This window comes from Amycolatopsis sp. w19, assembly GCF_051373225.1.
GTDB classification, from domain to species: domain Bacteria; phylum Actinomycetota; class Actinomycetes; order Mycobacteriales; family Pseudonocardiaceae; genus Amycolatopsis; species Amycolatopsis japonica.
Map to the genome: position 1 here is coordinate 113,558 of NZ_JBPQFM010000007.1, position 195,941 is coordinate 309,498.

Consider the following 195,941-nt stretch of genomic DNA (forward strand, 5'->3'; position numbering starts at 1 on the left):
GAGGATTCCTTGACGCTGTTCGGTTTCGCCGACGCGGACGCCCGCGAACTGTTCGGTCTGCTGCAGACGGTCTCCGGGATCGGGCCGCGGCTCGCGCTGGCGACCCTCGCCGTCCTCGATCCCGACAAACTGCGCTCCGCGCTGGTCGAAGGCAACATCACCGTGCTCACCCAGGTGCCCGGCATCGGCCGCAAGGGCGCCGAGCGGCTCACGCTCGAACTGCGCGACAAGGTCACCGCGCTCGCGGGCCCGACCGACGGGTCCCCGGCGGTCGTCGCGCCCGGTGCGCTGCGGGGAGAGGTCGTCGAGGCGCTCGCGGGCCTCGGCTTCCCGGCCAAGCAGGCCGAACAGGCCGTCGACAAGGTGCTCGGCGAGGGCGACGGCCACACGACGTCGTCCGTGCTGCGCGCCGCGTTGGCCACCCTCGGGCGTAAGCGGTAACCGGCCACATGGACTATGAGGCCGTGACTGAGTTCGAAACCGACGAGACGCTCTCGGCGCTGCCGCAGACGGGAGAACGCGAGGTCGAGACCACGCTGCGCCCGCGCAAGCTCGACGAGTTCGTCGGCCAGCCGCGGGTGCGTGAACAGCTCGAACTCGTCCTGGAAAGCGCGCGGCGCCGCGGTGTCCCACCGGACCACGTCCTGCTCTCGGGCCCGCCGGGACTGGGCAAGACGAGTATGGCGATGATCGTCGCCGCCGAACTCGACGCCGCCATCCGCATCACCTCCGGTCCCGCGCTGGAACGCGCGGGCGACCTGGCCGCGATGCTGTCCAACCTGGCGCCCGGCGACGTCCTGTTCATCGACGAGATCCACCGGATCGCCCGCCCCGCCGAGGAGATGCTGTACCTCGCGATGGAGGACTTCCGCGTCGACGTCGTCGTCGGCAAGGGCCCCGGTGCCACCAGCATCCCGCTGGAGATCGCGCCGTTCACGCTGGTCGGGGCCACGACGCGGTCAGGTTCGCTGACCGGTCCGCTGCGCGACCGGTTCGGCTTCACCGGCCAGATGGAGTTCTACAGCGACGCCGAACTGGAACTCGTCGCCCGCCGCGCCGCCACGATCCTCGACATCGACATCGACCGGGACGGCTGCGCGGAGATCGCCCGCCGGTCCCGCGGCACACCCCGGATCGCGAACCGGCTCCTGCGCCGGGTGCGCGACTACGCCGAGGTCCGGGCGGACGGCAAGGTCACGCGCAAGATCGCGCGTGCCGCGCTGGAGGTCTACGACGTCGACGAACTCGGCCTCGACCGGCTCGACCGCGCGGTGCTGACCGCGCTGGTCCGCTCCTTCGGCGGCGGCCCGGTCGGCGTGTCGACGCTGGCCGTCGCGGTGGGGGAAGAACCGACCACCGTCGAAGAGGTGTGTGAGCCTTACCTGGTCCGCGCCGGTATGCTCGCCCGCACTCCTCGCGGCCGGGTCGCCACAGCGGCCGCGTGGGAGCACCTCGGCCTGCCGGCCCCGGCCGGTGCCACGCGCGGCGATCAGGGCGGCCCGAACCTGTTCGACCAGGACTGAACGGACCGTTCACGCGGTTCGAGGCCCGTGGTGACGACGGGTGGTGGTGGAGTTTCCGCTGGCACCTGGCACACTCGGGGAGAGCACACCCCGCCAAACCGGACAAAACAGCGCACCGCGCGGCGTCCGCTCGAAATGGAGAATCATGAACCAGTTATTGCTGCCGCTGCTCCTGATGCTCGTTGTGGCGATTCCGCTCGTCATGGGCACCCGTAAGCAGAAGAAGGCGGCGGCAGCGCAGCAGGAGCTGCTCTCGAGCCTGGCTCCCGGTGACCGGGTGATGACCACCTCCGGTCTCTACGCGACTGTCGCCGACGCTTCCGCCGACACCACGATCGACCTTGAGATCGCCGAGGGCGTCGTGACCACCTGGCTGCGCCAGGCCGTCCGCGAGAAGGTCGAGCCGGCCGTCGAGACGGACGAAGACGCCACCGACTCCACCGACACCGACCAGGTCGTCGAGGCGCCGGTCGTCGAGTCGAAGGACGACGAGCGCGTCGAGGAGAAGTCGGGCGCGCAGATCGCTCCTCCGCTGGAGCACGGCAAGAAGTAGCGGTTGTAAGGCCATCCCCGACACCAGACTTTCGTAGGTGCGGGGCCAACGCCGGGCTCACGCAGCACCGAGTAGTGTCTCGGTGCTGCGTGCGTGTCCGTCGTCATAGTCGTGCTCGTTCGCGGTACCGCCGGACTCGGAGTCCGGATGAGTGAACAGCCAAGTCCATTGGGGAAAACCCAGTCCGTCCGAGGAGACCGAAGCACAGTGGCCGCACCGGCCGGGCATCTCCGCCCGGGACGCTATCTCGCCTTCTTCGCCCTGATCGTGGTCGCGCTGTACGCCCTGGTGTTCTTCACCGGTAGCGGCAAGCCGACGCCGAAGCTCGGCATCGATCTGCAAGGCGGCACGAGGGTCACCCTGTCCGCCCGAAACCCCGACGGCGGCGACCCTCCGCGAGAGTCCCTCGAACAGGCCCGCTCGATCATCGAGCGCCGGGTCAACGGTATCGGCGTCAGCGGTACCGAGGTCGTCCTCGACGGCAGCAACGTCGTCATCACCGTCCCCGGTGAGCAGGGAGACCAGGCCAAGACCCTGGGCAAGACCGCGAAGCTGGGCTTCCGGAAGGTCGTGACGTCGCAGCCGGTGACCCCGGTCCAGCAGCCGACGGCCCCGCCCGCTTCCGGCACGCCTTCTTCGGCACCGCCGTCCTCGCCGGGTGTGAGCGCCCCGCCGACCAGCCCGGCCAACGGTGGCGGTGGCGCCGCCGGCGCGCCGCAGCAGCAGCCGGGCGCGGACTCCGACGAGCAGACGAAGAAGGAGATCGAGAACGCCCGGAACCTCCGGCAGAACCCTGATCTGCTTTCGACGGACCAGGCGAAGCAGGCCGCGGCCGCCGAGAAGGCCTTCGCGGCCCTCAACTGCGACCCCAAGGTGTCGGACCCGCTGGTCGGCAACGACCTCACCGACAAGCCGCTGGTCGCCTGCGGTGACAAGAACACCATGAAGTACCTGCTGGAGCCGGAGTTCCTCCCCGGAACGGAGATCTCCGACGCCTCCTCGGGCTACGACACGCAGAACTCGCAATGGGTCGTCAACCTGAACTTCAAGGGCGAGGGTTCCCGGATCTGGGGCGACTTCACCTCGAAGAACGTCCAGAAGCAGGCGGCGTTCGTCCTCGACACGCAGGTCGTCTCCGCGCCGACCATCCAGTCCGCGATCCTGGGCGGTCAGACCCAGATCACCGGCCGGTTCAGCCAGACCGAGGCGAAGGACCTGGCGGACGTGCTGAAGTACGGCTCGCTGCCGCTGTCGTTCGAGTCCTCGGACGCGACGACGGTGTCCGCGACGCTGGGTCTCGCGTCGCTGCAGGCGGGCCTGATCGCCGGTGGCCTCGGCCTCCTGATCGTGTTCATCTACTGCTTGTTCTATTACCGGCTGCTCGGCGTGCTGACGATCCTGTCGCTCGCCTTGTCGTTCTCGCTGGTCTACGCGGTGCTGGTGCTGCTGGGGCGGTGGATCGGGTACACCCTCGACCTCGCCGGCGTGGCGGGCCTGATCATCGCGATCGGTATCACCGCCGACTCGTTCGTCATCTACTTCGAACGCTTGAAGGACGAGATCCGGGAAGGCAGGACGTTCCGCTCCGCGGTGCCGCGAGGCTGGTCTCGTGCCCAGCGCACGATTCTGGCGTCGGACGCGGTCAGCTTCCTCGCCGCGGCCATCCTGTACTGGCTGGCCGTCGGTGAGGTCAAGGGCTTCGCGTTCACGCTCGGCATGTCGACGGTCCTCGACCTCGTCGTGGTCTACCTCGTGACCCACCCGCTGGTCTCGATGGTGTCGCGGTCGAAGTCGAAGTTCCTGTCCAACCCCAAGAACCTCGGCCTCGGTGCCGTTCAGCAGGTGGGCTCGGAGCGTAAGGCGGCCCGTCCGGCCGCCGGCCGCCCGAACGTCAAGGAGGCGTGACCGTGGTCGACGAAAACACCACCACCGCGGGCAAGCGCGACAGCATCTTCCGCCGCCTCTACGTGGGCACGGGCGCGTTCGACGTGGTCGGCAAGCGCAAGCGCTGGTACCTCTTCTTCGGCGCGCTGGTGCTGGTCTGCATCGCGTCGATGGGGATCAAGGGCTTCAACTTCGGGATCGACTTCGAAGGCGGCACCCAGATCCAGCTGCCCGCCAACGGCAAGAACGGGCAGATCAGCGAGCAGCAGGCCAAGGACGTCTTCTCCGAGGCGCTCGGCCGCCCGGCCGACGAGGCGCAGAAGGTCGGCAGCGGCGCTTCGTCGACCATCCAGCTCCGTTCGGACACCCTGGACGCCGCCGAGGTCGCCAAGATCAAGGAAGCGCTGTTCCGGGACCTCGGCCCGATCGGGTCCAACGGGCAGCCGAGTGTCCAGGCCATCAGTGACAGCGCGGTCAGCGCGTCCTGGGGCGGGGAGATCTCGCGGCAGGCGTTGATCGCGCTCGGGGTGTTCCTCCTGGCGGTCACGCTGTTCCTGGCGTTGTACTTCGACACCAGGATGGCCGCCGCGGCGCTGATCTCGCTCCTGCACGACATCGTGGTGACGGCGGGTGTGTACTCGCTGATCGGCTTCGAGGTCACGCCGGCGACGGTGATCGGTCTGTTGACGATCCTCGGGTTCTCGCTGTACGACACGGTGGTGGTGTTCGACAAGGTCCGCGAGAACACGCGTGGCCTGCTCGGGCTCACCCGCCGTACCTTCGGCGAGGCCGCTAACCTGGCGCTGAACCAGACGCTGATGCGGTCGTTCAACACGGCGCTGATCGCGATGCTGCCGATCCTCGGCCTGCTCGTCGTCGGGTACATCCTGCTCGGCTCGGGCACGCTGCAGGACCTCGCGCTGGTGCAGCTCACCGGCACCCTGGTCGGCGTGCTGTCCTCGGTCGCGCTGGCCACCCCGCTGCTGGTGGACCTGAAGATGCGTGACCCGAAGTTCCGTCAGCAGGCCGACCGGGTCGCCGCGCGGCGCGCGAACCAGGCCCGCAAGGCCGCCGAGCGCGACGACGACTTCGACCCGAACGACGAGGACGCACTGGCCGCCGAGCTCCGCAAGGAGAAGGCGTACGCCGCGGCGGCGAGCGTGCCCGCGCGGAACCAGAAGGCCCACAAGGGCCGTCCGTCGGGTAAGCGCAAGAGGTAGTCCCGGCCGTCGAACGCTAGGAAAGGTCCTTTCATTGCAAAATTTGCAATGAAAGGACCTTTCCTGGCGTTCAGGGACCCGGAAGCACGACTGGAGAGCAGGAAGTACATGGAGCTGGCCAAGGCACTCGACCTCATCGCCGACGTACCGGACTTCCCGGAACCCGGCGTGCTGTTCCGGGACCTGAGTCCGCTGTTCGCCGACGCGGCGGGCTTCAAGGCAGTCACCGACGGGCTGGCCGCCACCGTCGACCCAGAGGTCGATCTGCTGGCCGGGGTGGAGGCGCGTGGATTCCTGCTGGCCGCCGCCGTCGGCTACGCCCGTGGCCTCGGTGTCGCGTTGATCCGCAAGCCGGGCAAGCTGCCCCGCGTCGCGGGCAGGGTCGGTTACACGCTGGAGTACGGCACCGCGACCGTCGAACTGCCCGAAGGTGTCGTCGAGCCCGGTCAGCGTGTCGCGATCATCGACGACGTGCTCGCCACCGGTGGCACGGTCGCGGCGACCTGCAAACTGTTGGAAGACGCGAAGGCGCAGGTCACCGGGGTTTCGGTGGTCATGGAACTCGCCGCGCTCGGCGGTCGTTCCGTGCTTGAGGGGCGTCGTGTGGAGGCCCTCCGGGTGTGTTGACCGGGCGCACCAAGTGAGCCGCGAGGGGGAGCGGTTACCCTTGATGTCCGAAGGCCGCACGAAGCGCAGGAGGTGCGGGTGAGCCAAGAGCTCGATGCCGCGGTGTCCTCGAAGGACGGCACCGAGCAGAACGGTGCGGCGCGACAGGGGGCGGCGCCGACACCGTCCGCGACGCGCCGCGTGCGCGCCCGCCTCGCCCGCCGGATCACCGCGCAGCGCGCCGCGCCGGTCAAGCAGGTTCTCGAACCGCTGGCCGTCATCCACCGCGAACTGCATCCCAACGCGGACCTCGCGCAGCTCCAGCGTGCCTACGACGTCGCCGAAGAGCTGCACCGCGAGCAGCGGCGCAAGTCCGGCGACCCGTACATCACGCATCCGCTCGCCGTCGCGACCATCCTGGCCGAACTCGGCATGGACACCACGACGCTGGTCGCGGCGCTGCTGCACGACACCGTCGAAGACACCGGCTACTCGCTGGAGAGCCTGAAGGCCGACTTCGGTGAGAAGGTCGGCGAGCTCGTCGACGGCGTCACCAAACTGGACAAGGTCAAACTCGGCACGGCCGCCGAGGCCGAGACCATCCGCAAGATGGTCATCGCGATGGCGCGCGACCCGCGCGTGCTGGTCATCAAGCTGGCCGACCGCCTGCACAACATGCGCACGATGCGCTTCCTGCCGCCGGAGAAGCAGGCCCGCAAGGCGCGCGAGACCCTGGAGGTCCTCGCCCCGCTGGCGCACCGGCTCGGCATGGCGACGGTCAAATGGGAGCTGGAGGATCTGGCCTTCGCCATCCTGCAGCCGAAGAAGTACGACGAGATCGTCCGCCTGGTCGCCGATCGCGCGCCTTCGCGCGACACGTACCTGCGGTCGGTGATCACCGAGCTGACCGGCAATCTCGAAGGCTCGCGGATCACCGCCAAGGTCGAGGGCCGCCCGAAGCACTACTACTCTATCCACCAGAAGATGATCGTCCGTGGCCGCGACCTCGACGACATCCACGACCTGGTGGGCGTGCGGATCCTGGTCGAGGACGTCCGTGACTGCTACGCCGCGATGGGTGTCGTCCACGCGCTGTGGCAGCCGGTCCCGGGCCGGTTCAAGGACTACATCGCACAGCCTCGTTTCGGTGTGTACCAGTCGCTGCACACCACGGTGATCGGACCGGACGGCAAACCGCTGGAAGTCCAGATCCGTACCTACGAGATGCACCGCACCGCCGAGTACGGCATCGCCGCGCACTGGCGGTACAAGGAGACCAAGGGCACCCACAACGGGAACGCCATGGACGTCGACGAGATGGCGTGGATGCGCCAGCTCCTCGACTGGCAGCGGGAAGCGGCGGACCCGGGTGACTTCCTGGAGTCGCTGCGCTACGAGCTCGCCTCGCGCGAGATCTTCGTGTTCACGCCCAAGGGCGACGTGATCACGCTGCCGGTCGATTCGACGCCGGTGGACTTCGCCTACGCCGTGCACACCGAGGTCGGCCACCGGTGCATCGGGGCCCGCGTCAACGGCAGGCTCGTCGCGCTCGAGCGCAAGCTGGAGAACGGCGAGGTCATCGAGATCTTCACCTCGAAGGCCGAGACGGCGGGGCCGAGCCGCGACTGGCTGCAGTTCGCCGGTTCGCCCAAGGCGCGCGCGAAGATCCGGCAGTGGTTCGCCAAGGAACGCCGTGACGAGGCGATCGAGGGCGGCAAGGAGGCCATCACCAAGGAGGTCCGCAAGGTCGGCCTCCCGATCCAGCGGCTGGTCTCCGCCGAATCGATGGGCGCGGTCGCCACCGAGCTGCGGCACCCGGACATCAGCTCGCTGTACGCCGCCGTCGGCGAGGGGCACACCAGCGCGAAGCACGTCGTGCAGCGGCTGGTCGCGCTCATCGGCGGCGTCGACGAGGCGGAGGAGGAGCTCGCCGAGCGCGCGACCCCGTCCACCGTCACCCGCCGCCGCGGCTCGAACGACGTCGGCGTCGTGGTGAAGGGTGCCAGCGACATCTGGGCCAAACTCGCCCGCTGCTGCACGCCGGTGCCGGGCGACGAGATCCTCGGTTTCGTCACGCGCGGCGGGGGCGTCAGCGTGCACCGGACCGACTGCACCAACGCCGACGACCTGCGGGCCCAGCCCGAGAGACTGGTCGAGGTCGAATGGGCGCCGTCGGCGTCTTCGGTGTTCCTCGTCGCGATCCAGGTCGAGGCGCTGGACCGGCACCGCCTGCTCTCCGACGTCACCAAGGTGCTCGCGGACGAGAAGGTCAACATCCTGTCCGCGTCGGTGACGACGTCGCGCGACCGGGTCGCGGTCAGCCGGTTCTCGTTCGAGATGGGCGACCCGAAGCATCTCGGACACGTGCTGAAGGTGGTCCGGGGCGTCGAAGGCGTTTACGACGTGTATCGGGTCACTTCGGCTTCGTGACCGCCGGTGGGTCCCGGCTACAGTCCGAGGATGACTGACGGGTTCGAATTCACTCGCGACGGCGAGGTCGCACGGCTGACGTTCACCAGGCCGGAGAAGATGAACGCGATCACCTACGGGATGTGGTCGGCGATCCCGGACGTGGTGGCGCGGGTGGAGGCGGACCCGGCGATCAAGGTTCTCGTGCTGACCGGCGCGGGCGCGCATTTCTCGGCGGGCGCGGACATCAGCGAGTTCCGGGACCTGCGGTCGACCGCCGACGCTGCCGAGACCTACGACAAGGCCGTCGACGGGGCCGTGGCGGCGCTGACGGCGTCGCGGAAGCCGACGGTCGCGATGATCCAGGGCAATTGCATCGGCGGTGGATGCCAGATCTCGGTCGCCTGCGACTTCCGGTTCGCGGCGGAGGGTTCGCGCTTCGGTATCACGCCGGCGAAGCTCGGGATCGTCTACCACTTCGACTCGACACGGCAGCTCGTCTCACTGGTCGGCGCCGCGAACGCGAAGTACTTCCTGCTCTCGGGCGAGCTCGTCGACGCGCGGCGGGCGCGGGAGATCGGGCTGCTCAACGACGTCTTCCCGGCCGACGAGCTGGAGGCCTCGACGGCGAAGTTCGTCGAGACGCTCGCTTCGCGTTCGCAGGCCTCGGTGCGCGGGATGAACCGGATCATCGAGAAGATCGTGGCGGGGCAACAGGAATCCGACGCCGAAGTGGACGAGATCCGGCTCGGTGCGCTGCATGGCGAGGACTATGCCGAAGGGGTGGCGGCGTTCCTGGCGCGGCGGCCGCCGAAGTTCACTTATCGCTGAGGCTCGCGCTTCATCGCGGCGTTCCGTGAAGGCCTCCTTGGTGAACCCGTATTTGCTGACCCGCTGGTGTGGCCGGGCCAAGTGTGGAGGATTCGGGACGTTGTGCGTCCTGAATCCTCCACGGTCGACCCCGTTGGTGAGGGAGGCGTAATGCTGGCTGTGGTCTTGGGCGAGTGGGGAAGATTCCGGCCGTCCAACGTCCAGGATCTTCCCCGCTCGGTCGTCGCTCCCACGCAGGTCGGACGTAAGTACACAAATGCTGGTTCGCCTTGAGGGACCCAGGGTCCCTCAAGGAGGCCTTCACGGATTTCGCGCCGCCAGATGGCGGTCCGCACGTGGCCCCGCCGACGACCATGTCGCGAAAGCCACTTTCGCGACGTCTGATGTCCCGAAAGTGGCTTTCGCGGCACCTTCGGACGGCGTTCCGTGTGGACAGTCGCGGTGGCGCCACTTCTGCCTCGAATATCGCCCCGAGAACCCTTGTGGCATCCCGCTTTCTGTGCCTCCGCAGGTCGATTTCCCGCCGCCCTCGTTGTTGCGCGAAAAAGTTTTTTATGGCTTGAGCCAGAGGTGTTTATGGTCGTTTCATGGAGTGGAAATTTCAATCGGCCGAAGAGCTCACGACCGCTTTGCGCGCTGGTGAGGTGACGTCGGCGGAGCTGACCGACGACGCGATCGCCCGGATCGAACAGGACGACAAGGCGATCAACGCGATCTGCGTGCCGGACTTCGACCGGGCGCGGGCCGCCGCGCGTGATGCCGACGAGGCGCGCGCCCGCGGCGAGGACCGGCCGCTGCTCGGAATCCCGGTGACGGTCAAAGAGTCCTTCAACATGACCGGCCTGCCCACGACCTGGGGAATGCCGCAGCACCAGGACTTCATGCCCGCCGAAGACGCGGTGCAGGTGTCGAGGCTCAAGGCCGCCGGGGCGGTGGTGCTCGGGAAGACCAACGTGCCGTTGGGGCTGCAGGACATCCAGACGTTCAACGAGTTCTACGGCACCACGAACAACCCGTGGGATCACGATCGTACCTCGGGCGGGTCGTCCGGCGGATCGGCGGCGGCACTGGCGTCCGGCTTCGGCGCGCTGTCCATCGGATCCGACCTCGCCGGCTCGTTGCGCACCCCCGCGCATTTCTGTGGTATCTACGCGCACAAGCCGACGGTCGGGCTCGCGGCGACCCGCGGCATGGTCCCGCCGCCGGCGCCCGCCTTGCCGGTCGACCTCGACCTGGCCGTCGCCGGACCGATGGCGCGCACCGCCCGCGACCTCACGCTCCTGCTCGACGTCATGGCCGGGCCGGACCCGTTGACACACGGGATGGCGTACGAGGTGAAGCTGCCGCCCGCGCGCCATGAGCGGCTCGGCGACTTCCGGGTCTTGGTGATCGAGGACCATCCGCTCATCCCGACCGGGGCCGCGGTGCGGGCCGGAGTGAACCGGGTGGCGGACGCGCTGGTCGACGGTGGAGCCCGCGTCGAACGGTACAGCCCGTTGTTCCCCGACCTGACCGAGTCCGCGACGCTCTACACGCAGCTGCTGTTCTCGAGCACGGTCGCGCGTTTCCCCGTCGACGCGTACGAGCAACTGCAGGCCAACGCGGCCGGGCTGAGCGCGGACGACCGGAGTCTCGACGCGGCGCGGCTACGCGCCATGGTGTTCACCCACCGCGACTGGCTGGCGGTGTACGACCACCGCGAACGTCACCGTCACGGCTGGCGGCAGCTGTTCGCCGAGTTCGACGCGGTGGTCTGCCCGATCACGCCGACCCCCGCGTTCCCGCACGACCACGACCCCGATCTGCTGGGACGCAAGCTCGACATCGACGGTGTGGGGTATCCGTACTTCGACCAGCTCGTCTGGGCGGGCGTGGCGACCATGCCCGGTCTGCCCGCCACCGCGGTGCCGACCGGCCTGTCCGCCGAGGGCCTTCCGGTGGGAGTGCAGCTCATCGGTCCGGCGTTCGAGGACCGCACCCCGCTGCGGCTGGCCGAGCTGCTCGAGCAGGCGATCGGCGGCTTCCAGGCGCCGAGCTAGATCTCGTCCCAGGGATTGCTGTCGTACGCTTCGGCGAGGAGCCGGCCCGTTTCCGGAGCGTGCGACAGCTCGACGTCGTCCACCGACGCCACCGGCCAGCCGACCGACTCCGAATTGGTCAGGAACATGGCGTCGAACCCCGGAAGGTCGGCGGGACGGACGTCGCGGATCTCCTGCGGGATCCCGTTCCGCTCCAGGCCGCGTCGCACGAGCTGCTGGGTGATGCCGTCGAGGACCGGGGCCTGCGGCCAGACCACCGTGCCGCCGTCGAGGAACCCGACGTTCCAGATCGACGCTTCGCTGACGCGGCCGTCGTAGTCGATGAACAACGCGTCGTCGTATCCCGCCAGCTTCGCCTCGCGCGTGTGGTGAAGGAGTCCGAACGTGCCGACGTGCTTGACCTCCGGAAGCACCCGTTCGTAGCGCACGGACCGCAGGCGCAGCGGCGTCATCTCGTGCTCTTGGGGCGGCCCGGTCCGCACGAGGACATCCGGCGCCGCGGGCGCGCCGGGATCGGACCAGTCCATCGCGCGGGAGAAGATCAGCACCCGCGCCGACAGCGCGTTCTCACCCCGCACGGCTTGCCGTACGTACCCGCGCACCGCGTCGGTGTCGAGGTCGCTGCCGAACATGCGCCGCGTGCTCGTCACGAGGCGGCGAAGGTGGACGTCCAGGCCGCGGACCTTGCCGTCGCGGACCTGCATCGCGGTGAAATGGCCGTAACCGAACGCGCCCGCCAGGTCTTCCGACCTGGCGGGCGCGCCGTTGATCTCCAGCTTCACGTCAGGCGTTGACCGTGACGCCGGTGAACTTGACCTCGGTGTTGGGCGGGCCGGTGCCGTCGCCGTTGCCTGCCTGCGCGTTCGCGCCCGCCTTGGCGACCTTGTCGAGCACCTTCAGGCCCTCGTCGGAGATGCTGCCGAAGACCGAGTAGTCCGCGGGCAGTTCGGCCTCGCCGTAGACCATGAAGAACTGGCTTCCGCCGGAGTTCGGCTGCTGCGTCTTCGCCATCGCGAGGATGCCGCGGCCGTACTTGATCTCCTTGAACGCCTCGTCCGGCATGGTGTAGCCCGGGCCGCCCATGCCGCTGGCCTCGGGGTCACCGCACTGCAGCATCTGCAGGCCGGTGGTGCCGAGCCGGTGGCATTTGGTGTCGTTGAAGTAGCCCTGCTGGGAAAGGCTGATGAAGCTCTGCACCGCGCACGGGGCGAGTGCCCGGTCCAGCGTCAGCGGGATGTCGCCCGCGGTGCTCTTCAGCACGACGTTCACCGTGCCGTTCGAAGAGACGTCCTTGCCTTCCGGCTTGTTCACCTTCTTCGAAGCCTGCTTGCTGGCGTCGTCCTTGTAGTCGCAAGTCACCGGGTTCGCCAGCGGCGTCGGCCGCTTCGGCATCGGAGTGCGCTCCGTGGGGATGGTGACCTCGGGGGTCGGAGGAGCCGAGCTCGGGGAAGCGTCGGAGGCGGCATCGTCACCACTGTTACTGCTGACGATCCACCACACCGCGCCCGCCACGATGGCGACGACGCCGACGACCGCCACCGAGCCGACGATCCTGCGCCGCTTGGCCTTCTCGGCCCGTCGCACGATCTGTCGCTCGAGCTTGCGCTTCGCGGCTTCGCGGCGCTGCTGGTTGGTCGGCACCCGCCCTCCCGGTTTCCACTCGATGTCACACGTCTGAGGTAGCGGGAGTCTATTGGCACAGCCTGTGAGGCCCCCGTACAGGGGCCGCTAGGCTTACTTGATCGTGATCAGGGCCATCCTGTCACCTGTTCGGCGGAAGATCTGAGGAGGCGTTTCGTGCTGGTTGTCGGTTTTCCGGCAGGCCCCCTCGAAGCCAACTGCTACCTGCTCGCCCCGGAGGGCGGGGGCGAGTGCGTGATCGTCGATCCCGGCGAGGAAGCCGCCGAACCGCTGGAGGCCGCGCTCACCGAGCACGGTCTGACGCCGGTCGCGATGCTCGCCACCCACGGCCACCCCGATCACGTCGCTTCGGCGGGCGAGGTCGGCGCGCGCCACGGGATACCCCTCTATCTGCACGAGGCGGACCGGCCACTGCTCGGCCAGGACGCCGGTCAACGGAAGGACGGCATCGTGCCACTCGTCGATGGCCCGCTGAGGCTGGCCGGGCTGGAGATCACGGTGTCCGGCACACCTGGTCACACCGCCGGTTCGGTGGTCTTCGGGCTGACCGCGGCCGAAGGCGGGCGGATCGTGCTCACCGGGGACAGCCTGTTCGCCGGTTCGATCGGCCGGTCTTCCGGTGACGGCGGTGAGCTCGTGCGTTCCCTCGGCGCCAACGTGATGACGCTGCCCGACGACACCGTCGTCCTTCCGGGCCACGGTCCGGCCACCACGATCGGCCGCGAGCGGGCCGGGAACCCGTTCCTGGCCGGGACGGGCGCATGATGACCGAGCCCACCGGGATCCCGGAGACCCCCGAACGTCTCCCGCTGTTCCACGACGACCCCAAGCTCCGCCGCAAGCGCGGCTGCTCCAGCGTCGCCGGCGTCGTGATCTTCGCGGCCGCGTTCGGCGGGATCGCCGGGCTGATCGGCGGTGAGGTCGCCGGGCTCGTGGTCGCCGGGGTGATCGCGCTGCCGCTGCTGTACGTCATGTTCTACAACCTGCGCCGCCGGGTGTGGCTCGAAGGCGACACGCTCATCGTGCGGACGTGGGGTGTGCGGCGGATCGAGCTGACCGCGGCCGAGCGCATCGACCTGGTGATCAGCGACGTGCGCGGGACACGGACGGTCAGCCTGCTGGTGAACGCGGGCAAGCGCCGCAAGGTCGCGAAGGTCGATCTGGCCGTCTACTCGGGCGCGGGTGGCAGGGAACTGGGCATCCTGCAGCTGCGCAAGCTGGCGAACGCCCTGCTGAACAACACCGACGCGAACGGGCTCGTGTTCTCGGAACTGCTGGTGGCGCAACTGAAATCGGAAGCGCGTGGCGACGCGGCGGCGGAGCGGCCGCTCTACCGGCTGGCCTCGGCGGCACCCGCCGGGAAGTACATTCAGCGGTTCACGATGGAGGCGGTCAGCCGCTTCGTGGCGACCCTGGACTGACGGTGCGGGTCTCCAGCTTCTCCAGCCGGGCCTTGATCTCCTCCAGCTGGTAGACGATCTCCGGCAACTCGCCCGCGGCGAAGGTCGCCAGCCGCTCCGAGTGCTTGAGCGTCGCCCGGACGTCGTCGAGCGCGGCGGCGATCTTGGGGACCGCCTCGACGGCTTCGAACGTCGAGACGAGCACGCGCCGCGCGACGGCGGTCAGCTGTTTCGGGACGGCGAACACGGCGTCGAACATGGCCCCTCCGATCACGCGGCGAACCTCGGGTGCGGCCTCTTCGTACCCGACTCCGGCCCGTGCTCGCGCGGCGGGCTCGCGCTTTGGGGCGCTTGTGGCTACAGGGACTCTTGGGGCTCCCGCGAGGCGATCAGCGCGGCCAGCACGGTGGTGACCGGGACCGCCGCGACGATGCCGACGCTTCCGGCGAGCGTCCGCACGATCTCCTGGGCGATGTTCTCCGCGCCGAGGATCGAGCCGAGCCCGACGCCCGAGAGCGACGTGTACAGCAGCACCGGCAGTGCCGCGCCCGCGTACGCCATCACGAGCGTGTTGACCGCCGAGCCGACGTGATCGCGCCCGATCCGCAGGCCGGCGCCGTACAGCTCACGCCAGCCGAGCGCCGGGTTCGCCCGCCGGAGTTCCCACACCGCGCTCGTCTGCGTCACCGTGACGTCGTCGAGCACACCGAGCGCGCCGATCACGACACCCGCCAGCAGCAGTCCCCGCGCGTCGATCCCGTGCCCGAGCGAGCCGATCAGCTGGGACGTGCTGTCGTCGAGGCCGGTCAGTGACGCCGCGGCCGAGAAGATCGCCGACAGGACGCCGATCAGGACCAGGCTCACCAGGGTGCCGAGCACCGCCACCGAGGTTCTCGCGGACAGCCCGTGCGTCAGGTACAGCGCGACGAACATGATCGCGCCCGCGCCCGCGATCGCCACCAGCAGCGGACTTTCGCCGGCGAGGATCGAAGGCAGTACGAAGAGCGCCAGCACCAGGAAGCTCAACCCGAGCGCGATCAGCGCGGCGACCCCCTGCCACCGGCCGAGGACGATCACCGCGAGCGCGAACAACCCGGCGAGCAGCAGCAGCGGCGTACCACGCTGGAAGTCGACGATCTGGAACGACGCGGGGTTCGCGACGTCCCCGCCGTTGTAGGACAGCACCACCTGGTCTCCCGCGGCGAACCGCGGCGTGCTCGGCTCGATGGGCAGCGTGAGCTTCAACGGCTTCCCGGGCGCGGGACCGTCGGTCATCGTGAGTTCGCTGGTGAGACACGGCTTCGCGTCCGGTGGCGGCTCGCCGACCTGCACCTGTCCTTCGGCGAGGCACGGTCCGGTGATCGTGCCGGTGACCGTCGCGTTCACCGGGGTTCCCTGCGGGAAGACGCTTTTCGCCGGATCCTTGCCCCACGGGTAGAGGACGACCATCCCGGCGACGGTCGCGACGGCGAGCGGGATCAGCAACCACATCAGCAACTGCCGGACCCGGCGCGACGCGGGTGCCGCCGGTCCGTGACCGTGCGAGTGCCCGTGGCCGACCGGCTCTGGTTCGGGCTTCGGTTCGGCGGCGCGACGTCTGCCCGGTTCCGCCGGTCGCGGCCGCTGGGCCGGTGGGCGCGGGCGCCGCGTGCCCTCGGGCGGCGGCGTCCGGCGCGGCGAACGGGACGTTCCGGGCGAACGATCGGACGGGGTGTCCGTTACCCGGCGAATCGGGCCGGTGTCGTCGTCGGAGATGTCGCGGCGGTTCACCCGCACATCCTCCACAGTCGGCGGCGCGTGCCGCACACGGCCTATCCGAATGCCTGCCGAAGGTGGACACGGCGATAGGCCGAAGGCGGGGTGTCGAAGTGGTCGAGGAAGGCTTGGCGAAGCGTCTCGGTCGAGCCGAAACCGCATCGCCTCGCGATCGAGGACAGCGGAAGTTCGGTACCGCACAACAGTTTCGCCGCGTTCTCGGTTCTCGCGGCCCGCACGTACCTGCTGGGTGTGGTGCTCAGGTGCGCGTCGAACAACCTGGTCAGCTGCCGGGGGCTGATCCCGGCCCGTTCGGCGAGGGCGGCGGTGCCGAGATCGCCGGCGAGGTGTTCGGCGACGTACGCGGTGATGTCGCGGACCAGCCGGTTCTCCGGCGGCGGACCGGACAGGAACATGCTCACCTGCGCCTGGTTGCCCGGCCGCTGCAGGTAGGTGACGAGCATGCGGGCGACCTCCCTGGCGACACTCGGGCCGTGGTCCTCTTCGACGAACGCGAGGGTGAGGTCGATCCCGCTGGTGACCCCCGCCGCCGTGTAGACGTTGCCGTCGCGCACGTACAGCGGCACCGGGTCGACGTTCACCTGCGGATAGTTCGTCGCGAGCCGGTTCGCGAACCGCCAGTGGGTGGTGGCGCGGCGGCCGTTGAGCAGTCCGCACGCGGCGAGCACGGTGGCGCCGGTGCACACCGAGGCGACACGACGGCTCTGCTGCGCGAGCCTGCGGACGTGGGTGACGAACCGCGCGTCCGCGGCGGCGGCTTCGTGACCGGTACCGCCCGCGACGATCAGCGTGTCCAGCCCGCCGGTGATCTGGTCGAGCCGATGCTGTGCCTGCAGGGTCAGCCCGGACTCGCAGCGGATGCCCCGTCCGTCGACGCTGGCGAGCATGATCTCGTATCCCGGCTTGCCGCCGAGTTTGGTCGCGGCGTCCAGGACATCCGACGGACCGGCGATGTCGAGCAACTCGGCGTTGCTGTAGCCGACGATCAACACTCGTCTGGGTGAACCCGGCATGATCGAACGCTACCAGCAGTGCCCGGCCGTCGGACGTTGTTCGCAGGAATCCGGACATCCGGGCCACCGCGGGCCCGCCGCTCCGACACCGTTGTCCCCATGACAGACGACAAGAAGACGATCGCGTTCGTGGTGTATCCGGGGATGACCCCGCTCGACATGGTCGGGCCGCTGACCGTGCTGGAGGGGATGGCGAGCACGGCGCAGGAATACCGGACGGTCGTGGTCGGCGAGACGAAGGACCCGGTCATCACCGACAACCCCCTGAAGCTCGTGGCGACCCACACCTACGACGAGGTTCCGTCGCCGTACGCGCTGCTCGTGCCCGGTGGCGCCGCACCGACGCTGAAGGCGCTCGCCGACGAGAAGCTGGTCGGTTACCTGCGCGGCGCGGCGGCGAACGCCGAGCTCGTGACGTCGGTGTGCACGGGATCGCTGCTGCTGGGGCAGGCCGGACTGTTGAAGGGCCGCAAAGCCGCGACGCACTGGATGTTCCGTGAACTGCTGGGCGCGTTCGGCGCGGAACCGGTCGCGGAGCGCTGGGTCGAGGACGGGAACGTGATCACCGCCGCCGGGGTGTCGGCGGGGATCGACCTCGCGCTGCACTTGGTCGAGCGGCTCGTCGGCGCCGAGATCGCCAGGACGATCCAGTTCGTCATCGAGTACGACCCGGAGCCGCCGCAGGGCCCGCTGGACTGGTCGAAGCGTCCGTACGGGGACCTCAAGCCCTTGCTGGAGCACACGTTGAACGAGGCGCTCGCGGACGAACCCGCGTTGCGGGACAGGCTCCTCGCGCACACCGGGAAGTAAGGGGGACGGCCATCCGGGTGAGAAATCGACGTCTCGGGGACAGCACCGGGTTACATTCGGGTCATCCGTCCAGGTGATAGGTGGTTCGTGGAGTTCAAGGTGCTCGGCCCGCTCGCGGCCTCGGTCCCGCTGCCGTCGGCGGCTCAGCCCCGTCGGGTGCTCGCGGTGCTCCTGACCCGGCCGAACGAGTTCGTCCACCGGGACACCCTCGTGGACGAACTCTGGCCGCAGGGACCGCCGTCGAGTGCGGCGGCGGTCGTGCAGATGGCGGTTTCCAAGCTGCGCAAGGCGTTGTCACCCGGCCTACCGGTGGACGACGAGCGGCAGCGGCTGCGGTCCGGCCGGAGCGGCTACCGGCTGACGGTGGCGGACGGCGAGCTGGACGTCGCCGGTTTCTCGGAGCTGACGGCCGCCGCCGCGAGCGCGACCGGTGACGAACGCAAGGCGTTGCTCGAACGGGCGCTGGGGTTGTGGCGTGGCCGGGCCTTCGCCGACGTGCCGGTCGGTCCGCTGGTGGAGGCGCACCGGTTGTGGCTCGAAGACCGGCGTTGTTCGGTGTTGGGCAGGCTCGTGGAACTGGAACTGGCCGCCGGTGACCACAAGTCGGTCGCGGACCGGCTCGGACCGGAGCTGGCCGCCCGGCCCGGCGACGAGCGTCTCGCCGGGTGGCTGGCCGAGGCGTTGCACGGTCTCGGGCGGCGCGACGCGGCGCTCGCCGTCCTCGACCGCTGCCGCCAGGCACTGTGGGAACACGCCGGAGTCTCACCGGGGGACGACCTGCTCGCGGTCCGCCGCCGGATTTCCGGAACCGGCTGGTCGGCGGGCGGCGCACCATGCCGTCTGCCCGCCGCGACGCCGGATTTCACCGGCAGGGCGGCAGAGCTGGCGGAAGTCGCACGCGCGGTGCGGTCTCCCGCGCCGATCGTGCTGCACGGGGCGGCGGGAGCGGGGAAGAGCGCGCTGGCCGTCCAAGCCGCGTGGCGCGTGCGCAAGCGGTTCCCGGACGGCCAGCTCGTCGCCGACCTGCGTGAACCCGGTGATGTCCTCGCCGGGTTCCTTCGCGCGCTCGGGCTTGCGGAGGCGGAACTCCCCGCGGACCGGGCCGGGCTGCTCTCGTTGTGGCAGAGCCATTCCGCCGACCGGCGGCTGCTGGTGATCCTCGAGAACGCCCGGTCCGAAGCCGAAGTGCGGCCGTTGCTGCCGAGTGGTCCCGGCTGCGCGACGATCATCACGACACGGCGGCGGCTGGCCGGTCTCGTCGGCGCCAGGCCGGTCGAGGTCGGGGCGATGTCCTACGAGGACGCGCGGATGCTGCTCGGCGAGATCGCCGGAGAAGCCCGGTGGTCCACCGAACCCGACGCCGTCCGCCGGGTGCTGGCCTGCTGCGACGGTCTTCCGCTGGCGGTGCGGGCAGCGGGGACGAAGCTGCTGCAGCGGCCTCGGCTGAGTGTCGCCGAGTTCGCGACCCGCCTGGAGAACGAGCGGCTGCGCCTCGACGAACTCGCCGCCGGTGACCTGGCCGTCCGCCCGGTGCTCGCCGAATCCCTCGCCGAGCTGCCGGCGCGACAACGGAATTCCCTGCGGCTGCTCGGTTTTCCCGGTGCGACCGAGATCGCCGACTGGTTCGCGACGGCCATGCTGGGCCGTCCGTCGCGCGAGGCGGCGGAACTGCTCGACGAACTCGTGGACGACCACCTGCTCCACGCCGAACCGGATCAGGCGGGTTTCCTCCGGTACCGGCTGCCGGGGCTGACCCGGCTCGCACTCCGCGAACCGCCGGATCCCGGAGCTCTCAAACGCGGGCTGACGGTGATGGCGGCGTTGGCCGAACACGCTTCCGCCGCGCTCGGCGCGGAGTACCCGCCCTCAAGGCGCGATGACGTCCCGGTCGCTGTTTCGGACCGCGTCGCGGCCGACCCGAACGGCTGGCGGGTCGCGGAAACCGCGAACCTCGCGCTCGCCGTCCGTACCGCGAAGAACCATGGCTGGACCGGGCTGGCCATGCGGCTGGCCGACGCCTACAGCGATCTCGTCGGCCCCCGGAAAGGCGGTTCCTCCGCCTGGCTCGGATTCGGCATCGTGCGTGATCGTCTCGATGTCCCCGCGGAGGCCGAGAAGCTGCTGAAGCTCGGGCACGCCCACGCCGACGCGGGGGATCTGGCCCGGGCGAGGACCTGTTTCTCGTTGGCGGAGAACAGATTCCGCTCCGTGGGTGATCAGCCGGGCACCGGGTCCGCGCTCGTCGCGCTCGCCGACGTCGACGCGGACTCCGGCCGGGCCGGTGCGGCGGTCCACGCGCTGCGGGAGGCGCTGGACCTGTTGCGGGACTGCGGTGACCTCGCCGGCCAGGCGATGGCGTCGGCGCAGTTCGGCTCGCTGTGGGACGACCTCGGCGACTTCCGCCGGGCGAAGGAATGCTTCGACGCGAGCCTGCTGCTTTCGCTCCATTGCGAAGACGGGCAGCAGCACGACAGGTCCGCCAAGCGGTATGCCGACGTCCTGCGACGGAACGGCCGCGTGGACGAGGCCGGCGCGCTGCTGACGAGCGCCCTGATCGGCACGCGGAGCTCGCGTGAACGCCACTGGGAGGCGCACGTCCTCCGGAGCCTCGGTGACCTTCACGCCAAAACCGGCGACGCGGGGGAGAGCGAACGATGCCTTTCGCGGTCACTGGAACTGTTCGAGGACGTCGGGCATCGGCACGCCGCCGCCTACACGCATCGCAGCTTCGGCGAGTCCTTGCGCCTGGCGGGTGAACACGGCCGTGCCGCCGAGCACCTGAGCCTGGCGATGAGTACCTTCCGTGAGCTCGGAGACCGCCGAGGCGGCGGATACGCCCTGCTCAGCTTCGGACGTCTACGGGCCGACGAAGGCATCGCGACCGAAGCCGCCGAAGGGCTCCGGACCGCGGCGGGGCTGTTCCGGGAACTGGGATTCCCGGTGTGGGAACTGCGTGCGCTCCAGGGTCTTTCCGTCGTGGACGAGAGCGGACGCCAGCGGGATCGGGCTCGTGAAGCCTTGACGAAGATCCGCTTCGGGGTGACGCCGGCATAGCCCGGCGGAGGGTCTACGGCCGCGTTGTTTGGCGAAGTTATGGCGACGGTGTGTTGACTGCTGCTCATGTGAGCGGACTTCGCGCCGCCCCGAATTCGCGGAACTGGGGGTGGCGGCGCGTGCTCGTGGCCGGGTGACGCCTTCAGAGGGCAGGAGGCGTCACCCGGTTCGCAGAGCTGGGGTGTGTCTCAATCCGGAGTCGGCTGATCAAGTGAGGACACGCGCGCGCGTTTCTTTTCGGCCGGAGGCCTCGGAGTCGCGAAGGCGGGCCGCTGACACGGCTGAGTGAGTGGCCGGCTGATGCCGCGGCCCGGCTGCGGGACTCCGAAAGCGCGCCTCGAGAGACACTGCCTAGCCGCGGACGTGCAGGATCGCGTCCGCGTCGCTCAGCATCTCTTGGTCGAGCGGGAAGTAACCCTGTCGCGGGGTGGGATCCGTCCGGACACTCGCGGACGGGACATCGGACGCGGGGAGCAGCCCCCACGCCGTGGTGACGTGCTTCTGCAGGAACCCCTCGTAGGTGTCAGGCTCCGGCTCCGCGAGCGCGATGTCCTCGCTTCCGCCGAGGCTGGTCGCGACGAACGTGTAGCGATCGCCGAGCAGCGGCGCCACCAGCGCGCCGGCGGGGAACCAGCTGGTCTGGGTGTCGGCGACCCGCATCGTGCTCGCCTGTCGCCGCAGATGGAGGTTGTGGGCGAAGACCAGCGTCCGGCCGCGACCCGCTTCGGCGGCGCGGATGTCCAGCAGGTTTCGCGCCATGAAAGAGTCCCTGGCCGCGACGAGGGGCGCGTAGCGCTCCTGCGGTTCGAGAGGCTCGGCGCATTGCCGGTGGTAACGCAGCAGATCGATCCCCGCCATGAGATGGATCTCCGCCCGTGACCACGCGTCCGATTCCGGCTTTCGGGAGCGAAGCGCGGCGAGCAGATCGGCCGCGATCGCGCGGAGGCGGTAGGCATCGGCCGTGGCGCCGGGCGAGGAAGCCGCGTCCAAGACGGCTTCCTCGCGGCTCCACCGTTCGTCGTCGCCCGCCGGACCGGCGATGTCCACGTCGAGCCCGAGGAAGTCGCGGGCGTACTCGAGGTAGCGCCGTGGGCTGGGCGCGGACGTGTTCTCGGTCTGGGTGTCGAAGCCGTGGAACGAAAGGCGCTCCTCGGAGGGCCGGTTTTCGTTGTACTCGCGCATCCACGCGATCAGTCGCCTGTTCGCTTCAAAGCCACCGAAGGCGTGTGAGAAGCCTTCGCTCATCGCGAGGTCGAGGGTTCCGGTGCCGTCTTGGACGTAGTCGTTCGCGACGAGGGCGGCCACGCGATCGGTTTCGAGGGCGATCGAGCGGAAGCCGCGCTCGACCAGCTGGGCGAACAGTTCGTTGCGGATCTCCGCGAAGACCGGGGTCGCGTGCGTCGGTTCGCCCAGGGCCAGCAGGTCGCAGGAGGGGGTGACGAAGTCTCGGATGTCTTGACTCATGAGATTCAAGCATATCGTTGATGTTCCGGTTGAAACTTGGCTCGGGTTGGCCTGCGGATTTCGCGCGAAAGCTTCAAACCGAACGTCAGGTGGTGATCTTGACTCGTCCCTCCCGAGTACGTGAAGGCCTCCTTCGCTACTTTCAGGGTAGGCAAGGAGGCCTTCACGGACCCGCACCAAAGGCTGCGACACCGCAAGAAATTCACGGACGAATAGCTGGATCCCATTTCCTTCTTCCGCTATAAAGCTTTAAAGGACCCTTCGCGTGCGAAGGCACTTCGCGCGCGAAGCAGCGTTTAAGATACGTGCGGGAGTGCAACTGATCAGCACTTGAGGTGAATTGCCGCGTGGCAATCACCGCGCGGCCGGAGTTCGGCCCTACTTTGTCCCGCATGGTTGAGAAGGATTCGACGGCGCGGACCCGGGAACTGGGTCACCGCATGAAGGCGTTCCGGCAGCGCAGGCACTTCAGCGGAGCCGACGTCAGCCGCCGTAACGGCTGGTTGCAGAGCAAGGTCACGAGGTGGGAACAAGGGCTGCGCGAGCTGTCCGTGGTGGACGCGGCGCTGTATCTCGCGACCTGCGGCGAGGCGGAGCCCGAACGCGATCTGCTGCTGGAACTGACCCAGCCCGGCGGCGACCTGTACTGGGTCCGGCCGTACTTCGACGAGCTCGTCGACCCGATGAAATCCCTGGAGATACAAGAGAACCTCGCGCATACGCTGGTGCGCTACGAGTCGTTGACGCTCCCCGGGCTGCTGCAGACCGAACCGTACGCCCGCACCGCCTTCGAACTGATCGGCAACCGCGACCAGGCCCAGCTGGACCAGGTCGTCAACGCCCGGCTGGAGCGGCAGCGGTTGCTGCGGCGGGATCGTCCGCCGCGCTGCCGGTTCTTCGTGCACGAGCGCGCCTTGCGGTCGGTCGTCGGCGGTCCCCGGATCATGCACGAACAACTGCTCCACCTCGTCCTGTCGGCGAATCTGCCCTATTGCTCCATTCGCATCGTCCCCGAAAGCGACGAAGTGGGCAGGGTGCTCGAGAATTCCTTCACCATCATGGAATTCACCGAACATCCGGCGGTGGTGTACACGGATTCCTATGCGGCCGGGGTGTTCATCGACGACAGGGTGGCGGTCGAGGCCTATTATTCGCTCGTCGCGAGGTTGGAAAGCGATACCCTGACCGAGGAGAGATCACGGCAAATGCTCGCCGAATGGGCGGACCGGTACGACCGGATGGAGGAATGACCCGTCCGGGGTTTCCCGCCGCCTCCGCAGGGGGTAATCCTTCCGGGTAGCCGAGGAGAAGGAGTTCGTGGTGACGAAGACGCAGGGTGGTGCCCCGGTCGCCGAGGCGGAGATCGAGCGGAAGTACGACCTGGCGGCCGACAGGCCCATCCCGCCGCTGGTCCCGGCCGGTCCGGTGACGAACCAGGCCGATCCGAGGGTCGACGTCCTCGACGCCACGTACTTCGACACCGCCGACTTCCGGCTCGCGCAGGCGGGCATCACGCTGCGGCGGAGGCTCGGCGGAAGCGACGAGGGCTGGCATCTCAAACTCCCGGTCGGCGAGGACAGGCGAGAGGAACTCCGCCTCCCGCTGGCGGGGAAGCCGGACAAGGTGCCCGGCGCGCTGGCGAAACTGGTCCGGGCGCATACGCTCGGCGCCAAACTCGTCCAGGCCGCGCACCTGCGCACCGAGCGCACTTCGTACGCCTTGCTCGACGCCGACGGGCGCGAACTCGCGACGCTGACCGACGACGTCGTCACCGGCGAGGCGGGCGGAGACAGGGCGCACCTCGACCGCTGGCGGGAGATCGAGATCGAACTCTCGCCCGGCGCCGACCCCGAACTGCTCCAAAGCCTGGAGCAAGCGGTTGTGGAGGGAGGCGCCGAGCGGTCGAGGTGGCCGTCGAAGCTCCGGCGGCTGACCGACGAGCTCGTGCCTCCGGCCAGGGGAGCTTCGGGCTCGGTACTGGCGGACTACCTCGCCGAGCAGCTGGACGCGCTGCGACGCAACGACATCGGGGTCCGCCGGGACGTCGAGGACGCGGTACACCAGATGCGCGTCGCGGCCAGGCGGCTGCGGAGCGCCTTGAAGACCTTCCGTCGCTCGCTGGACGCCGACGTCGCGGCCGACCTCGCCGAGGAACTCCGCTGGCTCGGCGGCGAACTCGGGCCGGCGAGAGACAGCGAGGTCATGGCCGAGCGCCTGCACGGCGAGGTCAAGGCGCTCCCGGCCGAGCTGGTGCTGGGGAACGTCGAGCAGCTGATGACGCGCCACTTCGCGCGCGAGGCCGAAGAGGCCAAGGCGCGCGCCATCCGGGCCCTCGACAGCAAGCGGTACACGAAGCTGTTGCGAGCGCTGGAAAAGATCGTCGGCAAACCGCGAAAGATCAAGGATGGCAAGAAAGAACTACGCAAGGCTGTCGCACGGTCGGGCCGGAAGCTGACCAAGGCCGTGGCCGCGGCGAGCGAGCTCAAGCCCGGCGCGGAGCAGGACGCCGCCTTGCACGAGGCGCGCAAGAAGGCCAAGCGAGCCCGCTACGCGGCGGACGCGGTCCGGCCGGTGACCGGCAAGAAGCTTCGAAAATGGCGAAAGAACGTCAAGGCGGTGCAGGGCACGCTCGGCGAGCATCACGACATCGTGGTCAGCCGGGAGGTACTGCGCCTCCTCGGCCTCCGCGCCTACGCCGAGAACGAAAACGCTTTCACCTACGGGCTCCTGCACGGTCGTTCGGTCGTCGAAGCCGACGCCGCGCAACGGCGCTTCGCCGGGGAATGGCAAAAGGCGGGTAAAGGTTCTCGTCCGAAATGGCTCAAATGAGGTAGCCCGGGTTGACCTGCCGCCGTCGCCGAGTACCGTTCGAGGGAACTTGGTGGTCTGGAGAGAGGCGCCCCCAATGTTGCCTGGCCAGCGCGTACCCGGCGAACAGCCGCCCCTGGCCGTGACCACTTGCCGCCGCAAGGACGGCGTCCTCATCCTCACCGCGGTGGGGGAGATCGACGCGGCGACGGTCGGACGCTTTCGCACGGAGCTCAGCGGCGCCTGCGTCAAGGGGAGGCACGTGATCCTCGATCTCTCCGGAGTCGGTTTCCTCAGCTGTGCCGGGTTGCAGGCACTCGAAGAGGCCAACGCGGCGTCGCCCCGGTTCTCGGTGATCGTGAAGACCGCTTTGGTGTCACGGATTCTCGACGTCAGCGGGGTCGGAGCGGACCTCGACGTCCGATGGGACGTCGAGGACGTGCGAATCTAGTCGAGCTCGACCTCGTCGGCGGCGACGTCCGGCAGCAGGCCACGCCACCGCGGATTGCGCAGGCAGCCCGCGTCGGTCCAGCCGCCGAAGACGACCTCGCCGACGATGGTCGGCCGCGACCAGCGCGCGTCCCGAGCCTGTTTGTCCGGAACGGAGTGAAACGGGGATGTCTTGCGCTCCAAGCGGAACAGCTGCTTGGAGAGTGCCTCCAGCTCGTCACCCGCGAAGCCGACACCGCAGTTTCCGATGTACCGCAAGCCGTCTTCGTGTGGCACGCCGAGCAACAGCGAGCTGAACGTGCCCGCCCGGCTGCCGCCACCCGGCCGCCAGCCGCCGAGTACCACTTGTTGCACCAGGGTTCCCGTGATGGAAAGCCATTCCCCGGTGCGCTTTCCCGGGTGGTACGCGGAGTCGGCACGTTTGGCGACGACGCCGGCGAGTCCGTGCTCGCGGGCTGCCCTCGCGACCGCGCCACCGTCACCGAGGTAGTACCGGGGGACCTGCCAGTGCGGTCCGGCGAGCCCTAGTTCGTCGAGCAGTTCCCGCCGTTCGACATAGGGCGTCCCGACGCACGAGCGGCCGTCCAGATGCAGGAGATCGTTCACCAGGTAGAACGCCGGATATCGAGAGGTGAGCCGTTTGGCGGAGCTCTTGGTCGCCCGCGCGCGGTGCCCGAGCCCTTCCGCGCTCGGCTTCCCGCCGTCGAAGACGACGATTTCCCCGTCGAGAAAGACTTCCGTGGCCCCGAGTTGTTCGCCGAGGCCACGGAACTCGGGATACAGCCCGGTGACGTCGTCGCCCGAATCGTCGTAGGCCGTGATCCGGCCCCCGGACACGCGGATCAGGGTCCGGCGCCCGGACCAGTCGAATTCGTAAGCCCATTCCGGGTCTTCGCCGGTCGACGGGAGACGGCCCGGTTTGGTGAGCATCGGGGCGAGGAAGGAAGGGAGTTCCTTCCGGCCGGGGTCGGCGGGGTCGAGCCGTTTGAGCAGCCAGCCGTTGTCGCGCCCGTCCTTCTTCACGTTGAGGAACAGGTATTTCCCGCGTGCCCGTGCGCCGTGGAAGACGACTTCGACCTTGTGGTCGTTGAAGTGCAGCGTTTCGTACCGGCCGGTGTCCCAGATGGTCATGGTGCCGCCGCCGTATTCGCCCGCGGGGATCTCGCCTTCGAAGGTGAGGTATTCCATCGGGTGGTCTTCGGTGTGCACGGCCAGGCGCTCTTGGTCCGGCGCCATCGGCAGGCCCTTCGGCACCGCCCAGGAGACGAGGACTCCGTCCCGTTCGAGGCGGACGTCCCAGTGCAGGCTGCTCGCGTGATGTTCCTGGATGACGAAGAGATCGTCGGCCCCGGACTTCCCGTCGCGATCCGGCAGGGGTTCGGGAGTTCGCCCAGGTCTGCGCTTACGGCGGTATTCGCCGAGTTTCTCCGCCATGGTCGGCCGGCGCACCCCTTTCCGGATCGGGTCACGCAAGCCTAGCGCCGTTCACCGTCCTTCCGTGCGCCGAAGGTCCCTTTTCCCACGGTAAAAGGAGGAAAAGGGACCTTCGGCGCCGATGCGGTTCAGTCGGTCTCGGCCAGTGCCTCCGCGAACTGGGCGGCGTAGAGCCGGGAGTACGCACCGCCGGTGAGCAGCAGCGTTTCGTGGTCGCCCTGTTCGACGATCGACCCGTTCTCCATCACCAGGATGACGTCCGCGTCGCGGATGGTGGAGAGCCGGTGCGCGATGACGAAACTCGTCCGTCCCTCGCGCAGCGAATTCATCGCCCGCTGGATCAGCACCTCGGTCCGCGTGTCGACCGAACTGGTGGCCTCGTCGAGGATGAGGATCGCGGGCTTCGCCAGGAACGCCCGTGCGACGGTGATCAGCTGTTTCTCGCCGGCGCTGACCGTGCCGCCCTCGTCGTCGATCACCGTGTCGTAGCCGTCCGGAAGGGTGCGGACGAACCGGTCGACGTGGGTCGCCTTGGCCGCCGCCACGATCTCGTCCTGTGTGGCGCCCGCGGAACCGTAGGCGATGTTCTCCGCGATCGTGCCGCCGAACAGCCACGCGTCCTGCAGCACCATGCCCGTCTTGGCGCGCAGGTCTTCGCGGTCCATCCCGGCGATGTCGACGCCGTCGAGGGTGATCCTGCCGCCGTCGAGTTCGTAGAACCGCATGAGCAGGTTGACCAGCGTGGTCTTCCCCGCGCCGGTCGGGCCGACGATGGCGACGGTGTGCCCCGGTTCGACGGTGAGCGACAGGTCCTCGATGAGCGGCGTGTCCTCGGCGTACCGGAACGACACATGCTCGAACTCGACCTGACCCCGAACCTGCTCGACCCGCGCGGGTTCGGCGGGTTCCGGCTCCTGCTCGTCCGCGTCGAGCAGTGCGAAGACCCGCTCCGCGGACGCGATACCGGACTGCAGCAGGTTCGCCATGCTGGCGATCTGGGTGACCGGCTGGCTGAACTGCCGTGAATACTGGATGAACGCCTGGACATCACCGAGCGACAGCGTCCCGGACGCCACCCGCAGCGCGCCGATCACGGCCACCAGCACGTAGCTCAGGTTGCCGATGAACATCATCGCGGGCTGGATGGTGCCCGAGATGAACTGCGCCTTGAAGCTCGCGCCGTAGAGCGTGTCGTTGTGCTCGCGGAAGACCTCCTCGGCCTCCTGGCGGCGGCCGAACACCTTGACCAGCGAGTGCCCGGTGTACATCTCCTCGATATGCGCGTTGAGCCGTCCGGTGGTGGACCACTGCTTGATGAACTGCGGCTGCGCCTTCTTGCCGATCTTGGCGGCGACGAACACCGACGCCGGCACCGAAAGCAGCGCGACCAGCGCCAGCACCGGTGAGATGACGAACATCATCGCGAGCACGCCGACGACCATCAGCAGCGACGACACGATCTGCCCGAGGGTCTGTTGCAGTGACATCGCGAGGTTGTCGATGTCGTTGGTCGCCCGGCTCAGTACCTCGCCACGCGGCTGGCGGTCGAAGTAGCTCAGCGGGAGCCTGGCGAACTTCTCCTCGATCCGTTCCCGCAGATCGAACACCGCCCGCTGGACCAGATTCGTGGTCAACCTCGCTTGCAGCAGCGAGAAGAACGACGCCACGATGTAGAGCAGCAGCACCCACAGCAGGACCTGGCCGACGGCGTCGAGGTCGATGCGCTGGCCCGGGACGAAGTCGATCCCCGAGAAGAGATCGGCGAGGGTGTTGTCGCCTTTCGCCCGCAGACCGGCGATCACCTGCTCTTTGCTCAGTCCCGCGGGCATGTCCTTCGCGACGACGCCCGCGAAGATGAGGTCCGTCGCCATACCGAGGATCTTCGGCCCGATGACGCTCAGCGCGACACTGGCGATCCCGAACACCAGGATGCCGTACAACATGGCGCGCTGCGGTTGGAGCAGCCGCAGCAGCCGTTTCAAGGATCCCTTGAAGTCCAAGGCCTTCTCGGCGGACTGCCCGCCCATGAAGGCGGCGGGGCCGCGGCCGAGACCGCCTCCGCCGGGGCCGGGTCCCCGTGCCGCGCTCGCGCGCTCGCCCAGGGGTTTGGCCTTCGTCGTGGATTCGGGCGCGCTCATCAGGCGGCCTCCTGCTCGGTCAGCTGGGACAGCACGATCTCCCGGTAGGTTTCGTTGCCGTCCATGAGTTCGGTGTGCGTGCCGGTGCCGACGACGCGGCCTTCGTCGAGCACGACGATGCGGTCCGCGTGGCGGATCGTGCTGACCCGCTGCGCGACGATGACCACGGTCGCCTCGGCGGTCTCGGCCACGAGCGCCCGCCGTAGCGCGGCGTCGGTCGCGTAGTCGAGCGCGGAGAACGAGTCGTCGAAGAGATAGATCTCGGGGCGCCGCACCAGCATCCTGGCGATCGCGAGCCGCTGCCGCTGCCCACCCGAGACGTTGGTCCCGCCCTGTGCGATGGGGGAGTCGAGCCCCTCGGGCATCCGTTCGACGAAGTCCTTGCCCTGCGCCACTTCCAACGCGTGCCAGAGTTCCTCGTCGGTGGCGTCCGCCTTGCCGTAGCGCAGGTTGCTCGCGACCGTCCCGGCGAACAGGTACGGCTTCTGCGGCACCAGCCCGACGGCGTCGGAAAGCACGGTCGCGTCCAGTTCACGGACGTCGACGCCGTCGACGCGCACCGAGCCGTCGGTGGCGTCCATCAGCCGGGGGATCAGATTGAGCAGCGTGGTCTTCCCGCTGCCCGTGCTGCCGATGATCGCGGTGGTCTCACCGGGCAGGGCCAGCAGTGAGATCTCCTGCAGCACCGCCTTCTCCGCGCCGGGGTAACGGAATTCCACATCGGACAGTTCGAGCCTTCCGTGCACCTCGCCGGGGCTCACCGGGTTCTCCGGGAGGACGACGCTGGTGTGCGTGTCCAGCACCTCGGTGATGCGCTCGGCGCTGACCTCGGCACGGGGCACCATCATGAACATGAAGGTGGCCATCATGACCGCCATCAGGATCTGCATCAGGTACGACAGGAACGCGGTGAGCGCGCCGATCTGCATGCTGCCGTCGTCGATGCGCAGCCCGCCGAACCACAGCACGGCGACACTGGACGCGTTCATCACGAGCATCACGATGGGGAACATCAGCGCCATCAGCCTGCCGACGACCAGCGAGACATCCAGCAGTTCGGTGTTGGCCTTCGTGAACCGCCGCCGCTCGTGGGTGTCCTTGACGAACGCGCGGATCACGCGGATACCCATGATCTGCTCGCGCAGGATCTGGTTGATCTTGTCGATGCGCTCCTGCATCAGCCGGAACGCCGGCCGCATCTTGGCGATGATGATCCCGACCGAGACACCGAGGATCGGCACCGCGAGCACCAGCAGCCACGAGAGCGTGACGTCCTGGTTCAGCGCCATGATGATGCCGCCGAAGCACATGATGGGCGCCGACACCATCAGGGTGAACGCCATCAACGTCAGCATCTGCACCTGCTGGACGTCGTTGGTCGTGCGGGTGATCAGGGACGGCGTCCCGAACTGGCCGACCTCGCGGGCGGAGAAGTCCTGGACCCGGTGGAAGATCGCGCCGCGGACGTCCCGGCCGACCGCCATCGCGGTGCGGGCGCCGTAGTACACGGCGCCGATCGAACAAGCGATCTGCACCAGCGACACCAGCAGCATGACGCCGCCGACACCGAGGATGTAGTCGATGTCGCCCTTGACGACGCCGGAGTCGATGATGTCGGCGTTCAAGGTGGGGAGGTAGAGCCCGGCGAGGGTCTGGACGAACTGCAGCAGCACGATCAGCCACAGGTCTCGCCGGTACGGGCGCAGGTGAATGCGCAACAACTTCGTCAGCACAACGGTTTCTCCCCAGTGGTGGGTAGGGTGTTACTGCTTGTTCGGTTTCTTCGCCGGTTCGGGTCCGGTGAGGGACGGGACGCCCGCGGCGGCCTCGTGCAGGAGGACCTCGAGCGTCTCCAGGAACCGCCCGGTGCCCTCGTTGATCAACCAGCTGAAGAACGCGGTCTTCACCGCGGACTCCACGATCGCCGCCATGAGCCGCGCGTTCAACGCGTTTTCCGCTCCCGCGCCCGCCCGTTCCAGGATGGCGTCGGCCAGCACCTGTTCGACCTTGGCGTGCGCCTTGAGGAATTCGCCCTGCATCGACGGGTGCAGGAGCAGCGACCTGGCCAGCTCGACCGCGTCGCGATTCGGTTCGCCCAAGCTGCCATAGGCTTCCAGCGTCGCGGTTCCGACCGCCTCCCACAGCGTCTCTTCGGAAGGCCGCTCGCGCAGCGCCTCGCGCAGGAGTTCCTGCCGCTCGACGATGAACGAGCAGATCGCCTCCTCCTTGCTGGAGAAGTAGTTGTTGAACGTGCGAGGCGAGACGCCCACGGCGTTGGCGATGTCTTCGACGCGGACCTGCTCGACACCCTTCTCCATCGCGAGCCTGAGCGCTGCCTCGCCCATGGCGCGACGGGCCGCGCGCTTCTTGCGTTCTCGCAGCCCCAAAGGGGCGGTCGGGTGAGAGGTCACGGCGTCAAGAGTAGGCAAAAGTTGCGGGGCGCGCAAATTTATGCGCAGTCCGCACTTTCCGGACATCACCCGTGGCGTGCAACACGCAAGATGCAGCCGAATGGCCTAGCGCGCCGCGCTCACCAGCCGTAACGCGTTCGTGACCAGGTCACTGCCAGCGGTTGAACGGAAACCGACTGTGGACACGGATAGTGACTTCTGCTTGCATGGCCGTCGTTGTGCTGGGGAGTGCGACACGGTCCGGGTATGCGAAGAGAAAGAAGTGGAAGCACATGGTGACGCGGGCTCGAGGCTTGCTTGACCGCTCACGGGTTCTTCTGGACCGTTCCAGGGTCGCCGCGGCGCAGTTCCTCGCCGCACCGCCCCGGCACGCTCCGTCGGCTCCACCGGTCGAACCGGAAGTGGAGCAGCGGCCGGCCGTGGAAGCGCCGGACGCCGGCGCGCTCGCCGGTGTCTGCTCCAATGTCGCGCTGCGCGACCTCAATCTGCTCGACCAGCTGCTCGCGCAGCTGGAGACGATGGAGGCGGGGGAGGAGAACTCCGACCGCCTCGCCGAGCTCTACCGGCTCGACCACCTGGCCACCCGGTTGCGGCGCAACGCGGAGAACCTGCGCGTGCTCGCCGGCCGGGACGCCGACGACACGACCGCCGGGATCTCTTCCGTGCTCGACGTGATGCGGGCGGCGATGTCGTCGATCGACCACTACTCGCGGATCACGATCGGCCGCGTCGTTTCGCTCGGTGTCGTCGGCTTCGCCGCCGAGGACGTCAGCCGGATCCTCGCGGAACTGTTCGACAACGCGGCGAACCAGTCGTCGCCGAGTTCTCCGGTCAGCGTCAGCGCGCATCTCACCGAACAGGGGAGCGTGCTGATCCGGATCGAGGACGAGGGCATCGGCATGCCGCCGGACCGGCTCGCGGTGCTGAACGAGCGGCTCGCGGCCGGCCCGGTGCTCGACGACGATTCCGTTCGGCACATGGGACTCGCGGTCGTCGGCAGGCTCGCCGACCGCCACGAGATCACCGTCAAACTCGACCGCCGCACCCCGCACGGCACGGTCGCCACCGTGCTGCTGCCGGTCCCGGTGGTCTCGGAACTGGCCGAGAAGCAGTGGTCCGGTTCGCAGACCGTCGTGCTGCCGCAGGCCAGGATCACCAACGGCGCGCCCGTGGGCGGGCCGGTCGCGACGCCGTCCGGGCTGCCGAGGCGCCGCCCGGCTCCCTCGGTGGAGCCGGAACCCGAACGGAAGCCCAGCCCGCGTCCGCGCTCGGCCTTCCAGCCGCCCGCCGACGGCGGCACCACGGCCAGCGGTCTTCCGCGCCGGGTTTCCCGCAGTATCAGGACTTTGCCCGACGAACCGGCCCCGCCGACCACCCCGCCCGCCGACGCGGCGGACGGGCACGAGGCGCTGCTGGCCGACCTCGATGCCTTCACCGACGGCGAGCGTGCCGCTCTCGACGACCGGCACGAGCGTGAGACCGGAGGAAACACCCAGTGACCGCCCAGGACGCGACCACGGATTTCACGTGGCTGCTCGACGACTTCGTGCGCAAGGTGCACGGCGCCAGTCACGCGCTGATCATGTCCGTCGACGGTTTCCCTTTGACCGCGTCGGAATCGGTGTCCAGTGACGACGCCGAGCAGCTCGCCGCGATCGCGAGCGGCCTGCTCAGCCTCGCGGGCAACAGCGCCGCGCTGTTCGGCAAGGGCAACTGCGAGCAGATCATCATCCGGCTGACCCGCGGGTACTTCCTGTTCATGGGGATCGGTGCCGAAGCGGGGCTCGCGGTGCTCACCGAACCGGACTGCGACATGAAGGTCGTCGCCTACGAGATGACCCAGTTCATCACCAACGCCGGTCACGCCCTCACCCCCGAGGTGCGAGCGGGGCTCCGGCAGGTCCTGACCGCCCGACGGCCGCAGGCCTGAGAATCCGGAGAAGGAAGGGATGACCGTGTCCAGCGACCAATCTCCGGACCGGCCCGTCAAGATGCGCAGCCGCAGAATCCGGCCGTACGCGCTGACCGGCGGCCGGACCAAGAGCAGCCAGCTGCTGCTGGTGGAGACCCTGATCTCGGTCCCGCGTTACGACCCGTCGCTGGCCGAGGCGCTGATGCCCGAATCGCGCTCGCTGTACGAGCGCGCCCGCGAACGTTCGTCGATCGCCGAGCTTTCGGTGGGACTGGATCTGCCACTGGGCGTGGTCCGGGTGCTCGTCGGCGACCTCGCCACCCAGGGCGCCGTCTTCGTGCACCCGACGGCCCACGCCTACAACCACGATACGAACGTGCTCGAGAGGATCCTCGATGGACTCAAGCGCCTCCCGGTCTGACGCCGATCTGCTGGCGATCTCCGCCAAGATCGTGGTCGCCGGTGGATTCGGCGTGGGCAAGACGACGTTCGTCGGCTCCGTCTCCGAGGTCCCGCCGCTGAGCAACGAAGCCTGGATGACCGAGGCCGGGGCCGGGGTCGACGAGCTGGTGCCGCCCGGAACCAAATCCACCACCACGGTCGCGATGGACTTCGGCCGGATCACCCTGCGTGAAGACCTGCTCCTGTACCTGTTCGGCACACCCGGCCAGGCCCGGTTCTGGTTCCTCTGGGACGACCTGTCGCGCGGCGCGCTCGGTGCCGTCGTCCTGGTCGACACCAGCCGGATCGACCAGTCGTTCGCCGCGATCAACTACTTCGAGAACGACTCGGAGCTGCCGTTCATCGTCGCGGTCAACCAGTTCGAGGGGATGCCGGTGCACGACCTCGAAGAGGTCCGCGACGCGCTGGCGCTCTCCCCGGACATCCCGCTGGTCACCTGCGACGCCCGCGACCCGAAGTCGGCGGTCGCGACGCTGCAGGAACTGGTGTCGCACACGTTGTCCCTCGCCGTGGTCTCCGGGCCAGGGCGGGAATTCGCCTCACTTGGCTGAACGGTTCTGGGAGGAACGCAGAGGATGCGCAAGGTTCTGATCGTCGGTGCCGGGCAGTCGGGGTTGCAGCTGGCCTTGAGCCTGCTGTCCCACGACTATGACGTCACGGTGATGTCGGCGCGGACGCCGGACGAGATCCGCTCCGGCAAGGTGATGTCGACCCAGTGCATGTTCCATTCGGCTTTGCAGCACGAGCGGGACCACAAGCTGAACCTGTGGGAGGACGAGACCGTCAAGGTCGAGGGACTCGGCGTTTCCATCGCCGGCCCCGATTCCAGCCGGGTGCTGGACTGGTTCGGGCCGCTGGAGCACTACGCGCAGTCTGTCGACCAGCGGGTGAAGATGGCGGCCTGGCTGGAACTGGTGGAGGACCGCGGCGGCAAGGTCGTCATCCATGGTGTCACCACCTCGGATCTGGCTCCGCTGGCGAAGCTGTACGACCTGGTGGTCATCGCGGCCGGCAAGGGCGAACTGGTCCAGCTGTTCGACCGGATCCCGGAGCGTTCGCCCTACACCGAACCCCAGCGCGCGCTTTCGCTGGCGTATGTGCACGGCCTGGAGCGCCGGCCGGAGCACCCGGACAAGGCGGCGGTGCGGTTCAACATCATCCCCGGCGTGGGTGAACTGTTCATGATCCCCGCCTACACGCTGAGCGGGAACTGCGACATCCTGTTCTTCGAAGGGATTCCCGGCGGCCCGCTCGACTGCTGGGACGACAGGCCGACGCCCCAGCAGCATCTCGACCGGATCCTGTCGCTGATGAAGCAGTTCCTCCCATGGGAGTACGAGCGCTCGCGGAACGCCGTGCTGACCGACGACAAGGCGACGCTGGCCGGCGGGTACACCCCGGTCGTGCGGAACGCGGTCGGCAAGCTGGGCTCGGGGACCGCGGTGCTCGGCATGGCCGACGTCGTCGTGGCCAACGACCCGATCACCGGCCAGGGCTCCAACAACGCGAGCCACTGCGCGGCGTCCTATCTGGACTCGATCCTCGAACGCGGGGACAAGCCGTTCGACGAGGAGTGGATGACCGCGTCGTTCGAGAAGTACTGGGAGTACGCCCAGCACGTCACGACCTGGACCAACGCGATGCTGCAGCCGCCGCCCCCGCACGTGCTCCAGATCATCGGCACGGCGGGGGAGAACCCCGCCGTGGCGAAGCGGTTCGCGAACGGGTTCTCCGATCCGACCGACTTCCAGCACTGGTTCCTCGATCCCGCGAAGGCGGAGAAGTACCTGGCCGAGGCCTGATTCCGGTAGTGCGACAGTCCCGCGTCCGAGTGTGCGGGACTGTCGCGGTGCGCCGTTTCGGGCTACCGTTGTCACCGTGCGTGAGTACGGTCGGTGACGGCAGCGGAGGTGCGGCTCGATGCGTTCGATGTGGAAGGGCTCGGTGTCCTTCGGGCTGGTGAGCATCCCGATCCAGCTCTACGCGGCCACCGAGAACAAGAACGTCTCGTTGCGCCAGGTGCACGAGGCCGACGGCGGCCGTATCCAGTACAAGCGGTTCTGCACGATCGACGGCGAGGAAGTGCCCTACGCGGAGATCGCCAAGGGGTACGAACTGCCCGACGGCGAGATGGTCGTGCTCACCGACGAGGACATGTCCGAACTGCCGCTGGCGTCGTCGCGGGCGATCGACGTGCTCGAGTTCGTGCCGCTGGAGTCCATCGACCCGATCCAGTTCGACAAGACCTATTACCTCGAACCGCAGAAGAACGCCGTCAAACCGTACGTGGTCCTGCGTGACGCGCTGCAGAAGGCGAGCCACGTGGCGGTCGCGAAGGTCGCCATCCGGCAGCGGGAGACGCTCGCGATCCTGCGGGTGCACAGCGACGTCCTGACGATGACGACGATGTTGTGGCCCGACGAGGTCCGCGTCCCGGATTTCGGTTTCCTGCACGACGATCCGCCGCAGGTGCGCCCGCAGGAACTGACGATGGCGGGCTCGTTGATCGACTCGCTGTCGGAGCCGGTGTTCGAGCAGGACAAGTACACGGACTCCTACCGTGAGGCGCTGGAGACCATGATCGAGGCCAAGGCCGCGGGGAACGAGACGACCAAGCCGAAGGCCGTCGGCGCGAAGGCCGACGTCGTCGACCTCATGGAGGCCTTGCAGGCCAGCGTGAGCGAGGCGAAGAAGAGCCGGAAGCCGTCGACGGCCAAGAAGGCCACCGCGGCGAAGAAGCCCGCGTCCGGCAAGCGAACCCCGAAGAGCGCCTGACCATCCTTTGTGGACTGTTGTGCCCGGTGTCACCCCGCCGGGTGCCGCGACACGCCGCGCGTATGCCAGGATCTGTCGTCCCTCGGTGGTAGTAAGGCAATCGAGGAGAACTTTCCTGAGCGCGGGAGGCGGTATGAGCATGGAGTGCGCGTTCTGCGCCGTCGGACTCGACCACTGCCACGGCACCCTGGTGGTCCACCTCGACGGTGGCTTCACCGAATGCAGCGAAGACGGCTGCGTCGACTTCGACTTCGCGCGGCACACGCTGACGATCGACTGCTTCGACGTCGACGGTGGCTGCTCGTGCGCGGAGGTTTCGGCCCAGGTGCTGCTGCGGGCTTCTTGACCGGCGGCCAATACACCAATCCGGCCCGATTCGGGTGATCGAGACCGATTGCCACTCGAAGGTGTAGGCGTTCGTGTACATCGCGGCCGGGAATGTGTTAACTATGACGGGGTCCTCCGGCTCTCCCTCCCCCTCGGAGCCGGGGGACCCCTTCATGTCACGAGTTCATGTCACGGTGCTTCCTTCGCGGTGTCGTGGATCGAAGCGCCGTCGCAGGCGCACGCCGCGTCCCAGACCCCGTCTCCGTCCGCGTAGTCACGCGCGGGAAGGGCACCCAGCGGGCCGAGCACTTCGTCGCCCGCGCCGGCCGCGGCGGCGGCCCGCAGGAGTTCGTCGCGTCCGCACGGATAACGCGCCTCCGTCAAGTACGGGCGCGGGTCTGTTCCTGCCATCGGCTCTCCCTCCTTCTCCTTGTCCGGTGCGGATACCCGGCGGACGGAGGACGGAAACAGCCCGGGCACCCGGCGTGAGGGGAACGCCGGGTGCCCGGGCTGTTTCAGTGCCGGCACCGGGGGCTCGGTACCGGTTTCGGTCCGGTGCTCAGTACCAGTGGGCGCGACCGCCGATGGCCTTCCCGGTGTTCCCGAGAACGGCCAGGATGATGCCGATGACCGCCAGCGCGATCCCGATCGAGTACAGGACGGGAATGCTGGCGATGACACCGACGACAATCAGGATGACGCCGAGAATGATCACGGGAACACCTTCTCCTTCGTAGTCGCCCGGCCCGAGTGCTGCCGGGGTGTGGCTACGCAAGGGATTCCCGCCCCGAAATCGCGAGAAACAGGTCCATCCGGCCGAAGTTTTCACGCATTCGGCCTAACGGCTTCAAGCGTCCCCATGCGCCTGCGCGCCTTCCCGAGTACGTGAAGGCCCCCTTCATTGCGCTAGACGCAAGGAAGGGGGCCTTCATGTACTTCAACGAGCAAGGGCGGCGGAGGCGTGAAGCGCTCAGTACCGGTAGTGGTCCAGCTTGTACGGACCCTCGACGTCCACGCCGATGTACTCGGCCTGGCGCTTGGTCAGCTTGGTCAGCCGGACACCCAGCGCGTCCAGGTGCAGGCGGGCCACCTTCTCGTCGAGGTGCTTCGGCAGCACGTGGACGTCGGTGGCGTACTCGCCGGGCTTCGTGAACAGCTCGATCTGCGCGATCGTCTGGTTGGTGAAGGAGTTCGACATCACGAAGCTCGGGTGGCCGGTCGCGTTCCCGAGGTTCATCAGCCTGCCCTCGGAGAGCACGATGATCGAGTGCGCCTCGCGGTCCGCCGTCGCGGGGAAGACCCACTCGTGCACCTGTGGCTTGACCTCGATCTTCTGGATGCCCGGGATCTTCGCGAGGCCCGCCATGTCGATCTCGTTGTCGAAGTGGCCGACGTTCGCGACGATCGCGTTGTGCTTCATCTTGGCCATCTGGTCGGCCATGATGATGTCGAAGTTGCCGGTGGTGGTGATGAAGATGTCGCCGCGCTCGACGACGTCGTCGAGTTCCACGACGTCGAGGCCCTCCATCGCCGCTTGCAGCGCGCAGATCGGGTCGATTTCGGTCACGACCACGCGCGCGCCCTGGCCGCGCAGTGACTCCACCGCGCCCTTGCCGACGTCGCCGTAGCCGCAGACGACCGCGACCTTGCCCGCGATCATCACGTCGGTGCCGCGGTTGAGACCGTCGATGAGTGAGTGGCGGATGCCGTACTTGTTGTCGAACTTCGACTTCGTCACCGAGTCGTTCACGTTCATCGCCGGGAAGAGGAGTTCGCCTTCCTTGGCGAGCTTGTAGAGCCGCTTGACGCCGTTGGTGGTCTCCTCGGTGACCCCGCGGACCTCCTTGGCGATACGGGTGAACCGGCCGGTGTCGCGGCCGAGGCTCTCGCGCAGGGTCTCCAGGACGAGGCCATACTCTTCGCCGTCCTCCTCGGTCGCCTGCGGGACGGCGCCCGCCGCCTCGAACTCGACGCCCTTGTGGATCAGCAGGGTCGCGTCGCCGCCGTCGTCCAGGACCATGTTCGGGACGCGGCCGTCACCGAAGTCGAAGAGCTGGTCGGTGCACCACCAGTATTCGGCGAGCGTCTCGCCCTTCCACGCGAACACCGAGGAGCCCGAGGGGTTCTCGACGGTACCTTCCGGGCCGACGACGACGGCCGCGGCGGCCTCGTCCTGCGTGGAGAAGATGTTGCAGGACACCCAGCGCACCTCGGCGCCCAGTGCGACGAGCGTCTCGATCAGCACGGCGGTCTGGACGGTCATGTGCAGCGAACCGGCGACCCGGGCGCCCTTCAGCGGCTGCGAGTCGGCGTATTCGCGGCGCAGCGCCATCAAACCGGGCATCTCGACCTCGGCGAGGCGCAGCTGCTTGCGGCCGGCCTCGGCGAGGGAAAGGTCGGCGACGGCGAATTCGATCCCGTTGACCTTGGACAGGGTGGGGCTCACTGGTTCTCCATTCATCGAGGAAGGCAGGGCGGAGCGGTTCTTCTCGCCGGTGGCGGGAAGAACGGTGTCAGTACGGGGGTTCAGCGCACGGCCTCGAAGGCCGGAAAGGGGTTCTGACGCAAGAAAGGCACCTCCACAGTGGGAGGCGCCCTTACGTCTGTCGCGGCGGGCCGAGCGTGGCGGAAGAATTCCGTCGCAGCGCCTCTCGACCCGGAACCAGAATGGCAAAGCGCCGCGAGCGCTGTCAAGGCGACGCGGATCGCTCCGCAGCCGAGAGGAATTCGGCGCGCACGCCCAGCAGCCGGACCGGCCTGCCGAGGTCGAACATGCGGAGGACGGCCAGCGCCGCCTTCTCGATCTCGGCGGGATCCGAGGTCCGCGCGGGCAGGGTCATGCTGTGCGTATGGGTCTGAAACGGCGCGAACCGGACCTTGACCGCGACCCTGGCGGCGGGCCTGCCTTCCTCGGCGACGTCTTCTGAGACCCGTTTCGCCAGCGCGGCGATCTCCGCGGACATCACTTCGGGATCGGTGATGTTCTGCTGAAAAGTCGTCTCGCGGCTACGGGACCGTGCGACATAGGGCGTCGCGGTGACCTCGGCGTCGCCGAGCCCGCCGGCGAGGATCCGGTACCACGGGCCGAGCTTCGGGCCGAACCGGGCCGCGAGGTCCGCCGGATCGGCGCCCGCCAGTTCCAGCACGGTGTGATAGCCGGCCTCGGCGAGCTTCTTCGTGGTCTTGCTGCCGATGCCCCAGAGCGCGTCCGTCGGCTCTTCGGCCATGACCTCCCACCAGTTGTCCTGGACGAGACGGAAGATCCCCGCCGGTTTGGCGAAGCCGGTGGCGAGTTTGGCGCGCAGCTTGTTGTCCCCGATGCCGACCGAGCAGGAGAGCCCGGTCTCGTGGGCCACTTCCCGGCGGATGTCGGCGGCGAGCGCTTCGGGATCGGCGGTGGTGACGCCGAGGAACGCTTCGTCCCAGCCGAGCACTTCGACGACCACCGGGAATTCCCGCAGTGTCGCCATCACCCGATCGGAGACCTCCTGGTACGCGGGCGCGTCTGTGGCGAGAAAGATCGCGTCGGGGCAGCGTTTCGCGGCGGTTCGCAACGGCATCCCGGACCGGATGCCGAACTCTCGCGCCTCGTATGACGCCGTCGCCACCACGGCCCGTTCGGACGGATCGCCCGTGCCGCCGACGACCACGGGCTTGCCGCGCAGCTCAGGCCGCCGGGAGACCTCGACCGCGGCGATGAACTGGTCGAGGTCGACGTGAAGCACCCACTCCCGGCCGGCCATGAGCCGACCTTAGGCCCGTTCCGCGATCTCGTCGCGCATCCGCTGCTCGTTCTCCTGCAGTTCGGGTGTGAAGTTCTCACCGAAATCCTCGGCTTCGAGGATCTTGCGGACCTCGAGCACGGTGTCGCCGGTCGGGGGAGTGGGGCAGCGCTTCGCCCACTCGATCGCTTCGGCGCGCGACGGGACATCGACGATCCAGAAGCCGCCGACGAGTTCCTTGGCCTCGGTGAACGGACCGTCGGTGACGGTGGCCCCGGCCGCGCTGAGCGTGACCCGTGCGCCCTTCGAACTCTCCTGCAGACCCTCGCCGCCCACCAGCACCCCGGCGTCGAGCATCTCCTGGTTGAACTTCGCCATGGCGGTCAAGGCCTCCATCGGCGGCATCTTCCCGGCTTCGGAATCTTCGTCCGCCTTGATGATGATCATGAACCGCATGCGTCTTCCTCCCAGTGAACCGGACGTTTCGCCCGGACTCTACCGGCGGCGAGGAAGATGATCAGTCGAGCCCGAACCGGGACAGATGGATGATCACCGCCGTGGTCACGGTGATCATCCCGGTCAGCAGCAGGGCCGGGCTGTTCAGCATCAAGCCGAGCAGCATCAACAGGCCCGCGGTGATGTCGAGGCTCAGGAGGACGGCGAGCCGGAGGAGTGGGGGCCGGGCGGGCCTGCCTGCGCGGAGCCGGGCGGCCAGCGCCGGTTCGGCGAGCTCGAACCAGCGCTCGATCTTCTCCAGCTCTTGCCGATCATGATGGCTCAGCATCGGTTTCTCCTTCGGCGCGCCCCGGCCGTCGACAACGACGGAATACCCAGGAGCGAGGCTGGATAAGCATCGGATTTCACTCTCGTTCGTATAACGACCTATACGCACGGGCGAAAGAAGATCGATTTCGATCGAATGGTTGCGCCATTAGGGGTTTCGGCACGGGAAAAGATCGTCAGGGAAGAGAGATCTCGGTAGCTTCTGCGCCTGTGGCCAGGGTGGCCGCGCTTGCGCCATCTGGGAGGACCTGAGCGATGACCATTCCCACCGAACCGATCGGCAGCATTCCCCGGCCCGGCTATCTCATCGAGGCGCTCGGTGAGCACGCGGCAGGGCGGCTCGACGCCGACGGACTCGGCGAGTTGCACGAAAAAGCTCTCGTGGACACCATCAAGCGCCTGGAGGAGACCGGCTCCCCGGTCATCACCGACGGCGAACAGGGTAAGCCGAGCTTCGCCACGTATCCCTTGGCAGGCCTGACTTCGCTGGCACCGGACGGCGTCGTGATCCCGTTCGCTGACGGGCACACCCGGCAGCTCCCGAGGCTCACCGCCGGGCCGTTCCGCTATCAGGCCTACGCCGACTCCTATCTGCGTGAGGCGAAGAAGTATGCGACCAAACCGGTGAAGCAGGCGGTGATCGCGGCTTCGGCGATCAGTCTCGTCTATCCCGGTGAGGAATTGGCGGGATATGACAAAGAACAGTTCATCGCCGACCTGGTGAACGAAGCGGAGGCCGATATCCGCCGCAGTCTCGACGCGGGCGCGGACAGCGTGCAGATCGACTTCACCGAGGCCAGGTTGTCGCTGAAGCTCGATCCGTCGGGCGGCCTGCTCCAGTCCTTTGTGGACTTGAACAACGCGGTTCTGGACCGCTTCTCCGACGAGGAGCGGAAGAAGATCGGCGTGCACACCTGTCCCGGTGGGGACCAGGACTCCGTGCACAGCCTCGATGTCGATTACGCAGGACTGCTGCCGACGCTTTTCCAGCTGAAGGTCGGCAACGTCTACGTCCAGCTCGCCAGCGAGGCGGATCCCGAACGGGCGTTGCGCGTGATCGCCGAGCACGCGGGGCCGGAACAGCGGGTCTTCGTCGGCGTGACCGACCCGATCGACCCGCGGGTCGAAACCGCCGAGGAGGTCCGGGACAGGGTTCTTCAGGCGGCGCGATACCTCCCGCCGGAGCGGCTGGGCACCTGTGACGACTGTGGGTTCTCACCGTTCGCCGACGACACCTCGACGTCGCGGGACATCGCGTTCGCCAAGATCGCCGCCCGCGTCGAAGGGACGCGTCTCGCCGCCGAAGCGCTCTGACGCCGCGTGATGGGCGCCTTCGTCAGTTCTGGACCGCGACCCGGATGCCGAGTCCGACCAGGAAGGTGCCCATCACCGCGTCCATCATGCGCCGGACGCGGCCGGAGCTGAAGAACCGCCGCAGCGAACCGACCAGCGTCGCGAGGACGAACGTCCAGACGACGGCCACCGTGGTGGCCAGCACGGCGAGCTGCAGGGTCTGCGCGGTCGAGGCCGAATGCGGGAGGAACTGGGGGATGAGCGCGAGGAAGAACATCGCGACCTTCGGGTTGAGCAGGTTGGTGAGCAGTCCCTGCCGGAACGCCTCCTTGGGCGCGATGACCGGTGCGACCTTGTCCTTGAGTTCGCTGTAGTCGCCGCGGCGCACCGCCAGCCACGCCTTGACGCCGAGGAAGATCAGATACGCGGCGCCGATCAGCTTCACCACGGTGAACGCGATCGCCGAAGCGGTGAGGATCGCCGCGACCCCGAGCGCGATCGCGACCACCCAGACGAAGACGCCGAGCGCGATGCCGAGTCCGGCGGAGATGCCGGCCTTGCGCCCGCCGAGGATCGCGCTGCGGGTCACCACCAGGAAATCCGGGCCCGGTGCCATCGCCCCGAGCAGGCAGATCAAGACGAACGAGAGTGCGGTGGCCCCGGAAATCATGCTTCGATGCTATCCGGCTCGTCGATGTCCCTGGCCATCACGGCACCCGGCACGTCCACCCCGTCGGGCGTCGTCACCGTCACCCGTTCGACCTCGGTGAAGCCGAACGCGAGGTACAGCGGGACGCCGGGCAGCGTCGCCGTCAGGGTGAGCGAGCTGAAGCCCTCTGCCTTCGCCGCGAGACGGCAGGACTCGAGGATCGCGCGCCCGAGCCCGCGCCGGGTCCAGTCGGCGCGGACGAACATGGCGCGCACCCGCGCCGGTTCGATGGCCGGATCGAGAGGGCGGTCGTCGTCCGCCGCGTCGCCCGCGCCGGCGTGCGTTCTGTTGCGCCTGCTCCAACCCCCGCAGGCGACGATCTCGCCGTCGGCCTCGTGGACGAAGTAGGTGCCGTCTTCGATCAACCGCAGATCGAGGCTCGCGATATGTTCGGCCGCGCTGAGGGTCTGCCGCTCGTCGTAGTACCGGGGGAACAACTCCAGCACCGAGGCCCGCATCAGCGCCGAGATGGCGGGCGCGTCGGCGAGGGTGGCCGCCCGCTGCGGCGGCGTGTAGGTCGTCATGCCGCGGAAGATAGCCAATCAAGGCGCCGTCGCCCATCGGATAATCCCGTGGTGATCACCGACGACGGATGTGAACTGTGGACCTCGGCGACCGGCCGGGGCGAGCCGATCCTGTGCTGCCACGGCGGTCCCGGCCTGTGGGACATGTTCGGCACCCTCGACCTCGGTCCGCGATTGCGGTTGATCCGATGGGATCAGCGCGGTGCCGGGCGTTCGGAAGCACGCGGCCCGTACACACTCGAACGGATGGTCGCCGACGTCGACGCCGTCCGGGAGTGGCATGTCCTGGATCGCGTCCCGGTCCTCGGGCATTCGTGGGGTGCGCACCTCGCCCTTCTGTACGCGCTCGCACACCCGGAACGAGTGAGCGCGCTCGTTTACGTGTCGGGGGTCGGCCTCGGGCACGAATGGCACGCGGAGTTCAAGCGGAACTTCGAGCGGGTGCTGGGGGAGGAGCTCCGCGGGGAAGGCCGCGAACGCGCGGTACGGCAATGGACCGCCGATTTCGTGACCGACGGCGAGCGCCACGCCGAAGCGATGGCGACGCCTTGGTTTCCGGTCAACTACGAGGCGAACGCGGCGCTGAGCGAGGAGATGCGGACGGTGCCGGAGGCGGAACTCGTCGCGGCCTGCCGGTCGCTGCGGGTGCCGACGCTGATCGTGGACGGGATGGCGGACACCCGGCCACGGTGGGCCGTCGACTCGCTGGAGCAGGCGTTGCCTTCGGTGACCCGGGTGCGGTTCGACGGGGTCGGGCACGTGCCTTGGCTTGAGGCGCCTGGGGAGTTCAGGGCCGCCGTGACCGATTTCCTCGCGGCCTCGTGAGTGGCAAGGACGGTCCTAACCGAGGGTGTCTTGGCTGCCTATCGGCTTCCGGCTGTCGTCAGTCCCACGCTTCGGTTCGTGAGGTGTCGCGAAAGCCACTTTCGCAAGCTTCAACGTTGCGAAAGTGGCTTTCGCAACCCCAGTCAAGGCCGGCACCCAGCGGTCGTGCGTGGACGACACGGGTGATCAGATGGACGACTCCTGGCCCAACCGTCCTTGCCACTCACGAGGCGCGGGCACTCCACGACCTGGTCAGGCCTTGGTGATCGGCTGCTGCAGCTCGGTGACCCACTGGTCCCCGTCGTCCGGGCATTCGAGGTAGAACTCCCGCGCCGGGCCGTTCGCGCGGTAGCCGTGCGCGTCGACCCATTTCGCCAGCGCCTGGTAGCTGGAAAGCACGGTCTCCATCGAACCGCGGTGCAGGATCGTCGCCGCGGTCTCGACTTCGGCGAGGCGGACGGTCGAGAAGCCTTCGGTGCCGTCGGTTTCGGCCGAGATCGGGACGGCGGCGTGGATCAGCACCCGTTCGCCGTCGGGGTCGTCTTCGTAGTAGGCGATGAGCGGCCCGGACGGCGTGATCGGGCCGAGCGCGCCGAACAGTTGCTTGTAGAGCCCTTGCACGACGGGCCCGATCTCCTCGTTCACGTATCCGTCCGCCGTCCCGGTGAGCTCGGCGACGCGCACCGCGGGCAGACTTTTGACGACGACGTCTTCGGAAGGCATGGTTCCCTCGTTTTCGATCGACCGGAGCCTCGCTTCGACGGCCTTGAGCCGCGCCTCGTCGGCCGCGATGGCCGCTTCGAGTTCGGCACGCCGCAGCCGCAGCATTCCGCGCAACTCGTCGACGCCGATCTCCGCGTCGAGGATCTCCTGCACCTGGGTGAGCGTGAAGCCGAGGTCCTTGAGCGCGATCACCCGGTTGAGCCTGGCCAGCTGCTCGCCGGTGTAGGACCGGTAGCCGCTGAACGGGTCGACGTGGGCGGGCCGCAGCAGCCCGATGGCGTCGTAGTGACGCAGCATCCGGACCGACACCCGGCCGTGCTTGGCGAAGTCTCCGATACCGAACATGGTCCTCCCACCAGACAGCCTGACACGGTGTCACAGTCAACGGTCACCGCACGAGCCGGAAGAACGAACGCACCTCCTCCGTGAAGACGCCCGGATGCTCGAACGCCCCGAAGTGGCCGCCCCGCTCCGGTTCGTTCCAGTACCGGATGTCGGTGAACCGGCGCTCGGTCCACCGGCGGGACGGACGCGGGATCTCGCGCGGGAAGACCGAACACCCCGTCGGCACGGTGATCGTGTCCACAGTGGATTCGGAGAACCAGGCCGACACCTCGGCGAAACTCTCCCAGTACAGGCGGGCGGACGAGGCGCCGGTGCCGGTCAGCCAGTACAGCGTGATGTCGTCGAGCATCGCGTCCCGGCTCAGCGCGTTCTCCGGCTGGCCGTCGCAATCGGTCCACGCCTGGAACTTCTCGACGATCCACGCGCACAACGCGACCGGCGAGTCGGCCAGGGCGTAGCCGATCGTCTGTGGCCTCGTCGCCTGCTGGATCGCGTAACCCGAACCGTCCGCCTTGGCGACTTCGAGGTCGTCGAGCGATTTCCGTTCCGACTCGGTCAGTTCGCCGAACGTCGCCGGATCCGGCGCGGCCAGCGGCGGGGAGAGGTGGATTCCCGCCAGCCGCTCGGGCGCCTTCCGCCCCATGAGTGTGGTGATGCTGGTGCCCCAATCGCCGCCCTGGGCGCCGAAGCGCTCGTAGCCCAGGCCGTCCATGAGGTGGATCCACGCGTCGGCGATGCGCTGGATCGACCAGCCGGCGCGGGCGGGTTTGTCGCTGAAGCCGTACCCGGGCAGCGACGGGACGACGACGTGGAAGGCGTCCGCCGCGTCCCCGCCGTGGGCGACCGGATCGGTGAGCGGGCCGAGCACGTCGAGGAACTCGAAGACCGAACCCGGCCAGCCATGGGTGAGGATCAGCGGCAGCGCGCCGGGATGCGGGGAGCGGACGTGCAGGTAGTGGATGCCGAGCCCGTCGATCTCGGCTCGGAACTGGGGGAACGCGTTGAGCCTGGACTCCGCGGCTCGCCAGTCGTACGTATCGGCCCAGTACGAGCACAATTCGCGCAGGTAAGCGGCGGGAACGCCTTGTGACCAGTCGTCGACGGTCTCCTCCTCGGGCCAGCGGGCGCGACGGAGCCGGTCGCGGAGGTCTTCGAGATCGGCCTCCGGGATCCGGGCTCGGAAGGGCGTGGTGTCCATGACGGCCGACGCTAACGAGGGGGTCCGACAATTCGTGGACTTCCGGCGGGACGAGTGCTATAACCAAACTACATACTGTATACAATCTGCCGTGAGTGGGGTGGGACCCATGCCCGATCCTCGAATTCTGCGAGACCACTACGGCCGCCGGTATCGCGTCGGCGAAAGCGACGTGGACCTGCTCGGCAAGCCGCGGTCGTGGATGTCGTGGCTGAGCTGGACCGCGATGTTCGCCGCCGGGATCCAGCAGTACGGCTTCGGTGTCGTAGCACCGGTCCTGATGGCCACCTACGGATGGACGTTCCCGGAAGTGGTCGTCTCCTTCGCGCTCTGGACGGTGTGCCAGGCGTGCGTGGTGTATCCGGTCGCCAGGCTGCGCGAGCGCGGGATGTTCCCGCCCGCGGTGGCGGTGATCATCGGCGGGGTGCTCTGTTCCACCGGCATGTTCAGCTTGGGGCACGCGAGCACTCTGCTCACGATGTTCATCGGCTACTCGGTGCTCGGCGGAATCGGGACGGGTGTCGTCTACGCGACCTGCGTCGGCACGGTGATGAACTGGTTCCCCGATCGCGTCCCGGCCCGGGTCGGCGCCGTCAGCGGGGCTTTCGCCTATGGGAGCGTGGTTTTCGTGCTGGCCGGGGGTTTCTGGCTGACGGAGGGCACTCGGCGGCCGCTCCTGGACGTCGTCGCGGTGGCCGTGCTGATGATGATCGCGAGCACCGCGGTGCTTCTGCGTGATCCGCCGCCCCGGTGGTGGCCGGAACACCCGGATCCGCGCGTGTGGGCGGCCGACAAGGTGCGCAATCGCGGCGTCGCGGTCAACCGGCCCGCCCTGCGCGAGTACCGGCCGTCGGAGGTGCTCCGGTGCCCGACCGCGGTGGCGATGTACCTCATCGTCGTGCTGGCCGCCGCCGTCCTGCTCTTCGACGTCGCCTATCTCGCGACGTTCGTCGCCGCGCAAGGAGGCGGGCCGGTGCTCGCCGCCGTCGCCCTCGCGGTGCTCGCCGGGGTGACCGGCGCCGGACGGGTCCTGCTCGGCGGGCTGTCCGACCGGCTCGGCCGCCGCCGGATCCTGCGCCTGGCCTTGGCCACGGGCGGGATCGCCCAGTTCGTCCTGCTCTACGCGGGCCACAACGCGGTGGGGCTCGTCGCCGGTGCCGCGTTGGCGGGGCTCGGCAACGGGAGTTGCTACTCGCTGCTGGTGTCCCTGGTCCGCGACTACTTCGGCGAGGAGTCCGCGCTGCAGAACTTCGGGGTGCTGTACTCCGCCAAAGCCGTCGGGGCACTGCTCGGAGTCGGCCTCGCCGCGTTCGTCGTGTCCACCCACGGCTATCTCGGCGCGTTCGCCGTCGCGGGCGCGCTCAGCGTTCTCGGTGCGCTGCTCGGCGGACGGCTTTCCCAGCCGGGACGGCCGAAATCACTGCTGCCGGCGATCCGCTGATGGGCCGGGTGACGAGCAGGCGGCGGGTGGTCCGCGTCGTGGAGGGCGTGCCCGGTGCCCGACCGGACACGCTGACCGTCGAAGAACCGCTGGAGATCCGCGTCGGCGGCAAACCCTTGACGATCACGATGCGCACTCCCGGTCACGACTTCGATCTCGCGGCCGGTTTCCTGGTGGGCGAAGGGGTTTCACGGTCGAGCGACGACATCCGGTCGATCCGCTACTGCGCGGGCGCGACGGCCGACGGGGCCAACACCTACAACGTGCTGGACGTCGTCCTCGCCGACGGCGTCGCCCCTCCCGACGCCTCCTTGGAGCGCAACTTCTACACCACGTCGTCGTGCGGACTCTGTGGCAAGGCGAGCCTCGACGCCGTGCGGACGACCGCGACCTGGCCGGTGGACGGCGATGGTTTGGTGATCTCACCGTCCACAGTGGCCGAACTGCCGGATCGGCTCCGGACCGCGCAACTGGTCTTCGACCGCACCGGCGGGCTCCACGCGGCGGGTCTGTTCAGCGCGGCAGGGGAGCTGCTGTGCCTGCGGGAAGACGTCGGCAGACACAACGCCGTCGACAAGGTGGTCGGCTGGGCGGCACGCCAGGGGAGGCTGCCGCTGTCCGGAACGGTGCTGATGGTCAGCGGACGGGCGTCGTTCGAGCTGGTGCAGAAGGCGGTCATGGCCGGGATTCCGGTGCTGGCGGCGGTTTCCGCGCCGTCGTCGCTGGCCGTGGACCTCGCCGCGGAGATGGGCCTGACGTTGGTGGGGTTCCTGCGGGGCACGTCGATGAACGTCTACAGCCGCGCGGACCGCCTCGGCTTGTCCTGACCTTGTTGTTCAGCTGACGTTGCGAAAGCCACTTTCGCAACCTTCAACGTTGCGAAAGTGGCTTTCGTAACACGTCACATGAGCGAGGCGTAAGTGGCAATGGTCGTTCTAACCCGCTTCATCACTCACGACCCCAGCGCGAGCGCGTGCGAATCAGGTACCGAGAACTACCTTTCCCCCGGGTAACTCTCTCTCAGCAGGAAACTTCGGCGAGCTTCCCCGTCCGCTCGTCGTACACGAACCCGCGTACCGAGGCGGTGTGGAGCAGGAACGGCGACGTCCGCAGCCGCGCGATGCACTGCCGGACGTCCTGGGCGGAGTCGGTGAACGTCTCCGCCGCCCACGGCGGCCGGATCCCCGTGCTCGCCTCGATCTGGCGGGCGAAATCGGTGTCGGTGAACATCCGCATCCCGCAGTCGTGATGGTGGATGAGCACGATCTCGCGGGTGCCGAGCAGACGCTGGCTCACGGTCAAGGACCGGATCGCGTCCTCGGTCACCGCGCCGCCCGCGTTCCGGATGACGTGTGCCTCGCCCTCGCGGAGCCCGAGGAGCCGGTACACGCTGATCCGCGCGTCCATGCAGGCCACGACGGCGATCCGCCGCCGTGGCCGCCTCGTCGCGTCGCCCACGGTTTCCTTGTAGGCTCGCGCGTTCACCAGCAGCGCGTCGATCTCGCTCACCGGAGGAGGGTTTCCCGGACGATCGCCGCGGTCTCGCTCGGCGTGCGGCCGACCTGGATCCCGGCCGCCTCCAGAGCCTTCTTCTTCGCTTCGGCGGTTCCGCCGGTCCCGGACACGATCGCGCCGGCGTGCCCCATCGTCTTGCCCGCCGGCGCGGTGAATCCGGCGATGTAGCCGACGACGGGTTTGCTCACCCTCGCCCGGATGTAGTCGGCGGCCCGCTCCTCGGCGTCTCCACCGATCTCCCCGATGAGCACGATCACGTCGGTCTCGGGGTCCTTTTCGAACGCTTCGACGACGTCGATGTGGGTAGTGCCGATGATCGGGTCACCGCCGATGCCGACGCAGGTCGAAAACCCGTGTTCGCGCAGTTCGTGCATCAGCTGATACGTCAGCGTGCCGGATTTCGAGACCAGCCCGATCCGGCCGGGTTTCGTGATCCCGTCCGGGATGATGCCGGCGTTGGACCGGCCGGGGCTGATCACACCCGGGCAGTTCGGCCCGATCACCCGTGTCGGGCTTCCCTGCGCGTGAGACCAGAAAGCGGCCGCGTCGTGCACCGGAACCCCTTCGGTGATGACGACCGCCATCCCGACTCCGGCGTCGACAGCCTCGATGACGGCGTCCTTCACCGCGGGCGGCGGGACGAAGAGCACCGAGACGTCCGCGCCGGTCGCCGCGACGGCTTCGGCGGTATTGCCGAATACCGGCAAAGCGCGCCCGGAGAGCAGGAAGTCCTGTCCGGCTTTGCGCGGGTTGATCCCGCCGACGACGTTCGTACCCGCGGCCAGCATGCGCGCGGTGTGCTTGCGCCCCTCGGCGCCGGTCATGCCCGCGACCATGACCTTGCTGTGTTCGTCGAGGAAGATCGCCATCTCACGCCTCCGGTTCCGCGGCCGCCGGTTTCGCCGCCGCGGTGGCGGCGTCGTCCATCGTGTCCACCAGGGTCACCAAGGGATGCGCGGCCTCGACGAGGATCCGCCTGCCTTCGGCGACGTTGTTGCCGTCGAGCCGCACCACGAGCGGTTTGGCTGCGCGGTCGCCGAGCAGGGCGAGCGCGCGGACGATCCCGGCGGCGACGGCGTCGCAAGCGGTGATCCCGCCGAAGACGTTGACGAAGACGCTGCGCACCTGTTCGTCGTCCAGGATGACGCCGAGCCCGGCCGCCATGATCTCGGCCGACGCGCCACCGCCGATGTCGAGGAAGTTCGCGGGCCCTCGGGCACCCGCTTCCGCCGCGGCGGCGGCCACGACGTCCAAAGTGGACATCACCAGGCCGGCGCCGTTGCCGATCACGCCGATGTCGCCGTCCAGCTTGACGTAGTTGAGACCGGCCTCGCGCGCCCTGCGTTCGAGCGGGTTCTCGTCCGGCGAATCGACGAACCCGGCGTGGGACGGCTGCCGGAACGCGGCGTTGGCGTCGAGGGTGACCTTCCCGTCGACCGCGACGACCGTCCCGTCCGTGGTCAGCACGAGCGGGTTGACCTCGACGAGCGTGGCGTCTTCCTCGGTGAAGACCGTCCACAGTGCACACACCGCGTCCACGGCCGCCGTGGGCAGCCCGGCGGCTTCGACGATCCGGTTCGCCAGCGCGGTGTCCACACCGGTCAGCGGATCGACGGGGATCCGGGCCAGCGCCCCGGGTTTCGTGGCCGCGACCGTCTCGATGTCCATCCCGCCTTCCGCCGACGCCATCGCGAGGAAGGTCCGGGCCGCGCGGTCGAGCAAGAAGGAGAAGTAGTACTCCTCGGCGATCGCGCCGGCTTCGGTGACGAGCACCTTGTGCACGCGGTGTCCCTTGATGTCCATGCCGAGGATGTCCTCGGCGGCTTGTTCGGCGTCGTCGGGGGAGTGGACGACCTTCACTCCGCCGGCTTTACCGCGCCCGCCGGTCTTCACCTGTGCCTTGACCACGACGGATCCACCCAGTTCGGCGGCGACCGCCCTCGCGGATTCCGGTGTGGTGACGACCTTTCCCCGGGGGACCGGGACGCCGTGCCGCTCGAAGAGATCCCGTGCCTCGTGCTCGAAAAGGTCCACGTGAAGTCCTTTCTCCGCGGAAGAGGACGAGCCCCGGGGGCGGCCGGGAAAACCTGCTTGCGGCCCTGGACACCGGAGCGTTCGAAGAGTAACTATATGCCTACCTCATACGGTATGCAATCTACAGTCGGCCGCGACCAGGGGCTTCGAGCAGGGGCGGGCGGACGGAGCAGATCCGGAAACGAGCGCACGGATCAGAGAGGTCCGGCGTGCGAGAAAGAGGAGTTGAACGATGGCGCCAACGACCGGCACCGCTGCGGGGGACACCGCGACGAAGGCCACCACCAACGGTTCCGAACCCGCCCCGGACCTGATCTCCGGCGGCCACCTGGTGGCCAAGGCGCTCAAGGCGGAGGGCGTCGACACGATCTTCACGTTGTGCGGCGGGCACATCATCGACATCTACGACGGCTGCGTCGACGAGGGCATCGAAGTCATCGACGTCCGGCACGAGCAGGTCGCGGCGCACGCGGCCGACGGTTACGCGCGGATCACCGGCCGCCCCGGCTGCGCGGTCGTCACCGCGGGGCCGGGGACCACGGACGCCGTCACCGGGGTCGCGAACGCTCTGCGCGCGGAGAGCCCCATGCTGCTCATCGGCGGGCAAGGAGCGCTGACGCAGCACAAGATGGGCTCACTGCAGGATCTTCCGCACGTCGACATGATGGCGCCGATCACCAAGTTCTCCGCGACCGTCCCGCATACCGCGCGGGTCGCGGACCTGGTCTCGATGGCGTTCCGTGAGTGCTACCACGGCGCGCCCGGTCCGTCCTTTTTGGAGATTCCCCGGGACGTCCTCGACGCGAAGGTCCCGGTGGACAAGGCACGGATCCCCACCGAGGGCCGGTACCGGGCGTCCACCCGGAACGCCGGCGATCCGGCCGACATCGAGAAACTCGCTGATCTGCTGGTCCACGCGAAGAAGCCGGCCATTCTGCTCGGCAGCCAGGTGTGGACGACCCGAGCCACCGGGCCGGCGACCGAGCTGGTGCGCGGGCTGAACATCCCGGCGTACATGAACGGCGCCGGCCGCGGCACGCTGCCGCCCGGCGATCCGCACCACTTCCAGCTCTCGCGCCGGTACGCCTTCGACAACGCCGACGTGATCGTCATCGTCGGCACGCCGTTCGACTTCCGGATGGGCTACGGCAAACGGCTCTCGCCGGACGCGACCGTCGTGCAGATCGACCTCGACTACCGCACCGTCGGGAAGAACCGGGACGTCGACCTCGGCATCGTCGGCGACGCGGGGCAGGTACTGGCCGCGGTCGCGGAGGCGGCCACAGGGCGGGTCGACAACGGTGCCGTCGCGCGCAAGGTCTGGTTGGAAGAACTCCAGGACGTGGAGGCGAAGGCGAAACAGAAGCGCCTGCCGCTGCGGCATTCCGACGCGAGCCCGATCCACCCGTACCGGCTGGTGCACGAGATCAACGAATTCCTCACCGAGGATTCGCTCTACATCGGCGACGGCGGCGACATCGTGACGTTCTCCGGACAGGTCGTCCAGCCGAAGTCGCCGGGACATTGGATGGACCCCGGGCCACTCGGCACACTCGGCGTCGGGATCCCGTTCGTCCTCGCCGCGAAGCACGCGCGGCCGGAAAAGGAGGTCGTCGCCCTCTTCGGCGACGGCGCGTTCAGCCTGACCGGCTGGGACTTCGAGACCTTGGTGCGCTTCAATCTGCCGTTCGTCGGCATCGTCGGCAACAACTCCTCGATGAACCAGATCCGGTACGGCCAGGCGGCGAAGTACGGCCTCGGCCGGGAACGGGTCGGCAACACACTCGGCGACGTCCCCTACGACGAATTCGCCCGGATGCTCGGCGGGTACGGCGAGGCCGTGCGCGACCCCGCGGACATCGGCCCGGCGCTGCTGCGGGCCCGCGAGTCCGGAAAGCCTTCGCTGATCAACGTTTGGATCGACCCGGACGTGTACGCGCCCGGAACCATGAACCAGACCATGTACAAGTAGCCGGGAGGGATCATCGATGGGAAAGGCGCTCGACGGCGTCCGCGTCCTCGACATGACGCATGTCCAATCAGGACCTTCGTCCACGCAGATCCTGGCCTGGCTCGGCGCGGACGTGATCAAACTGGAGACCCCCGGCCGCGGCGACATCACCCGCGGCCAGCTCCGGGACCTGCCCGGGGTGGACAGCCTCTACTTCACGATGCTCAACGCCAACAAACGCAGCATCACCCTGAACATGAAGAGCGAGCAGGGAAAGCAGGTATTCGACCAGCTCGTGTCCAGTGTGGACGTCCTGGTGGAGAACTTCGGGCCCGGCGTGGTCGACCGGTTCGGCTACCCGTGGGAACGGCTGGCGGAGCTGAACCCGCGGCTGATCTACGCCTCGATCAAGGGCTTCGGGCCCGGCCGGTACGCGGACTTCAAGGCTTACGAGGTCATCGCGCAGGCGATGGGCGGCGCGATGAGCACCACCGGCTTCGAGGACGGCCCGCCTACCGCGACAGGCGCGCAGATCGGGGACTCGGGGACGGGCATCCACCTGGTCGCCGCGATCCTGGCCGCGCTCTACCAGCGGACGAATACCGGCCGCGGGCAGCGGGTCCAGGTCGCGATGCAGGACGCCGTGCTGAACCTCTGCCGGGTCAAGCTCCGCGATCAGCAACGGCTCGCGCACGGCCCGCTCGACGAGTATCCGAACGACGTCTTCGGCGACGAGGTCCCGCGTTCGGGCAACGCGTCCGGTGGTGGTCAGCCTGGCTGGGCGGTGAAATGCGCGCCGGGCGGACCGAACGACTACATCTACGTGATCATCCAGCCGGTCGGCTGGCAGCCGATCACCCGGCTGATCGGCAAACCCGAACTGGCCGAGGATCCGGACTGGGCCACCCCGGAGGCGCGGCTGTCCAAATTGGACAAAGCCTTCGGGATGATCGAGGAGTGGACCGAGAAGCACACCAAATGGGAGGTGATGGAGGCGCTCAACGCCCACAACATCCCCTGCGGTCCGATCCTGTCCACCAGGGAGCTCGCCGAGGACGCCACCTTGGCCGAGCTCGGCTCGGTCGTCGAAGTCGACCACCCCGAACGCGGTGCCTTCAAGACCGTGGGCTGCCCGCTGAAGCTGTCGGATTCGCCGGTCGAGGTCGAACGCTCGCCGCTGCTCGGCGAGCACAACGCCGAGGTCTTCGGCGAACTCGGCTACGGCGCGGACGACCTGGACCGGCTGCGCGCGGCCGGCGTGATCTGAGGAGAACGCATGGCAGACAAAGAGATCGTCGAGAAGATCCTCGAGAAGGTCGCCGCCGAGGGGCGGACCTCGCTCACCGCGCCGGAAGGCCGCCAGGTGTGCGAGGCCTACGGGATCCCGACCCCGGCGGAACGGCTGGCCACCACCGCGGAGGAGGCCGTCGCACAGGCGGAGGAGATCGGCCTCCCCGTGGTGCTGAAGATCGTCTCACCGGACATCCTGCACAAGACGGAGGCGGGCGGGGTGCTGGTCGGCCTCGCGACCGCCGACGCGGTGGCGGACGGCTTCCGGACCATCGTCGCCAACGCCGAGGCGTACGACGCCGACGCCGAGATCACGGGCGTGCAGGTGCAGCGGATGCTCAGCAGTGGCCAGGAGGTGATCGTCGGCGCCACCACCGACACCACCTTCGGCAAGATCGTCGCCTTCGGCCTCGGCGGGGTGCTGGTCGAGGTGCTCAAGGACGTCACGTTCCGGCTCGCCCCGCTCGACCGCGACGAGGCGTTCTCGATGATCGACGGCATCGCGGCCGCGGAGATCCTGCGCGGCGTCCGTGGTGCGGAGCCGGTGAGCCGGGACGCGCTGGCCGACGTGCTCACGCGCGTCGGCACCTTGGTCACCGATTTCCCGCAACTGGCCGAGGTCGACCTCAACCCGGTGCTGGCCACGCCCGACGGCGCCACCGCGGTGGACGTCCGGATCCTGGTGGATCCCGAAGCGGCACGCGAGCCCATGAGGTTCAGCCAGGAGGAGATCCTGGCATCGATGACCCGGATCATGAAACCGGCGTCGATCGCCGTCATCGGCGCGTCGGCCGAGGCGGGCAAGATCGGCAACTCGGTGATGAAGAACCTCGTCAACGGCGGGTTCGCGGGCGAGATCCATCCCATCAACCCCAAGGCCGCCGAGATCCTCGACCGCAAGGCCTATCCGAGCATTTCCGACGTCCCCGGTGAGGTCGACGTCGCGGTGTTCGCCATCCCGGCCAAGTTCGTCCCCGCCGCGCTGGCGGAGGCCGGCCGGAAAGGGGTGGCCGGGGCGATCCTGATCCCGTCCGGATTCGGCGAGACCGGCAACATCGAACTCCAGGACCAGGTCGTCGCGATCGCGCGCGAGCACGGCGTCCGGATCCTCGGCCCCAACATCTACGGCTACTACTACACGCCGGAGAACCTTTCGGCGACGTTCTGCACGCCGTACGACGTCAAGGGCGGTGTCGCGCTCTCCTCGCAGAGCGGCGGCATCGGGATGGCCATCCTCGGCTTCAGCCGGTCGGCGAAAATGGGGGTCTCGTCGATCGTCGGAGTCGGCAACAAGGCCGATATCGACGAGGACGATCTGCTCACCTTCTTCGAACACGATGAAAACACCGAGCTGATCGCCATGCATCTCGAAGATCTGAAAGACGGGCGATCGTTCGCGGAAACGGCGAAACGGGTTTCGGTGCGGAAACCGGTCGTCGTCCTCAAAGCGGGCCGCACGTCCCAAGGCGCGAAAGCGGCGAGCTCGCACACCGGCGCGCTGGCGGGGGACGACAAGGTCTACGACGACATCCTGCGCCAAAGCGGGGTCATCCGGGCGCCCGGCCTCAACGATCTTCTCGAATACGCGCGCGGCATCCCGTTGTTGCCGACGCCGAAGGGCGAGAACGTCGTGATCATCACCGGTGCGGGCGGCTCCGGTGTCCTGCTATCGGATGCCTGTGTGGACAACGGGCTGAATCTCATGGAGATCCCGCCCGATCTCGACGCGTCCTTCCGGGAATTCATCCCGCCGTTCGGCGCGGCGGGCAACCCGGTGGATATAACCGGCGGCGAACCACCTACCACCTACCGGAACACGATCGCGCTCGGTTTGGCGGACGAGCGAATCCATGCCTTGATCCTCGGCTATTGGCATACTATCGTCACCCCGCCGATGATCTTCGCGGAACTGGTTTCGGAAGTCGTTTCCGAATATCGGGCGAAGGGGATCCACAAGCCCGTCGTCGCCTCGCTGGCAGGCGATGTCGAGGTCGAACAGGCCAGCAGTTTCCTGTACGAGCACGGTGTCGTCGCCTATCCCTACACGACGGAGAAACCGGTGGCCGTGCTCGGTGCGAAGTATCGCTGGGCACGTTCCGCGGGACTGCTCGGCTGATTTCCGGCCCCAAACCGACCAAGGAGAATGACAATGACGTCATCGACCGCGGCTCAACCACCCGGAGCGTACAAGGAAGTAATCGATTCGAACGGCCGGATCTATCGCGTCGGCGAAACCGATCGCGACATCATGGGCCGTCCACGATGGACGATGGTGATCCTGCCGTGGGTCGCCATGATGGCCATCAGTTCGTCGGAATACGCGTTCACGTCGGCGGAGGAGACGCTGTCGGCCGCACACGGCTGGCACGGCGCCACCATCTTCTGGCTGCTCGGGGTCTGGGTGTTCTTCCAGGCGATCGTCGCCTTCCCGGCGGGGAAGATGCGGGAGAACGGGACTTTGCCCGCCAAGGCGGCGATGCTGCTCGGTGCGGTGGGCACCCTGCTCGCGTACCTTTCGCTCGCCTACGCGCCCAGCGAGATCTGGGCGTACCTGGGCTTCGGGTTCTTCGGCGGTGGTGGGGCCGGGCTGGTGTACGCGACCTGCGTCAACATGGTGGGGAAGTGGTATCCGGAGCGCAGGGGCGGCAAGACGGGCTTCGTCAACGGCGGTTTCGCCTACGGTTCTGTGCCCTTCATCTTCCTCTTCACCTCCTATATGGACCTTTCCAATTTCTCGGGCGTCCTGCTCGTGGTCGGCCTCTTCCTGGCGGCGGTGGTCGCGGTCAGCGGCTTCTACTTCCAGGACCCGCCGAAGAACTGGTGGCCCGCGCACGTCGATCCGCTGAAGGTGTCCGACGATCCCCGTGTCCGCCGTTCCCTGCAGAAGAACCCGCCGGCGGTGAAGCAGTACACGCCGAAGGAGGCGCTCAGGACCGGAATGCTGCCGCTGATGTGGTTCTGCCTGCTGTGCACGGCCGGGGTGAACATCTTCGGCATCGCGATGCAGGTCCCGTTCGGGAACGAGATGGGTTTCGCGGGTGGCATCGTCGCGCTCGCGATGAGCCTGAAGGCGATCATCAACGGCACCGGCCGCGGTGTGATCGGCTGGATTTCCGACCGCTACGGGCGGCGCCAGACCCTGTTCATGGTCTGCGTGGTGCTCGGCCTCGCGCAGGTCGCGGTGTACCTGTCCGGCTCGATCGGCAGCATGCCGCTGTTCCTGCTGGCCTCGATGGTCTCCGGCTTCGGCGGCGGCGCGATCTTCCCGCTGTTCGCGGCGATGACGGCGGACTTCTACGGCGAGAACAACAACGCCAGCAACTACGGCCTGGTCTACAGCTCGAAGCTGATCTCGGGCCTGGTCGGCTCCGGTGTCGGCGCGATGGTCGTGGTGGCCTGGGGTTACGGCGGCGCTTTCTTCCTCGCGGGCGGGACGAGCCTGCTCGCGGCCGCGCTCAGTCTGCTGCTCCGGCAGCCGGGGCGTTCGCGGACGCGCACGCCCCGGCGTGAGCAGGAACTGAATCCCGCTTAGTCCTCTTTCGGACGTTCGTGGAACGCCTGCCGGGTGCGCTCGGTGTGCTGGTTCATGATCCGTTCGGCGGCGACGGCGTCACCGGCGGCGATGGCCTTGATCAGGTCCTCGTGTTCCTGCCAGGCGTCGTGGCTGCGAGGGCGGGCGATCGGGGTGTAGTACCAGCGGACGCGGCGGTCGACCATGCCGATCATCTCGGCGAGGACGGCGTTGCCGGACAGTTCGGTGATGAACGCGTGGAGCGCGGCGTTGGCCGCGACGAGGCCTTCGGTGTCGTCGGCGGCCAACGCCTCCAGCCCGGTCTTCTGCAGTTCCCACAAGCGTTCCACGTCTTCGCCGCCGGCCCTGTCGGCGGCGAGCCGGGCGGAGTGCGCCTCCAGCACGGTGCGCACGCTGAGCAGTTGATCGGCCTCCTCGTCGGTGGGCATGTGCACGAAGGCGCCCTGCGCGGGACGGAGGTCGACCCAGCCCTCGCTCTGCAGACGCTGCAACGCCTCGCGGACCGGCTGCCTGCTGACGCCCAGGTACTCGGCGAGGTCCGCCTCGACCAGGTGCTGGCCGGGTTCGAGGGTCCGGTTGATGATCAGCTCCGCGAGCGCTTCGTACACGACCTGGCGCAGGGGAGCGGGCCGCTCGACGTGTTTGGCCGTCGCCGGGTTGAGCGTGCCCTTGGTGCGGCGACCGGTGGGGCCGCGGTCGGGCAGGGGTGAAACGGGCTGGCTCACAGGACCTCCGGATGACTCGTCCGATTCAGGATACAGGTTTTGGTATGCAAAATCCCGACATTCCCGCTCCACTCCGCATTTCGTCCTCTAAATGCGGGGTCCTCCGCCCGGAACTCGCGTGCTTGAAGGCCGAACTCGCGTGATTGGAGGCGAAACACGCGCGAGACCGAGTCTTCCGCCTCCAATCACGCGTGATGCGCCTGGGAGCACGCGAGTTCCGGCTTGGGGCAGCCCGCATTCAGAGGACGAAATGCGAGAAGGGCGTGACATGCCGACCATCTACGGGATACTGTATGCAATCTGGTCTTCGGCTGAGCGGGAGGCACGTCATGAAGGTCGCAGTTCTGGGCGCGGGGGCGATCGGCGCGTACGCCGGCGCCGCGCTCCACCGAGGCGGGGCGGAGGTCCACCTCATCGCGAGACGGGCGCATGGTGAAGCGATGCGCGCGCACGGCGTGCGGGTGCTCAGCCCGCGCGGGAACTTCACCGTCCACCCGCACGTCACCGACGATCCGGCGAAAGTCGGCCCCGTCGACTTCGTCTTCCTCGGCCTGAAGGCGAATTCGTACGCCTCCTGCGGCCCGCTGATCGCGCCGTTGCTGGGTAAGGACACCGCGATCGTGGCCGCGCAGAACGGGATCCCGTGGTGGTACTTCCACGGTCTGGCCGGACATCCGCTGGAGAACCGCCGCATCGAGACGGTCGACCCAGGGGGCGCGGTGAGCGAGGTCCTCGAACTGCGCCGCGCGATCGGCTGCGTCGTCTACTGCTCGACGGTGATCGAGGAACCGGGCGTGATCCGGCATCTCGAAGGGACCCGCTTCGCTTTGGGAGAGCCGAAAGGCGGCGTCACATCCCGATGTGCGGCTCTCGCCGACGCGATGATCGCCGGCGGGCTGAAGGCGCCCGTCGAACTCGACCTGCGCGACGAGATCTGGGTCAAGCTCATGGGCAACGTCGCCTTCAACCCGCTCAGCGCGCTGACCAGGGCGACCATGGTCCAAATGTGCGAGCATCCGGACACCCGCGAGCTCGTCGCCGCGATGATGAACGAGACCCTCGCGATCGCCCGTGCCGCGGGCAGCGATCCCCAGGTTTCGGTCGAGAAACGTATCAACGGCGCCTGGCGCGTCGGGCACCACAAGACGTCGATGCTGCAGGACCTCGAAGCGGGCAAGCCGCTGGAGACCGACGCGATCATCGGCGCCGTCGTCGAGCTCGCCGAGCTGACCGGCGTGCCCGCCCCCGCACTGCGCCACGTCCACGCCGCGATCGGTCTGCTCGGCCAGACCGCGAACGCCGTTCCCGTCGGAGCGCACTGAATCGGAGGAACCCGATGAAGCGCAAGAACACCGAGCCGTACGTCCGGCTCACCCGGCCGTTGGTCCGCGATTCGGGCGAGCTGCGCCCGGCGAGCTGGGAAGAGGCGCTGGAGCGCGCCGCCGCCGGGTTCCGGCGCACGCTCGATACCAAGGGACCCGAAGCCTTCGGCATGTTCTCCTGTGCCAGGGCGACCAACGAGATGAACTACGTCGCGCAGAAGTTCACGCGTGCGGTGATCGGCACGAACAACGTCGACTCGTGCAACCGCACCTGCCACGCGCCGAGTGTCGCCGGGCTGGCGCGCGTGTTCGACAGCGGCGGCGGAACGTCGTCGTATCAGGAGATCGAGGACGCCGACGTCATCGTCGTCTGGGGCGGCAACCCCCGCGAAGCCCACCCGATCTTCTTCCAGCACGTGCTCAAGGCCGTCCACCGCGGCGCGAAACTGTTCGTGATCGACCCGCGCCGGACCAGCACCGCGAGCTGGGCGCACCGGCGGCTCCAGTTGCACGTCGGCACGGACATCCCGCTGGCGCACGCGATCGCCCGCGAGATCATCCACTCCGGACTGGCCAATACCGCCTTCATCGAACGGGCCACCGAAGGTTTCGCCGAGTTCGCGGCCTCTGTCGAGCCGTGGACGCTCGAAGCCGCCGAGGAGACGACCGGCGTCCCGGCCGAGCTGATCCGCGAACTCGCGCACACCTACGCCCGCGCCGACCGCGGCCAGCTGTCGTGGACGCTCGGGATCACCGAGCACCACAACGGCACCGACAACGTCCTGTCCCTGATCAATCTCGCGCTGCTGGCCGGCCACGTCGGCCGGTACGGCGCGGGGCTCAACCCGCTGCGCGGGCAGAACAACGTCCAAGGCGGCGGGGACATGGGCGCGATCCCGGACCGGATGCCGGGGTTCCAGAACATCCTCGACGCGGACGTCCGGGCGAAATTCGACGCCGCTTGGGGTTCGAACATCCCGCCGCGCAAGGGACTCAACCTCACGCAGATGCTCGACGCGATGGAACGCGGCGACCTGACCTGCGTCTACATCATCGGGGAGAACCCGGTCCAGTCCGAAGCGGACTGCGAGCACACGATCAAACGCCTGTCCAATGTGGAGTATCTGGTGGTGCAGGACATCTTCCTCACCAAGACGGCGCAGCTGGCGGATGTCGTGCTGCCCGCTTCGGCCGCGTGGTGCGAATCGGACGGCACCTTCACCAACAGCGAACGCCGGGTCCAGCGGGTCCGCAAGGCGCTCGAACCGCCGGAGGGCGCGCGCGACGACATCCAGTTGCTGTGCGAACTCGCCCGTCGTCTCGGCCACGACTGGAACTACCAGGGCGGCGAGGACGTCTGGAACGAACTCCGGACGTTGTCGCCGATGCACGCCGGGATGAGCTACGCGCGTCTGGAGGAACTCGGCGGCATCCAGTGGCCCTGTTACCGGGAGGACGAGCTCGAACCGACGTTCCTGCACGGCAGGCTCTGGGAAGAGGACCCGGCGAAACGCGGCCGACCGGCACCGTTCACCGTGATCGCCCACAGCCCGCCGGTGGATCTGCTCACCGAGGACTTCCCGATCCGGCTGACCACCGGACGGCGACTGGACTCCTACAACACCGGCGTCCAATCCGGCGGGTTCCCCTCGCCGCTGCGCCGAGGGGAGACCCTCGACCTGTGTCCGGCGGACGCGGTGCGGCTCGGGGTCGTCGAGGACGAGGTCGTGCGGATCTCGTCCCGCCGCGGCGAGATCGAGGCACCGGTCCGGATCGACGAGGGGCTGCGTCCGGGCCTGGCGTTCATGACCTTCCACTTCCCGGACGAGATCGACGTCAACGTCATCACCATCGAGGCGACCTGTCCGGTCGCGGGCACGGCCGAGTACAAGGCCGCCGCGATCCGGGTCGAGAAGCTGCCCGTCACCGTGTGAGGAGCCGGAATGGACCTGCGTTTCCTGAACGCCGAACCGACGGACGCCGAACGGCACGCGGTCGACGCGCTCGGAGCCGGAAGCCGCGATCAGCTGCTGCCCGCGTTGCACGCCGTGAACGACCGGGTCGGTTGGATCAGTCAGGGAGCGTTGAACCACATCTGCCGCCGGTTGAACGTCCCGCCTGCGGAGGCCTACGGCGTGGCGAGCTTCTACGCGCTGTTCTCACTCAAGGAACGACCGCCGCGCGTGATCCACGTCTGCACGGACCTGGCCTGCCAAGTCAACGGCGCGGAGGCGGTGACCGAAGCCTTCGACGCGGCGGGAATCGCTTGGCATCGCAGCCCGTGCCTGGGTGTCTGCGAACGCGCTCCGGCGGCGCTGGCCTTCGAGGCGGGTGATCCCGCGGAGGGGCGGCTGCTCGCACCGGCCACGCCAAGCGAAATCACCCGTGAACCGTCCACTTGGGAGGAAGCCCCGGTTTCCGTTCCACAGCAAGGAGGACCAGGCCTGCGCCTGCTGCGCCGGGTCGGCGTCGTCGAGCCCGAAAGCCTGGACGCCTATCGTGCGGCGGGTGGCTACGCGGCGTTGAGGAACGCGTTGGTGCTCGGGCCGGCCGGGGTCATCCGCGAGGTGACTGATTCGGGGCTGATGGGCCGGGGCGGAGCGGCGTTCCCGACCGGCCGGAAATGGGACGCCGCCGCCCGGCAGCCCGAACGGACCCGGTACCTGGTGTGCAACGCGGACGAGAGCGAACCGGGCACGTTCAAGGACCGCGTGCTGATCGAGGGGGACCCGTTCGCGCTCGTTGAAGCGATGACGATCGCCGCGTTCGCGATCGGGGCGCAGAAGGGGTACGTCTACCTGCGCGGCGAGTATCCGCGTGCGCTGAAGACGCTGCGCAACGCCATCGACTTGGCTCGTGAACGTGGGTTTCTGGGCGAGAACATCCTGGGGCGGCAAGGGTTCTCGTTCGACATCGAGATCAGGCGCGGTGCGGGCGCCTACATCTGCGGCGAGGAAACGGCGATCTTCAACTCGATCGAAGGCTACCGCGGCGAGCCGAGGTCGAAGCCGCCTTTCCCGGTGGAGAAGGGATTGTTCGGCAAGCCGACGGTGGTGAACAACGTCGAGACCCTGGTCAACATCCCGCTGATCCTCACCGAAGGCTGCGAGGCCTACCGTCGCATCGGGACCGAACGCTCGACCGGCCCGAAGCTGTTCTGCCTGTCCGGCAACGTCCGGCGCCCCGGCGTGTACGAGGTGCCGTTCGGGACGACGCTGGGGGAACTGCTCGAACTCGCCGGGGGAGTGCCGGAGGGTCGTGAGTTGCGGGCCGTCCTGCTCGGCGGCGCGGCGGGTGGTTTCGTGCGCCCGGACGAAACCACCCTGCCGCTCACCATGGAGGACGCGCGTGCCGCGGGCGCCACACTCGGTTCGGGGGTCGTGCTCGCGCTCGACGACCAAGCCGACCTCGGTGGGTTCCTGGTGCGGATCGCGGCGTTCTTCCGGGACGAGTCGTGCGGACAATGCGTGCCGTGCCGGATCGGCACCGTGCGGCAGGAGGAGGCGCTGCACCGGATCATCGGCGGCCGCAAGCTCGGGACTGGCGGCGACGACCTCGCGCTGCTGCGCGAAGTCGGACAGGTGATGCGGGATTCGTCCATCTGCGGACTGGGCCAGACCGCCTGGAACGCCATCGAGTCGGCGATCGACCGGCTCGGCGCACTGGAGGAGCGATCGTGAGCATTGTCGGATTGGGACTCCCACGACGGCTCGTCGAGTTCACTGTGGACCGTGAGGCGGTCAGGGTTCCTGAAGGATCCACGATCCTCGATGCCTGTGCCGCGTCGGGCAAGGACATTCCGACGCTCTGCTTCGGCGACACCCTCGAACCGGCGAACGCCTGCCGTGTCTGCATGGTGGAGGTCGAGGGATCGCGTACGCTCGTGCCGTCCTGCTCCCGCAAGGCGGAACCGGGCATGGTGGTGCGGACCGACACCGACCGGACCAGGCTCAGCCGCAAGGTGGTGCTCGAACTCCTCGGATCGGCGACGGATCTGTCCACCACGCCCGATGTCGCGGGCTGGATGGCCGAGTGCGGTGCGGAACCCGAGCGTTTCGGCCCGCCCGCGCCCGCTTCGGACGACCGCGACGATCGCCGCCCCGGCGAGCATGAGATCCCGGACGGGCTGACGGCGGCAACCGTGCGCCAGCCGGTCAAGGTGGACAACGAACTCTACGTCCGCGACTACGGGAAATGCATCCAGTGCTACAAATGCGTCGACGCGTGCGGCGAGCAGTGGCAGAACACCTTCGCCATCACGATGGCGGGACGCGGTTTCGACGCGCGGATCTCGACGGAGTTCGCGAACCCGCTTCCGGACAGTGCGTGTGTCTACTGTGGAAACTGCGTCGAGGTCTGCCCGACCGGCGCGCTGAGTTTCAAACGCGAGCACGACAAACGTGAGGACGGGACCTGGGACGAGTCGCGGCAGACCGCGACGACCACCATCTGCACCTTCTGCGGGGTCGGCTGCTCCTTGACGCTGCACGTCCAGGACAACGAGATCGTCAAGGTGACCTCGCCCCACGAGAGTTCGGTGACCCACGGGAACCTCTGCATCAAGGGCCGCTTCGGGTGGCAGCACGTCCAGAACCGCTGACCCTCACGAGGACGTGGCACCGCACTCACGTGAGCAGCGGCGTGACTCGCGTGACTGAAGGCGGAACTCGCGTGATCAGCGGCGGAACACCCTGAGTGCGGCCTCCAATCACGCGAGTCACGTCCCTGATCACGCGAGTTACGCCTTCGCTCAGTAGGCGGTATACCGCCCGTTGACCTGGACAGGTCAGCGGGCTATTCTCGATATACGAAAGAAAGTTTCCGCAGAGCGAAATTGCAGAGGTTTCGATGGCTGATCTTGCCGGTTCGCGTCATGCGCTGCCGTACGTGCTGAACCTGTCGCTGGTCTTCACCGAGTTGCCGCTGCTCGACCGTGCGGAGGCGGCGCGCGCGGCGGGCTTCACCGCGGTCGAGTACTGGTGGCCGTTCGAGACGCCGGAGCCGGACGCCGCCGAGGTCGACGCGTTCGTGGCGTCGGTCGAGCGGGCGGGTGTCGCGGTGACCGGGCTGAACTTCTTCCCCGGCGACATGGCGGGTGGTGATCGTGGCCTGGTCACCTGGCCCGGTCGCGAGGACGAGTTCGCCCGCGGCATCGCCTCCGCGATCGACCTCGGCGAGCGGCTCGGCTGCCGCCGGTTCAACGCGCTCTACGGCAACCGGATCGACGGCGCGGATCCGGCCGGGCAGGACAAGCTCGGTTTGTCGAATCTGGCGCTCGCGTCGGACGCGGCCGCGCGGATCGGCGCGGAGATCGTCCTCGAGCCGTTGTCGGGGGCGGAGAAGTACCCGCTCAAGACCGCGGACGACGTACTGAAGGTGCTCGACGAACTCGGGCGGGACAACGTGAAGCTGCTGGCCGACCTGTACCACCTGGCGGTCAACGGTGACGACCTCGACACGGTCACGACCGTCCACACCGGACGGATCGGTCATGTGCAGATCGCCGATTCCCCAGGGCGCCACCAGCCGGGGACCGGAGCGCTGGACATCGAGGGATACCTGGAAAAGCTACAGACGGCGGGCTACCGCGGGCAGGTCGGCGTGGAGTACAAACCCGACGGGCCGAGCGCGGATTCGCTGTCGTGGCTGCCTTTCGAACGAAGGGGACTGGCATGACCAAGCTGGGATTCATCGGCCTGGGGATCATGGGCGGGCCGATGGCGGGACATCTCGTCGCCGCCGGCCACGAGGTGAGCGGATTCGACACGAACGCGGACGCGCTCGCGAGGCTGGAGGCCGCGGGCGGCCGGGCCGCGAACGGGGTGACCGACGCCGTGGCGGACGCGGAAGTCGTCATCACCATGCTGCCGAACCACCCACAGGTCGAGGCTGTCGTGCTGGCGGCGGGCGGGGTGCTGGAATCGGCGAAACCGGGAACGCTGCTGATCGACATGAGCACCATCCGGCCGGAGACCTCCATCGAGGTGGCCGAGCGGGCCGGGGAACGCGAGATCCGGGTGCTCGACGCACCCGTTTCCGGCGGTCAGGCCGGGGCCGAGCAGGCGTCACTGTCCATTATGGTCGGTGGTGAGGACGACGACTTCGCCGCCGGGCTCCCGATCCTGGAGGCGGTCGGCAAGACGATCGTGCACGTCGGGCCGCACGGCGCCGGCCAGGTCGTCAAAGCCGCGAACCAGCTGGTCGTCGGCGGGACGTACGCGCTGATCGCCGAAGCCATCGTGCTGCTCGAAGCCTCGGGTGTGGACGCAGGTGTCGGCCTGGACGTCCTCGCGGGCGGCCTGGCGGGCAGCCGGATCCTCGAACTCAAGCGGAAGTCCATGGTGGCGCGGGAATTCGCGCCGGGCTTCCGGATCGACCTGCACCACAAGGACATGGGCATCGCGCTCGCCGCCGCCAGGCAGGCCGAGGTCGCGCTGCCGCTCACCGGGCTGGTCGCCCAGCTCGTCGCCGCCGGACGGGCGATGGGCCACGGCTCGCTCGATCACTCGGCGCTGCTGAAGGTCGTCGAAACGCTGTCCGGCGCGGAAAACAAGGAGTGACGCATGCCCAGAATCCCCGCCATGCAGGCCGTCGTCGACGTCCTGGTCAGTGAGGGCGTCGACACCGCGTTCGGCTGCCCCGGCGCCGCGATCCTCCCGCTGTACCACGCGATGCAGGACAGCGGCATCGAGCATCTGATCGTGCGCCACGAAGAGGGCGCGACCCATATGGCCGACGGCTGGGCGAGGACCACCGGCAACGTCGGCGTCGCGATCGGCACCTCCGGGCCCGCCGGGACGAACATGATCACCGGCCTCTACACCGCGCAGGCCGACTCGATCCCGATCCTGTGCATCACCGGGCAGGCCGACTCGCGGAAGCTGCACACCGAGGCGTTCCAGGCCGTCGACATCGTCGAGATCGCCAAGCCGGTGACCAAATGGGCGGTGCAGGTCAAGGAGGCCGCCCAGCTGCCGTGGGTGTTCCGGGAGGCGTTCCGCATCGCGCGGTCCGGCCGTCCCGGCCCGGTGCTGATCGACCTGCCGATCGACGTCCAGCGGCAGGAGATCGAGTGGGACTCCAGCATCGACTCGCCGCTCCCGGTCATCAGGGCGACGCCGTCCCCGGCCAGGGTCGAGCGGGCGCTGGACCTGCTCCTGGCCGCCGAGCGGCCGCTGATCCTCGCGGGCGGTGGAGTGGTGCTCGGCGACGCGAGCGACCGGCTGCGCACCGCGGCCGAGCTGCTCGGCGTCCCGGTCGGCGTGACGTTGATGGGCAAGGGGAGTTTCCCCGAGGACCACGAACTGTTCGCCGGCATGGCGGGTATCCAGACCTCGCAGCGCTGGGCGAACGCGGCGTTCCTCGAGGCGGATCTGGTGCTGGCGCTGGGCGCGCGGTTCGGCGACCGGCACACCGGTGACCTCGACGTCTACCGGGGGAACCGGAAGTTCATCCACGTCGACATCGAGCCGACCCAGCTGGGCAAGGTGTTCGGGCCGGACCTCGGCATCGTGTCGGACACGGGCGCCTTCCTGGACGCGCTGATCGAGGCGGCGTCGAAGCGTTCCCCGGCACGGGATCGCGCGTGGCCGCGGCGCATCGGCGAGCTCAAGGAGAGCCTGCCGCGGCGTGAGGACTTCGAGGACACGCCGATCAAGGCGCCCCGGGTCTTCAAGGAGATCAACGAGTTCTACGGCGAGGACGCCTACTTCGTCACCGCGATCGGGCTCTACCAGATCTGGTCCGGGCAGTTCCAGCGCGCGCACAAGCCGCGGCACTACCAGGTGTGCGGCCAGGCCGGCCCGCTCGGTTGGGAGATCCCGGCGGCGATCGGCGTCAAGAAGGCGAAACCGGAGGCCGAGGTCGTCGGCGTCGTCGGGGACTACTCGTTCCAGTTCCTGGTCGAGGAGCTGGCGGTGGCCGCGCAGTACGACGTCGGGTTCGTGCTGATCATGCTGAACAACGAGTACCTCGGGCTCATCCGGCAGGCCGAAACCGGCTACGAGATGAACTTCGAGGTCGACATCCACTACGACAAGATCGGCACGGACAACGTGAAGGTCATGGAGGCCTACGGCTGCTCCGGCACCCGCGTCACCGAGCCGGGCGAGATCCGGGCTTCGCTGGAGTGGGCACGCAAGGAGGCCGAGCGGACGTCGCGGCCGGTGCTGGTGGAGATCATGATCGAACGCGAAGGGAACGCCGCGATGGGCAAGGCGCTCGACAGCGTCGTCGAGTTCGAGCCGATCGCGGGCTGAACGACGGTGTCCCGGTGCTCGCCCGCCGGGACACCGTCGTGCGGTCAGGCCTTGCCCTGGTCGTTGCTCAGCCACTTCTCCGGCCGGACACGGACCAGCACGGAGTTGTCGCTGAGCGCACCGTCGACGTATTTCGTGCCCTCGTCCTCCGACAGGTAACGCTGCGCGATCTTCAGCGCCTGCTCCCTGGTCGGCGGCGCGTCGTTCGCGATGACCGGACCCTCGGCCGTCACGTACTTGTACGGCAGCGTCTCCGACTGAGCGACCAGGCTCAGCCTGCCCGCCCTCTTGATCGCCTTGTCCTTGACCGAACCGCCGTCCATCCAGATCAGCAGTTCGCCGCCGGGCTCGTAGTCGTACCAGACCGGCACGGCAAGCGGGGCCCGCCCTTCCCGCTCCACGGCAAGGACCCCGATGTGGACCTCGCTCAGGAAGGCTTCGCGTTCCTCGGCGGTCATGACGAAAGACGACATCCGTGTCTCGCTTCTCTCGTAGGTGATCTACGAGAGGCGACAACGCGGCCGGACTTCAGGGCATTCCGGGCGTTGGCTTTCGCGTCATGATCGCCAGGGCGGCACCCGGGGCCCGGCCGCGGTCGAGGTTGCGAAAGCCACTTTCGCAACGTTGAAGGTTGCGAAAGTGGCTTTCGCAACCCCTCGGCGGTAGCCGGGCCCTGCCGAGCGTCGTCCCCCGGACACGGATGACGTCCCCCCGGACACGGATGACGTCCCACCGGTCACGCGACACCACCCGACAGTAGGGCGGCACTGCGACCGAACCTCCGCTCCCGCAGCCGACCGGGGCGAAGGCTCCTTTCGCCGCATCAGACTCGGTGAAGGGAGCCTTCAGCCCACACGAAAACCCACGTGAGCGCCACCCTGGCGAGCGTCACGGGGTCGGGGAAGTGCTGCTGGTCGGGGACGTCTCGCCGGTGTTCCCCGCCGGAGTCGAGGACGGCGCCGCGGAAGACGTGCTGGACGGCGGAGGCGTCGTCGAGGACGAAGGGGTGCTCGAAGGAGGTGTCGAGGAAGGCGGGGTCGACGAGGGAGGCGTCGACGAAGGCGGCGTGCTGGTCGGCTTCGAGGGCGAAGAGCTGCTCGGCGGCGTGCTGCTGCTCGGCGGGACGGACGTGCCGGGCAGCGGCGTCGGACCCGGCGTGGTCGTGCCGGGCGGGGGAGTGCCGGGCAGGGTCGGCACCGGGACCTGGCCGTCGGGCGTACCGGCGGCGACGTCCTGGGAGTCGGGCGCGCCGACGGGGACCTGGCTGTCCGGCATCGTCGCGACGCCGCCGCGGTAGGCGACCGCCCAGCGGATCACGGTGTCCACATAGGACAGCGAGTGGTTGTAGCGGTACACGGCCACGCGCTGGGTCTGCTCGGACGTCAGGTCGACCCCGCCGGAGCAGAGGTAGCGGCCGGAGCCCAGCGTCGCGTCGTAGATGTTGTTCGGGTTCGACTCGCCGTCGCCGTTGCCGTCGGAGGCGTAGCCCTTCCACGTGGAGGGGATGAACTGCGTCGGGCCGACGGCGCGGTCCCAGACCGTGTCGCCGTCGTACTTGCCGCCGTCGGTGTCGGAGATGGCGGCGAACGGACCGGCGCCGTTGAGCTGCGGGCCGAGGATCGGCTCCAGCGTGTTGCCCTTCGCGTCGACGTAACCGCCGCGCGCGTGATTCGATTCGATCCGGCCGATGCTGGCGATCAGCGCCCAGTCGATGTGGCAGCCGGGCAGTTCCTTCGCGAGGATGTCGGCGGCGTTCTTGTACGCCTTCATCATGCTGGCGGGGATGCCGAGCGCGCCCGACGGCGCGAACGCGCCGCCGATGTTGCCGGAATGCCCGGGGACGGTCAGCGGATCCGGGGTGGGCGGCTCGGGGAGGCTGCCGTCGACGGCGATCTCCGGGACCGTGCCCGCCGGCGGTTGCCAGGCCGCGGCCTGGTTCTGCGGCGCGGACGGCTTCGGCGCGGCGATCGGGGCGTCGGGGCCCGCGGACGCGGTGACCGCGGGCAGCACGGCGAGCGCGCCGCCGGCGAGCGCGAAGGCCGTCCGGTGCCGGGCGGACAACTTGTCCGTCTGTCGAGGGCGGTGCTTCGGCATGTTCTCTCCCGCAAGGTCGACTCCGCGCAAAACTATCCGATAGAGCCGGTTTTCGGGGACGACGCAACGAAAAACCCGCGATCCTGTCGAGTTTTCGTCCTCGCGGCACAAGACCTTCGTAGTGAAGTTGTCAATTTCACGCTGAGTTCACCGAATCGTCAGCAGAATCCCCGGCCGCCCCGCGGAGTGGTCTGAACCGCGTGCAAAGAGGTCTTTGCACAATCTCCTTTGCACGGCTACCTTGGTGTCATGACCGGTCCGCCGCCACCCGAAGAGATCGCCGACGCCGCCGTGCTGAAGGCGGTGATGCACCCGCTGCGCCGCCGGATCATGGAGGCGTTGGGCCGCGGCCCCGCGACGGCGACGAAGCTGGCCAAGGAACTGGGGGAGAGTTCGGGCGCGACCAGCTATCACCTGCGGGAACTGGCGAAATACGACTTCGTCGACGAGGCGCCGGAGCTCGCGCACGGCAAGGAGCGCTGGTGGCGGGCCCGCCAGCGCGACATCCGCTGGCCGCGGCACAGCGAGCAGAACGACGAGATGCGCGCCGTGTTCGACGAGGCGCAGCGTGCGGCGTTCACCGAAGACCTCGAACAGCTGGCGACCTTTCTCGAGCGTCGCGGTGAGCTGGGCGAATGGGGTGACGCGCTGGTGTTTTCGCGCGGCTCGGTCTACGTGAACCTCGAAGAGCTCAAGGAGTTCTTCGACGAATACCTGGAGCTGTTACGCCGCTATTGGCGGCCGGAGCCAGGCCCGGACGCGCGGAAGGTGCTCGTGCGCTGGACGGCGTTCCCGGACGCGGACGGGGAGGTGCAGGAAGGGAACTGAAAACCGGTGGGAGAGCGGCCACTCGACCACCGGAATCGCGTCACCACGCCGGACGGCGTGTCTTCACGAACCACTCCACAGACAAAGGGGGAGCAGCATGCTGCTCTGGAAGAGAATCGCGGCCGTCTGCGCCGCGGCGAGCCTGCTCGCGGCGGGGACCGCGGCGGCCGCGCAACCGCCGGACGGGCGATCCCGGTCGGACGCCACCATCCGCTACACCGAATACGGCATCCCGCACATCGTCGCGAACGACTGGGCGAGCCTGGGCTTCGGACAGGGATTCGCCGCGGCCAAGGACAACATCTGCGCGATCGCGGACGTCGCGGTCACGACGAGGGCCGAGCGTTCCCGCTGGCTCGGGCCGGACGCACCGCCGACGAGCGGGGTGAGCCAGGCGAGTACGAACCTCGCGAGCGACCTGTATTTCCAAGGTCTCAACGAAAGCGGCGCCGTCGAGCGGCTCCTGTCGGCGCCCGCGCCGCGCGGGCCGTACCGCGAGGTCCGCGAACTGATCCGCGGTTACGTCGAGGGGGTCAACAAGTACCTGCGCACCGGCGAGATCACCGACCCGGCCTGCCGGGGCGCGGGCTGGCTGAAGCCGATCATCGAACTGGACGTGTACCGGCACAGTCACGCAGTCGGCATGATCTTCGGCCAGGGCGGCGTCGCCGACTCGATCACCGCGTCGCTGCCGGGCGCCCCGTCCGCGGGCGGCGGTACCGAACAGATGTTCGGGGAGACCGGGATCGGCAGTAACGCGATCTCGATCGGCTCCTCCGCGTCGGCGAACGGACGCGGTGTCTCGCTCGCCAACCCGCACCTGCCGTGGCAGCTGAGCGGGACCAGGCTTTGGCAGTCGCAGGTGACCTTGCCGGGCAAGCTCAACGTCAGTGGCGCCGGCATCCCCGGCATCCCGCTGATGTGGCTGGGGCACAACGAAACCGCGGCCTGGAGCGGTACCGCCACCGACACCACGCGCACGTACACGCTGTTCGAGCTGAAGCTCGTGCCCGGCTCGCCGACGACGTACCTGGTCGACGGGAAGCCCGAGCGGATGCGGCGTGCCGACGTGAGTGTGCTGTCGCGCAAGGCGGACGGCACCCTGGAACGTGTCGTACGTCCACAGTGGACGACGAGGTACGGCCCGGTGACGACCCGGCTCGGGCAGCGCGAGCTGCCGTGGACGGCGTCGAGCGCGTTCGCCATCGCGGACGCCAACGCCACGAACCTCGGTATGACGAACTCGATGTTCTCGATCGCCCGCGCCAGGACGGCGGGGGAGATGATCGGCGCGGTCCGCGAGACCCAAGGGCTGCCGTGGATGAACATCCTCGCCACCGACGACCGGGGCCGGGTGGAGTTCAGCCAGATCCATGGGGTCCCGCACGTCACCGACGAGAAGGCCGCGCGCTGCAACACGCCGCTGGGCAAGGAATTGTTCGACGCCAACGGGGTCGCGGTGCTCGACGGTTCCAAGACGGCGTGCGCCTGGGGCCGCGACCGGGACGCGCTGCGGCCTGGTGTCTTCGGCCCGTCCAGCCTGCCCAGCCTGAGCCGGTCGGACTACGCGGCGAACTCGAACGACAGCTCTTGGCTGGTCAACCCCGCCGAACCGAAGGCCGGTTACCCCAGAATCGTGGGCCCGGTCCGTTACGAGCAGAACATGCGGACGCGTGCCGGCCTCGTCGAGATCGCCGACCAGCTGAAGAAGGGCGGCTTCACGGGGCAAGCGATGCGGGACCTGATGTTCTCGAACCGGGACCACGCCGCCGAACTCGTGCGGGCCGACGTCGTCGCGATGTGCCGCACGATGCCGGGGCTGGACGACGCTTGCGCGGCGCTGGCGGGCTGGGACGGTCGTTCGGACGCCGGCAGCCGGGGCGCGTTGCTCTTCGACCGGTTCTGGGCCGCGGCGGACCGGATGGGGCCCGAGATCTGGAAGAACCCGTTCGACGTCAAGGATCCGGTCCACACGCCGAATACCCTCGACACGGGGAACGCGGCGATCCGCAAGGCGCTCTCCGACGCCGTTTCGGAGCTGCGGGCGGCCAAGATCCCGCTCGACGCGCCGTACGGGGACAACCATTACGTCGTCCGCGACGGCCGGAAGATCGCGCTAGGCGGCGGAACCGCGGGCCGCGGGGTCTACAACACCGTCGGCGGGCCTTGGGATCCGGCCCGTGGGTACACCGAGTTCACGCACGGCGGGACGTATCTGCACGTCGTGGCGTTCGACGGGACCGGATGCCCGGACACGACGACGCTGATGACCTACTCGCAGTCCGCGAACGCGAAGTCGGCGCACCACAGCGACCAGACGGAGCTGTACTCGCGCAAGCAGTGGGTCGCCGAACGGTACTGCGAGAAGGACATCCTCGCGTCGCCGTCGCTCGAGGTGCTCCGGGTGAGCAGGCGATGATCGCGGCCATGATCGCGGCCGTCGTGGCGGTCTCGTCACCGCTGCCCGCCGCGGCTCCGGACGGCGAAGTCTCGTTCGCCAGCCACGGGGTCACCCTGCGGGGAACGGTGGTCGCGCCGGAGGGCGGCGGACCGGCGCCGGGCATCGTCATGGTGCACGGGTCCGGCGAACACGACCGGGACGATTACCGTGCCGAGGCGGAAGCCTTCGCCAAGGCGGGGATCGCGACCCTGATCTACGACAAGCGGACCGAGGGCTATTCGCTGTTCGAGCGGGACTACTCGGTCTTGGCCGACGACGCGCTCGCCGCCGTGCAGGCGCTGCGCTCGCGTCCCGGCGTGGATCCGTCCCGCGTCGGGGTGTGGGGCTTGAGCGAAGGGGGCTGGGTCGCGCCCTTGGCCGCGTCGAAGTCGAAGGACGTCGCGTTCGCGGTCACCGTCGGCGCCAACGGGGTCTCGCCCGATCGTCAGCAGGCGTGGGCGCTCGAGACCTATCTACGGCGAGCCGGCGTCACCGGCTCGATGGTGGACATGGTGGCCTCGACGAACATGCGGACCCTCGCGGGTGCGGGCGCCTTCCCCGAGGCCGGATACGACCCGGTGCCGGTGCTGGAGAAGGTGCGGCAGCCGGTGCTCGGTCTGTGGGGTGAACTGGACCGGCTCACTCCGCCCGGCGAGGCCGTCCGGATCTTCCGGGAAACGCTGGACCGGGCGGGGAACCGGCAGTACACCCTGAAGGTGTTCCCCCAGGCCCAGCACGGGCTCCGGCAGACCACCGACGGTTTCGACAAGCTCGACGGCTTCGCCCCCGGTTACCTCGAACTCGTGGCGAACTGGGTGAACGGAACGAAGGACGGGCCGTCGGCCGACCCGCCTCCGGTCCAGGCGAGCCAGAGTGTCGCCCTCGCACCGCTCGCCTGGTACGAGGCGCCGTGGGTGCAGATCGGGGTCTGGGCGCTGGCGTTGCTCGCGTTCGCGGCCTATCCGGTGACGGCGTTGTTCCGTCGCAGGGAAAGCGTTCCGCTCGCCGGGCCCGCACGCTGGCTCGCGTCGACCGGGACGCTCGCCACGGCGGGGTTCCTCGCCTACTACATCGCCCTGTCGATGGGGGCGGCGATGGCGCCGGGTCCGGTCCTTTTCGGACGGACGTTGCCCTGGCTCGCATTGCAGCTGATCGCGGTCGGTGTCGTCGCCGCCGGTGCGGTGACCGCGGTTTCGTGGTGGCGTGGGAAGGAACGCGGGGGAGTCCGGATCGGCCTGCTGCTGGCGGGCGCCGCTTTGTTCGTCCCGTGGGCCGTCCACTGGGGACTGTTGGTGCCGTGAAATGAGCCTGGGTGCCGGGCGGCCACCCGGCACCCAGGCGTACGGAAGCCGCGTCACCACGCCCGACGGCGTGTCTTCACGAACGGACCTCCGGGTCAGAAGATACTCAGGACTTCGGGGTGACGGCGAACCGGCGCAGTTCCAGTGCCGGGTTCTTGGCGCGTACCTCGGAGATCCGCTCGGCGGAGACCTCGCCGGTCGCCGTCCCCGTGCGCTCGCCGAGCGAGGCGACGACCACGCCCATCGGGTCGACGATCATGCTGTGCCCCGAACCGGCGGGCGCGGCCTGCCCCGACGCGACGAGGTAGATCGTGTTCTCGATCGCCCTTGCCCGGACCAGGGTGGTCCAGTGGTCCTCCTTCAGCGGCCCGGGCATCCACTCGGCGGGCAGCAGCACCGCGTCCGCGCCGGCGTCGACCAGGCGGCGGGTGACCTCCGGGAACCTGAGGTCGTAGCAGGTCTGGAGACCGAAGGTGATCCCATCGACCTCGAACGTCTCCGGCGCTGCGATGTCGCCGGGCCGGACCAGCTCCGATTCGCGGAAACCGAAGGCGTCGTACAGGTGCAGCTTGCGGTAGAGCGCGGCGATGGCGCCGTCGGGACCGGCCGCGACGAGGGTGTTCGAGATCCGCTCGCCGCCGGGGAGCGCTTCGTTGATGCCCGCGACGACGGTGATCTGCCGGTCCTTCGCCAGCCCGCGCAGCTCGGTGACGAACGGGCCGTCGAGTTCTTCGGCCGAGGTCACGAATTCCCGGCTCATCGTCGGTACGGTGAACAACGAGTACTCGGGCAGCACGACCACTCGCGCCCCGCGATCGGCCGCTTCGCCGACGAGGGCGGCGACGCGGGCGAGGTTGGCCTCTTTGTCGTTGCCGGGCGCGAACTGCGCCACCGCGACGTGCACCATGGGACCCCTTCCGATAAGTGGAACTCTTGTATACATGATGGATACTTGACTGGTCCAGGTGTAGGCTCAGTCGCGGAAAGTGACGGAATAGAGGGGGAACGAGATGACTGTGACCGCCGAAGGGGGCGGCCCGGCGCGTGAGCGGGTCTACACGTGGCTACGCGACGGAATCATCTCGGGTGAGCTGGAAGGCGGCCGCTTCCTCGACGAGATGTGGGTTTCCGGTGTCGTCGGCGTGTCGAGGACACCGGTGCGCGAGGCGTTCCACCGGCTGGCCGCGGAGCGGTTCATCAGCCTGCTGCCGCGCAAGGGCGCGCAGGTGCGCACCGTCACCGCCAGGGAGCTGGAAGAGGTCTACCAGAGCAGGCGCCTGATCGAAGGGCACGCCATCGCGACGCTCTGCGCGAACCGGGCGGGTGCGCCGGCCGAACTGCCGGAACTCATCGAGGCGATGGCGAGCTCCGGCGCCGAACGCGACTGGTTCGCCGTCTCGGGCTTCGACCGCCGCTTCCATCGCGCCGTCGTGAACGCCGCGGGCAACACCGTCCTGACCGAGCTTTACGACACCCTTCGTTCGCGGCAGCAGCGCGTCACGGTCCGCGCGCTGGAGGCGCGGCCGGAACGGCTGACCGTGATCAACGAGGAACACCGGGCGCTGGTCGCCGCCCTGAACGACCACGATGCCAAGGAAGCGTCGCGGTTGCTGGAAGAGCATCTGCGCCCGGTGTCCGAAGTGATGTCGGTGCTGCCTCAGGAAGGCTGACCCGGCTGGTCGTGCGTCGAGCAGTGGATCCCGCCGCCGCCCGAGGCGATGGTCGGGATCTTCACCGGCACGATCTCGCGGCCGGGGAAGTGCTCGCGCAAGACCTGCTGGGCACGCTCGTCCGCCTCGGCGTCGCCGAACTTCGGGACGAAGACCGACTTGTTCGCGACGTAGAAGTTGGCGTACGAGATCACGCTGTCTTCGCCGTAGCCCTCGACCTTGTCCGGATCCGGCTGGACGAGATCGGTCACCTTGAAGGGTTCGCCGTCGGCGTCGGTGGCGCTCGCGAGTACTGACCTAGCCTGATCGGCCGCGCGGGACCACGAATCGGGCGGGGTGCCGGGCGCCGCCTTGTCCAGGAGGACGACGCCGGGCGCGGTGAACCGGGCCAGGCAATCGACGTGCGCGTCGGTGATGTCCTCGCCGCGTACGCCGGCGAACCAGATGACCTTCCGGACGCCGAGCAGTTTCTTGAGTTCGTCTTCGATCTCCTGGCGGGTCCTTCCCTTGTTGCGGTTGTCGTTGACGAGTGAGCTTTCGGTGACCATCAACGTGCCGGCCCCGTCGGTCTCGAACGAGCCGCCCTCGGCGGTGATCCAGGTTTCCGTACGGGCCAGGCCGTATTCGCCCAGCACGGACCTCGCGACGGCGTTGTCCTTGTCGTGCGGCTTCTGTTTGCCGCCCCAGCCGGTGAAGTTGAAATCGACCCCGGCGACCTCGCCGCCCTCCTCGACGAACACCGGGACGGTGTCGCGTGCCCACAGGTCGTCGACCGGGATCGGGACGACCTCGACGGTGTCCCCGCAAGCCTGCTGAGCGGCGTCGGCGTGCTCGGGGCGGGCGAGGAGCACCACCGGTTCGTAGCCGGCGATCGCCTTGGCCAGACCGGCGATCTCCTCGCGGACCGCGGGCAGATCCTCCGCCCAGATGGACTTCGACGCGGGCCACGACAGGTAGGTGCGCGCGTGACTTTCCCATTCGGCGCCCAGCCTGCGAGCCGCCGCGGCTGCGGGCTCGGGCGAGCCGGCCGCCGGAGCGGGCGCGGCCGGATTCTCCGAACATCCCGCGCTCCCGACGGCGACCGCGCCGACCGCTGTCAGCGCGCGCAGGACCGTGCGGCGGGGAAGGGATGAAGCGAACACTGTGCACTCCTTGATCGGACCGGTGTGGATACGATAGCATCCTGACTGAAAATTCAGTCAGGATGCTATCGCTAGGGTGATCACCCGTGGTCGAACGTCAGCAGAAGATCTTGGAAGCGGCCGTGCGGGTGATCGCGCGCAGCGGTGTGCGGGGCCTGCGGGTCGAGAAGATCGCGGCCGAGGCCGGGATCTCGACGTCGCTGATCTACTACCACTTCACCAACCGCGCCGGGCTGCTGCGCAAGACGCTGGAATTCGTCAGCGACCGCGCCGCGGCGTACACCGAAGAGGCCGCGGCCGAGGCGGCGGATCCCCGGGCCGAGCTCGAACTCCTGCTGTTCGGGGAGCTTCAGGACACGCAGGCGGTGCGGGAGAACAGCACCGCCTGGGGCGAGCTGCGGGCCAGTGCCGTGTTCACCCCGGAGCTGCGCGAACCGCTTGCCGAGTCGACCCGGATCTGGATGGACGAGGTCGCTGAAGTGATCCGGAGTGTCGACAGCGCCGGTGTCCGGGCCGAAGACGCCGCCGAACGGCTCACCGGCCTGGTCGAAGGGCTCAGCGAGCGGTGGCTTTCTGGTTCGATGGAGCTGGACCGGGCGCGGGAGCTCCTGCGGGGCGCGATCGCGCTGGAACTGGACAGGGCGGGGACCTGATGGGACTCGAGAAGATCGTCGGTGTCATGCGTGACAACCTCACCGTCCGGCGTGTCTACGGCGAACCGGTGGAGAAGGACGGCGTCGTGATCATCCCGGCCGCGAGCGTCATCGGCGGTGGTGGTGGCGGGCACGGCAGCGAGCAGGGCAAGGAAGGTGAGGGCGGCGGCTTCATCCTCGCCGCGCGTCCCGTCGGGGCTTACGTGGTCAAGGGCGGCGACGTGCGCTGGGTTCCTTCGGTGGACGTGACCTTCCTCGGCGCGGTGTTCGCGGTCATGGTCGCCGCGATCCACCGGTCATCCCGGCGAGGATCAGCTCGATCCCGGTGAGGAACTGCTCCCGGTCGTCGTGCTCGCGGACCTCGTCGGCGATGGACCGGAGGAAGGGGAACTCGGCGGGGTCGAGGTCTTCCCACGCGTTCGCCGCGGCGCGGAGGAATTCGGCGCGGTCCACCCCGGGCCCGAGCACCCGGGAGTTCGCCGCGTTCTGGCCCGCGGCGCCGAAGACGTAGTGCACCAGCGCCGAGGTCGCGGTGAACCAGGTGGTTTCCGGGATGCCCAGCGCGCTGACCCGCTGTCCGATGGCTTCGAAGATCCGCGGTGTCACCGAACCCCGAGGGCTGCGGGAAAGCTGGAGGGCGAGCTGCGGGGAAAGCCACGGGTGGCACTCGATCGCTTCGAACAGACTCAGGCCGATGGCCCGGATCTCGTCCTGGGGCGAACGTCCGGCGTCGACGGTCAGGGCGGCGGCGATGACGGACGCGGTCGCGGCATCGAGCAGGGCGCCCTTGTTCGGCACGTGCCAGTAGATCGCCCCGGGACCGGTGGCGAGGCGCTCGGTCAACGTCCGGAAGGTGAGCCCGCGTTCGCCGTCCGCGTCGAGCAGTTCGACGGCCGCTTCGACGATGCGCTCGCGGGACAAAGCCTCCGCGCGGGTCCGTGGTGCCATGCCGTTCATCCTGGCAGAGCGCGGATCGATGACTTTCGGGCTAGTTTCCCCGTATGGCGAAAAGCTCGGCGGTGGAGATCGAGGTCGGCGACCGGACGGTGCGCGTCTCGAACCCGGATCGTGTCTATTTCCCGGCGCGGGGCGAGACGAAGCTCGACCTCGTCGAGTACTACCTCGCGGTCGGCGACGGGATCGTGCGGGCGCTGCGGGAACGGCCGTGCATGCTGCACCGGTTCCCGTCCGGGGTCTCGGGCGACAAGGTCCACCAGAAACGCGTCCCGAACGGTGCCCCCGACTGGCTGCAGACGGTCCGCGTCGACTTCCCGTCCGGCAGGCACGCCTACGAACTGTGCGTCACCCATCCCGCCGACGTGATCTGGGCGGTGCAGATGTCGACCGTCGAGTTCCATCCGTGGAACTCCCGCCGCGCCGACACCGAACGCCCCGACGAATGGCGGATCGACCTCGACCCGATGCCCGACTGCCCGTTCTCCACCGTGCGGAAGGTCGCCGGCACCGTCCGCGAGATCCTGGACGAACTCGGCATCACCGGCTTCCCGAAGACCTCCGGCGGGCACGGCATGCACGTCTACGTCCGGATCGAACCGCGATGGGGTTTCCAGGAGGTGCGCCGGGCGGCGCTCGCCTTCGCGCACGAGGTCGAGCGGCGGATGCCCGACGAGGTCACCACGACCTGGTGGCGCAAGGACCGCGATCCCTCGAAGCTGTTCGTGGACTACAACCAGAACGCCCGTGACCACACCATCGCGAGCGCGTACTCGGTCCGCGGCGTGCCCGAAGCCGTCGTCTCGACCCCGATCCGCTGGGACGAGGTGGACGACGTCGAACCCCGCGACTTCACGATCGCCACCGTGCCCGCGCGTTTCGCCGAACTCGGCGACCTGCACGCGGGCATCGACGACACGGCGTACTCGCTCGACACCCTGCTCGAATGGGCCGATCGCGACGGCCTCGATACCGACGGCGAGTGACCCCCTTCCCGCATTTAGAGGACTAAATGCGGGAAGGCGTGGGCCTTGCCCGGTGGCGTTGCGAAAGCCACTTTCGCAACGTTGAAGGTTGCGAAAGTGGCTTTCGCAACGCCAGCTGCTGCCGTCTCCCGCGAAACCCGCGACCATCACCTCGGCGCCGACGCGTGCGATCCCGTGCCTTACCGCATTTAGAGGACTAAATGCGGTAAGAGGGCGTCACTTGCCGACGTAGGCCGCCAAGTGTTCACCGGTGAGCGTCGAAGCGCTCGCGACGAGGTCGGACGGCGTGCCCTCGAAGACGATCTTGCCGCCGTCGTGCCCGGCGCCGGGGCCGAGGTCGATGATCCAGTCGGCGTGCGCCATGACCGCCTGGTGGTGCTCGATCACGATCACCGACTTGCCCGCGTCGACGAGCCGGTCCAGCAGGCCGAGCAGGTTCTCGACGTCGGCGAGGTGCAGACCGGTGGTCGGCTCGTCGAGGATGTAGACGCCGCCCTTGTCGCCCATGTGCGTCGCGAGCTTCAGCCGCTGCCGCTCGCCGCCGGAAAGCGTGGTGAGCGGCTGGCCGAGGCTGAGATAGCCGAGCCCGACGTCGTCGAGCCTGCTGAGGATCGCGTGAGCGGCGGGGATGCGTCCGTCGCCCTCGCCGAAGAACTTCACGGCCTCGGACACCGGCATCTCCAGTGCCTCGCTGATGTTCTTGCCGCCGAAGGTGTACTCCAGCACCGAAGCCTGGAACCGCTTGCCTTCGCATTCCTCGCAGGTGGTCGCGGTGCCCGCCATGATGCCGAGGTCGGTGTAGATGACCCCCGCGCCGTTGCAGGTCGGGCAGGCGCCCTCGGAGTTGGCGCTGAACAGCGCCGGCTTCACGCCGTTGGCCTTGGCGAACGCCTTGCGGATCGGTTCGAGCAGCCCGGTGTAGGTGGCGGGGTTGCTCCGCCGCGAGCCACGGATGGGGGTCTGGTCGACCGAGACCACGCCCTCGTCGGCCGGGATCGATCCGTGGAGCAGGGAGCTCTTGCCGGAGCCCGCGACGCCGGTGACGACGCACAGGACGCCGAGCGGGACGTCGACGTCCACGTTCCGGAGGTTGTGCCGGTCCGCGCCGCGGATCTCCAGTTTGCCGGTGGGCTTGCGGACGCTGTCCTTGAGCGACGCCCGGTCGTCGAGGTGCCTGCCGGTGATGGTGTCGCTGGCACGCAGGCCGTCGACGGTGCCCTCGAAGCAGATCGTCCCGCCCGCGGTGCCCGCGCCGGGGCCGAGGTCGACGACGTGGTCGGCGATGGCGATGGTCTCCGGCTTGTGCTCGACGACCAGCACGGTGTTGCCCTTGTCCCGCAATTGCTGGAGCAGGTTGTTCATCCGCTGGATGTCGTGCGGGTGCAGCCCGATGGTGGGCTCGTCGAACACGTAGGTGACGTCGGTGAGCGAAGACCCGAGGTGCCGGATCATCTTCGTGCGCTGCGCCTCGCCACCCGAAAGCGTGCCGGACGGCCGGTCGAGGGAGAGGTAGCCGAGTCCGATGTCGACGAAGGAGTCGAGCGTGTGCTGGAGCTTCTCCAGCAGCGGCGCCACCGACGGCTCCTTGAGCCCGCGGACCCAGTCGGCCAGGTCACTGATCTGCATCCGGCAGGCGTCGGCGATGTTGATCCGCTTGATCTTCGACGACCGCGCGAGGTCGCTGAGCCTGCTCCCGTCGCATTCCGGGCAGACCGCGAAGGTGACCGCCCGGTCCACGAACGTGCGGATATGCGGCTGCATCGCCTCGCGGTCCTTGGACAGGAACGACTTCTGGATCGTGGGGATCAGCCCCGAATAGGTCAGGTTGATGCCGTCGATCTTGAGTTTGACCGGCTCCTTGTAGAGCAGATCGTCCAGCTGCCGCTTGGTGTACTTCTTGATCGGCTTGTCCGGGTCGAAGAAACCGCAGCCGCGCAGGATGCGGCCGTACCAGCCCTCCATGGAGAAACCGGGGATCGTCAGCGCGCCCTCGTTGAGGGATTTGGTGTCGTCGTACAGCGCGGTGAGGTCGATGTCGTTGACCTTGCCCCGGCCTTCGCACCGGGCGCACATCCCGCCGGTGATGCTGAACTCGCGGCGTTCCTTGGTGGTCCGGCCGCTCTTCTCGATGGTCACGGCGCCCGCGCCGGAGATCGAGGCGACGTTGAACGAGAACGCCTGAGGCGAACCGATGTGCGGTTTCCCGATCCGGCTGAAGAGGATGCGGAGCATCGCGTACGCGTCGGTGGCGGTGCCGACCGTGGAGCGGGGGTCGGAGCCCATCCGCTGCTGGTCGACGATGATCGCGGTGGTCAGGCCGTCGAGCACGTCGACCTCGGGCCGGGCCAGCGTCGGCATGAAGCCCTGTACGAAGGTGCTGTACGTCTCGTTGATCAGCCGCTGCGACTCGGCCGCGATCGTGTCGAAGACCAGGGAGCTCTTGCCCGATCCCGAGACGCCGGTGAACACCGTCAGCCGTCGCTTCGGCAGCTCGACGGCGACGTTCTTGAGGTTGTTCTCGTTCGCCCCCACGACGCGGATCAGGTCGTGGCTGTCGGCGGGGTGTTCCTCGGGCGCCTGCGGCCGGGAGGTCTTGCGCATCGTTTCTCCATCCTCATGGGGGCCGCGTGACGTTCCGTCAGCCTCACCGGGCTCGATCTAACCAGCTTCGAGCCGTTCGTCCTCGACGACGATCACGCTAGGTGAGTTCGGGGGACTTCCGCTTCTCGATTCCTGATCCGTCTTCCGGAGCAGGGGAGCGACGAGCTTCTCGCCCTCGGGCCACGGTCCGTGCGCTCCGGTGAGGTGCCCGACGAGACCGATGTCCGCGAATCCGGCTCCCCAGACCTCGGCGAAGTATCGGGCGCGGGCCGGGGTCATCCAGCGGTCGTTCGCGCTCGCGGCGACGACGGCGGGGAAGGGGAGCCGGAGGCGGGGGATCGGGGCGAACCCGGCCAGCGCGGGCTCGGGGTTCTCCTCGACGTCGGGCGGCGTGACGAACAGGGCGCCGCGCACGGGCCGGTCGCCCCCGGCCGCGAGCCAGTGCAGCACGGTCAGGCAGCCGAGACTGTGCGCCACCAGCACCGGAGGATCGGCCGCTTCCGCGAGCGCCTCGTCCAGCCGGGCGACCCAGTCCTCGCGGACGGGTGCGTCCCAGTCGTCCTGGACGAACCTTTTCGAACCCGGGTAACGGTCGAGCCAGACGGACTGCCAGTCTCCGGGCTCGGGACCGAACCAGCCGTCGGCGAAGAGCAAGGTCATGGGGCCCAGTATTCAGACGCTCCAGCCCTCGCTCTTGGTCGCCTTCAGGTAGTCCTCGACCGGCGGTCCGACCGGCCTGCCCTCGTACTGCGTCGACAGCACCACCGACGACCTGATCTCGCCGTGTTTGCCCAGCCGTTCGAAGAGACCTTCGAGGTGTTCGAGCGATACGGCCCGCACCTTCAGCATGGTGCAGCGGTCGCCGCTGAGCCGGTGCAGTTCGACCACCTCGGGGTAGTCCTCCGATTTGCTGGTGCGCAGCAGACAGCTGCCCAGCGAGCAGCGCATTTCGACGAACGCCTGCAGGCCGTACCCGGCGCGGTGCGCGTCCACTTGGGCGCGATACCCGGTGATGACGCCCGCCTCCTCCAGCCGCCGGACCCGTTCGGCGACGGCGGGCGCCGAGAGGTTCACGCGGCGGCCCAGCTCCTTGAACGAGAGCCGCCCGTCGGCCTGGAGCGTTTCGAGGAGCCGCCAGTCGAGGTCGTCCAGCGCCCTTTCCGATCGTAAGGTCATCGCGCCCGGATTCCTTCCATGATGCGCCTCGCACCCCCGCGAGGCCTTCGTCAGCCTATTCGCCGCGGCGCCGGGAATCCCTAGGTTTGAATCATGAAACCGATGTTCGCGCTCTTCATGGGCGTCGCCTGTCTCAGCACCGCGGTCGTCGGCCTGTCCACCACGGCCGCGTTGATCATGGTCGAGCACGCCGGCGCGGCATGGAGCGGATTGCCGAGCGCCGTGCTGGTACTCGGTTCCGCCGTGGGTTCGCTGTCGTCGGGAGCGCTGGCCGCACGGTTCGGCAGGCGCCTCGTCCTGGTGCTGTTGTACGGGGCCGCGGTGACGGGCGCGCTGGTCTCGTTCGCCGGTGTGCTCGGCGGATCCGTGCTCGCGCTGGTGGCGGGGATGCCCTTGATCGGCTTCGGCAACAGCGGGGCGCAGCTCTCCCGGTACACCGCGGCCGACCTGTCGCCCGAGCACCGCAAGGGTTTCGCACTGTCCACAATGGTCTGGGCGGGGACGGTCGGCGCGGTCGCGGGGCCCGCCCTGATCGCGCCCGCCGCGGCGAGGGCGGAAGCCGTCGATCTTCCCGCTTTGTCCGGTCCGATCGCGGCGGGTGCGATCGTCGTGGCCATCGCCGTGGTCGCCGTCGCCACCCTGCCGCGAGGCCTCGCCGTCCCGGCGGAGGGCGCACCCGAGCGGGAGCGGATGTCCGTGCGGAACCCCGCCGTCCTCGGGCCGCTCGTGGCGATGGTCGGCGCGCAGCTGGCGATGGTGGCGGTGATGACGATGACCCCGGTCCAGTTGCACGAGCACGGCCAAGGTCTCGACGTCGTCGGCTGGGTGCTGAGCGCCCATCTGGTCGGGATGTTCGCGCTGGCGCCGTTGTCCGGCTGGATCGCCGACCGCTGGGGCGGCCGCGCGGCCATCCTCGGCGGGATCGGGACGCTCACCGTCGCGGCGGTCACCGTGATCGGCGCCCCCGATTCGCATCACGTGGGAATCCCGGTCGCACTGTTCCTGCTGGGCTACGGCTGGAACCTGGTCTTCGTCGGCGGCAGCAGCATGCTCAGCCGCGATCTCCCGGCCGCTCAGCGGTCGAGGGCGCAGGGCACGGTCGACGCCTTCGTCTGGGGGACTTCGGCCGGGGCGAGCCTGCTCGCCGGGCAGCTGTTCGGCCTGGGTGGCTACGTCCTGGTCGGCGTCGCGGGGGGTCTGTGCGCCCTCGCCCCGCTCGCGGTGCTAGCCCGGCGGCCGGTCGTGCGGGAGCCCGGTGAAAAAGCCGGGCTCCGCTGATCTGCGAAAGCCCGGCGCAGCCGTCATACTGCTTCACTCCGACGCGAACGAACCCGTGATGACGCAGATCACGTGGGTGACCGATTCGGAGGGTCCTAGGGTGAAAGCACACAAGGTGCGGGAGATCGGGGGTGCACGATGAGCGAGTTCGCGGTGAATCTGCGGGACCGGGTACGGCAGGCGAGGGAGGACGTTCAGATCGCCAAGCAGGCCTCTGACGAGGACCGGGCCTCGGCCGTCGGCGCCGATCTGGCCAACCTGGAGCGACTGGCCGCCGAACACGGGGTCGACCTGCCGGAGCAGGCCTCGGGGGACAACCGGGCGTGACCCGGGTTCCAGGCCGGTGATCGGCCTTTGACACCCTGGGGCGTGTGACCGAAAGCCTGAACCGGATCCGCGCCTTCCTGGCGGATCGCGAGCCGCCGACGCCGTGCCTGGTCGTCGACACCGACCTGGTCGCGGAGCGTGCGGCCGCGGTCTCGGCGGCTTTCCCGGGTGCGCTGATCCGTTACGCGGTCAAGGCGAACCCGGCTCCCGAGGTACTCGACGCGGTGGCGTCGACCGGCGCAGGATTCGACGTGGCGGGTACGGCGGAGATCGAGCTGTGCCTGTCCCGGGGCGCGCGGCCGGCGGAACTGGCGTACGGCAACACGATCAAGAAACCGGCGGACATCGCCTTCGCCTATGCGCGCGGAGTCCGTGAATTCACCACGGACTCCGCCGGCGATCTGGCGAATCTGGCCGAGCACGCGCCCGGTTCGCTGGTCTCGGTCCGCCTGCTCACCGGCGGCCCGGACTCGGTCACGCCGTTCGGCCACAAGTTCGGCTGCGAACCGGCGGTGGCCGCGGCACTGCTCCGCCAGGCCGTGGAAGCCGGGCTGCGCCCGGGAATCGCGTTCCATGTCGGCTCGCAGCAGCCGGATCCGGCCGCCTGGGAGATCGGGATCGCGACCGCGGCCAAGGTCGCCGCCGAGGCCGGCGTCGTACTGGAGCGGTTGAACATCGGGGGCGGTTTCGCCACCGAGCACCGGGAGCCCGTGCCGTCGCTGACGGACTACGCGGCGGCGATCCACGCCGCCCTCCGCGAGCATCTCCCGGAGCCGGAACTGCTGCTGGAGCCGGGCCGGGTGATCGTCGCCGACGCCGGGCTGATCAGGACCGAAGTCGTCCTCGTGACCACTCGCGCGGCCGCCGACGAACGCCGCTGGGTCTATCTCGACGTCGGCAGGTACAACGGAATGGCGGAGTGCGAGAACGAAGCCGTCGCGTATCGGCTGGAGCCCGTCGGCGTCAAGGGACCGCAAGGACCGGTGGTCCTCGCGGGGCCGACCTGCGATGGTGACGACGTGTTGTACCAGCGGACGCCGTGCGCGCTGCCGAGGTCGTTGAAGGCGGGCGACCGGCTGGACATCCCGGGCACCGGGGCGTACACCGCCAGCTATTCTTCCGTCGCTTTCAACGGAATCGAGCCGTTGCGCACCTATTGTGTGGGGAGGTTCGCCGATGCCGGCTGAAGAACCACTCGTCGGCCGGTTCGCCGGCCGCCACGTACTCGCGGAGTTCGAGGGGATCGAGCCGTCGTTGCTCGACGACGCCGTACTCCTCAAGAAAACCCTCGCCGAAGCGGTGACCGAGGCGGGGGCGACGGTCTGCGAGGTCGTGTCGCATTCCTTCGCCCCGCAAGGGGTCACGGTGCTCGCGCTGCTGGCCGAATCACACGCGTCGGTGCACACCTATCCGGAGATCGGCTCGGTGTTCGTCGACGTGTTCACCTGCGGGGACCGGGCGGATCCGGAGCGCGCGGTCGCGCTGCTGGCGAAGATGCTGGGCGCCGGCACCGTCCGGATGTCCACTGTGGAACGAGGAGAGAACTGATGGCGCAGCGAGTGATCGTCGAGCCGATGGGCGCGGGGCTCACCCGGAACTGGGACGTCGAGGAGGTCCTGTTCGAGGGCCGCACCGCGTTCCAGAACGTCCTCATCGGACGGACCGCGCAGGGGGTCTCGCTCTTCTGCGACGACGAACGGCAAAGCACCGAGCTGAGCCAGCTCGTCTACCACGAGGCGCTGATGGTGCCGACGCTGCTGCTCGCCGAACGTGTCGAGCGGGTGCTGATCATCGGGTCCAGCGAAGGAGTCGCGTCCCAGCTCGCCGTCGCGGCCGGGGCGGAGGTGGTCGACCACGTCGACATCGACGCCGAAGCGGTGCGTGTCTGCGCCGAGCATCTTCCGTACGGCTACACCCTCGACGATCTCGCCCGTGCCGAACGCGGGGAGGGGAAGGTCCGTGTCCACTACCGCGACGGCTGGGAGTTCCTCGCCGAAGCCCGGGAGCGCGGCGACTCCTACGACGTGGTCGTGATCGACCTGCCGGACGAGAACGACGATCCGGCGGCGCAGCACAACCGCCTGTACGGAACCGACTTCCTGGCGAGGTGCACGGCGCTGCTCACCGACGGTGGCGTGGTCGGCTGTCAGGCCGGCTGCCCGACGCTGTGGCGCAACCAGACGCTGAGCACGGCGTGGCGCCGGTTCACCGAGTCGTTCGGGACCGTGCTCTACTACGGTTCGGACGAGCATGAGTGGGCCTTCCTGACCGGCAGGGCCGACGCGCTCGCCGATCCCGGCGCCCTCGTCGCGGAAAGGATCGGCAAGGCGGGGATCGGGGAGTCTACTTTGGACGAAGACGCGCTGAAGGCGAACACGGTGCCGCCGTTTTCCTTGCGGAGCCACTGAGAACCCGGCGAGCGTTTCCCCGCCGGGATCGCCGGTCGTCGCTGTGCGTGGCGCTCGGTCACAGGATCCTCCATCTGGTCGTTGCCGGGTGTCGCGGTGCGGGCCAGAATTCCTCTAGTGGGTAGCTGGGACACGGAAATCGCCGCCAGAGCGGACAGAGAGCCCGCGGTCTGTGCCGCGTTCGCGAGTTTGACCGCGAGCGTCACGGAAGATCTCGGGCCGGACCGGGTCGTGGACACCCTGTCCAGCGAATGCTCACGACTGCTGCCGATCGATTCCACCGAGGTCTTCCTGCCAGGTCTGAAACTGCAACGCCCTCCCGCGGTGGCGGAGGAAGGGCCCGCGCTCGAATCCTTCGAAACCGGGAAGGACATCGCCGTACACGACCTCTCCGCCGAGGTCTCGCGCTGGCCGGGTTACGTCGCCAGGATGGCAGGGCAAGGCTTCGCCGCGGTTTCCGCGCTTCCGTTGCGGGCGATGGATGAAACCGTCGGTTCGATCGCCTTCCTCAGCGCCGAAACCGTCGTGCTGAGCGTCGAGGACCACCGGCTGGGCCGTGCGCTCGCCGACGTCGCCACGCTGTGCCTTCTGCAGCAGCGGGAATTGCGGCATTACCGGACGCTGTCGGAACAGTTGCAGAAGGCGCTCGACAGCAGGGTCGTCATCGAGCAGGCGAAGGGTATGCTCGCCGAACGCGCCGGTATCGACCTCGGCACCGCATTCCACCGCATGCGTTCCTTCGCCCGCGGTTCGAACAAGAAGCTGGCGGACGTCGCACGCGGCGTCGTCGAAGGAACACTGGACACCCGGAAACTTCTCCGGCCGCGAAACCGGTGACCACTGTCGAAAGGGCCGTTGGTCACCGGAACCGATGACTTGTCCCCGGCAACGCGCGACCGTGCGGCCCTAGGGCGCGAGGACGAAATGGGAAAGGCTTCACCCAGAATGAAAGGTGCGGTGAAGTCATGGCGTTGTTGGGAACCCTGCTCGGGCGGAGCCGGTCGGTACGGCCGAGCCTGCTTCCGTTGCTGGATCTGAGTGCGGCGGTATTGGCACTGCGCTCCGGTCACGGGCTCGCGCCCACCGGATCGGGGACGGTCTGCTTCGTCGCGGAGGGACGTCCCGGCACGGAGACGGAGGCGGAGATCATCGCCGGCCTCGCCGGGGATTCCGCCCGCCGCAACCTGGTCACCAATGACGCGCACGGGCGGACGATCGTCCGGTGCTGGCGCGAGAACGGGGACCTCGGCTGGTTGCTCGACGATCTCGTCGACGTCAACGAGAGGCTGGCTCAGGCCGGGTTCGCGTCGTGGCTGCTGCACACGGCGGTCGACTTCGCCGAGGTGCGGGACATGCGTCACCCGAGGCTGACGATGGTCTACCGGCGCGAACGCGGCACCTTCTACCCGTACGCGCCGCGCGGGACCCGCGGCCGGGACAGGGCGATGGAGCTGAAGATCCGCTCGTCGCTGACCCGGATCGTGCCGATGGAGTCCGACATCGGCCGGTGGCGCCCGGTATGACCGACGGAACTCGCGTGCTTGGAGCCGTCACACGCGTGATGGGAGCCGGAACTCTCGAGTTCCGGCTCCAATCACGCGAGTTCCGCCCTCAATCACGCGAGTGACGGGTCAGCCGGGTACGCCGCTGAGCCAGCCGCGCAGCCGCTGGACGCGCCGGTCCCGCGGGCTCCATCGCGGGAAGCGGCGTCGCGACCGGGTGGCGAGGGCCGCGCCGTCGAGATGCCGGATGGCGGTCAGGACGTCGTCGAGCAGTGAGCCGTGCGTCTCCGGTTTCGCCACGACCCTCGGCAGCCGCTCGAGTTCGGGGGCGAGCGGCACCCGGCGGGCCGAGGCGTGCGTGCCGGGACGGCGGCGGGTCTCGCAGATTCTCGTGGTCACGTCCCGGTCACCCTCTCCCCGCGGTCACGCCCGTCGAATTCGTCCCCTACGACGATGAGGTACCGAGTGCCGTTCCGGTCAGCGCCGAAGGTTGTGCCATCGAGGGCACAAAGACCCCACTCGGTCGCCGGACGGGTACGGCGGGTCACGGGTTGGCGTCGAAAGGACGGCCGTGACGGCGGCGGTGGGACAATGCGCCGGCGCGCCGATCGCGAATCCGCACGCGGGTGAATACGGCCGTGGGCAGGATTGATTTCCGGGAATCTGCCGGACAATGGTCCGGCGAGACCACGATCGACGGAGAAGGTGCATGCCGAACCCGAACTCCCCGCAGCCCATGCCCCCGGCCGCGGCCCCGATCCGGGTGCTGCTCGTCGAGGACCACAAAATGGTGGCCGAAGCCCTCGGCGCGGCCTTCGAGGAATTCCCGGAGATCGACCTGGTGGCGTCGGTGGAGTCCCTGGCGCACGGGATGGTCGCGGCGGAGGAACATCGGCCCGACATCGTGCTCCTCGACCGGCGGCTCCCGGACGGCGACGGGATCGAGGCGATCGCCGGGTTCCGCGCGGTCTCGCCGTCGAGCCGGGTGCTGGTGCTGACCGGCGACGCGAACAGTGCGATCGTCGCCAGGATCCTGGAGGTCGGCGGGGCCGGGCTGCTGCTGAAATCCGGTCTCCTCGACGAGCTGATCACCGCGATCAGGACCATCGCGGCGGGCGACATGGTCATCGACCCGGAGTTGCTCAGTGGCGCGCTGGCCATGCTGGGCGGCGGTTCGGGCCGGATCGGCCCGGTGCTGACCCTGCGGGAACGGCAGGTGCTGGGGTTGATCGCCGAAGGCGCCGGGACCGACCGGATCGCCGAAGAACTGCGACTGGCGCGGAATACCGTGCGGAATCACGTGCAGCGGATCCTGGTGAAGACCGGGACCCATTCGAAACTCGAAGCAGTGGTGCACGCACGTAAGAATGGCCTCCTCGAACGGCCGTAGCGGGGAGACGTATCCGAGTGCCAAGCTGCACTATGGCCATGCTGCCATCGGAACAGACGCCTGATCACCGCAGCGCTGTGCTCTTCGAGTTGTTCATGCACAGCGTGGCCGACTACGCCATTTACCTGCTGGACGCCGACGGACGGGTGATCAGCTGGAACCCGGGGGCGGAACGGATCAAGGGGTACTCCCAGGACGAGATCCTCGGCCGTCATTTCTCCGTTTTCTACACCGAGGCCGACGTCGCCGACGGCAAACCCGCGGCGGAACTGCTGGTCGCCGCGGAGATGGGGAGCCACGAGGACGAGGGCTGGCGGGTCCGCCGTGACGGGTCGCGGTTCTGGGCCAACACCGTGATCACCGCGTTGCGGGACGAACAGGGCGGCCTCGTCGGTTTCGGAAAGGTCACCCGTGATCTCACCGAACGCCGGAAAACACTGGAGGAAAGGACCGAACGGCGACAGGCCTTCGCGCATTTGGTCCGCGCACAGGAAACAGAACGTCGCCGTATCGCGTGGGATGTTCACGACGATTCCATTCAGTCGATGATCGCGGTGAGCATGCGGTTGCAGATGCTCGCCGCACAACGGCGTGATCCGGCTTTGATGCAACTCGACGAAGCGATTCAAGGGGCGATCCGACGATTGCGGATCCTCGTCGCGCAATTGCGCCCGCCCGCGCTGAACGACGAGGATCTGGTCGCTTCCGTCCGCGACTATCTCGACGAGGTCGTCGCCGGCTGGGGGCTCGACTGCACCCTGCGGCACGATCTCGCCGTCACACCGCCGCCCGACCTCGTCGTCACCGCCTTCCGGATTCTTCAGGAGGCGTTGGTGAACGTGCGTAAACACGCGAACGCCCGCACCGTCGTGGTCTCGCTGACGGGACGGGACGGCGGTCTGCTGGTGAAGATCGCCGACGACGGCGACGGGCTGAAACCGGACGGCGAGAACGCGCACGAGACCTTGTCGGGCGAGCACATCGGTATGGCGTCGATGCGTGAACGTGCGGAAGCGGCGCAAGGCTGGTTCCGGATCTCCAGCAGGCCGGGCGAAGGTACTTCGGTGACCTTCTGGATTCCGCTGGGCCCTCCCGGACCCGCGCGGACATGAACGAAGGAGGCACCTCGATGCCGGAACCGGGAAGCAAGCGCGGAACGAGAGAAGTGGTCCGGGTGGGCGGGGCGATCGACGACCAAGGCCTGCAGCGGCTGCTGGAGGGGCTGAAAGCCGTTCGCGACGGCGATTTCAGCACCCGGCTGCCCCAGGTGGACGACGTCCTGATGGACGAGATGGCGGTCGTCTTCAACGGGATGGTCGATCAACTGGCGCTGTTCACCTCCGAGGTCACCCGGGTCGCGCGCGAGGTGGGGACCGACGGGAAGCTCGGTGGCCAGGCGGCGGTGCCCTCGGTTTCGGGGACCTGGAAGGACCTCACCGATTCGGTGAACGCGATGGCGGGCAACCTCACGGGCCAGGTTCGTGACATCGCCGAGGTCGCGACCGCGGTGGCGAAGGGCGATCTCTCGCAGAAGATCACCGTCGACGTCAAAGGCGAGATGCTCGAGCTGAAGAACACGATCAACACGATGGTGGATCAGTTGTCGTCGTTCGCCGACGAGGTCACCCGTGTCGCGCGCGAGGTCGGCAGCGAGGGACGGCTGGGCGGTCAGGCGGAAGTCCCCGGGGTCGCCGGCACGTGGCGGGATCTGACGACGTCGGTGAACTTCATGGCGGGGAACCTGACCGATCAGGTGCGGTCCATCGCCGAGGTCACCACCGCGGTCGCGAAGGGTGACTTGTCGCAGAAGATCACGGTCGACGCGCGGGGCGAGATCCTGGAGTTGAAGAACACGATCAACACGATGGTGGATCAGTTGTCGTCGTTCGCCGACGAAGTGACCCGTGTGGCCCGTGAGGTCGGCACCGAGGGCGCGCTCGGCGGGCAGGCCCAGGTGCCCGGCGTGGCCGGGACGTGGCGGGATCTGACGACGTCGGTGAACTTCATGGCGGGCAACCTCACCGCGCAGGTGCGCTCCATCGCCCAGGTGGCCACGGCGGTGGCGAAGGGTGACCTCTCGCAGAAGATCACCGTGGACGCGCGGGGCGAGATCCTGGAGTTGAAGAACACGATCAACACGATGGTGGATCAGTTGTCGTCGTTCGCCGACGAGGTCACGCGCGTGGCCCGTGAGGTGGGTACGGAGGGGCGGCTGGGTGGCCAGGCGGATGTCAAGGGTGTCTCGGGCACTTGGAAGGGCCTGACCGAGTCCGTGAACGTCATGGCCGACAACCTCACGGATCAGGTGCGGTCCATCGCCGAGGTCACCACCGCGGTCGCGAAGGGCGACCTCTCGCAGAAGATCCGCGTCGACGCGAGGGGCGAGATCCTGGAGCTCAAGGACACGATCAACACGATGGTCGGCCAGTTGTCGTCGTTCGCCGACGAGGTCACGCGCGTGGCCCGTGAGGTGGGTACGGAGGGGCGGCTGGGTGGCCAGGCGGATGTCAAGGGTGTGTCGGGTACCTGGAAGGGCCTGACCGAGTCGGTCAACGTCATGGCCGACAACCTCACGGATCAGGTGCGGTCCATCGCCCAGGTGGCGACCGCGGTGGCGAGGGGCGACCTGTCCCAGAAGATCACCGTCGAGGCCAAGGGCGAGGTCGCCGCGCTCGCGCAGACGATCAACACGATGGTCGACACGCTGTCGGCCTTCGCGGACGAGGTCACCCGCGTGGCGCGGGAGGTCGGCACCGAGGGCATCCTCGGCGGGCAGGCCAGGGTGCCGAACGTCGCCGGGACCTGGAAGGACCTCACCGACAACGTCAACTCGATGGCGAACAACCTCACCGGCCAGGTGCGGAACATCGCCCAGGTGACCACCGCGGTCGCGCAGGGAGACCTCTCCCGCAAGATCGACGTCGACGCGCGGGGCGAGATCCTGGAGCTCAAGACCACCATCAACACGATGGTCGACCAGCTTTCCGCGTTCGCCGCGGAGGTCACGCGCGTCGCCCGTGAGGTCGGCAGCGAGGGACGGCTCGGCGGCCAGGCCGAGGTCGAAGGCGTTTCGGGTACCTGGAAGCGGCTGACGGAGAACGTCAACGAGCTCGCCGGGAACCTGACCAGGCAGGTCCGGGCGATCGCCGAGGTGACCAGCGCGGTGGCGACCGGCGACCTCACGCGCTCGATCTCCGTCGAGGCGCAGGGCGAGGTCGCGGAGCTGAAGGACAACATCAACGCGATGGTCCAGTCGCTGCGCGAGACCACGCGGGCGAACGAGGAACAGGACTGGCTCAACACCAACCTGGCCCGGATCTCCGGCCTGATGCAGGGGCACCGGGACCTGCGGGTGGTGGCCACGCTCATCATGAACGAGCTGACCCCGCTGGTCGGCGCCCAGCACGGCACGTTGTTCCTCACCGAACCGGGGGAGAGCGGCACCCGGCTGCGGCTGATCACCAGCTACGGGCACAGCGAGGCCCCGGACGCGCCCTCGGATTTCGCGATGGGGCAGTCGCTGATCGGGCAGGCCGCGCAGACCAAGAAACCGATCGTGGTCGACCGGACGCCACCGGGCTTCGTGAAGATCTCGTCGAGTCTCGGCTCGGCCCCGCCGGTCACCCTGATCGTGCTGCCGATCGTCTTCGAGGACCAGGTGCTCGGCGTCATCGAACTGGCGTCGTTCGGCGAGTTCACCGCCGTCCGCAAGGACTTCCTCGAACAGCTGATGGAGACCATCGGGGTCAACGTCAACACGATCATCGCCAACGCGCGGACCGACTCGCTGCTGGAGGAGTCCCAGCGGCTCGCCGAAGAACTGCAGGCCCGCTCCGAGGAGCTTCAAGCGCAGCAGGCGAAACTGCAGGTGTCCAACGCGGAACTGGAGGAGAAGGCCGAACTGCTCGCCCGGCAGAACCGCGACATCGAGGTGAAGAACTTCGAAATCGAGCAGGCGCGCCAGGAGATCGAGGAACGCGCGCAGCAGCTCGCGCTGGCGTCGAAGTACAAGTCGGAGTTCCTGGCCAACATGTCGCACGAACTCCGGACCCCGTTGACCAGCCTGCTGATCCTCGCCGGGGTGCTCTCGCAGAACTCGACCCAGAACCTGACGCCCAAACAGGTCGAGTTCGCGAAGGTGATCCAGTCCGCGGGCACCGACCTGCTGCAGCTGATCAACGACATCCTCGACCTGTCGAAGGTCGAGGCGGGCAAGATGGACATCCACCACGAGCCGTTCCCGCTGCGCCAGCTGCTCGACTACGTCGGCACGACCTTCCGGCCGCTGACCGCCGAGAAGGGACTCGACTTCCAGGTCACCGTCGAACCCAACGTGCCGGAGCTGCTGTTCACCGACGAGCAGCGGTTGCGGCAGGTGCTGCGGAACCTGCTGTCGAACGCGGTCAAGTTCACCGAGGACGGCAGCGTCGAGCTCCGGGTCAAGCTGGTCGACACCATCGTTTCGCCGTCAGGCGGCCCCTCGCACGAGTCCCTGGTGGCCTTCAGCGTCACCGACACCGGGATCGGGATCGCCGAGGAGAACCTCGATTCGATCTTCGGCGCCTTCCAACAGGCCGACGGCACCACCAGCCGCAAGTACGGCGGCACCGGGCTCGGCCTGTCGATCAGCCGCGAGGTCGCCTACCTGCTCGGCGGCGAGATCCGGGCGGACAGTGTCCTGGGGACCGGCAGCACGTTCACCCTCTACCTGCCGGTCGCCAGGTTCACCGCGCCCGTGAGCCTCGACGAGTCCACTGTGGACAACGCCGCCGCGGAACGACGGGTGCTGGTGGTGGAGAGCGAGCAGAACAGCCTGCTGACCCTGCTCGCCCGTGGGGTCGCGGCCGACATCGCGGACAGCCACGGCTCGGTCCAGGTCCGGGCCGTGTCGGATCCGGCGGAGGCGTTCGAGGAACTGAAACGCGACAGTTACCGCTGCGTCGTACTCGACACCAGCATCCCCGGGACGAGCGCCTTGACGTTCCTCAAACGGCTCGTCGACGGTCCGGATCCGGTCGAAGTCCCGGTGCTGGCCTACGCGACCCGCAAGCTCAGCGCCGCGCAGGACCGCTTGCTGCACGGGCACGCGCGGGTGCATCCCGTCGAACTCCTGCCCTCGCTGGACATGCTGCGGGAGCGGATCATGCTGCACATCTCGGCCAGTGAACTCGAAGGCATCCTGCCGCTGATGCGCCAGCCCGAGGTGAGCCTGGTGGAGACCGTGCCCGCCCTGGACCAGCCGTCCGATCCGCCCGCCGGGCCGGCGAGGCTCCAGGGACGCAAGGTCCTGCTCGTCGACGACGACGCCCGCAACGTGTACGCGATCTCGGGAATGCTCGAACTGCACGGACTTTCGGTCGTACACGCGCCCAACGGCCGCAAGGGCATCGAGGAACTGCTGTCCGACGACGGGATCGACCTGATCCTGATGGACGTGATGATGCCGGAGATGGACGGCCACGCGACGACGGCGGCGATCCGCGAGATGCCGAAGTTCGCCGGCCTGCCGATCATCACCGTCACCGCGAAGGCGATGGAAGGGGACCGCGAGAAGAGCCTCGCCGCCGGGGCGAGCGACTACGTGACCAAACCCGTGAACGCGGAGGAACTCCTGGCTTGTATGGAACGCTGGCTCACGGACTGAAGGCCTCGCTACTCGGTCCCGTTGGCGCTGTTCGCGCAGACGCGGCGGATGGCCGCGACGATCTCGGTGTTGGGGCTGCCCTTCACGAGGTACTCGGTGACGCCCGCGGACGCCATCTGGGCGATGGAGCGGGTGTCGCTGTGCGCGGAGAACGCCATCAACCGCGTATGGGGCACCCGGCGCCGGATCTCCCGCGCCATCCACGCGCCGCCACCGCCGGGGATCCGGACGTCGAGCACGGCGACCTCGGGGGACAGCAGCTCGGCGAGCGCGACCGCTTCGCCGGCGTCCAGCGCGACGGCGACCACCTCGATGTCCGGCTCGGAGTCCAGGAGGGCGCGCAGGGCGTCGCCGATGACCGGGTTGTCGTCCGCGACGAGCACCCGAAGTCTGGGGGGCGGCGTTCGGTTCATCACCCAGTCCGTGCCCGCGCGGTCTGCGGCGCCGGTGGTGGTCGCGGGCCCCCCTCCGAACATGACGTGACTCAGCAAGAGATCCGGCGGTCGCCTTCGCTCGGCTGCTCGATGAGCGTCCTGGCGACGTCGTGGATCTTCATGTTGTTGTTGCGGCAGAACGAACGCAGCAGTTCGAACGCGGCGTCGATGTCGATCTGGTAGCGCTCGGCCAGTATCCCTTTCGCCTGCTCGATGGGAAGCCGGTGATCCAGCGCGTACTGGAGTTGCTCGGCGCGGGCCCGGTAGAAGCGGATGCGGTTGCGCATCGCCACGAGGTCGTCGGCCGGGTCGGGAGAGCCGGGCGCCGGGGTAGGCGAAAGCGTGGTCTCGGACATGAAGCGATCGTCGCAGCGGCGGGACTGCTCCGGGAAGAACAGAACGTCCTGACTCGAATGATGCAAATGAACCTGGTCCGGACGGCGGCAGCCACTCGAACGGGCGCCGAACAGGGCCCTTTGGCCTGTCGCAGTGACCGGCCGTGCACCGTACGCTCAGCCGAGGAGGGGGAACCGTGGAGGTCGGAATGCTCCGGGTGTTTCTGGTCGACGACCACGAGGTGGTCCGTCGAGGGGTCGCGGACATGCTCGAGGAGGAGGCCGACCTGTGCGTCGTCGGGCAGGCGGCGACCTTTTCCCAAGCGCTGGCGAGGATCCCGGCGCTGCGGCCGGACGTCGCGGTGCTCGACGTGCGGCTGCCGGACGGCAACGGCGTCGAACTCGCGCGGGAACTGAGATCCAAGATGCCGGAACTCAAATGCCTGATGCTCACGTCGTACACCGACGAGCAGGCGATGCTGGACGCGATCATGGCGGGCGCGAGCGGTTACGTCATCAAGGACATCCGCGGGATGGACCTGGTGGCGGCGGTCAAGGAGGTCGGTCTCGGCCGGTCACTGCTGGACGCGAGGGCCGCCGCGACGCTGATGGCGAAGTTCCGCGACGACGCCGCCAAGAAGGGCCCCCTGGCCGGCCTCTCCGACCAGGAACGCACGCTGCTGGAGTTGATCGGCGAGGGGCTGACCAACCGGCAGATCGCCGAACGGATGTTCCTCGCCGAGAAGACCGTGAAGAACTACGTTTCGCGGTTGCTGACGAAACTCGGGATGCAGCGGCGTACTCAGGCGGCGGTGCTGGCGACGGAACTGCGGCGGCAGTGATGCCTTCGAGGCGCGATCCTCGCTCGGTCCCGAATGTCAGGAAAGGGTCGTTCAGGACGAAAAATGTCATGAACGACCCTTTCCTGACATTCGCGAGGTGCGGGATGTCCTGAAAGGGTCGTTCATGACACAGGGCGGGGCCGCGCGGCTCAAGCGGAAATGAGCGTATCGAGCAGCACGTCGTCCAGCGGCCGGCGCGGCGTCCACGGCAGCGGCGAGCCGTAGCCGACCCGCAGCAGCACCTGCGGCCACACCCCGCAGCCGAGGATCCGCCGCAGTTCGGCACGGGCCTCGCGGACCATGATCGGCGGCGAGATGAACGACGCGTCGAGTCCCGAGGCGGTCGCGGTGAGCAGCACCCGTTGCAGGGCCTGGCCGGCCTGCAGCCGGTCGAGCCGGTCGTCGGTCAGCGATCCGATCGCCACCACGAGCGGGGCGGGCCGCGGATCACCGGCCGCTTCGCCGAATTCGTCGAGGAGCCAGCTTTCGTCGGCGGGGCTGCCGTCCATCGCATAGGACGGCACACCGTCGCGGGTGCTCGCGCCCAGTCCGGTCCAGCGGCCGAGTTCGGCGAGGAAGGCGGGGTCGGCGAGTTGCGCCCGGCGGGCGCGGGCGGTGAGGTCGTGCAGGAGACGGCACTGCTCGGCGTCGAGGTTCGGCATCCACGCGTGTTCGAGTTCGGTGGCGTGGCGGAGCGCGGCGAGCGTCGGTTTGGGCACGACGCTGGAGAGGAACGGCCGCCGGTTGGTCCGGCGGCGGGGGATCGCCCGGGCCAGCCGCACGACCTTCTGATCGGGCATGCGTTCGGCGAGCGGACGGACGACGGCCAGCAGATCGGGATCGGCGCGGCTGGGCATCAGGGTCGTCGCCGGATGGAAGCCCAGTGCGTGAATCGCCGTCCGGAGGGTGAACAGGGCGGCGCCACACGAGAGCACGAGTTCGCGTCCGTCCGGATCCGTGACGGGTAAAATACGGCGCGGATCGGCGTGCACCTCGATTCCGGTGCCGGTGCACCGGAAAAGCCACGGCTGGGTGTTGTGCGTCGACGGGGCCAGCATGGCCGACCGGAGCACGGAATTCACCTGTTCGGAGTTCAAACGTCCGACCCTGGTGACTTGTATGGTCATGGTTTCCCCCGCCGCTGCGCCACGGGCAATACGGTTGTCTGATGAGACGGTCCCGCCCGCGGTGCGGGGCCGAAAGAGGAGAAAGTCACCACGGCCGGGAGTCGTCCCGATCTTCGGAGGCGGAGCAGGATGTCGGCTCATGACCGGCTGGGCGGAAGCGACGACCGGATCACCGGCGCGCTGTCCCAGCTGAAGGTTCGTGAGGTGCTGCGGGATCTCCAGGACCGCATCGAACGGCTCATCGGCACCCGCGACAAGATGGACGGCCTGCTCGAAGCGGTGCTCGCGGTCGCGTCGGGGCTGGAGCTGGACACGACGCTGCACCGGATCGTGCAGGCGGCGATCGATCTCGGCGAGGCCACTTATGGCGCGCTCGGGGTGATCGCGGACGACGGTTCGCTCGCCGAATTCGTCTATCACGGCATCGACGGCGAAACGAAGGAACAGATCGGGCATCTCCCGAAAGGTCACGGCCTGCTGGGTTTCGTCATCGACGAGGCGAAACCGGTGCGCCTGGCCGACATCTCCCGGCATCCCGCGTCGGTCGGGTTCCCGCCGTGCCATCCGCCGATGCGCTCGTTCCTCGGCGTGCCCATCCGGGTCCGCGACGAGGTGTTCGGGAATCTCTACCTGACCGAGAAACGCGGGGAAAGTTTCACCGACGACGACGAGGTGGTCGTCCAGGCGCTCGCCGCCGCGGCCGGGATAGCGATCGAGAACGCCCACCTGTACGAGCAGACGCGGATCCGCCAGCGGTGGCAGGCGGCCACCAGCGAAGTCACCACGGAACTGTTGGGCGGCACCGACCCCGTCGACGCGCTCAACCTGATCGCCGGCCGGGCGCTCGAACTCACCGGCTCCGATCTCACCTTGCTGGCATTGCCCGGTCCCGGCAGGCTCGACGTCAGCCCGGACGGCGAGGACGAGGCCGGCGAGCTCATCATCGCCGTCTGCGCGGGCGCGCGGGCGGCGGAGCTGACCGGGGTGCGGATCAGCGTCGCCACGTCGTTGCCGGGGGCGGTCTACCGCGACCGGACCCCGCGCAGCGTGCCGGAACTGGTACTCGGCCCCGAAGGGAAGATCGGGCTCGGCCCGACGCTCGTCGTGCCGCTCCGCGCGCGGGAACGGACGTCCGGGGTGCTGATGGCGGTGCGGAATCCGGGCGCGGTCCCGTTCGAGCTCGCCCAGCTGCCGGTGGTGGCCTCGTTCGCCGACCAGGCCGCGCTCGCGCTCCAGCTGGCCGCGCGACAGCGCACCGCCAGGGAACTCGACGTGCTCGCCGATCGGGACCGGATCGCCAGGGATCTGCACGACCACGTCATCCAGCGGCTGTTCGCGGTCGGTCTCGCCATGCAGAGCACCCACCGCCGCGCGGATTCGCCGGAACTGCGGCGGCGGATCGGCGAGAGCATCGACCAGATGCACGAGATCGTGCACGAGATCCGCACGGCGATCTTCGACCTCCACGGCGGCGAGGCGGGCCAGCAGGGGGTGCGGCTGCGGCATCGCCTCTACGACTCGATCACCGAACTGACCGACGACACGCCACTGAATCCGACGGTCAGCCTGTCCGGGCCACTCGACTCGATCCCGCTCCCGTTCGCCGAACACGCCGAAGCCGTGGTGCGGGAGACGGTCGGCAACGTGGTCCGGCACGCGCGGGCGAGCGGCGTTTCGGTGAGCGTCGCGGTGAAGGACGACGTCCTGCGGATCGTGGTCACCGACGACGGCACCGGGATCGGCGAATCCGGTGGTTTCGGCGGGCTGCGGAATCTGCGTGATCGCGCGGAGAAGGCGGGCGGGACGTTCCGGGCGGAGACGCGCGAAGGGGGCGGAACCAGGATCGACTGGTCCGCCCCCTTGCGCTGACCGGGATTCAGTTCGTCGACTGCGTGGCGAGGAGCCCGTCGACTTCGATCGAGCGGGCGACGTCGGAGGCGACGGTCTCCAGCAGTTCCGCGGTGAGGTCCGAAAGCGCCCGCGTCACGGCGAGATAGGAACCGATCTGGGACGTCGGACCGTTTCTCAGCCCGGCCTCCGCGATTCCGACGCCGACGAACTCGCCGCCGTCCTCGAGACGGAGCAATGCTTCCGCGCGTACCCGGTACGGCTCGTGCTGCAGGGACACGTCGATCGTCCATTTGTCCGTCATCGTGGGCTCCGTTCCGGTCATCGAGGCTCTCATCGCGGCCGTCCGTGGCACAGGGTCCTAAGTCCTCGCTCCCGGGTGAATCGGGGGCGAAAGTCCTCGGAATTCGTGACCGGCGGCCGTTGCGGTCGCCGGGTACCCCGGCCGATGGTGGATCAATCCCCTTCCCTCGGAGCCCACGATGATCCCGTTACCGACCCATGTCGACCAGGCGGTGGCGGCCGCCGTCCGTGCGCCGTCCCCGCTCAACACCCAGCCGTGGCGGTTCGTCGTCGACCAGGGGCGGATCGAGGTGTGGCTCGATCGAGCCAGGGTGCTGCGGATCGCCGACCCGGACGCGCGCGAGGCGCGGCTTTCGTGCGGCGCGGCGTTGTTCAACCTGATCGTTTCGTTGCGGTCCAACGGCAAGACCGTCTCGCTGCGGCTGGTCCCGAAGCCGGAGGGGCCGGACCTGCTCGCCGAACTCGTGATCGGCGGCGACCGGTTCTCGTCGCCGGAGGAACGGAAGCTGGCCGAAGTCGTCTTCCGCCGTCACACGAACCGCCGTCCGTTCGCGGACTGGCCGGTGCCGGTCTGGGCGCGGACGACGTTGCGCGCGGCCGCGCTGGTGGAAGGCGGGCTGCTGGAACTGTTCGGCCGCGGCGACCGGGCGAACGCGGTCGCGCGCGTACTGCACCGGGCCGAGGCCGCGCAGGCGCGCAACGGCGCGTTCCAGGCCGAGGTCGCGCTGTGGACGCGGCGGACGGCCCACGCGCCGGACGGTGTCCAGGCGCCGACCAGACCGCCGTCGCCGCACGGCATTCCCGCGCAGGAGTCCTTCATCGCCGCCGAACCCGAAGGCGGTGAGCCGGTGCTCGGCGCGGTCCTCACCGCAGCCGGCGGGCCCGCCGCGGATCTGCGGGCGGGAATGGTGCTGCAGCGGGTACTGCTGACCGCGACGGCCGCCGGTCTCGCGACCTCGTTCGTCGGCAGGCCGTTCGAAACCCCGGAGACCCGGGCGGCGATGGACCGGGTCTTCGCCGACCTCGGCCGCCCGCACGCCGTGCTGCGCTTCGGGTACGGCCGCCCAGCTCCGATGACGGCACGCCGTCCGCTCGGCGAAGTGCTGTTCCGGCAGTCCGAAGCCAGCCTCTGAGCAGGTCACCTCGTCGACATCCACGTTTCCGATCGCCGCCACCCACCCGTCATCCCGGACGGGTTCGGTTCTGGGTATGAAGATCATGCGGAAATCCTTGGTGGCGCTGGCCATCGCCGGCCTTTCGGTCGCGGCGTCCGCGCCGGCGGTGGCGGACGCGGACGCCACCGGGCGCGATCGCGGCTCGATCGTCATCACCGAACAGGCGTCCAAGCGCATCCTGGTCCTGCCCGCCGACCGGGCCTCCTGGCGAGAGCGGAAGGTGAGCTGGGCGTGGGCGCCGAACGCCGCCAACGGGCTGGCGGATCTGGCCGGCTCTTGGAGCAATCCGAGCGACGCGAAGCTCGCCGAACGAGGCGGCGAGAAGTACCTCCTGACGTCGGCGTCGGGTGGTTTCGCGGCCGTTGTGCCGTATCCGGCGGGCGATCGGGCGTACTGGGCCGCGAACGTGGGCGGCCCTGCCAATCCGCACAGCATCGAACTGCTGCCGGACGGGAACGTCGCGGTGGCGGCCAGCACCGGCGGCTGGGTGCGGGTCTACACCGCCTCGCAGGGGCAGCGCTCGACGACCTACGCCGAATACCGGCTGGTGGGGGCGCACGGCGTGGTGTGGGACGCCGGACGGAACGTGTTGTGGGCCCTGGGCACCGACGCGCTCGTCGCGTTGAGCGTCGGCGGGACGCCCGCCGCTCCGGTGCTCACCGAGCAGCGGTCCGTCCCGGTGCCGACCAAGGGCGGGCACGACCTCCAGCCGGTCCCGAACCGGCCGGACCTGCTGTGGGTGACGACGGAGGCGGGGGTGTACCGGTTCTCGAAGACGAGTGGCGGGTTCACCCAGCGCTACGCGGGTGCGCGGGAGATCGACCGGCCGCATGTGAAGAGCGTGTCGACGAATCCGCGGACCGGCCAGATCCTGACGGCCTCCGTGCAGGAGGGCCACTTGTGCACTTGGTGCACGGACACCGTCCGGCTGGCCTTTCCACGCGCCGAGCTGGCGCTGCACGGCGCGTGGATCTACAAGGCCCGCTGGTGGATCGGTTGAGCTGAACTTCCATGTCGGTACCGGCCGTTCGGGGGGCTGCCCGGCCGGTACCGACACACCAGAGAAGAGGGGCCCTCGCCGCGAGAATGACGCCTCGCCGCGTCTTTCACCTGACCGAGTGAATCGGGTCGTTCGGCGCGCGGCGTTGACCCATTCGGGGTATACGCCTCACCCGAGGAAGGTCCGCAATTCGTCGATGACCGTCCGCGGCTGCTCCTCGGCGACGAAGTGGCCGGAACCGGAGACCTTCCGCACCCGGACGTCGGCCGCCTTCGACGGCAGGACCGCGGCGAGGTAGTCGTAGTTGAACTCCGAGCCCAGCCCCAGCATCGGCGCGGTGATCTTCGCGTACGCCTTCTGATCCTCGATGTCCTGGCCGAACGCCTGGTACCAGCCGTTCCCGGCGCGGATGGCGTCCGGGCGGTCGTACGCGGCGGCGTAGATCGCCCGGTCCCGGCTCCCGATCGAGGCCGGGTCGGCCGCCAGGTGGTCGAACATCCAGTCCACGAGGAAACGCGACCGGCCGGTCAGCAGCTGCTCGGGCAGCGTCGCGACCTGGTTGAAGGCGAACCACCAGACGTTCACCGGCTGCCCGGGTGGGGCCAGCATCGGGAGCTGGTACAGGCTTTCGTCGGGGTGCGAGACGTCCATGAGCGTGACGGTCTTCGTGGCGTCGGCGTGGTTGGCGGCGAAGGCGAACGCGACCATGGCGCCGATGTCGTGCCCGGCGATGTGCGCCTGCCGGTGGCCCAGCGCGCGGACGAGCTCGAAGATGTCGCGGGCCATCGTCTTCTTGTCGTACCCGCCCTGTGGCTTGTCCGAGCCGCCCATACCCCGCAGATCGACGGCGATCACGCGATACCGCTTCGCCAGCTCCGGCATGACCTTGCGGTACTGCCACCAGGTCTCCGGCCAGCCCGGCAGCAGGATCAGCGGCTCACCCCGGCCGCCGGCGACGTAATGCAGCCGGACCCCGTTGACCTGGGCGTACTCGCTGCGGAAGCCACCGGGCAGCGACCGCGCGAGTTCGGCGTCGGTGGCGGCGGGCCTGCTCGCCTCGGCCACGCCACCCGAGGCCACCAGCGCGGCCGCGGCCCCCGCGCCGAGGGTGAGCATGGACCGGCGGTTGAGGAAGGAACGGCTGTTTTCGGTCATGTCCTGATCGTGGCCGGAGCGCGGCGCCTGCCGTGAGTGGTGTTTTCGCCAACCCGGGACAGTTTTGAGACAGTCCGGTCAGGACAGCATGGGTTCCGGCACGCCCAGCCTGGTCCCGAACGTCTCCCGATACGACACCGGCGTGACCCCGACCTGGCGGCGGAAATGCGGCCGGAGCGCGGCCGACGAGGAGAACCCGCAGTACCTGGCGATCTCGTCGACCGGGAGATCAGTGGATTCGAGCAACTGCTGCGCCCGGATGACCCGCTGATGCGTGAGCCAAGTGCCGGGCGCGGCGCCGGTGATCTCGCGGAACCGGCGGTCGTAGTTGCGCCTGCTCATATGCGCCCGCCTGGCGAGTTCGTCGACCGGGAGCGCCGTGTCCAGCCTGGTCAGCGCCCAGGCCACCGTCTCCGACACCGGGTCGCCCTCGTCGAGTTCCGGCATCGGCGATTCGATGTACTGCGCCTGCCCGCCCGGCCGATGCGGCGGGACGACCATGCCCTTCGCCAGCCGGTTCGCCACCTCCGCGCCGCACCAGGAGCGGATCAGGTGCAAGCCGAGGTCCATCCCCGCCGCGCCACCGCCCGCGGTCAGGATGTCGCCGTCGTCGATGTAGAGCACCGACTCGTCGAGCCGGACGGCGGGGAACCGGGCCGCGAGCAGCGGCGCCATCGCCCAGTGCGTGGTCGCGGGGCGCCCGTCGAGCAGCCCGGCGGCGGCCAGCACGAAGGCTCCGCTGCACAGTCCGGCCACCCGGGCACCACGGTCGTGCGCCGAGCGGAGCGCCGCCAGCGCCGCTTCCGGCGGATCCTCCATCGGCGACCGCCAGTTGGGGACCAGCACCAGGTCCGCGTCCCGGACCGCGTCGAGGTCTTCGGGGACCGGTACGGTCAGGCCGCCGCCTCGCAACGCGGTGTCCGGTTCACCGCCGACGACCTTGAGGTCGAGGTCGGGTAGCTCCCCGAAGGCCGAAGCCATCTCGAACACCCCGAACGCGAAGGACATCGCGCCGAGCGACGCCCCGTTGAAGACCACCACGGTCAGCCGTCTCATGGGTCGATTCTAGGGAGACCGGACCTGCGGTGGAGCCGGTTTTCGACTGTCCGAAGGGGACGGTAGATTCCTCGCGCACCAGGTTGGCCGGGGGAAGGAACCGTCGATGTCGTATCCGCAGGGACCGCAAGGGCCGCAGTGGCATCCGCAGCAGCAGTACCCCCAGCAGCAATATCCGCAACAGCAGTACCCGCAGCAGGGATACCCGCCGCCGAAGAAGGGCAACGGGCTGCTGATCGGCTTGATCGCCGGCGGTGGCGCGCTCGTCGTGGTCGTTTTCGTGATCCTTGCGTTCGTCGCGCCCGGCTTCCTGCTGAGCGACCGCAAGTCTTCGAGCTCGGCCGACGCGACGCAGACCCCGTTGCAGCTCAACTGGGGCCCGGTGCTGGCAGGCAAGTTCATCCTCGCGGTGTTCGGCGACGAGCCCGACAAGGCCGCCGAGTCGGCCTGTGCGGAGGCCAAGGACAAGGTCCGTCAGGCCGCGAAGGAGTACGGCGACCGCAACGCGTCGCTCAGCGCGAAGGACCCTCGCGCGGCGAGCCCGGATCTGATCGTGGTGACGATGACCGGCACCCTGGACCGGACTGAGCCCCACAACGGGACGATGGAGGTCCGGCGAGAGGCGGGCGACAAGTACTGCATCTCCTCGGTTTCGCCGGTTCCCGTGGGTTGAGTCAGGGGAGCAGGCCGGCCCGCCGCGCATGCGTGACGGCTTGCAGCCGCGAGGTCGCGTCGAGTTTGCGCATCGCATCCCGCAGGTAGCTCTTGACCGTCTCCGCGGTCAGGCCCAGCCGGTGCGCGATCTCGGCGTTCGTCAGCCCGAGCGCGACGAGCGAGACCGTGTCGAGCTCCCGCGGCGCCAGGCGCAGCGCGGAGGAAACGGCGCCGGTGAGGTTCTCGCACACCGCGTCGAGGCGGTCGCGGAGAATGCTGTCGTCGATCTGGCCGGAGAGCGCCCGTAACTCCGCGTAGACCTCGCGAAGACGTTCGCGCGGAGCGGCCTCCTCGCGGTGTTCGGCCAGCGGTCGTGCCTCGGCCAGCCGCTGCTCGATCTCGTCCTCGACGGCCAACGTCTGTTCGAGATCGCGCGCGGCGTGCAGGGCGGCGGTGATCGTCCGGTCGGAAAGGGTCGCCTCGTCGCGCAGGCCGCCGTAGAGCACGGCGCGGACGCGACGGCGCACGACCACCGGGATGGCGACCACCGAGTGGATCCCCTCGTCGCGGACCGGCTCGTCGTAGTCGTGACTGATCGTGGTGGCGCGGTGGTAGTCGTTGGCGACCACCGGCCGGGTCAGCGCGAGCGCCTTGCCGCCGAGGCCGCAGCCCGCGCGGACGGACAGGCCGTTCAGCGCGGTGCCCCGGTTACCGAGGAACGCGGTCAGCCGCATCCGCGGTGAGGTGCCGGCGATCCCGGCGAAACCGACCGGCAGGCCGGTGTCCTGGCGCAGGTCCGAGACCGCGCCGAGCAGCTGGGCGTCGTCGACCGGCATCGGCTCACCCTCCTCGGTGATCCCCCTCGATCGGGGGTGGTGGGCGGGCCGGGCCCGCCCGCACCATTTCCGGAACTGTACGCCTTCGCCACGTCCCGGGAGAAACGATGACCGAAGCACACGTCCGGCGGTTGCTCGAGGTCTACGACGACGAGCGGGCCAGTGCGGCGACGCTGTTGTGCGACCGGCATCCGGCGGAGGCGGTCGCGTTCACCGTGGTCGAGGCGGATCTGACCAGTGTGGACCTCACCTACGGCGAGCTGCGTGAGCGGTCCGAACGCTTCGCCGGGGCGCTGCTCGGTCTCGGGGTCGGACCGGGGGACCGGGTGGCGACACTGATGGGCAAGTCGGCGGAGCTCGTGGTGGCGCTGCTCGCGATCTGGCGCTTGGGCGCGGTGCACGTCCCGCTGTTCACCGCGTTCGCGCCGCCCGCCATCGCGCTGCGTATCACCGGCAACGGTACGAAGGCCGTCATCGCCGACGCCGATCAGCGCGCGAAGCTGACGCCGTCCGCCGATCTGCCCGCCGACCCGTCGCGGCGGACCGTGGTGGTCGGAGAAGGCGAGGACGGCGACCTGTCGTTCCGCGAGATGCTGGCCGACGCCGCGCCGCTGCCGGGATCCGCGGAGACCGGTGGTGCCGGCGTCTTGGTCGAGCTGTTCACTTCCGGGACCACGGGCACGCCCAAAGCCGTCCCGATTCCCCTCCGCGCGCTCGCGGGTTTCCAGGCGTACCAAGATTTCGCGCTCGACGTCCGCGCCGACGACGTCTTCTGGAACGCCGCAGACCCTGGCTGGGCCTACGGGCTGTACTACGCGATCATGACGCCGATGGCGACCGGCAGGCGGAGTCTGTTGCTGCACGCGGGTTTCTCCGCCGAACTGACCTGGGCTGTACTGGAGAAGTTCGGCGTCACCAACTTCGCCGCCGCGCCGACGGTGTACCGCGCGCTCCGGAACTCGGCCGCCCCGGTGCCGGACGGCCTCCGGCTGCGGCACTGTTCATCGGCGGGGGAACCGCTGACGCCGGACGTCCTGGAGTGGGCGTCAGCCAAGCTCGGCGTCGGCGTTTACGACCACTATGGACAGACGGAGCTCGGCATGGTGGTCGGCAACGCGTGGCATCCGGACCTCCGCTCGGAGGTCAAACCCGGTTCGATGGGGCGCGTCCTGCCGGGCTTCGCCGTCGAGGTCCTCCGAGAAGACGCCGACGTGATCGCCGAGCCGGGAGAACGCGGACGCGTCGCCCTGGACCTCTCGGCGAGTCCGCTGGTGTGGTTCCGGGGCTACCGCGACGCGCCCGAGCGCACCGCCGCGCGGTTCAGCCCCGACGGACGCTGGTACTACACCGGCGACGTGGCCGCCAAGGACGCCTCCGGCTACCTGACCTTCGCGTCACGAGATGACGACGTCATCCTGATGGCGGGCTACCGCATCGGCCCGTTCGACGTGGAAAGCGTTCTGCAGCAACATCCCGCGGTGGCCGAATGCGCCGTGATCGGGGTCCCGGACGAACTGCGCGGCGAAGTGGTCGTGGCCTACGTGGTGGCGCGCGACGGCGTTTCCGCCGATTCCGCCCTGGTTTCCGAACTGCAGCAGTTGGTGAAGACCCGGTTCGCCGCGCACGCCTACCCGCGTGAGGTGCGCTTCGTGCCGGAGCTGCCCAAGACGCCCAGCGGGAAGATCCAGCGCTTCCTCCTGCGGCAGCGGCACTCGAGCGCGGAACTCGCGTGATCCGAGACGGAACTCGCGTGATTGGGGGCGGAACATCGTCTTCCGCCCTCAATCACGCGTGATACGCCTCCAAGCACGCGAGTTCCGGGAAAGCTCACTGCTCGATCGGCCAGGTTTCGTCCCGTAGTAACCGCTTGAGTACCTTCCCGGTCGCGTTCCGGGGCAACTCCTCGACGAAGTACACGTCGCGCGGGACAGCGAAGCGGGCCAGCCGGTGGTGGATGTAGGCGCGGACGTCGTCCGCGCTCATCCGCGCGCCGCGTTTCGGGACGATGTACGCCGCGAACCGTTGCCCGAACTCGCGATCCGGCACGCCGATCACGGCGGCCTCGTGGACGCCGGGCAGGGCGACGATGGCCTCCTCGACCGGGCGCGGGGACACGTTCTCCCCACCGGACACGATCATCTCGTCCGCCCGGCCGGTGACGAAGAGGCGGCCGGCGGCGTCCTGATAACCGACGTCGCCGGTCGCCATCAGGTTCTCCGCGCGGGGCACGCTGGCTCCGTCGGTGTAGCCCTCGAACAGCATGTCGTTGCCGACGAAGATCTGTCCCTCCCAGCCCGGTGGGACCCGCTTGTGGTCGTCGTCGAGGATGGCGACACGGGTACCGGGCGGGCAGCGGCCGGCGGTGGTCGGCGCCGCGCGCAAGTCCTCCGGCGTGGCGATGCTGGCCCACGAAACCTCTGTGGAGCCGTAGAAGTTGTAGAGCACATCGCCGAAGGTGTCCATGAACTCGGTGACGATCGTGCCCGGCAGCGCGGATCCGCTGCTGGCGACGATCCGCAGCGACGAGAGGTCGTAGCGGCTGCGGATCCGTTCGGGCAGGTCGAGGATGCGCTGCAACATGATGGGGACGGCGAACAGCACACCGCACCGATGTTCGGCGATGGTCCGCAGGATCTCTTCGGCGTCGAACCGGCGGATCAGCGACAGCGAAGCCCGCACGGCCATCCCGATCTGCATCCCGGCGAGCCCCCAGCTGTGGAACAGCGGTGCGGCCACGACGAAGCGGTCCCCGGAGTGCAGCGGAATGCGGTCGAGCATGGCGGCCGACGTCGACAGTCCCTTCGGCGTCGGCCGTCGTGCGCCTTTCGGGGTTCCCGTGGTGCCCGAGGTGAGGACGACGAGCCTGCCGATCCGGTCCACGGGTTTGAGTTTGGTGGCGGGCACCCCGGCGATGAACTGGTCGATCGTCGGGTAGCCGTTCTCGGTCTCCGGCCAGGTGGACAGCCGGAGGAAATCGCCGGGGATGTCGGCGATGATCCGCGAGAACTCGTCGTCGGCGAGCACCGCGACCGGTTTGTGCAGCCCGATCACGTCCGCGACCGCGCCGGCGGACAGGCCGGTGTTGAGCAGGATCGCGTCCACGCCGAGTTTGCTGCACGCGATCAGCGACTCGACCATCGTCGCGTGATTGCGGCACAGCAAGGCGATCCGGTCACGGGCGCGGACGCCGCGGGCCGCCAGCGCGTTCGCGAGCTGATTGCTGCGATCGGCCGTCTGCTTGAACGTCCGGACGTTGCGTTCGTCGTGCAGCGCGACTTCTTCGGGGACCCGCGCGGCGTTGGCCGAGTAGCCGCCGGCGACGGTGGCGCCCCATTGCGAAAGCGACGTGAGCTGCCGCGCGATCTTGTCCGGGCGCGCGGCCGCGAGCACTCCTGCCTTGATCAGCGTGCTCGCCGTGTGCAGCGTGGTGGCCTTGGTGTGCGCCGGTTCGTCCTGAGGTGACGCCGCCCGGCCCGAAAGGTGCAGATCGATCCGCCGGGCCGCCGCGCGGACGGTGCGTTTGAAGGACGCGGCGGACACGAGAGGGGAGTGCGGCGCCGGAAGCATCAGCTGCGCGAGGAGTTCCGTGCCACCGTCGGGGGGCTGCCGCAGCTCGACCGAGACCCAGATGCCGTCGTTCTCGACGCCGCACCACACGACGTGCTCGCCCGGCCGCCAGACCCGCGCCTCGATCTCGCCGACGACGAGCGTTCCTGGCCGCGGTTCCAGCCGGACAAGGCATTTCGGGCCGCGTCCGCGTTCGGCGGGACGCTGGATCTCGCACCAGCTGATCTCCGCGACGAACCTCGAGTAGGACTCGGGATCGCCGATCACTTCCCAAACCTGGCCGGGGGAATGCCCGAGAATCGAGCTCGCCTGGACCACATCGTCTCGCATGCGATTCGCCTCACCACGCGCGTTCGGGTGTTGACCGGGCCGCTGCCGGCGCCTCCTTCGTCGTTCAAGTTCGGCGAACCTACCAGCAATCGGCCGAACGCAATACTCCGAACGACCGCGGGTTCGCGTCCGCCCAAGGGAACCGTCTCGGACGAGGGTAAGTGTTCGGACCGCGCGACGCCCTCCGCCGACGGTGTTGATCGCGACGTCCGATTCTCGCCAGCCTCCCGCACGCGAGGCGGCGAAGCTGACGAACGTGACAGTTTCCACGACGGCGGCCGAGGCCGCGCACACCCGTATCGAGCCCGGAATCCTCTACTTCGGCACCCCGGTGGTGCTCCTCTCGACGGTCGACCAGGCCGGCACCGTGAACCTGGCCCCGATGTCGTCGGCGTTCTGGCTCGGCTGGCGGGGCATGCTCGGGCTGGGCGCGAAATCCAAGACCGCGCAGAATCTCATGCGCAACCGCGAATGTGTTCTGAATCTCCCTTCCGACGCGCTGGCGGCCGCCGTCGACCGGCTGGCGCTGACCACCGGATCGGATCCGGTCCCGTCCCGCAAGTACGAACGCGGCTACCGGCACGAACCGGACAAGTTCGCCCGCGCCGGGCTCACCCCGGTCGCTTCGGAGACGGTCCGGCCGCCCCGTGTCGCGGAATGCCCGGTGACGATGGAGGCCGTCGTCGAGGCCGTCCATCCCCTCGCCGAAGACGATCCGAAACAACGCGGCGGCGTGCTCGTGTTCGAGGTGCGCGTCCAGCGCGTCCACGTCCACGACGACGTGCGGATGCCGGGTACCGAAGACCGGATCGACCCCGACCGGTGGCGGCCGCTGATCATGAGCTTCCAGAAGCTCTACGGCCTCGGCCCGCAGGTCCATCCGTCGACGCTGGCGAAGATCCCGGAGCGGCTCTACCGCGGGCCCGACATCGAGCGGTCGCGGGCGAACGAGAACCGGTTCACCAACGGCAGCCAGCGCTGATAGGACCCGGCCAGCAGTGGCCACGCTTCGCCGGACAGGCCGCGTTCGAGCTTCGGCCGCAGTTCGTGGTCGTTCATCGACGACACGATCTCGACGGCCTTGTCGTCGGGGTCGGTTCCCTCGATGGAGGCGAACCACCGGACGGCGTCCGGATGTCCGACGTGGACCGCGAGCAGCACCAGCACCGCGCGGAACGGCGCCTCACGGTCACCGTCGGAGAGGAACTCCGCGAGGTCTTCTCCGGCGAACCGTGCCCGCAGCAGGCGGTACAGGTTCAGGAGCCGTTTCGCGGCCCGAGGGGACCGGACGAGCGGGGCCAGCGTCGGCAGGAAGTCCAGCTCCTGCGCCGAGATCACCAAGCGAGGAGGGCGGACGTCTATTGTGGACTGTTCGGACGACGGTCGCGGTGCTTCCGCGCGAGGACGAGAACCGATCGCGGCCGGAGAGCGGCCACCGGTGGCCTGATCCGTTCCGGCGGGTGCGGGCGCCGGGGTGGAGTCCTGGACCTCGGTGTCGGCGAGCCCGCGCACGAGCCCCGCGAACCCTGGATCGTCCATGGGGGACAACGTGAACGGCACCTGGAAGATCTTTTCGAGGTAACTCTCGGCGAAGGTTTCCGGGTCGTCGCCGAGCATCTCCTCGTAGTGCTGCTCGACGGCCTTCTTGAGCCATCGGGAGTCGACGCCCACCACGACGACGAACACGGGCAGGGCCAGCAGGAGATGGATGGCTTCGAGGACCTGGACGACGACCTTGGGCGGGCAGCGGTCGAGGTCGTCGATGTAGAGAACGGTCCGTTCGATCTTGCCGGAACCGTGCGGGACCTCGGCGAGCATCGTCGCGAACGTTTCGAGATCCTTGCGCAGCAAGGAGACCACGCCCAGATGCTCGACGTAGTCCGAGACCCGGGACTCGGCGAACGCCACGAGGTCCAGCCCCGGCGCGAGTTCGGCGACCGCCTTTTCGAGCCGGTCGGATTCCGCGTCCAGTTCGGCCAGGCGCCGCTCGGTTTCTTCGTCCTCTTCGGACGGACCGCCGAGTTTGTCGAGCGCCTGGTGGATCCGGTCCGCGCTGGCGCGCATCCGCAGGACGACCGTCAGCGCGGAACTCACCAGCGTGAGCCCGCCGAGCACTCCGGAGACCTGTGACCGGCCGACGAGCAAGGTGACCACCAGGACCGTCACCAGCCCGCCGATCAGGATCAGCAGCGGAACCGGATCCTGCCGCAGGCGTCGCCAGAATTCGGCGACGTCCGAACGCAGCCCACCGGTCTCCTGCGCGAGGCGTTCGAGATCCTCGGCGGTCGGCTGGTCGACACCGATCCTGGACGCGATCCACGCCTTGTCCGCCTCAGTGAGGCTGTCGAACACCGCGAGGACGTATTCGCGCGGCTTCCGTCGCCTTCGCTTCGCTTGTTTCTGCTGGGCCGTCAGGGTTCTGCGTTCGAGGCGGACCGCGCTGAGCCTGCCGAGCAGGGTCTTCTCTGTCTTGCGGCGTTCGGCGAGCAGGTCGGCCTGGCGCTGAAGGTCGTTCTCGGCGCCGCTCGCGGCGAGGTTGTCGAAGATATGCGTGGCGAGGCTGGCGAGGAGGTTCGCTTCGCTGTAGTGCCAGGCGTTGAAGCTGATCTGGCGGACACTCGAACAGTAGGAGGACACGGACTTCCCGTGCGCGCCCGCCTCGGTTTCGGCCGTCCGCGCGGAATCGGCGAGCTCGCGGACGCGCAGCTGCATCTGCCGCATGAAGAAGCTCTTGCCCGAACCCCAGCTGCCGAACAGGCCGATGGACAGGGGAGGGGTGATCATGCGTGAGACCACCAGGTCGGCGAGCATGCGCACGTCGGTGCCGATGCCGAGGCGGTCGACGCCGTCGTCGGTGTCGGGCCGGTAATCGGCGACGTGGGCGGCGAACGGATCCGGATCGGCGTGCTCGGACGCGGCGGGTTTCGACGCGGCGGCGATCTCGTCGATCGTGCGGAGGGGGCCCGCCCCGGGGAACATCTTCTCGGCCCTCACGCGTTCCTGGGCGGAGAGTTCCGGGCCGATGTGGAAGACCGTCGGCGCGAGCTGATCGATCGCCGCGCGGAGTTCCGGGTGTTCGTACTGGCTCGCGTCGACGAGACCCAGCAGCCGGCGCCGGTGATCGATCTCCAGCCACTTGGCCACCGCGGTGGGGGCGCGTCCGAGGGTCTGGGGGAGTTTCTGGTCGAGCCAGAGCGCCGCCGGTCCGTGGTACCGATCAGACAGGAGATCGTCGATCTCCGGCTCGATGACCAATTCCATTCCGGGATGCGTCACGGTCAGGGCTTGCAATGCCGATCGCCTCGCACCCGAGTAGACCTCGTGGACGACGAGGGTGAACCGGCTGTCGGACCTGAGCGCCGTGATGAGCTGCTGGTCGATGTCCCGCGGCAGGTAGGGGCCCGGCTTCATGCCAGGCGCCTTGTTCATCAGCAGGATCGACGGATTGACATCGCGTACCAGCACCATTCGTGGTCCCCTCCCAAGGCCGAACGGAAGGGCAGTCTAGAGGGCGCGTACTCAGCTGTGGGTGAAACTCCGCATCCGTTCGGTCACCGCTCGCTACGTTGGATCTCATGACGGGGGAGCGGCTCGACGGCAGGTACGCGAAGCTCTGGGCGGCCAGTACGACGTCCGCGCTGGGCAGTGGTCTCGCGACGGTGGCGGCGCCGCTGCTGATCGCGTCCCGCACCGACGAACCGCTCGTGGTCTCGGGCGGATTCGCGGTGGCGTGGTTGCCTTGGCTGCTCTTCTCGCTGCCGGGCGGGGTGCTGGTCGACAGGGTGGACCGGCGGAAGCTGATGATCACCCTGGACTGGATCCGCGTACCCGCCGTCGCGCTGCTGGCCGTCGCGATCACGGCGGGAAACGTCGGCATCGCCCTGCTCTACGCCGTCCTTTTCGTGATCAACGCCAGTGAGGTCGTGTTCCGGACGGCGAGCGGGGCGATGCTGCCCGCGATCGTCCCGAAGTCGTTGCTGGAGCGGGCGAACGGGCGGCTGTACGCGGGGACGACGCTGGCCCACGGCATGCTTTCCGGTCCGCTGAGCGGATTCCTGTTCGGCGTCGCGGCGAGTGTCCCGTTCTACGTCAACGCCGGCACGTACGCGGTCAGCGCCCTGCTGCTCGGGCTCATCGCCGGTGCCTATCGCTCGCGGCCCGGCGACGAACCCGGCGAGCCCGTCGTGCGTCGCTCGATGCGGGCGGAGGTGGCCGAGGGATTCCGGTGGCTGGCCGGGCAGCGTTTGCTGCGGACCATGGTCGGGCTGATCGGCATGCTGAACCTGACGCTGGTCGCGGCGACTTCGGTGTTGGTGTTGCTGGCGAAGGAGCGGCTCCAGCTGGGTTCCGTCGGCTACGGCCTGCTGTTCACCTGCATGGCGGTGGGCGGGCTGCTCGGCTCGGTCACCGGAGACCGGCTGATCGCGTGGTGCACGCCGACCTGGACGTTGCGGATCGGTTTGCTGATCGAAGCCGCGACCCATCTTGTGCTGGCGACGAGCACGAACGCGCCGGTCGTCGGGGTGACCTTGTTCCTGTTCGGGGTGCACGGCGCGCTGTGGGGCATCGTCGCCAGCTCCCTGCGTCAGCGGCTCACCCCGCCGGACATGCTCGGCCGGGTCGGCAGCACCAGCCTGTTCATCATCGCGGGCGGCAACTGCGTCGGCGCGTTGCTCGGCGGTGCGGTGGCGACGAAATTCGGGCTGACGACGCCGTACTGGGCCGGTTTCGTGGTGGCGGTGCTCGTTTCCGCGCTCACCTGGCGGGTGTTCGACCGTGCGGTCGTCTCCGCGGCCTACGCGGAAGAACCCGCGGTCAGCCGTTGATGCCGGTGAGGGCGAAGAATTCCTGCCGCGAACGGGCGTCTTCGCGGAGTGTGCCGAGCAGGGTGGAGGTGACGGTGCTGGACCCGACGGCCTGGACACCGCGCAAGGTCATGCACGAGTGCTCTGCTTCGATCACCACGCCGACGCCACGGGGTTCGAGCTGCTCTTCGAGCCAGTCGGCGACCTGCTTCGTCAGGCGCTCCTGAACCTGCGGACGGCAGGCGAAATGCTCGACGATCCTCGCCAGCTTGGACAGGCCGAGGATCCGGTCGCCGGGCAGGTAACCCACGTGCGCGACGCCGACGAACGGCAGCAGGTGGTGCTCACAGACGGACCGGACCGGGATTCCCCTGGCGAGGACGAGTTCGTCGTAGCCCTCGTCGTTGGGGAAGGTCGTGAGGTCGAACGGGCGAGGGGTGAAAAGCTCGGCGTACGCGCGTGCCATCCGGCCCGGCGTGCCGCGGAGGCTCTCGGAGTCCAGTGAGATGCCCAGTGCGGTGAGGAGATCGGCGGCCGCGGCCTCGGCGGCCGCCAGGTCCGGCCCCGGCCCGGTTTCGTGCACGACGCGCAAGGCGGGAGTGGACATTGGGCCTCCTAGGCTGAACGCGATCCCCAGTGGTTATTTAACCAAGACTTTTGGGTGTTTTGTCACCCGCGGGCTCATCTTACATGGTAGATCCCTGATCCAGAGTGTTCCGTCGGTTGAGATAGGCGATATCGTGGTGTACGTGACAGTGCCCGATCCGGACGGCCTCGACGTCCCCGCCATCGCCGCGGTGGCGGCTCTCGACGACGACCTTCGCCGGGGTATGTACGCCTACGCGCGGCGCGAGCGGCGCCCGGTCACCCGGGACGAGGCGGCGGCCGCGGTAGGGATCTCCCGCAAGCTCGCAGCCTTCCATCTCGACAAACTCGTGGACGCCGGGCTGCTCAGATTCGGTTTCGCGGCGGGCCCGGTGGTGAAGGTGGGGCGCAGGCCGAAGGTCTACGAACCCGTCGACGACACCATCCAGGTGCAGCTTCCCGCCCGGCGGCATGAGGTGCTCGCGGACATCCTCGCCGAGGCCGTGCTCGCCGAGGAGACCGGTGAGACGGCGAGGGAGGCCGTCCGCCGCGTCGCGGGGGAGCGGGGCTTCGCGGCGGGTGAGGAGGAACGCGCGCGGACACGGCCCGGCAGGCTCGGTGCCGAACGTGCGCTCACCGTGGCCGAAGGGATGCTTCGCCGCTATGGCTTCGAACCGAGCCGGGACAGCAGGACCTGCGTCCGGTTGCGGAACTGTCCGTTCCATCCGCTGGCCGAGAAGGCCCCGGACCTGGTCTGCGGGATCAACCAGGCCTTCTTGGCCGGTTTCCTGAACGGCGTGCGCGCCGGGAACGTGGAAGCGGCCCTCGTTCCCGGCGCGGCCGAGTGCTGTGTGGAGCTACGGCAGGCCGAATAGCCCGTCAGGCGGCGCCGGCGATCTGCCGGGTGGCGACGTTGAGCCGGTTCCAGGTGTTGATGGCGGCGATCGAGAGGACCAGGCTGGAGAGCTGCTTTTCGTCGTAATGACGAGCCGCCTCGTTCCAGACCGCGTCGTCGACCGGGTCGGCCCGGTCCGCGATCCGGGTGAGTGCCTCGGCCAGCGCGAGCGCCGCGCGTTCGGCGTCGGTGTAGTAGGCGGTGTCGCGCCACGCCGCCACGGTGAAGATGCGCTCGTCGGACTCGCCTGCCTTGCGCATTTCCTTGGTGTGCATCTCCAGGCAGCCGCTGCAGCCGTTGATCTGGCTCGCGCGGACGTGCATGAGGTAGTGCGTGGTGTTCGGGACACCGGTGTCGCCGGCCGATTCCGACAACGCGATCAAGGCTTTCAGGGTGGCGGGGTTCGACAGGGCGGGGTTCGGGATGCGGGTTTCCATACCGGTCTGACGGATCCCGAAGCGGAGATGTGACCTACCAGGGCACGATTTCGCCGTAGAGATCCAAGAACTGCAGACCGGGTGCGCCCGCCTGCGCTTCGAGGACGTCGACGACGGCAGGCATGCTCTCCGCGGCGGTGAGAGGAGCGCCGGAGCCGCCGAGCGGCGTCTGGTTGTGGCCGGGGTGGATGAGGAGCTTGGTGTGCCCGTCCTCGGCGTACCGGGTCGAGTAGCTGCGCATCAACTGGTTGAGCGCGGCCTTGCTGGCCTTGTAGGCCTCGAATCCCGGCCTCGTGTTCAGCGAGATGCTGCCCTGCCTCGACGACATGACCGCGACGGTGCCACCAGGTACGACCAGGTCGCGAAGTGCTTCCAGGGTGCGCAGCGGGCGCAACGCGTTGGTGATCATGACTTCGGCGAAGGTCTCGGTGGAGACCTCGGTGATCGGCAGATTCCCGCGGTCGATCGCGGCGTTGACGAAGAGCAGGTCGAGCTTGGTGCCGTCGAGCCGTTCACGCAGGGCGGCGAGCTGCTCGTCGCTGGTCATCTCCAGTGATTCGACCCGCAGCCGCCCGTTCGAGGCGTCGGCCTTCTCCTGAAGATCGCCTCCGCTCTGGCGCGTGGTGGCGACGACCTGCCAGTCGCGCCGGGTGAGCTCCTCGGCCAGGGCCAGTCCCAGGCCGCGCGAAGCGCCGATGACGAGAGCCTGGCGCTCGGTTGTTCGAGACACGAAAACTCCTTGAGGAAGGGATTTGTCTAGACGAGACGTTGCGTCTCGACAATAGCGCGGTAAGGTGGCCGCATGCCAGCGGTGAATTCGCAGCCCCGCAGGGCGCGCTCCGGCAACCAGCGCGACGAGGCCGCCCGCCTGGCCGTGCTCCATGCCGCGGACGACCTGCTCGTCGAGCACGGTTTCGCGCGGTTGACCATCGAGGCGATCGCGCGGCGGGCGGGGGTCGCCAAGCAGACGATCTACCGCTGGTGGCCGTCGAAGGTCGAGATCCTGCTCGACACGCTCATCGAGGACAGTGAAAAGCGCTTCGCGGTCCCGGTGGACAAGCCGTCCGAGCTTCGCGGCTACTTCCGCGGCTACGCGCGGTTCGTCACCCGAGACCCGGCAGGCAAGGTCCTGCTCGCGCTCATCGCCGAGGCGCAACACAGCCCTGAGACCGCAAAGAGCCTGCACGACCGTTATCTCGGCCCGCGTCGTGAGCTGGAACGCGACCTCCTCGCGTGCGGGATCGAGGCGGGCGAGGTCTCGACCGCGCTGGACCTCGACGCCGCGCTCGACGCCGTCATCGGCCCGATCGTCTATCGAGCGCTGACGGGAGCGAGTGTTCCCCGCGCCCTGGTGGACGCCCTGGTCGACGGACTGCTCAAGGCTTAGGCAGGCACCGAAGCGCGGTCGCGGAGCGAGACCTCCAGCTTGAAGCCCTCCGGCTTGAGGGTCAGCAATTCCTGCACCTTCAGCCGGTAGGACGGGTCGCTCCGCAGGTCGTACCGGCTCAGCAGCATGCCGAGCACCAGCGTCGCCTCGTGCAGGGCGAACTGCCGCCCGATGCAGGCGCGCTCGCCGGTGCCGAAGGGTTTGTAGACGTGCGCCGGCCGGGCACGGTTGCGTTCCGGAGAGAAGCGGTCCGGGTCGAACGACTCGGGATCGTCTCCCCAGACGGGATCGCGGTGCAGCGCAGGGATGAGGACCAGCGCCCACTGCCCCTTCCGCATCGGGTACTCGCCGCCGACGACGGTGTCCACCTGGGCTTGGCGTGCGAACGCGGGCGCCGTCGGCCAGAGCCGGAGCGCTTCGTCGAGCACTCGCCGCACGTAGCGGAGCTTGGCGACCTCCTCGTAGGAGGGATCCGGGTTCTCACCCCAGACCTTGTCCACTTCGGACCGCGCGCGGGCCAGGACGTCCGGGTTGCGGGCGAGGTAGTACAGGGCGAACGACAGCGCGCCCGACGTGGTTTCGTGGCCTGCCACGAGGAAGGTGATGATCTGGTGCCGGATGTTGTCCTCGTCCAGTGCCGCGCCGGTGCTCGGCTGCGTGGTGTTCAGCATGAGCCCGAGCAGGTCTTCGGTGCTCGGATCGTTCCGGCGTGCCTCGATCACGTCGGCGACGACGGAGTGCAGGAACGCGAGGTCGGCTTCGTTGCGCTGATTGGCTTTCCGGCTCAAAAGCGGGCCGATGACCGGCGGCTGGATCGCCTTCCTCTGCGCGTGCCGCAGCGTGCGGACCATCGCGGCGACGAACGGATGCGGTTCGGCGCGTTCGAACGACGAGAAGCTGTAGCCGAAACCCGTCCGGCCGATGGTCTCCAGCGTCAGCTTGGTCATGTCGTCCGCGACGTCGACTTCGCCGCCCCTGTCCCAGGTGTCCAGCAGTTCGCGGGTGATCGCGAGCATCGTGGGGTGGTAGCGCTGCATGGCGTTGCGGCTGAACGCGGGCGCGAGGATCTCGTGCGCACGCCGCCAGTTCGGCTCTTCGTTGTGCGCGGTGAACAGCCCGTCGCCGCCGAGCGGGCGGAGGTTGGAGATCGCGGGAGTGACGTGCTTCGCGAACCGCTTCTCGTCGGAAAGGTCGGCGACCATCTCAGCGCCGTGCACGAACACGATGCTCCGGCCGAACACCTTGCGCTCGAAGACCGGGCCCAGCTCGGCCGCGTGCCGCATCGAGTCCTGGACCGGCGTCTTCGGCGAAACGCCGAGCACGTCCCCGATCAGCGGAATCCGTCGCGGGGGATGGGGGAGAGCGGTGGCCATCGAGCCCCTCCAGGGTGAGCGCTGTTGAACCGGCATCCAATAGCGAGCGTGGCCTGTTACTGAACCCGTGTCAAGTAAGTACGATGCCCGGATGGCGCCGAGTACTTCCGGGAAGCCCCGCAGCAGGCTGTCCACCGCCGAGCGGCGGGAACAACTGCTGCGGATCGGTGCCCGCCTGTTCGCGGAGCGGCCGTATGACGACGTGTGGATCGAGCAAGTCGCGGACATCGCCGAGGTGTCCCGAGGGCTGCTGTACCACTACTTCCCGACGAAACGGGACTTCGTCACCGAGGTCATCAGGGCACAGGGCGAGCGGCTGCTCGAGATGACCAAGTCCGATCCCACGCTGCCGGTCGAGGAGCAGCTGACGGCCGGCCTCGACGCGTACCTCCGCTATGTCGAAGCCAACGAGGACGGGTACCGGGCGCTGCATTCGGGCACGTCCATCGCCGTCGACGGCGTCCGCGAGGTCCTGGACAACAACTTCGCCGAACAGGGCCGCCGCATCCTCGAAGTGCTGTGCCCGGACAGCGAGCCGCCGGAGGCTTTGCGGGTGCTCGTCCGCGGTTGGCTGGCGTTCGTCGTGGCGGTCTGCCTCGACTGGCTCAAGTACCGGAGGTTGACCCGGGAGGAGATCCGGGATCTGTGCGCGAAGGCGTTGCTCGACATCGTCGACCTGCCAACATGACTTCGGCGCGTTCCTCGATCAGCCTCATCCGCGCGAGCCGCTCGCCGTCGTCGTTGTGCGCCGCGGACTTGGTGACCTGTCCGGGCCACTTCCGGTAGAACATGCCGCACGTGGCGATGAAGTAGCCGTCCGAGCAGGCGTTGGCGGCGAGGATCAGCCCGGTGTCCTCCGACGCGGGCAGCGCCATCCAGCCGCCCAGCTCCAGCAGCAGTTCGCGGCGGATGCACAAGGTCCCGGCCACCACCGACGACACGTAACCGTTGCGCTGCCAGCGCCGCAGGATCGCGCCGCGCTCGATCGGCCCCTCGTCGGGGTCGCTGTCGAAGCCGGCCGTGGTCCCGTCCGGGAGGAGGTCGAGGACCCGGCAAGTGGTCCAGCCGATGGCGGGATCCGCGAGCGCGGCGATGTCCCGCGAGAGCGCGCTGGGTGTGAGGAGGTCGTCCGCGTCGAGGGCTTTGATCAGCTCCCCGGAGGCGCGGGACAGGGCCATCATCCGCGCGACCCCGGGACCGCCCCGGCGGCCCGAGCCGGGCAGCACTCGTGCGTCTGAGGGGAAGGCGTCGTCGAGCAGGCCGGTTTCGCCGTCTTCCTGCACCAGCCATTCCCAGCTCCAGCCGGGCGGAAGTTCCTGCGCGGCGAGGGAATCGTAGGCCTCGGTCAAGTACGGCAGGCTCGGGGCGTGGACCGGTGTGATCACGCTGATGGTCGGCATGATCAGCCCGGGCGCCGAGCGGTGATCAGGAGATGCTCTTCCGGCGGGGTCCCCGGCTCGTCCGCGGTGAAGACCTCCGAGTGTGTGCCGGTGACCTCCAGCCCGGCCGCTTCGACCCGCCGGACGAGGTCGTCCGGCGCGAAACTGGTCACGAGGAAGGAGCGGCTGAAGAACTCCGCCGGCGCGTCCTCGGCGTCCCGCGGAACGGTGACCAGCGCGAAAAGGCCACCTGGTACCAGCCAGCGCGCGATGTCGGCGAGCACGGCTTCGGTGTCCTTGCGCGGCATCTGGAGGAACGGGAAGAAGGCGCAGACGGCCTCCCAGGTCTCGGGTGGCGAGGCCCATTCGCGCACGTCGGCGTGGACGAACGTGGCGGCCGGAACCTGCTTATGCGCGATGTCGATCATCACCGACGACACGTCGAGCCCGGTCACCCGGTGGCCCGCGGCGGACAGTACCTCGGCGACCGGCTTGCCGGTACCGCTGCCGATGTCGAGCACCCTCGACGACGGCGGCAGGGTGTCCAGCAGATGCCGCACCGCCTTGTCGACCGCCGGAGCCCGCCCGAAGACGTCTTCGTAGTCGGACCCGATGGCGTCGAACAGCTCCGCCGCGGTGACGGGTCGGTCCATTGCGCAGCTCCCCGGATCGAGTGGATCTCCCTCGGCGAATCTACCGTTCCCCCGGATCGCCGTCTCCCGTCCTCAAAGGAAGTGGCCGTTTAGACTGGGGTGGACGGAGTTCCTGGGGTTTGGGGTACAGATGAGCGTGTCGAGTGACGAGTTCCACCGGATGCTGAAGACGCTCGCCGACGTCGAGCGCTCCGACGCGAAGGAGTGGGAGTCGTTCAGCGTGCGCGGGAAGCGGTTCGGCTACTACTGGCCGCGGACCCAGACCGTCGGACTGAAGCAGACCCTCTCGGAGCAGGAAGCCCTCGTGGCCGAACGACCCGACGTCTTCGAAGTGCAGTTCACCGCCGGGGGATTCGGCTGGGTGGTGGTCTACCTCGACGGCATCGAATCCGACGAGCTCACCGAATTGGTCTACGAGGCGTGGCGGCTTTCCGCTCCCGAAGAACTCGTCGCGCAGGTTCCGCCGCCGTGCTGAGCGTTAGCGCATTCGTGTGTTGACGCGCGTCACTCTTTTCGTGGGGAACGTTTTCGGGGGCGTGGCGTTGTAGAGGGTGTCGGTACGGATGGTGCCCCCGGGCCTCACCCTTCGCCTTCATGGAATGCCGGTTCGGCCGGAGCCATGTCGTGCCTTTCGCCGAGAGGCGGCCCACCGTATCGGCCTTTGCTCCCGCTTCCGCTCGCAGGTAACCCCCAGGCCTTCGCTGAGCGGGAGCGGGTCTTTTTATTCCGTCCGTTGACGTGGGTCACTCTTTTGTTCGTGTAGACGCGGGTCACATCGATTCGGGCTCGTCGGCGGGGAACATTTCCGGCGGTGGTGCGTTGTAGAGAGTGTCGGTACGGATGGTGCCCCCGGGCCTCACCCTTCGCCTTCACGGAATACCGGTTCGGCCGGAGCCGCGTTGAGCCACTCGCCGAGAGGCGGCCCCCGTACCGGCCACAAACTCCCGCTTCCTGCTCGCAGGAACCCCCAGCCTTCGCTGAGCGGAAGCGGGACCTTTTCTTTTCTGCGGTGGATTGATTTCGCGGGCTCGGTACTTTCGTCGCCGAGGTACTGCGGGGCTCCGCTCGGTCTTTGGGTTCGTGACCGGTCCGTTGGCGAGGGACTGTGTGGATTTTGGGGCGTTGGATGACCCGAAATCCACACAGTCGTGCGTGATCGGTCAGCTCAGGAGCGGCCGGATACCGATGGAGCCCGGCGGGCATGCCGAAGGGCCCGTCGCCGGCGGGCTCCTCGGGGTTCAGACGTGATGCAGGGTGTTGCGCCTAGGTTTTCGGAGCGGGTCACGGTATTGGGGTGGGATGAACTCCGGTAGGCCGTCGGCCGCCGTGCGTACTTCCCAGTCACCGTGGTGAATCAACCGGTGATGGAAACCGCACAGGAGGACCAGATTCCGAAGATCGGTCGGACCGCCGTCTGCCCAGTGCTCAATATGATGAGCGTGGCAATTCTTCGGTTTCCGATGACACCCCGGGAAGGCACAGCCACCGTCGCGGATGTTCAACGCACGTCTCTGGCCGGGAGTGACGAACCGTCTCAGGCGACCCATGTCCAGTGGTTCACCCGAGGCACCCATCACGACCGGCACCATCAGGCAATCACAGGCCGCTAGCCGGGCTTCCCGCGCCGTCATCGTCCCCACGAAATCGAGACACGCGGTCCCGAGACCGGACTTCAGTTCCTCGAGTCCGACGGTGACGTGCACGAGCGTGCGATAGCCGCTGGTCCCCGGTTGGTCCGGGCAGGCGATCGCCAGATCGAGCAGTTCGGCCCAGGCATCTCCCATGCGCTCGCACGTCATCCGCAGATCCGCCTGCCCGAACTCATCCACCGGCCGCGGCTGGGCATGCGCCTCCAACGCCGCCGCGGTCCGGGCCCCGGTCTCGTCATCGAGAAGACCGGTGAGCTTCCAGAACCCATCCTTGCGGCGCTCCAGGGTGATCTCCCGGCGTGGTTCCTTCGGCTCAGGATCTTTGGGTTCCTTGCCGTCGGGATTCAGCAAGCCTTGCAGGTTCGCCTCGGCCTTGGCGAGCTGGCGGGGACCGGCGTTCGGGGCGAGATTGGCGAGGATCTGCTCCGCACCCGCCCGCTCCTCCGCCGAAATGTCGGCCGGGAGGTTCTTCAAGATCTCCAGGATCTGATCGATCCGCTCATCCCCGACCAACCCCTGAGCCGCGACCGCAGCAGTCGCGGGCGCGACCGGCGGAACCTCCGTCCCATCCAACGCACGCGTCGGATTCAACGCGATCGCCCGCTTCACGATCGGACCCGCCTCACCCCGAGCCAACCCCGCGATCTCCGCGAACCAGCTCGCCGTACTCCCATGCCCATACAAGTCTTTGACACCCCGAGACTCGATCTCCGCCAGAAACCGACCCAGACAAGCGGTCGCGATCCGAATCAGCTGCAACGTCTGCTGCACGCCGTGGGCAAGCTCCAGCTTGCCGGCACGCCACAGCTCCTGCGGCAACTCGGGGAGGAAGGTCTCGGACACCCCTCCATAATACCGAAGAAATCGAACACATGTTCGTAATTTTAAGCAACAATCAAGAACGCGTGAACAACACTGAAGAGTGACGCCACCCGCGCGAAGGTCACGCAAGGAAAACGAGCCGCAGTTAGTCGACTAAATGCGAAACAGGCACCCCGAAGCGCGGATCAGGACTCGACAAGAGCCCCATCGGTCAACCGTACCCGCCGATCCACCTTGATCTCCTTCAGGAACCGCTCATCATGACTCACCACCACGAAAGCTCCCTGATAAGCACCCAGCGCGCTCTCCAGCTGTCCGACGCTGACCAGGTCCAGATTGTTCGTCGGCTCGTCCAACAGGAGCAATTGCGGCGCGGGCTCGGCGAACAGGACGCAGGCCAGGGTGGCTCGAAGACGCTCGCCGCCGGAGAGCACTCCGACGGGAAGCTGGCTTCGCGCGCCTCGGAACAGGAAGCGGGCGAGCAGGGTCATCCGCTGTGACTCGGGGAGGCTCGGGGCGAAGGTGGCGAAGTTCTCGGCGATGGTCCGGTCGAGGTCCAGGAGATCGAGCCGTTGCGAGAGGTACGCGATCCGGCCCTCCGCCCTCTTCAACACGCCGCTGTCCGGCGTGAGGTCGCCGTTGAGCACCCGCAGGAGCGTCGACTTCCCCGTGCCGTTCCCGCCGGTCAGCGCGATCCGTTCGGGGCCGCGGATCGTCAGGTCGACGCCGTCGCCCGCGAAGACGTTCCGGTCGCCGTAGCGGACCTGGATGTGCTCGCCGTGGAACATCGTGCGCCCGGCGGGGACGTTGGTGCCCGGCAGGATCAGCGCGATCTTCTGGTCGTCGCGGAGGGACCGTTCGGCCTCGTCGAGGCGGTTCTTCGCGTCGTTGACCCGGGCCGCGTGCGTCTCGTTCGCCTTGCCGGCGGACTCCTGGGCGTTGCGTTTCATGGTGCCGGCGAAGATCTTCGGCAGCCCGGCGTTGCCGAGGTTGCGGGCCGCGTTGCCCGCGCGCCGCGCCGCCCGTTCGCGTGCCTGCTGCATCTCCCGCTTCTCGCGTTTGACCTCTTGCTCGGCGCTGCGGACGTTGCGTTCGGCGACCTCCTGTTCGGCCTTGACCGCCGCTTCGTATTGGGTGAAATTGCCGCCGTGGTACCGGAGATCGCCGCGGTCGAGTTCGGCGATCCGGTCCATCCGGTCGAGCAGTTCGCGGTCGTGACTCACCAGCAGCAGGCAGCCGGACCAGTCCTCGAGTACGCCGTAGAGCTTGCGCCGGGCGTCGAGGTCGAGGTTGTTGGTCGGTTCGTCCAGCAGCAGGATGTCCGGCCGTTTCAGCAACTGTGCCGCCAGGCCGAGGGAGATGATCTGCCCACCGCTCAACGTCCGCAGGCTCCGGTCCAGCGAGATGCCGTCGAGACCGAGCCGGTCGAGCTGCGCGCGGGTGCGCTCCTCGATGTCCCAGTCGTTCCCGATGGTGGTGAAGTGCTCTTCGCTCGCGTCGCCGGACTCGATGGCGCTCAGTGCCGTGAGCTGCGGCGCGATGCCCAGTACCTCGGCCACGTTCAGGTCGGCGGTGAGCGGCAGCGACTGCGGCAGGTAGCCGAGGACTCCCTGAGCGGCAACGGACCCGGACACCGGCCGCAGCTCGCCGGCGATCAGCTTGAGCAGCGTGCTCTTGCCCGCCCCGTTCGGCGCGACCAGGCCGGTGCGGCCGCCGGGCACGGTGAAGGACAGGTCGTCGAAGACCGGGGTGTCGTCCGGCCAGGCGAAGGACAGGGCGGACACGACGACGAAGGCGTCTGACATGGAAATGACCTCGTGGAAGACAGCGGGCGCCGCAAGGCCGCACCGCGGTGGACGTGGCTGTGAAGGGACGACAAAGTGGCCACGTCGGCGTCAACGCCGGTGGCCTGCCAACTCCGGCTCACCCGGAGATGTCGTCTTCACCTGCCACGTCTGGTCTCCCTGTTCGTCGATCAGGTCCGTCCCCACGATAACAAGACCTGCCGGGACTCGGCCACCGCAATACCGCCGGGGTGACGGTGAACCGATACGACTTCCGCTTTCCATCTGGCTTTTCACCACGATTCCCGATAATCGGTAATCGTGTGATGTGGATCACATCCATTGAAGAGCCGGATTGGCACTTCTAATTTTTTCGGTGCGACGTTTCGCGACTGGGGAATTCCGCGAAAACGTCCTAACCCGATTCCTTGACTTGAGAGGTTCTTCGATGACGCCGAGTGCCGGATCCCGAAGACGAATCGCGACCACGGCCACCATGCTGGGGGCGTTCGCCCTGGTCGCTCCACCGGCGCAAGCCGCCGAAACCGCCGTTCCCTGCGATCCGGCCGCACTGGTCCAGGCCGTCGCCGACGCCAACGCCACCGCCGAGCCGGACACGCTGACCCTGGCGGCGAACTGCGCCTACACGCTCACGGCGGTCGCCGACACCACCTGGAATTCCGGGCTGCCCTCCATCGAGGGAAAGCTCACCGTCCAAGGCAATCACGCGACGATCGAACGCGCCAAGGACGCGCCCCGATTCCGGATCATCTCCAATTGGGGGGACCTGACGCTGAACGAGGTCACGATCGCCGGTGGTCACGCTTCCGACGGAGTCGGGACCAACTCCTATGGCGACGCGAACCCGGGTGGATCCGGCGGCGGTATCCAAAGCCGGGGCCCGCTGACCATCACCGACAGCGTCATCAGCGGCAACACCGCGGGCTCGGGGGCTCCTGGCGCCGACGCGACCGCTACCGCCTACGCCGGCCGCGGGGGCGGCGGAGGTTTCGGCGGCGGCATCTCCTCGTACTCGTCGTCGCAGATTCCGTTGACGATCACTCGTACCAAGATCACCGGGAACGCCGGCGGCTCCGGCGGGCCGGGCGGAAACGGCGTGGCCGCCAAACCGGGCGGCCGAGGCGGGGCCGCCGGATTCGGCGGGGGCATCGACGCTCTCAGCGGTACCGTCCTGCGGATCACCGGCGGCATCATCACCGGTAACAGCGCCGGGGCCGGTGGCAAGGGCGGCGCGGGAGGAGCCGAGGGCGGCGGAGCCGGAGATGGCGGCAGCGGCGGCGTCGCGGGCGGCGTGTTCGTGTCGTCCAGCGGGGGAGTGCTGCTCAATCCCGCCATCGTCGGCGCCACCGTCGCGAGCAATCAGTCGGGCCGAGGCGGTGACGCCGGTGTCGCAGGGCCGGGCGGATACTCCGGATACGCCGGCTACGGAGGCCGAGGCGGCGGAATCGGCGTATTCGACGACACTCTCACGCTCGACGACGTGAAGGTCAGCGACAATGTCGCGGGCGAGCCTGGAGCCGGCTCGTACCCGCTTCCGGCGTCCGGTGGTGGCATCCACACGCTCGACGCGCACGTCACGCTGGTGAACGGGGCCGCGGTGAGCGGCGACCTGCCGGACAACTGTGTCTACCCGGCGGACGTGCCCGGTTGCGTCAACGACTTCCGGACCGCCGAGGCCCACAGCCCTGACCAGTGGGCCGTCGCCGAACGGGCCGCGGTCATCCGCCGGTAGCCGTCAGGCAAGGGTTGTTCGGGACGAAGAACCGCCCGAACAACCCTTGCCGTCAGCTCAGCCCGTTGAGGCTGATCGTCCGGGCGTACCAGAGCGCGCTCCGCTTCGGCGTCCGCCGCTGGGTCGCGTAGTCGACGTGCACCAGGCCGAACCGCTTGGCGTACCCCTCCGCCCACTCGAAGTTGTCGAGCAGCGACCAGTAGAAGTAGCCGCGCAGGTCCACGCCAGCCTCGATCGCCTCGTACGCGGCGCGCAGATGCGAGTCGAGGAAGGCGATCCGGTCGGTGTCCGCGATGTCCCCGCCGATCAGCGCGTCGGGATACGAAGCACCGTTTTCGGTGATGTACAACGGGATCGGCCGATAGGCGCGGTGAACCTGAAGCAGGCATTCGGTGAGCCGCGACGGCTGGACTTCCCAGCCCGAGTCGGTGCGTGGTGCCGCCTCGTCGGGGACGAAATGGACGTCGGGGGAGCCGAGCCAGTCGGCGCCCGCCGGTTCGCTGCCGGGCAGGGGAGTGCCCGCGACCTGGTAGCCGCGGTAGTAGTTGATGCCCAGCCAATCGATCGGGGTGGCGATGGTCGCGAGATCGCCGTCCCGCACGAGCTCCTCGATGCCGAGCGGCGCCAGGTCGGCTCGCAGGTCCGCCGGGTAGGAGCCACGAAGCACCGGGTCCAGGAACAGCCGGTTCTGCAGACCGTCGATCCGGCGCGCGGCCTCCACATCCACAGTGGACGAAGGGTCGACCGCCGACACCGGATAAAGGTTCAGTGTCACCCCCGACGACGCGGCGGGCGCGTGCCGCCGCAGGACGTCCATCGCGAGCCCGTGTCCCAGCAGCAGATGGTGTGCGGCCGCGACGGCGGCGCGGGGCTCCTGCCTGCCGGGCGCGTGGATCCCGCGCGCGTAGCCCAGCATCGCGGCGCACCACGGCTCGTTCAGGGTGGACCAGCGCGGCACGCGGTCGCCCAGGTGCGCGACGACCGTTTCGGCGTATTCGGCGAACCGGAAGGCGGTCTCGCGTGCCGCCCAGCCGCCCTGGTCTTCCAGGGACTGGGGGAGATCCCAGTGATAGAGCGTCGCCCAAGGCTCCACTCCGGCTTCGAGCAGCTTGTCCACGAGCCGGTCGTAGAACGCGAGCCCCCGGGGATTCGGGGCGCCGCCGTCGGGCCGGATTCGCGGCCACGACAGGGAAAACCGGTACGCGCCGAGCCCGAGCCGCCGCATCAGGTCGACGTCTTCGGCGTAGCGCCGGTAGTGATCGGCGCCCGGTTCCCCGGTGTCGCCGCCGACGACGGCGCCGGGACGGCGGGCGAAGACGTCCCAGATCGAGTCCGTCCGGCCGTCGGCGGTCGTCGCCCCTTCGACCTGGAAGGCCGCGGTGGCGGCGCCCCACACGAATCCGGGCGGGAACAGCAGCGCGGTCGTCGCCCGGACACTGTCGGGATGAGCGGACATGGTCACCCTTTCACGGCACCTTGCATGATCCCGGCCACGATCTGGCGGCCGAGGAGGAGGAAGACGATGAGGATCGGGATGGTGGCCAGGGTGGTTCCGGCCAGCACCAGCGAATAGTCGACGTAGTAGCCGCTCTGCAGCTTCTCCAGCGCCAGCTGGACGGTGGGGTTGCCGGCGTCCAGCACCACGAGCGGCCAGAGGAAGTCGTTCCACGACGTCATGAACGTGAACATCGCCAGGATCGCCGCCGCCGGGCGGACCGCGGGCAGGCAGACGTTCCAGAAGATCCGGATCATGCTGCAGCCGTCGACCCTCGCCGCCTCGATCAGTTCGTACGGCACCGCGTCCAGCGTGTACTGCCGCATCCAGAAGACCCCGAACGCGGTCACCAGGTTCGGCACGATCACCGACTGCAACCCGCCCGCCCAGCCGAATTCCGACATGGCCATGAACAGCGGGATGATGCCGAGCTGGGTCGGCACGGCGAGGGTGATGACGATGAACACGAACAGCCCGTTCCGGCCGCGGAACCGCAGTTTGGCGAACGCGAACCCGGCGAGCGCCGAGAACAGCACCGTGGTGAGGGTGACCGTGCCGGACACGATCAGGCTGTTCCCGAGCGCCTTCCAGAACGGCACGGTGTCGAACACCCTCGCCGCGTTGGCGAAGAAGTTCCCGCCCGGCAGGAAGGGCGGCACCCGTTCGGTGAGCATTCCGCTGTCCCGGCTGGCCACCAGGAACGACCAGTAGAACGGGAAGAGCGAGCCCAGCACGAAGATCGTGAGCACGACGTAGGTCGCCCGGCGCGGTTTGCCGAGCGCCGAGACGCCCCGCTTGAGTCCCTTGTGGATCGTCGTCATTTCTTCTTCACCGCCGTGATCCTGCCGGTGAGGAAGAAGTTCACCAGCGCGATCAGCACGATGATCACGAACAGCACCCACGCGATCGCCGAGGCATAACCGAGTTCGTAGTTCTCGAAGGCCGTTTGGTAGAGGTACAACGTCACGGTCTGGAACTGGTTGGACGAGCCGCCGTTGTTCGAACCGGGCATGGCGTCGAACAGCTTGGGCTCGGTGAAGATCTGCAGGCCACCGATCGTCGAAGTGATCGTGACGAAGATCAGCGTCGGCTTCAGCAAGGGCAGCGTGATGCTGAAGAACCGGCGCGTTGTCCCCGCTCCGTCGATGAGGGCGGCCTCGTGCAGTTCCTTCGGGATGGCCTGCATCGCCGCCAGCACGATCAGCGCGTTGTACCCGGTCCAGCGCCAGTTCACCATGATCGCGATCGCGACATGGCTGCTGAACCGGCCGGCCTGCCAGTCGACCGGGTCCAGCCCGATCGTCTGCAGCAGACCGTTCACCAGCCCGTACTTCGGCCCGAACAGGTTCGCGAAGATGATGCCGAGTGCCACCAGGCTGGCGGCGTACGGGAGCAGGACGCCGACGCGCCAGCCGGTCGCCCCCCGGATCCTGGTGCTGAGCAGCGCCGCCAGGAGTACCGCGATGATCAGCTGCGGAACGCTGGAGAGCAGGAAGATGCTGACGGTGTTCTCGAGCGCGTTCCAGAACTGCGTGTCGGCGAACAGTTCCTTGAAGTTGTCCAGCCCGATGAAAGTGGGATCGTCATCACCCGCCTCCCAGCTGAACAGGGACACGTACGCCGTGTAGAGCAGCGGGAACAGCCCGACGATCCCGAACACCACGAAGAACGGGGCGATGTAGAGGTACGGCGAGACCTTGACGTCCCACCGGCTCAGCCGATGGCGGAGGGTGGGCCGGGGCGGTGTGCGCACCCCGGCCTTCGCCTCGTCCGGCGCGATCTTGTCGACGACGGTCATCGGTCAGCGCGTGATCTTCTTCGCGGCGTCGAGCAGTTGCGTCCAGCCCTCGGTCGCGGACTTGCCCTGTTCGACGGCCTGCAGCGCCGGGCTCGACGCGTTCTCCTGGATCTGGCCGTCACCGGGGCCCTTGTACTGCGGCTTCGCGACCTTCTTGGCCTGCTCGGCGAACAGCTGCCCGATCTTGGCGCCACCGAAGTAGGCGTCGGTCTCGCTCAGCAGCGCCGGGTCCTCCAGTGCCTTGGCCTGGCTGGGGAAGGTGCCCTTCGCCTTGAACGCCTTGATCTGCTGCTCGGGCGCGGTCAGCCAGGCGGCGAGCTCGGCCGCCTCCTCCGGGTGCTTCGACTGGGTGGGCACGGTGAGGTACGAACCGCCCCAGTTCCCGCCGCCACCGGGGAAGGCCGCGGTGACCGCCCACTTGCCGGCGTTCTCCGGGCCGGAGTGCTCTTCGATCACGCCGAGCATCCAGGCGGGGCACACCTTCGTGGCGAAGGCGCCCTGCTTGAACCCGGAGTTCCACTCGTTGCTGAACGCGGTCAGCTTCGCCGACTGTCCTTTCGCGACGGCGCCGGTGACCTTGGTCCAGGCGTCCTTGATGCCCTGGTTGGATTCCACCGCGAGCTTGTCGTCACTGCCGATGTAGCCGGTCGGGAGCTGGTTGACCATGGCGTTGAAGTTCTGCGCGGCCGAGTCGAACCAGGCCTTCCCGCCGGACTTGGCGACGTACTGCTCGCCCGCCGCGAAGTAGCTGTCCCAGGTCGCGAACAGCGGTTTGACCGCTTCGGGGTCGGACGGCATTCCCGCCGCTTCGAGCATGTCCTTGCGGTAGCACATGGCCAGCGGGCCGATGTCCGTCCCGTAGCCGATGACCTTGCCGTCCTTGGTCTTCGCCGCGTCGTACTTCCAGCCGAGCCAGCGGTCGGGGGACACGTCCGCCGGACCGATCTTGGTGAGGTCGTTGAACTTCGAGCCCTTGTCGAGGACGTTCGACAAGTGCCCTTCCTCGACGGCGGTGACGTCGGCGAGTCCGGAACCGGCGGCCAGTTTCGTGATCAGGTCCTGGTGGTACGGGCCGCCCTGACCGGTCTTGCGGTGGGTGATCTTGATGTTCGGGTGCAGCCGCTCGTACTCGGGGATCAGCTCCTCGTAGCCGAACTCGGTGAACGTCGCCAGTGACAACTCGACCTTGGCGTTCGGGTCGGACGCGGCGGGCGCCCCGCCGTCGTCACCGCCGCACGCCGCGAGTCCGAACGCCGTCATCGTGATACCCAGTGCCAGCACCAGGCCGTTCCGGATGCTTCTCACGTCATGTCCCTTGCAGGTGGGTGTGGGGAGAAAATGGGAGCGCTCCCAGGATGCGCAGAGTCTGTCGCCAAGGTATGGCCGTGTCAAGGGCTTGTAATGAGAGCGTTTCCATCAGGGGAGCGCTCTCAGTGCGGCGGCCCGCCGGACACTAAGCTGTCGGTGTCCGGATGAAGCTGAAGAGTGAAGGTGGCGCTGGTGGGGCCTCGACCAGAGGAAGACGGCAGGCCGACGCTGGAAGACGTCGCCGCGTCCGCCGGGGTCAGCCGGTCGACGGCGTCCCGTGCGCTGAACGACGACGGCTACGTCAGCGCGCGCTCCCGCGAGAAGGTCCAGGCCGCGGCCCGCGAACTCGGGTACTCCCCGAACCAGGCGGCCAGATCCCTGGTCACCAAGCGGACCGGCGCGGTCGCGGTCGTGCTGTCGGAGCCGGAGGCGCGGCTGCTCGACGACCCGTACCGCACCGCGGTCATGCGCGCGGGCTATCGCGAGCTCGCCGACATCGGCTGTCAGATGGTCTTGATCTTCAGTGACACCCGCGAAGACCTCGACCGCACGGTCCGGTTCCTGGACGGCGGGCACGTCGACGGCGTGCTGGTGTTCGCGCCGCATCGCACGGATCCGTTGCCCAAGGCGTTGCGGCAGTTGAGGATCCCGGTCGTGTACGGCGGGCAGGCCGCCGGGCTCAAACGCGGTGTCCACGTCGTCGACTTCGACAACGAGGGCGGCGCGAAGCTCGCCGTCGCGCATCTGGTCGAGGCCGGCCACCGGCGGATCGCCACGATCGCGGGCCCACAGGACCAGAGCGCGGCGATCGACCGGCTCTCCGGCTGGCGCAAGACCCTTCTCGACGCCGGGCTCGACCCCGCGGACCTGATGGAAGAGGGTGACTTCACCCTGACCGGCGGGGCGAAGGCGATGTCGAATCTGCTCGCCCGGCGGCCCGATCTCGACGCCGTCTTCGTGGCAAGCGACATGATGGCGCTCGGCGCGCTCCGCACGCTGCATTCGGCCGGGCGGCGGATTCCTTCGGACGTCGCCGTCGTCAGCTTCGACGACAACGCGACCCTCGCGCCGGAGATGGACCCGCCGCTGACGTCGGTCCACCAGGACCCTCGGGAACAGGTCCACGCGATGGTGGAGACCCTGCTCGCGGTGATGGACGACCGGGATCTCAAGCCCCGCCAGCGGATCTTGCCGGTCTCGCTCACGCATCGCGCCTCCAGCTGAGCCGGGGTGGTCGTGAGTGGCGTTTCGGGTTCTGGCGAGGAGTGGGTCAGAGGTGGTGCCTGCTTTGTGCCGGTACGTCCGGTTTCGCGGGGAGTCGTGAGTGGTAAAGAGGGTTAGAACGACCATCGCCACTCACGACCCCCCCGGGGTAATACTGCGCAAAGTGCCCAAATCGGACGCGTTGACCTCGAAAAGTGTCCGTTTTGGACAGTGCGCGGGGCGTGCCAGGCCTTGGTGGCGAGCCCGCTCGCACTGCCGACTCCATCTTGTGCAGAGCCGGCCGGTTCGCGTGACTGGACGGACGACACGTGTGACCCGACGGACGACACGCGTGACTGGTTGGACGGCATGGCGAGTCGTCCCTCTGGACACATGTGTCGTCCGCCCAGTCACGCGTGTCGTCCATCCACGCACGGCGGTAGGTGCCGAAGGCGCCCTTGGCACGTCGAACCTGGCTCATGGAACCGGTCCGTGACCCGACTGTGACTCGGGGAGCGCTTGACCCGGCTCGTGTTATCGCTAACACTTGCGGCACTCGTCACACGGTACCGGGATTGGGAGACAGGCGATGGCGCGCGAAACCACCGAGAGCAAGCAGGCCAGTCTCACCGACGTGGCCGCGCTCGCGGGTGTTTCGCATATGACGGTCTCGCGGGTCATCAACGGCACCGGCCCGGTCCGCGCCGAGACGCGGGTCCGCGTCAACGCGGCGATCGAGCAGCTGGACTACCGGCCGAACTCGGTCGCCCGCGCGCTGGTCACCGGCCGTTCGGGCACGCTCGGCGTGGTCGCGCTGGAGGCCAACCTCTACGGTCCGGCCAGCACGTTGAGCGGCATCGAGCACGCCGCCCGCGAGGCCGGCTACGCGACGACCATAACCAGCATCAGCCGTCCGGGCCGGTCGTCCATCACCGACGCCGTGGAGCGCCTCCGCCGCCAGGCCGTCGAGGGCATCGTCGTGATCGCGCCGCATGTCACCGCCGCCCGCGCGCTGGAGGCGGCGCCCAGCGACGTACCGCTCGTCGCGGTCGGCGGCGGCGAGAAGGCGCCGGTCCCGGTGATCTCGGTCGACCAGTTCGACGGCGCGCGCCGCGCCACCGAACATCTTCTCGGCCTCGGGCACGAGACGGTCTGGCACGTGGCCGGACCCGAGGATTGGCTGGAGGCGCTCGACCGCGAACGCGGCTGGCGCGAGACCCTGGAACGGCACGGCGCGCCGATCCCGCCCGTCATCCGCGGTGACTGGAGTGCGCGGTCCGGGTACGCGGCGGGGCGATCCCTCGTCGGCGAAAAGGGCCTGGACGCGGTGTTCGTGGCCAACGACCAGATGGCCCTCGGCTTCCTTCGCGCCTGCACCGAGGCGGGCGTGAACGTGCCGGGGGAGATGCGGATCGTCGGCTTCGACGACGTTCCCGAGGCGGCGTACTACACGCCGCCGCTGACGACGGTGCGCCAGGACTTCGTCGAAGTCGGCAGGCGCACGTTCGACCTGCTCCGCCGCCGGATGAACGGCGGTGAGGACCGAGATCGCGACCTGGTGGTCCCCGAACTGATCGTCCGGGAGAGCACCGGTCTTTCGTAGCTCCGAGAGCCGTTTCCCTCGGCTCAAGGCGTGAATGTTAACGCTAACTCAACTGATCAGTGCGGATCTAGGAGTCGATGTGGCAAGAAAACCGTGGACGGCGATCGTGGCCGGAGTGGCCGGGCTGCTCCTGCTCTCCGCGTGCGGCGGTGGCGGCGGGACGGGTGGCGGCGGCGGCCTCACCCTCGGGTTCGCCCAGGTGGGCGCGGAAAGCGGCTGGCGCACGGCGAACACGAAGTCGATCCAGGAGTCCGCGAAGGCGGCCGGGATCGAGCTGAAGTTCTCCGACGCGCAGCAGAAGCAGGAGAACCAGATCGCCGCGATCCGGTCCTACATCCAGCAGAAGGTCAAGGTGATCGCCTTCTCGCCGGTCGTGGAATCCGGCTGGGACACCGTGCTCAAGGAGGCGAAGACGGCGAACATCCCGGTGATCCTCACCGACCGGGCCGTCGACTCGGCGGACAAGTCGCTGTACAAGACCTTCCTCGGCTCGGATTTCGTCGCCGAGGGCAAGAAGGCGGGCGAGTGGCTGGCCAAGGAGTTCGGCTCGGCGGCGGGCGACGTCAGCATCGTGGAACTGCAGGGCACCACCGGTTCCGCACCGGCGAACGACCGCAAGAAGGGCTTCGCCGACGTCATCGCGTCGAACCCGAAGTTCAAGGTCGTCGCGTCGCAGACCGGTGAGTTCACCCGGGCGAAGGGCAAGGAGGTCATGGAGGCCTTCCTGAAGTCCCAGCCCAAGATCGACGTGCTGTACGCGCACAACGACGACATGGCCCTCGGTGCCATCGAAGCGATCGAGGCGGCGGGCAAGGTGCCGGGCAAGGACATCAAGATCGTCTCGGTCGACGGCGTCCGCGACGCCCTGCAGGCGCTGGCCGACGGCAAGATCAACCACGTCGTCGAGTGCAACCCGTTGCTCGGCCCGCAGTTGATGGATCTGGTGAAGAAGGTCGCCGCCGGGGAGCAGGTGCCGCCGCGCATCGAGACCACCGAGACCGAATTCGACCAGGCCGCGGCCAAGGCCGCGCTGCCGCAACGCCAGTACTGAGCCGATGACGGAAACCCCTGCGATGCTGCGGATGAGCCATATCCGGAAGGAATTCCCCGGCGTGGTCGCCCTCGACGACGTCTCCTTCCGGATGTTCCCCGGCGAAGTGCACGCCCTGATGGGCGAGAACGGTGCCGGCAAGTCCACTTTGATCAAGGTGCTCACCGGCGTCTACGGGGTGGACGCGGGCACCATCGAGCTCGACGGTGCCCGGGTCTCGTTCAGCGGGCCGGGGGAGGCACAGCGCTCCGGAGTGAGCACCGTGTACCAGGAAGTGAACCTCTGCCCGAACCTGTCGGTGGCGGAGAACATCTGCCTCGGCAAGGAGCCGCGACGGCGTGGCCGCATCGACTGGCGCGAGACGCGCCGCCGGGCGGCCGCGCTGCTGGCCAGGCTGGACGTCGAAGTGGACGTCTCGGCCGAGCTGGGCGGCTGCTCGATCGCGGTGCAGCAACTGGTCGCGATCGCCAGGGCGCTCGACGTCGAGGCGCGGGTGCTCGTGCTCGACGAACCGACGTCCAGTTTGGACGCGGGCGAGGTCGAGCAGCTGCTGAACGTGGTGCGTTCGTTGCGGGACCAGGGGATGGCGATCCTGTTCGTCTCGCATTTCATCGAGCAGGTCTTCGCCGTCGCGGACCGGATGACGGTGCTGCGCAACGGGAAGCTGATCGGCGAGTACCGCACCGAGGAGATCACCCCGGTCGACCTGGTGACCAGGATGATCGGCAAGGAACTCGCGGCGCTCGAAGACATCGAGGACGCGGGGCACAGCCGGTCGGACGTCGCCGGAGCGCCCGTCTTCCTCGAAGCGGGCGACGTCGGCCGCAAGGGCGGTGTCGCGCCGTTCTCGCTCGACATCCGGTCCGGCGAGGTCGTCGGGCTCGCCGGGCTGCTCGGTTCGGGCCGCACCGAACTGGCGCGGCTGCTGTTCGGCGCCGATCACGCGGACAGCGGTTCGGTGCGGATCGACGGCGAGCCGGTGTCGCTGAAAACCCCGCGGACCGGCCTCGACCACCGCATCGCGTTCTGCTCGGAGAACCGCAAGACCGAAGGCCTCGTCGAGGAACTCACCGTGCGCGAGAACATCGTGCTCGCGCTGCAGGCCTCGCGTGGCTGGGCCCGGCCGATCCCGCGGCGGCGGCAGGACGAGATCGCCGAGCGCTACATCAAGGCGCTCGACATCCGGCCCGCCAACGCGGAGGCGAAGGTCGGCGACCTGAGCGGCGGCAACCAGCAGAAGGTGCTGCTCGCGCGGTGGCTCATCACCGAACCGCGGCTGCTGATCCTCGACGAGCCGACGCGCGGTATCGACATCGGTGCCAAAACGGAGATCCAGCGGCTGGTCGCGCGGCTCTCGGGGGAGGGGATGGCCGTGGTGTTCATCTCCGCCGAACTCGAGGAAGTACTGCGCTTGAGCCATCGGGTCGTCGTGCTGCGCGACCGCGCGGTGGTCGCCGTTCTGGACAACGAAACGCTGACCGCGGACCAGGTGATGGCGACGATGGCCGAAGGAGTCGCACGATGACCAAACATCGGTTGTTCTGGCCGGTCGTCGCGCTGCTGGCGCTGCTGCTCGGCGATCTCATCGCCCAACCGGCGTTCTTCGCGATCGAATTCCGCGACGGGCATCTGTACGGGAACCTGATCGACATCCTCAAGAACGGCGCCCCGCTGATCCTCATCGCGATCGGCATGACGCTGGTGGTGGCGACGCGGGGGATCGACCTCTCCGTCGGCGCGGTCGTCGCGATCAGCGGCGCGCTCGCGTGCCTGCACCTCAGCGGACTCGGCGATCAGGACAGTGTCGGCGGGACGCTCGCGGCGGTCGGGATGGCGCTGGGGCTCGCCCTCGTGCTCGGTCTGTGGAACGGCTGGCTCGTGGCGGTGCTCGGCATCCAGCCGATCATCGCGACGCTGATCCTGATGGTCGCCGGCCGCGGCATCGCCCAGCTGATCACCGGCGGCCAGATCATCACCGTCAACTCGCATCCGTACGAATGGATCGGCAGCGGGTTCACCTTCGGCCTGCCCAGCGCGATCCTCATCGCGCTGGCGGTGTTCGCCATCGCCGCCGTGCTGGTGCGCCGGTCCGCGCTGGGGCTGCTGGTCGAATCGGTCGGCGGCAACCCGGAGGCGGGCAGGCTCGCCGGGCTCCGGTCGGCGCGGCTGATCTGGCTCACCTACGTCTTCTGCTCGCTCTGCGCCGGTATCGCCGGTCTGATGATCAGCGCGAACGTGCACAGCGCCGACGGCAACAACGCCGGGCAGTTCATCGAACTGGACGCGATCCTCGCCGTCGTCATCGGCGGGACGCAGCTGACCGGTGGCCGGTTCTCGCTCACCGGCTCGGTGATCGGCGCGCTGCTCATCCAGACGTTGACGACGACCGTGTACGCGCTCGGCATCGCGCCGCAGGCGATCATGCTGTTCAAGGCCGTGGTCGTGCTGGCGGTCTGCCTGCTGCAGTCGCCGGTGTTCCGCAGGAAGCTCGCCCGGCGGCGGAAACCGGCCCCGCCGTCGCCCGCCGTCCTGCCGGAGAAGGTGGAGGCCGGGGTATGACGACACTCGACCGCATCAAGGGTTATCGACCGCGCCAACGGCATCTGCCGATCCTGGCGACGATGGCGATGCTCATCGGCGCCTACGTCTACGGCGCTTCGAGCTACACGGCGTTCGGCTCCGGGCAGGTCGTGCTCGACCTGTTCATCAACAACGCCTTCCTGCTGGTCGTCGCCGTCGGGATGACGTTCGTGATCCTCACCGGCGGGATCGACCTGTCGGTGGGCTCGGTGGTGGCACTGTCCACTGTGGTCTCGGCGGACCTGCTGCAGAACCAGGGCTGGCCGGTGCTCGCGGTGATCCCGGCGGTGCTCGCGATCGGCGCGGCGCTCGGCTTCGGCATGGGCGTGCTGGTCCAGGTGTTCGAGATCCAGCCGTTCATCGCCACGCTGATCGGGATGTTCTTCGCCAGGGGGCTCTGCTACACGATCAGCACCCAGGCGTACTCGATCGACGATCCGACGGTCGCGAACCTCGCGCAGACGCAGATCCCGCTCGGCGGGGAACTGCACATCTCGATCGGCGTGGTCGTCGCGCTCGTGGTGGTCGCCGCGGCGGCGTACGTCCTGTACGGGACCAGGTTCGGGCGGACGGTGTACGCGATCGGCGGGAATCCGAAGTCCGCGCTGCTGATGGGCCTGAACGTCGGCCGCACGCGGATCACGGTCTACACGCTCAGCGGGTTCTGCTCGGCCCTCGGTGGGCTGCTCTTGGTGCTGTACAAGTCTTCCGGCGATCCGCTCAACGGTGTCGGGCTGGAGCTCACCGCGATCGCGGCCGTCGTCATCGGCGGCACGCTGCTCACCGGCGGCTCCGGCTACGTCCTCGGGACGGTGCTCGGGATCATGGTGCTGGGCATCATCCAGACCCTGATCACCTTCGACGGCACCTTGAACTCCTGGTGGACCTCGATCATCACCGGTGCGCTGCTGTTCGCCTTCATCGTGCTGCAACGCCTCGTCGGGAGGCGGGCCACGTAAGACGGAACACGCGTGATCAAGGCCGTAACCCGCGTGATTGGAGCCGGACGGGCTTCAAACACGCGAGTTCCGGCTCCAAACACGGGTGATCGTGGTTTTCGACCAGAAATGTGAACGCTAACAGTCGGGAGAAGAAGTGAGTGCAAGGGAGCCGCTGGTCGTCGGCGTCGACTTCGGGACGCTGTCCGGCCGGGCCGTCGTGGTCCGCGTCCGCGACGGCGCGGAGCTGGGCAGCGCGGTTTCGGAGTACCGGCACGGCGTGATCGACCGGGTCCTGCCGCGGACCGGCCACGGTCTGCCGCCGGACTGGGCGCTCCAGGTGCCGTCGGACTACGTCGACGTCCTCCGCACCGCCGTGCCGGAGGCCGTCCGTGCCGCCGGGGCGGATCCCGCCGACGTGATCGGCATCGGTACCGATTTCACCGCGTGCACCATGGTGCCGACGACGGCCGACGGCACGCCGCTGTGCGAACTGCCCGAGTTCGCCGGGGATCCGCACGCCTACGTGAAGCTGTGGCGTCACCATTCCGCTCAGCCGCAGGCCGACCGGATCAACGCACTGGCACGAAAGCGCGGCGAGTCTTGGCTGGCGCGTTACGGCGGACTGATCTCTTCCGAGTGGGAGTTCGCCAAGGCGCTGGAGGTCTACGAAGAGGCGCCCGAGGTCTACGCCCGGATGCGTCACTGGGTCGAACTCGCCGACTGGATCGTCTGGCAGCTCACCGGAACCTACGTCCGCAACGCCTGCACCGCCGGGTACAAGGGCATCCTGCAGGATGGCCGCTACCCGAGCTCGGAGTTCCTGGAGGAGCTGGCCCCCGGCTTCGGATCCTTTGTGGATGACAAGCTCGTGCATCCGTTGGGCGCCCTCGGTGCCAAGGCGGGGAGCCTGAGCGCTCAAGCGGCGGAATGGACCGGGCTTCCCGAGGGGATCGCGGTCGCCGTCGGCAACGTCGACGCGCACGTCACCGCGCCCGCCGTCCAGGCGGTCGAGCCGGGGCAGATGGTCGCGATCATGGGCACCTCCACCTGCCACGTGATGAACGGCGCCGAACTGCGCGAGGTACCGGGCATGTGCGGCGTCGTCGAAGGCGGCATCGTGTCCGGGAAGTGGGGCTACGAGGCCGGCCAGAGCGGTGTCGGCGACATCTTCGCGTGGTTCGTCGAGCACGGCACTCCCGCGTCCTATGTGGACGACGCCAGGGAAGCGGGGATCTCCGTCCACGAACTGCTCACGCGGCTCGCTTCGGTGCAGGAGATCGGCGAGCACGGACTGGTCGCGCTCGATTGGCACAGCGGGAACCGGTCGGTACTGGTCGACCACGAACTGTCCGGCGTCGTCGTCGGCCAGACCCTCGCGACCCGCCCCGAGGACACCTACCGCGCGCTCCTGGAGGCGACGGCGTTCGGTACCCGGACGATCATCGAGACCTTCGAACGCGCCGGGGTACCGGTCACCGAACTGATCGTCGCCGGTGGCCTGGTCAAGAACCAGCTCCTGATGCAGATCTACGCCGACGTCACGAACCTGCCGCTGTCCGTGGCCGGTTCGGCCCAGAGTCCCGCGCTGGGCTCGGCGATCCACGCCGCCGTCGCAGCCGGGGCGCACGCCGACGTCCCGGCCGCCGCGCTCGCGATGGGTTCGGTCCGCCGGGCCGTCCACCGGCCGATCGCCGAGAACGTCAAGGCCTACAACGACCTCTACGCCGAGTACGCCGCGTTGCACGACTACTTCGGCCGTGGGGCCAACGACGTCATGCACCGGCTCGCCGCCCGGCGCCGTTCCGTCCGGAAAGGACTGCACCGATGAGCCTCGCCGTGGAGATCACGGACACCTTCGAAGAGCTGCGCGACACCGTCGCCCGCTTGCACAGCGAGCTGACCCGCTACGAACTGGTCATCTGGACCGCGGGCAACGTGTCGGCTCGCGTTCCCGGGCACGACCTGATGGTGATCAAGCCGTCCGGGGTGTCCTACGACGAGCTGAATGCCGACACGATGGTCGTCACCGACCTGTACGGCGAGGTCGTCCACGGCGACCTCGCGCCGTCCTCGGACACGGCCGCGCACGCCTACGTCTACCGGCACATGCCGGAGGTCGGCGGTGTCGTGCACACGCATTCGACGTATGCGACCGCGTGGGCCGCGGTCGGGGAACCGATCCCGTGCGTGCTCACCATGATCGCGGACGAGTTCGGCGGCGAGATCCCGGTCGGGCCGTTCGCGATGATCGGTGACGACTCGATCGGCCGGGGCATCGTCGAGACGCTGCGGTCCAGCCGGTCGCCCGCCGTCCTGATGCGCAACCACGGCCCGTTCACCGTCGGCCGCACCGCACGCGACGCGGTCAAGGCCGCCGTGATGGTCGAGGACGTCGCCAAAACCGTCCACATCGCTTCCGCGCTGGGCAGGCCGGAGCCACTGTCCGAACAGGACGTGAACCGGCTCTACGCGCGCTACCAGAACGTCTACGGCCAGCAGGGAGAGAAGTGAGCACACAACGCAAGACCGAGGTCTGGTTCCTCACCGGGAGCCAGGCGCTGTACGGCGAGGAGACCCTCGAACAGGTCGCGGGCCAGTCGTTGCAGATCCAGCGGATGCTGGCCGACACCGGCCGGATCTCGGCGGAGATCGTCGCGAAACCGGTGCTGACGGAGCCGTCGGCGATCCGGCGCGTGATGCTCGAAGCGAACGCGGACGACGCCTGTGTCGGCGTGATCGCGTGGATGCACACCTTCTCGCCGGCGAAGATGTGGATCACCGGCCTGGACGCGCTGCGGAAACCCTTGCTGCATCTGCACACCCAGCTCAACGAGGCGTTGCCGTGGCAGTCCATCGACATGGACTTCATGAACCTGAACCAGGCCGCGCACGGCGACCGCGAGTTCGGCTACATCCAGACCCGGCTCGGGGTTCCGCGCAAGACCATCGCCGGGCACGCGGCCGATCCGTCGGTCGCCGACCGGATCGACGCGTGGGTCCGCGCCGCGGTCGGCCGTCAGACGATCGGCTCGCTCAAGCTCGCGCGGTTCGGTGACAACATGCGCGACGTCGCGGTCACCGACGGGGACAAGGTCGAGGCGGAACTGAAGTTCGGCGTCTCGGTGAACACCTACGGCGTCAACGAACTCGTCGCGCTGGTCGACGCGGTGCCCGACACCGAGGTCGACGCTCTCGTCGACGAGTACGCCGAGACGTACGCGCTCGCGCCGGAACTCGCCAAGGCGGGGGAGCGACACGAATCGCTGCGTTACGCGGCCCGGATCGAGCAGGGGCTTCGCACGTTCCTGACGAGCGGCGGTTTCGGCGCGTTCACCACGAATTTCGAGGATCTCGGCGGCCTGCGGCAGCTTCCCGGTCTCGCCGTGCAGCGTCTGATGGCCGACGGCTACGGTTTCGGCGGCGAGGGCGACTGGAAGACGTCCGCGCTGCTGACCGCGGTCAAGGCGATGGGCCGCGACTCCGAGCGCGGGACGTCCTTCATGGAGGACTACACCTACCACTTCGGCCCCGGTGAACCGAAGATCCTCGGCGCGCACATGCTCGAGGTCTGCCCGAGTATCGCCGCCGCGAAGCCTTCGTGCGAGATCCACCCCCTCGGCATCGGTGGCCGTGAGGATCCCGTCCGGCTGGTGTTCGACGCCGCCGCCGGCGACGCGGTCGTGATCGGCCTCGCCGACCTCGGCGACCGGTTCCGCCTGGTGGCGAACGAGGTCGAGGTCGTCGCGCCGGACGAGCCGCTGCCGAACCTGCCGGTGGCGCGCGCGGTGTGGAAGCCGGCGCCGTCGCTGGCGACGTCCGCCGAAGCGTGGATCACAGCGGGCGGGCCGCACCACACGGTGCTCACCCAGGCCGTCGGCGCCGAAACGATCCGGGATTTCGCCACCATGCTCGACGTCGAACTGCTCGTGATCGACCAGGCCACGACGCCCGCCTCGATCGCCGACCGGATGCGCTGGAACCAGGCCTACTACCGGCTCGCACAAGGATTCTGATCGGTCCCCACCGGAGAGAAGGAACAATGAAGTTCACGAAACTGGCCACACTGGCCGTGGCGGTCGGCCTCGGTGCCGCGCTGACGGCCTGCGGTTCGAGTCAGAAGTCCGTCGATCAGCAGGCGGCCGCGGGAGGCGCGGCGGGCGGACTGGTCGGCGTCACCATGCCGACGAAATCGTCCGAGCGCTGGATCCACGACGGCGACAACATCAAGGCGGCGCTGGAGAAGCTGGGCTACCAGGTCGACCTGCAGTACGCCGAGGACGACATCCCCACCCAGGTGAACCAGATCGAGAACCAGATCACCAAGGGCGCGAAGCTGCTCGTGATCGCCTCGATCGACGGCACCGCGATCACCACCCAGCTGCAGGAGGCCGCGGACAAGAAGATCCCGGTCATCGCCTACGACCGGCTGATCCGCAACACCCCGAACGTCGACTACTACGCGACCTTCGACAATTTCAAGGTCGGTGTTCAGCAGGCGACGTCGCTGCTCACCGGCCTCAAGGTGCTCAAGGAGGACGGTTCGCCCGGCGAGGGCAAGGGACCGTTCAACATCGAGCTCTTCGCGGGTTCTCCGGACGACAACAACGCGACGTTCTTCTTCAACGGCGCCATGTCCGTGCTGAAGCCGTACCTCGACAACGGGACGCTGGTCGTCAAGAGCGGCCAGACCGCGTTCAACGTCGCGGCGATCCTGCGCTGGCAGGCGGCGACCGCGCAGCGGCGGATGGAAGACCTGCTGACCAAGACCTACAGCTCCGGCGACAAGGTGCAGGGCGTGCTCTCGCCGTACGACGGGCTCTCCATCGGCATCCTGTCGGCGCTCAAGAGCAACGGCTACGGAACGCCCGGCCAGCCGTACCCGGTGGTCACCGGCCAGGACGCCGAGGTCGCGTCGGTGAAGTCGATCATCGCGAACGAGCAGTACTCGACGATCTTCAAGGACACCCGCAAGCTCGCCGAGACCACGGTCAAGATGGCCGACGCGGTCCTCAAGGGCGGCAAGGCCGAGACCAACAACACAACGGACTACAACAACGGGCAGAAGGTCGTTCCGGCGTTCCTGCTGGAGTCGGTGATCCTCAACAAGGGGAACTACCAGAAGGAACTCATCGACTCGGGCTACTACAAAGCGGAACAGCTGAGGTAGCGACGTGACCGACGAAATCCTTCGGATGCGGGGGATCACCAAGACCTTCCCCGGGGTCAAGGCGCTGCAGGACGTCAACCTGTCGGTGCGCCGGGGAGAGATCCACGCGATCTGCGGCGAGAACGGCGCGGGCAAATCCACGCTGATGAAGGTGCTCTCGGGCGTCTACGCGCACGGCTCGTACGACGGCGAGATCGTCTTCGACGGCGAGCCGTGCGCGTTCTCCGCGATCCGCGACAGCGAACGCCGCGGCATCGTGATCATCCACCAGGAACTCGCGCTGTGCCAGCAACTGTCCATCGCGGAGAACATCTTCCTCGGCAACGAGAAGGCGCGCGGTGGCCTGATCGACTGGAACCGGACCAACGCCGAGGCGGGCGAGCTGCTTCGGCGCGTCGGCCTGCGGGAGAACCCGGTGACGCCAGTGCTGGACATCGGCGTCGGCAAGCAACAGCTGGTGGAGATCGCCAAGGCACTGTCCAAAGAGGTCAAACTGCTGATCCTGGACGAGCCGACGGCGGCGCTGAACGACGACGATTCGGCGCATCTGCTCGACCTGCTGCGCGGCCTGCGCGAGGACGGCGTCACGTGCGTCCTGATCTCGCACAAGCTCAACGAGATCGCCGCGATCGCCGACTCGATCACCATCCTGCGCGACGGCAGGACGATCGAGACGCTGGACGCGAGGACGGTGACCGAGGACCGCATCATCGCCGGGATGGTCGGCCGGAAACTGGAGAACCGGTTCCCGCCGAGGGAACCGCGGATCGGCGACGAGGTCCTCCGGATCGAGGACTGGACCGTGCACAGCCCGACGCAACACGGCCGGGTCGTCGTCGACGGCGCGAGCCTGACCCTGCGCCGCGGCGAGATCGTCGGGCTCGCGGGACTGATGGGCGCCGGGCGCACCGAGCTCGCGATGAGCGTGTTCGGCCGCTCGTACGGCAAGGACATCTCCGGACGCCTGATCAAGGACGGCAAGGAGATCGACGTGCGCACGGTCGGCGACGCCGTCGCGAACGGGATCGCCTACGCCACCGAGGACCGCAAACGCTACGGGCTGAACCTCATCGAGGACATCCAGCGCAACGTCTCCGGTGCCGCACTGGGCAAACTCGCGCGCCGCGGCTGGGTGGACGAGAACGAAGAACACCGTGTCGCCGAAGAATTCCGCAAGAGCATGAACATCAAGGCACCGGACGTGCGCAGCGTGACCGGCACGCTCTCCGGCGGCAACCAGCAGAAGGTCGTGCTGTCCAAATGGATCCTCACCGATCCGGACGTGCTGATCCTCGACGAGCCGACCCGCGGCATCGACGTCGGCGCGAAGTACGAGATCTACACGATCGTCAACCGGCTCGCGGAGGAGGGGAAGGCCGTGTTGGTCATCTCGTCCGAGCTGCCGGAACTGCTCGGGCTGTGCGACCGGATCTACACGCTGTCGGCGGGCCGGATCACCGGTGAGGTCGACCGGGCCGAGGCCACCCAAGAGGTCCTCATGCGGGCGATGACCAGGGAACAGGAGTAAGACATGAGCACCGCCTCCGCCGACACCGTCACCGGTGTCGGTGACCAGCAGGAAGCCGCGCCGGCCAGGGCGCCGCGCCGGATCTCGTTCAACCCGCGCGAGAGCGGCATCTACGTCGCGTTCGCGCTGATCGTCGTGTTGTTCTCGATCCTCACCGGCGGCGCGCTGCTGGAACCGCAGAACATCTCGAACCTGATCGTGCAGAACTCGTACGTGCTGATCCTCGCGATCGGCATGATCCTGATCATCATCGCCGGGCACATCGACCTGTCGGTCGGTTCCGTGGTGGCGCTGACCGGCGCGATCTCGGCCGTGCTGATGGTGAACATGGGCATGGCGTGGCCGATCGCGCTGCTGATCACGCTGGCCGTCGGCGCGGTGATCGGGGCGTGGCAAGGGTATTGGGTCGCCTACTTCGGGATTCCAGCGTTCATCGTGACGCTGGCCGGGATGCTGATCTTCCGCGCGCTGACGCTCACCGTGCTCGGGAACCAGGGGATCGGCCCGTTCCCGGACGAGGTGCGCACGCTGGCGAACGGGTTCACCGGCGGCTATCTCGGCAACATCGGGCTCGGCCCGCTCGGCGGCGCCGACGTGGTCAGCCTGCTGATGGGCGCGCTGGCCATCGCGGGCGCGATCGTTTCGCGGTGGCGCAAGCGGACGGCCCGGCTGAACTACCTGCAAGAGGTCGACCCGCTGCCGATGTTCCTGTTGAAGATCGCCGCGGCGGCCGCCGTCGTGCTGTTCGTGGTGGTGCAACTGGCGCGGTACAAGAACCTGCCGTGGGTGCTGATCCTGCTTTCGGTGCTGGTGATCGGCTACTCGCTGGTGACGACGCGGGCGGTGTTCGGCCGCCACATCTACGCCATCGGCGGGAACCTGCAGGCGGCGACGCTGTCCGGCGTGAAGGTCAAGAGCGTGACGTTCTGGATCTTCGTCAACATGGGCGTGCTCTCCGCGCTCGCCGGGATCATCGTCGCCGGACGGCTCAACCAGGCCGGGCCGACCGCGGGCAACATGTTCGAACTCGACGCGATCGCCGCGGCGTTCATCGGCGGCGCCGCGGTGCAAGGCGGGGTCGGCAAGGTGGTCGGCGCGATCACCGGCGGGCTCATCATGGGCGTGATCAACAACGGCATGTCCCTGATCGGTGCGCCGACCGAGAGCGTGAACCTCGTGAAGGGGTTCGTGCTGCTCGCCGCCGTCGCCTACGACATCTGGACCAAACGGCGGGCCCGTACCGCCGCCTGATGGTCGTGAGCTGAAGGGGACTTTCCCCGCATGCCAAGCGGTGAAGGGCGCTTTCCCTGCATCGTATGCAGGGAAAGCGTCCTTCAGCCCCCGGCGCCACTGCGGTCCGATATCCCGTACTCGGGTGGATCCCTGGGCCGTGTCGCGAAAGCCACTTTCGAGACATCAGACGTCCCCAAAGTGGCTTTCGCGACACCGAAACACACTGCGGAACGCCGGATCGTCATACCCGGCAGAACACGAAAAACCTTCCTAACTCCGGTTCCTCGCACTGTCGCGAAAGGAAGTGCTGTGCGCAGCAGATCAGTCCGGCTCGGTGTGCTGTCCTTGACCATCGCCGCCGGTGTCCTCGTGCCCGTTCAGACCGCTTCGGGCCAGACACCGACGACCGACTACACCCTCGCCGTGGACGCGGCGGGACGCGGTGCCACGATCGACCGTTCGATGTACGGCGTCTTCTTCGAGGACATCAACCGCGCCGCGGACGGCGGTCTGTACGCCGAACTCGTGCAGAACCGCTCCTTCGAGTACGACAAGGCCGACAACACGTCGTACACCCCGCTGACCTCGTGGGCACCCACGTTGCTCAACGGGGGAACCGGCACGGCGACGGTGGCCGACGACGACCGGCGGCTCAACGAACGGAACCGGCGCTATCTCAAGCTCGACCTCACTCGTGGCGAGTACGGCGTCGCGAACTCCGGTTACAACTCGGGGATCCGGGTCGAGAAGGGCAAGCAGTACGACTTCTCGGTGTTCGCCCGGACGGATCGCGCGGCGGGCACCCCGCTCACGGTGGCCGTCACCGATCCGGCGGGGAAGGCGCTCGCCGATCCGCTGCGGGTCCAGGTCCGCGGCGACGGCTGGGTGCGCTACACCGGCACCGTCCGGGCGCGGGAGTCGAGCGCGCTGGGCAGGCTCGCGCTGACCGCGTCCGGCGGTGGCACGCTGCGGCTGGACATGGTGTCGCTCTTCCCGCGCGAAACCTACAAGAACCGCCCCAACGGCATGCGGACCGATCTCGCGGAGAAGATCGCCGCGCTCAAGCCCGGTTTCGTCCGCTTCCCCGGCGGCTGCCTGGTCAACACCGGCAGCCATCAGGGCTACGAGGCGCCGAACTGGGAGCGGAAGCGCTCGTACCAGTGGATGGACACGATCGGCCCGGTCGAGCAACGGGCCACGAACGCGAACTTCTGGGGCTACAACCAGTCGTACGGTATCGGCTACTACGAGTACTTCCAGTTCTCCGAGGACATCGGCGCGATGCCGCTGCCGGTGGTGCCGGCGCTGGTCACCGGCTGCGGGCAGAACAAGGCGACCGACGATCCGGCGCTGCTGCGGCGGCATATCCAGGACACCCTCGACCTGATCGAGTTCGCCAACGGCCCGGTCACCTCGACGTGGGGCAAGAAGCGGGCCGAGATGGGGCATCCGGCGCCGTTCAACCTGACGCATCTCGGCGTCGGCAACGAGGAGAACCTGCCCGACGAGTTCTTCGCCCGGTTCACCGAGTTCCGCAAGGCGATCGCGGCGAAGTACCCGGGGATCACCGTGATCAGCAATTCGGGACCGGACGACACCGGCACGACGTTCGACCGGCTGTGGGACCTGAACCGGAACGCGAAGGTCTCGATGGTCGACGAGCATTACTACAACAGTCCTCAGTGGTTCCTGCAGAACAACCAGCGGTACGACTCCTACGACCGCAACGGCCCGAAAGTGTTCCTCGGCGAGTACGCGTCGCTGGACAACAAGTTCGGCAACGCGCTGGCCGAGGCCGCGTACATGACCGGGCTGGAACGGAACGCCGACGTCGTCAAGCTCGCGTCGTACGCGCCGCTACTGGCGAACACCGACTACGTGCAGTGGAAGCCGGACATGATCTGGTTCGACAACCAGCGCTCGTGGGCTTCGGCCAGCTACGAGACGCAGAAGCTGTTCATGACCAACGTCGGTGATCACGTGGTTCCGAGCAAAGCGTCGGCCACGCCTGCCACGGTCGCGCCCATCTCAGGCGCGATCGGACTCTCCACCTGGGCGACGAGCGCGGCCTACGACGACGTCAAGGTCACCTCCGCCGACGGCGCGCAGCTGTTCGCGGACGACTTCTCCGGGGACGATTCGCGCTGGTCGAAGGTGGCCGGTCGGGGATCGTGGGCGGTGTCGAACGGGGCCTACGTCCAGTCGGATCAGGCGGCCGAGAACACCCTCGTGACCGCCGGCGATCCCTCGTGGAGCAACTACGACTTCTCCGTGAAGGCGACCAAGACGGGCGGCAAAGAAGGCTTCCTGGTCGCGTTCGGCGTGAAGGACACCGGCAACAACTACTGGTGGAACCTCGGCGGCTGGAACAACACCGTCTCGGCCGTGGAGAAGACCGAAGGCGGCGGCAAGCAGACCCTGCTCCAGAACGACACGAAGATCGAGACCGGTAGGCAGTACGACCTGCGGGTCGAGGTCCGGGGCCGCCAGGTGACGCTCTTCCTCGACGGACAGAAATGGGGCTCGTTCACCGACGACAAGGTCGCCGAGCCGTTCCGCCAGGTCGTCACCCGCGACGTCAAATCCGGGGAACTGGTGGTCAAGGTGGTCAACGCGCAGGCTTCCGCGGCCCGGACCCGCGTCGACCTCGGCACTCGCGTCCAGCCTGGCGCGACCGCCCGCGTGACGACGTTGCAGGGCTCGCCGGACGACGTCAACACCGCCTTCACCACGCCGATCGCACCGCGCGAATCGCGCTTCTCCGGCGTCTCGAACACCTTCACGTACACCTTCCCGCCGAACTCCGTGACGTTCCTGCGGTTCCCGGCCCGAGTGAGGGGATGACCATGACCATCGACCGTCGTGACCTGTTCAGAGCGGGAGGCGGACTGCTGGCCGCCACCGCCGTCGGAAGCCTGGCACCGGGTACGGCCCAGGCGGCCGAAACCGCTCCCGTGCCGTTGACCACGCGGAACCCGTTGGTAGAGCAGCGGGCCGATCCGTTCATCACCCGGCCGGTGAACGGGATGTACTACCTGACCGGTTCCGTGCCCGAGTACGACCGCATCGTCGTTCGCGGTGCCGCCACGCTCGACGGCCTGGCCACCGCCAGGGAGACGACGATCTGGCGACGTCCGTCGTCCGGGAAGATGGGCGGCCATATCTGGGCGCCGGAACTGCACCGGATCGACGGGCGCTGGTACGTGTACTTCGCCGCGGGCGATTCGGACGACGTGTTCCGCATCCGGACGTACGTGCTGGAGTCCACTTCGGACGATCCACGGGCGGGCACGTGGGTGCTGCGCGGGCAGATGGTGACGAAGTGGGACACCTTCACCCTGGACTCGACGACGTTCGAGCACCGCGGCAAGCGGTACTTCGCCTGGGCGCAGAGCGAGCCGGGAATCGCGACCAACAGCAATCTGTACCTCGCCGAGATGGCGTCACCGCTCGCGCTCAAGGGCGACCCCGTCCGGCTCGCGGTGCCGACGCTGCCCTGGGAGATCCAGGGGTTCAAGGTCAACGAAGGGCCGGCGGTGCTCGTCCGCAACGGGCGGGTGTTCATGACCTACTCGGCCAGTGCCACCGACGCCCGCTACTGCATGGGGCTGCTCACCGCCGACGAACGTTCGGATCTGCTGGACCCGCGCTCGTGGACGAAGTCGCCACAGCCGGTGTTCACCACGAACGAGGCGACCCGGCAGTACGGGCCCGGGCACAACTCGTTCACCGTCGCCGAGGACGGCTCGGACGTCCTCGTGTACCACGCCCGCGACTACCGCGACATCACCGGCGACCCGCTGTACGACCCGAATCGGCACACCCGGGTGCAACGGCTGTACTGGAACGACGACGGGACGCCGAGTTTCGGTGTACCGGTCGGCAAAGGCGGCCCGTGCGTACGACTGTCCCCGTTGGACGATCCCGCGTTGCACGTGCGGCATCACGAGTACCGGCTGACCGCCGACGGCAATGTCCGCGAGCTGGCCGATTCCCAGTTCCGCATCGTCGCCGGGTTCCGTGGCGCGGGCACCGTCGCATTGCAGTCGGTCAACTTCCCGGACCGGTACGTCCGCGTGGTGGACGCGGCGACCGTGCGGATCGATCCGTACGACGAAAGCGACGCCTACGGCCGGGCGGCGAGTTTCACCCAGGTGCCGGGCCTTTCCGACCGGCTGGCGGTGTCGTTCCGGCTCCCGGGTGAACCTGCCACCTATTTGGCCCACGACAAGGGAAGGATCTTGGTCTTCCGTCCCGGTGCCACGGTGCGGGATCGTCAACGGGTCAGCTTCCGGCTCAGCTGAACTCCCTGGGAGGTTGAACGCAGTGCTGCGAACACGCCCCATCGTCCTGGTCCTGGCGATGCTCGCCGGGACCCTCGTCGCGACCGGATCTCCGGCGGCCGCCGACGTCCAGTCCTATCTCGACGATCCACGAAAAGTCTCCGAAGGACAGGAGCCACCGCACGCCTACCTTCGGCCGTACGCGGATGTTTCCGCCGCGGCTCGCCGCGACGAACGCGGTCCGTACACCCAGTCGCTCGACGGCAAGTGGCGGATCGCCATGGCGGACAACCCCTCGCAGGTACCGAAGGGGTTCCACGACGACGGCTACGACGCGTCGAGCTGGCGCGAGGTGTCCGTGCCGCACACCTGGCAGACGGACGGTCTGGACCACCCGATCTTCCGCAACATCGCCACCGAGATCCAGCCCGACGACCCGCCGCGCGTGCCACGGGACGTGAACCCGACCGGTGCCTACGTCCGCGACTTCTCCCTGCCCGCGGAGTGGGCGAAACGCGAGACCTTCCTGCGCTTCGAGGGGGTCACGTCGGCGTACTTCGTCTGGGTGAACGGGACGTACATCGGCTACGACCAGGGCGGCTACACGCCGGCGGAGTTCGACATCTCGTCCGCGCTGCGGCCGGGTCCGAACCGGATCGCCGTGCAGGTGCACCGCTGGAGTGCGGGTGCCTACCTGGAGGACGTCGACCAGTGGCGGTACTCGGGCATCTTCCGCTCGGTGACCCTGCACTCGACGCCGGGCACGTTCATCCAGGACGTCGGGCTGACGACCGACCTCGACGCGACCTACACCGACGCCACCTTCAAGGCCGCGGTCGAGGTCGCCACCAAACCCGGCGGAACCGCGGGCAAGCACCGCGTCGGGCTCAGCCTGCGCGACGCGGCGGGTAAGGAGGTCGGGACCACGAGCGGGGAGGTCGACACGGGCGGCAAGACCGCGTTGAGCCTGCCCGTCCGCAACCCGGCGAAGTGGACCGACGAGACGCCGAACCTGTACACGGCCGTCCTCACGCTGACCGCGCCCGACGGCCGCGTCACGCACATCACCAGTGAGACGACCGGGTTCCGCGAGATCGAGATCCGCGACAAGCAACTGCTGGTCAACGGGAAACGGGTGCTGTTCAAGGGCGTCAACCGCGCCGAGACCGACCCCGATCACGGCAGGCACGTGCCCCGGCGCGCGCAGGAACGGGACGTCGCGCTGATGAAACAGCTCAACGTCAACGCGGTCCGCACCTCGCACTACCCGTCGGATCCCTATTTCCACGAACTGGCCGACCGGCACGGGCTCTGGATCGACGACGAGATCGACATCGAGACCCACAACCACGAGAACTGTGCCCGCTATTGCCAGGCGAACGACCCGGCCTGGCGGGACGCGTTCTTCGACCGCATGATCGGCATGGTCGAACGGGACAAGAACCATCCGAGCGTCTTCCTGTGGGACACCGGCAACGAGGCGGGCCTCGGCGCGCATCACTTCGCGCTGGCGGAATGGCTGGACGCGAACGAGCCGACCCGGCCGATCTACCACCAGTCGAACAGCCCGGACGGCGACGCGCCGTTCGCCGACGTCTGGGGGCCGCGGTATCCGTCGCCGGAGAAGTTCGCCGAGCAGGCGAAGAACACCACCAAACCGCTGATCTTCGGCGAATACGCCCACGCGATGGGCAACAGCCTCGGCAACTTCCGGGAGTTCTGGGACACGATCCGGGCGAATCCGCAGACCCAGGGCGGGTTCATCTGGGACTGGGCGGAGCAGAACATCCGGCAGCCGGTCCGGCTCACGCCCGATTCGTCGGGCAACGCCATCTCCGCGCATATCAGCGGAAAGCCGGATCTGGTCGAAGGTCATCGCGGCAAGGCGCTGGAACTGTCCGGCCTCGACGATTTCGTCGAGGTCTACCGCGACCGGAAACTCGACATCACCGGGAAGGCGCTCACGCTGGACGCCTGGGTGAAGCCGGGGAAGTGGACCGGTGACTTCCGCATCCTCGGCAAGGGCGACCACCAGTACGCGCTGAAGATGAAGACGCAGGACACGCTGGAGTTCTTCATCCACAGTGGAACGTGGCAGGCGGTCCAGGCGAAGGTGCCCGACGATTTCTACGGGAACTGGCACCGGGTGAGCGGCACCTACGACGGCACGGCCCTGCGGCTGTACCTCGACGGCAAGGAGATCGGGAGCAAACCGTTCACCGGCGCGATCGACTCGTCCTCGGCGGAGGTCAACATCGGCCGCGACTTCGAGACGTCGTGGAACGACCCGTCGACGATCGGCTGGATGGGCCGCGGAGCCGTCGACGACGTGCGCATCTACGACAAGCCGTTGTCCGCCGCGGAGTTGTCCGGCGCGGCTCCCGCGGACGGGGCCGTGCTGGCGCTGGACTTCGACAGTGTCACGGAGCGGGGGAGTCACCTGTCGTACGGCTCCAGTCTGTCCGGTGTGGACGGTCTGATCGGCTCGGACCGTTCGGTGCAGCCGGAAACCGCGCAGATGGCGTGGGCGCATCAGCCGCTGCGCTTCGCCTACTCGGGCGGCACGGTCTCGGTGACCAACGAGCGGCAGTTCAAGGGCACCGACGAGCTGAATCTGCGGTGGCGGATCCAGGAAGGCTCACGGGTCGTCGCGCGCGGCGAGCAGCCGTTGCGGGTCGGTGCCGGGGCGATCGGAACCATCGCCGTCCCGGCGCCGCCGAATCCCGCGGACCGTGAACGGTTCCTCACCGTCGAGGCGGTGACGACCCAGGGCGAGCCGATGCTCGCGCGAGGACATGTCCTGGCGCACGATCAGTTCTCCCTGGGAGGCAAGCGGGTTCCAGGCTTGGACAGGACGCCGCTCGACGGGAAGTCCGTCGGAGTCGTCGAGGACGCCGCATCGGTGACGGCGTCGGCGGCCGGCGTCACGTACCGGGTCGACAAGGCCGGCGGAACGCTGACGTCCATCCGGCATCAAGGCAAGGAACTGCTGAGCGGCGGGCCGAAGCTCGACGCCTGGCGGGCACCCATCAGCAACGAGACCTTCGCCTGGGGCAGGGCCGAGGGTGAGGATTGGCGCAAGGCCGGGCTGGACCGGTTGAAGACCACGGTCACGGGCGTGCGGGTCGAGAAGGACGGCTCGCGCGGCGTCCGGGTGATCGTCGACAGCCGGGTCGCGGCGCCGGACGTCGCCGGGGCGTGGTTCGACCAGACGATGACCTACGCCGTCGACCGGACCGGGACGCTGAGCCTCGGCAATCGGGTGATTCCGCAGGGGAGTGTGCGCACTCTGCCGTATCTGCCGCGGATCGGTGTCTCGCTGGCGGTACCGGATCGATATGACCGGTTCGCCTGGTACGGACGGAAAGCCGAGAGCTACGTCGACCGCAAGGACGGGACGCCGATCGGCGTGCAGTCGAGCACCGTGGACGAACAGTACGTCGAGTACCACCGGCCGCAGGACCACGGCAACCACACCGACAGCCGGTGGGCGCTGCTCACCGACGGCCGGACCGGTGGCCTGCTGGTCGGGGGCGCGAACGACGTCAGCGTGACGCCGTTCGACGATCTCGACCGGGCGGCGTACCCGTTCCAGTTGCAGCGCAACAAGGGCTGGTTCACGCTGCACGCCGGTCATGCGGTGACCGGGGTCGGGGACACGCCCAACCCGGTGCGGGAACGCAGTCAAGTCCAGCCGGACAGCACGTACGAGTACACGCTGTCGTTGCGTCCCTTGACCGTGCAGGAAGCGCGTGCGGGGCTGCCGACCGGCGGCTGACCTTCGGCCTCGTGGGTGGTGAAGGCCTCCTTGCCTACCCGGAAAGTAGGGAAGGAGGCCTTCACCGCTGTCCGGTTAGAGGCCCGAGCGATTGGAGGCCGAATTGCTTCCGTCGAAGTGGAGGTCCATTTCGCCATTGAGGCCTGTCGTGGATGTCTTCCGCTCGCACTCGCGAGACCCCGGGTGATCCGGTCGTAGGACCAAGCGGTGTCGAAACACATACGGGCGGCCGCTGTCCGGGTGATGTCAGGCCTGGGTCGGGCTCTTCGTCCTCGCAGTCGCTAGTCTCGATCTTCGACTGCGAGGGAGACTGAATTCATGGCGGAATGGGCCGATCTGGTCGCGTTCGTACGGCACGAATATCGGGTGGTGAAGGACGAACCGGACGAAATTCGCATCCGGTTGTCCTACGGTGACGACGACTACGAAGAGCGGGCCCAAACCGTGGTCATCGCGCGGGAGATCTTCGACCGCCGCGAGGACTGGGTGCAGATCGCGACGCCGTTCGCCCGGGTCGACGAGGTCGACCTGGCGACCGTGCTGACCGAGATCGGCAACACCATCGTCGTCGGCGGATTGGTGGTCATGGGAGAGCATCTGGTGCTGCGCCATTCCCTGCCGCTGGTGAATCTCGACATCAACGAGTTCACCGATCCGCTCGAACTCGTCGCGGGTTCGGCGGAGCTGCTGGAACAGCAGTTCACCGGGCGCGACGACTACTGATCCCCGGGATCTCCTCGAAGGAGGTCACGCGTTCGCATTCCTCTTCGGTGAGCTTGTCGATGGCTGCCCGGTACGCCTGCGCTTGAGCCGTGCCGGGCAGCTGTCCGCCGAGGAGAAGCGGAAGCCCCAGTTCGAAACCGCAGCGGGCCCGTGCCCCGTGGCGGTGCCGGGCGCGGGCGACCGCGGTGGCGACGCGGAGCCCGTGCTCGGTGCCCGGCGGCGTCGCGGGACGGTCGGTTTCGATGGCCGCGAACCGGAATCCATCGGCCTGGTCGCATTTGTCGCAGCCGACGGGCCCCGAGCCGAGGCGGCTGCCGCAGTCGGCGCAGGTCAACCTGTCGTAAGCGGCGTCGACGACTTGCCACTCGAACATCGAAGTGTCGTCGACGACCGATTCGGCGAGGTCGGTTTCCTCTGTCGTCCCAGGGGAGACACCGTATTCCGCGAGGAACAGCCGCCAGCGGTCTTCGATGCTCGCCTCGACGGCCGCCAAGGCCTCGGCGGGGCGCCCGCCGCGTGGAAGAGCGGTCATGGGCGGATTCTATTTCGCGCGGATGAGAGTGTCCGCGTCGATGCAGAGGCGGCCGTCGTGGGGGACGACCGTCAGCTCGTGCGTTTCCGTGGGGGAAGGGCGGCCGTCGCGGTAATGCAGGGTGATCCGGACCCGGACGGTGGTCGCGGAGGTGGCGGACGCGCTGTGCACGTCCACCGCGCTGATCCTGCCCCAATGTGCTTCGTAATCGCTCTGGCCGCGGCGTTGGAGGTTCGGGCCGATCAGCGGCCAGCCTGCCCGGGTGTCCGGCATCAGGCGGTAGTAGGCGGTGACGAACTGGGCGATGTCCTCGTTCGTGGCGGGCTGGGGCACCGTGGACGTCGTGCTGGTCGTGGTGCTGGTCGTCGGGCTCGGCTCGATCACGGCGGGAATCGGTGTCCCGGCCGTCTGGAACGACCCCGCGAAATGGACGCCCACGAAAATGGCCGCCAGCAACGAACCCGAGATCCCGAGGATCAGGAACACCAGCCAGGCGTTGACCTGTGAGTGCCGCACGTTGTAGACGTTCGTCGTTCCGGTGGTGCTCGGGCCGGCGCCGTCGCGGCGGACGAGTACCTGCGAGATACCGCTGATCAGCCCGGTCGCGAGGGTGAACGCGACCACCAGGCCCCAGGCCAGGAAGTTGGTCTTGAGGTCGGTCGCGAAATTGATCGCCGTGCCGAGGGCGGCCGCGATGCAGGCGCCGAGCAAGGACCAGAACCATGTCGAACCCGCCCGGTTCAAGATCTTCTCCTTTGCCGAAGCCGTCGGCTTACAACTCGTGAGGCGGCGAGGCCTTGTTACGACGGGCGCCATCCGTGGCCCTATCGTGATCGGCCTACGCGGTTTGGGGGGCGGATGACATCTTCGCGATGGGGTGGCCTCGCGGCTCTGCTGGCGGGATTCTTCGTGCTCCTGCTCGATACGACGATCGTCGCCGTGGCGAGCCCGAGCATCCAAGCCGACCTCGGAGGGGACGTCTCCGCGCTGTTCTGGGTGACGGCGGGCTATCTGCTCGCGTTCTCGGTCCCGTTGCTGGTCGCCGGCAGGCTCGGCGATCTCTTCGACCCCAAGCGTGTCTACCTTTTCGGCATGGGAGGTTTCGCCGTCGCCTCCGCGCTGTGCGGGCTCGCGCCGTCGATCGGCTGGCTCATCGCCTTCCGGATCCTGCAAGGCCTCGCGGCGGCCGCGATGTCGCCTCAACCGCTCACGTTGATCCGTCGTCTCTTCGCCGACGATGAGCGAGGCCGCGCTTTCGGTATCTGGGGCTCGGTGGCGGCGGCCGCCACCCTGCTCGGTCCGGTGCTGGGTGGACTGCTGACCGCGAGCCTGGACTGGCGCTGGATCTTCTGGGTGAACGTGCCCCTTTGCGCCGCGGCCGTCGTCATGGGTGTTCGCCTGATCCCGGGAAGCCGGGGAGGCACCGCCCGTTTCGACCTGCTCGGCGCCGCGTTGAGCACGGCCGGCCTGAGCCTTCTCGTCTGGGCGCTGCTGTCGTGGAGCCCGCTCTCGCCGCCTGCCGCCGCCCTCGCCGTCGTGCTGCTGGTCGGTTTTTGGTTCCAAGAACGCAGACAAGGCGCGGACGCGCTCGCGCCTTTGCGCCTCTATCGCTCGTCCGGGTACTTGTCCGCGAGCCTCGCGATGGCGTCGCTCGGCGCGACCGTGCTCGCGATGGCGCTTCCCACGATGCTGTACATCCAGGAAATGCGAGGCTTCGGCCCGATCGAGGCCGCGCTGGTCCTCGCACCGGACGCCATCGTCGCGATCCTGCTGTCACCACCGGCTGGCCGCTGGGTCGACCGGGTGGGCGGGCGCCGACCGGCGATCCTCGGCATGAGCCTGCTCGCGACGAGCCTGCTGCTCATCGGGCTGGTGGTGGTGCTGAACCTGAATCCCTGGTGGATCTCCATGGGTGCCGCGCTGCTCGGTGCCGCCAACGCGATGGCGTGGTCGCCGTTGTCCGCCATCGCGATGGCGTCCGTCGATCCGGAGGCCGCGGGTGGCGCTTCGGGTCTGTTCAACACGGTGAGGCAAGCGGGTGCGGTGGGCGGCGTCGCGGTGACCGGCGCGATTCTGGCGGGGTTGGAATCTCGGCCGGGGTTGGGTTTTGGTGTTGTCTTCGGGTTTGTGGGGGTGGTCGCTGTGGGTGGGGTTGTGGCGGCGTCTCGGCTTCCTGGGGTTGTGCGCGTTGAGGTTGGCTGATTCGGTTTTCGCCGAGGGGTGAGCGGGCTTTCTTGCCGCAGGAGCTGGGGCGGGTGTGGCAGCAGTTGTGCGAGCTGCTTCTGGCGGGGAGTCGCATGCCAGGGCAGAAAGGGGGTTCAAAACGCCGTACCACCGTCCTGCTGGCGTGGCTCGAACGCCGGAATCAACGGCTCCGCCAAAACACTCAGAGCTCATCCGGCACCAGCCGCAGCGACAACCGATCCGCCACGGCCAAGTTCGTCGCTCACGAGCAACCAATCACCACGTAAGACACGCTCTAAATCACTCTCCAGTGTTGTTCGTGCGTTTCGTTTGTTGCTTAAAATTACGAACATGTGTTCGATTTATCGGTGTATTATGGAGGGGTGTCCGAGACCTTCTTCCCCGAGTTGCCGCAGGAGCTGTGGCGTGCCGGCAAGCTGGAGCTTGCCCATGGTGTGCAGCAGACGTTGCAGCTGATTCGGATCGCGACCGCTTGTCTGGGTCGGTTTCTGGCGGAGATCGAGTCTCGGGGTGTCAAAGACTTGTATGGGCATGGGAGTACGGCGAGCTGGTTCGCGGAGATCGCGGGGTTGGCTCGGGGTGAGGCGGGTCCGATCGTGAAGCGGGCGATCGCGTTGAATCCGACGCGGGCGTTGGATGGGACGGAGGTTCCGCCGGTCGCTCCCGCGACCGCTGCGGTCGCGGCTCAGGGGTTGGTCGGGGATGAGCGGATTGATCAGATCCTGGAGATCTTGAAGAACCTCCCGGCCGACATTTCGGCGGAGGAGCGGGCGGGTGCGGAGCAGATCCTCGCCAATCTCGCCCCGAACGCCGGTCCCCGGCAGCTCGCCAAGGCTGAGGCGAATCTGCAAGGCTTGCTGAATCCCGACGGCAAGGAACCCAAAGATCCTGAGCCGAAGGAACCACGCCGGGAGATCACCCTGGAGCGGCGCAAAGACGGCTTCTGGAAACTCACTGGCCTCCTCGATGACGAGACAGGGGCCCGCACCGCGGCCGCGCTGGAAGCGCATGCCCAGCCACGCCCGGTGGACGAGTTCGGTCAGGCGGATCTGCGGATGAAGTGCGAACGCATGGGAGACGCCTGGGCCGAACTTCTCGATCTGGCCATCGCCTGCCCCGACCAGCCCGGTACCAGTGGCTATCGCACCTTGGTGCATGTCACCATCGGGCTGGAGGAACTCAAATCCGGCCTCGGCACCGCCTGCCTGGACTTCGTAGGGACGATGACCGCTCGGGAAGCCCGGCTCGCCGCCTGCGATTGCCTGATGGTGCCGGTTGTGATGGGCGCGTCGGGTGAGCCGCTGGATATGGGACGCCTCCGAAGATTCGTCACTCCCGGCCAACGACGCGCGCTCAACATCCGAGACGGGGGCTGTGCCTTCCCGGGGTGTCATCGGAAACCGAAGAATTGCCACGCTCATCATATTGAGCACTGGGCAGACGGAGGTCCGACCGATCTCCGGAACCTGGTCCTCCTGTGCGGTTTCCACCATCGGTTGATTCACCACGGTGACTGGGAAGTACGCACGGCCGCCGACGGGTTACCGGAGTTCATCCCACCCCAATACCGAGATCCGCTCCGAAAACCCCGGCGCAACACCCTGCATCACGTCTGAACCCCGAAGAGCCCGTGGGCCACGCCGGCGACGGGCCCTTCGGCATGCCCGCCGGACAGAACATGAGTGGTTATCGTCTTCCGAACATGAGCCCCTGCGTGGTGATCATCTACTCCGTGAGGGTCCCTGCCTGAAGGAAGCATTGAGTCTCAGGGGCTCTGACACAGATGAAGTGCTACCGCCTTCGAGCACCTTTACGTTGGGGCGCGGGTCACTCTGTGTGGACCCGAAGCGGCGCTTATCGAGTCCCTGTGTTCGGCCCGCAACCCAACCTAAACCGCCGAATCCCAGCCACTTCGAAGGCCCACCCGCCGCGACATCGACCTCGAACCACACCTGCCCGGCTGCCGCGCGGCACGGATGCACGACTGCCTCGGCAGCCGGGAGTTCCGGTGAATCCGGCCAGGAAAGAACGCGCCGCGCGCCGAACGGTCACGTTCCACCTGCCGGCGCAGGGCAGAGTCGAGCAGCCACGAGAACATGCCCAAAGACCTTAGGCCTGATGCCGCCGCGCGAGCGCCTCCGAACCTTGGGCGAGCAGCGTGACGTCGGCGCCGACCAGGACGAACGAGGCGCCGGCGTCGAGGTAGCGCTGAGCCTGCGCCGGGTCGAACGCGTTGACTCCCACTGGTTTTCCCAAAGCGAGGACGGCCTCGAACGTGCTCAGGACGGCCGCGGTGACATCGGGGTGCGTCTGCTTCCCGAGCAGGCCCATCGAAGCGGCCAGATCGGACGGTCCGACGAACACCCCGTCGACACCGTCGACCGCGGCGATCTCGGCGGCGGCCGAGACTCCCGCCGTCGACTCGATCTGGACGAACAGCGACGTGAATTCCTCGGCCTTCGCAAGGTAGTCCTCGACCCTGTTCCAGCGCGCGGACCGGGAGAGGGCGCTGCCGACACCGCGCACGCCTCGCGGCGGATAGCGGGCGGCCCGCACGACGGCTTCCGCCTCTTCGGCGCTGTCGACCATGGGCACCAACAGATTCTGGGCGCCCAGGTCGAGCAGCTGCTTCAACGCGACCGCGTCGCCGGACGGAGCGCGCACCATCGGCGTGATCGGGTAGGCGGCGATCGTCTGCAGCAACGACTGCACGGTCTCCAGGCCGGCGGGGGAGTGCTCGGTGTCGACGAGCAGCCAGTCGAGCCCGGAGCCCGCGCAGATCTCGGCGACGACCGGACTGCCCGACGTGACCCACATGCCGATCCGCGGCCGCTCACCGAGCTGATCCCGGAACGGCGGATCTAGACGAAGCGGCATGTGATCGCCCCTAGATCCCGGTAGTCGGCGGTCACGGTGTCCCCGGGGTGCACCCACATCGGCCGTGTGAAGGACCCGGCCAGCACGATGTCGCCCGGGTCGAGCTTGTCGCCGTGTTGAGCGAGTTTGTTCGCCAGCCAGGCGACACCGTTCGCGGGGTGGTTCAGCACCGCGGCGGCGACACCGGACTCCTCGATGGTCTCGTTCCGGTACAGCAGCGCCGAAACCCACCGCAGGTCGACGGCGTCCACGGCGACCGGGTTGCCGCCGTAGACCATGCCGCCCATGGCCGCGTTGTCGCTGATCGTGTCCACGATGGTCCGGCCGGCCATCTCGATGCGCGACGACAGGATCTCCAGCGCGGGCACCACGTACTCGGTCGCCCGCAGCACGTCGAACACCGTGGTGTCCGGTCCGGCGAGGGAATCACGGAGTACGAAGGCAAGCTCGACCTCGATGCGCACGTTCGAGAACCGGCTGTGTTCGATCACGGAACCGTTCTCGAACACCATGTCCGCGAAGATGGCGCCGTAGTCGGGTTCGGTGATCCCGGTCGCGGCCTGCATGACCTTCGACGTCAGCCCGATCTTGCGGCCGACCGGACGGCGACCCGCCGCGATGCCTCGCCGCCGCCATTCGTTCTGCACGGCGTACGAATCCTCGACGGTCATGTCCGGATAGCGCGCCGTCAGCAGCGGGATCGTCTCCCGTGCCTCCTCCGCGGCCGCCAGTTCGTCGGCGATCGCGGTGATCGTTTCCTGTTCGAGCATCTCTCCCGCCCTATTGTCTGCTGGTGAACCGCCGCTGCGATCGAGTGGGTTCACGCGTTCGGTCGCCTTTCAGATCCATCTGCAGCTCCGCCGACCGGCGCTCAGAGCTGGTTGCCGAGTTTGTACTCGCCCTGCTTCCACGCCGGCAGTTCGCCTTCGTCGTCACCCTTTCGCGTGTACGAGAAGCCGTCGGCGCCGATGGTGACCTCCAGCTCGCTGTCATCGGTCCGCGCGACGACGGGCTGCGGCTTGCCGTCGAGATCGAGCACCAGCGAGGCGTCGGTGTACCAGGACGGGACCACCGGCGTGCCCCACCAGTCGCGGCGCTGGTTGTCGTGCACGTCCCAGGTGACGACGGGGTTGTCCGGGTCGCCGGTGTAGTAGTCCTGCGTGTAGATCTCGACGCGGTGCCCGTCGGGGTCGCGCAGGTACAGATAGAACGCGTTCGACACGCCGTGCCTGCCCGGTCCGCGTTCGATGTGGTCCGACATCCGCAGCGAACCGAGTTTGTCGCAAATGGACAGGATGTTGTGCTTCTCGTGCGTGGCGAAGGCGACGTGGTGCATCCGCGGCCCGTCGCCGCCGGTCATCGCGGTGTCGTGCACGGTGGGCTTACGGCGCATCCAAGCCGCGTAGGTCGTGCCCTGGTCGTCCTGGATGTCTTCGGTGACCCGGAAGTTGAGATCTTCCATATGCTTCACCGCGAGCGGGACGTCCGGCGTGACCTGGTTGAAGTGGTCGAGCCGCACCAACGCGCCCGGAACGTGCAGGTCGTAGCGCCAGCCGAGGCGCTCCACGTGCTGGACGTCGTGGAAGAACTCGATGGGGAAACCGAGCGGGTCCTGGACGCGCACCGAGTCCCCGATGCCCTTGGTGTAGCCGTCCGCGCGGCGTTCGACCCGGCAGCCCAGTTCCGTGTAGAACGCGACGGCCTTGTCCAGGTCCTCGGGCGACCGCACCCGGTACGAGAAGGCCGCGACCGCCGCGACCGGTCCCTGGCGCAGCACGAGATTGTGGTGGATGAATTCGTCGATCGTGCGGAGACTGACCGTCGTCTCGTCCTCCTCGGTCACCGTCAGGCCGAGCACGTCGGCGTAGAAGGCTCGCGAGCGCGCCAGATCGGTGACGACGAGTTCCATGTACGCGCAGCGCAGGACGTCCGGCGGCGGCGATTTCGGGGTGGGGATCGGCTTCATTGCGTCATCCTTTGTGGACAGTTGAGTGGGCTCAGCCCTTGCCGAAGGCGGGGTTGTGCACCTCGCCGAGATTGATGTGCACCGCCTGCTGGTCGGTGTAGAAGTCGATCGAGCGGTAGCCGCCCTCGTGCCCCAGCCCGGACGCCTTCACCCCGCCGAAGGGCGTGCGCAGATCGCGGACGTTGTTCGAGTTGAGCCACACCATGCCCGCCTCGACGGACTGCGCGAAGTTGTGCGCCCGCTTGAGGTCGTTGGTCCAGACGTAGGCCGCGAGCCCGTACCTCGTGTTGTTCGCGAGTTCGAGCGCCTCTTCCTCGCTGTCGAACGGGGTGATCGCGACGACCGGGCCGAAGATCTCCTCCTGGAAGATCCTGGCGTCCGGCTTGACGTCGGCGAACACCGTCGGCGCCACGTAGTTCCCGGTCGGGAAGCCGTCCGGACGGCCGCCGCCGGCGACCAGCCTGCCCTCGGTCTTGCCGATTTCGATGTACTTCATGACCTTGTCGTAGTGCTCGGGGTGCACCAAGGCGCCGACTTCGGTCTTGGGGTCGCTCGGGTCGCCGACCACGACGCGCTTGGCCTGCGCGGCGTAGCGCTCGACGAACTCGTCGTAGATCGCGCGCTCGACCAGGATGCGGCTGCCCGCGGTGCAGCGTTCGCCGTTGAGCGAGAAAACGCCGAAGATCGTCGCGTCGATCGCGGTCTCCAGATCGGCGTCGGCGAAGACGATGGCGGGCGACTTGCCGCCCAGTTCCATCGACAGTCCTTTGAGGAACGGAGCCGCGTTGCCGAAGATCAGGCTGCCGGTGCCGCTCTCGCCGGTGAACGAGATCAGAGGGACGTCCGGGTGCTTCACCAGCGCGTCACCGGCGTCCTCACCGAAGCCGTTGACGAGGTTGAAGACACCCGCCGGCAGCCCGGCCTCCTCGAAGATCTCCGCCCACAGCGACGCGGAAAGCGGGGTGAACTCCGCGGGTTTGAGCACGACGGTGTTGCCGGTCGCCAGCGCGGGCGCGAGTTTCCACGACTCCAGCATGAACGGCGTGTTCCAGGGCGTGATCAGCCCGGCGACACCGATCGGCTTGCGGTTGACGTAGTTCACCTGGCGGCCGGGCACCTTGTAGGTGTCGTCGGCCTGCGCGACGATCAGGTCGGCGAAGAACCGGAAGTTCTCCGCGGCCCGCCGTGCCTGGCCCAGCGCCTGCGAAATCGGCAGGCCCGAGTCGAAACTCTCCAAGGCGGCCAGCCGCTTGTCCCGCGACTCGACGAGATCCGCGATGCGGTTGAGCACCCGCGAGCGCTCGCGCGGCAGCAGCTTCGGCCAGGGGCCCTCGGTGAACGCCTTCCGCGCGGCGGCGACGGCGCGGTCGATGTCGGCCTTCTTGCCCGCGGCGGCCTGGACGTAGACGTCGTTGGTCACGGGGTCGATCACGTCGAAGACGGCGCCGTCGGCCGAATCGACGAGTTCGCCGCCGATGTAGTGCCGGATCCGCTCCGGGACACCGTCCGGGATCGGCCGGGGAGACGTGCTGGTCAAGATTCCTCCTCAGTCAGCGCTTGGCGCGCTCTCGAGCGTCCAGGAAGGCCTGCATGGTGGCCCAGCGGTGGTTGCGCGCGGCGAATTCGATGTCGAGCGGGTCGGCTTTCTCGGAGATCAGCCGCAGGATCTCTTCGTGTTCCTCGACCGACCGGTGCGCGCGGTCGGGCACGAACGCGAACGTGGAGTCGCGCAGGCCGGACAGCCGGGTCCAGCCCTGGTGCACGAGGTCGAGGATCTGCGGGTTGGGGCAGCATTCGAAGAGCAGCGAGTGGAACTGCTGGTTCAGCGCGGTGAACTCGTGCGCATCGAAGTGGTCCAGCAGGGCGATCATGCGCTCGTTCACCCGCCGCGCCCGCGCGATGTTCTCTTCGGACAGCTGCGGCGCGGACAACGCGGTCGCGACGCCTTCGACGACGCCGAGCGTCTGCATCGCGTGGACGTACTCGTTCTGGTCCACCATCGCCACGCGCGCGCCGACGTTGCGTTCGAAGGTCACCAGCCGTTCGGCTTCCAGCCGCCGGATCGCCTCGCGCACCGGGACGACGCTCATGTCGAGCGCGCCGGCGATCTCGGCGAGCACCAGCCGGTAGCCGGGTCCGTACTCGTGCCGGGCGATCCGCTCACGTAGCCATTCGTAGGCGAGTTCGGATTTGCTGGTCGTCTTCACTGCTTCTTCTGCCATGCCTCATACCTTTCCCGCCACAACGGGTTCAGCGGGAAGAGCCCCTCGATCGGGCGGCCCTGTCCGACCTGCTCGGCGATCCAGGAGTCTTCGTCCTCCTGAACGAGCGCCGCGTCGGCGATCTCTTCGGCCAGCGACGGCGGGATGACCACCACGCCGTCGTCGTCGCCGACGATGATGTCCCCTGGCAGGACGGTGGCCCCGCCGCAGGCGACCGCGACGTCGGTGTCCCACGGCACGTGCTTGCGCCCGAGGACCGCCGGATGCGCGCCCTGGGAGAACACCGGGAGCCCGGTCGCGGCGACGGCGTCGAAGTCGCGGACACCGCCGTCGGTGATCACCCCGGCGGCGCCGAGGTAGCGCGCCCGCAACGCCAGGATGTCGCCGAGCGTGCCGGAACCCTTGTCACCGCGGGCTTCGATGACGATGACCTCGCCGGCGCCGACCGAGTCGAAGAGCCGCTTCTGGGCGTTGTAGCCGCCACCGTGGGATTTGAAGAGGTCCTCGCGGTTCGGGACGAAACGCAGGGTCCGCGCGGTGCCGACGACCTTCGAACCGGGCAGGTTGGGGCGCACGCCGTCGATCGCGACGTTGTTCAGACCGCGTTTGCGCAGCTGGGCGGACAGACCCGCGACAGGCGCACGAAGAAGCTTGGCGCGTAATTCCTCGCTGAGGGCGGGAGCGTCCTCCTCGACAGGTTCCTCAGCGGGAGTTCCCCACGCTTCGGCGCGCTGTTTCTCGTCTACCTCGGGCAGGCTGCCGATGTCCGAAAAGGACCGGATCCCCTGGGAAACCGTGGTGTGGAGCCGTCCGCTGCTGGCGGAGGTGCCGGGAACGTCCACTTCGACCACGACGACGTCGCCGGGGGAGACCACGGTCGAGCCGGCGGGGGTTCCGGTGAGGATGACGTCGCCCGGTTCGAGCGTGAAGTGCTGGGAGAGATCGGAAACGAACTGCCGCAAGGGGAACAGCAGCCCGGCGGTGGTGTCCTCCTGCACCAGGTCGCCGTTCACCCAGGTGCGGATGCGCAGCGACGACGGGTCGACGTCGCGAGCGTCGATGAGGCCGGGGCCGAGCGGGGTGTAGCCGTCGCCGCCCTTGGACCGGACGTTGGAGCCCTTGTCCGCGGCGCGCAGATCGTAGAGGCCGAAGTCGTTCGCGGCGGTCACCGCGGCGACGTGGTCCCACGCCTGGTCCGGTTTGACCCAACGGGCCGTGGTGCCGATGACCAGCGCGATCTCGCCTTCGAAGGCCAGCAGTTCGGTACCCGCCGGACGTTCGACCGTGCCGCCGGACGTGCCGATCGAGCTCGACGGCTTGAAGAAGTACGACGGGTTCGCCGGACGGCGTCCACGCTGCTCCGCGCGTGACGCGTAGCTGAGATGGACGGCGATGATCTTGCCAGGCCGGGTGCCCAGCGGGCCGGAGCCGCGGCCCGACGGCGACGTTGCCTCGTAAGTGCCCATGTTCCCCTGAATCCTCGACCCTTGCTTCGTATCTAATAACGTATATGATTCCGTGCCACAGTGGCAAGGTGGCCGACGACAAAGGAGTCCACGTGTCGAACCCAGCCCAGGATGAACGCATATCCGGCCGGACCGCCCCACCGTCCTCCGACCGGCGGCGGGTCGCCTTCGCGACCGTCGTCGGTACCACCGTCGAGTGGTACGACTTCTTCGTTTACGCGTCCGCGGCCGGTCTCGTCTTCGGCAAGCTGTTCTTCTCCGGTCTCGGGGCGAACAGCACGCTCGTTTCCTTCGCCACGGTGGGCGTGAGCTTCCTGTTCCGTCCGCTCGGCGCGTTCCTCGCCGGGCATTTCGGCGACAAGTACGGCCGCCGCGTGGTCCTGGTGCTCACCCTGATCCTGATGGGCGCCGCGACCACGCTGATCGGTGTGCTCCCGACGTTCGACCAGATCGGCGTCCTCGCGCCGGTGCTGCTCATCCTGCTGCGGATCCTGCAGGGGATCTCGGCGGGCGGGGAATGGGGCGGCGCCGTCCTGATGGCCGTCGAACACGCGCCGTCGAAGCGACGGGGGCTCTTCGGCGCCTCACCGCAGATCGGTGTCCCGCTCGGGCTGCTGCTGGCTTCCGGTGTGCTCGCGCTGACCAGCCTGCTCGTCCCCGGTCAGGCGTTCCTCGACTGGGGCTGGCGGATCCCGTTCCTGCTCAGCGTCGGGCTGATCCTGGTCGGTCACTACGTGCGGCGCCGGGTCGAGGAGAGCCCGGTCTTCCGTGAGATCGCCGAACGCCGCGAGCGGACCCGGACCCCGATCATCCAGCTGTTCCGCAAACACGCCGTACTCGTCGTGGTGGCCGCGCTGGTGTTCGCGGGCAACAACGCGGTCGGCTACATGACCACCGGCGGCTACATCCAGAACTACGCGACCAATCCGAAGGGCCCGATCGGGCTCGACCGCGGCCCGGTGCTCTGGGCGGTGACCGCGTCCGCGGCGACCTGGCTGATCTCGACGTGGGCGGCGGGCGCGGTCTCCGACCGCATCGGCAGGCGCCGCACCTACGTCGTCGGCTGGATCGCCCAACTGGCCGGTATCGCGGTGCTCTTCCCCTTGGTGGACACCGGGAACATCTTGTTGCTGGCGCTGGGGTTGATCATCCTCAGCGTCGGGCTCGGGTTCACCTACGGCCAGCAGGCGGCGTTCTACGCGGAGCTGTTCCCCGCGTCGATCCGGTTCTCCGGTGTTTCGATCTCGTACGCGCTGGGCGCGATCCTCGGCGGCGCGTTCGCGCCGACGATCGCGACGGCATTGGTCGACGCGACCGGCACTTCGGTGTCCGTGGCCGTCTACCTGGCCGGGATGACCGTCGTCGGTCTCATCGCCACGTTGTTGCTGCGTGACCGGTCGGGGATCCCGCTCGGGCCCGACCACGAAGCCGAGCAGGCGGTCAGCCCGCTCCGCTTCTCCAAGTGAGGTCAAGCCGAACGTGGCCTGGTCGGTGCGGGTGGTCACGAGGGTTCAGCATCGGCGGTGTCGCGTGATTGACCGGACGACACGGGTGATCCGGCGGACGACACGCGTGACTGGGTGGACGACACGAGCGTGACCAGGGATGAAGGCTCCCTTCACCGCATTAGACGGGGCGAAGGGAGCCTTCACCCCACCGTCGGCACGCTCCGCTTCTCCAAGTGATCCCGCCGTCTGTGACGCTCACCCGCCGAGAGCGTCACGGACGGCCTTCGCCGCCGCCTTGAGCCGCTCCGCGAGCTCGGCGGGGGTTCGTGTGCTGGACAGATAGACGACCGCGAGCGCGGCCGGTGCGTGCCCGCGCAGGGGGAGCGGCACGGCCACCGAGCTGAGGTTCTCGATCACCTCGCCGTGGCTGTCCGCGTAGCCGCGGTCGGCGACTTCCCGGACATCCGCCGGCCGGTCCTCTTCCGGAAGCTGCGAGAGAATCGCGCGGCCGGGGGCGCCCGCGGTGAACGGATGCCTGGACCCCGGGCGCTGCGCGACGGACGCGACGGCGTGCCGGGGTTCCACGCTGACCAGGGTCACGCATTCCTCGCGGTCCATCACCGCCACGAAACACGTCATGCCGAGTTCGTTCGCGACCGCGGTCAGCTCGGGCAGCGCAGCGGCCTGCAGATCGTGTTTGATCCCCGCCGCCAGCGCGGCCAACCGCGCGCCAAGTTCGTATTTCCCGGCGGGTTCCCGCGTGAGAAGCCCGTGCTCTTCGAGGGTGCGGATGAGCCGGTACGCGATCGACCGGTGCACCTCCAACCGTTCGGCGATCCGGTCGACGCTGAGCGGTTCTTGGGCGTCGGCAAGGACTTCGAGGACGCGGATGCCGCGGCTGAGCGTCTGGGACGTGCTCGCGGTCTTGCGGGAGTCCGAAACCATCGTATACGATCCATTTCGATAGTTGAACTGGCTGTTCGATTATAGAACAGGAATCGACGATGATGTCACGCGAAACCAGTTTTCCGCCGGGTTCGAGCCTCTATCGCCCGCCCGCGCAGTTCTTCCGAGGCTGCCTTGGCCGGTTCGCGACGGGTGTCGCGGTGGTGACCTTCGACGCCGCGACGAAACGGCACGGTCTGACGGTGAACTCCTTCACCGCGGTCTCGATGGATCCGCCGCTCGTCCTCGTCTCGATCCAGCGCACCGTGAAGAGCCACGATCTGCTCAAGGACCGCCCGTTCGCGGTCAACGTCCTCGGCGCCGAGCAGGAGGCGCTCGCGATGAACTTCGCCGGCCGTCCGACTCCGGAAGGCGCGCCGACGTGGGTCGAGGGCGGGCACGCGCCGAGGCTCGGCGGCGTCCTGAGCTGGTTCGACTGCACGCCGTGGGCCACCTACGACGGCGGTGACCACACCTTGTTCCTCGGTGAGGTGCGGGAGTTCGACTACCGCTCCGGTGACGCGCTCGGCTTCGTCGACGGGCGGTTCTCGACGATCCACGAATCCGCGCAAGGTCACGAATCCCTGTTCTGACAACGACGTCCACCCGAGAAGGAGCACGACATGGGAGCCCGTACCGGACAGCAGTACCTCGACAAGCTCAACGCGATGACACCGGAGCTGTACGTCGACGGCGAGAAGGTGACCGCCAAGGTCGCCGAGCATCCGGCGTTCCGCAACAACGCGCTGACCTACGCGAAGCTGTTCGACCTCCAGCACGATCCGGCGCACCGTGACGTCCTGACCTACGAATCGCCGACCACGGGGGAGCGGGTCGGCATGTCGTTCCTGGTGCCGCGCGGCGAGGAAGACCTCAAGCGCCGCCGCGCCGCCTTCTCCGTATGGGCCGAATACTCCAACGGCTTCCTGGGCCGCACCGGCGACTACATGAACTCGTCGCTCACCGCCCTCTCGACCGCGAAGAAGTTCTTCTCCCAGGCCGATCCCGTCTACGGCGAGCGCATCGAGAAGTACTACGAGATGGCGCGCGAGAACGACTTGCTCGCGACGCACACGTTGATCCCGCCGCAGGTCAACCGTTCGGTTTCGGGCAGCCAGCAGGGCGGTGGCAACCTGTCGGCGAAGGTGGTCGAGGAACGGGAAGACGGCATCGTCGTCCGCGGCGCCCGGATGCTCGCCACGATCGCGCCGATCGCCGACGAACTCCTGGTCTTCCCCTCGACCGTCCTGCGCGGAACGCCTGAGGACGCACCGTATTCCTACGCTTTCGCCGTCCCGAACGACGCGCCGGGGCTGAAGTACTTCTGCCGCGCCGGGCTCGACCACGGCCGCTCGCTTTTCGACGAACCGCTCGCCTCCCGGTTCGAGGAGATGGACGCGGTCGTGGTGTTCGACGACGTCTTCGTCCCGAACGAGCGGGTCTTCCTGCTGGGGCATCCGGAACTGTGCAACGCCTGGTACTCCGAGACCGGCGCCGGCGCGCTCATGACACACCAGGTCGTCACGCGCACACTGGCCAAGACGGAGTTCTACCTCGGGCTCGCCAGTGAGATCGCCGCCGCGATCGGCATCGGCGGCTTCCAGCACATCCAGCAGGACCTTTCGGAGCTGATCTCCTACGTCGAGATCGAGAAGGCCGTGCTGCGCGCGGCGGAGGCCGACGGGAAACTCAGCGAGGACGGCGTCTTCCTGCCCAAATGGGAAGTCCTGAACGCCGCCCGGAACTGGTACCCCACGAAGGTCTCGCCGCGGCTGACCGAGATCATCCGCAAATTCTCCGCCTCCGGCCTCATGGCGCTGCCGGGAGAGGCGGACTTCGAAGCGGAGGGCCGTCCCGACATCGACACCTACCTCCAGTCGGCCACCCTGCCGGCCAAGGACCGCGCGCGGCTGTTCAAGCTGGCGTTCGACGCGTCGGTCTCGAGCTTCGCCGGGCGGGAATCGCTGTACGAGTACTTCTTCTTCGGCGACCCGGTGCGGATGGCCGGAGCGCAGGTGAACGCGTACCCGAGGGAGGCGCTGCAGGAGCGGGTCCGGGAACTCTTGGCACGCGAAGGCCGGTGAGTGCGGATTTCGCCGAAATCGCCGTGAATTCGAACGGATAGCGACAGTCGGAAAGCGTCCGTCATCCATCGGGTGACGGACGCTTTTTCACGTCGTGCGGCAGACGAGTATGTATCGACCATGATGTGTCCTGCTTTTGTCCAAATTCCCGTCATCACGAATCCGTGAGCCGGTTACGACGTTCGAGTTAATCTCCGCATTGGCCGTTCAAGTCCGCCATGACCGTGCGCAAAAATCCAGGTGCTCTGCTCGGCGAAGGCCAGGACGAAGCGAGGCGGCGGGGGAGACATGATCGAAACCATGCAGTGCGCGGGCGCGGACTTCTGCGAAGAGCTTTCGGGTTCGGACGACACTTCCTTCGCCCGTTTCTACGAGGGCGACCCACCGTCCCGGCTAATACATTCAACAGAAAACCTGACGCTGCTGGCCGACATGTCGCCGCTCGTGCTCGGACATCTCCTGCTCCTGCCGTCGAACCATCACTTGTCGTTCGCGCAGGTGCTTTCCCGTCACCAGGACGAGGTGTGCGGCCTCGTCGACGACTTCATGCCGCTGTACCGCGAGACCTTCGGCGAGCCGCTGATCCTCGAACACGGTTCGAGCGCCGGACAGGAGAGCCACGCGTGCATCACGCACGCGCATCTGCACTTTCTCCCCGTCGACGGTGACGCCGTGGACGATCTCCTGATCGGAGACGGCCTGTTCTACCGGGATCTGGATTCACTCGGGGAGCTCGCGCTCGCACCGTGGCCGTCTTCCGCCTATTTTCTTCGCGTGTACCGGGAGAAAGTGCGGGTATACCTGCCGACCGGCGCGCAGAAAAGGCAGTATCTCCGCTCGATCGTCGGCGCGGTGCTGGCGATCGAGGATCCGGAATGGGACTACGCGGTGGTGATGCGGAAAAGGGATCTTCGCGAGACCGTGCGAATGGTGGATTACTGGCCCGGGAAACTCAGTGGCGACGAGGTGGAGCTGTCCTGTGGTGAGTGAGAAATTCTCGGACGAACCGACGAGACTGGCCACGACGATCGCGCCGTTGTTCGCCGGGCAGGCGCGCGAGTTCGTCCCGGTTTCGTCCCCGGACGGCGGCCGGGTGGAACTGACCGCGGGTGCCGACGCCCAAGACGACTGCGCGGTCTTCCGGCTGGCCGGGGAGCACGACCTCGTGGTGGGGACCGATTACGTGCGCGGCCCCAAGTTCAGGCTCTACGAGATGGGACATCTGGACGAATACGACCTGGGGTACTACCTGGTCGCCGCGAATCTGAGTGACATCGCGGCGATGGGCGCGAAGCCGATCGGGCTGCTTTCCGTCGTGCGGTATCCGGCCGAAATGGACGACGCGCTGTTCGGTCTCGTCATGCGCGGCATCCGGGACGCGTGCGCCGCGTTCGGCTGCCTCAATGTGGGTGGCGACATCGGCGGCGCGGAACGCCTGATCCTCTCGGCGTCGGCGCTCGGGGTGTGTCCGGCGGGCCGGGCGCTGCTGCGGTCCGGCGCGAAACCCGGCGACGTCGTCTGCCTCACGGCGCCGACCGGGCCCGCGGGAGCGGCGATGGCGTACCTGCGTTCCGGTGTCCCGGACCTGGTCATCGACAGCCTGGTGCCGTCGCTTCTTTCCGCTTGGAAGCGACCGGTGGCCAGAGTGGACGAGGGACTCGCGCTCGGCGCCAGCGGGATGGTCACGAGCTGTCTGGACACCTCGGACGGGCTGAAGGCCGCTTTGCTGAGTATCGCCGAGTCGAGCGGGGTCGGGATCGACGTCGACGAGCGGTCCATCCCCGTTCCCAAGGCGGTGGCCGCGGTGGCCGCTCACGTGGGCGTGGAGCCGTTGAGCCTGGTCATGGGCGACTCGGTCGACTTCGAACTCGTCTTCACCGTGCCATCCGCCCGGGTGGACGACCTCGCCGAAGCGGTGAGTTTCCACCGGATCGGCGTGGTCACCGAACGGACCGAGGTGGTCATGACCGGATACGACGGTGAAAGGGCGGACCTGCCGGGCGAGGCTTGGCGGCACCAGCGTGACGGAAAGGCATGAGCCGGAAGGCGGCCAAGTTCGCGGACAAGGCGATTCTGCTGTCGGCGACGCTCTTCCTGGCGGGTAAGGCGTACAACGTACCGGCGAAGGCCTTCTGGGACGACCTCCTGAACGACCGCTCGTACCTGCTGCTGGGCGCACTCGTGACGGCCGGGGTGTTCGGCGCCTTCGCACCGTTCGAAAGCTGGCAACGACGGGCCTTCGTGGACCGGAACGTCATGATGCGCCGACGTGTGCTGTCCACGTTCGGCAGATTGCTCGAGATCAGCGCGAAGATCGACCCTCCACTCGACACCGGCGACCTGGCACTCCACGTGTGGCGGAAGACGCGCACGCTGAGGCATCCGATCCGCGGTGTGCTGAAACGACTTTCCTCCTATCGGATGTCATCCTTTCCGGCGACGCGGAGTTTCGCCCCGGTGCGGGGCATCGGCGCGGTGGGACTCTGCTGGCAGCACGATCGTGAAGTGACATTCGACGTCGCACCGTTGGCGGCCTGCCTCACCGACGAGGCGAAGTTCGACGATCACGTGGCGCACTTCGGTAAGGAATCGGTGATGAACCTGAAATGGGAGGAATTCCAGGCCCTCAAACATCGCACCGCGCTCTTCGTCACGCCGATCAGAAGCGGGCGCAACAAGTTCGTCGGCTGTGTGAGCGTCGACGCCGGCCGCGGCTACGAGGTGCTCGTCCGGCGGGAACTGCTGGAGGAGATGACCAATCTGGGGATGGCCATCGGTCGCGAGGACTTCGAATGCACCTGAACGACACGAACCTGCGCGGCTTGGTGTCGAATACTCGACGAGCCTACGACGAGTGTGCCGAGGTGTACATCCGGTCCACCCGCACGCTCGACCTGTTTCCCGGCCTCGACCACGAACTGGACCGATTCTTCGACACCCTGCCCGGAAGCTCGGTGCTGGACCTCGGCTGTGGTGGGGGCCGCGACGCCGAATACCTGATCGGGCGCGGCGCGACCGTGGTGGCGGCCGACCTCAGCGAGGAGTTGCTCCGGTACACCCGATGTCGTTGTGCGGTGGCCGGCGCGGTGCTCTGCGATCTCATGGCCTTACCGCTGGCCGCTGGAGTGTTCGACGGCGTCTGGGCCTGTGCCAGCGTCGTGCACTTGCCGAGTGAGACGCATCCGCACGTCTTCTCCGAAATCCATCGAGTGCTCGCGCCCGGCGGTGTCACGGCGATCAGCCTCAAGGAAGGGAACGGCGAAGGATGGGCGCGAAGCGTCCGAATGCCGTCCCCGAGGTGGTTTTCGTTGCGCAGCCCCGAAGCCGTGATGGAGGAATTGGCCGCCGTCGGGTTCGTCTCGGCCCAGGTGTGGCCGAGCGGACGCGGCAGCTGGTTCGTGGTCGAGGCGAGGAAAAGGCTATCGGCCGAGCCATTCGTCGGGGTTGGTCCCCGGTAGTACGTGACGGATACCGCCCCGCGGATCCGCCACATCGCCCTCGTACCGTGGGATCAGGTGGATGTGCAGGTGGTCGATCGTCCGGCCCGCCGCTTGCCCTTCGTTCACACCGATGGTGTAGCCGTCCGGCTGGAACTGGTCCTGTATCCGGCGCCATGCCCGCTTGATCAGCGCATAGACTTCGGCGTGCTCGCTCGCCGTCAGCGAGAAGTAGGACTCCACGTGTCTTTTCGGGACGACCTCGACATGCCCCTTGGCGGCCGGGAAGTTGTCCCACCGCACATAGATCTCGTTTCCTTTGAACAGTACGTCATTCACCGAGGTGTCATCGAAATGACAAAAGAGGCAATCGGCGTTCACCGGTTCGGCTTCGTTTTCCTTCGCCATCGCCGGTCTCATAACCGATACTCCTCGTCATTGATCGATCACTTGAAGTCATACCCATGGTCAACTTAGCTTCGTCGCAGACAAAGCAGAAGCGTACTCGCACTAACGGTTGATCTCTAAGCCTCTGTCGCGACACGCCGAGGTCATCAGCCGTAGTACCTGCTCGACGGTGAGCTCGGTGGTGTCGATTCTGATGGCGTCCTCGGCGGGGACCAACGGCGACGTCGTCCGGGACATATCGGCCTCGTCGCGGCGGATCACGTCGTCGAGAACGTGTTCGTAGGACGCCGCCCGCTCTTGCCGTACTCGCCGCATCGCCCGCACTTCGGGCTTGGCGGTCAAGTAGAACTTCACGGTCGCGGCGGGAAAGATGGTGGTGCCGATGTCCCGGCCTTCGATGACGCATCGTGGCTGTGCGCCGGCCCAAAGCCTGATGAGGCTGGTCACCCGCTGGCGGACCTCGGCGATCTTGGCGACGGCCGAAACGGCGACGTTGACCCGGGCCGCGCGCAGTTTGTCCTGGGCGTAGCGGTCGGAAGTCAGCAGGCTCACGGAGCGGCTCGCCGTGATCAATTCGTCGCAGAGTCCGGTGACTTTCGTGGCGTTTTCGACGGGAATATCACGTTGCAGGGCCTCGAAAGCGATAATGCGATAAGTCCTGCCGCTTTCGAGGTAGCGTAGATCGAACGATTTCGACAGTGCCAGACAGGTGGTGGTCTTGCCCGCCGCCGCCGGGCCGTCCACCGCCACGACGGTGCCGAGACCTTGTTCGGGCATGGTTTTCCCTTGCTGGTGAACGATGAGTGAAGCCGGACTGTGGGGAACAGGGCGCAGACGCTACCACGGGGGAAGCGTGCCGTGGACGGCCGTGCGAGTGGCCCTGTAGCTGCGAAGACTTCGAGAATCATGCGCTGGCAAGGGATTGCGTCACTCGGAGGGACGTGAGCGCGGCCGCTTCGGCAACGCTCCGGCGCGGCCTCTCACTCGTCCAGGGTATCGCTGGGGCACCGGTTTGTGTTTGGAGTACGCGGAAAACCTGCTGTGACGGTGGAGATTCCCTTTCGTGTGTGCAAGTTTCATCCGAATTTCGCACCTTCGGGTGGGCAGGTGGTTATCGCGCGGCACTTCACAGCGCGTTTTCATCCGATTGTTGACGAAGGGCGAAATTCTTGACGAGAATCCGTAACGAAAGCCACGGAGCCGACGTCGTCAACGGTGACCGCCCTTCCCGGGCTCGCGTCGGAGTGAGATCCGTCCCGGATCACGCGAGGTCCGGCTCCAAGCACGCGAGTCCCGGCCCCAGCCACGCGTGTGCGGTGCGCGGGCACGCGAGGGGGTGACACGCCCGGGATCCTGCGAACTTGATTCATTCCAGAAAATGGGCCAGACTGCGGCCGTGCCCACGACCCCGGAGTTCGAGCGGATGCTGCGCGGGGCCTCCCTGCGCGTGACGCGTCCGAGGGTGGCCGTGCTGACAGCGGTACGCGACCATCCTCATGCCGACACCGACTCGATCATCGGTGCCGTGCGTACGGAGCTCGGCGAGGTCTCTCACCAGGCCATTTACGACGTGTTGCGGGCACTGACCGCCGCGGGTCTCGTACGGCGGATCCAGCCGTCGGGGTCCGTGGCACGCTACGAGTCCCGGGTCGGGGACAACCACCATCACGTCGTGTGCCGATCCTGCGGCGCCATCGCCGACGTCGACTGCGCCGTCGGCCCCGCACCCTGTTTGACCGCGTCGAACGACCAAGGCTTCCTGATCGAAGAGGCCGAGGTCATCTACTGGGGCCTGTGTCCCGACTGTGCGATCGAACCCCGTTCCTGAGCCCTGCAGTTCTGATTCCCGGAAGGATTCCCGTGTCTGACAGCCCGGACGCCGTCATCGGCGAAATGAACGAAGAGAGCGCGGGCGGCTGCCCCGTCTCGTCGGGCCGCCGCAACCACCCCACCGAAGGCGCGGGCAACCGTGACTGGTGGCCGAACCAGCTCAACCTGAAGATCCTCCGGAAGCACTCCGCCGCTTCGGACCCCATGGACGCCGGGTTCGACTATGCCGCCGAGTTCAAGACCCTCGACCTCGGTGAACTCGCCAAGGACGTCGACGCCGTCCTCACGACTTCGCAGGACTGGTGGCCCGCGGACTTCGGCCACTACGGCGGCTTCATGATCCGCATGGCGTGGCACAGCGCCGGCACCTACCGGATCGAGGACGGCCGCGGTGGCGCGGGCGCGGGCATGCAGCGCTTCGCCCCGCTCAACAGCTGGCCGGACAACGGCAACCTCGACAAGGCCCGCCGCCTGCTCTGGCCGGTCAAGAAGAAGTACGGCCGCAAGATCTCGTGGGCCGACCTGATGATCTTCACCGGCAACCGCGCGCTGGAGACCATGGGCTTCAAGACCTTCGGTTTCGCCGGTGGCCGCGCCGACGTCTGGGAGCCGGACGAGGACGTGTACTGGGGTCCCGAGCGCACCTGGCTCGGCGACGAGCGCTATAGCGGTGACCGCCAGCTCGAGGGTCCGCTGGCCGCCGTGCAGATGGGTCTCATCTACGTGAACCCGGAAGGCCCGAACGGCAACCCGGACCCGCTGGCCGCGGCCCGCGACATCCGCGAGACCTTCGGCCGGATGGCGATGAACGACGAGGAGACCGTCGCGCTGATCGCCGGCGGCCACAGCTTCGGCAAGACCCACGGCGCGGCCGACCCGGACAAGTACGTCGGGGCCGAGCCCGAGGGCGCTTCGATCGAGGAGCAGGGCCTCGGCTGGAAGAACAGCTTCGGCAGCGGCAAGGGACGCGACGCGATCACCAGTGGCCTGGAGGTCACCTGGACGCCGACCCCGACCCAGTGGAGCAACTGGTTCTTCCACAACCTCTTCGAGTACGAGTGGGAGCTGACCAAGAGCCCGGCGGGCGCCCACCAGTGGACGCCGAAGGACGGCAAGGCGAAGAACACCGTGCCGGACCCCGAGGACGGCAAGCTCAACCGCGCGCCCGGCATGCTCACCACCGACCTGGCGCTGCGTTTCGACCCGGTCTACGAGCAGATCTCGCGCCGGTTCTACGAGAACCCGGACCAGTTCGCGGACGCCTTCGCCCGCGCCTGGTTCAAGCTGACCCACCGCGACATGGGCCCGATCCAGCGCTACCTCGGCCCGCTGGTGCCGCAGGAGACGCTGATCTGGCAGGACCCGGTGCCCGCCGTCGACCACGAGCTGATCGACGACGCGGACATCGCCTCCCTCAAGGAGAAGCTGCTCGCTTCGGGCCTGTCGGTCTCGCAGCTGGTGTCCACCGCGTGGGCGTCGGCCTCGACCTTCCGCGGCAGCGACAAGCGTGGTGGCGCGAACGGTGCCCGCATCCGCCTTGAGCCGCAGCGTGACTGGGAGGTCAACGACCCGCAGACGCTGTCGCAGGTGCTGCGGACCCTCGAAGGGGTCCAGGAGGCGTTCAACGGCGCCCAGACCGGCGGCAAGAAGGTCTCGCTCGCCGACCTGATCGTGCTGGGTGGCGTCGCCGCCGTCGAGCAGGCCGCCAAGGACGCCGGGCACGAGGTCACCGTGCCGTTCACGCCGGGCCGCACCGACGCGACGGCGGAGCAGACCGACGTCGAGTCGTTCGCGCCGCTGGAGCCGACCGTGGACGGGTTCCGCAACTACCGGGGCAAGGGCCACCGTCTCCCGACGGAGTACCTGCTCATCGACCGCGCGAACCTGCTGAACCTGAGTGCGCCCGAGATGACCGTCCTCGTCGGCGGTCTGCGTGTCCTCGGCGCCAACGCCCAGCAGTCCCAGCACGGCGTGTTCACCGAGAAGCCGGGGGCGCTGACCAACGACTTCTTCGCGAACCTGCTCGACATGGGCGTGCAGTGGACGGCCACGTCCGCCGACGCGGAGGTCTTCGAAGGCCGCGACCCGGCGACCGGCGAGGTCAAGTGGACCGGTACCCGGGCGGACCTCGTGTTCGGGTCGAACTCCGAGCTTCGCGCGGTGGCTGAGGTCTACGCCAGCGACGACGCCAGGGAGAAGTTCGTCCGCGACTTCGTGGCGGCGTGGGACAAGGTCATGAACCTCGACCGCTACGACGTGGCGTGATCAAGGTCTGAAAGAGTCCGGGCCCGTCGCTTCCGCGGCGGGCCCGGACTTTTCCTACACGTCGCCGGACGCCAGCAGGGTCAGCAGTTCGGCGTGCCCGGCCTGGGTGATCAGGCTGGCGGCGTCGAAGTAGATGCGCTCGTTGGTGATCCGGTCCTCGTCGAAGAAGAACACCGCGATGATCGGCACCCGGAACGCCTTGCCGGTCGGCGGACGGCCGTAGAACTCGCCGAGGTTGGTGCCGAGCAGGTCGAACTCGACGATGACCGACTCGTCGGCGAAGTGGTACCGGACGTTGTCATGCCGCTGATCCGGAAAGGCCGTCCGCGTCATGCGGTAATACGCCATGACCTCTTCGTCGCCGTCGAAGATCTGCCCGGTCGCCATGATCTCGTAGTGCGGATGACCGTTGAAGGTGCCCAGCGTGCGGTCGAACTCGTGGGCCACCTCGGTGTCCATGTGCTCTTCGATGATCTTGTGGCGGCGCTCGCGCAGGTCTTCGCTGATCACTGGTCCTCCGGGTCGTTCCTGGTCGCGATCCGGAGCCTACCGCCCGCCGCCTCGTCGTCGGTGCCGTAAAGCAGGCTGCCGCACGAGCGCGAAAGGCAGGTCATGGCCTCGATCTTGTGGCCGGGGAAGTCGCCGATCCGCACCGGAGCGGGGGAGAGCGCGATCGAACCGTCGGCGCGGAGCACGCCCGCCGCGTAGACGGCCGAATCGAACGGTCCCTCGTCACCCGGATCGGAGGCGGCCGAGACCAGGACGCGGTCGTCCGCGGTGATCTCGACGTCCGACGTGTGCCGGACGTCAGTGGCCGGGTACGGGACCCGGAACGGAATCGACTTCGGCATCTTGAAGGACAGCTTCGAGACCGAGAACTCCGCGGAGTGGAGCGTGGCGGGCCGGGTGTCCTGACCGCGATCCGCCCAGACCGCGAACAAGCGGTCGTTCACCTTCTTCAGCGCGAAACCCTCGTAATTGTCTTCCGGATCGCCTTTCGGTACCTGGAAAGTGCCGAGCACTTTCAGGTTCCGGTCCTTCAGTTTGAAGTGGAAGCCCTTGCCGTCGCTGGCCAAAGCGATGAACTCACCGGTCTTTCCCGGCACCGCTTCGGCCGCTTCCAGGTCGACCGGGAGCTCGCCCGGCCAGTCGATCGAGTCCACCTTGGACACTTTGCCGCGATCGAGCCGGACCCGGACCGCCCGGTTCTGGCCGGGTTTCTTGTTGTCCCGCAGAACAAGGGCGTCGATCCGGTCGTCGTCCCGGTCGAGGACGGCGATCCCGCTGGCGCCGGAGGTCATACCGGTGCCGATGGATTCCCAGCCGTCGCCGGCGAGCGCGGCGGACGGCAGGAGCAGGGGGAAAACCAGGGCCGGCAGAACCGCGAGGGAGGCGAGTTTCATATCGCGCCCCGTTCAGCCGCAGGAAAGGGTGCCGGCGCGGAGCGCGTGGCCGCTTTCGTTCCCGTCGTCGGCCCAGACCACCTGCTTGGTCCCGGAGGTGCACGTGGCCGAAATCGCGAAACCTTCGTTGTTGTAGTCCGGCATTCCGCTCGGACGGTCGTACGTGGCCGTGACGGCGAACGCGCCCTGCGCGTCGACGGCGAGTGTCGCCGAGTCACCGCCGCAATTGTCGTCGCAGACCGCCCACAGCTTGCCGGTGGAAGCCTCGTACTCGAGTTCCATGATCGAGTCGAGCCCGCTCGCGAAGCTCGCGACCCGGGTGTACTTGCCGCCTGCTTGATCGAGCGCGTAGGCGTAGATCATGCCGTTGCTCTCAAGACCGACCAGGTAGAGGCCGGTCCCGTGGCCGGGGTAGCCGCCCGGGTTGTACGGCGCCTTCGTGCGCTGGTCGACGAAGCCCTTGGCGGTGAGGGCGCTGTCCGGGATCCACGAGACGGCTTCGAGACCGTCGTTGGCCGACACCTTCGGCAGGTCCGCCGTCAGATCCCATTCGGCCTTGGCGCTGAGGGTCTTGGCCGTGCCGGAGACGTCGTACCGGAGCACCTTGAGCGCGCTCGTCTTGCTGTTGTCGCCGTCGCGTTCGGTGGCCGCGACCACGCCGTCCGGGGTGGCCACGACGGCTTCGGCGTCGGGGTCGCCCTTGCCGCCGCGGTAGCGCAACTGCTTGCCCGACGACCAGCCGTTGGCGGTGTCCGGCTGCCATTTCGAGCCGTTGCGCACGAGACGGTACAGCGTGCCGGGGCCGTTCTTGACCGCCCAGAGGACGTCCGGGCCGCCGAACGACAGGCCGCTCATGTTGCCGCCGAGGACGTTCGACCCGTCGGCGTTCGTGACGGCCGATCCGCCCGGCCACGGGCTGTTCGCCGTCGTGGACGCGGTCGCGGTGGCGGCGGGCAGGACCAGCAGTGCCGCGGCGACGGTGGCCACGGCGGCGGGTCGGATCCGGCGTGATGATCGGGGCATTCGCGCTCCTTCGGGGCGGACGAAGTGGGTCGCGGCGTGTCGTCACAAGTTAAGTAAGTTTCCTTACGAATACAAGATATCGCCAGATTCTCACGAAATGAAGCAACGCCGGGTTTACAAAAGGTGGCCTCTTGTCAAACGGGCTGTACATCACCTATGGTTTTGTAAACCCAGCCAATGGAGGAGGGTGCGATGAGCGAGATGACGGGCACGATCCCGGCGGGCTCGACCGAACGCTGGACCGACGGCAAGCGATATCTGTGGCTGATCGGCCTGGTGGTGCCTTCGCTCGCGTTCCTGGCCATCGGCCTGCACGCGGCCACCGGCTGGGGGGTGTGGTTCTGGATCGGGCCGATCGTGATCCTGGTGATCGTGCCGCTGATCGACTTGGTGGCCGGGCTGGACCGGAGCAATCCGCCCGACGACGTGATCGAACGGCTGGAGCGGGATCGCTACTACCGGTGGATCACTTTCGCGTTCCTGCCCATCCAGTACGCGGGCTTCATCGTCGCGTTCTGGCTGATCGCCCGCGGTGACCTGTCCGTCGCGGACAAGATCGGCCTGGCGATCTCGATCGGCTGCATCGGCGGGATCGGCATCAACACCGCGCACGAACTCGGGCACAAGAAGGAGAGCCACGAGCGCTGGCTTTCGAAGATCGCGCTGGCGCAGAGCTTCTACGGCCACTTCTACATCGAGCACAACCGCGGCCACCACGTCCGGGTGGCCACTCCCGAGGACCCGGCCAGCAGCCGGGTGGGGGAGAGCTTCTACCGGTTCTGGCCGCGGACCGTGTTCGGCTCGCTGAAGTCCGCGTGGGGGCTGGAGCGCAAGCGCTACGCCCGGCGCGACCGGCATCCGTTCCGGATCGGCAACGACGTGCTCAACGCCTGGTTGATGTCGGCGGTGCTGTGGGCGGCGATGGCCGTGTGGCTGGGGCCGGGGATCCTGCCGTACCTGGTGATCCAGGCGGTGGTCGGGTTCTCGCTGCTGGAGGTCGTGAACTACATGGAGCACTACGGCATGCGTCGGCAGATGGTCGGCCCGCCGAACCGCCGGCGGTACGAACGCGTGGACCCCAGCCACAGCTGGAACTCCAACAACATCGCCACCAACGTGCTGCTCTACCACCTGCAGCGGCACAGTGATCACCACGCCAACCCGACCCGCCGCTACCAGACACTGCGCGATTTCGCGGAATCGCCTGTGCTCCCGACGGGCTACGCCGGGATGATCGTGCTGGCGCTGGTCCCGCCGGTCTGGCGGCGCGTGATGGACCCGCGGGTGCTCGCGCATTTCGACGGCGACATCTCCCGCGCCAACATCCAGCCGTCGAAGCGGGCCAAGGTGCTGGCGCGGTACGGAACGCGTGTCACCGCGCCGTCGCGGCACGCCGCCGACACGCACGGCGACGCGACCGAAGGCGGGATGTGCCCCGGCTGCGGCTATGTGTACGACGAGAAACTCGGCGACCCGCGGGAGGGTTTCCCCGCCGGGACCCCGTGGTCGGCGATCCCGGATTCATGGTGCTGTCCGGACTGCGGCGTGCGGGAGAAGGTCGATTTCGTGGCACCGGGAAGGGTCGGAGCATGATGAAGATCGAGGCGGACCGCGCGAAATGCGACGGGCTGGGCATGTGCGAGGCGATGGCGCCCGACTTCTTCGAAGTGGGCGACGACGGCACGGTCGTGGTGCTCGACGAACAGCCCGGTGAGGAACACCGCCAGGACCTGTCGGCCGCCGTCGACGCCTGCCCGGTCCTCGCCCTGAAGCTGCGGGACTGATCATGGCACTGGTCGTCGTGGGCGCGTCGCTGGCGGGGTTGCGCGCGGTGGAGGCGGCGCGCCGGGACGGATACCGAGGGCGGATCGTGCTGATCGGCGCGGAAGAGCACCCGCCGTACGACCGGCTCCCGCTGTCGAAGGCGTTCCTCGACGCGGAAGGACCCGGCGAGGTCGAGCCGTTCCACGGCGAGGACGCGTTGCGCGACGAGTTCGGTGTCGAACTGATGCTCGGCGCGCCCGCGGACGGGCTCGACACCGCCGCCCGCGAGGTTTCGGTGGCGGGGACGACGGTTCCCTACGAGGCACTGGTGATCGCGACCGGCGCCACCGCGCGGCGGCTGCCCGGGAGCGAGGGGATTGCCAGAGTCCACACGTTGAGGACCGCGGAGGACGCGCTGGCGGTCCGTGCGGCGCTCGACGCCGGGGCACGGACGGTCGTGATCGGCGCGGGCTTCATCGGCTCGGAGGTCGCGGCCGCGGCTCGGAAGCGCGGGCTGCCGTCGACGATCGTCGAGACGCTCGACGTCCCGCTCGTCCGGTCCGTCGGCGCCGAGGCCGGCGCGGTGTGCGCCTCGCTGCACCGGGAGGCGGGTACGGAACTGCGGTTGTCCACCACGGTCACCGGCCTGGAGTCCGACGGCGGCGCGGTGACCGGCGTGCGGCTCTCGACCGGCGAGGTGCTGCCCGCCGATCTGGTGGTCGCCGGCATCGGCGTCGTCCCGGCCACCGGCTGGCTGGCCGGAAGCGGGGTACCGCTGCACGAGCGCGACGGCGGCGTGGTGTGCGACGCCACGCTCGCGACCGGGGTGCCCGGTGTGTACGCCGCCGGAGATGTCGCACATGCGGCGAATCCGTTGTTCGACGGCGAGTCGATGCGGCTGGAGCACTGGACGAACGCCGCGGAGCAGGGCGCCGCGGCCGCTCGTCACGCGCTCGCCCCGGAAACGGCGAAGGCGTTGTCGCCGGTGCCGTACTTCTGGTCGGACTGGTACGACCACCGGATCCAGTTCGTCGGCACCCCGCGTGCGGACGAGGTGGTGGCCGCCGTCCCGGGGTCCGGTGGTTTCACCGCGCTGTACCGGCGCGGGGACCGGATCGTGGGGGCGCTGACCGTCGACCGGCCGCGGGAGATCATGAAGTACCGTCGGCACATCGCGGGGCGGGCGCCGTGGCCTGAGGCGCTGGCGTTCGCTGCGAAGATGGCGGCCTAGAATGACGATCATGAGTGAGGCACCGGTTACGGGAGGTCCGTACCGTCAACCGATCGTCGCGTCGGCGATCGAGCTGACCGTGCGTTCCGGCTGGTCCTCGGTGACGATGAGCAAACTCGCGGAGATCGTCGGCGTCAGCCGCCAGACCGTCTACAACGAACTCGGCTCGAAGACCCAGCTCGCCGAAGCGATGATCTCGCACGAACTCGCCCGGTTCCTTTCGGTGGTCCGGGATGCCTTCGAGCGGCACCCCGAAGACCTCGTCGAGGCGATCCACGACGCCGTCCGCGGCGTCCTCGAACTCGCCGACGACAATCTCCTGCTGCGTGCCATCGTCTCGGCCACGCACGGTGCCGACACCGAGTTGCTGCCGTTGCTGACGGTGCGGGCCGGGAGCCTGCTGAGCGAAGCGACCGTCATGCTGCGCGGCCGTGTCCGCGCCTACGGGCCGCCGCTGGACGCCGCGCAGCTGGACGTGGCGATCGACGTCGTGGTCCGGACCGTGCTGAGTCACATCATGCAGCCGTCGGACACCCCGGCACGCACGGCCGACGCCCTGGCGTGGATGGCTTCGCGTGTACTCGGCGCGACGACGACCCGCTCATTGCGGCATCTCTCGGAGAATTAGGGCCGCGGTAGCGGACCTGCGGCTCGCGGAATTGTCGGTGCCGTGTGCGACGCTCCACCGATGATCGTCGTGTTCGATGCCGAGCTCTGGGTCTGGGACGCCCGCCGTGGGGAGACCTGGACCTTCGTCAGCCTGCCCCAGGACATCTCCGAGGAGATCCGTGAGATCGCCGACGGGCCGCGCCGCGGGTTCGGAGCGGTCCGGGTCCAGGTCGGTATCGGCGGCAGCAAATGGAAGACGTCGATCTTCCCGGACTCCAAACAGGGTGCCTACGTGTTGCCGGTGAAGAAAGCGGTTCGCAAGGCCGAAGGGATCGAGGAAGGTGATAGGGCGAAAGTGACCGTCGAACTGATCGATCTCTGACCAGGGCTCCGGCAAATTCGCACAAGCGCTGGTCAAGGCCACTCCTGACGATTCGGACTGGATCTCCGAACGGGGCAGATGTCGGGAGGCTTGACCGGCTATTGTCCACAAAGGACACTATTCGACGGGTGAATGTCCGTTTGATGTATATCTGCCCGGTTTTGGATCGGAGTCGTGAGTGTTTTTGGTCGTTAGAACGACACAAAACACTCACGACCCACTCGCAAAACGCCCACATCGGGCGCGATCGCCTCGGAATTGTCTCCTATGGACAGTCGAGAGGGCGCGAGGCCGCTGGGACGAGCCCCTCCGTCACCGCTTGACCAGCGGATGGCGACTTTGCCGGGACCCTGGACCTCTGACCGTCAGAGAAGGCGTTCACCGAGCGGCGTCGTCAGGTAGAGGACGCCGCGGCCGGAGCGTTCACGCGTGACGAGTCCGCTGTCGCGCAGGACCTTGAGGTGCTGGGAGACGGCGCTCGGCGTCACGCCCAAGGCGCGCGCCAAGTCGGTCGTGGTCGCGGGGGAGGACAACGCGTTCAGGAGAGTGGCTCGCGTCCGGCCAAGGAGCCGCACCGTGCCAGGCCCGGGGGATCGAGTCCCGGTCGCCCAGAGCGCGCTGGTTCCCCGCGCCGGATAGCGGATCGTGGTCTGGGTGGACGTGTTCTTCTTGATCAGGACATACGGCGAGCCGAGGACGACGGGGATCAGCACGAGACCGCCGGGGCCTCGTGTGACGACACCGTGCCGATTCCGCCAGCGCTCGCCGGCGAGCGTCACCCGGTCGGCGCACCAGCGGAGATCCGGATGCAGATCCGCGAACAAGCGCTCGGCACCGCCCGCGGTCAGTTGCCGCGCGCGGAACCCGACGTCGGCGTCCAGCACCGCTCGCATCCGCGGCCAATGCGGTGCGACGAGGCGGTCGTGGGCTTCGCGCAGTTCGTCGGCGATTTCTCGGAGGCCGGATCGAGGGTTGTCGGCCAGTGCTGCCGCGGCGCGGGGAAGCTTCGCGCCGAAGACCCGGTCGAGGCTCGCCCTCACCCGGACTTCGGGGGTTCGCCGCACTGCCTCCAGGTCGTTTTCGAGCGACGCTCCCGAACTTCGCGGAGCAGGGACGAGGAATTCCGGCCAGCTGAGCCTGCCGTTGACGAGCAGTGGCCAGGTCCGGGGAAGATCGAGCGGCGCGCGATCGAGCTCCTCCCGCGCCCACCGCAGCCAGGGCAGATTGACCGGATTCCGGTCGAGGCCGGCGATCTGCAGCAGACAGGCCACGGTCTCGGACAGCGGCGAGATCGCGAACCGGGTCGCGGCCAGTTCGGAGATGCCCAGCTCGATGGTCATCGGCATCGCCCGAGTATGTAGGCATGAGCTAAATGGTGTCTCCGGAACACCGGACGCCGCCACGATCCGACCATGCCCGACCTATCCCGCGCCTACCGGCGGCTTTGGTGGGCCACCGGGATCGACAGCCTCGGCAACGGCGTCTTCGCGGCGGCGCTGCCCCTGCTGGCGGTGACGGTGAGCCACGACGCCAGAGACGTCGCCCTGGTCTCCGCCGCGACGTACCTGCCGTGGCTTCTGCTGTCGCTCATCGCCGGCTCCGTCGTCGACAAAGTCGACCGAACGACCCTCATGTGGCGAACGCAGACGCTCCAAGCCCTGATCGTCGGTGTGCTCACCGCGCTCGTCGCGGCAGGAGCCGTCACCGTGCCCGTGCTCGTCCTGCTCGCGTTCGCGCTCGGGGCGTGCGATGTCTTCTATGACAACGCGGCGCAAACGGCGGTTCCGGATCTCGTCCCGAAAGGCCTACTGCACCAAGCGAACGGCAGACAGCAGGTGGCGATGATCGTGGGCAGGCAGTTCCTGGGCCCGCCTCTCGGGAGTCTCTTCTTCGCCCTCGCCTGGACGTTGCCGTTCGCCGTCGACGCCGCGTCGTTCGTCCTCGCCGCGGTACTGCTGGCGAAGCTGCCCAGACGAGGTGGCCAGGCGGAAAGCGCGAAGGTCCTCGATGGCGTCCGGTGGCTGATGAGGCACCGCTTGCTTCGCACTCTTGCGGTGCTGTTGGGCATCAACACCTTCTGCGGTCAGCTCGGGAACGCGACGCTCGTCCTGTTCGTGACCGACGTGCTGCATCTCGGCGCGGGGGTGTTCGGTCTCCTGCTCGCCGGTGCGGCGATCGGAGGTGTCGTGGGTGGGCTGGTGATCACTCGGCTGGTCGCCTGGCTCGGCGACCTCCGCGCGCTGCTCGTCTCGCTCGCCGTGAACGCCGTCGTCTTCCTCGGGATGGGGTTCAGCCAGAACGTCGCCGTACTCGGCGGGTTCTGGGCGGTGAGCAGTTTCGTGACGACCATTTGGAACGTCGTCACCGTCGGCGTCCGGCACCAGGAGGTGCCGTCGGCTCTGCTCGGCCGGGTCAACAGCGTGTACCGGCTGCTCGGCTGGGGACTGATGCCGCTCGGCGCGCTGACCGGCGGGCTGCTCGCGCACAGGTTCGGGCTTCGCGTTCCCTATCCCGTCGCGGGCGTCGTGCGCGGCCTCGCGCTCTTGGCCGCGCTTCCGGTGATCATCCCGGCGATGCGGGGCGCTACTCCTCGGTGAGCTCCGCCAGCTGATCCGCGGCGTCCTGGTTCCCCGCCGCGGCCAGCCGCCGCAGCTCGTCCAGGGCGCCCAGTTCGGTCGCCGTTTCGATCAGCTGGTCCGCCGCGTCGCTGCTGCCGCCGTCGGCCAGCCGCCGGAGTTCGGCCAGGTCGCCGCTTTCGGCGGCGGCCTGGATCCGTTCGTCGATGGCGTCCCGGTCAGCGCTCATGGTCACCAGGTTACGGGCAAGGCGTACACCCCATAGACGGAACCGTCGTGCTTGAAGTCGATCTCCGACAGGTCGGTCGCGAGCCGCAGTGTGGGGATACGCCGGGATCGCGGTTGCCGCTGTCATTGGCCAGGATGATGCCCTCACCCGGCCGGATGACCTCGCCGGCGATCGCCGCCTTCATTCCCGGCCGGTCTTCGCCAGTTTCGACGGCCACCAGATCTTCCGTCCGACGTCCACCGCCAGCGCCGGTACCAGCAGCGAACGCACCAGGAGCGTATCGAGCAGGACGCCGAACGCGACGATGAAAGCCAGCTGTGCCAGGAAGAGGATGGGCAGGACGGCGAGGGCGGCGAAGGTCGCGGCGAGTACGACACCCGCGGACGTGATCACGCCGCCGGTGACGCGCAGACCGCGCAGCGTCCCTTCCCTCGTGCCGATCTTGCCCGCCTCTTCGCGGACCCTGGTCATCAGGAAGATGTTGTAGTCGATCCCCAGTGCGACAAGGAAGACGAAGCCGAACAGCGGGACCACGGGGTCCGCTCCGGGGAAGTCGAAGACGTGGTTGAACACCAGCGCCGAGACTCCCATCGTCGCGGCGAACGACAGCACCACCGTGCCGATCAGCAGCAGCGGTGCCAGCAGTGACCGCAGCAGCAGCGCGAGCACGAGGAAGATCACGACCAGGACGATCGGGATGATCACCATCCGGTCGTGCTCGGAGGTCTCCCGCGTGTCGAGCAGCGTGGCCGTGGGCCCGCCGACCTTGGTGCCGTCGACGGTGTGCACGGCGTCGCGGATCCGTTGCACCGTCGCGACGGCGGCGTCGGAGTCCGGGGGATCGGCGAGGACGGCGTCGATCTTCGCGAGCCCGCCCGCTTCGGTGCTTTGGCGGACGTCCGAGACGCCGGGGACACGCGCCAGCGCGGTGACGGCCTGGGCTTGCCCGGCGGGAGTGATGATGACCGTGGGCGAGCCGGAGCCGCCGGGGAAGTAGCGCGAGAGGACTTCCTGCCCCGCGACGGAATCGACCGGCGTGAGGAAGACGTCGGACTGCGCGGCGCCGGAAGCCTTGAGCTGGGGGAGGAACGCGCCGCCCGCGAGCAGGACGACGGTCGTGACGATCCAGATCGTCCGCGGTGCGCGGGAAACCAGGCCGGAGACGCGCGCCCAAAACCCGCCGGTCTCGTCGCGGGGCGGGACCACCGCCGGGCGGAAGGGCCAGAAGGCGTTGCGCCCGCACAAGGCCAGGACGGCGGGCAGGAAGGTGATGGTGGTGAGGAAGGCGGCGCCGATGCCGATGGCGGCGACCGGGCCGAGTCCCTTGTTGGAGTTCAGATCGCTGAACAGCAGGCACAGCACGCCGAGGATCACGGTCCCGGCGGAGGCCGCGATCGGCTCGATGGTCGAGCGCCAAGCCGTCCGGAGCGCGGTGCGGGCGTCGTCGGTCGTCCGGAGTTCTTCGCGGTAGCGCGAGATCATCAGGAGCGCGTAGTCGGTGGCGGCGCCGAAGACGAGGATGAACAGGATCCCTTGGCTCTGCCCGTTCAGCGCCAGCACGTCGTGATCCGCGAGCAGGTACACCGCGAGACTCGCCGTGCCCAGCGCGAACACCGCCGACAGCAGCACGAGCAGGGGGAGGAGCGGGCTCCGGTAGACGATGATCAGGATGAGCGCGACCACCGCGCCCGCGACCAGGAGCAGCAGCCCGTCGATCCCGCCGAACGCCTCCTTGAGGTCGGCGACCTGCGCGGCGGGGCCGGTCACGAGCACTTTCAACCCGTCCGGGGTGTCACGGGCGAGCGATTCCCGCAGCGCCTCGACGCCGTCGCCGGGGTCGGTCGTGGCGTCCAGGAGCACGACCACCTGCGCGCCCGCGTTGCTCTGCGGGGCCGGGACGAGCCGGGCGTTCGACGTCCGGTCGGTGAGGAACCGCTTGTCGGCCTCGGTGAGGCCCGACGGCCGCTCGGCGACGACGATCGCCGGGATGACGGCGGCGCTGGAGAACTGCTTCTGGAGTTCGCCCACTTCGGTCGCTTCGGCCGACGCGGGCAAGAAACTGCTGCTGTCGTTCTCCGTGACCTGGCTGAGCTTGCCCGCGTACGGCCCGCTGAAGCCGCCGAAGATCAGCCAGGCGACCGCCACCAGGGCCGGGAGCAGCCACCGCAGACGTGACCGCGTGCGGGCGGGGCGTTCGACTTCCGAGATCATGGACGGATGGCTCCAGCGCTACTTCGACAAGTGAATAGTTCGACCATCGAAATACTAGAGTGGTCACCCGGGCGGGGCAACGTGAGGGGAGCAACCCGACATGGCTGAGGACGCCGAACAGGTCACGGACGACCTGCTCGTACTCCTGCTGCGGCAGCTGACCGTCGAGTCGGACCGGTTCGCGGAGCTGTTCGGAGAGAAGCACGGCCTGCACCGGACCGACCTCAACGCGCTCGCGGTGATCATGGACGCCGCCAGGATGGGTGCCCCGATGAGTCCGAGCACGCTCGCGAGCGCGTTGCACCTGAGCGCGTCGGCGACGACGGCGGTGCTGGACCGGCTGGAGCGGGCCGGGCACCTCCATCGGGACCGGAGCGCGACCGACCGGCGCAAAGTCGAGTTGCGGATGCACGAGAAGGCGCGGGAGATCGGTGCCGAGTTCTTCCTGCCCCTCGGCCGGCGCTACGCCGAAGCCTGGCGGGAGATGGGGGAGGACGAGCGGCGGACGGTCGCCCGCTTCCTCCGGAGCAGTATCGCCGCGACCGTCGAGGTGCGGGGCCGGCTGGCACCGTGAACACTCGGGAGCATGCGATGTGTGGTGCTCGGGGCGACGGGATATGTCGGCGGGCGGCTGGTGCCGCAACTGCTCGAAGCGGGTCACGAGGTCCGCGTGGTGGCCCGTTCGCCGGAGAAGGTCGCCGAGGAACCGTGGCGTGACCGGGTCGAGGTCGAACGCGGCGACGTCACGGATCCGGCCTCGATCGAGACGGCGCTGACCGGCTGCGAGGTCGTCTACTACCTCGTGCATTCGTTGGCACGCAAGGACTTCGTCGACGTCGACCGCGAGGGGGCGAAGACGGTCGCCGAGGCGGCCAAGGCGGCGGGCGCGCGGCGCCTGGTGTACCTGGGCGGCATCGTGCCGGACGACGAGGAGTTGTCGCCGCATCTCGCGTCGCGCGCCGAAGTCGGCCGGGTCCTGCTGGACTCCGGGGTGCCTGCGATCGTCCTGCAGGCCGCGGTGATCATCGGCTCCGGCTCGGCGAGTTTCGAAATGCTGCGCTACCTGACGGAGCGGCTTCCGGCGATGGTCACGCCGCGCTGGGTGCGCAACCGCATCCAGCCGATCGCGATCCGGGACGTGCTGCACTACCTCGTGCACGCGGCCGAACTGCCGTCCGAGGTGAACGGCGCCTTCGACATCGGCGGACCCGACGTGCTGACCTATTTGGACATGATGCGCCGCTACGCCGTCGTGGCGGGCTTGCCGAGACGTGCCGTCGTCCCCGTGCCGGTGCTGACCCCATGGCTGTCCGCGCAATGGGTCAACCTGGTCACGCCCGTGCCCAAGGCGATCGCGGTGCCGCTGATCGAGTCGCTGGTGCACGAGGTCGTCTGTCACGACCACGCGATCGCCGAGCACATTCCCGACCCGGAGACGGGGCTGGCCCACTACGAGCGCGCCGTCGAACTGGCGCTGTCCCGGATCCGCAACGCCGACGTGCCGACCCGCTGGTCGGACGCGTCGGGCGACGCGGCGCCCTCGGATCCGCTGCCGAGCGATCCGGACTGGGCGGGCGGGACCGTGTACGAGGACAAGCGTGAGCAGCGGACGGACGCCTCGCCGGAGGCGCTGTGGGACGTCATCGAGTCCATCGGCGGGGAACACGGGTGGTACTCGTTCCCGCTGGCCTGGTCGGTGCGCGGCTGGGCCGATCGGCTCGTCGGCGGTGTCGGGTTGCGGCGCGGCAGGCGGGATCCGCGGCGGCTGCATCTCGGCGAGGCGCTGGACTGGTGGCGCGTCGAATACCTGGACCGGCCGCGGTTGCTGCGGTTGCGGGCGGAGATGAAACTACCGGGCCGCGCCTGGCTCGAACTCGGCGTCGAGTCCGATGAGGACGGTCGGACGATCTACCGGCAGCGTGCGGTGTTCGAGCCGCACGGGCTGGCCGGGCACGCGTACTGGAAGGGGATCGCGCCGTTCCACGGTGTCGTCTTCGGCGGCATGGTCCGCAACATCACCGGTGCGGCGCAGAAGGCGGCCGGTGTATCCGGGAGCTGACGGGGACTTCGAACCGGTGCGGCGTCGTGGCCGATGGGTGTTGTTGTGGCGAGTGGGGCATCGAGCTTACCTATTGAGAGGTAAGGCGAACGTGTCGTCGTGAGCCGATCACGATGTCGATGGTCCACAAGGACACGTTGGCTACCTACCGGCTTCCGGCTTACGGTCCGTGGAGGTGCTGGAGGTGTGTCGCCTGGGTGGTACCGGGCCCGGCCACGGCCGACGTTGCGAAAGCCACTTTCGCAACCTTCAACGTTGCGAAAGATGCTCCTATTGATGTCAAGGGGTGTGGGTGAGGTTGGCGAGGTCTGCGATGAGGGCTTGGTGGATTTCGCGGGCTATGTAGCGTTTGAGGCAGCGGATGATGTGG

The 195,941-nt window shown here is 68.2% G+C and carries 174 protein-coding genes (1 of these 174 cut by a window edge); 103 read left to right on the forward strand and 71 right to left on the reverse strand.

What is annotated here, in order from left to right:
• From ruvA to ACSMFO_RS16785, 9 genes are all read left to right on the forward strand, one after another.
• A protein-coding gene (gene ruvA, locus ACSMFO_RS16745) for a Holliday junction branch migration protein RuvA (RefSeq protein WP_038512509.1) crosses the window boundary here: on the forward strand, positions 1 to 441 show its 3' portion. The gene continues 159 nt to the left of window position 1, outside the view; only the last 441 of its 600 coding nucleotides appear in the window; its start codon lies off the left edge, out of view; the stop codon is at positions 439 to 441.
• Between the two features lie 8 nt (positions 442 to 449).
• Positions 450 to 1,523, forward strand: a complete 1,074-nt coding sequence (gene ruvB / locus ACSMFO_RS16750; protein ID WP_350586044.1) for a Holliday junction branch migration DNA helicase RuvB — start codon at positions 450 to 452, stop codon at positions 1,521 to 1,523.
• Positions 1,524 to 1,668: 145 nt separating this feature from the next.
• Positions 1,669 to 2,076 (forward strand): preprotein translocase subunit YajC, encoded by a 408-nt coding sequence (yajC, locus tag ACSMFO_RS16755; RefSeq protein ID WP_436459423.1) that lies wholly within the window; start codon positions 1,669 to 1,671, stop codon positions 2,074 to 2,076.
• 207 nt (positions 2,077 to 2,283) lie between these two features.
• Positions 2,284 to 3,981 (forward strand): protein translocase subunit SecD, encoded by a 1,698-nt coding sequence (gene secD, locus ACSMFO_RS16760; RefSeq protein ID WP_436459425.1) that lies wholly within the window; start codon positions 2,284 to 2,286, stop codon positions 3,979 to 3,981.
• Positions 3,978 to 5,180, forward strand: a complete 1,203-nt coding sequence (gene secF / locus ACSMFO_RS16765; RefSeq protein ID WP_038512520.1) for a protein translocase subunit SecF — start codon at positions 3,978 to 3,980, stop codon at positions 5,178 to 5,180. Before secD ends, secF begins: the two co-directional genes overlap by 4 nt.
• A 108-nt stretch (positions 5,181 to 5,288) precedes the next feature.
• Positions 5,289 to 5,807 (forward strand): adenine phosphoribosyltransferase, encoded by a 519-nt coding sequence (locus tag ACSMFO_RS16770; protein ID WP_436459598.1) that lies wholly within the window; start codon positions 5,289 to 5,291, stop codon positions 5,805 to 5,807.
• A gap of 78 nt (positions 5,808 to 5,885) precedes the next feature.
• Complete coding sequence (locus ACSMFO_RS16775) at positions 5,886 to 8,216, forward strand: RelA/SpoT family protein (RefSeq protein WP_038512526.1); 2,331 nt, start codon at positions 5,886 to 5,888, stop codon at positions 8,214 to 8,216.
• Positions 8,217 to 8,246: 30 nt separating this feature from the next.
• Positions 8,247 to 9,026, forward strand: coding sequence for an enoyl-CoA hydratase/isomerase family protein (locus ACSMFO_RS16780; protein ID WP_037338920.1), 780 nt, complete (start codon positions 8,247 to 8,249; stop codon positions 9,024 to 9,026).
• A 587-nt stretch (positions 9,027 to 9,613) separates the two neighbouring features.
• A complete protein-coding gene (locus tag ACSMFO_RS16785) occupies positions 9,614 to 11,065 on the forward strand; it encodes an amidase (RefSeq protein WP_436459426.1) in 1,452 nt (483 codons plus the stop codon).
• On the opposite strand, the gene ACSMFO_RS16790 is transcribed toward ACSMFO_RS16785, so the two are convergent.
• A complete protein-coding gene (locus tag ACSMFO_RS16790; RefSeq protein WP_436459427.1) occupies positions 11,062 to 11,847 on the reverse strand; it encodes an aminotransferase class IV family protein in 786 nt (261 codons plus the stop codon). The two genes, ACSMFO_RS16785 and ACSMFO_RS16790, sit on opposite strands and share 4 nt — an antisense overlap.
• A 1-nt stretch (position 11,848) precedes the next feature.
• On the reverse strand, positions 11,849 to 12,706 hold the full coding sequence (locus ACSMFO_RS16795) for a peptidylprolyl isomerase (protein ID WP_038512535.1): 858 nt from the start codon (positions 12,704 to 12,706) through the stop codon (positions 11,849 to 11,851).
• Positions 12,707 to 12,862: 156 nt separating this feature from the next.
• On the opposite strand from ACSMFO_RS16795, the gene ACSMFO_RS16800 reads away from it, so the two are divergent.
• Both ACSMFO_RS16800 and ACSMFO_RS16805 read left to right on the forward strand, forming a co-directional pair.
• Positions 12,863 to 13,471 carry an MBL fold metallo-hydrolase gene (locus ACSMFO_RS16800; RefSeq protein ID WP_436459429.1) on the forward strand — a complete coding sequence of 203 codons (609 nt, stop codon included), beginning with the start codon at positions 12,863 to 12,865 and terminating at the stop codon, positions 13,469 to 13,471.
• Positions 13,468 to 14,127 (forward strand): hypothetical protein, encoded by a 660-nt coding sequence (locus tag ACSMFO_RS16805; RefSeq protein ID WP_436459431.1) that lies wholly within the window; start codon positions 13,468 to 13,470, stop codon positions 14,125 to 14,127. The genes ACSMFO_RS16800 and ACSMFO_RS16805 overlap by 4 nt, the downstream gene beginning before the upstream one ends.
• On the opposite strand, the gene ACSMFO_RS16810 is transcribed toward ACSMFO_RS16805, so the two are convergent.
• From ACSMFO_RS16810 to ACSMFO_RS16820, 3 genes are all read right to left on the reverse strand, one after another.
• Positions 14,099 to 14,380 carry a hypothetical protein gene (locus ACSMFO_RS16810; protein ID WP_436459433.1) on the reverse strand — a complete coding sequence of 94 codons (282 nt, stop codon included), beginning with the start codon at positions 14,378 to 14,380 and terminating at the stop codon, positions 14,099 to 14,101. The genes ACSMFO_RS16805 and ACSMFO_RS16810 overlap by 29 nt on opposite strands.
• An 83-nt stretch (positions 14,381 to 14,463) precedes the next feature.
• Entirely contained in the window at positions 14,464 to 15,876 is a 1,413-nt protein-coding gene (locus ACSMFO_RS16815) for a YibE/F family protein (protein WP_436459435.1), read from the reverse strand.
• Between the two features lie 41 nt (positions 15,877 to 15,917).
• The gene (locus ACSMFO_RS16820; RefSeq protein ID WP_360090409.1) at positions 15,918 to 16,895 is read right to left on the reverse strand and encodes a GlxA family transcriptional regulator; all 978 of its coding nucleotides are present in this window, start codon (positions 16,893 to 16,895) and stop codon (positions 15,918 to 15,920) included.
• Positions 16,896 to 16,994: 99 nt separating this feature from the next.
• On the opposite strand from ACSMFO_RS16820, the gene ACSMFO_RS16825 reads away from it, so the two are divergent.
• Both ACSMFO_RS16825 and ACSMFO_RS16830 read left to right on the forward strand, forming a co-directional pair.
• A complete protein-coding gene (locus ACSMFO_RS16825) occupies positions 16,995 to 17,705 on the forward strand; it encodes a DJ-1/PfpI family protein (protein ID WP_038512552.1) in 711 nt (236 codons plus the stop codon).
• A gap of 87 nt (positions 17,706 to 17,792) precedes the next feature.
• Positions 17,793 to 20,759, forward strand: a complete 2,967-nt coding sequence (locus ACSMFO_RS16830) for a BTAD domain-containing putative transcriptional regulator (protein WP_436459436.1) — start codon at positions 17,793 to 17,795, stop codon at positions 20,757 to 20,759.
• A 351-nt stretch (positions 20,760 to 21,110) separates the two neighbouring features.
• Here the strand turns inward: ACSMFO_RS16830 and ACSMFO_RS16835 are convergent, their stop codons facing one another.
• Entirely contained in the window at positions 21,111 to 22,223 is a 1,113-nt protein-coding gene (locus ACSMFO_RS16835; protein ID WP_436459438.1) for an erythromycin esterase family protein, read from the reverse strand.
• A 392-nt stretch (positions 22,224 to 22,615) separates the two neighbouring features.
• On the opposite strand from ACSMFO_RS16835, the gene ACSMFO_RS16840 reads away from it, so the two are divergent.
• From ACSMFO_RS16840 to ACSMFO_RS16850, 3 genes are all read left to right on the forward strand, one after another.
• On the forward strand, positions 22,616 to 23,473 hold the full coding sequence (locus tag ACSMFO_RS16840) for a helix-turn-helix domain-containing protein (RefSeq protein WP_073843704.1): 858 nt from the start codon (positions 22,616 to 22,618) through the stop codon (positions 23,471 to 23,473).
• 70 nt (positions 23,474 to 23,543) lie between these two features.
• Entirely contained in the window at positions 23,544 to 25,052 is a 1,509-nt protein-coding gene (locus tag ACSMFO_RS16845; protein ID WP_436459440.1) for a CHAD domain-containing protein, read from the forward strand.
• 76 nt (positions 25,053 to 25,128) lie between these two features.
• Positions 25,129 to 25,482, forward strand: a complete 354-nt coding sequence (locus ACSMFO_RS16850; RefSeq protein ID WP_350584647.1) for an STAS domain-containing protein — start codon at positions 25,129 to 25,131, stop codon at positions 25,480 to 25,482.
• On the opposite strand, the gene ACSMFO_RS16855 is transcribed toward ACSMFO_RS16850, so the two are convergent.
• The 4 genes from ACSMFO_RS16855 to ACSMFO_RS16870 form a co-directional block, all read right to left on the reverse strand.
• Positions 25,479 to 26,915 (reverse strand): DNA polymerase ligase N-terminal domain-containing protein, encoded by a 1,437-nt coding sequence (locus ACSMFO_RS16855; RefSeq protein WP_436459443.1) that lies wholly within the window; start codon positions 26,913 to 26,915, stop codon positions 25,479 to 25,481. The two genes, ACSMFO_RS16850 and ACSMFO_RS16855, sit on opposite strands and share 4 nt — an antisense overlap.
• Before the next feature lie 128 nt (positions 26,916 to 27,043).
• A complete protein-coding gene (locus ACSMFO_RS16860; protein ID WP_436459444.1) occupies positions 27,044 to 29,053 on the reverse strand; it encodes an ABC transporter ATP-binding protein in 2,010 nt (669 codons plus the stop codon).
• Positions 29,053 to 30,786, reverse strand: coding sequence for an ABC transporter ATP-binding protein (locus ACSMFO_RS16865; protein WP_436459445.1), 1,734 nt, complete (start codon positions 30,784 to 30,786; stop codon positions 29,053 to 29,055). Before ACSMFO_RS16865 ends, ACSMFO_RS16860 begins: the two co-directional genes overlap by 1 nt.
• 30 nt (positions 30,787 to 30,816) lie before the next feature.
• Complete coding sequence (locus ACSMFO_RS16870; RefSeq protein WP_436459600.1) at positions 30,817 to 31,398, reverse strand: TetR/AcrR family transcriptional regulator; 582 nt, start codon at positions 31,396 to 31,398, stop codon at positions 30,817 to 30,819.
• A 338-nt stretch (positions 31,399 to 31,736) separates the two neighbouring features.
• Between ACSMFO_RS16870 and ACSMFO_RS16875 the strand changes: the two genes are divergently transcribed.
• The 7 genes from ACSMFO_RS16875 (at position 31,737) to ACSMFO_RS16905 (ending at position 36,959) form a co-directional block, all read left to right on the forward strand.
• On the forward strand, positions 31,737 to 32,963 hold the full coding sequence (locus ACSMFO_RS16875; RefSeq protein WP_038512576.1) for a sensor histidine kinase: 1,227 nt from the start codon (positions 31,737 to 31,739) through the stop codon (positions 32,961 to 32,963).
• On the forward strand, positions 32,960 to 33,394 hold the full coding sequence (locus ACSMFO_RS16880; RefSeq protein ID WP_005159022.1) for a roadblock/LC7 domain-containing protein: 435 nt from the start codon (positions 32,960 to 32,962) through the stop codon (positions 33,392 to 33,394). The genes ACSMFO_RS16875 and ACSMFO_RS16880 overlap by 4 nt, the downstream gene beginning before the upstream one ends.
• Positions 33,395 to 33,413: 19 nt before the next feature.
• Positions 33,414 to 33,797, forward strand: coding sequence for a DUF742 domain-containing protein (locus ACSMFO_RS16885; protein WP_192742060.1), 384 nt, complete (start codon positions 33,414 to 33,416; stop codon positions 33,795 to 33,797).
• Entirely contained in the window at positions 33,772 to 34,389 is a 618-nt protein-coding gene (locus ACSMFO_RS16890; protein ID WP_037338873.1) for a GTP-binding protein, read from the forward strand. The genes ACSMFO_RS16885 and ACSMFO_RS16890 overlap by 26 nt, the downstream gene beginning before the upstream one ends.
• A 24-nt stretch (positions 34,390 to 34,413) precedes the next feature.
• Positions 34,414 to 35,640, forward strand: a complete 1,227-nt coding sequence (locus ACSMFO_RS16895; protein ID WP_436459447.1) for a styrene monooxygenase/indole monooxygenase family protein — start codon at positions 34,414 to 34,416, stop codon at positions 35,638 to 35,640.
• 118 nt (positions 35,641 to 35,758) lie between these two features.
• A complete protein-coding gene (locus ACSMFO_RS16900; protein WP_436459449.1) occupies positions 35,759 to 36,613 on the forward strand; it encodes a Ku protein in 855 nt (284 codons plus the stop codon).
• 133 nt (positions 36,614 to 36,746) lie between these two features.
• On the forward strand, positions 36,747 to 36,959 hold the full coding sequence (locus ACSMFO_RS16905; RefSeq protein ID WP_016334727.1) for a hypothetical protein: 213 nt from the start codon (positions 36,747 to 36,749) through the stop codon (positions 36,957 to 36,959).
• 170 nt (positions 36,960 to 37,129) lie between these two features.
• Here the strand turns inward: ACSMFO_RS16905 and ACSMFO_RS16910 are convergent, their stop codons facing one another.
• The 6 genes from ACSMFO_RS16910 to ACSMFO_RS16935 form a co-directional block, all read right to left on the reverse strand.
• Positions 37,130 to 37,351, reverse strand: a complete 222-nt coding sequence (locus ACSMFO_RS16910; RefSeq protein ID WP_436459450.1) for a DUF2795 domain-containing protein — start codon at positions 37,349 to 37,351, stop codon at positions 37,130 to 37,132.
• A 148-nt stretch (positions 37,352 to 37,499) separates the two neighbouring features.
• Positions 37,500 to 37,655 (reverse strand): DUF6131 family protein, encoded by a 156-nt coding sequence (locus ACSMFO_RS16915; RefSeq protein ID WP_007034891.1) that lies wholly within the window; start codon positions 37,653 to 37,655, stop codon positions 37,500 to 37,502.
• A 255-nt stretch (positions 37,656 to 37,910) separates the two neighbouring features.
• Positions 37,911 to 39,386 carry an adenosylhomocysteinase gene (gene ahcY / locus ACSMFO_RS16920; protein ID WP_038512580.1) on the reverse strand — a complete coding sequence of 492 codons (1,476 nt, stop codon included), beginning with the start codon at positions 39,384 to 39,386 and terminating at the stop codon, positions 37,911 to 37,913.
• Between the two features lie 244 nt (positions 39,387 to 39,630).
• Positions 39,631 to 40,683, reverse strand: coding sequence for a DNA polymerase IV (locus tag ACSMFO_RS16925; RefSeq protein ID WP_436459453.1), 1,053 nt, complete (start codon positions 40,681 to 40,683; stop codon positions 39,631 to 39,633).
• A 9-nt stretch (positions 40,684 to 40,692) separates the two neighbouring features.
• The gene (locus tag ACSMFO_RS16930; RefSeq protein WP_073843690.1) at positions 40,693 to 41,118 is read right to left on the reverse strand and encodes a YciI family protein; all 426 of its coding nucleotides are present in this window, start codon (positions 41,116 to 41,118) and stop codon (positions 40,693 to 40,695) included.
• A 61-nt stretch (positions 41,119 to 41,179) separates the two neighbouring features.
• Positions 41,180 to 41,446, reverse strand: a complete 267-nt coding sequence (locus ACSMFO_RS16935) for a DUF3040 domain-containing protein (protein WP_436459455.1) — start codon at positions 41,444 to 41,446, stop codon at positions 41,180 to 41,182.
• Between the two features lie 254 nt (positions 41,447 to 41,700).
• Between ACSMFO_RS16935 and ACSMFO_RS16940 the strand changes: the two genes are divergently transcribed.
• Positions 41,701 to 42,759: a cobalamin-independent methionine synthase II family protein gene (locus ACSMFO_RS16940; RefSeq protein ID WP_436459456.1), complete on the forward strand. Its 1,059-nt coding sequence runs from the start codon at positions 41,701 to 41,703 to the stop codon at positions 42,757 to 42,759.
• Between the two features lie 22 nt (positions 42,760 to 42,781).
• On the opposite strand, the gene ACSMFO_RS16945 is transcribed toward ACSMFO_RS16940, so the two are convergent.
• The gene (locus tag ACSMFO_RS16945) at positions 42,782 to 43,408 is read right to left on the reverse strand and encodes a LysE family translocator (protein ID WP_037338861.1); all 627 of its coding nucleotides are present in this window, start codon (positions 43,406 to 43,408) and stop codon (positions 42,782 to 42,784) included.
• On the reverse strand, positions 43,405 to 43,971 hold the full coding sequence (locus ACSMFO_RS16950; protein ID WP_436459458.1) for a GNAT family N-acetyltransferase: 567 nt from the start codon (positions 43,969 to 43,971) through the stop codon (positions 43,405 to 43,407). Before ACSMFO_RS16950 ends, ACSMFO_RS16945 begins: the two co-directional genes overlap by 4 nt.
• A gap of 51 nt (positions 43,972 to 44,022) precedes the next feature.
• On the opposite strand from ACSMFO_RS16950, the gene ACSMFO_RS16955 reads away from it, so the two are divergent.
• A complete protein-coding gene (locus ACSMFO_RS16955; RefSeq protein WP_436459459.1) occupies positions 44,023 to 44,796 on the forward strand; it encodes an alpha/beta fold hydrolase in 774 nt (257 codons plus the stop codon).
• Positions 44,797 to 45,048: 252 nt separating this feature from the next.
• Here ACSMFO_RS16955 and ACSMFO_RS16960 read toward each other — a convergent pair whose 3' ends face one another.
• Together ACSMFO_RS16960 and ACSMFO_RS16965 are read right to left on the reverse strand one after the other, a co-directional pair.
• Positions 45,049 to 45,864 carry a MerR family transcriptional regulator gene (locus ACSMFO_RS16960; protein ID WP_436459461.1) on the reverse strand — a complete coding sequence of 272 codons (816 nt, stop codon included), beginning with the start codon at positions 45,862 to 45,864 and terminating at the stop codon, positions 45,049 to 45,051.
• A 43-nt stretch (positions 45,865 to 45,907) separates the two neighbouring features.
• Positions 45,908 to 47,062: an epoxide hydrolase family protein gene (locus ACSMFO_RS16965; RefSeq protein WP_436459462.1), complete on the reverse strand. Its 1,155-nt coding sequence runs from the start codon at positions 47,060 to 47,062 to the stop codon at positions 45,908 to 45,910.
• Positions 47,063 to 47,171: 109 nt separating this feature from the next.
• Here ACSMFO_RS16965 and ACSMFO_RS16970 point away from each other — a divergent pair, with 109 nt between their 5' ends.
• Positions 47,172 to 48,503 carry an OFA family MFS transporter gene (locus ACSMFO_RS16970; RefSeq protein ID WP_436459463.1) on the forward strand — a complete coding sequence of 444 codons (1,332 nt, stop codon included), beginning with the start codon at positions 47,172 to 47,174 and terminating at the stop codon, positions 48,501 to 48,503.
• Positions 48,503 to 49,330 (forward strand): formate dehydrogenase accessory sulfurtransferase FdhD, encoded by an 828-nt coding sequence (gene fdhD / locus ACSMFO_RS16975; protein WP_436459464.1) that lies wholly within the window; start codon positions 48,503 to 48,505, stop codon positions 49,328 to 49,330. The genes ACSMFO_RS16970 and fdhD overlap by 1 nt, the downstream gene beginning before the upstream one ends.
• A 193-nt stretch (positions 49,331 to 49,523) precedes the next feature.
• Here fdhD and ACSMFO_RS16980 read toward each other — a convergent pair whose 3' ends face one another.
• From ACSMFO_RS16980 to sucC, 3 genes are read right to left on the reverse strand one after another with little or no spacing between them, the layout of a single operon-like run.
• Positions 49,524 to 50,012: a beta-class carbonic anhydrase gene (locus ACSMFO_RS16980; RefSeq protein WP_434088599.1), complete on the reverse strand. Its 489-nt coding sequence runs from the start codon at positions 50,010 to 50,012 to the stop codon at positions 49,524 to 49,526.
• On the reverse strand, positions 50,009 to 50,887 hold the full coding sequence (gene sucD, locus ACSMFO_RS16985) for a succinate--CoA ligase subunit alpha (RefSeq protein WP_436459466.1): 879 nt from the start codon (positions 50,885 to 50,887) through the stop codon (positions 50,009 to 50,011). The genes ACSMFO_RS16980 and sucD overlap by 4 nt, the downstream gene beginning before the upstream one ends.
• A 1-nt stretch (position 50,888) precedes the next feature.
• Positions 50,889 to 52,052 (reverse strand): ADP-forming succinate--CoA ligase subunit beta, encoded by a 1,164-nt coding sequence (gene sucC / locus ACSMFO_RS16990; protein WP_436459468.1) that lies wholly within the window; start codon positions 52,050 to 52,052, stop codon positions 50,889 to 50,891.
• A 232-nt stretch (positions 52,053 to 52,284) separates the two neighbouring features.
• On the opposite strand from sucC, the gene ACSMFO_RS16995 reads away from it, so the two are divergent.
• The 4 genes from ACSMFO_RS16995 to ACSMFO_RS17010 are packed head-to-tail and all read left to right on the forward strand — an operon-like array spanning position 52,285 to position 58,825.
• Positions 52,285 to 54,024, forward strand: coding sequence for a thiamine pyrophosphate-binding protein (locus tag ACSMFO_RS16995; protein WP_436459470.1), 1,740 nt, complete (start codon positions 52,285 to 52,287; stop codon positions 54,022 to 54,024).
• 16 nt (positions 54,025 to 54,040) lie between these two features.
• Positions 54,041 to 55,270: a formyl-CoA transferase gene (gene frc / locus ACSMFO_RS17000; protein WP_378417157.1), complete on the forward strand. Its 1,230-nt coding sequence runs from the start codon at positions 54,041 to 54,043 to the stop codon at positions 55,268 to 55,270.
• Positions 55,271 to 55,279: 9 nt separating this feature from the next.
• The gene (locus tag ACSMFO_RS17005; protein WP_436459471.1) at positions 55,280 to 57,409 is read left to right on the forward strand and encodes an acetate--CoA ligase family protein; all 2,130 of its coding nucleotides are present in this window, start codon (positions 55,280 to 55,282) and stop codon (positions 57,407 to 57,409) included.
• 33 nt (positions 57,410 to 57,442) lie between these two features.
• Positions 57,443 to 58,825: an OFA family MFS transporter gene (locus tag ACSMFO_RS17010; RefSeq protein ID WP_360132051.1), complete on the forward strand. Its 1,383-nt coding sequence runs from the start codon at positions 57,443 to 57,445 to the stop codon at positions 58,823 to 58,825.
• Here the strand turns inward: ACSMFO_RS17010 and ACSMFO_RS17015 are convergent.
• Complete coding sequence (locus ACSMFO_RS17015; protein ID WP_436459473.1) at positions 58,822 to 59,550, reverse strand: GntR family transcriptional regulator; 729 nt, start codon at positions 59,548 to 59,550, stop codon at positions 58,822 to 58,824. The genes ACSMFO_RS17010 and ACSMFO_RS17015 overlap by 4 nt on opposite strands.
• Before the next feature lie 329 nt (positions 59,551 to 59,879).
• Between ACSMFO_RS17015 and ACSMFO_RS17020 the strand changes: the two genes are divergently transcribed.
• The 7 genes from ACSMFO_RS17020 (at position 59,880) to gcl (ending at position 69,130) form a co-directional block, all read left to right on the forward strand.
• Complete coding sequence (locus ACSMFO_RS17020) at positions 59,880 to 60,872, forward strand: 2-dehydropantoate 2-reductase (protein WP_436459475.1); 993 nt, start codon at positions 59,880 to 59,882, stop codon at positions 60,870 to 60,872.
• Between the two features lie 14 nt (positions 60,873 to 60,886).
• Positions 60,887 to 62,806, forward strand: coding sequence for a molybdopterin oxidoreductase family protein (locus ACSMFO_RS17025; RefSeq protein ID WP_436459477.1), 1,920 nt, complete (start codon positions 60,887 to 60,889; stop codon positions 62,804 to 62,806).
• A 9-nt stretch (positions 62,807 to 62,815) separates the two neighbouring features.
• Entirely contained in the window at positions 62,816 to 64,552 is a 1,737-nt protein-coding gene (locus ACSMFO_RS17030; RefSeq protein ID WP_436459479.1) for an NAD(P)H-dependent oxidoreductase subunit E, read from the forward strand.
• Positions 64,549 to 65,472, forward strand: coding sequence for a 2Fe-2S iron-sulfur cluster-binding protein (locus ACSMFO_RS17035; RefSeq protein ID WP_436459480.1), 924 nt, complete (start codon positions 64,549 to 64,551; stop codon positions 65,470 to 65,472). The genes ACSMFO_RS17030 and ACSMFO_RS17035 overlap by 4 nt, the downstream gene beginning before the upstream one ends.
• Positions 65,473 to 65,720: 248 nt before the next feature.
• Positions 65,721 to 66,548: a hydroxypyruvate isomerase family protein gene (locus tag ACSMFO_RS17040; protein ID WP_436459482.1), complete on the forward strand. Its 828-nt coding sequence runs from the start codon at positions 65,721 to 65,723 to the stop codon at positions 66,546 to 66,548.
• Positions 66,545 to 67,432, forward strand: coding sequence for a 2-hydroxy-3-oxopropionate reductase (locus tag ACSMFO_RS17045; RefSeq protein WP_436459484.1), 888 nt, complete (start codon positions 66,545 to 66,547; stop codon positions 67,430 to 67,432). Before ACSMFO_RS17040 ends, ACSMFO_RS17045 begins: the two co-directional genes overlap by 4 nt.
• A 3-nt stretch (positions 67,433 to 67,435) precedes the next feature.
• Entirely contained in the window at positions 67,436 to 69,130 is a 1,695-nt protein-coding gene (gcl, locus tag ACSMFO_RS17050; protein ID WP_378417882.1) for a glyoxylate carboligase, read from the forward strand.
• 44 nt (positions 69,131 to 69,174) lie between these two features.
• On the opposite strand, the gene ACSMFO_RS17055 is transcribed toward gcl, so the two are convergent.
• Entirely contained in the window at positions 69,175 to 69,603 is a 429-nt protein-coding gene (locus tag ACSMFO_RS17055; protein ID WP_436459486.1) for a pyridoxamine 5'-phosphate oxidase, read from the reverse strand.
• A gap of 415 nt (positions 69,604 to 70,018) precedes the next feature.
• The gene (locus ACSMFO_RS17060) at positions 70,019 to 71,224 is read right to left on the reverse strand and encodes a lytic transglycosylase domain-containing protein (protein ID WP_360132071.1); all 1,206 of its coding nucleotides are present in this window, start codon (positions 71,222 to 71,224) and stop codon (positions 70,019 to 70,021) included.
• Positions 71,225 to 71,473: 249 nt separating this feature from the next.
• Between ACSMFO_RS17060 and ACSMFO_RS17065 the strand changes: the two genes are divergently transcribed.
• The 3 genes from ACSMFO_RS17065 to ACSMFO_RS17075 all read left to right on the forward strand — a co-directional run bounded on the left by ACSMFO_RS17065 (position 71,474) and on the right by ACSMFO_RS17075 (position 75,793).
• A complete protein-coding gene (locus tag ACSMFO_RS17065) occupies positions 71,474 to 72,052 on the forward strand; it encodes an ArsR/SmtB family transcription factor (RefSeq protein ID WP_073843646.1) in 579 nt (192 codons plus the stop codon).
• A gap of 97 nt (positions 72,053 to 72,149) precedes the next feature.
• A complete protein-coding gene (locus ACSMFO_RS17070) occupies positions 72,150 to 74,471 on the forward strand; it encodes a penicillin acylase family protein (RefSeq protein ID WP_436459488.1) in 2,322 nt (773 codons plus the stop codon).
• The gene (locus tag ACSMFO_RS17075) at positions 74,468 to 75,793 is read left to right on the forward strand and encodes an alpha/beta hydrolase family protein (RefSeq protein ID WP_436459490.1); all 1,326 of its coding nucleotides are present in this window, start codon (positions 74,468 to 74,470) and stop codon (positions 75,791 to 75,793) included. The genes ACSMFO_RS17070 and ACSMFO_RS17075 overlap by 4 nt, the downstream gene beginning before the upstream one ends.
• A 106-nt stretch (positions 75,794 to 75,899) precedes the next feature.
• On the opposite strand, the gene ACSMFO_RS17080 is transcribed toward ACSMFO_RS17075, so the two are convergent.
• A complete protein-coding gene (locus ACSMFO_RS17080) occupies positions 75,900 to 76,700 on the reverse strand; it encodes a carbon-nitrogen hydrolase family protein (protein ID WP_436459492.1) in 801 nt (266 codons plus the stop codon).
• Positions 76,701 to 76,803: 103 nt separating this feature from the next.
• Between ACSMFO_RS17080 and ACSMFO_RS17085 the strand changes: the two genes are divergently transcribed.
• A complete protein-coding gene (locus tag ACSMFO_RS17085) occupies positions 76,804 to 77,463 on the forward strand; it encodes a GntR family transcriptional regulator (RefSeq protein WP_436459494.1) in 660 nt (219 codons plus the stop codon).
• Here ACSMFO_RS17085 and ACSMFO_RS17090 read toward each other — a convergent pair.
• Positions 77,451 to 78,605 carry an agmatine deiminase family protein gene (locus tag ACSMFO_RS17090; RefSeq protein ID WP_436459496.1) on the reverse strand — a complete coding sequence of 385 codons (1,155 nt, stop codon included), beginning with the start codon at positions 78,603 to 78,605 and terminating at the stop codon, positions 77,451 to 77,453. The genes ACSMFO_RS17085 and ACSMFO_RS17090 overlap by 13 nt on opposite strands.
• An 86-nt stretch (positions 78,606 to 78,691) precedes the next feature.
• Between ACSMFO_RS17090 and ACSMFO_RS17095 the strand changes: the two genes are divergently transcribed.
• Both ACSMFO_RS17095 and ACSMFO_RS17100 read left to right on the forward strand, forming a co-directional pair.
• Positions 78,692 to 79,258, forward strand: coding sequence for a TetR/AcrR family transcriptional regulator (locus ACSMFO_RS17095; protein ID WP_436459498.1), 567 nt, complete (start codon positions 78,692 to 78,694; stop codon positions 79,256 to 79,258).
• Positions 79,258 to 79,587: a sporulation protein gene (locus ACSMFO_RS17100; RefSeq protein WP_037338814.1), complete on the forward strand. Its 330-nt coding sequence runs from the start codon at positions 79,258 to 79,260 to the stop codon at positions 79,585 to 79,587. Before ACSMFO_RS17095 ends, ACSMFO_RS17100 begins: the two co-directional genes overlap by 1 nt.
• Here the strand turns inward: ACSMFO_RS17100 and ACSMFO_RS17105 are convergent.
• A complete protein-coding gene (locus tag ACSMFO_RS17105) occupies positions 79,532 to 80,206 on the reverse strand; it encodes a TetR/AcrR family transcriptional regulator (protein ID WP_436459500.1) in 675 nt (224 codons plus the stop codon). The genes ACSMFO_RS17100 and ACSMFO_RS17105 overlap by 56 nt on opposite strands.
• 53 nt (positions 80,207 to 80,259) lie before the next feature.
• Here ACSMFO_RS17105 and ligD point away from each other — a divergent pair, with 53 nt between their 5' ends.
• Positions 80,260 to 81,198, forward strand: coding sequence for a non-homologous end-joining DNA ligase (gene ligD, locus ACSMFO_RS17110; protein WP_174492027.1), 939 nt, complete (start codon positions 80,260 to 80,262; stop codon positions 81,196 to 81,198).
• Between the two features lie 216 nt (positions 81,199 to 81,414).
• Here ligD and ACSMFO_RS17115 read toward each other — a convergent pair whose 3' ends face one another.
• The 3 genes from ACSMFO_RS17115 to ACSMFO_RS17125 are packed head-to-tail and all read right to left on the reverse strand — an operon-like array spanning position 81,415 to position 84,975.
• On the reverse strand, positions 81,415 to 83,799 hold the full coding sequence (locus ACSMFO_RS17115; protein WP_073843637.1) for an ATP-binding cassette domain-containing protein: 2,385 nt from the start codon (positions 83,797 to 83,799) through the stop codon (positions 81,415 to 81,417).
• 57 nt (positions 83,800 to 83,856) lie between these two features.
• Entirely contained in the window at positions 83,857 to 84,459 is a 603-nt protein-coding gene (locus tag ACSMFO_RS17120; RefSeq protein WP_436459502.1) for an RBBP9/YdeN family alpha/beta hydrolase, read from the reverse strand.
• Positions 84,460 to 84,471: 12 nt separating this feature from the next.
• The gene (locus tag ACSMFO_RS17125) at positions 84,472 to 84,975 is read right to left on the reverse strand and encodes an Lrp/AsnC family transcriptional regulator (RefSeq protein WP_037338807.1); all 504 of its coding nucleotides are present in this window, start codon (positions 84,973 to 84,975) and stop codon (positions 84,472 to 84,474) included.
• 93 nt (positions 84,976 to 85,068) lie between these two features.
• Between ACSMFO_RS17125 and ACSMFO_RS17130 the strand changes: the two genes are divergently transcribed.
• The 7 genes from ACSMFO_RS17130 (at position 85,069) to pspAB (ending at position 90,511) form a co-directional block, all read left to right on the forward strand.
• A complete protein-coding gene (locus ACSMFO_RS17130; protein WP_436459505.1) occupies positions 85,069 to 86,253 on the forward strand; it encodes an MFS transporter in 1,185 nt (394 codons plus the stop codon).
• A gap of 138 nt (positions 86,254 to 86,391) precedes the next feature.
• Positions 86,392 to 86,580 (forward strand): hypothetical protein, encoded by a 189-nt coding sequence (locus ACSMFO_RS17135; RefSeq protein ID WP_037338802.1) that lies wholly within the window; start codon positions 86,392 to 86,394, stop codon positions 86,578 to 86,580.
• Between the two features lie 44 nt (positions 86,581 to 86,624).
• On the forward strand, positions 86,625 to 87,767 hold the full coding sequence (locus tag ACSMFO_RS17140) for a type III PLP-dependent enzyme (RefSeq protein WP_038512681.1): 1,143 nt from the start codon (positions 86,625 to 86,627) through the stop codon (positions 87,765 to 87,767).
• Positions 87,757 to 88,128: an adenosylmethionine decarboxylase gene (gene speD, locus ACSMFO_RS17145; protein ID WP_038512683.1), complete on the forward strand. Its 372-nt coding sequence runs from the start codon at positions 87,757 to 87,759 to the stop codon at positions 88,126 to 88,128. Before ACSMFO_RS17140 ends, speD begins: the two co-directional genes overlap by 11 nt.
• Positions 88,128 to 88,988 (forward strand): spermidine synthase, encoded by an 861-nt coding sequence (locus ACSMFO_RS17150; RefSeq protein ID WP_038512686.1) that lies wholly within the window; start codon positions 88,128 to 88,130, stop codon positions 88,986 to 88,988. Before speD ends, ACSMFO_RS17150 begins: the two co-directional genes overlap by 1 nt.
• Before the next feature lie 117 nt (positions 88,989 to 89,105).
• Positions 89,106 to 89,825 carry a GAF and ANTAR domain-containing protein gene (locus ACSMFO_RS17155; RefSeq protein ID WP_228694962.1) on the forward strand — a complete coding sequence of 240 codons (720 nt, stop codon included), beginning with the start codon at positions 89,106 to 89,108 and terminating at the stop codon, positions 89,823 to 89,825.
• 128 nt (positions 89,826 to 89,953) lie between these two features.
• On the forward strand, positions 89,954 to 90,511 hold the full coding sequence (gene pspAB, locus ACSMFO_RS17160; protein ID WP_038512690.1) for a PspA-associated protein PspAB: 558 nt from the start codon (positions 89,954 to 89,956) through the stop codon (positions 90,509 to 90,511).
• Between the two features lie 108 nt (positions 90,512 to 90,619).
• On the opposite strand, the gene ACSMFO_RS17165 is transcribed toward pspAB, so the two are convergent.
• Positions 90,620 to 90,889: a hypothetical protein gene (locus ACSMFO_RS17165; protein WP_038512693.1), complete on the reverse strand. Its 270-nt coding sequence runs from the start codon at positions 90,887 to 90,889 to the stop codon at positions 90,620 to 90,622.
• A gap of 310 nt (positions 90,890 to 91,199) precedes the next feature.
• Here ACSMFO_RS17165 and ACSMFO_RS17170 point away from each other — a divergent pair, with 310 nt between their 5' ends.
• The 3 genes from ACSMFO_RS17170 to ACSMFO_RS17180 are packed head-to-tail and all read left to right on the forward strand — an operon-like array spanning position 91,200 to position 97,524.
• Entirely contained in the window at positions 91,200 to 91,880 is a 681-nt protein-coding gene (locus ACSMFO_RS17170) for a response regulator (RefSeq protein WP_038512697.1), read from the forward strand.
• A 32-nt stretch (positions 91,881 to 91,912) separates the two neighbouring features.
• On the forward strand, positions 91,913 to 92,992 hold the full coding sequence (locus tag ACSMFO_RS17175) for a PAS domain-containing sensor histidine kinase (RefSeq protein ID WP_051972489.1): 1,080 nt from the start codon (positions 91,913 to 91,915) through the stop codon (positions 92,990 to 92,992).
• Positions 92,993 to 93,009: 17 nt separating this feature from the next.
• Positions 93,010 to 97,524: a HAMP domain-containing protein gene (locus ACSMFO_RS17180; protein ID WP_436459510.1), complete on the forward strand. Its 4,515-nt coding sequence runs from the start codon at positions 93,010 to 93,012 to the stop codon at positions 97,522 to 97,524.
• 8 nt (positions 97,525 to 97,532) lie between these two features.
• Here ACSMFO_RS17180 and ACSMFO_RS17185 read toward each other — a convergent pair whose 3' ends face one another.
• Together ACSMFO_RS17185 and ACSMFO_RS17190 are read right to left on the reverse strand one after the other, a co-directional pair.
• Positions 97,533 to 97,907 carry a response regulator gene (locus ACSMFO_RS17185; protein ID WP_038512704.1) on the reverse strand — a complete coding sequence of 125 codons (375 nt, stop codon included), beginning with the start codon at positions 97,905 to 97,907 and terminating at the stop codon, positions 97,533 to 97,535.
• A gap of 101 nt (positions 97,908 to 98,008) precedes the next feature.
• Entirely contained in the window at positions 98,009 to 98,314 is a 306-nt protein-coding gene (locus ACSMFO_RS17190; RefSeq protein WP_038512707.1) for an ANTAR domain-containing protein, read from the reverse strand.
• A 188-nt stretch (positions 98,315 to 98,502) separates the two neighbouring features.
• Between ACSMFO_RS17190 and ACSMFO_RS17195 the strand changes: the two genes are divergently transcribed.
• Positions 98,503 to 99,135, forward strand: coding sequence for a response regulator (locus tag ACSMFO_RS17195; protein ID WP_073844624.1), 633 nt, complete (start codon positions 98,503 to 98,505; stop codon positions 99,133 to 99,135).
• Between the two features lie 149 nt (positions 99,136 to 99,284).
• On the opposite strand, the gene ACSMFO_RS17200 is transcribed toward ACSMFO_RS17195, so the two are convergent.
• A complete protein-coding gene (locus ACSMFO_RS17200) occupies positions 99,285 to 100,262 on the reverse strand; it encodes an Acg family FMN-binding oxidoreductase (protein WP_148311521.1) in 978 nt (325 codons plus the stop codon).
• Between the two features lie 129 nt (positions 100,263 to 100,391).
• On the opposite strand from ACSMFO_RS17200, the gene ACSMFO_RS17205 reads away from it, so the two are divergent.
• A complete protein-coding gene (locus ACSMFO_RS17205) occupies positions 100,392 to 102,131 on the forward strand; it encodes a GAF domain-containing sensor histidine kinase (protein ID WP_436459513.1) in 1,740 nt (579 codons plus the stop codon).
• 7 nt (positions 102,132 to 102,138) lie between these two features.
• Here ACSMFO_RS17205 and ACSMFO_RS17210 read toward each other — a convergent pair whose 3' ends face one another.
• On the reverse strand, positions 102,139 to 102,435 hold the full coding sequence (locus tag ACSMFO_RS17210; protein WP_038512712.1) for a dsRBD fold-containing protein: 297 nt from the start codon (positions 102,433 to 102,435) through the stop codon (positions 102,139 to 102,141).
• A gap of 157 nt (positions 102,436 to 102,592) precedes the next feature.
• On the opposite strand from ACSMFO_RS17210, the gene ACSMFO_RS17215 reads away from it, so the two are divergent.
• Complete coding sequence (locus tag ACSMFO_RS17215; RefSeq protein WP_038512715.1) at positions 102,593 to 103,546, forward strand: Acg family FMN-binding oxidoreductase; 954 nt, start codon at positions 102,593 to 102,595, stop codon at positions 103,544 to 103,546.
• A 76-nt stretch (positions 103,547 to 103,622) separates the two neighbouring features.
• Positions 103,623 to 104,588 carry a DUF6528 family protein gene (locus ACSMFO_RS17220; protein WP_038512717.1) on the forward strand — a complete coding sequence of 322 codons (966 nt, stop codon included), beginning with the start codon at positions 103,623 to 103,625 and terminating at the stop codon, positions 104,586 to 104,588.
• Between the two features lie 168 nt (positions 104,589 to 104,756).
• Here ACSMFO_RS17220 and ACSMFO_RS17225 read toward each other — a convergent pair whose 3' ends face one another.
• The gene (locus ACSMFO_RS17225) at positions 104,757 to 105,743 is read right to left on the reverse strand and encodes an alpha/beta fold hydrolase (protein WP_038512720.1); all 987 of its coding nucleotides are present in this window, start codon (positions 105,741 to 105,743) and stop codon (positions 104,757 to 104,759) included.
• A 78-nt stretch (positions 105,744 to 105,821) separates the two neighbouring features.
• Positions 105,822 to 106,799 carry a GlxA family transcriptional regulator gene (locus ACSMFO_RS17230; RefSeq protein ID WP_436459515.1) on the reverse strand — a complete coding sequence of 326 codons (978 nt, stop codon included), beginning with the start codon at positions 106,797 to 106,799 and terminating at the stop codon, positions 105,822 to 105,824.
• A gap of 106 nt (positions 106,800 to 106,905) precedes the next feature.
• On the opposite strand from ACSMFO_RS17230, the gene ACSMFO_RS17235 reads away from it, so the two are divergent.
• Positions 106,906 to 107,472, forward strand: coding sequence for a hypothetical protein (locus ACSMFO_RS17235; protein WP_436459517.1), 567 nt, complete (start codon positions 106,906 to 106,908; stop codon positions 107,470 to 107,472).
• Between the two features lies 1 nt (position 107,473).
• Here ACSMFO_RS17235 and ACSMFO_RS17240 read toward each other — a convergent pair whose 3' ends face one another.
• Positions 107,474 to 108,289, reverse strand: a complete 816-nt coding sequence (locus tag ACSMFO_RS17240; protein ID WP_436459519.1) for a response regulator transcription factor — start codon at positions 108,287 to 108,289, stop codon at positions 107,474 to 107,476.
• 107 nt (positions 108,290 to 108,396) lie between these two features.
• Between ACSMFO_RS17240 and ACSMFO_RS17245 the strand changes: the two genes are divergently transcribed.
• On the forward strand, positions 108,397 to 110,022 hold the full coding sequence (locus ACSMFO_RS17245; RefSeq protein WP_436459521.1) for an AMP-binding protein: 1,626 nt from the start codon (positions 108,397 to 108,399) through the stop codon (positions 110,020 to 110,022).
• Positions 110,023 to 110,116: 94 nt separating this feature from the next.
• Here the strand turns inward: ACSMFO_RS17245 and ACSMFO_RS17250 are convergent, their stop codons facing one another.
• Complete coding sequence (locus tag ACSMFO_RS17250) at positions 110,117 to 112,186, reverse strand: AMP-binding protein (RefSeq protein ID WP_436459522.1); 2,070 nt, start codon at positions 112,184 to 112,186, stop codon at positions 110,117 to 110,119.
• A 256-nt stretch (positions 112,187 to 112,442) separates the two neighbouring features.
• On the opposite strand from ACSMFO_RS17250, the gene ACSMFO_RS17255 reads away from it, so the two are divergent.
• A complete protein-coding gene (locus ACSMFO_RS17255; protein WP_038523255.1) occupies positions 112,443 to 113,168 on the forward strand; it encodes a flavin reductase family protein in 726 nt (241 codons plus the stop codon).
• On the opposite strand, the gene ACSMFO_RS17260 is transcribed toward ACSMFO_RS17255, so the two are convergent.
• Complete coding sequence (locus tag ACSMFO_RS17260) at positions 113,099 to 115,654, reverse strand: P-loop NTPase fold protein (RefSeq protein ID WP_436459525.1); 2,556 nt, start codon at positions 115,652 to 115,654, stop codon at positions 113,099 to 113,101. The genes ACSMFO_RS17255 and ACSMFO_RS17260 overlap by 70 nt on opposite strands.
• 107 nt (positions 115,655 to 115,761) lie before the next feature.
• On the opposite strand from ACSMFO_RS17260, the gene ACSMFO_RS17265 reads away from it, so the two are divergent.
• On the forward strand, positions 115,762 to 117,012 hold the full coding sequence (locus tag ACSMFO_RS17265; RefSeq protein ID WP_436459526.1) for an MFS transporter: 1,251 nt from the start codon (positions 115,762 to 115,764) through the stop codon (positions 117,010 to 117,012).
• On the opposite strand, the gene folE is transcribed toward ACSMFO_RS17265, so the two are convergent.
• Positions 117,002 to 117,598 carry a GTP cyclohydrolase I FolE gene (folE, locus tag ACSMFO_RS17270; RefSeq protein ID WP_038512743.1) on the reverse strand — a complete coding sequence of 199 codons (597 nt, stop codon included), beginning with the start codon at positions 117,596 to 117,598 and terminating at the stop codon, positions 117,002 to 117,004. The two genes, ACSMFO_RS17265 and folE, sit on opposite strands and share 11 nt — an antisense overlap.
• 136 nt (positions 117,599 to 117,734) lie before the next feature.
• Between folE and ACSMFO_RS17275 the strand changes: the two genes are divergently transcribed.
• On the forward strand, positions 117,735 to 118,451 hold the full coding sequence (locus tag ACSMFO_RS17275) for a helix-turn-helix transcriptional regulator (protein WP_436459602.1): 717 nt from the start codon (positions 117,735 to 117,737) through the stop codon (positions 118,449 to 118,451).
• 4 nt (positions 118,452 to 118,455) lie between these two features.
• Here ACSMFO_RS17275 and ACSMFO_RS17280 read toward each other — a convergent pair whose 3' ends face one another.
• Both ACSMFO_RS17280 and ACSMFO_RS17285 read right to left on the reverse strand, forming a co-directional pair.
• Positions 118,456 to 118,908: a carboxymuconolactone decarboxylase family protein gene (locus tag ACSMFO_RS17280; RefSeq protein WP_395867242.1), complete on the reverse strand. Its 453-nt coding sequence runs from the start codon at positions 118,906 to 118,908 to the stop codon at positions 118,456 to 118,458.
• A gap of 34 nt (positions 118,909 to 118,942) precedes the next feature.
• Positions 118,943 to 119,638, reverse strand: coding sequence for an SDR family NAD(P)-dependent oxidoreductase (locus ACSMFO_RS17285; RefSeq protein WP_073843601.1), 696 nt, complete (start codon positions 119,636 to 119,638; stop codon positions 118,943 to 118,945).
• 72 nt (positions 119,639 to 119,710) lie between these two features.
• Between ACSMFO_RS17285 and ACSMFO_RS17290 the strand changes: the two genes are divergently transcribed.
• Positions 119,711 to 120,295 (forward strand): TetR/AcrR family transcriptional regulator, encoded by a 585-nt coding sequence (locus ACSMFO_RS17290; RefSeq protein ID WP_436459528.1) that lies wholly within the window; start codon positions 119,711 to 119,713, stop codon positions 120,293 to 120,295.
• Here ACSMFO_RS17290 and ACSMFO_RS17295 read toward each other — a convergent pair.
• Entirely contained in the window at positions 120,292 to 121,668 is a 1,377-nt protein-coding gene (locus ACSMFO_RS17295; protein ID WP_436459530.1) for a cytochrome P450, read from the reverse strand. The two genes, ACSMFO_RS17290 and ACSMFO_RS17295, sit on opposite strands and share 4 nt — an antisense overlap.
• 91 nt (positions 121,669 to 121,759) lie before the next feature.
• Between ACSMFO_RS17295 and ACSMFO_RS17300 the strand changes: the two genes are divergently transcribed.
• On the forward strand, positions 121,760 to 122,356 hold the full coding sequence (locus ACSMFO_RS17300) for a TetR/AcrR family transcriptional regulator (protein WP_360124891.1): 597 nt from the start codon (positions 121,760 to 121,762) through the stop codon (positions 122,354 to 122,356).
• On the opposite strand, the gene ACSMFO_RS17305 is transcribed toward ACSMFO_RS17300, so the two are convergent.
• Together ACSMFO_RS17305 and ACSMFO_RS17310 are read right to left on the reverse strand one after the other, a co-directional pair.
• A complete protein-coding gene (locus ACSMFO_RS17305; RefSeq protein WP_436459531.1) occupies positions 122,274 to 123,068 on the reverse strand; it encodes a glycosyltransferase family 2 protein in 795 nt (264 codons plus the stop codon). The genes ACSMFO_RS17300 and ACSMFO_RS17305 overlap by 83 nt on opposite strands.
• 2 nt (positions 123,069 to 123,070) lie before the next feature.
• A complete protein-coding gene (locus ACSMFO_RS17310; RefSeq protein ID WP_436459533.1) occupies positions 123,071 to 123,700 on the reverse strand; it encodes a class I SAM-dependent DNA methyltransferase in 630 nt (209 codons plus the stop codon).
• Between the two features lie 130 nt (positions 123,701 to 123,830).
• Here ACSMFO_RS17310 and ACSMFO_RS17315 point away from each other — a divergent pair, with 130 nt between their 5' ends.
• Positions 123,831 to 124,175: an MmcQ/YjbR family DNA-binding protein gene (locus tag ACSMFO_RS17315; protein ID WP_038512763.1), complete on the forward strand. Its 345-nt coding sequence runs from the start codon at positions 123,831 to 123,833 to the stop codon at positions 124,173 to 124,175.
• Between the two features lie 763 nt (positions 124,176 to 124,938).
• Here ACSMFO_RS17315 and ACSMFO_RS17320 read toward each other — a convergent pair.
• Complete coding sequence (locus ACSMFO_RS17320) at positions 124,939 to 126,192, reverse strand: DUF222 domain-containing protein (protein WP_436459534.1); 1,254 nt, start codon at positions 126,190 to 126,192, stop codon at positions 124,939 to 124,941.
• A gap of 164 nt (positions 126,193 to 126,356) precedes the next feature.
• A complete protein-coding gene (abc-f, locus tag ACSMFO_RS17325; RefSeq protein WP_436459536.1) occupies positions 126,357 to 127,976 on the reverse strand; it encodes a ribosomal protection-like ABC-F family protein in 1,620 nt (539 codons plus the stop codon).
• 427 nt (positions 127,977 to 128,403) lie between these two features.
• Between abc-f and ACSMFO_RS17330 the strand changes: the two genes are divergently transcribed.
• Positions 128,404 to 129,708, forward strand: coding sequence for a hypothetical protein (locus ACSMFO_RS17330; RefSeq protein ID WP_436459538.1), 1,305 nt, complete (start codon positions 128,404 to 128,406; stop codon positions 129,706 to 129,708).
• 52 nt (positions 129,709 to 129,760) lie between these two features.
• Here the strand turns inward: ACSMFO_RS17330 and ACSMFO_RS17335 are convergent, their stop codons facing one another.
• Genes ACSMFO_RS17335 through ACSMFO_RS17350 form a run of 4 tightly spaced genes read right to left on the reverse strand, consistent with a single transcriptional unit; the run spans position 129,761 to position 134,306 of the window.
• Positions 129,761 to 131,170, reverse strand: coding sequence for a GH1 family beta-glucosidase (locus ACSMFO_RS17335; protein WP_436459540.1), 1,410 nt, complete (start codon positions 131,168 to 131,170; stop codon positions 129,761 to 129,763).
• A complete protein-coding gene (locus tag ACSMFO_RS17340) occupies positions 131,167 to 132,024 on the reverse strand; it encodes a carbohydrate ABC transporter permease (protein WP_038512776.1) in 858 nt (285 codons plus the stop codon). The genes ACSMFO_RS17335 and ACSMFO_RS17340 overlap by 4 nt, the downstream gene beginning before the upstream one ends.
• Entirely contained in the window at positions 132,021 to 133,001 is a 981-nt protein-coding gene (locus ACSMFO_RS17345; protein WP_436459542.1) for a carbohydrate ABC transporter permease, read from the reverse strand. Before ACSMFO_RS17345 ends, ACSMFO_RS17340 begins: the two co-directional genes overlap by 4 nt.
• Before the next feature lie 3 nt (positions 133,002 to 133,004).
• Positions 133,005 to 134,306 carry an ABC transporter substrate-binding protein gene (locus ACSMFO_RS17350; protein WP_436459544.1) on the reverse strand — a complete coding sequence of 434 codons (1,302 nt, stop codon included), beginning with the start codon at positions 134,304 to 134,306 and terminating at the stop codon, positions 133,005 to 133,007.
• Positions 134,307 to 134,486: 180 nt separating this feature from the next.
• On the opposite strand from ACSMFO_RS17350, the gene ACSMFO_RS17355 reads away from it, so the two are divergent.
• The 16 genes from ACSMFO_RS17355 (at position 134,487) to ACSMFO_RS17430 (ending at position 158,399) form a co-directional block, all read left to right on the forward strand.
• Positions 134,487 to 135,533: a LacI family DNA-binding transcriptional regulator gene (locus ACSMFO_RS17355; protein ID WP_083649751.1), complete on the forward strand. Its 1,047-nt coding sequence runs from the start codon at positions 134,487 to 134,489 to the stop codon at positions 135,531 to 135,533.
• A gap of 568 nt (positions 135,534 to 136,101) precedes the next feature.
• On the forward strand, positions 136,102 to 137,115 hold the full coding sequence (locus ACSMFO_RS17360; RefSeq protein WP_038512787.1) for a LacI family DNA-binding transcriptional regulator: 1,014 nt from the start codon (positions 136,102 to 136,104) through the stop codon (positions 137,113 to 137,115).
• Positions 137,116 to 137,149: 34 nt separating this feature from the next.
• On the forward strand, positions 137,150 to 138,166 hold the full coding sequence (locus tag ACSMFO_RS17365; RefSeq protein ID WP_436459545.1) for an ABC transporter substrate-binding protein: 1,017 nt from the start codon (positions 137,150 to 137,152) through the stop codon (positions 138,164 to 138,166).
• Between the two features lie 22 nt (positions 138,167 to 138,188).
• Entirely contained in the window at positions 138,189 to 139,691 is a 1,503-nt protein-coding gene (locus ACSMFO_RS17370) for a sugar ABC transporter ATP-binding protein (RefSeq protein WP_436459604.1), read from the forward strand.
• On the forward strand, positions 139,688 to 140,725 hold the full coding sequence (locus ACSMFO_RS17375) for an ABC transporter permease (RefSeq protein WP_436459546.1): 1,038 nt from the start codon (positions 139,688 to 139,690) through the stop codon (positions 140,723 to 140,725). Before ACSMFO_RS17370 ends, ACSMFO_RS17375 begins: the two co-directional genes overlap by 4 nt.
• The gene (gene yjfF, locus ACSMFO_RS17380) at positions 140,722 to 141,705 is read left to right on the forward strand and encodes a galactofuranose ABC transporter, permease protein YjfF (RefSeq protein WP_360084882.1); all 984 of its coding nucleotides are present in this window, start codon (positions 140,722 to 140,724) and stop codon (positions 141,703 to 141,705) included. The genes ACSMFO_RS17375 and yjfF overlap by 4 nt, the downstream gene beginning before the upstream one ends.
• Positions 141,706 to 141,841: 136 nt before the next feature.
• Complete coding sequence (araB, locus tag ACSMFO_RS17385; RefSeq protein ID WP_436459547.1) at positions 141,842 to 143,515, forward strand: ribulokinase; 1,674 nt, start codon at positions 141,842 to 141,844, stop codon at positions 143,513 to 143,515.
• On the forward strand, positions 143,512 to 144,198 hold the full coding sequence (locus tag ACSMFO_RS17390; protein WP_436459548.1) for an L-ribulose-5-phosphate 4-epimerase: 687 nt from the start codon (positions 143,512 to 143,514) through the stop codon (positions 144,196 to 144,198). Before araB ends, ACSMFO_RS17390 begins: the two co-directional genes overlap by 4 nt.
• Positions 144,195 to 145,700, forward strand: a complete 1,506-nt coding sequence (araA, locus tag ACSMFO_RS17395; protein ID WP_436459549.1) for an L-arabinose isomerase — start codon at positions 144,195 to 144,197, stop codon at positions 145,698 to 145,700. Before ACSMFO_RS17390 ends, araA begins: the two co-directional genes overlap by 4 nt.
• Before the next feature lie 26 nt (positions 145,701 to 145,726).
• Positions 145,727 to 146,854: a multiple monosaccharide ABC transporter substrate-binding protein gene (gene chvE / locus ACSMFO_RS17400; RefSeq protein WP_436459551.1), complete on the forward strand. Its 1,128-nt coding sequence runs from the start codon at positions 145,727 to 145,729 to the stop codon at positions 146,852 to 146,854.
• A 4-nt stretch (positions 146,855 to 146,858) separates the two neighbouring features.
• Positions 146,859 to 148,382, forward strand: coding sequence for a multiple monosaccharide ABC transporter ATP-binding protein (gene mmsA / locus ACSMFO_RS17405; RefSeq protein WP_436459553.1), 1,524 nt, complete (start codon positions 146,859 to 146,861; stop codon positions 148,380 to 148,382).
• Between the two features lie 3 nt (positions 148,383 to 148,385).
• Positions 148,386 to 149,633 carry a multiple monosaccharide ABC transporter permease gene (gene mmsB / locus ACSMFO_RS17410; RefSeq protein WP_436459555.1) on the forward strand — a complete coding sequence of 416 codons (1,248 nt, stop codon included), beginning with the start codon at positions 148,386 to 148,388 and terminating at the stop codon, positions 149,631 to 149,633.
• 291 nt (positions 149,634 to 149,924) lie between these two features.
• Positions 149,925 to 152,459 (forward strand): alpha-L-arabinofuranosidase C-terminal domain-containing protein, encoded by a 2,535-nt coding sequence (locus ACSMFO_RS17415; protein ID WP_436459556.1) that lies wholly within the window; start codon positions 149,925 to 149,927, stop codon positions 152,457 to 152,459.
• 2 nt (positions 152,460 to 152,461) lie between these two features.
• A complete protein-coding gene (locus ACSMFO_RS17420; protein WP_436459558.1) occupies positions 152,462 to 153,919 on the forward strand; it encodes a family 43 glycosylhydrolase in 1,458 nt (485 codons plus the stop codon).
• Positions 153,920 to 153,941: 22 nt separating this feature from the next.
• Complete coding sequence (locus tag ACSMFO_RS17425; protein ID WP_436459560.1) at positions 153,942 to 157,676, forward strand: glycoside hydrolase family 2 TIM barrel-domain containing protein; 3,735 nt, start codon at positions 153,942 to 153,944, stop codon at positions 157,674 to 157,676.
• A 318-nt stretch (positions 157,677 to 157,994) separates the two neighbouring features.
• Complete coding sequence (locus ACSMFO_RS17430; RefSeq protein ID WP_037338675.1) at positions 157,995 to 158,399, forward strand: hypothetical protein; 405 nt, start codon at positions 157,995 to 157,997, stop codon at positions 158,397 to 158,399.
• Here ACSMFO_RS17430 and ACSMFO_RS17435 read toward each other — a convergent pair.
• Positions 158,377 to 158,931, reverse strand: coding sequence for a hypothetical protein (locus tag ACSMFO_RS17435; protein ID WP_436459562.1), 555 nt, complete (start codon positions 158,929 to 158,931; stop codon positions 158,377 to 158,379). The two genes, ACSMFO_RS17430 and ACSMFO_RS17435, sit on opposite strands and share 23 nt — an antisense overlap.
• Positions 158,932 to 158,940: 9 nt before the next feature.
• Positions 158,941 to 159,675 (reverse strand): serine/threonine protein kinase, encoded by a 735-nt coding sequence (locus ACSMFO_RS17440; protein WP_436459564.1) that lies wholly within the window; start codon positions 159,673 to 159,675, stop codon positions 158,941 to 158,943.
• Between the two features lie 114 nt (positions 159,676 to 159,789).
• Between ACSMFO_RS17440 and ACSMFO_RS17445 the strand changes: the two genes are divergently transcribed.
• Both ACSMFO_RS17445 and ACSMFO_RS17450 read left to right on the forward strand, forming a co-directional pair.
• Positions 159,790 to 161,133: an MFS transporter gene (locus ACSMFO_RS17445; RefSeq protein ID WP_436459565.1), complete on the forward strand. Its 1,344-nt coding sequence runs from the start codon at positions 159,790 to 159,792 to the stop codon at positions 161,131 to 161,133.
• Positions 161,134 to 161,498: 365 nt separating this feature from the next.
• Positions 161,499 to 162,752, forward strand: a complete 1,254-nt coding sequence (locus tag ACSMFO_RS17450; RefSeq protein ID WP_436459567.1) for a DUF222 domain-containing protein — start codon at positions 161,499 to 161,501, stop codon at positions 162,750 to 162,752.
• A gap of 493 nt (positions 162,753 to 163,245) precedes the next feature.
• Here ACSMFO_RS17450 and ACSMFO_RS17455 read toward each other — a convergent pair whose 3' ends face one another.
• From ACSMFO_RS17455 to ACSMFO_RS17480, 6 genes are all read right to left on the reverse strand, one after another.
• Entirely contained in the window at positions 163,246 to 164,013 is a 768-nt protein-coding gene (locus ACSMFO_RS17455; protein WP_436459569.1) for an HpcH/HpaI aldolase family protein, read from the reverse strand.
• Positions 163,998 to 164,783: a 2-oxo-hept-4-ene-1,7-dioate hydratase gene (gene hpaH / locus ACSMFO_RS17460; protein ID WP_125695198.1), complete on the reverse strand. Its 786-nt coding sequence runs from the start codon at positions 164,781 to 164,783 to the stop codon at positions 163,998 to 164,000. Before hpaH ends, ACSMFO_RS17455 begins: the two co-directional genes overlap by 16 nt.
• Positions 164,784 to 164,884: 101 nt before the next feature.
• Entirely contained in the window at positions 164,885 to 165,979 is a 1,095-nt protein-coding gene (gene hpaD, locus ACSMFO_RS17465; protein WP_436459571.1) for a 3,4-dihydroxyphenylacetate 2,3-dioxygenase, read from the reverse strand.
• Between the two features lie 31 nt (positions 165,980 to 166,010).
• A complete protein-coding gene (gene hpaE, locus ACSMFO_RS17470; protein WP_436459572.1) occupies positions 166,011 to 167,516 on the reverse strand; it encodes a 5-carboxymethyl-2-hydroxymuconate semialdehyde dehydrogenase in 1,506 nt (501 codons plus the stop codon).
• Positions 167,517 to 167,529: 13 nt separating this feature from the next.
• Positions 167,530 to 168,201: a GntR family transcriptional regulator gene (locus tag ACSMFO_RS17475; RefSeq protein ID WP_016334631.1), complete on the reverse strand. Its 672-nt coding sequence runs from the start codon at positions 168,199 to 168,201 to the stop codon at positions 167,530 to 167,532.
• Positions 168,183 to 169,667, reverse strand: a complete 1,485-nt coding sequence (locus ACSMFO_RS17480; protein ID WP_436459573.1) for a fumarylacetoacetate hydrolase family protein — start codon at positions 169,665 to 169,667, stop codon at positions 168,183 to 168,185. The genes ACSMFO_RS17475 and ACSMFO_RS17480 overlap by 19 nt, the downstream gene beginning before the upstream one ends.
• Before the next feature lie 92 nt (positions 169,668 to 169,759).
• Here ACSMFO_RS17480 and ACSMFO_RS17485 point away from each other — a divergent pair, with 92 nt between their 5' ends.
• Complete coding sequence (locus tag ACSMFO_RS17485; protein WP_436459575.1) at positions 169,760 to 171,133, forward strand: MFS transporter; 1,374 nt, start codon at positions 169,760 to 169,762, stop codon at positions 171,131 to 171,133.
• A gap of 237 nt (positions 171,134 to 171,370) precedes the next feature.
• Here the strand turns inward: ACSMFO_RS17485 and ACSMFO_RS17490 are convergent, their stop codons facing one another.
• Entirely contained in the window at positions 171,371 to 172,060 is a 690-nt protein-coding gene (locus tag ACSMFO_RS17490) for an IclR family transcriptional regulator (RefSeq protein WP_037338646.1), read from the reverse strand.
• A 59-nt stretch (positions 172,061 to 172,119) separates the two neighbouring features.
• Here ACSMFO_RS17490 and ACSMFO_RS17495 point away from each other — a divergent pair, with 59 nt between their 5' ends.
• From ACSMFO_RS17495 to ACSMFO_RS17520, 6 genes are all read left to right on the forward strand, one after another.
• Complete coding sequence (locus tag ACSMFO_RS17495) at positions 172,120 to 172,653, forward strand: flavin reductase family protein (protein ID WP_038512849.1); 534 nt, start codon at positions 172,120 to 172,122, stop codon at positions 172,651 to 172,653.
• A 30-nt stretch (positions 172,654 to 172,683) separates the two neighbouring features.
• Positions 172,684 to 174,144, forward strand: a complete 1,461-nt coding sequence (gene hpaB / locus ACSMFO_RS17500) for a 4-hydroxyphenylacetate 3-monooxygenase, oxygenase component (RefSeq protein ID WP_436459578.1) — start codon at positions 172,684 to 172,686, stop codon at positions 174,142 to 174,144.
• 288 nt (positions 174,145 to 174,432) lie between these two features.
• The gene (locus ACSMFO_RS17505) at positions 174,433 to 175,134 is read left to right on the forward strand and encodes a hypothetical protein (RefSeq protein WP_148311523.1); all 702 of its coding nucleotides are present in this window, start codon (positions 174,433 to 174,435) and stop codon (positions 175,132 to 175,134) included.
• On the forward strand, positions 175,127 to 176,182 hold the full coding sequence (thiL, locus tag ACSMFO_RS17510; protein WP_436459580.1) for a thiamine-phosphate kinase: 1,056 nt from the start codon (positions 175,127 to 175,129) through the stop codon (positions 176,180 to 176,182). The genes ACSMFO_RS17505 and thiL overlap by 8 nt, the downstream gene beginning before the upstream one ends.
• Positions 176,179 to 176,946, forward strand: coding sequence for a hypothetical protein (locus tag ACSMFO_RS17515; protein ID WP_436459581.1), 768 nt, complete (start codon positions 176,179 to 176,181; stop codon positions 176,944 to 176,946). The genes thiL and ACSMFO_RS17515 overlap by 4 nt, the downstream gene beginning before the upstream one ends.
• Positions 176,937 to 177,602, forward strand: coding sequence for a class I SAM-dependent methyltransferase (locus tag ACSMFO_RS17520; RefSeq protein ID WP_436459582.1), 666 nt, complete (start codon positions 176,937 to 176,939; stop codon positions 177,600 to 177,602). Before ACSMFO_RS17515 ends, ACSMFO_RS17520 begins: the two co-directional genes overlap by 10 nt.
• On the opposite strand, the gene ACSMFO_RS17525 is transcribed toward ACSMFO_RS17520, so the two are convergent.
• Together ACSMFO_RS17525 and cmk are read right to left on the reverse strand one after the other, a co-directional pair.
• Positions 177,564 to 177,989: an HIT family protein gene (locus ACSMFO_RS17525; RefSeq protein WP_241832695.1), complete on the reverse strand. Its 426-nt coding sequence runs from the start codon at positions 177,987 to 177,989 to the stop codon at positions 177,564 to 177,566. The two genes, ACSMFO_RS17520 and ACSMFO_RS17525, sit on opposite strands and share 39 nt — an antisense overlap.
• A 102-nt stretch (positions 177,990 to 178,091) precedes the next feature.
• A complete protein-coding gene (gene cmk / locus ACSMFO_RS17530; protein ID WP_360124982.1) occupies positions 178,092 to 178,766 on the reverse strand; it encodes a (d)CMP kinase in 675 nt (224 codons plus the stop codon).
• Between the two features lie 619 nt (positions 178,767 to 179,385).
• Between cmk and ACSMFO_RS17535 the strand changes: the two genes are divergently transcribed.
• Complete coding sequence (locus tag ACSMFO_RS17535) at positions 179,386 to 179,817, forward strand: Fur family transcriptional regulator (protein WP_038523273.1); 432 nt, start codon at positions 179,386 to 179,388, stop codon at positions 179,815 to 179,817.
• A gap of 32 nt (positions 179,818 to 179,849) precedes the next feature.
• Positions 179,850 to 182,084 carry a catalase/peroxidase HPI gene (gene katG / locus ACSMFO_RS17540; protein WP_436459585.1) on the forward strand — a complete coding sequence of 745 codons (2,235 nt, stop codon included), beginning with the start codon at positions 179,850 to 179,852 and terminating at the stop codon, positions 182,082 to 182,084.
• Between the two features lie 54 nt (positions 182,085 to 182,138).
• Here katG and ACSMFO_RS17545 read toward each other — a convergent pair whose 3' ends face one another.
• The 3 genes from ACSMFO_RS17545 to ACSMFO_RS17555 are packed head-to-tail and all read right to left on the reverse strand — an operon-like array spanning position 182,139 to position 184,510.
• On the reverse strand, positions 182,139 to 182,594 hold the full coding sequence (locus ACSMFO_RS17545; RefSeq protein ID WP_073843530.1) for an ester cyclase: 456 nt from the start codon (positions 182,592 to 182,594) through the stop codon (positions 182,139 to 182,141).
• The gene (locus ACSMFO_RS17550; RefSeq protein ID WP_436459586.1) at positions 182,591 to 183,487 is read right to left on the reverse strand and encodes a hypothetical protein; all 897 of its coding nucleotides are present in this window, start codon (positions 183,485 to 183,487) and stop codon (positions 182,591 to 182,593) included. The genes ACSMFO_RS17545 and ACSMFO_RS17550 overlap by 4 nt, the downstream gene beginning before the upstream one ends.
• Before the next feature lie 12 nt (positions 183,488 to 183,499).
• Positions 183,500 to 184,510: a hypothetical protein gene (locus ACSMFO_RS17555; RefSeq protein ID WP_436459587.1), complete on the reverse strand. Its 1,011-nt coding sequence runs from the start codon at positions 184,508 to 184,510 to the stop codon at positions 183,500 to 183,502.
• Positions 184,511 to 184,702: 192 nt separating this feature from the next.
• Between ACSMFO_RS17555 and ACSMFO_RS17560 the strand changes: the two genes are divergently transcribed.
• From ACSMFO_RS17560 to ACSMFO_RS17580, 5 genes are read left to right on the forward strand one after another with little or no spacing between them, the layout of a single operon-like run.
• Positions 184,703 to 186,103, forward strand: coding sequence for a fatty acid desaturase (locus ACSMFO_RS17560; RefSeq protein WP_038512877.1), 1,401 nt, complete (start codon positions 184,703 to 184,705; stop codon positions 186,101 to 186,103).
• Entirely contained in the window at positions 186,100 to 186,294 is a 195-nt protein-coding gene (locus tag ACSMFO_RS17565; protein WP_037338602.1) for a ferredoxin, read from the forward strand. Before ACSMFO_RS17560 ends, ACSMFO_RS17565 begins: the two co-directional genes overlap by 4 nt.
• 2 nt (positions 186,295 to 186,296) lie before the next feature.
• Entirely contained in the window at positions 186,297 to 187,505 is a 1,209-nt protein-coding gene (locus ACSMFO_RS17570) for an NAD(P)/FAD-dependent oxidoreductase (protein WP_436459588.1), read from the forward strand.
• A gap of 1 nt (position 187,506) precedes the next feature.
• On the forward strand, positions 187,507 to 188,133 hold the full coding sequence (locus ACSMFO_RS17575; protein WP_037338600.1) for a TetR family transcriptional regulator: 627 nt from the start codon (positions 187,507 to 187,509) through the stop codon (positions 188,131 to 188,133).
• A 60-nt stretch (positions 188,134 to 188,193) separates the two neighbouring features.
• A complete protein-coding gene (locus ACSMFO_RS17580; RefSeq protein ID WP_038512886.1) occupies positions 188,194 to 188,496 on the forward strand; it encodes a DUF1905 domain-containing protein in 303 nt (100 codons plus the stop codon).
• A 365-nt stretch (positions 188,497 to 188,861) separates the two neighbouring features.
• On the opposite strand, the gene ACSMFO_RS17585 is transcribed toward ACSMFO_RS17580, so the two are convergent.
• Positions 188,862 to 189,842 (reverse strand): DUF5937 family protein, encoded by a 981-nt coding sequence (locus ACSMFO_RS17585; protein ID WP_436459591.1) that lies wholly within the window; start codon positions 189,840 to 189,842, stop codon positions 188,862 to 188,864.
• 66 nt (positions 189,843 to 189,908) lie between these two features.
• Between ACSMFO_RS17585 and ACSMFO_RS17590 the strand changes: the two genes are divergently transcribed.
• Positions 189,909 to 191,093 (forward strand): MFS transporter, encoded by a 1,185-nt coding sequence (locus tag ACSMFO_RS17590; RefSeq protein ID WP_436459593.1) that lies wholly within the window; start codon positions 189,909 to 189,911, stop codon positions 191,091 to 191,093.
• Here ACSMFO_RS17590 and ACSMFO_RS17595 read toward each other — a convergent pair.
• On the reverse strand, positions 191,080 to 191,301 hold the full coding sequence (locus ACSMFO_RS17595; protein WP_038512890.1) for a hypothetical protein: 222 nt from the start codon (positions 191,299 to 191,301) through the stop codon (positions 191,080 to 191,082). The genes ACSMFO_RS17590 and ACSMFO_RS17595 overlap by 14 nt on opposite strands.
• 180 nt (positions 191,302 to 191,481) lie before the next feature.
• Entirely contained in the window at positions 191,482 to 193,512 is a 2,031-nt protein-coding gene (locus ACSMFO_RS17600) for an MMPL family transporter (RefSeq protein ID WP_436459594.1), read from the reverse strand.
• A 100-nt stretch (positions 193,513 to 193,612) separates the two neighbouring features.
• Here ACSMFO_RS17600 and ACSMFO_RS17605 point away from each other — a divergent pair, with 100 nt between their 5' ends.
• The gene (locus ACSMFO_RS17605) at positions 193,613 to 194,086 is read left to right on the forward strand and encodes a MarR family winged helix-turn-helix transcriptional regulator (RefSeq protein WP_038512902.1); all 474 of its coding nucleotides are present in this window, start codon (positions 193,613 to 193,615) and stop codon (positions 194,084 to 194,086) included.
• Positions 194,087 to 194,098: 12 nt separating this feature from the next.
• The gene (locus ACSMFO_RS17610; RefSeq protein WP_436459595.1) at positions 194,099 to 195,571 is read left to right on the forward strand and encodes an SDR family oxidoreductase; all 1,473 of its coding nucleotides are present in this window, start codon (positions 194,099 to 194,101) and stop codon (positions 195,569 to 195,571) included.
• Positions 195,572 to 195,941 lie beyond the last annotated feature (370 nt).

Coding starts and splice junctions, on each gene's coding strand:
- ruvB (WP_350586044.1), top strand. CDS start 450: ATGGACTATGAGGCCGTGACTGAGTTCGAAACCGACGAGACGCTCTCG.
- yajC (WP_436459423.1), top strand. CDS start 1,669: ATGAACCAGTTATTGCTGCCGCTGCTCCTGATGCTCGTTGTGGCGATT.
- ACSMFO_RS16770 (WP_436459598.1), top strand. CDS start 5,289: ATGGAGCTGGCCAAGGCACTCGACCTCATCGCCGACGTACCGGACTTC.
- ACSMFO_RS16780 (WP_037338920.1), top strand. CDS start 8,247: ATGACTGACGGGTTCGAATTCACTCGCGACGGCGAGGTCGCACGGCTG.
- ACSMFO_RS16785 (WP_436459426.1), top strand. CDS start 9,614: ATGGAGTGGAAATTTCAATCGGCCGAAGAGCTCACGACCGCTTTGCGC.
- ACSMFO_RS16805 (WP_436459431.1), top strand. CDS start 13,468: ATGATGACCGAGCCCACCGGGATCCCGGAGACCCCCGAACGTCTCCCG.
- ACSMFO_RS16820 (WP_360090409.1), bottom strand. CDS start 16,895: ATGCCGGGTTCACCCAGACGAGTGTTGATCGTCGGCTACAGCAACGCC.
- ACSMFO_RS16825 (WP_038512552.1), top strand. CDS start 16,995: ATGACAGACGACAAGAAGACGATCGCGTTCGTGGTGTATCCGGGGATG.
- ACSMFO_RS16835 (WP_436459438.1), bottom strand. CDS start 22,223: ATGAGTCAAGACATCCGAGACTTCGTCACCCCCTCCTGCGACCTGCTG.
- ACSMFO_RS16840 (WP_073843704.1), top strand. CDS start 22,616: ATGGTTGAGAAGGATTCGACGGCGCGGACCCGGGAACTGGGTCACCGC.
- ACSMFO_RS16850 (WP_350584647.1), top strand. CDS start 25,129: ATGTTGCCTGGCCAGCGCGTACCCGGCGAACAGCCGCCCCTGGCCGTG.
- ACSMFO_RS16855 (WP_436459443.1), bottom strand. CDS start 26,915: ATGGCGGAGAAACTCGGCGAATACCGCCGTAAGCGCAGACCTGGGCGA.
- ACSMFO_RS16860 (WP_436459444.1), bottom strand. CDS start 29,053: ATGAGCGCGCCCGAATCCACGACGAAGGCCAAACCCCTGGGCGAGCGC.
- ACSMFO_RS16870 (WP_436459600.1), bottom strand. CDS start 31,398: ATGGGCGAGGCAGCGCTCAGGCTCGCGATGGAGAAGGGTGTCGAGCAG.
- ACSMFO_RS16875 (WP_038512576.1), top strand. CDS start 31,737: ATGGTGACGCGGGCTCGAGGCTTGCTTGACCGCTCACGGGTTCTTCTG.
- ACSMFO_RS16885 (WP_192742060.1), top strand. CDS start 33,414: ATGACCGTGTCCAGCGACCAATCTCCGGACCGGCCCGTCAAGATGCGC.
- ACSMFO_RS16890 (WP_037338873.1), top strand. CDS start 33,772: ATGGACTCAAGCGCCTCCCGGTCTGACGCCGATCTGCTGGCGATCTCC.
- ACSMFO_RS16895 (WP_436459447.1), top strand. CDS start 34,414: ATGCGCAAGGTTCTGATCGTCGGTGCCGGGCAGTCGGGGTTGCAGCTG.
- ACSMFO_RS16900 (WP_436459449.1), top strand. CDS start 35,759: ATGCGTTCGATGTGGAAGGGCTCGGTGTCCTTCGGGCTGGTGAGCATC.
- ACSMFO_RS16905 (WP_016334727.1), top strand. CDS start 36,747: ATGAGCATGGAGTGCGCGTTCTGCGCCGTCGGACTCGACCACTGCCAC.
- ACSMFO_RS16910 (WP_436459450.1), bottom strand. CDS start 37,351: ATGGCAGGAACAGACCCGCGCCCGTACTTGACGGAGGCGCGTTATCCG.
- ACSMFO_RS16925 (WP_436459453.1), bottom strand. CDS start 40,683: ATGGCCGGCCGGGAGTGGGTGCTTCACGTCGACCTCGACCAGTTCATC.
- ACSMFO_RS16930 (WP_073843690.1), bottom strand. CDS start 41,118: ATGCGGTTCATGATCATCATCAAGGCGGACGAAGATTCCGAAGCCGGG.
- ACSMFO_RS16935 (WP_436459455.1), bottom strand. CDS start 41,446: ATGCTGAGCCATCATGATCGGCAAGAGCTGGAGAAGATCGAGCGCTGG.
- ACSMFO_RS16940 (WP_436459456.1), top strand. CDS start 41,701: ATGACCATTCCCACCGAACCGATCGGCAGCATTCCCCGGCCCGGCTAT.
- ACSMFO_RS16945 (WP_037338861.1), bottom strand. CDS start 43,408: ATGATTTCCGGGGCCACCGCACTCTCGTTCGTCTTGATCTGCCTGCTC.
- ACSMFO_RS16950 (WP_436459458.1), bottom strand. CDS start 43,971: ATGACGACCTACACGCCGCCGCAGCGGGCGGCCACCCTCGCCGACGCG.
- ACSMFO_RS16960 (WP_436459461.1), bottom strand. CDS start 45,864: ATGTTCGGTATCGGAGACTTCGCCAAGCACGGCCGGGTGTCGGTCCGG.
- ACSMFO_RS16965 (WP_436459462.1), bottom strand. CDS start 47,062: ATGGACACCACGCCCTTCCGAGCCCGGATCCCGGAGGCCGATCTCGAA.
- ACSMFO_RS16970 (WP_436459463.1), top strand. CDS start 47,172: ATGCCCGATCCTCGAATTCTGCGAGACCACTACGGCCGCCGGTATCGC.
- fdhD (WP_436459464.1), top strand. CDS start 48,503: ATGGGCCGGGTGACGAGCAGGCGGCGGGTGGTCCGCGTCGTGGAGGGC.
- sucD (WP_436459466.1), bottom strand. CDS start 50,887: ATGGCGATCTTCCTCGACGAACACAGCAAGGTCATGGTCGCGGGCATG.
- ACSMFO_RS16995 (WP_436459470.1), top strand. CDS start 52,285: ATGGCGCCAACGACCGGCACCGCTGCGGGGGACACCGCGACGAAGGCC.
- frc (WP_378417157.1), top strand. CDS start 54,041: ATGGGAAAGGCGCTCGACGGCGTCCGCGTCCTCGACATGACGCATGTC.
- ACSMFO_RS17005 (WP_436459471.1), top strand. CDS start 55,280: ATGGCAGACAAAGAGATCGTCGAGAAGATCCTCGAGAAGGTCGCCGCC.
- ACSMFO_RS17010 (WP_360132051.1), top strand. CDS start 57,443: ATGACGTCATCGACCGCGGCTCAACCACCCGGAGCGTACAAGGAAGTA.
- ACSMFO_RS17020 (WP_436459475.1), top strand. CDS start 59,880: ATGAAGGTCGCAGTTCTGGGCGCGGGGGCGATCGGCGCGTACGCCGGC.
- ACSMFO_RS17025 (WP_436459477.1), top strand. CDS start 60,887: ATGAAGCGCAAGAACACCGAGCCGTACGTCCGGCTCACCCGGCCGTTG.
- ACSMFO_RS17030 (WP_436459479.1), top strand. CDS start 62,816: ATGGACCTGCGTTTCCTGAACGCCGAACCGACGGACGCCGAACGGCAC.
- ACSMFO_RS17040 (WP_436459482.1), top strand. CDS start 65,721: ATGGCTGATCTTGCCGGTTCGCGTCATGCGCTGCCGTACGTGCTGAAC.
- ACSMFO_RS17045 (WP_436459484.1), top strand. CDS start 66,545: ATGACCAAGCTGGGATTCATCGGCCTGGGGATCATGGGCGGGCCGATG.
- gcl (WP_378417882.1), top strand. CDS start 67,436: ATGCCCAGAATCCCCGCCATGCAGGCCGTCGTCGACGTCCTGGTCAGT.
- ACSMFO_RS17055 (WP_436459486.1), bottom strand. CDS start 69,603: ATGTCGTCTTTCGTCATGACCGCCGAGGAACGCGAAGCCTTCCTGAGC.
- ACSMFO_RS17060 (WP_360132071.1), bottom strand. CDS start 71,224: ATGCCGAAGCACCGCCCTCGACAGACGGACAAGTTGTCCGCCCGGCAC.
- ACSMFO_RS17065 (WP_073843646.1), top strand. CDS start 71,474: ATGACCGGTCCGCCGCCACCCGAAGAGATCGCCGACGCCGCCGTGCTG.
- ACSMFO_RS17070 (WP_436459488.1), top strand. CDS start 72,150: ATGCTGCTCTGGAAGAGAATCGCGGCCGTCTGCGCCGCGGCGAGCCTG.
- ACSMFO_RS17075 (WP_436459490.1), top strand. CDS start 74,468: ATGATCGCGGCCATGATCGCGGCCGTCGTGGCGGTCTCGTCACCGCTG.
- ACSMFO_RS17080 (WP_436459492.1), bottom strand. CDS start 76,700: ATGGTGCACGTCGCGGTGGCGCAGTTCGCGCCCGGCAACGACAAAGAG.
- ACSMFO_RS17085 (WP_436459494.1), top strand. CDS start 76,804: ATGACTGTGACCGCCGAAGGGGGCGGCCCGGCGCGTGAGCGGGTCTAC.
- ACSMFO_RS17100 (WP_037338814.1), top strand. CDS start 79,258: ATGGGACTCGAGAAGATCGTCGGTGTCATGCGTGACAACCTCACCGTC.
- ACSMFO_RS17105 (WP_436459500.1), bottom strand. CDS start 80,206: ATGGCACCACGGACCCGCGCGGAGGCTTTGTCCCGCGAGCGCATCGTC.
- ligD (WP_174492027.1), top strand. CDS start 80,260: ATGGCGAAAAGCTCGGCGGTGGAGATCGAGGTCGGCGACCGGACGGTG.
- ACSMFO_RS17115 (WP_073843637.1), bottom strand. CDS start 83,799: ATGCGCAAGACCTCCCGGCCGCAGGCGCCCGAGGAACACCCCGCCGAC.
- ACSMFO_RS17120 (WP_436459502.1), bottom strand. CDS start 84,459: ATGACCTTGCTCTTCGCCGACGGCTGGTTCGGTCCCGAGCCCGGAGAC.
- ACSMFO_RS17125 (WP_037338807.1), bottom strand. CDS start 84,975: ATGACCTTACGATCGGAAAGGGCGCTGGACGACCTCGACTGGCGGCTC.
- ACSMFO_RS17130 (WP_436459505.1), top strand. CDS start 85,069: ATGAAACCGATGTTCGCGCTCTTCATGGGCGTCGCCTGTCTCAGCACC.
- ACSMFO_RS17135 (WP_037338802.1), top strand. CDS start 86,392: ATGAGCGAGTTCGCGGTGAATCTGCGGGACCGGGTACGGCAGGCGAGG.
- speD (WP_038512683.1), top strand. CDS start 87,757: ATGCCGGCTGAAGAACCACTCGTCGGCCGGTTCGCCGGCCGCCACGTA.
- ACSMFO_RS17150 (WP_038512686.1), top strand. CDS start 88,128: ATGGCGCAGCGAGTGATCGTCGAGCCGATGGGCGCGGGGCTCACCCGG.
- pspAB (WP_038512690.1), top strand. CDS start 89,954: ATGGCGTTGTTGGGAACCCTGCTCGGGCGGAGCCGGTCGGTACGGCCG.
- ACSMFO_RS17170 (WP_038512697.1), top strand. CDS start 91,200: ATGCCGAACCCGAACTCCCCGCAGCCCATGCCCCCGGCCGCGGCCCCG.
- ACSMFO_RS17175 (WP_051972489.1), top strand. CDS start 91,913: ATGGCCATGCTGCCATCGGAACAGACGCCTGATCACCGCAGCGCTGTG.
- ACSMFO_RS17180 (WP_436459510.1), top strand. CDS start 93,010: ATGCCGGAACCGGGAAGCAAGCGCGGAACGAGAGAAGTGGTCCGGGTG.
- ACSMFO_RS17190 (WP_038512707.1), bottom strand. CDS start 98,314: ATGTCCGAGACCACGCTTTCGCCTACCCCGGCGCCCGGCTCTCCCGAC.
- ACSMFO_RS17195 (WP_073844624.1), top strand. CDS start 98,503: ATGCTCCGGGTGTTTCTGGTCGACGACCACGAGGTGGTCCGTCGAGGG.
- ACSMFO_RS17200 (WP_148311521.1), bottom strand. CDS start 100,262: ATGACCATACAAGTCACCAGGGTCGGACGTTTGAACTCCGAACAGGTG.
- ACSMFO_RS17205 (WP_436459513.1), top strand. CDS start 100,392: ATGTCGGCTCATGACCGGCTGGGCGGAAGCGACGACCGGATCACCGGC.
- ACSMFO_RS17210 (WP_038512712.1), bottom strand. CDS start 102,435: ATGACCGGAACGGAGCCCACGATGACGGACAAATGGACGATCGACGTG.
- ACSMFO_RS17215 (WP_038512715.1), top strand. CDS start 102,593: ATGATCCCGTTACCGACCCATGTCGACCAGGCGGTGGCGGCCGCCGTC.
- ACSMFO_RS17220 (WP_038512717.1), top strand. CDS start 103,623: ATGAAGATCATGCGGAAATCCTTGGTGGCGCTGGCCATCGCCGGCCTT.
- ACSMFO_RS17225 (WP_038512720.1), bottom strand. CDS start 105,743: ATGACCGAAAACAGCCGTTCCTTCCTCAACCGCCGGTCCATGCTCACC.
- ACSMFO_RS17230 (WP_436459515.1), bottom strand. CDS start 106,799: ATGAGACGGCTGACCGTGGTGGTCTTCAACGGGGCGTCGCTCGGCGCG.
- ACSMFO_RS17235 (WP_436459517.1), top strand. CDS start 106,906: ATGTCGTATCCGCAGGGACCGCAAGGGCCGCAGTGGCATCCGCAGCAG.
- ACSMFO_RS17240 (WP_436459519.1), bottom strand. CDS start 108,289: ATGCCGGTCGACGACGCCCAGCTGCTCGGCGCGGTCTCGGACCTGCGC.
- ACSMFO_RS17245 (WP_436459521.1), top strand. CDS start 108,397: ATGACCGAAGCACACGTCCGGCGGTTGCTCGAGGTCTACGACGACGAG.
- ACSMFO_RS17250 (WP_436459522.1), bottom strand. CDS start 112,186: ATGCGAGACGATGTGGTCCAGGCGAGCTCGATTCTCGGGCATTCCCCC.
- ACSMFO_RS17260 (WP_436459525.1), bottom strand. CDS start 115,654: ATGGTGCTGGTACGCGATGTCAATCCGTCGATCCTGCTGATGAACAAG.
- ACSMFO_RS17265 (WP_436459526.1), top strand. CDS start 115,762: ATGACGGGGGAGCGGCTCGACGGCAGGTACGCGAAGCTCTGGGCGGCC.
- folE (WP_038512743.1), bottom strand. CDS start 117,598: ATGTCCACTCCCGCCTTGCGCGTCGTGCACGAAACCGGGCCGGGGCCG.
- ACSMFO_RS17280 (WP_395867242.1), bottom strand. CDS start 118,908: ATGGAAACCCGCATCCCGAACCCCGCCCTGTCGAACCCCGCCACCCTG.
- ACSMFO_RS17290 (WP_436459528.1), top strand. CDS start 119,711: ATGCCAGCGGTGAATTCGCAGCCCCGCAGGGCGCGCTCCGGCAACCAG.
- ACSMFO_RS17295 (WP_436459530.1), bottom strand. CDS start 121,668: ATGGCCACCGCTCTCCCCCATCCCCCGCGACGGATTCCGCTGATCGGG.
- ACSMFO_RS17300 (WP_360124891.1), top strand. CDS start 121,760: ATGGCGCCGAGTACTTCCGGGAAGCCCCGCAGCAGGCTGTCCACCGCC.
- ACSMFO_RS17305 (WP_436459531.1), bottom strand. CDS start 123,068: ATGCCGACCATCAGCGTGATCACACCGGTCCACGCCCCGAGCCTGCCG.
- ACSMFO_RS17310 (WP_436459533.1), bottom strand. CDS start 123,700: ATGGACCGACCCGTCACCGCGGCGGAGCTGTTCGACGCCATCGGGTCC.
- ACSMFO_RS17315 (WP_038512763.1), top strand. CDS start 123,831: ATGAGCGTGTCGAGTGACGAGTTCCACCGGATGCTGAAGACGCTCGCC.
- abc-f (WP_436459536.1), bottom strand. CDS start 127,976: ATGTCAGACGCCTTCGTCGTCGTGTCCGCCCTGTCCTTCGCCTGGCCG.
- ACSMFO_RS17330 (WP_436459538.1), top strand. CDS start 128,404: ATGACGCCGAGTGCCGGATCCCGAAGACGAATCGCGACCACGGCCACC.
- ACSMFO_RS17340 (WP_038512776.1), bottom strand. CDS start 132,024: ATGACGACGATCCACAAGGGACTCAAGCGGGGCGTCTCGGCGCTCGGC.
- ACSMFO_RS17345 (WP_436459542.1), bottom strand. CDS start 133,001: ATGACCGTCGTCGACAAGATCGCGCCGGACGAGGCGAAGGCCGGGGTG.
- ACSMFO_RS17360 (WP_038512787.1), top strand. CDS start 136,102: ATGGCGCGCGAAACCACCGAGAGCAAGCAGGCCAGTCTCACCGACGTG.
- ACSMFO_RS17365 (WP_436459545.1), top strand. CDS start 137,150: ATGTTAACGCTAACTCAACTGATCAGTGCGGATCTAGGAGTCGATGTG.
- ACSMFO_RS17370 (WP_436459604.1), top strand. CDS start 138,189: ATGCTGCGGATGAGCCATATCCGGAAGGAATTCCCCGGCGTGGTCGCC.
- ACSMFO_RS17375 (WP_436459546.1), top strand. CDS start 139,688: ATGACCAAACATCGGTTGTTCTGGCCGGTCGTCGCGCTGCTGGCGCTG.
- yjfF (WP_360084882.1), top strand. CDS start 140,722: ATGACGACACTCGACCGCATCAAGGGTTATCGACCGCGCCAACGGCAT.
- ACSMFO_RS17390 (WP_436459548.1), top strand. CDS start 143,512: ATGAGCCTCGCCGTGGAGATCACGGACACCTTCGAAGAGCTGCGCGAC.
- chvE (WP_436459551.1), top strand. CDS start 145,727: ATGAAGTTCACGAAACTGGCCACACTGGCCGTGGCGGTCGGCCTCGGT.
- mmsB (WP_436459555.1), top strand. CDS start 148,386: ATGAGCACCGCCTCCGCCGACACCGTCACCGGTGTCGGTGACCAGCAG.
- ACSMFO_RS17420 (WP_436459558.1), top strand. CDS start 152,462: ATGACCATCGACCGTCGTGACCTGTTCAGAGCGGGAGGCGGACTGCTG.
- ACSMFO_RS17430 (WP_037338675.1), top strand. CDS start 157,995: ATGGCGGAATGGGCCGATCTGGTCGCGTTCGTACGGCACGAATATCGG.
- ACSMFO_RS17435 (WP_436459562.1), bottom strand. CDS start 158,931: ATGACCGCTCTTCCACGCGGCGGGCGCCCCGCCGAGGCCTTGGCGGCC.
- ACSMFO_RS17445 (WP_436459565.1), top strand. CDS start 159,790: ATGACATCTTCGCGATGGGGTGGCCTCGCGGCTCTGCTGGCGGGATTC.
- ACSMFO_RS17455 (WP_436459569.1), bottom strand. CDS start 164,013: ATGCCGCTTCGTCTAGATCCGCCGTTCCGGGATCAGCTCGGTGAGCGG.
- hpaH (WP_125695198.1), bottom strand. CDS start 164,783: ATGCTCGAACAGGAAACGATCACCGCGATCGCCGACGAACTGGCGGCC.
- hpaD (WP_436459571.1), bottom strand. CDS start 165,979: ATGAAGCCGATCCCCACCCCGAAATCGCCGCCGCCGGACGTCCTGCGC.
- ACSMFO_RS17475 (WP_016334631.1), bottom strand. CDS start 168,201: ATGGCAGAAGAAGCAGTGAAGACGACCAGCAAATCCGAACTCGCCTAC.
- ACSMFO_RS17480 (WP_436459573.1), bottom strand. CDS start 169,667: ATGGGCACTTACGAGGCAACGTCGCCGTCGGGCCGCGGCTCCGGCCCG.
- ACSMFO_RS17490 (WP_037338646.1), bottom strand. CDS start 172,060: ATGGTTTCGGACTCCCGCAAGACCGCGAGCACGTCCCAGACGCTCAGC.
- ACSMFO_RS17495 (WP_038512849.1), top strand. CDS start 172,120: ATGATGTCACGCGAAACCAGTTTTCCGCCGGGTTCGAGCCTCTATCGC.
- hpaB (WP_436459578.1), top strand. CDS start 172,684: ATGGGAGCCCGTACCGGACAGCAGTACCTCGACAAGCTCAACGCGATG.
- ACSMFO_RS17505 (WP_148311523.1), top strand. CDS start 174,433: ATGATCGAAACCATGCAGTGCGCGGGCGCGGACTTCTGCGAAGAGCTT.
- ACSMFO_RS17515 (WP_436459581.1), top strand. CDS start 176,179: ATGAGCCGGAAGGCGGCCAAGTTCGCGGACAAGGCGATTCTGCTGTCG.
- ACSMFO_RS17520 (WP_436459582.1), top strand. CDS start 176,937: ATGCACCTGAACGACACGAACCTGCGCGGCTTGGTGTCGAATACTCGA.
- ACSMFO_RS17525 (WP_241832695.1), bottom strand. CDS start 177,989: ATGGCGAAGGAAAACGAAGCCGAACCGGTGAACGCCGATTGCCTCTTT.
- cmk (WP_360124982.1), bottom strand. CDS start 178,766: ATGCCCGAACAAGGTCTCGGCACCGTCGTGGCGGTGGACGGCCCGGCG.
- ACSMFO_RS17550 (WP_436459586.1), bottom strand. CDS start 183,487: ATGAAACTCGCCTCCCTCGCGGTTCTGCCGGCCCTGGTTTTCCCCCTG.
- ACSMFO_RS17555 (WP_436459587.1), bottom strand. CDS start 184,510: ATGCCCCGATCATCACGCCGGATCCGACCCGCCGCCGTGGCCACCGTC.
- ACSMFO_RS17560 (WP_038512877.1), top strand. CDS start 184,703: ATGAGCGAGATGACGGGCACGATCCCGGCGGGCTCGACCGAACGCTGG.
- ACSMFO_RS17565 (WP_037338602.1), top strand. CDS start 186,100: ATGATGAAGATCGAGGCGGACCGCGCGAAATGCGACGGGCTGGGCATG.
- ACSMFO_RS17570 (WP_436459588.1), top strand. CDS start 186,297: ATGGCACTGGTCGTCGTGGGCGCGTCGCTGGCGGGGTTGCGCGCGGTG.
- ACSMFO_RS17575 (WP_037338600.1), top strand. CDS start 187,507: ATGACGATCATGAGTGAGGCACCGGTTACGGGAGGTCCGTACCGTCAA.
- ACSMFO_RS17580 (WP_038512886.1), top strand. CDS start 188,194: ATGATCGTCGTGTTCGATGCCGAGCTCTGGGTCTGGGACGCCCGCCGT.
- ACSMFO_RS17585 (WP_436459591.1), bottom strand. CDS start 189,842: ATGCCGATGACCATCGAGCTGGGCATCTCCGAACTGGCCGCGACCCGG.
- ACSMFO_RS17590 (WP_436459593.1), top strand. CDS start 189,909: ATGCCCGACCTATCCCGCGCCTACCGGCGGCTTTGGTGGGCCACCGGG.
- ACSMFO_RS17595 (WP_038512890.1), bottom strand. CDS start 191,301: ATGAGCGCTGACCGGGACGCCATCGACGAACGGATCCAGGCCGCCGCC.
- ACSMFO_RS17600 (WP_436459594.1), bottom strand. CDS start 193,512: ATGATCTCGGAAGTCGAACGCCCCGCCCGCACGCGGTCACGTCTGCGG.
- ACSMFO_RS17605 (WP_038512902.1), top strand. CDS start 193,613: ATGGCTGAGGACGCCGAACAGGTCACGGACGACCTGCTCGTACTCCTG.
- ACSMFO_RS17610 (WP_436459595.1), top strand. CDS start 194,099: ATGCGATGTGTGGTGCTCGGGGCGACGGGATATGTCGGCGGGCGGCTG.